Raw genomic sequence first — 226,675 nt, 5'->3', positions numbered from 1 at the left:
CCGCGTTCATGCGCAGAGACTAATGGCCATTTTGCGTGAGTGTTCAGTGAGCGTTCAGTGAGTGTCAGATATAGGAAGAAGTTTCCGTTGTAGATAAGGAAATTCCCTACACGCTTGCCTGTTTTAGTCGGGGCGGCATGTAAGTAGTATCCGCGCAGGTTCACGGAAGTTGGTTGTTGTGTACCTCGGTTGTAATCTCTAAGTTTATATAGCCACATGGAGTGTTTATGTTTATTAAACAAATTTCGTTGTTGATCCCTCTATTGATGTCGGCCAACGCGTGGGCCGGAACAATGGAGCACTGTCCGAAGGTTGCAGATATCAAGGAGGTCGGTAGTACGGGTAGCTATACCGCAGCGACGCTCAGCGGCGAAGGTGAGTGGAGCGGCACATCGCAGACTGGGCGCGGCCCGGTGGGTGGGTTCGATGAGGCGATATTCAAGGCTCGCGGGGAGGTGGTCGAGGGAGTTGTGGTGGGTGAACTCCTGCGTTGCGGCTATAGCTTGCGCGACGGTGGGAAACTGGACATGCGCTTCAAGCGTGAAGGCACTGTTGTCAGCATCCAGGCAGGTGGAGTCTGGGAACCGTGGTATGACCAGTATTACTGCGAAGATAAAACCGACGGGGCTTGCACCTTCAAGGAGCTGTCTCGTCCAAGTAAGGGTTAGTTGAGGTGGGTGTTGCCCTCCAAGTAAGGAGTAGTGGCTGAAGTTGCTGCTCTTGATGGGGAGTTGTTGTTCGAAATACTCGGTCGCCAACTTCACGGGCGACCGATCCTTCTTTCAGCGGTGGCTCAGGAACAGCGGCTCAATTGTCGTACTGACTCAATAACCGTTCCATTCGCGCGTCGAGGCGGCGCTTGATTTCCGTCTCGATGTGCGGAGCAAAGTCATCGATCACGTCTTGCATGATCAACTGCGCGGCGGCGCGCAACTCGCCGTCCAGATGCAGCATGACGTCGGCCGCTTGCTGGGCGGTTGTCGTGGCGGCGGGTGCAGGTGCAGGTGCTGGTGCGGGCGCGGGCGCTGGAGTAGGGGCAGGTTGTTCGACGACTTCGGCCAGTGGTTTACCGCTGACCTGGTCGAACAGCAAGGGAATCTGGCCTTCATCACTTGCGGTCTCGACGGTGTCGGTCAGCAGTGGTGGTTGCAGGTTGTCATCGCCGAGCAACTGGCGGATCGACTCAAGGTCATCCAGCAGGTGTGCGGCCTTTTGCAGCGGTTTTGGCGTGTCCATCTTGTACTCAGAGTCGCTGTAGCCGGTGATCTTGCAGAGGATAGCCCTGTTCGCGGTAGAAGCGGAAACTCTCCCGCGCGGCCTGACGAATAGCGGGGTCTTCGACGACCACTTCCGCCACGCGGGCAAACCGTTGGGCAAACGGTGGGACCTTGACGTCGAGGTTGACCAGCAGGTCCTGGTGTTCACCGGGATCATCACCCAGGCCCAACACAATCAAGCCATCCGGTTCGCTCTCGGCTGGGCCGTGGGGCACGAAACTTTCGCCCTTGAACGCCCACAGGCGAGCATCAAGGTCGTCGCGTTGGGCGGCATCGCTGCAATGCAGGTAGATGCGGTGGCCCATGCGCCAGGCCTTTTCGCTGAGCTTGCAGGCGAAATCCAGCCGCGCCTGAGGGTCGGCGCTGGGCAGGATGTAGAAATCGACTTTGGTCATTGCGGTTCCTGAGCCTGAGGCGGCGCCACCGAGGGTGACGCCGCCTCAGGTCATCGGTTTCAGGCCTTGGCGCGATCCAGCAGGTATTGGGTCAGCAACGGTACCGGGCGGCCAGTGGCGCCTTTGTCCTTGCCGCCGCTGGTCCAGGCGGTACCTGCGATGTCCAGGTGGGCCCAGTTGAGGTTCTTGGTAAAGCGCGACAGGAAGCACGCAGCCGTGATGGTGCCGGCTTTCGGCCCACCGATGTTGGCGATGTCGGCGAACGGGCTGTCCAGTTGCTCCTGGTACTCATCGAACAGCGGCAGTTGCCAGGCGCGGTCGTCGGCAGCCTTGCCGGCGCTCAGCAGTTGTTCGATCAGTTCGTCGTTGTTGCCCAGCAGGCCGGAGGTGTGGGAACCCAGTGCGACGATGCAGGCGCCAGTCAGCGTGGCGATGTCGATCACTGCCTGCGGCTTGAAGCGCTCGGCGTAGGTCAGGGCGTCACACAGCACCAGGCGGCCTTCGGCGTCGGTGTTGAGGATTTCCACGGTCTGGCCGCTCATGGTGGTGACGATGTCGCCCGGGCGCGCAGCGTTGCCGCTTGGCATGTTTTCGGCGCAGGCCAGGATGCACACCAGGTTGATCGGCAGCTTCAGTCTCGAGCACCGCGCGCAGGGTGCCGAACACACTGGCCGCACCGCCCATGTCGTACTTCATTTCATCCATGCCGGCGCCCGGCTTGAGGCTGATGCCGCCGGTGTCGAAGGTGATGCCCTTGCCGACCAGGGCGTACGGCTTCTCGGATTTCTTGCCGCCGTTGTATTGCATGACGATCAGGCGCGGCGGCTGGGCGCTGCCCTGGCCGACGGCGTAGAACGAGCCCATGCCCAGTTCCTTGATCTTTTTCTCATCCAGGACTTCGACCTTCAGGCTCTTGAAGGTTTTGCCCAGGTTTTTCGCTTGTTCGCCGAGGAAGGTCGGGTGGCAGATGTTCGGCGGCAGGTTGCCCAGGTCGCGGGTGAAAGCCATGCCATTGGCAATTGCGCTGGCGTGGGCCACCGCGCGTTGCACTTCGGCCTGGGCGGCCTTGATGGTCAACAGGGTGATTTTCTTCAGGGCGCGCGGTTCGGCCTTCTGGCTCTTGAACTGGTCGAAGCTGTATTCGCCGTCCACCAGGGTTTCGGCCAGCAAGCGGGTCTTGCCATAGCTGTCACGACCCTTGACCACCACTTCGTCCAGCGCCAGTGCGGCATCGCTGCCACCCAGGCCCTTGAGGGTGTTGAGGATGCCGGCGACGATTTTGCGGAACGGACGGTCGCCCAGTTCGGCGTCCTTGCCCACGCCCACCAGCAGCACACGCTCGGCCTTGAGGTTCGGCAGGCTGTGCAGCAACAGGCTCTGGCCAACTTTGCCGGCCAGGTCGCCACGCTTGAGGATGGCGCTGATGGCACCGCCGCTGAGCTCATCGACCTGCTTGGCGACGTTGCCGAGTGTCCGGCCTTCGCCGACTGCGATGACCAGCGTGGCGGTTTTCAAGGTTTCTGGGCTAACGCTTTTTACAACCAGTTCCATGTCCGGGTCCTTGAATAAATGGTCAAAGTACAGCGTGCCGCACCCTGTGCGCACACGTTTGCCTTCTATATAGAAAAGGTGCGGGCCAGGCCCGCGACAAAGGCCGCAGTTTGAACCTCGCTGGCTGCGCCTGACAACCCTTGCGCAAGTGATCTTTAATGCATTGCATAGCGGCGTGAGCATGCGCAGTGACAGGCGCGGTCAATCACAGGATAATGCCGCATCTTTTGCGGTGGCTCATGGTTCCACGAGTCACCCGACCTGTTTGCTTGTTTGGCCGCCTTAGCCTGACAACCCTGGAGTGTCTGGTTTGATTGTCTTCCGTTATCTGTCCCGTGAAGTCCTGGTGACCCTGAGCGCCGTCAGTGCCGTGCTGCTGGTCATCATCATGAGTGGGCGCTTTATCAAGTACCTCGCCCAAGCCGCTGCCGGCCTACTGGATCCGGGCTCGCTGTTCCTGATCATGGGCTTCCGCCTGCCGGGCTTCTTGCAGTTGATCCTGCCACTGGGGTTGTTCCTGGGGATTCTGCTGGCTTATGGCCGGCTCTATCTCGAAAGCGAAATGACCGTGCTGTCGGCCACCGGCATGAGCCAGCAACGCCTGTTCGTCTACACCTTGTTCCCGGCCACGCTGGTGGCGTTGCTGGTGGCCTGGTTGAGCCTGGGCCTGGCCCCGCAAGGTGCCAACCAGTTCCAGTTGCTGCTGAACAAGCAGGATGCCCTGACCGAGTTCGACACCCTGGAGCCAGGACGCTTCCAGTCGTTGCGCGACGGCACGCGGGTGACCTACACCGAGAAACTTTCGGACGATCGCGTCAACCTGGCCGGCGTGTTCATCTCGCAGAAGAACGAAGCCACGGGAAACAAGGATCGCGGCATTTCTGTGCTGGTGGCCGAGAAGGGCCGCCAGGAGATCAAGTCGGATGGCAACCGCTACCTGATTCTCGACAATGGCTATCGTTATGACGGCAACCCGGGGCAGGCCAACTATCGGATCATCAAGTACGACACCTATGGCGTGCTGTTGCCCAAGCCTGACGTCAGCGACGAAGTGACCGATCGCGACGCCATCAGTACCGCCAATCTGATGGGCAGCGATGACGTGCGTTCCCATGCCGAGCTGCAATGGCGTTTGTCCCTGCCGTTGCTGGTGTTCATCGTGACCCTGATGGCCGTGCCGCTGTCGCGGGTCAATCCGCGTCAGGGCCGATTCCTCAAGCTGTTGCCGGCGATCCTGCTGTACATGGCCTACCTGACCATCCTGATCGCTGCCCGCGGTGCCCTGGAGAAGGGCAAGTTGCCGCCAGCGCTGGGGCTGTGGTGGGTCCACGGGATTTTCCTGGCCATTGGCCTGGGGTTGCTCTACTGGGAGCCGTTGCGCTTGAAGATGGCGAGTCGCCGCTATGCGTTGGAGGTGACCCGTGGTTAAGCTCGATCGCTACATTGGTAGCAGTGTATTCATGGCAATCCTGGCCGTGCTGGGGATCATCCTCGGCCTGGCGACCCTGTTCGCCTTCATCGATGAAATGGGCGATGCCAGCGATACCTACACGGTGATGGATGTCCTGGGCTACGTGCTCCTGACCGCGCCGCGCCGCCTGTACGACATGCTGCCCATGGCCGCTCTGATCGGTTGCCTGATCGGCCTCGGCAGCCTGGCCAGCAACAGCGAATTGACCATCATGCGCGCGGCCGGTGTATCCATTGGGCGCATCGTCTGGGCGGTGATGAAGCCGATGCTGTTCCTGATGGTGGCCGGGGTGCTGATTGGCGAGTATGTGGCGCCCGCCACGGAAAACATCGCTCAGGCCAACCGTTCGCTGGCCCAGGGCAGTGGCGATTCGCAAAGCGCCAAGCACGGCTTGTGGCATCGCCAGGGGGACGAGTTCATTCACGTCAACTCGGTGCAGCCCAATGGCCGCCTGTATGGCGTGACCCGTTATCGCTTCGATAATGACCACCACCTGCTGTCCGCAAGCTTCGCCAAACGCGCCGAGTTCGACACCGATCACTGGCAGTTGAGTGACGTCACCACCACCCTGTTCCACGGCAAGAGCACCGAAGTGGTGAACGCGCCGGTCGAGCGCTGGGATGTGGCCCTCAGCCCGCAACTGCTGAGCACCGTGGTGATGGCCCCGGAATCGCTGTCCATCAGCGGCCTGTGGGGTTATATCCATTACCTGGCTGATCAGGGCCTGAACAACGGCCGCTACTGGCTGGCATTTTGGGTCAAAGTGTTGCAGCCGCTGGTCACCGCCGCCCTGGTGCTGATGGCGATCTCCTTCATCTTTGGTCCGCTGCGTTCGGTAACCCTCGGTCAGCGGGTGTTCACCGGCGTGCTGGTGGGCTTCACCTTCCGCATCGTCCAGGATTTGCTCGGGCCATCGAGCCTGGTGTTCGGTTTCTCGCCGCTGTTTGCGGTGCTGATCCCGGCTGCGGTCTGTGCTTTGGCAGGCCTCTGGCTGATGCGTCGAGCCGGCTGATCAGCGGTATTTGAACTCGCGTTTGCCCCCGAAAACGCCCCGTTCGCCAGAGCGGGGCGTTTTTGCAGGTGATGGCTTTACCTGCAAACGTGACGCTTGCCTGGTGTTTCAGGTACAATTCCCGGCTATTTTTCGGCGGGCTATGCCTGCAGCCTTTTTGAGTGTTGATCCGTGAGTGATTTGAGTCATATCCGCAATTTCTCCATCATCGCCCACATTGACCATGGCAAGTCGACGCTGGCCGATCGCTTCATCCAGATGTGCGGCGGCCTGGCCGAGCGTGAAATGGAAGCCCAGGTACTGGACTCCATGGACCTTGAGCGCGAACGCGGGATCACCATCAAGGCCCACAGCGTTACCCTGTATTACACCGCCAAAGACGGCATCAAGTACCAGCTGAACTTCATCGACACCCCCGGCCACGTTGACTTCACCTATGAAGTCAGCCGCTCGTTGGCGGCCTGTGAAGGTGCGTTGCTGGTGGTCGATGCTGGCCAGGGCGTGGAAGCGCAGTCGGTTGCCAACTGCTACACGGCGATCGAGCAGGGCCTGGAAGTCATGCCGGTGCTGAACAAGATCGACCTGCCGCAGGCCGATCCGGACCGCGTGAAAGAAGAAATCGAGAAAATCATCGGCATCGACGCTACCGATGCAGTCGAGTGCAGTGCCAAGACTGGCCTGGGCGTCGATGAGGTGCTCGAGCGCCTGGTCAAGACCATTCCCGCGCCTACCGGCAATATCGAAGATCCGCTGCAAGCGTTGATCATCGACTCCTGGTTCGACAACTACCTGGGCGTTGTCTCCCTGGTTCGCGTGCGCCATGGCCGCGTGAAGAAGGGCGACAAGATCCTGGTCAAATCCACCGGCAAGATCCACCTGGTGGACAGCGTCGGTGTGTTCAACCCGAAACACACTGCCACCGTCGATCTGAAAGCCGGTGAAGTAGGCTTCATCATTGCCGGTATCAAGGACATTCACGGTGCGCCAGTGGGCGACACCCTGACCTTGAGTTCGACCCCGGACGTCGACGTGCTGCCAGGCTTCAAGCGCATTCAGCCGCAGGTGTACGCCGGTCTGTTCCCGGTCAGCTCCGACGACTTCGAAGATTTCCGTGAAGCCCTGCAAAAGCTCACCCTCAACGACTCGTCCCTGCAGTACACCCCGGAAAGCTCCGACGCCCTGGGCTTCGGCTTCCGTTGCGGGTTCCTTGGCATGCTGCACATGGAAATCATCCAGGAGCGCCTGGAGCGCGAGTACGACCTGGACCTGATCACCACGGCGCCAACGGTAATTTTCGAGCTGCAGACTGAAAACCGGTGAAACGATTTACGTCGACAACCCGTCCAAGCTCCCGGACCTGTCTTCGATCGAAGACATGCGTGAGCCGATCGTGCGGGCCAATATTCTTGTGCCGCAAGAGCACCTGGGCAACGTCATTACCCTGTGTATCGAAAAGCGTGGCGTGCAGCACGACATGCTGTTCCTGGGTACCCAGGTCCAGGTGACCTACGATTTGCCGATGAACGAAGTGGTCCTGGACTTCTTCGATCGCCTGAAGTCCACCAGTCGCGGCTATGCTTCGCTGGATTACCACTTCGATCGCTACCAGTCGGCTAATCTGGTCAAGTTGGACGTGCTGATCAACGGCGACAAGGTCGATGCCCTGGCGCTGATCGTGCACAAGGACAACGCGCACTACAAAGGTCGCCAGTTGACCGAGAAGATGAAGGAACTGATTCCGCGCCAGATGTTCGACGTTGCGATCCAGGCCGCCATTGGCGGGCAGATCATCGCGCGGACCTCCGTCAAGGCACTCAGAAAGAACGTATTGGCCAAATGCTACGGCGGTGACGTTAGCCGTAAGCGCAAGCTGTTGGAAAAGCAGAAGGCCGGTAAAAAACGCATGAAGCAGGTCGGCAACGTGGAAATTCCACAGGAAGCCTTCCTTGCTGTGCTCAGGTTGGATAGTTAGGTCCTATGTCACTAAATTTCCCGCTGTTGCTGGTCATCGCTGTCTTCGTCTGCGGTCTGCTGGCGTTGCTCGATCTGGTGTTTCTGGCGCCGCGTCGGCGTGCTGCCATTGCCTCGTATCAGGGCACTGTCAGCGAACCCGACATGGTCGTCGTGGAGAAACTGAACAAAGAACCGTTGCTGGTGGAATACGGCAAGTCGTTCTTTCCGGTGCTGTTCATCGTACTGGTGCTGCGTTCGTTTCTGGTGGAGCCGTTCCAGATTCCGTCTGGTTCGATGAAACCGACCCTGGACGTGGGCGACTTCATTCTGGTGAACAAGTTTTCCTACGGGATCCGTTTGCCAGTGCTCGACAAGAAAGTCATCGAGGTCGGTGATCCGCAACGCGGCGATGTGATGGTGTTCCGCTACCCAAGCGACCCGAACGTCAACTACATCAAGCGTGTGGTCGGCCTGCCGGGCGACCAGATCCGCTACACCGCCGACAAGCGCCTGTTCGTCAACGGTGAGTCGATTGCCGAGCAACTGGTGGGTACCGAGCCGGGTACCTTGGGCAGCGCCGAGCTGTACAAGGAAAAACTCGGTGTGGCCGAGCACATGATCCGCAAGGAAATGAGCCGCTACCGGGCCACTCCGGACCGTCAATGGACTGTGCCTGCGGGCCACTACTTCATGATGGGCGACAACCGCGACAACTCCAACGACAGTCGCTACTGGGATGACCCAAGCATTCCCAAGAACCTGCTGGGCATGGTTCCCGACCAGAACATCGTCGGCAAGGCCTTTGCGGTCTGGATGAGCTGGCCTGAACCGAAACTCAGCCACCTGCCGAATTTCTCGCGGGTTGGCCTGATCAAGTAATCCCACACGGCGCTGTTGAACACAGCGCCGAATGCATTTCTGGAGCCTGCAGAAGGTTGCCGCACTGCATTGAAGCCAACGATATTCAGGAAGTAATTTTTGAACACAGCGTTATTTGTCCCAGGCCTTCGCAGCGATGCTGTGGGGGAAGTCGACCACGAACTCAGCGTGGGTAAACCGTGAGCGTCTCCTTAAGTCGTCTCGAGCGTCAGCTCGGCTACACCTTCAAGGATCAGGAACTGATGGTCCTGGCCCTGACTCACCGCAGCTTTGCCGGGCGCAACAACGAGCGCCTGGAATTTCTCGGTGACGCCATTCTCAACTTCGTGGCCGGTGAAGCGCTGTTCGATCGCTTTCCGCTGGCCCGCGAAGGTCAGTTGTCGCGTTTGCGCGCACGCCTGGTCAAAGGCGAGACCCTGGCGGTGCTGGCCCGTGGTTTTGACCTGGGTGACTACCTGCGCCTGGGCTCCGGTGAGTTGAAGAGCGGCGGTTTCCGGCGCGAGTCGATTCTGGCCGATGCCCTGGAAGCGCTGATCGGCGCGATCTACCTGGATGCCGGCATGGACATGGCGCGCGAGCGCGTGCTGGCCTGGCTGGCTTCCGAGTTCGAGAGCCTGACGCTGGTCGATACCAATAAAGATCCAAAGACCCGCCTGCAGGAGTTCCTGCAGTCGCGTGCCTGTGAGCTGCCGCGTTACGAAGTGGTGGATATCCAGGGTGAGCCGCATTGCCGGACGTTCTTCGTCGAATGTGAAATCACCTTACTGAATGAAAAAAGCCGAGGTCAGGGTGTGAGCCGTCGTATTGCCGAACAGGTAGCGGCCGCCGCAGCACTGATAGCCCTGGGCGTGGAGAATGGCCATGACTGATTCAACTGCAACTCGCTGTGGCTATGTCGCCATCGTCGGCCGCCCGAACGTGGGCAAATCCACGTTGCTGAACCACATCCTGGGTCAGAAGCTGGCAATCACCTCGCGTAAACCGCAGACCACTCGCCACAACATGCTCGGGATCAAGACCGAAGGCGCGGTGCAGGCGATCTACGTCGACACCCCCGGCATGCACAAGGGCGGCGAGAAGGCCCTGAACCGTTACATGAACAAGACCGCCTCGGCGGCGTTGAAAGACGTCGACGTGGTGATCTTCGTGGTCGATCGCACCAAGTGGACCGACGAAGACCAGATGGTCCTCGAGCGTGTGCAGTACGTGACCGGTCCTTTGATCGTGGCGCTGAACAAGACCGACCGCATCGAAGACAAAGCCGAGCTGATGCCGCACCTGACCTGGTTGCAAGAGCAACTGCCGAACGCGCAGATCATGCCGATCTCGGCCCAGCACGGGCATAACCTCGAAGCGCTGGAGCGTGTGATTGCCGGTTACCTGCCGGAAAACGATCACTTCTTCCCGGAAGATCAGATCACCGACCGCAGCAGCCGCTTCCTTGCCGCTGAACTGGTGCGCGAGAAGATCATGCGCCAGATGGGTGCGGAGCTGCCGTACCAGATCACCGTGGAAATCGAAGAGTTCAAGCAGCAGGGCAAGACCCTGCACATCCACGCCCTGATCCTCGTTGAGCGTGACGGTCAGAAGAAGATCATCATTGGTGACAAGGGCGAGCGGATCAAGCGCATCGGCACCGAGGCGCGCAAGGACATGGAGCTGCTGTTCGACTCCAAGATCATGCTCAACCTGTGGGTGAAGGTCAAAGGCGGCTGGTCCGACGATGAGCGCGCCCTGCGTTCGCTGGGTTACGGCGACCTGTAAACCCGGTTGGCGCTGCACCGTAGAACCCTGTGGGAGCGGGCTTGCCCGCGATGAGGATGGAGCATTCAGCAGCGATGTTGACTGTAAGTCCGCCATCGCGGGCAAGCCCGCTCCCACATTTGGTTTGTGTTGATTTCAAAACAGCACTCCTTCAGTGAGACACCCATGTCCTCTCCGCCACCCAGCCAACCCGCCTACGTCCTGCATTCGCGCGCCTACCGCGAGAACAGTGCATTGGTCGACTTCCTCACGCCGCAAGGGCGTTTGCGGGCGGTGTTGCGCAGTGCGCGAGGCAAGGCCGGGACACTGGCGCGGCCATTCGTGCCTCTGGACGTGGAGTTTCGCGGGCGCGGTGAGCTGAAGAACGTTGGGCGCATGGAAAGTGCCGGCGTCTCGACCTGGCTCAGTGGCGAGGCGTTGTTCAGCGGCCTGTACCTCAATGAGTTGCTGATCCGCCTGTTACCTGCCGAAGATCCCCATCCCGCCGTATTCGAACACTACGCCGCGACCTTGCTGGCCCTCGCTGAAGGTCGTGCGCTGGAACCGTTGCTGCGTTCATTCGAATGGCGCTTGCTGGATGACCTGGGCTATGGCTTTGCATTGACCCAGGATGTCCACGCCGAGCCGATTGCCGCCGACGGTCTGTACCGCCTGCAGGTGGATGCCGGGTTGGAGCGGGTGTATCTGTTGCAGCCGGGGTTATTCAATGGCGCCGAACTGTTGGCCATGGCCGAAGCGGACTGGAGCGCCCCCGGTGCGTTGTCCGCTGCCAAGCGCCTGATGCGCCAGGCATTGGCCGTTCACCTGGGCGGTCGTCCCCTGGTCAGTCGCGAGCTGTTTCGCAAGCCCTGATCACCCCGTATGCTGTGCACCGAACTTTCTCTTCTTCTGGAGCGCTTTCCGTGACCACCAGCACCCGCATTCTTCTTGGCGTGAACATCGACCACGTTGCCACCCTGCGTCAGGCCCGGGGCACCCGTTACCCTGACCCCGTCAAGGCTGCGCTGGACGCTGAAGAGGCGGGGGCCGATGGCATCACCGTGCATTTGCGCGAAGACCGCCGGCACATCCAGGAGCGCGACGTGCTGCTGCTCAAGGATGTGCTGCAGACCCGCATGAACTTCGAGATGGGCGTGACCGAGGAAATGATGGCGTTCGCCGAACACATCCGCCCGGCGCACATCTGCCTGGTTCCGGAAACCCGTCAGGAGCTGACCACCGAAGGCGGTCTGGACGTGGCAGGGCAGGAGGCGCGGATCAAGGCTGCGGTCGAGCGCCTGGCCAGGATCGGCTGTGAAGTGTCGTTGTTCATCGACGCCGATGAGCGGCAGATCGAGGCTTCCAAGCGCGTGGGCGCCCCGGCCATCGAATTGCACACTGGCCGTTATGCCGATGCCCAGACCCCCACCGAAGTCGCCGAAGAGCTGCAGCGCGTGGCCGACGGCGTAGCCTGTGGCTTGGCTCAGGGCCTGATCGTCAATGCCGGTCACGGCCTGCATTACCACAACGTCGAAGCCGTGGCAGCGATCAAGGGCATCAATGAACTGAACATCGGCCACGCGCTGGTGGCGCACGCCTTGTTCGTCGGCTTCAAGTCGGCGGTGTCGGAGATGAAGGCGCTGATTCTGGCGGCAGCGGCAAAGGCCTGATATCCAGAAATCGCAGCCTGCGGGCTGCGATTTCTTGGCAGCCCCGGGGATTTAAAGCGGTGGGTTGTCTTCCGGCGGCTTGGTCTTGTCGATGCCCGGCACGTGCAGGTTGCCCTCGGCCACCTGGTCGCCTTCCAGTTGCGGCTGCGTGACCCAGGTCAGGATGTCGTAGTAACGACGGATGTTCGCCACGAAGTGCACCGGCTCGCCGCCGCGGGCATAGCCATAGCGGGTCTTGCTGTACCACTGTTTCTGCGACAGGCGGGGCAGGATCTTCTTCACGTCCAGCCACTTGTCCGGATTCAACCCTTCCTTGGCCGCCAGCTTGCGTGCGTCATCCAGGTGGCCGCTGCCGACGTTGTAGGCGGCGAGGGCGAACCAGGTGCGATCCGGCTCCTGGATTGAACTGTCCAGTTGCTCCTTCATGTACGCCAGGTACTTGGCGCCGCCCATGATGCTCTGGCGGGCATCCAGGCGGTTGGACACGCCCATGGCCTGGGCGGTGTTCTGGGTCAGCATCATCAGCCCGCGCACGCCGGTCTTGGAGGTGACTGTCGGCTGCCACAGTGACTCTTGATAGCCGATCGCTGCCAGCAGGCGCCAATCGACTTTTTCTTTCTTGGCGTAGTTCTTGAAGTGCTGTTCGTACTTGGGCAGGCGCTGCTGCAGGTGCTGGGCAAAGGTGTAGGCGCCGACATAGCCGAGCACGTCGACGTGCCCGTAGTAGCGGTCCTTGAGGCGCTGCAAGGTGCCGTTTTTCTCGACCTTGTCGAGGAAGTCATTGATCTCGTTGAGCAGGCTGTTGTCTTCACCGGCGGCCACCGCCCAGCTTTGGTTGCTGGCGTCACCGAGGTCGAAGGCCACCCGGACGTTGGGGAAATACACCTGGTTCATGGCCACTTCGTTGGAGTCGACCAGGGTCAGGTCAATTTGCCCTTCGTCGACCATGCGCAGCAGGTCGACCACCTCGACTGCGTCAGACTCTTCGTACTCGATTCGCGGATTTTTCTGTTTCAGAACTGCCAATTGCTCGGCATGGGTGCTGCCCTTGAGCACCATGATCTTCTTGCCCACCAGGTCCGCCGCGTTGGTTGGGCGTGACTGGCCATTGCGGTAGATGATTTGCGGGGTGACTTCCAGATAAGAGTGGGAGAACCGGACCTGCGCCTTGCGTTTCTCGCTGCTGACCAGACCGGCAGCAGCGAGCACAGGGCCGTTGGGCTTGCCCACCTGATCAAAGAGGTCGTCGAGGTTGTCCGCGGTTTCGATCTTCAGTTTCACCCCCAGATCGTCGGCAAAGCGCTTCACCAGCTCGTATTCGAAGCCGGTTTCACCGTTGCGATCCTGGAAGTAGGTGGCGGGGCTGTTACGCGTGACCACGCGCAGCACGCCATCCTCCTTTACGCGCTCCAGGGTGTTGGGTTTATCAACACAGCCGCTGAGCATCAGGAAGAGTCCGGTGGCGAGAAGCCATTTGGCCAATCGCGGACGCAAAACCATTGGGGAAAACATCTGCGCAGTATACGCAAAGGACCACGGCCGCCATATCTCGACAGCGAAGGGCTTGTCTGCTAGATGTTTGGAAACTGGCCCCAAGCCCTCAGGAATGGGCACTTGAAGCCGATTTAGCGCCCTAAAATAACCGCCGGTACTGACCTTAATGAGCATTGGTTATAGGCCCGCCAGCCCTGGCCGACGTTCGGGCGATACCGGGTGTAGCGTTTCGGGTGCTGTCGCGGGCGGTTTAGGCTAGAATGCACGGCCTCAAAGCACACCCCCTTCCGAGGCTGTCCCGAAGATGTTGATCCTGCGCGGCGCTCCTGCCCTTTCTGCCTTTCGCCACAGCAAACTCCTTGAGCAACTGAGCCAAAAGGTTCCAGCTGTCACTGGCCTGTATGCTGAATTCGCTCACTTCGCCGAAGTCACCGGCGTCCTGACCGGCGACGAACAGCAGGTGCTTGCGCGCCTTCTGAAGTACGGTCCTAGCGTTCCGGTACAAGAGCCGACCGGTCGTCTGTTCCTGGTGTTGCCGCGGTTCGGCACCATCTCTCCCTGGTCGAGCAAGGCCAGCGACATTGCCCGTAACTGTGGCCTGGCGAAAATCCAGCGCCTGGAGCGCGGTATCGCCTTCTATGTCGCCGGTGAGTTCACCGACGCCCAGGCCCAGTTGATTGCCGACGGCCTGCACGACCGCATGACCCAGATCGTCCTGGAGAACCTTGAGCAGGCTGCCGGTCTGTTCAGTCACTCCGAGCCTAAGCCGCTGACGGCGATCGATGTCCTGGGTGGCGGTCGCGCCGCGCTGGAAACCGCCAACGTCGAGCTGGGCCTGGCCCTGGCCGAAGACGAGATCGACTACCTGGTCAACGCCTTCGTCGGCCTCAAGCGCAACCCCCATGACATCGAGCTGATGATGTTCGCCCAGGCGAACTCCGAGCACTGCCGCCACAAAATCTTCAACGCCAGTTGGGATATTGACGGTGAAAGCCAGGAAAAAAGCCTGTTCGGCATGATCAAGAACACCTACGTGATGCACAGCGAAGGTGTCCTGTCGGCCTACAAGGACAACGCCTCGGTGATCGTCGGTTCCGTTGCCGGGCGTTTTTTCCCGGATCCTGAGACCCGCCAGTACGGCGCGGTGCAGGAACCGGTACACATCCTGATGAAAGTCGAGACGCACAACCACCCGACGGCGATTGCCCCGTTCCCGGGCGCGTCCACCGGCTCCGGTGGCGAGATCCGCGACGAAGGTGCAACCGGTCGCGGCGCCAAGCCGAAGGCTGGCCTGACCGGCTTTACCGTATCCAATCTGCAGATCCCGGGCTTCGAACAGCCGTGGGAAGTGCCCTACGGCAAGCCTGAGCGCATCGTCACCGCCCTCGACATCATGATCGAAGGCCCATTGGGCGGCGCTGCGTTCAACAACGAATTCGGCCGCCCGGCCCTGACCGGTTACTTCCGTACCTTCGAACAATCCATCACCACGCCGCACGGTGATGAAGTGCGTGGTTACCACAAGCCGATCATGTTGGCCGGCGGGATGGGCAACATTCGTGAAGAGCACGTACAAAAAGGCGAGATCCTTGTCGGCTCCAAGCTGATCGTGCTGGGTGGCCCGGCGATGCTGATCGGCCTGGGCGGCGGTGCCGCTTCCTCGATGGCCACCGGCACCAGCTCGGCGGACCTGGACTTCGCTTCGGTACAACGCGAAAACCCGGAAATGGAACGCCGTTGCCAGGAAGTCATCGACCGTTGCTGGCAGTTGGGTGAACACAACCCGATCAGCTTCATCCACGACGTGGGTGCGGGCGGCCTGTCCAACGCCTTCCCGGAACTGGTCAACGACGGCGACCGCGGTGGCCGTTTCGAACTGCGTAACATTCCAAACGACGAGCCGGGCATGGCCCCGCACGAAATCTGGAGCAACGAATCCCAGGAGCGTTACGTCCTGGCAGTCGGCCCGGCCGACTTCGAGCGCTTCAAGGCGATCTGCGAACGTGAGCGCTGCCCGTTTGCCGTGGTCGGCGAAGCCACTGCCGAACCACAACTGACCGTGACCGACAGCCACTTCGGCAACAGCCCGGTGGACATGCCGCTGGAAGTGCTGCTGGGCAAGGCTCCGCGCATGCACCGCTCCGTGGTTCGGGAAAACGAACTGGGCGACGACTTCGATCCGTCGACCCTGAACATCGCCGACTGCGTCGAGCGTGTTCTGCATCACCCGGCCGTGGCCAGCAAGAGCTTCCTGATCACCATCGGCGACCGCACCATCACCGGCCTCGTGGCCCGTGACCAGATGGTTGGCCCATGGCAGGTACCCGTGGCTGACGTGGCCGTGACCGCCACCAGCTTCGACGTCTACACCGGTGAAGCCATGGCGATGGGCGAGCGTACTCCGCTGGCCCTGCTGGACGCTCCGGCGTCGGGCCGCATGGCCATCGGCGAAACCCTGACCAACATCGCCGCTTCGCGCATCGCCAAGCTCTCCGACATCAAGTTGTCGGCGAACTGGATGTCGGCCGCTGGTCACCCGGGCGAAGACGCGCGTCTGTACGACACCGTGAAAGCGGTCGGTATGGAACTGTGCCCTGAGCTGGGCATCACCATCCCGGTGGGCAAGGACTCGATGTCCATGGCCACTCGCTGGAATGACGAGGGCGTCGACAAGACCGTGACCTCGCCGATGTCGCTGATCGTCACCGGCTTTGCTCCAGTGACCGACATCCGTCAGACCCTGACCCCGCAACTGCGCATGGACAAGGGCACCACCGACCTGATCCTGATCGACCTGGGTCGTGGCCAGAACCGCATGGGCGCCTCGATTCTCGCCCAGGTGCACGGCAAGCTCGGCAGCCAGGCTCCGGACGTCGACGACGCCGAAGACCTGAAGGCCTTCTTCGCCGTGATCCAGGGCCTCAACGCCGACGGTCACCTGCTGGCTTACCACGACCGTTCCGACGGTGGTCTGTTGACCAGCACCGTGGAAATGGCTTTTGCCGGCCACTGCGGTCTGAGCCTGAACCTCGACGGCCTGGCGGAAACCTCGGCCGACATCGCCGCGATCCTGTTCAACGAAGAGCTGGGCGCAGTGATCCAGGTACGCCAGGACGCCACCCCGGACATCCTCGCGCAGTTCAGCGCTGCGGGCCTGGGCGACTGCGTGTCGGTAATCGGCCAGCCAATGAACAACGGCGAGATCAACATCACCTTCAACGGTGACACCGTGTTCGAAGGCCAGCGTCGTCTGCTGCAACGCCAGTGGGCCGAGACCAGCTACCAGATCCAGCGCCTGCGTGACAACGCCGACTGCGCCGAGCAAGAGTTCGACGTGTTGCTGGAAGAAGACAACCCGGGCCTGAGCGTCAAGCTCAGCTTCGACGTCAACCAGGACATCGCCGCGCCTTACATCAAGAAAGGCATTCGCCCACAGGTTGCCGTGCTGCGTGAGCAGGGCGTCAACGGTCAGGTGGAAATGGCCGCAGCGTTCGACCGTGCCGGTTTCAGCGCGATCGACGTGCACATGAGCGACATTCTGGCGGGTCGCGTCGACCTGAACGAGTTCAAGGGTCTGGTGGCTTGCGGTGGTTTCTCCTACGGCGATGTCTTGGGTGCCGGTGAAGGCTGGGCCAAGTCGGCCCTGTTCAACAGCCGTGCCCGCGATGCGTTCCAGGGCTTCTTCGAGCGTAACGACAGCTTCACCCTCGGGGTGTGCAACGGTTGCCAGATGATGTCCAACCTGCACGAGCTGATCCCGGGCAGCGAATTCTGGCCGCACTTCGTGCGTAACCGCTCCGAGCAGTTCGAAGCCCGCGTGGCCATGGTCCAGGTGCAGGAGTCGAACTCGATCTTCCTGCAGGGCATGGCCGGTTCGCGTATGCCGATCGCCATTGCCCACGGCGAAGGTCATGCCGAGTTCTCCAGCGAAGAGGCGTTGCTGGAAGCCGATCTGTCGGGTTGCGTGGCGATGCGTTTCGTCGACAACCACGGCAAGGTGACCGAGAGCTACCCGGCCAACCCGAACGGTTCGCCGCGCGGGATTACCGGACTGACCAGTCGTGACGGTCGCGTGACCATCATGATGCCGCACCCGGAGCGGGTCTTCCGCGCAGTGCAGAACTCGTGGCGCTCGGAAGAGTGGAGCGAGGACGCACCGTGGATGCGCATGTTCCGTAATGCTCGCGTGTGGGTGAACTAACAGCCGTGTACAAGCTCAGCTTTTTTGTTCCGGCCAGTCACGTCGAGGTGGTCAAGAGTGCGGTGTTCGCTGCCGGTGGCGGGCGGATCGGCACTTATGACCAGTGCTCGTGGCAGGTGCTTGGCCTGGGTCAGTTTCGCCCGTTGGACGGCAGCCAGCCGTTCCTCGGGCAGACCGGTCAGGTGGAGCAGGTCGAGGAATGGAAGGTTGAGCTGGTGGTGGCGGATGAGTTGATTCGTTCGGTGGTGATGGCCCTGAAGCAGAGCCATCCCTACGAGACGCCGGCTTATGAGGTATGGCGGTTGGAGGCGTTCTGAGCTTCCCGTCGCTCAAACAAAAAACCCGCTGAAAGCGATTTCAGCGGGTTTTTTGTTGCCCGGCAGGAGATGCCGTAGGCTGCGATTTTTTGATCTTGGCTTTGTGGGCATATAGGCCCTTCAGGGCCGGATTTCGATCATCGTGCCATCGGGTACCAGGCCCCAGACTTCGCGCATGTCGACGTTACGCATGGCGATGCAGCCGTCGGTCCAGTCCAGGGTGTGGAACAGGTCTTCGGGGTTTTCTTCGGTGTCCGGGGTGCCGTGAATCATGATCATGCCGCCTGGGGCCACGCCTTCGCGGCGCGAGCGCGCAGCGTCGCTGATGTTCGGGTAGGAGATGTGCATGGCCAGGTTGAAGCGCTCGCTGACCTTGCGCCAGTCCAGCCAGTACAGGCCTTCGGGGGTGCGTCGGTCGCCTTCCATGAGCTTCTGGCCCTTGGGGTTGCGGCCCAGTGAGATGCGGTAGGTCTTGATGGGCTTGCCGTCATTGATCAGTTGCAACTGACGGGCGGATTTGAGCACCAGGACTTTTTCGACGATTTTGCCGTCCAGGGTTTCCACGCTGGAAGCCTGGGAAACGACGGCGAATGACAGACAGAGGAACGCGAGCAACCAGCGCATTAAAACGATATCCCTGAGAGTACGGCGTACTTTTGTTGTTTAAGTGATCGCAGGCTGAGCAAGCGGAGGAATGGATTCGCTACGCACCGGGTAAGCCCCGCGCAGGCGGTCAGCGAAGAAGCATTCTAGGGTACGGCCCACTGTGCGGAAAGCCAGCTCTGACCAAGGGATGTCTGCTTCCTCGAAAAGCTGCACTTCCAGGCTTTCCGGGCCGGCGGCAAAGTCCAGGTCGGCCATTTCGGCGCGAAAGAATACGTGGACCTGGCTGATGTGCGGTACATCGATCAGCGTGTAGATACTCAGGTTGCGTACCCGAGCGCAGGCTTCCTCGGCGGTTTCACGCACGGCGGCCTGTTCGACGGTCTCGCCGTTCTCCATGAAACCGGCTGGCAGGGTCCAGTAACCCCGGCGCGGTTCGATGGCGCGACGGCACAGCAGCACCTGGGTGCCCCAGGTTGGCAGGCAGCCGGCGACGATGTTGGGGTTCTGGTAGTGAATGGTCTGACAGCTGTCGCAGACAAAACGCAGGCGCGAATCGCCTTCGGGAATACGTTGCGTGACCGGGTTACCGCACTGGCTACAGAATTTCATGCTGGGTTTTCCGAATAGGCCGCGCCTATCTTCGCGTGCCGCGGTGTCTGTCGGCAAGTTGTCGTTTAGCGACATGCCGCAGCCCGGGGGTTGGGCGGCCTCCAGGATTGGTGCATGATGCAAGGTAGCCAACAGATCGAGAGCACTCATGCTGGACGAGCTACTGTACCGGGTAAGTAATCACACACCACGTACGCTGGAAACTGACCGACGTTTCCCCGAAGCCGCGGTGCTCGTGCCCATCACCCGCAGTGACGAACCGGAACTGGTTCTGACTCTGCGCGCCAGCGGGCTCTCGACCCATGGCGGTGAGGTCGCCTTCCCCGGTGGGCGACGCGACCCCGAAGACCCGGACCTGGTGTTCACCGCCCTGCGCGAGGCCGAAGAGGAAATCGGCCTGCCGCCGGGGCTGGTGGAAGTGATCGGGCCCCTGAGTCCGCTGATCTCGCTGCACGGGATCAAGGTCACGCCTTATGTGGCGGTGATCCCGGACTTCGTCGAGTACCGCGCCAACGACGCGGAAATTGCCGCTGTGTTCAGTGTGCCGCTGGAGTTTTTCCGCACGGACCCGCGTGAACACACGCACCGCATCGATTATCAGGGCCGCAGCTGGTATGTGCCGAGCTACCGTTATGGCGAATACAAGATTTGGGGCCTGACCGCGATCATGGTTGTCGAGTTGATCAATCTGCTCTATGACGCGAAGATCAGCCTGCACCAACCTCCCAAGAGCTTTATCAATACCTGAAGCCATCCGGCATTTACCCGCGGCTGCCTGAGCCATGAGGATAACAACGATGAAATACCGCCTGGGCGACGCCCGTGTCGAGACCCACCCGCAGAGCTGGGTTGCACCGAACGCCGTGCTGATTGGCAAGGTCAAGCTGGAAGAGGGCGCCAGTGTCTGGTTCAACGCGGTCCTGCGCGGGGACAACGAACTGATCCTGATCGGCAAGAACAGCAATGTGCAGGACGGCACCGTGATGCACACCGACATGGGCTACCCGTTGACCATTGGTACCGGAGTGACCATCGGCCACAACGCCATGCTCCACGGCTGCACGGTGGGCGATAACAGCCTGATCGGGATTAATGCGGTGATCCTCAATGGGGCGAAGATCGGCAAGAACTGCATTATCGGCGCCAACTCGCTGATTGGTGAAAACAAGCAGATCCCCGACGGCTCGCTGGTCATGGGGTCGCCCGGTAAAGTGGTGCGCGAGCTGACCGAGCCGCAGATCAAGATGCTCGAAGCCTCTGCCGCACACTATGTGCATCGCTCCCAGCGATACGCCGTGGACCTGGTCGAGCAGGAGCCATGACTACCCCTGAAAGACCCGTGTTGTCGCCCTGCGTGAATATTTGTGCGCTGGACGAGCAGGACATCTGTACCGGATGCCAGCGTACCGTCGGGGAAATTACCCGCTGGAGCCGAATGGACAACGACGAGCGCCGCCAGGTGCTGGGGTTGTGCCATGAGCGCGCCAAGGCCAGCGGGCTGGTGTGGATGCTGGGCAAAACCCCGGCACCCTGAGCGCAGCACGTTGTAGGCGCGTGCTCGCGATGGATGCTGACGATGACGCGTGTCACCAGAGTCACCGCGTTGTTTTTGAGTTCGTCGCGAGCCCGCTCGCGCCTTCAGATAGCAGATAGCCGCATCGGGATTTGGCGGCTTCGCGCCGCTGCAGTACCCTATGCGCCAATCTGCCAGGTATCCCCGCGCCCCATGCTCTTCCTGATCGCCTACATCAGCAGCGTCGTGCTGATCAACTACGCCTTTTCTACTGCCCCGCACCTGGACATCATCTGGTCGGCCTGGGGTGGCCTGGTGTTCGTGCTGCGTGACATGGTGCAGATCCGCTTCGGCCATGGCGCGATCATTGCCATGCTGGCGGCGCTGGTGCTGTCGTACCTGACGTCCGACCCCTCCATCGCCCTGGCCAGCGCCACCGCGTTTGCGGTGTCGGAGTGCATCGACTGGCTGGTGTTCAGCATCACCAAGCGGCCCTTGCATGACCGGTTGTGGATCAGTTCGGCACTGAGCATTCCCCTGGATACCTTCATTTTCTTCGGCATGATCGACGCCCTGACCCCGGGCGTGTTGCTGACCGCCCTGGGCTCGAAGTTCGCCGGCGTGACGGCCGTGTGGCTGATTATGGCCTGGCGCTTGCGCAAACAGGCGGTCGCCAGCTAAGGCCAAAGCCGCTGGTTCATGTAAAATGCCGCGCTTTCTCCCCATGGGAAGTGCGCGCTGCGCCATATCCCTCGATGATCCGCTCCTTTGAGGAACTTCAGATGACTCGTATCGGAACTCCATTGTCGCCAACCGCGACCCGCGTATTGCTGTGTGGCTGTGGTGAGTTGGGCAAGGAGGTGGTGATCGAACTGCAACGCCTGGGCGTTGAAGTGATTGCCGTGGATCGTTACGCCAACGCGCCGGCGATGCAGGTGGCGCACCGCAGCCACGTGATCAACATGCTCGACGGCGCTGCACTGCGGGCCGTGATCGAAGCCGAGAAGCCGCACTTCATCGTGCCGGAAATCGAAGCCATTGCCACCGCCACCCTGGTGGAGCTGGAGGCCGAAGGTTTCACCGTGATCCCTACCGCCCGTGCCGCGCAACTGACCATGAACCGTGAAGGCATCCGTCGCCTGGCCGCCGAAGAGCTGGACCTGCCGACGTCCCCGTACCACTTCGCCGATACCGTCGAAGACTACCGCAAGGCAGTCGAAGACCTGGGCTTCCCGTGTGTGGTCAAGCCGGTGATGAGTTCTTCGGGCAAGGGCCAGAGCCTGCTGCGCAGCGCCGATGACGTGCAGAGCGCCTGGGACTACGCGCAGGAAGGCGGGCGTGCCGGTAAAGGTCGGGTGATCGTCGAGGGGTTCATCGATTTCGACTACGAAATCACCCTGCTGACCGTGCGCCATGTGGGCGGCACCACCTTCTGTGCACCTGTCGGTCACCGTCAGGAGAAGGGCGATTATCAGGAATCCTGGCAGCCACAAGCCATGAGCCCGATTGCCCTGGCGGAATCCGAGCGGGTGGCCAAGGCCGTGACCGAGGCCCTGGGTGGTCGTGGTCTGTTTGGCGTCGAGTTGTTCATCAAGGGTGATCAGGTGTGGTTCAGCGAAGTCTCGCCGCGCCCCCATGACACCGGCCTGGTGACCCTGATTTCCCAGGATCTGTCGCAGTTCGCGCTGCATGCCCGGGCAATTCTCGGCCTGCCGATCCCGTTGATCCGTCAGTTCGGTCCTTCGGCTTCGGCAGTGATTCTGGTGGAAGGGCAGTCGACCCAGACGGCGTTCGCCAACCTGGGAGCTGCGTTGAGCGAGCCGGATACCGCGCTGCGTTTGTTCGGCAAGCCAGAGGTGAACGGTCAGCGTCGCATGGGTGTGGCGCTGGCGCGGGATGAGTCGATTGAGTTGGCCCGGGCTAAAGCGACCCGTGCTTCTCAGGCCGTGGTTGTAGAGCTGTAACCGAGGCGCGGCCTTCGCGAGCAGGCTCGCTCCCACAGGATCTTCGGTTGATTACACCGGTTGTGTACAGCCCAATCCAATGTGGGAGCGAGCCTGCTCGCGATGGCGATCTATCACGCCACCGACGCTCAGCACCGGGGCTTGGTCGAGCGATTCAACAAGGGGCTGCGCGGTGCTCTTTCAGCCAATTGCAGGCACGGACGTGGTGTGCCAGATCAGCACCTGGCTGACGCGGTTGTCCTCGGTTTCGAGGATTTCCAGCCGATAACGACCGATTTTCAGGCACACCGGGCAATCCGGGATGGTTTCCAGGGCCTCGGTGACCAGGCCGTTCAGGGTTTTCGGGCCATCGCTGGGCAGGTGCCAGCCCAGGCTCTTGTTCAGTTCGCGGATGGAAGCTGCGCCGTCGATCACCAGGCGCCCGTCGGCTTGCGGGTGAATGTGCGGGTTGTCGAGGCTGTGCTGGCTTTCGAACTCGCCGACGATTTCTTCGAGGATGTCCTCCAGGGTCACGATGCCCTGCACTTCGCCGTACTCGTCGACCACCATGCCCAGGCGACGCTGCTGTTTGTGGAAGTTCAGCAGCTGCAGCTGCAGGGGAGTGCTTTCCGGCACGAAGTAGGGTTCGTGGCAGGCGGCCAGCAGGGCTTCTTTGGTCAGGCTGGCATCGGGCAGCAAGTGGCGGATCTGCCGGGTGTTGAGTACGGCTTCGACCTGGTTGATATCGCTGTGGAACACCGGCAGGCGCGTGCGCTTGTTGGTGCGCAGCTGTTGGATGATGTCCTCCAGCGGATCGTCGAGGTTGATCCCGTCCACTTCACTGCGCGGTACCAGGATGTCGTTGACGGTAATGTTGTCCAGCGCATGAATGCCGGCCAGGGCATGGGGGCGACAAGCGGCATGTTCGTGTTCGTTGTCGGTTATCGGTGTCGGCAGTGGCTCATCTTCGCTCTGTTGCACCACCTTGGGCTTGCGTGCCAGGGGCTTGAGCAGCAGCAGGCTGATGCTGCTGAGCAGCCAGGCGAGCGGGTAGAGGAGCTTCAATGGCACGCCAAGCAGGGTGTTGCCCAGCGCCAGGATGGTATCCGGATAGCGGCTGGCGAGGGTGCGCGGCAGGTAATCGGCGAATATCAGCAAGGCCGCCGTGGCGCTCAGGCAGGCGAGCCAGGGGCCATTGTCGGCCCAGCCGAATACCGCGAGCAGGGTGCTGATAACCACCACCAGTGCCCGGCACAAGGTATTGCAGAGAATCAGGCTGCTGAGCGGGAAGTTGAGTCTGGCCACCGGCTTGTCGCTCGCACGTGAGGCCGTACGTTGGGCCAGCAGTTGCTGTTGCGCCGCCTCGATGGCGGTGAACAGGCCCGACCAGAGGATCAGCAGGGCCAGGACGGCGAGCAAGGGCCCGATGGGCAGGTTATCCATAACGAATGCCCGTCAGATGTGCAGGATGAATTCGCGGACCAGCTTGCTGCCGAAATAGGCCAGCATCAGCAGGCAGAAGCCGGCCAGGGTCCAGCGAATGGCCTTGTGCCCGCGCCAGCCGAGGCGATTGCGGCCCCACAGCAACACGCTGAAGACAATCCAGGCCAGGCACGCCAGCAGGGTCTTGTGTACCAGGTGCTGGGCAAACAGGTTCTCGACGAACAGCCAGCCAGAGATCAGTGACAGCGACAGCAGGGTCCAGCCGGCCCAGAGGAAACCGAACAGCAGGCTTTCCATGGTTTGCAGCGGCGGGAAGTTCTTGATCAGCCCCGAGGGGTGCTTGTGCTTGAGCTGGTGGTCTTGCACCAGCACCAGCAGCGCCTGGAACACGGCAATGGTGAACATGCCGTAGGCCAGGATCGACAGCAGGATATGGGCGAGAATCCCGGGCTCCTCGTCGATCACCTGCACCGTGCCCGTCGGCGCGAACTGCGCCAGCAGCACGGTGGCCAGTCCCAGTGGGAACAGCAGCAACAGCAGGTTTTCCACCGGGATGCGTGAACACGCCAGCAGGGTCAGGGCGATTACCGCGGCGGCAATCAGGCTGGCGGCGCTGAAAAAATCCAGGCCCAGGCCGATCGGCGTCACCAGGTGGGTGAACAGGCTCGCGCTGTGGGCCAGGACGGCAAAGATGCCGAGCGTGACCAGCAGGCGTTTGTTCGCCTTGGCGCCTGTGGCCAGGCGAGAGCCTTGGTAGAAAGTCGCAGCGGCGTATAAGCAGGCGGCGGCGAGTGTCGTGAGCAAACTGGGTGACAAGGGGAGCATAAATCCTGTTAGGCAAGCCCGAAAGAGAATGAGTTTGGCATACAACCCTTGTCGCATGAAAGACCGCACAACCAGACGGCGGGTGTGCGCCAGACGCAGTCTTCGCTATAATCCGCGACCTGCCCACGCCGCAGGCTCGCCGAGCACATGTTTTTCACGGTCTGGGCCGCCATTACCTCGGTCTCCTTAGGGCCTGAAAGGATCGCGCATGTTTGAAAACTTAACCGACCGTCTATCGCAGACGCTGCGCCATGTCACCGGCAAAGCCAAGCTGACCGAAGACAATATCAAAGACACCCTGCGTGAAGTGCGCATGGCGTTGCTCGAAGCCGACGTCGCCCTGCCGGTGGTCAAGGACTTCGTCAATTCGGTCAAGGAGCGCGCTGTCGGCACCGAGGTGTCGCGCAGCCTGACGCCGGGCCAGGCCTTCGTGAAGATCGTCCAGGCCGAACTCGAAAGCCTGATGGGCGAGGCCAACGAAGACCTGAACCTGAGTGCCGTGCCGCCAGCCGTCATCCTGATGGCCGGTCTGCAGGGTGCCGGTAAAACCACCACGGCCGGCAAACTGGCGCGCTTCCTCAAGGAGCGCAAGAAGAAGTCGGTGATGGTGGTGTCCGCGGACGTCTACCGTCCGGCGGCGATTAAACAGCTGGAAACCCTGGCCAACGACATCGGCGTGACGTTCTTCCCGTCCGACCTGAGCCAGAAGCCGGTCGATATCGCCGAAGCCGCTATTAAAGAAGCACGCCTGAAATTCATCGACGTGGTCATCGTCGATACCGCCGGTCGCCTGCACATCGACGAAGAGATGATGGGCGAGATCAAGGCCCTTCATGCCGCGATCAAGCCGGTCGAGACCCTGTTCGTGGTCGACGCCATGACCGGCCAGGACGCCGCCAACACGGCCAAGGCCTTTGGCGATGCGCTGCCGCTGACCGGGGTGATCCTGACCAAGGTCGACGGTGATGCCCGTGGCGGTGCCGCGTTGTCGGTACGTTCCATCACCGGCAAGCCGATCAAGTTCATCGGTATGGGCGAGAAGACCGAAGCCCTCGAGCCGTTCCACCCCGAGCGTATTGCTTCGCGCATCCTCGGCATGGGCGACGTGCTCAGCCTGATCGAACAGGCTGAACAGACCCTCGACAAGGACAAAGCCGACAAACTGGCGAAAAAGCTGAAGAAGGGCAAAGGCTTCGACCTCGAAGACTTCCGCGATCAGCTGCAACAGATGAAAAACATGGGCGGCCTCGGCGGCCTGATGGACAAGCTGCCGAATATCGGCGGTGTCAACCTGGCGCAAATGGGCAATGCCCAGGGCGCGGCAGAGAAACAGTTCAAGCAGATGGAAGCCATCATCAACTCCATGACCCCGGCCGAGCGCCGCGACCCTGAGCTGATCAGCGGTTCGCGCAAGCGTCGGATCGCCCTGGGTTCCGGCACCCAGGTGCAGGACATCGGCCGCTTGATCAAGCAGCACAAGCAGATGCAGAAGATGATGAAGAAATTCTCCGCCAAGGGCGGCATGGCAAAAATGATGCGCGGCATGGGCGGTATGTTGCCCGGCGGCGGCATGCCAAAAATGTAAAGAATTCGCGCCGACAGTCTTGTCGGCGCGGTCCCCACACGGACGTGGGGCCAGCAGTAGCCCGCCTTGGCGGGCGCTGACTCGCCGTTGGAGACAACGGCTCTACCGCAAATCTGGATGGCACGCCGATAGGCGCCAGAAAAAGACATTTGCAAAAGTCCGGATATTCCTTAGAATATGCGGCCTTTCGGGCACCTATGCCCGCTGTGCATTTAGATTTGCAGCACCGACTACAGGAACTATGTTCACATGCTAACAATCCGTCTTGCCCTTGGCGGCTCCAAAAAGCGCCCGTTCTACCACTTGACCGTAACCGACAGCCGCAACCCGCGCGACGGTTCGCACAAAGAACAGGTTGGTTTCTTCAACCCTGTTGCTCGTGGTCAAGAAGTCCGTCTGTCCGTGAACCAAGAGCGCGTAGCCTACTGGCTGAGCGTTGGTGCACAACCTTCTGAGCGTGTTGCTCAGTTGCTGAAGGAATCTGCTAAGGCTGCGGCCTGAGCAATATGAACGCGACGCCAGCCAATGCTGATGATTTGATCGTTATCGGCAAAATTTATTCTGTTCATGGCGTTCGCGGCGAAGTGAAGGTGTATTCCTTTACTGATCCGACTGAAAACCTCTTGCAGTACAAAACCTGGACGCTCAAGCGCGAAGGCAGCGTAAAGCAGGTTGAGCTGGTCAGCGGACGTGGGAACGACAAGTTCCTGGTCGCAAAGCTCAAGGGTCTTGATGATCGTGAAGAAGCCCGTCTTCTGGCCGGTTATGAGATCTGCGTGCCGCGCAACCTGTTCCCTGAACTGACCGACGGCGAGTACTACTGGTACCAGCTCGAAGGTCTGAAGGTCATTGACCAACTCGGGCAATTGCTCGGGAAGATCGATCATCTTCTGGAAACCGGCGCCAATGATGTAATGGTGGTCAAGCCTTGCGCTGGCAGCCTGGATGATCGCGAACGCCTCTTGCCCTATACGGAGCAATGTGTGTTGGCAGTCGACCTGGCAGCAGGCGAGATGAAGGTGGAATGGGATGCGGACTTCTAAGCGTGGCTAACTTGCGCGTAGAAGTGATCAGTTTGTTTCCCGAGATGTTCTCCGCCATCAGCGAGTACGGCATCACCAGTCGGGCGGTGAAACAGGGGCTCTTGCAGCTGACCTGTTGGAATCCGCGAGACTACACGACGGATCGACATCACACTGTGGACGATCGCCCATTTGGCGGTGGCCCGGGCATGGTGATGAAGATCAAGCCCCTGGAAGATGCTCTGGTTCAGGCCAAGGCAGCAGCCGGGGAGGCGGCGAAGGTCATTTACCTGTCGCCCCAAGGCCGTCAACTGACTCAGTCGGCGGTACGCGAGTTGGCGAATGAGGAAGCATTAATCCTGATTGCCGGCCGCTATGAAGGCATTGACGAGCGATTTATTGAAGCTCATGTCGATGAAGAGTGGTCGATTGGTGACTATGTACTGTCTGGCGGCGAGCTGCCGGCGATGGTCCTGATTGACGCGGTTACGCGACTGCTGCCTGGAGCTTTAGGGCATGCGGACTCCGCCGAGGAAGATTCCTTTACGGATGGTCTGCTGGATTGCCCGCACTACACCCGACCGGAGGTGTATGCGGATCAGCGTGTTCCCGACGTGTTGCTAAGTGGCAATCACGCGCATATCCGGCGTTGGCGTTTACAGCAGTCCCTTGGTAGGACCTTTGAACGACGCGCCGATCTTCTGGAAAGCCGCTCGCTTTCTGGAGAAGAGAAGAAGCTGCTCGAGGAATACATCCGCGAGCGGGACGATAGTTAACAACGTATCGATGGTAGATCCGACGATTTACCTTAGGAGCACAGCATGACTAACAAAATCATCCTTGCACTCGAAGCAGAGCAGATGACCAAAGAGATCCCTACCTTTGCCCCGGGCGACACCATTGTCGTTCAGGTGAAAGTGAAGGAAGGCGACCGTTCGCGTCTGCAAGCGTTCGAAGGTGTTGTTATCGCCAAGCGTAACCGCGGCGTAAACAGTGCTTTCACCGTACGTAAGATCTCCAACGGTGTTGGCGTAGAGCGTACTTTCCAGACCTACAGCCCGCAAATCGACAGCATGGCTGTCAAGCGTCGCGGTGACGTACGTAAAGCCAAGCTGTACTACCTGCGTGACCTGTCGGGTAAAGCAGCTCGCATCAAGGAAAAACTGGCTTAAGTCCAGCTTCCGATGCAGAAAAAAGCAGCCTACGGGCTGCTTTTTTGTGCCTGGAATTTAACCCAGGCGCTGGTCAGGCGTCATTGGCCCCGGGCTGGATCAGCGCCACCAGGGTCCAGCCAGCGGCGGGTTTGATCACGCTGTCGGGTGTCAGCACGTAGACCCAGCCACTGGGGTCCTGGGCAAACAGCAGCGTCGCACGATCACCGTGCAGCGCCTGATAGTCCTCCCAGCCAAAACCGTCGGTCAGGTGAGTGGTATAGAGTTCGGCGCCCTGGCTGAGCAGGCTGGCCAGCTTGGTGTAGGTCAGCACCTGGCTGCCCAGCAGTTGCCCACGGTGCTCGTGGCTGGCGCGGTGCTTGTCGGTGCGCCGGCTTTCCTGGCCGCTGGCCAGGGAGAACATGCGCTGATGCCCGAACTCATGACGAAAGCGCATGGTGGCCAGGGTATTGAGCTCCCCCGAAGGGGAGAGCGCCAGCAGGTGGCCGAGGCCGACCAGGTCCAGGTGAGCGTCCGCGTGTTGCGAGGCCGGATTACCGAAGTAAGTAGGCAGCCCCTCCATGCGCGCTGCACGGATGTTTTCCCAGCTCGAATCGGTCAGCAGCACGCGGCTGCCCAGTTGCTGCAGGGCCTTGCCCAGTGCCCGTGAAGGACCGTTGGCGCCCACGATGAGGAATCCGCTGGGGGCGGGCTCGGCGACTTTCAGCAGGCGCGCCAGGGGGCGGGCAGTGGCGCTTTGCAACACCACCGTGCCGATAATGACCGCAAAGGTCAGGGGCACCAGCAGCAGCGCTCCTTCGTGACCGGCCTCATGCAGGCGGATCGCAAAGATGGCCGACACCGCCGCCGCGACGATGCCCCGTGGTGCGATCCAGGCCAGCAGCGCGCGCTCGCGCCAGTTGAGGCTGGAACCCAGGGTCGAGAGCACCACGTTCAGTGGTCGGGCAATGAACTGAATCACCAGCAATAGCAGTAGGACCAGCGGCCCGAGGGCGATCATCGCGTTCAGGTCCAGGCGGGCCGCCAGCAGAATGAACAGGCCGGAGATCAACAGCACGCTGAGGTTTTCCTTGAAGTGCAGGATGTGCCGCACATCCACCCCCTTCATGTTGGCCAGCCACATGCCCATCAGGGTCACCGCCAGCAGCCCGGACTCGTGCATCACCTGGTTGGCGGCGATGAAGATCGCCAGTACGGCGGCCAGTGACGCCAGGTTGTGCAGGTATTCCGGCAGCCATTGGCGCCGAATCAGGGTGCCGAGCGCCCAGCCACCGGCGATGCCGAACAGGCTGCCGCAGAGGATGACCCCAGCGAATGTCAGCAGGCTGTGCTTGATGCCGTGGCCTTCGGCGCTGGCGATGATGAAGCTGTAGACAACCACCGCGAGCAACGCGCCAATCGGGTCAATGACAATGCCTTCCCAGCGCAGGATATTGGCAATCGAGGCCTTCGGGCGCACCACCCGCAGCATGGGCACGATGACCGTGGGGCCGGTGACCAGGGTCAGGCTGCCAAACAGAATCGCCAGCAGCCAGTCGAAACCCAGTAGCCAGTGGGTGGCGACCGCGATCACCACCCAGGTCGCCAGGGCGCCGATGGTCACGAGGCGATGCACCACGCTGCCGATCTCGCGCCATTCGGACAGGTGCAAGGTCAGGCTGCCCTCGAACAGGATCAGCGCCACGGCCAGTGACACCAGGGGCATGAGCAGCGGGCCGAACATTTCCTGCGGGTCGAGCCAGCCCAGTACCGGCCCCACCACAATCCCGGTCAGCAGCAGAAACAAAATCGCGGGCAACTTCAGGCGCCAGGCCAGCCATTGGCAGCCCAAAGCTGCCGCACCAATGCCACCGAAGGCCAAAAGAATTTGCTGCTCGTTCATTGATGCTCCCTGTTCCTTGAAATAGCTGGCTATGAAAGACTAGCGGGCATCCTTACCGTTCCCTGTTTTTTTACGCGCAGCGCCTGGCCTGCGTGTCTTGAGTATCCATGCCTGCTATCGAACATCCTTTGATCGACCAGTTTCTCGACGCCTTGTGGTTGGAAAAAGGCCTCGCGGACAATACGCGCGACGCCTACCGCAGTGATCTGGCGCTGTTCAACGGCTGGCTCCAGGAGCAAGGGCTGGAGTTGCTCAACGCCGGTCGCGAGCTGATCCTCGACCACCTGGCCTGGCGCCTGGAACAGAATTACAAACCACGCTCCACTGCACGATTTCTCTCGGGTGTGCGTGGGTTCTATCGTTATCTGCTGCGGGAAAAGCTGATCAGCGTCGACCCAACGCTGCAGGTCGACATGCCGCAATTGGGTCGGCCGTTGCCTAAATCCTTGTCGGAAGCCGACGTCGAGGCCTTGCTGGCGGCGCCGGACCTCAGTGAGGCCATCGGCCAGCGGGACCGGGCGATGCTCGAGGTGTTGTACGCCTGCGGTCTGCGGGTCACCGAGCTGATCAGCCTGACCCTGGAGCAGGTCAACCTGCGCCAGGGGGTGCTGCGGGTCATGGGCAAGGGCAGCAAGGAACGCCTGGTGCCGATGGGGGAGGAGGCGATTGTCTGGGTCGAACGCTATATGCGTGATGCCCGTGGCGAGCTGTTGGGCGGACGACCCAGTGATGTGCTGTTCCCCAGCCTGCGCGGTGAGCAGATGACCCGCCAGACGTTCTGGCACCGGATCAAGCACCAGGCCAAGGTCGCCGGTATCGGCAAGTCCCTGTCGCCCCACACCTTGCGCCACGCCTTCGCCACCCATTTGCTCAACCACGGCGCTGACCTGCGGGTGGTGCAGATGTTGCTCGGCCATAGCGACCTGTCGACCACCCAGATCTACACCCACGTGGCCCGGGCCCGCCTGCAGGACTTGCATGCCAAGCACCACCCAAGAGGCTGAATCGAAGGCCCGTGGGTAGGCGCTTCGTTGCCTCGCGTTACCGGGAGTCGGCCACAGGGACCTTATGTGATAGGCTTTGCCGGTTTGCACGATGGACGGTTATGACCCGGTGTTTCGGTACGGGCGTTCTGGCCGATCCATTTGTCCGCCTTCAGGAGTTCTCATGCGTCTGACCCAGATTTTCGCCGCCGCAGCCATTGCGTTGGTCAGCACTTTCGCCGTCGCCGATGATGCGGCTGACAAAGCCATCCGCAAGAGCCTGGAAACCCTCCAGCTCGACACGCCGATCGAAACCATCAGCGCCAGCCCGCTGGCCGGTCTTTACGAAGTCAAGCTCAAGGGCAGCCGCGTGCTGTACGCCAGCGCCGACGGTCAGTACATCGTCCAGGGCTATCTGTTTCAGCTCAAGGACGGCAAGCCGGTCAACCTGACCGAGAAAACCGAGCGCCTGGGCGTTGCCAAGCTGGTCAACGGTATCCCGGTCGCCGAGACCGTGGTCTACCCGGCCATCGGCGAAACCAAGACCCACATCACCGTATTCACCGACACCACGTGCCCGTATTGCCATAAATTGCACGCTGAAGTGCCGGCCTTGAACAAAATGGGGGTCGAAGTGCGGTATGTTGCTTTCCCACGCCAGGGCCTCGGCTCGCCGGGTGATGAGCAACTGCAGAACGTGTGGTGCTCCACCGACAAGAAAGCGGCCATGGACAAGATGGTCGATGGCAAGGAAATCAAGGCGGCGAAGTGTGCCAACCCGGTTGCCAAACAGTTCGCCCTGGGTCAGTCGATCGGTGTGAACGGTACGCCGGCCATCGTTTTGGCCGACGGCCAGGTGATTCCGGGCTACCAGCCGGCGCCACAAGTCGCCAAACTGGCGTTGGGTGCGAAATAATCCTGTGTCGTCACGGTAAGCCTTTGACGATCATGGAGCGACGACAGCCGTCGGCGTTCCATTAATAGAGAGCCGCACAGGTTGTGGCTGTTTTTCACGGCCGACCTTGTGTCGGCCGTTTTATGGGGAGTTCAAAGTGAATCCGGTCAAAGTAGGCATCTGTGGGTTAGGTACCGTCGGTGGCGGCACCTTCAACGTACTTCAGCGCAACGCCGAGGAAATTGCTCGTCGTGCCGGGCGTGGAATCGAAGTGGCACAAATTGCCATGCGCACGCCAAAGCCTCAGTTCCAGACGACCGGCATTACGATTACCAACGATGTCTTCGAAGTGGCCACGAACCCTGAGATCGACATCGTCATAGAGCTGATGGGCGGCTATACCGTTGCCCGCGAGCTGGTACTCAAAGCGATCGAAAACGGAAAACATGTGGTTACCGCGAACAAGGCGCTGATCGCCGTTCACGGTAACGAGATTTTCGCCAAGGCGCGCGAGAAAGGTGTGATCGTGGCATTCGAAGCGGCGGTAGCCGGTGGCATCCCGGTCATCAAGGCGATCCGCGAAGGCCTGTCGGCCAACCGGATCAACTGGGTCGCGGGGATCATCAACGGCACCGGCAACTTCATCCTTACCGAAATGCGCGAGAAGGGCCGTACCTTCGAAGACGTGCTCGTCGAAGCCCAGGCCCTGGGTTACGCCGAGGCCGATCCGACTTTCGACGTCGAAGGCATCGATGCTGCGCACAAGCTGACCATCCTGGCGTCCATTGCGTTCGGTATCCCGCTGCAATTCGACAAGGCTTACACCGAAGGCATCACCCAGCTGACCACCGCTGACGTGAACTATGCCGAAGCCCTGGGCTACCGGATCAAGCACCTGGGTGTGGCTCGCAGCACCTCTCGCGGCATCGAGCTGCGCGTGCACCCGACCCTGATCCCGGCGGATCGCCTGCTGGCCAACGTCAACGGGGTGATGAACGCGGTGATGGTCAACGGCGATGCTGCCGGTTCGACCCTGTTCTACGGCGCTGGCGCCGGCATGGAGCCCACCGCTTCGTCGGTAATCGCCGACCTGGTGGATGTGGTTCGCGCCATGACCAGCGACCCGGAAAACCGCGTCCCGCACCTGGCTTTCCAGCCGGATTCTCTGTCGGCCCACCCGATCCTGCCGATCGAAGCCTGCGAGAGCGCCTACTACCTGCGCATCCAGGCCAAGGACCATCCGGGCGTGCTGGCCCAGGTGGCGAGCATTCTGTCGGAGCGGGGCATCAACATCGAATCGATCATGCAAAAGGAAGTCGAAGAACACGACGGCCTGGTGCCCATGATCCTGCTGACGCACCGTGTGCTGGAGCAGCACATGAACGACGCCATTACGGCCCTGGAAGCGTTGCAAGGTGTGGACGGTCCGGTGGTACGGATCCGTGTCGAACACTTGAATTAATTCAGCGGCAAGCGGCAAGCGGCAAGCTACAGGTTAAAGCCGGAGTGTTTTTACCCTGTAGCGTGCAGCTTGGCGCTTGAAGCCCAAACCAAAGGTTTGCCCCTATGCGTTATATCAGTACTCGCGGCCAGGCACCGGCCCTGAATTTCGAAGACGTTCTGCTGGCGGGTCTGGCCAGCGACGGCGGCCTGTATGTGCCGGAAAACCTGCCACGTTTCACCCAGGAAGAAATTGCTTCCTGGGCCGGCCTGCCGTACCACGAGCTGGCGTTCCGGGTGATGCGCCCGTTTGTCGCCGGCAGCATTCCGGATGCCGATTTCAAAAAGATTCTTGAAGCCACTTATGGCGCGTTTTCCCACAGCGCAGTAGCGCCTTTGCGTCAGCTCAATGGCAACGAATGGGTGCTGGAGCTGTTCCACGGCCCGACCCTGGCGTTCAAGGACTTTGCCCTGCAACTGCTCGGCCGCCTGCTTGACTACGTGTTGGAAAAACGTGGCGAGCGTGTGGTCATTGTCGGTGCCACATCGGGTGATACCGGCTCGGCGGCGATCGAAGGCTGCAAGCACTGCGAAAACGTCGACATCTTCATCCTGCACCCGCACAACCGGGTCTCGGAAGTCCAGCGTCGGCAGATGACCACGCTGTTTGGCGACAACATCCATAACATCGCCATCGAAGGCAACTTCGATGACTGCCAGGAAATGGTCAAGGCCAGCTTCGCTGACCAGAGCTTCCTCAAGGGCACGCGCCTGGTCGCGGTGAACTCGATCAACTGGGCGCGGATCATGGCCCAGATCGTCTACTACTTCCACGCTGCCCTGCAGTTGGGTGGCCCGGCGCGTTCGGTGTCGTTCTCGGTGCCGACCGGCAACTTCGGCGATATTTTCGCCGGCTACCTGGCCCGCAACATGGGGCTGCCGATCAATCAGTTGATCGTCGCCACCAACCGCAACGACATCCTGCACCGCTTCATGAGCGGCAATCAGTACGTCAAGGAAACCCTGCACGCGACCCTGTCGCCGTCGATGGACATCATGGTCTCGTCGAACTTCGAACGCCTGCTGTTCGACCTGCACGGGCGTAACGGCGCAGCAATCGCCGGCCTGATGGACAACTTCAAGCAGGGCGGGGGTTTCAGCGTCGAACAGGAGCGTTGGACTGAAGCGCGCAAGCTCTTCGATTCCCTGGCCGTGGACGATGCGCAGACTTGCGAGACCATCGCCGAAGTGTTTGCCCAGACCGGCGAGCTGCTGGACCCGCACACCGCCATCGGCGTCAAGGCGGCCCGCGAGTGCCGTCGCAGCCTGGATATCCCGATGGTGATTCTCGGCACGGCGCACCCGGTCAAGTTCCCCGAGGCGGTTGAAAAAGCCGGTGTAGGAAAAGCGCTTGAACTGCCTGCCCATCTTTCTGACTTGTTTGAGCGAGATGAGCGTTGCACCGTTTTGCCAAATGACCTGAAAGCGGTACAGGCCTTTGTCAGTCAGCATGGCAACCGCGGCAAGCCACTCTGATCGGCAAAAACCTGACACATTTGAAGCCCGTCTCCTGACGGGCTTTCTTATTTCTGCATGTCACACTGCTGCCCCTCAGGGATGGGTGAGTGGATGTGAAGGACATGGGCATGCAGCTTTTGAGACGGTTGACGCCAGCCTTGCGCTGGCTGGTTTTGTTCAGCGTGCTGATGCTGGGCCGCGAAGGGCTGGCCAGGGCGCCGGACGCCTCGGCAGCGCAGGGCGTGGCGACGGCCAGGCCGCTGCTGCTCAGCCCGCAGGAGCGGGAGTGGATCGCCCGCAACCCGCAGGTGATCGTCGCTTCGGTGCAGTATCCGTTGTACCTGTTCAAGGACGAGCAGGGGCAGTGGACGGGCCTGAGCCACGATATCCTGCGACGACTCTCGCGGATGACGGGCTTGCAGTTTGTCCATCAGGAGTCGTTCTCCACCGAGCATCTGCTGGGCTTGCTGGAAAGCGGGCAGGCGGACATGAGCAGCACGCTGGCAGTGAACGATGAGCGCAAGGGCTTCCTCGACTTCAGTCACGCCTTTGGCGGGTCGGGCTGGGTCTTCGTCGGGCTGGCAGCGGGCGAGCCTGTGCAGTCGCTGGAGGCGCTCTCAGGCAAGGTCCTGGCATTGCCGGCCCGGCATGCCCTGGAAGCCGCTATCCGGCGCGACTACCCACAGATCCAGTTGCGCGCGGTGAAAACCTACGCCGAGGCGCGTGCCCTTGTCGAGAGCGGCGAAGCCGACGCCACCATCGAGAACGAAAATGGCACCTATCAGTTTCCGGCGGGACGACTGACCCTTGGTGCGAGCATCGAGGGCCACTGGGTGACCGACCATCTGGCCGTGCGCAAGGGCCAGCCGCAACTGTTGAGCATCCTCAACAAGGCACTCGAGGCATTTCCTCCCGCCGAATTACGCGCGATCCGCGCCAAGTGGCTCAGTGGCGTGGTGCCCGTGCAGCCACCATCGCCGTGGCAGCGGTTGATTCAATGGGCGTGCTGGGGGGGCGTGTTCGCGGGCGTGTTCGGCCTGCTCTCGGTGGTGTGGAATCGCCGGCTCAATCGCCAGGTCGAGTGCCGACTCAAAGCCGAAGAGGCGTTGAACGACCAGTTGGCATTCGAACAATGCCTGATCAACGCCATGCCTGATCCGGTGTTCGTCAGGGATCTGGAGGGGCGCCTGATCCAGTGCAACAAGAGCTATGAAGAGTACCTGTCGACGCGCTTTGACCGGGTCCAGGGCAAACGCCTGACCGAGGTCGATACGCTGCCGGCTGCCACGGGCCAATTGCTGCACGCTGAGTTCATGGCGCAACTGGGCAGCCGCAAAGGTCGTTTCATCGAACGCCAGCTGACGTTCAACAACGGCACCCGCTGCATCTACCAGTGGACGGTGCCCTTCTATAGCGCCAACGGCGTGCTGCGTGGCGTGCTTGGCGGCTGGACCGCGCCCCGTGGGCCGCGCCAGCAGGAGCCGCGCTGAGGTTTGGTGCGGTGTTTTTATCCTGTCATCTTTTCCCGGCATGCTCTGCCAACTAGGGTGTTGCGATATGCCTTCAGTCGAGATCTAGAACTTTCTTCTCGGGCCAGTGGTCATTTACAGTGAACACGCCTTGGCACTTTGTTTCGGACTATAGAGTGGTGATCGAGATGGAAAGTATCAGCCTATTGTTGGGTGAAGCACTGAGCCCCTACCAGGTAACGCTGACCCCATCGGGTGTTTCTGGAGAGTGCCTGGTGACCTTGAAGAATGCCGTGGGCGCGATTGTGGTCGAGCGTGAGTTCAGTCAGGCGCAACTGTGCGACAAGCGCCAGCTCACCGACGTGGTCGACGGCTTGCATCGTGATGTGCTGATTGCTGAAGGACGGCTGCAACCCTGTGTAATCGCAGCCTTGCGCAATGCCGCGCAAGACAAGCCGGTAACGCTCGGCCACTGATTGAGTTTTTTCGGGAACCTTCCGGGCATCCCGTCAGTCAGACCCTGTACCAACAAGAGCAGGCATTGTGCTCCGGTGCTTGTTGCTTGTGGTACGGGTCCTTGTTGACCACGTTTAACCCCGAGTCGTCTCCCCACTTCTCGGGGTTTCTTTTGTCTGGCGTTTGTTCAGGGTGCCTGATCCTGGAAAAAACGTCGGGTGTCCTCCCGGTATTCCTCGCGTATCTGCGGGTCGAGCCACCGTGTATAAAACTCGATCAAGCGATTGTCCCGCAGCCTGAGTACCGTGGCGTTGATCGCTTTGATGGCCTGGTGCCCCTGGGCCGTATCCGAACAGGCGATATGGATCGACTGGTACTTGTCCGCGCCACGAATCCCGTAGAACTCCAGCTCCTCGGGCGCTATGCCCTGTTGCTGCGCCTGATAGCGAACTTCTGGCCAGTAGCCCAGCAATGCCACCAGGCGCCCCGCACGCTGCATCTGCAGAAGGCTGCCCAGGGCGTCGTTGCCGTAGTGGGCCGACAGGCTGCTGGCGGGCGCCTGTTGCAGGATGCGATCGACCACCTGGCCGTAACTGCGTTCGGCGACCACGCCAAGCTTGCTGTTGTCGCGCGCCAGCAGTAACCCCAGGTCAACCTGGTTGTCGATGATGTAGGGCGCCAGTGCGCCACGGTCCTTGTGGCGGATGGTGATGCCGTTACTGAGGATGCGAAAGGCCGGGATCGAATAGACGAGGCGTTTTGCCCGTTGCGGGTTCCACAGCAGCGAAGGGTCGCAGGTGAAGCTTGGCTCCAGGAGCATTTGCATGGCGCGCGCGCGATTGACCCGCATCAGGCTGTGCTGGTACTCGGGCATGCTGGCGATCAACAGCGGCATGAACTGATCGACCGCCCCCTGGTTTTTCTGTGTCCCCTCCAGAATCGTCAGCGGCGGCAAATCGCGCAGCAGCCAGACCAGGGTGCCCTTGTCATAGGCGGCGGCCGGCATTGCCCCAAGGGCAGCCATGGCCGCGCCGACCAGCGCCAGGCGCAGCTGTCGGCGGAGTGGCCGGCCCAGTGCAGACAGTCTGTTCAGCTTAGATCGCCCCATCTTCACGCAGGCGCGTGATCTGTGCCGCGTCATACCCCAGGGCACCCAGCACCTGAGCGTTGTGTTCGCCCAGTTCGGCACCCACCCACTCGCAGCTGCCGGGGGTTTGCGAGAGTTTGGGCACGATCCCCGGCATCTTGAATGCCTTGCCGTCGGGCAGCTTGGCCTGGAGGAACATCTCCCGGGCGAGGAATTGCGGGTCGCTGAACATGTCTTCGGCGCTGAAGATCCGACTGGCGGGCACCTCAGCGGCGTTCAGGCGTTCGATCACGGTATCCAGCGGTAGCGAGCTGACCCACCGATCAATCACCCCGTACAGCTCGTCACGGCGGCTGTCGCGGCCATCGTTGCTGGCCAGGATCGGGTCGCCGGCCAGATCGTCGCGGCCGATGGTCTGCATGAACCGCTTGAAGATCGCATCGCCATTGGCGCCGATCTGCACATGCTTGCCGTCGGCACTGGTGTGAATGGAGGAGGGTGTGATGCCGGGCATGATGTTGCCGGTGCGCTCGCGGATAAAGCCGAACACATCGAACTCCGGCACCATGCTTTCCATCATGGCGAAGATCGCTTCGTACAGCGCCACGTCCACCACTTGCCCCTGGCCGCCATTGACTTCGCGATGGCGCAGAGCCATGAGCGCGCCGATCACCCCCCACAGCGCGGCAATCGAGTCACCGATGGAAATTCCGGTGCGTACCGGCGGACGGTCCTCGAAGCCGGTGATGTAGCGCAAGCCACCCATGGACTCACCCACCGCACCAAAGCCGGGCTGGTCCTTCATCGGGCCGGTCTGGCCAAAGCCGGACAAGCGCACCATCACCAGTTTTGGATTCAAGGCATGCAGCACATCCCAACCCAGGCCGAGCTTCTCCAGCACCCCGGGACGGAAGTTTTCGATGAGGATGTCGGCTTCGCTCAGCAGCTTTTTCAGAATGGCCAGGCCGTCGGGGTGCTTGAGGTTGAGGGTCAGGGACTTCTTGTTACGTGCCTGGACGAACCACCACAGCGAGGTGCCTTCGTAGAGTTTGCGCCACTTGCGTAACGGGTCACCGCCATCCGGAGATTCGATCTTGGTCACATCGGCGCCGAACTCGGCACAGATGCGCGAGGCGAATGGCCCGGCGATCAAGGTGCCGAGCTCGATGACTTTCAGGCCGGAAAGCGGTTTGGCAGTAAGCGGCATGGGCGATCCTGTAGGACAAAAGCGGAGTCAATGCAGCCTTTTATCATAGCCGGGCGATCATCGCCCAAGCTTGATGGTCGTCATGATTCGTTGAATGGCCCCGGCATCGGTTAGACTTGCCGCCTTTCCTCGTATCAAGAAGCCCGTTCATGGCCCAGCCGTCCACGACCTACAAGTTTGAACTGAACCTTACCGACCTCGACCGCAGCGTGTACGAGAACGTCAAGCAGACCATCGCCCGTCACCCTTCGGAAACCGAAGAGCGCATGACCGTGCGGTTGCTGGCGTATGCCTTCTGGTACAACGAGCAGTTGTCTTTTGGTCGCGGGTTGTCGGACGTGGATGAGCCGGCGCTGTGGGAAAAAAGCCTGGATGATCGCGTGCTGCACTGGATCGAAGTCGGCCAGCCAGACGCCGACCGCCTGACCTGGTGCTCGCGTCGCACCGAGCGCACCAGCCTGCTGGCCTACGGCAGCCTGCGTGTCTGGGAAGGCAAAGTGATCCCGGCGATCAGGAACCTGAAAAACGTCAACATCGCCGCCGTGCCCCAGGAAGTCCTGGAGACCCTGGCCAAGGACATGCCCCGTGTCATCAAGTGGGACGTGATGATCAGCGAAGGCACGATCTTCGTTACCGACGACCGTGGCCAGCATGAAGTCCAGCTGCAATGGCTGGCAGGCGAGCGCGGCTAAGGCCGACTGTCGATGGGGGAGCCTTCGCCCGTAGCCACCGCATTTAACCTGTGAATTGAAGAGAAACCACTGTCATCCCATGCGCATAGAACCTCGCCAGCTTCCCGCCACCCTGCCATTTCTCGGTGATCTGCCGCCGCTGCTGACCCGCTTGTACGCGGCGCGCGGGGTGCAGTCGGAGGCTGAGCTGGACAAGAGTCTGGCGCGCTTGATCCCGTTTCAGCAGCTCAAGGGGATTGAGGCCGCAGTCGACCTGCTGGTGGTGGCGTTGGAGCAGCGCCAGCGGATCCTGATCGTCGGCGATTTCGATGCCGACGGCGCGACGGCCAGCACGGTCGGGGTGCTGGGGTTGCGCCTGCTGGGGGCGGCCCATGTCGATTACCTGGTGCCGAACCGCTTTGAATACGGCTACGGCCTGACCCCGGAAATCGTCGAGGTGGCGTTGACCCGCACCCCGCAACTGCTGATCACCGTGGACAACGGTATTTCCAGCGTCGAGGGCGTGGCGGCGGCGAAACAGGCTGGACTCAAGGTACTGGTCACCGATCACCACTTGCCGGGCGACGAACTGCCGCTGGCTGATGCCATCGTCAATCCGAACCAGCCCGGCTGCAACTTTCCGAGCAAGGCGCTGGCCGGTGTCGGGGTGATTTTCTACGTGCTGATGGCATTGCGGGCACGCCTGCGCAGCCTGGGCTGGTACGCCAGCACGGCGCAACCGAACATCGGTGAGTTGCTGGACCTGGTAGCGCTGGGCAGCGTGGCCGACGTGGTGCCCCTGGATGCCAACAACCGGATCCTGGTGCACCAGGGCCTGGAGCGGATTCGCGCCGGGCGCGCACGCCCTGGGATCAAGGCGATCCTCGAAGTGGCCAAGCGTGACCACGGGCGCATCACCTCCACCGACCTGGGCTTCATCCTCGGCCCGCGCCTGAACGCGGCAGGACGCCTGGATGACATGAGCCTGGGCATCGAGTGCCTGCTCACCGATAGCGTCGAGCAGGCCCGGGAAATGGCCGCGCAACTGGACGGCATGAACCAGGACCGCAAATCCATCGAGCAGGGCATGCAGCGTGAAGCACTGGCCCAGCTCAAGGACCTGCCGGTGGAGTCGATGCCGTTCGGCTTGTGCCTGTTTGATCCGGAGTGGCACCAAGGGGTGATCGGCATCCTCGCCTCGCGGATGAAAGAGCGTTATTTCCGTCCCACCATTGCCTTCGCCGATGCGGGCGACGGCATGCTCAAAGGCTCCGGGCGGTCGGTGCAGGGCTTCCACATTCGCGACGCCTTGAGCGTGGTCGCGGCGCAGCACCCGGACCTGATCAGCAAGTACGGTGGTCACGCCATGGCTGCGGGCCTGACCTTGCCAGAAGCGAATTTTCCGCTGTTCGCGCAGGCGTTCGACGCCGAAGTGCGCCGCCAGTTGCGTGAAGAAGACCTGACCGGAAGGCTGTTGTCGGACGGCACCCTGGCCGTAGAAGAGTTCCACCTGGAACTGGCCCGCGCCTTGCGCCACGCCGGCCCGTGGGGGCAGCATTTCCCGGAGCCGCTGTTTCATGGCGTGTTCCAACTGGTCGAGCAGCGGGTGGTGGGTGAGCGGCACCTCAAAGTGGTCCTGAAAAGTGAATGCGGTTCGGTAAAACTCGACGGCATTGCCTTTGGTATCGATCGCGAAGTGTGGCCGAACCCGACCATCCGCTGGGTCGAACTGGCCTACAAGCTCGATGTGAACGAGTTTCGTGGCCAGGAAACCGTGCAGTTGATGATTGCCCATATCGAACCGCGTTAAACCCTGCTGGCTGCGCCGATGTCGACTAGGCTCTAAGCACTGCTTGATTGGCCTTGTGACGTATCGTCCATTTTTTGCCCGCGGGGGCGGGTGCCGCATCCTTTCCTGTCACTCGTCGACTATTCAAACAGAACCCTGGAGCCTGCCCACTGATTCGAGAGGTGCCCCATGAGTCTGCTGCTTGAACCCTATACCCTTCGTCAATTGACCCTGCTCAACCGCATCGCCGTGTCGCCGATGTGCCAATACTCCAGCGTCGATGGACTGGCCAATGACTGGCACCTCGTACACCTCGGCAGTCGCGCCGTGGGCGGGGCCGGCCTGGTGTTCACCGAAGCCACCGCCGTGACCGCCGATGGTCGCATCACCGCCCAGGACCTGGGCCTGTGGAACGACGCGCAGATCGAACCGCTGCAACGCATCACCCGCTTCATTACCGCCCAAGGGGCGGTGGCCGGCATCCAGTTGGCGCACGCCGGGCGCAAGGCCAGCACTCATCGGCCCTGGTTGGGCAAACATGGCAGCGTCAAGCCGGCCGACGGCGGCTGGACCCCGGTCGGTCCTTCGCCGATCGCCTTCGATCCGGAGCATACCCAGCCCACCCAACTGAGCGAATCGCAGATCAGCGAAGTCATCCAGGCGTTTGTCGAGGCCGCCAAGCGCGCGCTGGAGGCAGGTTTCAAGGTGGTCGAGGTGCACGCGGCCCATGGTTACCTGCTGCACCAGTTTCTTTCGCCCCTGAGTAACCAGCGGCGTGACCAGTACGGTGGTTCGTTCGAAAACCGCATTCGCCTGGTGCTGCAAGTCACCGAGGCGGTGCGTGCCGTATGGCCGGAGGAATTGCCGTTGTTCGTGCGCGTATCGGCTACTGACTGGGTGGAGGACGGCTGGAATCCGGACGAAACCGTGGAGCTGGCGCGGCGCCTGAAAGCCTTGGGGGTCGACCTGATCGATGTGTCCTCGGGCGGAACCGCGGCAAATGCCGAGATCCCCACAGGACCGGGTTATCAGACGCGATTTGCCGAACGGGTACGCAAGGAGTCCGGGATTGCCACCGGCACCGTAGGCCTGATTACCGAGCCGGCCCAGGCCGAACACATTTTGCGTACCTGTCAGGCCGACATCATCCTGCTGGCCCGTGAACTGCTGCGTGACCCTTACTGGCCGCTGCACGCCGATGACGACCTGGGCGGACGCAAGGCGATCTGGCCGTCACAGTACCAACGGGCAACTCACCGCGATCAGCCAATCCATGAGTCGGATCTGCGGGATTGACCGACGTGTAGGGGCAGGCTTGCCGACCTGCCCCTACACGGGACCGTTCAAAACGTAGGGGCTGGCCTACAAGGCAGGGCTTTTACGCTGCCGGCCAATCCGGATAGTTGCGCTTGTCCGGCGCTGGCGGGAAGTACTGGTACAGCCAGGTCTCGCTCAGCGTCCGGTCCTGGGTGCGGATGAACAGGCGCAGTTCGACCGGCTCCACGCTGTCGTTGGTGGGGAACCAGTCGAAGGTGATCCGGTAGCCCTTGATGTCGTCGAGCACCAGCACGTTGAAATCCTTGACCTCACCGTTCGAGGCGGTCACCACCGGCTCGATGCCGGTGCCCGGTGGCAGGCGATCCAGTCCGCCGCCATTGAAGTCGACGGCAAAGCGCCGCGCCCAGACCTTCGGATAATGCTCGCCCGGGGCCCAGCCTTCGGTGAAACCGCCCATGCCTGAACGGGTGGCATTGACCCGTGCCAATGGCGTACCAACAGGGGGCAGGGCGCTCCAGTAGAGTTTGTACCCGTAGTTCAGGGAGTCGCCCGCCGCCACCGGCTTTTTCGGGGTCCAGAAGGCCACGATGTTGTCCAGGGTTTCGCCCGTGGTCGGGATTTCCAGCAGGTCGATGGAGCCCTCGCCCCAGGCGGTGGTCGGCTCGACCCACAGGCTTGGACGCTTGCTGTACCAGTCGACGGTGTCCTGATAGCTGGCAAATTCGTGGTCGGTCTGGACCAGGCCGAAACCTTTCGGGTCCTTGTCGGCGAAGGCGTTGAACTGCAACGTCGCCGGGTTGTTCAGCGGGCGGCAGATCCACTCGCCGTTGCCGCGCCACATGGCGAGGCGGTCCGAGTCGTGGATTTGCGGGTGAATGGTGTCGCACATGCGCCGCTCATGGGTGCCGCAACTGAACATGCTGGTCATCGGTGCAATGCCCAGTTGTTCAATGGCGGTGCGGGCGTTGACGTGGGCATCGACGGCCATCACCACCTGCGTGGCCTGGCAATCGATGTCGAAGCGGTAGGCCCCCGTGGCGCTCGGCGAGTCGAGCAGGGCGTAGACCACAAACCGGGTGCTGTCCTTGTCCGGGGTTTCGAACCAGAACTTGGTGAAATCAGGGAATTCTTCGCGTTTTTTCCCGTAGGTGTCGATGGCCAGGCCACGGGCCGACAAGCCGTACTGGCCGGTGTTGTCCACCGCGCGGAAGTAGCTGGCGCCGAGGAACGACACCACGTCGTGCCGATCCAGCTCCGGGGCCTTGAACAGCTTGAACCCGGAGAACCCCAGGTCACCCTTGAGCTGCGCCGTATCGACTTTGGAATTCTGGTAGTTGAACAGCGCCGGGCGGAAGTGCACTTCTCGCGCCTGCCGGGTTTTCGGGTCGACGCTGTACATGCGCACTGGCTGCTTGAAGCCCATGCCGACATGGAAAAACTGCACGTCCAGCTGGCCGTTCAGTTCATTCCACAGGGAATGCTTGGCATCGTATTGAATGGCATTGAAGTTCTGCGGCGTCATGCTGGCCAATGTCGGCGGCAGCACTTGCTTGGTGTCCACGTAGCGGGTGCTGGCCAGTTGTTTGGCCTGCACCTTCAGCGCCTCGAAATCGAAGGCTTGCGCCTCACCATCAGCCGTGCCGGCCCAGGCACGGGCGGCCAGCAGGCCGGTGGCCGAGAGGCCGGTGTAGGCGGCGATGGCCATGGAGGCCTTGAGCAAATTCCTGCGGTGCATAGGACAACCTGTCTTGGACGATCCCGCGGCGTTCCTGGCTGCGTTACGGATCAGAAATAGAGGTTCGGACAAGCCTTCGGCCAAACGCATGGGAGTTTAAACAGATGGCAAACAAGTTAAAGGGTTCGAAATAACTCGCAAACTGATTGGCTTGCACTTTGCGCAAAACTGCGACGTGGGAGATCGCGGTTGGGGTTCAACGTCTGTCCGACGCAGTGTTTAAAATAAGCGTTTTCATTTTTTTGACTAATTACTCTAAAAATACCTCGCAACGGATTTTTTGTTTCTATTCTTAGGTTCATGACCGGCCCTTGCCCATGGGTTGGCGCAGGTTGAAGCAACAGCAGGGCGATGGAGTAACCAGGGTTTCATCACATGCAGAGGGACATCGTCCATGGCTAGAGCGCAAGGCATTATCGGTTGGCTGGGTTGTTTTGCAGGCATGAACCTTTCGCGGCGATCGCGCCGGTTGAGTTCAGAGGAGATAAAACTGCTGGAGCGTTATCGCGAGCTCTCGGAGAGTGACCGGATCGCCATGCGCTATCTGGTGGAGGCGATGCGCAGTGTGTCGCGGTTCTGAAGCAGGGGAGAGCGTCACCCATGCAGGTGACGCTCGGTTCGCTGATGCAGGACCTCAGCCCACTTCACCTACCGCCCTGTACGCCTCATCGATCGCGGCATGGGCATAGGCACTCCAGGCTGCGTCGGAGTTGGCGATGCTGACCTTGCCCACGGGCTGACGTGCCAGGTTCATCAACTTTTCACTTTCGTCGGAATCGTCGTACAGGCTATTGGAGAAGTACGCGTAGCCGTGTGACCAGCGATTGACGGTGATGCCCAGGATATCGGTCTGGTGGTTGAAGCCGCCCGGGCCGAGCATGCGTTGCAACTGATCGCGCAGTTGCGCTTCGAGCACTTCGAACGTCTGTCCGTACAGCCGGCCGCGACCGGCACGGGCCTGGTCGCGGGCGTTCATGCCACTGTTGGGGCTGGTGGGCACATAAACCATGTGCAGGCCAATGGGCTGTGTCGGGTCCTTGGGATGATCGTAGCCGCCCATGCTCACCGGGTAGTCGAGCTTGATCCGGCTGTAGGGCTGGGTCGCGGCATAGATTTCGTGGACCCCCAGTTTCTGGAACGACTGCCAGTTGCGGATCACCACCTTGGTGTACACCAGCGGGAATTTCACGTTCTGGCTCAGGGCGTGGGATTGTTCGGCCGAGAGGTCGCGCAGCAGGTAGGGAATCATCATGTTGTAGCAAGCCATGATGCAGTGCTTGCCACGCACCTGGCTTAGTTTCCCGCCACGGCTGTAACCGATGTTCACCCCGTTGCCGACGTTGCGCACGCTGACTGCGGTGCTGTTGAGGCGAATGCGTACCGGGGTTTTTGCCTGGTCGAGTTTGCTGTAGTCGAACGGGGCCAGGACGATATCGTCCATGGTGTGACCGGGGGCCACGGCCGGGATCAGGCTGCGCACCAGCAAGCGGGCCAGCGAGGCGTTGCCGTCGGGGAAGTGGTAGATGTAGGGCTCTTCCATTTCCGCCTGGGCTTCTTCGCTGATCGGCTCCAGGTTCATTGCCGCGAAGCCTGGGAAGCCGACGTTGTAGGCGTCATACGCTGCCACGGCATCGATGCTCAGGGCCATGAAGTCGTTGGTGCGACTCTGGAAATACTTCACCGCCTGTTCCGAAAGTCCGACGTCCTTGAGCAGGAAGTCGCGATAGCTGGTGCGCTCCAGGTGGGCGGTTTTGTCTTCGGTGGATTGGCCTGCCAGGTAGTCCTTGGGGGCGCTGTGTACGGCGATCAGCGCGTCACGGTCGGCCTGCGGTAGGGGGAAGTCGTTGATGAAGTCTTCAATGCGGCGGGCGTGCAACTGGTCCGGGGCGATGTCGTCGGCCACCATGGGGGTCGGGTCGCCGGTCACCAGTTTGTCTTCGCCGAAGTTTTCCTTGTCGAAGAACACCGCGCGTGACAGGCCCAGGCCCGGGTAGAACTGGCGATCGAACGCGCTTTCAAAGCGCTTGATGTCGACCCCGAGTTTCTTCAGCAGGCCATTCACTTCCTTGCTGTAGAGGTGGTTGGGCGACTGGAAGGCTTCACTGCCGCCATAGCCGAGGATCATCCGCCCGCCGGCGGAGAACTCGTTGCGCTTGGCGTGGCCGCCGAAGTCGTCGTGGTTTTCCAGGATCAGGATGCGTGCCTTGGGATGTTTCTCGCGGTAGAACCAGGCGGCGGACAACCCGCTCAGGCCACCGCCGACGACCACCAGGTCGTAGTCTTCGCTGATGGGCAGCGGGTCGGTGTCGAAGACTTTTTTCTCCCAGCCCATCTGGTGTGCCAGTTCGAAGGAGCCGACGTGGCTGCCGCGCAGGCCGGTGAGGGCGGGTGGGTAGTAGCGGCCGTCAGGGGCGGCCTGGAGCAGCTGCAGCGGGGTCATTCCGGCGGCAATGCTGATGGCGACGCCGTTGAGGAAGTCGCGGCGGGTGATTTCCATGTTCAATCCTTGGTGGTTTTTTAGTCGCCCCGAGCCGCGTGCACGGGTCAGGGCGTGGTCGTGACCGGCTGACTTTCCAGGCATCGCCTGCCGTGGCGGGCAGGGGGCTCAAACAGGATCGCAGGAGAGTGTTTCTGGGGGGACGCCTGGGTGGAGCGTACTGCCGGTCTCTGCCTTGAGGCCTGGGTAATGGCTTCGCAAGCGAGCCCGCCCGCGAAGCCATTAGAACCTTAATGCTTGAACATTACATGCCGCACGGTGGTGTAGTCCTCCAGCCCGTACATTGACATGTCCTTGCCATACCCAGACAGTTTCTGACCACCATGGGGCATTTCACTGACCAGCATGAAGTGGGTATTGACCCAGGTGCAGCCGTACTGCAAACGCGCGGCGAGACGGTGGGCGCGGCCGACGTCGGCCGTCCACAGCGAAGATGCCAGCCCGTAGTCCGAATCGTTGGCCCAGCCCAGTACCTGGGCCTCATCGTCGAAACGGGTCACCGAGACCACTGGCCCGAACACTTCACGCCGGACGATTTCGTCGTCCTGCTGGGCGTCGGCCAGTACCGTTGGCTCGAAGAAGAAACCCTCGCCTTCCACGGCCTTGCCGCCGGTGATCAAGCGAATGTGCGGTTGCGCCACGGCGCGCTCGACAAAGCCGGCGACGCGGTCGCGATGCTGGGCAGTGATCAGCGGGCCCAGTTCGGTGGCCGGATCATCCTGCAGGCCGTATTTGATGCTACTGACCGCTGCACCCAGTTTCTCCACGAACTGCTCGTAGATCCCGGCCTGGGCATAGATACGGCAGGCCGCGGTGCAGTCTTGCCCGGCGTTGTAGAAGCCGAACGTGCGGATGCCTTCCACGGCCGCGTCGATGTCGGCGTCGTCGAAGATGATCACCGGCGCCTTGCCGCCCAGCTCCATGTGCATGCGTTTGACGCTGTCGGCGGTGCTGGAAATGATGTTCGAGCCAGTGGCGATCGAACCGGTCAGCGACACCATGCGTACTTTCGGGTGGGTGACCAGTGGGCTGCCCACCGTTGGCCCGCGACCGAATACCAGGTTGAGCACACCGGCCGGGAAAATATCCGACGCCAGCTCGGCTAGGCGCAAGGCGGTCAGCGGAGTCTGTTCCGACGGCTTGAGCACCACGGTATTACCGGCCGCCAGGGCGGGAGCGATTTTCCAGGCGACCATCATCAGCGGGTAGTTCCACGGCGCGATGGAGGCAATCACACCGACGGGGTCGCGGCGGATCATCGAGGTGTGGCCCGGCAGGTATTCACCCCCGGCCATGCCGCTCATGCAACGGCTGGCGCCGGCAAAGAAGCGGAACACATCGGCAATCGCCGGGATCTCGTCGTTCAGCGCCGCGCTCAGGGGTTTGCCGCAGTTATCCGATTCCAGCCGGGCCAGTTCTTCGCCGTGGGCTTCGATGGCATCGGCCAGCTTGAGCAGCAACAGCGAACGGTCCTTGGGCGGGGTCTGCGACCAACTGTCGAAGGCGGCATCGGCGGCGCGTACGGCGGCGTCGACCTGGGCTTCGCTGGCTTCATTGATCTGCACCAGTACACGGCCCAGCGACGGGTTGAAGACGGCTTGGGCCGGGCCTTCGCCCTCCACCAGTTGGCCGTTGATCAGCAGTTTGGTTTGCATGTTCATGTCCTCTTTGGCGCTTTTATTGTTCTGCAGAAACCGGATCACTGTAGGAGCGAGCAGGCTCGCTCCTACAGCAGATGTTGGTCGTCAGTTACTTCCCACCGCTACCGGCCACGCTTTCACCGCCGCGTGTCAGGTAATAGGCACCGAGAATCGGCAACATGGTCACGATCATCACCAGCATCGCTACCACGTTGGTCACCGGCACGTCCCGTGGGCGGCTGAGCTGGTTGAGCAGCCACAGCGGCAAGGTGCGTTCATGGCCGGCGGTGAAGGTGGTGACGATGATTTCGTCGAACGACAGGGCAAACGCCAGCATGCCGCCAGCCAGCAGCGCCGAGCCGAGGTTCGGCAGGATGATGTAGCGGAAGGTCTGCCAGCCATCGGCGCCCAGGTCCATCGAGGCCTCGATCAGGCTGTGGGAGGTGCGGCGCAGGCGGGCGATGACGTTGTTGTAGACGATCACCACACAGAAGGTCGCGTGACCGACGATGATGGTGAACATGCCCGGCTCGATGCCCAGGGTCTTGAAGGTCGCCAGCAACGCGATACCGGTGATGATCCCCGGCAGGGCAATCGGCAGGATCAACATCAGCGAGATGCCTTGCTTGCCGAAGAAGTCACGCCGGTACAGTGCCGCCGAGGCCAGGGTGCCGAGGACCATGGCGATCAGGGTCGCGATGGCGGCGATCTGGGCCGACAGCTTGATGGCTTCCAGTACGTCAGGCCGTGAGAACGCCACGCCGATCCACTTCAGGGTGAAACCCTTGGGCGGAAAACTGAACGCTGCGTCTTCGGTGTTGAAGGCGTACAGGAAGATGATCAGGATCGGGAAGTGCAGGAACACCAGCCCGCCCCAGGCGGCAATGCGCAGACCTAAAGAAGCTTTTTCAGAGTGCATCGAAGGCCCCCAGGCGTTTGACGATGGACAGGTAGATGGCAATCAGCACGATGGGCACCAGGGTGAAGGCCGCGGCCATCGGCATGTTGCCGATCGCGCCTTGCTGGGCGTAGACCATGCTGCCGACGAAGTAACCCGGCGGGCCCACCAGTTGCGGCACGATGAAGTCGCCCAGGGTCAGGGAGAAGGTGAAGATCGAGCCTGCGGCAATGCCCGGCACCGACAGCGGCAGGATCACCTGCATGAAGGTCTGGCGCGGCTTGGCGCCGAGGTCGGCGGAGGCTTGCAGCAGGGACGGCGGCAGGCGCTCCAGCGAAGCCTGGATCGGCAGGATCATGAACGGCAGCCAGATGTACACGAACACCATGAAGCGGCCCAGGTGCGAGGTGGACAAGGTGCTGCCACCGACCCCGGGAATCCCCAGGATGAACTGCAGCACGGGCTCCAGCCCCAGGTGCTGCACGAACCACTGTGCGACGCCGCCCTTGGCCAGCAGCAGGGTCCAGGCATAGGCCTTGACGATGTAGCTGGCCCACATCGGCATCATCACCGCGATGTAGAAGAACGCCTTGGTCTTGCCGGTGGTGTAGCGCGCCATGTAGTAGGCGATCGGAAACGCCACGATGGCGCTGGCGATCGAGACCACGATGGCCATGCTCAGGGTGCGCAGGATGATGTCGAAGTTCGACGGCTGGAACAGCGCGGCGAAGTTGCCCAGGGTCAGGTCAGGGGTGACCGCCATGGTGAAGTCGTCAAAGGTGTAGAAGCCCTGCCACAACAGGGTCAGGAGCGAGCCGAGATAGATCGCGCCGAACCAGATCAGCGGCGGCACCAGCAACATCGACAGGTACAGGTTGGGCCGGCGGTACAGCAGGTTGGAGAACCGGCGCAGCGGCGAGCCCCCGGGGGGTGTTTGGGTCATGGCCACGGTGTTCATCTCACACCCCGCTCGTGACGGTGTCGTGCAGCGGGGTCATCGCCTCGCGGGCCCAGCGCGCGCTGATGCGTTGGCCGGTCTGGTGCTGGGCGCTGGTGTCCAGCCACTGGTTGTTGGCCTTGCTGATGTTCAGGGTCTGGCCGTTTTCCAGCTTCAACTCGTAACGGGTGGCGCTGCCCTGGTACTGGATGTCGTGCAGCAGGCCGCTGACTTCGATCTCATGGCTGGCCAGCGGGCCTTCGGCGAAACGCACGTGTTCCGGACGAATCGAGAAGGGCTGCGGGTTGCCGCTCAGTTGTTGTGCCAGTTCGCCGCGGATCACGTTGGAGGTGCCGACGAATTCCGCGACGAAGGTGGTGGCCGGTTTCATGTACAGGTTGCGCGGGGTGTCCACTTGCTCGATGCGACCCTTGTTGAACACTGCCACGCGGTCGGACATCGACAGGGCTTCGGTCTGGTCGTGGGTGACGAAAATGAAGGTGATGCCGAGCTGGCGCTGCAGCTTCTTCAGCTCGCTCTGCATTTGTTCACGCAGTTTCAGGTCCAGCGCCCCCAGGGGTTCGTCGAGCAACAGCACCCGCGGGCGATTGACCAGTGCGCGGGCCAGGGCCACACGCTGGCGCTGGCCGCCGGACAACTGCACCGGCTTGCGCTCGCCGTAGCCGCCCAGGGCCACCATGGCGAGGGATTCTTCGGCACGCTCCAGGCGTTCTTTCTTGGCCACGCCCTTGACCTTCAAGCCGTAGGCGACGTTGTCGCGGACATTCATGTGGGGGAACAGGGCGTAATCCTGGAAGACGGTGTTGACGTCACGCTGATAGGGCGGCAGTCCGGCGGCTTCTTCGCCGTGAATGCGGATCGACCCCGCGCTCGGCTGTTCGAAGCCGGCGATCAGCCGCAGGCAGGTGGTTTTACCCGAGCCGGAAGGGCCGAGCATGGAAAAGAACTCGCCGTCCTGGATGTCGATGGAAACCCGGTCTACGGCTTTCACTTCGCCGAATAGACGGGAAACGTTGGTGAATTGGACTGCAAGCGTCATGGTGCGGTGCTCCAAAAAGGCGCGGGCCGTCGCAGCGGCCCTGCCTGGACTTCTGAAAAATCTATCAATCGAAAATCAATTCTGCTGCTGGCAAAGCGATGGAGCTGGAAAAGTCGTTCAGGGAGCGTCGCGAGCGGCGATTAGCCGTGTCCGGCCAGCGCACAGCACCCGCAGCGTACGTCAGTACGTGAGGATGCGAGCACTGCCCGGGCGCGGATAATCGACGCGCAGCAACTCCCTGAATGACTTTTAGCGGCCGCCCATGATCGCGATGTAGTCCTGGGTCCAGCGGCTGTACGGCACGAACTTGCCACCTTCAGCCTGCGGGGTTTTCCAGAAGGCGATCTTCTCGAACTGGTCGAAGCCGTTGGTCTTGCAGCCTTCGGCGCCCAGCAGTTCGCTGCCCTGACAGGCCGCCGGGACCGCTGGCAACGAGCCAAACCAGGCCGCGACATCACCCTGGACCTTGGGTTGCAGCGACCAGTCCATCCACTTGTAGGCGCAGTTCGGGTGCTTGGCCTCGGCGTGCAGCATGGTGGTATCGGCCCAGCCGGTGGCGCCTTCTTTCGGGATGGTCGAGGCGATGGGCTGCTTCTCGTTCATCAGGCCGTTGACCTGATAGGGCCAGGCGCTGGACGCCACGACACCTTCGTTCTTGAAGTCACTCATTTGCACGGTGGTGTCGTGCCAGTAGCGGTGGATCAGCGGCTGTTGGGCGCGCAGCAGGTCGAGCACGGCCTTGTACTGCGCTTCGGTCAGTTCGTAGGGGCTCTGGATGCCCAGTTCCGGTTTGGTGGATTTCAGGTACAGCGCCGCGTCGGCGATGTAGATCGGACCGTCATAGGCCTGCACGCGGCCCTTGTTCGGCTTGCCGTCTGGCAGGTTCTGCGCATCGAACACCACGTTCCAGCTGGTGGGCGCGGTCTTGAACACGTTGGTGTTGTACATCAGCACGTTCGGCCCCCATTGATAGGGGGTGCCGTATGTCTGTTGGTTGACCACGTACCAGGGGGCATCCTTGAGGCGCGGATCAAGGTTCTTCCAGTTGGGGATCAGTGCAGTATTGATCGGCTGCACACGCTTGCCGACGATCAACCGCAGCGAGGCGTCGCCGGAGGCGGTCACCAGGTCGTAACCGCCCTTGGCCATCAGGCTGACCATCTCATCGGAAGTGGCGGCGGTCTTGACGTTGACCTTGCAGCCGGTCTCCTTCTCGAAGCCGGTCACCCAGTCATAGGCTTTGTCGCTTTCACCCCGTTCGATGTAGCCAGGCCAGGCCACGATGTCCAGTTGGCCCTCGCCGGCACCAACGGCTTTCAGCGGTTCGGCGGCCTGGAGGCTGGCACTGGCCAGCAGCGCGGTGGTGATTGCACTGAGCAGTGCGGTCTTGTGCACGAACATGGGGTTTCCCTCTTCTTTAAATTATGGTCGGGGCAGTATTGAACGTGATGCAGCTGGCCTTTTCGGCTTGTTGTTAGCTTAGTAGCGTTATTTCAGGTCATTGCCGTGGCGGGCCATGATGTGCCGCACCACGCTGTAGTCCTGCAGCGAATCGCTGGACAGGTCCTTGCCGTAGCCGGAGCGTTTCAAACCGCCGTGGGGCATTTCACTGACCAGCATGAAGTGGCTGTTGATCCAGGTGCAGCCGTACTGCAAGCGCGCCGCGACCTGCATCGCCTTGTCGAGGTTCTGCGTCCAGACCGACGAGGCCAGGCCGTACTCCGAGTCGTTGGCCCAGTCCACCGCTTGCTCCAGCTCGTCGAAGCGGGTCACGGTGACCACCGGGCCGAACACTTCGCGCTGGACGATTTCATCGCTTTGCTTGCAGCCGGCGAGCAGGGTGGGCTGGTAATAGAAGCCGGCGCCGGAATGCACCGCCGCGCCGGTCACCCGTTCGATGTGCGGCTGGCCGAGGGCGCGTTCGACAAAGCTGGCCACGCGGTCGCGCTGGCGGGTGCTGATCAGCGGGCCGATCTCGTTGTCGGCGTCACGCTTGCCGGCGAACCGCAGGCTGCTGACAGCCGCGCCCAACTCCGCCACCAGCTTGTCGTGAATCCCGTCCTGGGCGTAGATGCGGCAGGCCGCGGTGCAGTCCTGTCCGGCGTTGTAGTAACCGTAGCTGCGCACGCCGGCGACCACGGCTTGCAGGTCGGCATCGTTGCAGACGATCACCGGCGCCTTGCCGCCCAGTTCCAGGTGGGTGCGCTTGAGGGTCTTGGCGGCGGCCTGGAGGATTTTCTGCCCGGTGACGATGTCGCCAGTGAGCGAGACCATACGGACTTTGGGATGGCTGACCAGGTGGCTGCCGACCCCTTCACCGCCACCGCAGACGATGTTGATCACCCCGCGCGGCAGGATCTCGGCCAGCGCCGGCGCCAGGGCCAGGATCGACAGCGGGGTATGTTCGGAGGGCTTGAACACCAGGGTATTGCCGGCGGCGAGGGCCGGGGCGATTTTCCAGGCGGCCATCATGATCGGGTAGTTCCACGGCGCAATCGAGGCCACCACGCCAATGGGGTCGCGGCGCACCATGCTGGTGTAGCCCGGCAGGTATTCACCGCTGAGCTGGCCGGTCTGGCAGCGCACGGCGCCAGCGAAGAAGCGGAACACGTCCACCGTCGCACTGAGGTCATCCTGGCGCGCCAGGTGCAGTGGTTTGCCGCAGTTCAGCGATTCCAGGCGGGCCAGCAGGTCAGCGTGTTTCTCGATGGCGTTGGCGATGTCCAGCAGGATGTTCGAGCGCTGTTGCGGCGTGGTTCGCGACCAGCCGGCAAAGGCCCGGTGGGCGGCGAGGATCGCGGCTTCGACCTGTTCGGTGCTGGCTTCGGCAATGTGGGTCAGCACTTCGCCGGTGGCCGGGTTGAGAATCGGCTCGACAAAGCCCTGGCCGGCGACCAATTCACCATCGATCAGTAAGGCGGTGAACAAAGGGGTCTGCGCGCCGGGCATTTTTCGGGTTCTCTTTTCTTGTGTGGCCATGGTGCTCCCTGTGACTGGGGGCCCGACCGTCTTATAGATGTACAAAGACTAGTGGCGGGGCTTGAGGACGACAAATACTAAATACTGAATGCTGCGTTCGATTAAATAGATGGCTTGCGTCCGCCGGGCGGCTGCTCGCGGGCCACTGTCAGGAATGGGTCGACCAGTGCCGGGCGGGCGGTGCCACGGCGCCAGGCCAGGCCGACATCGAGGGTCTGGCTGAGGTCGGCGATGGGCCGGGCTTCGATGATGTCGCCTTCCAGGGACCATGGGCGGTAGGTCATGTCGGGCTGGATCGACACCCCCAGGCCCGCTGCCACCAGGCTACGCACGGCCTCGGTCGAGGCGGTGCGCAAGGTGATGCGTGGTTGCAGCGAGGCGGCTCGCCACATGCGCTGGGCGTTGCGGTCCATCTCGTCGACGTTCAACTGGATCAATGGCTCGCGAGCGACGTCCGCCAGGTTGATGCTGTCGTGCTCCAGCAACGGGTGCTGGGCCGGTAGCCACAGGCGGTGGGGCGAGTGGGTCAGCACTTCGGTTTGCAGGGCGTGGCGATCCTCGAGGTTGGACAGGATCAGCACCCCGACATCGATTTCGCCACTGACCAGCAAGTGCTCGATGTACGGGCGCTCATCTTCCATGACCCGGATCTCGACATTGGGGTAGGCCCGTTGAAAGCGGGTCAGCAGGTCCGCCAGGTAGTAGCCCGCGACCAGGCTGGTGACCCCTATGGTCAATTGCCCGGCCACTTGGTCGGTGCTTTGTTGCAGGCTGCGCTTGGCGTTGTCCACGGTGGCCAGAATCAAGTGCGCCTGACGCAGGAACTGGTGTCCCTGGTGGGTCAGGGTCATGCCCTTGGCGTGGCGGTTGAACAGGTTGACCCCAATCTCCTGCTCCAGTTGCTGGATGGCCAGGGTCAGGGTGGACTGGGAGATATACACCGCTTGCGCGGCGGCCGAGATCGAGCCGGTTTCGGCGACGGCGATGAAGTGACGGATCTGACGCAGGGTCATCATGGGAAAAGTACCCGGTGGGCGGTTTTTATAGATTTTTCCCAGTGTATATCTTTTTTATCGATGCCCTAGCCCAGCTAGCAGGGCCACCGCAAGGGGTGGGCAACATCTGGAAGCACACTCGCCCGCAGGCCTCGGGCACTTTAGATCTAGGCTGGTGGCCTTATTTATCGGTTAAACGTGATTTTCTGGAGGCTATCTATGATTACCCGTGGTTTGCTCGATCAGTTACTCAAGTCCGGCCAGGACCTGTTGCAGAAAAAGGCCGGCGGGACCCAGAACAAAGCGGCCAGCGGCGGGCTGGGCAGCCTGCTCTCCGGTGCGGGCGGCGGGGCCTTGGCCGCTGGCGCGATGGGCCTGCTGCTGGGTAACAAGAAGGCGCGCAAAGTCGGCGGCAAGGTGGCGGTCTATGGCGGCCTCGCGGCACTGGGCGTGATTGCCTACAAGGCCTACGGCAACTGGCAGGCCCAGCAGGGCACGGCGCCGCAGACCGAGCCACAAACCCTCGATCGCCTGCCGCCGGCGCAGGTCGAGCAGCACAGCCAGGCCATCCTCAAGGCCCTGGTGGCCGCCGCCAAGGCCGACGGCCATGTCGACGCGCGCGAGCGTGAGCTGATCGAGGGCGAGTTCCGCAAGCTGGACAACGACCAGGAGCTGCAGCAGTGGCTGCACGCCGAACTCAACAAACCGCTGGACCCGGCCGACGTCGCCCGCGCCGCCAGCACCCCGGAAATGGCCGCCGAGATGTACATCGCCAGCGTGATGCTGGTGGACGAAGAGAACTTCATGGAGAAATCCTATCTCGACGAACTGGCCCGCCAACTCAAGCTGGAGCCGGGATTGAAAGCCGAGCTGGAGCGGCAGGTGCGCCTCTGAGTGTCGAGTGTCGCAGGTGAGCCATCGTCAAGTGACACGCGGCGAGGACTGCGTCTTCGAACGCAGCCTCGCCGGCTCGCCCGCAATGGCCAATCCACCGTCTGTTTCTACACAAATATCACTGGCGGCTCCCGGGCCATCTGACGGAAAGTAGCCGTCCCAGAGCGGATCCAGACTTTTCGCTCGGGATGAGACGCAGTGCGCAACCGCTGCTTAAACCCAGCGCGCCCTCGGCTATACTCCCCACCATTTGAATGGCCCCGAGGACTGACTGTGAAGAACTGGACGTTGCGCCAACGCATTTTGGCGAGCTTTGCGGTGATTATCGCCATCATGTTGTTGATGGTGGTCGTCTCTTACTCACGTCTGTTGAAGATCGAAGCCAGCGAGACCAGCGTTCGCGATGATGCCGTGCCAGGGGTCTATTACAGTTCGATGATTCGCAGTGCCTGGGTCGACAGCTACCTGGAGATCCAGAAAATGCTCGGCCTGGAGGAAGGGCAGGGGGTCACTGAGCAAGACCTCGCCAACTTCAAGGACTTCGAGCAGCGTCTCGAAGAGCAAATGGCCAACTACGCCACGACCATTCAAGGTGCCGAAGACCGCACCGAGTTCGATGCCTTCCAGAAAGCGCATCAGAACTTCACCCGGATCCTGGCCACCGTCCTTGACCTGCATAAAAACCACCAGGAGCAGGAGGCGATCCAGTTGTTCAATGAGCAGTTGACGCCAGCCTGGGTGACCGGCCGCCTGAAGCTCAACGACATCATCCGTGAGAACAAGGCGGTTGCCGACCACGCGACTGCCGCCATCGACGACGCCGTCGTCGCAGCGAAAATCAGTATGGGCGTGTCGTTGTTGGTGGCGGTGCTGGCGGCGGCGCTCTGCGGACTGCTGCTGATGCGCGCGATCATGGCGCCGATGAACCGCATCGTGAAGATCCTCGAAATCATGCGCACCGGAGACTTGAGCAATCGCCTCAACCTCGACCGCAAGGATGAGTTCGGCGCCGTGGAAAGCGGCTTCAACGACATGATGACCGAGCTCACCGCGCTGGTGTCCCAGGCCCAGCGTTCGTCGGTACAGGTCACGACCTCGGTGACCGAGATCGCCGCCACCTCCAAGCAACAGCAGGCCACCGCCACCGAAACCGCCGCGACCACCACGGAAATCGGGGCGACCTCGCGGGAGATCGCGGCAACCTCGCGCGACCTGGTGCGCACCATGACCGAAGTGTCCACCGCTGCCGACCAGGCCTCGGTATTGGCCGGCTCCGGTCAGCAGGGCCTGGCACGCATGGAAGACACCATGCACTCGGTGATGGGCGCGGCCGACCTGGTCAACGCCAAGCTGGCGATCCTCAATGAGAAGGCCGGTAACATCAACCAGGTGGTGGTGACCATCGTCAAGGTCGCCGACCAGACCAACCTGCTGTCGTTGAACGCCGCCATCGAAGCGGAAAAGGCCGGTGAGTACGGTCGCGGTTTTGCCGTGGTCGCCACCGAAGTGCGGCGCCTGGCCGACCAGACGGCCGTTGCCACCTATGACATCGAGCAGATGGTCCGTGAGATCCAGTCGGCGGTCTCGGCCGGTGTGATGGGCATGGACAAGTTCTCCGAAGAGGTGCGCCGCGGCATGTCCGAAGTGCAGCAGGTCGGCGAACAACTGTCGCAGATCATCCATCAGGTCCAGGCGCTGGCGCCGCGCGTGCTGATGGTCAACGAGGGCATGCAGGCCCAGGCCACCGGTGCCGAACAGATCAACCACGCGCTGGTGCAGTTGGGCGATGCCAGCAGCCAGACGGTCGAGTCGTTGCGCCAGGCCAGTTTCGCCATCGACGAATTGAGCCAGGTGGCCGTCGGGCTGCGCAGCGGCGTCTCGCGATTCAAAGTCTGATGAGCGAACTCGTGGCCAAGCGGGGCGCGGGTGTGGCCCCGAAACAAGCGCTGTTCCTGGTGTTTCGCATCGGTGGCGAGCGTTATGCCTTGCAGGCCGTGGAAGTGGCGGAGGTGCTGCCACGCCTGCCGCTCAAACCGATTGCCCAGGCGCCGCACTGGGTCGCCGGGGTGTTCGCCTACCGCGGGACGGTGGTGCCGGTGATTGATGTCGGCGCGCTGACCTTCGGCCTGGCTGCCGAGGCCCGCACCAGCACGCGCCTGGTGCTGGTGCACTATCAACCCGATGCCACGCTGCCCGCGCAACTGCTGGGGCTGATTCTCGAGCAGGCCACTGACACCTTGCGCTGCCATCCGGCGCAGTTCCAACCCTACGGCCTGGACAACCGCCAGGCGCCTTACCTGGGGCCGGTGCGCAAAGACGCCCAGGGACTGCTGCAATGGGTGCGGGTCGCGGACCTGCTGGATGCCCAGGTGCGGGCGCTGCTGTTTCCATCGCCCCCCTTGGACCCGTCGCTGCTTGAGGATCGAGCATGAGCAGTGACCAGCGTTTTTTCGACTTCCTCAAGGAGCGTATCGGCCTGGACGTGACGTCCGTCGGGCCGGCGATCATCGAGCGCGCGGTACGCCAGCGCACGGCTGCGCAACAGGTGCAAACGGCCGATCAGTATTGGCAACGCTTGTTGGGTTCGCGAGACGAGCAGCAAGCGCTGATCGAAGCGGTGATCGTGCCCGAGACCTGGTTCTTCCGCTATCCCGAATCCTTTGCCACGCTGGCCAGGCTGGCAAGCAAGCGCCTGGCCGAGCTCCACAACATGCGCGCACTGCGCATCCTCAGCCTGCCGTGCTCCACCGGCGAGGAGCCTTACTCGATTGCCATGGCCTTGCTCGATGCCGGGTTGGCCCCCCATCAGTTCAAGGTCGACGGCCTGGATGTCAGCCCATTGTCGGTGGAGCGGGCCAAGCGGGCGCGCTACGGCAAGAACTCCTTTCGCGGGCAGCAGGGCGATTTTCGCGAGCGGCATTTCAGTGTTGAAGATGACGGCTATCGCCTCAGCGAGCGGGTTCGCGAGCAGGTGCGTTTGCAGGTCGGCAATCTGCTGGACCCGACCCTGCTGGCCAATGAGCCGGCCTATGACTTCGTGTTTTGCCGCAACTTGCTGATCTATTTCGACCTGCCGACCCAGACCCAGGTCTTCGAAGTGCTCAAGCGCCTGACCCACGTTGACGGTGTGCTGTTCATCGGTCCGGCCGAAGGCAGTCTGCTGGGGCGCCTGGGCATGCGTTCGATCGGCATTCCCCAGTCGTTTGCCTTCAGCCGGCACAGTGAGCCTGAACCCCAGCCACTGCCGGCCTATATCGCGCCAGCGCTGTCGGCGAGCTTGCCGGTGCGCCGCGTGCCTGCGCCGCCAGTGCGCAGTCGGCCCTTTGCAACCGTGGCCCGCCCAGTGTCACCCCGGGCAGAACCGCCGGGCGCTGGCGATGCCGCGGTGCTGCTGGCCCACATTGCGACCCTGGCCAACGAAGGCAAAAGTCCTGAAGCGCGTGCCGCCTGTGAGGCGTACCTGCGCAGCCATGGCCCGGTGGCACAGGTGTTCTACTGGTTAGGCCTGCTCAGCGATGTGGCCGGCAGTGTGCTCGAAGCCCAGGGGTTTTATCGCAAGGCGCTGTACCTGGAGCCGCAACACCCCGAAGCCCTGATGCACCTGGCCGCGTTGCTCGCGTCCCAGGGCGATGTGGCCGGGAGCCGGCGCCTGCAGGAACGCGCGGCGCGCAACGAACGTACCGCTGACAGTGAGCGCAAACGATGACCGGTTCAGTTTCGTTGAACGTGACCCACGCCGATGCCCAGGCCATCGACGACTGCTGGAACCGCATCGGGGTCCACGGTGACAAGTCCTGTGGGTTGCTGGCGGAGCACATTCATTGCCGCAACTGCGCGGTCTACTCCGCCGCGGCTACCCGCCTGCTGGACCGATATGCGCTGCAACAGGACGACCAGGCCCATGGCTCGGCGACGGTCGAGGCGCAGGTCGCCACCCGTTCGCTGCTGATGTTCCGCCTGGGGGAGGAGTGGCTGGCGCTGAGCACCCGCAGCCTGGTGGAAGTGGCGCCTTTGCAGGCGGTGCATTCCTTGCCCCACCAGCGCTCACGGGCGTTGATGGGGGTAGCCAATGTGCGTGGCGCGCTGGTGGCCTGCCTGTCGCTGGTGGAGTTGCTGGGGCTGGAGGCCTCGACGGCAGGCCCATCCAGTGCGCGGGTCATGCCGCGCATGTTGATCATTGCCGCCCACGGCGGCCCGGTGGTGGTGCCGGTGGACGAGGTCGACGGGATCCATGCCATCGATCAGCGGCTGCTCGACGCGGCCTCGCGCTCGGGCCCGCAGGCCAGCGCCAAATACACCCGAGGCGTATTGCCCTTTAATGGGCGCAGTTTGCGTTGGCTGGATGAAGAGCAGTTGCTGTCCGCCGTGACCCGGAGCCTCACATGACCCCCGAGCAAATGCGCGACGCCTCGCTGCTGGAGTTGTTCAGCCTGGAGGCCGAAGCCCAGACCCAGGTACTCAGCGCCGGATTGCTGGCGCTGGAACGTGATCCGACCCAGGCCGTTCACCTGGAAGCCTGCATGCGCGCCGCCCACTCGCTCAAGGGCGCGGCGCGCATCGTTGGCGTCGATGCCGGGGTCGAAGTGTCCCATGTGATGGAGGATTGCCTGGTCAGCGCCCAGGAAGGCCGCCTGCTGCTGCGCCCCGAGCACATTGACGCGTTGTTGCAAGGTACCGACCTGCTGATGCGCATCGCCACGCCCGGCAACGCGGTCGGGCCCAGCGATATCTACGCGTATGTGGCGTTGATGGGACGGTTGCTCGATCCCGCGTCGGCACCGACGCCGACGCCGGTGAGCCTGCCGCCGCCGGCGCCGGAGCTGCCGATGGCCGAGCTGCAACTCGAACCCCCTGTCTCGCGCTTTGAGCTGTCGGAGCCCGAGCCGTTGCAGGTGAACTCGGCGGAGCTCGCCAGGCCCGCCAAGCGAGTCACCGAGGGCGGCGAGCGGGTGCTGCGGGTGACTGCCGAGCGTCTGAACAGCCTGCTCGATCTGTCGAGTAAATCGCTGGTCGAGACCCAGCGTCTGAAACCCTATCTGACGACCCTGCAGCGCCTCAAACGTATGCAGAGCAACGGCCTGCGCGCCCTGGAAAACCTCAATGCCCAGCTCAAGGAACAGAGCCTTGGTCTGGAAGCCGAGGAGGCCCTGGAAGAGGCGCGGCGGCTGCTGGCCGAGTCCCAGCAATTGCTGGCGGAGCAAACCGCAGAGCTGGACGAATTTGCCTGGCAGGCCAGCCAGCGGGCCCAGGTGCTGTACGACACTGCGCTGGCCTGCCGCATGCGCCCGTTTGCCGACGTGCTGACCGGTCAGGCACGGATGGTCCGCGACCTGGGCCGCAGCCTGGGCAAGCAGGTGCGCCTGGAGATCGAGGGCGAAAAGACCCAGGTCGACCGCGACGTGCTGGAAAAACTCGAAGCGCCGCTGACCCACCTGCTGCGCAATGCGGTGGACCACGGCATCGAGTCGCCGGAGCAGCGCTTGCTGGCTGGTAAACCGGCCGAAGGGCTGATCCGCCTGCGGGCGTCCCATCAGGCCGGCCTGTTGGTACTGGAGCTGAGCGACGATGGCAATGGCGTAGACCTGGAACAGGTCCGGCGCAGCATCGTCCAGCGTCAGCTGTCGCCGGCCGAGACCGCGGCGCAATTGAGCGAAGAGGAACTGCTGACGTTCCTGTTTCTGCCCGGCTTCAGCCTGCGGGACAAAGTCACTGAAGTTTCCGGCCGTGGCGTCGGCCTCGACGCGGTGCAGCACATGGTGCGCCAGTTGCGTGGGGCGGTGATGCTGGAGCAGAAGGCGGGCGAGGGCAGTCGTTTCCACCTTGAAGTGCCCCTGACCCTGTCGGTGGTCCGCAGCCTGGTGGTGGAAGTCGGCGAGGAGGCCTACGCCTTCCCGCTGGCGCACATCGAGCGCATGTGCGACCTGGCGCCCGAGGACATCGTGCAGGTGGAGGGCCGTCAGCACTTCTGGCACGAAGGCCGGCATGTCGGGCTGGTGGCCGCCAACCAACTGCTGCAACGGCCAGTGAGCCAGAGCAGCGCGGCCACCCTCAAGGTGGTGGTGATTCGTGAGCGCGATGCGGTGTACGGCGTGGCCGTCGAGCGCTTTATCGGCGAGCGCACCCTGGTGGTGCTGCCGCTGGATGAGCGCCTGGGCAAGATCCAGGATATTTCTGCCGGCGCCTTGCTGGATGATGGTTCGGTGGTGCTGATCGTCGACGTCGAGGACATGCTGCGTTCGGTGGAGAAACTGCTCAATACCGGGCGCCTGGAGCGGATCGCCCGCCACAGCCAGCAGGCCGCGCAGGTGGCCCGCAAGCGGATTCTGGTGGTCGATGACTCGCTGACGGTACGCGAGTTGCAGCGCAAGCTGCTGCTCAACCGGGGTTATGACGTGGCCGTCGCCGTCGACGGCATGGACGGCTGGAACGCCCTGCGTGCCGAGGACTTCGACCTGTTGATTACCGATATCGACATGCCGCGCATGGATGGGATCGAACTGGTCTCGCTGTTGCGCCGCGACAATCGCCTGCAGTCGCTGCCCGTGATGGTGGTGTCCTACAAGGACCGTGAAGAGGATCGGCGCCGTGGACTGGATGCGGGAGCCGACTATTATCTAGCCAAAGCCAGCTTTCATGACGATGCCCTGCTCGACGCAGTGGTCGAGCTCATAGGAGGAGCGCGGGCATGAAGATCGCAATCGTCAACGATATGCCCCTGGCCGTGGAAGCGCTGCGCCGGGCCCTGGCGTTCGAGCCGGCGCACCAGGTGGTGTGGGTGGCCAGCAATGGCAGGGAAGCGGTGCAGCGTTGCGCCGAACTGACCCCGGACCTGATCCTCATGGACTTGATCATGCCGCTCATGGACGGGGTCGAGGCGACTCGCCGGATCATGGCTGAAACCCCGTGTGCCATCGTCATTGTCACGGTCGATCGCCAGCAGAATGTGCACCGGGTGTTCGAGGCCATGGGCCACGGCGCGCTGGATGTGGTCGACACGCCGGCCCTGGGGGCTGGCAATGCCCAGGAAGCCGCCGCACCGCTGCTGCGCAAAATCACCAACATCGGCTGGTTGATCGGCGAGAAGGGCAATCGCGAGCGCCCGGCCCCCAGCCCGCTGCGCAGCTCGGCCTCGCGCCAGCGCCTGGTCGCCATTGGCTCCTCGGCCGGCGGCCCGGCGGCGCTGGAAGTGCTGCTCAAGGGCTTGCCACGGGATTTTCCGGCGGCCATCGTGCTGGTGCAGCATGTGGATCAGGTGTTCGCCGCGGGCATGGCAGAATGGCTCACCAGTGTCAGTGGCCTGAATGTACGCCTGGCCCAGGAAGGCGAGCCGCCGCAAAGCGGCACGGTGTTGCTGGCGGGCACCAACCACCATATTCGCTTGTTGAAAAACGGCACGCTGGCCTACACCGCCGAGCCGGTCAACGAGATCTATCGGCCCTCGATCGATGTGTTCTTCGAAAGTGTGGCCAGTTACTGGGGCGGTGATGCCGTGGGTGTGCTGCTCACCGGAATGGGCCGCGATGGCGCCCAGGGACTCAAATTGATGCGCCAGCAGGGCTACCTGACCATCGCCCAGGACCAGAACAGCAGTGCGGTGTACGGTATGCCCAAGGCCGCCGCCGCCATCGACGCCGCGGTGGAAGTTCGCCCGCTGGAAAAAATAGCGCCACGATTGCTGGAGATCTTTGCAAAATGAATGACATCCGCAGCGGTACTGGCCAAGTAGTATTTCAGGTGAATCCCCATGGATGAGTTACAGCTCGACGATTTCAAGAACGATGAAAATGCCGCGATGGTGCTGCTGGTCGACGACCAAGCCATGATCGGCGAAGCCGTGCGGCGGGGGCTGGCGAACGAAGAAAACATCGACTTCCACTTCTGCGCCGACCCGCACCAGGCCATCGCCCAGGCGATTCGCATCAAGCCGACGGTGATTCTGCAGGACCTGGTGATGCCCGGCCTGGACGGCCTGACGCTGGTGCGCGACTACCGCAACCACCCGGCAACCAAGGACATCCCGATCATTGTGCTGTCGACCAAGGAAGACCCCTTGATCAAGAGCGCGGCGTTTGCCGCCGGGGCCAACGATTACCTGGTGAAACTGCCGGACAACATCGAGCTGGTGGCGCGCATTCGGTATCACTCGCGCTCCTACACCACGCTGATCCAGCGCGACGCCGCCTACCGGGCGTTGCGGGTCAGCCAGCAGCAGTTGCTCGACACCAACCTGGTGCTGCAGCGCTTGATGAACTCCGACGGCCTGACCGGCCTGTCGAACCGCCGGCACTTCGACGAGTACCTGGAACTGGAGTGGCGGCGATCGCTGCGGGACCAGACCCAATTGTCGTTGTTGATGATCGATGTCGACTACTTCAAGTCCTATAACGACAGTTTCGGCCATCTTGAGGGCGATGAAGCCCTGCGCAAGGTGGCGACGGCGATCCGTGATGCCAGCAGCCGTCCCTCGGACCTGCCGGCGCGTTATGGCGGTGAAGAGTTCGCCCTGGTGCTGCCCAACACCTCGCCGGGCGGTGCACGACTGGTGGCGGAAAAACTCCGTCAGACCGTCGCCGCCCTGAAGATCCCCCACATCGCCCCGGCCGAAGGCGCGAGCCTGACCATCAGCATCGGCCTGTCGACCATCACCCCGAAACAGGGCAGCGACTGCCGGCAATTGATTTCGGCGGCTGACAAGGGCTTGTACCTGGCCAAGCACAATGGGCGCAATCAGGTGGGGATCGAGTAAAAAACAGCCGTTTTGGTGGCCCAATAGCCGCCAGGCGGGCTGCCGTGGCGGCCTGATTACGTTATACTCGCCGGCTTTCAAAAGTTCGCCAACGAGTGCTGCCCGCCATGGAAATCAACCCGATCCTTAACAGTATCAAGGACCTGTCCGAGCGCTCCGAAACTATTCGGGGGTATCTTTGACTACGATCAAAAGCATGAGCGTCTGACCGAAGTCAATCGCGAGCTTGAAGATCCGAGTGTCTGGAACAACCCTGAGTACGCTCAGAACCTGGGTCGCGAGCGCTCGCTGCTGGCCCAGATCGTAGAAACCCTCGATGAGATGTCCAGCGGTCTGGCCGATGCCAAGGACCTGCTGTTGATGTCTGCCGAGGAAGAAGACCAGGCCGCCGTCGACGACGTTGCAGCTGAAGTCGAACGCCTGCGCGAGGCCCTCGAGAAGCTCGAGTTCCGCCGCATGTTCAGCGGTGAGATGGACGCCAACAACGCCTACCTGGACATCCAGGCCGGCTCCGGTGGCACCGAGGCCCAGGACTGGGCCAACATCCTGCTGCGCATGTACCTGCGCTGGGCGGACAAACGCGGTTTCGACGCGACCATCATGGAACTGTCGGCCGGTGAAGTCGCCGGGATCAAGGGCGCCACCGTGCACATCAAGGGCGAGTACGCCTTTGGCTGGCTGCGCACCGAGATCGGCGTGCACCGCCTGGTGCGCAAGAGCCCGTACGACTCCGGCAACCGTCGCCATACCTCGTTCTCGGCCGTGTTCGTGTCGCCGGAAATCGATGACAACATCGAAATCGACATCAACCCTTCGGACCTGCGTATCGACACCTACCGTTCCTCCGGTGCCGGTGGTCAGCACGTAAACACCACCGACTCGGCCGTACGTATTACCCACGTACCGTCCAACACCGTGGTCAGTTGCCAGAACGAACGCTCCCAGCACGCCAACAAAGACACCGCGATGAAAATGTTGCGGGCGCGCTTGTACGAGCAGGAAGTGCAGAAACGCAACGCCGCTTCGCAAGCCCTGGAAGACACCAAGTCGGACATCGGCTGGGGTCACCAGATCCGCTCGTACGTGCTCGATGCCTCGCGGATCAAGGATCTGCGCACTAACATCGAACGCAGCGACTGCGACAAGGTGCTCGACGGCGACATCGACGAATACCTGGTGGCCAGCCTGAAACAAGGCTTGTAAGACATGCAGCACGGGATCGCCTGACACACCGCGATCCTCTGTAGGAGCCGGCTTGCCGGCGATCCCCAGGCCGCAGGCCTGGGGGCAACGAACCCGTGATGGAATTTTTGAAGACATGAGCGACCTAGAACTCGACCCGCAAGCCCTGCAACAGGAAGAAAACACCCTGATCGCCCTGCGCAAGGAAAAGCTTGCTGCCGAGCGCGCCAAGGGCAACGCCTTCCCGAACGACTTCCGCCGCGACAACTACTGCGATGCCCTGCAGAAGCAGTACGCGGACAAGACCAAGGAAGAGCTCGCAGAGGCTGCAATCCCGGTCAAGGTTGCCGGTCGCATCATGCTTAACCGTGGCTCGTTCATGGTGATCCAGGACATGTCCGGGCGCATCCAGGTCTATGTCAACCGCAAGACCCTGTCCGAAGAAACCCTGGCCGCGGTGAAAACCTGGGACCTGGGCGACATCATCGCCGCCGAAGGCACCCTGGCCCGTTCCGGCAAGGGTGACCTGTACGTGGAAATGACCAGCGTGCGCCTGCTGACCAAGTCGCTGCGCCCGCTGCCGGACAAACACCACGGCCTGACCGACACCGAACAGCGTTATCGCCAGCGCTACGTTGACCTGATCGTCAACGAAGAAGTGCGCCAGACGTTCCGCGTGCGTTCGCAAGTCATCGCCCATATCCGTAGCTTCCTGATGAAGCGCGACTTCCTTGAAGTCGAGACGCCGATGCTGCAAACCATCCCCGGTGGTGCGGCGGCCAAGCCGTTCGAGACGCACCACAACGCCCTGGACATGGAAATGTTCTTGCGTATCGCGCCTGAGCTGTACCTCAAGCGCCTGGTGGTCGGTGGTTTCGAGAAAGTCTTCGAGATCAACCGCAACTTCCGTAACGAGGGCGTTTCGACTCGTCACAACCCTGAATTCACCATGTTGGAGTTCTACCAGGCGTACGCCGACTACGAAGACAACATGGACCTGACCGAAGAACTGTTCCGTGAACTGGCGCAGCTGGTCCTGGGCAGCACCGACGTGCCGTACGGCGACAAGGTGTTCCACTTCGGCGAGCCGTTCGTGCGTCTGTCGGTCTTCGACTCGATCCTCAAGTACAACCCTGAGCTGACCGCCGACGACCTGACCGACATCGACAAGGCGCGCGCCATCGCCAAGAAAGCCGGGGCCAAGGTGCTGGGCTTCGAAGGCCTGGGCAAGCTGCAAGTGATGATTTTCGAAGAACTGGTCGAGCACAAGCTGGAGCAGCCGCACTTCATCACCCAGTACCCGTTTGAAGTGTCGCCGCTGGCCCGTCGCAACGATGACAACCCGAATGTCACCGACCGCTTCGAGCTGTTCATCGGTGGTCGCGAAATCGCCAACGCCTACTCCGAGTTGAACGACGCGGAAGACCAGGCCGAGCGTTTCATGGCCCAGGTGGCCGACAAGGACGCCGGTGACGACGAAGCCATGCACTACGACGCCGACTTCGTGCGTGCACTGGAGTACGGCATGCCGCCGACGGCGGGTGAGGGCATCGGTATCGATCGCCTGGTGATGTTGTTGACCAACTCGCCATCGATCCGCGATGTGATCCTGTTCCCGCACATGCGACCGCAAGCGTAAATGCCGCAGTGAAAAAGCCGCCTACATCAGGCGGCTTTTTATTGCCTGTATGGAACAAACGTATCAACTTATTGCTTCCAACTGCGAGGTAAGACCGGTGAATCGTGCAAATGCTCAAGAAGGAGCAGCGGGGGTCGCCACGGCGGTCGCTGAAAGTGTTCAGTACCAGGGCCGCAAGGCCAGTCGACAGGGCAGTGAACAGCGTCGACAGGACATTCTCGACGCCGCGATGCGCATTGTCGTGCGCGACGGCGTGCGGGCGGTGCGGCACCGCGCCGTGGCCGCCGAGGCCAGCGTGCCACTGTCGGCGACGACCTACTATTTCAAGGACATCGATGACCTGCTCACCGATACCTTTGCCCAGTACGTGGAGCGCAGTGCGGCCTACATGGCCAAGCTGTGGGCCAATCACGAGGGGCTGCTGCGCGAGATGGTCGACAGCGGGGATGGCAGCCCCGAGTCGCGTTCGCGGCTGGCCGACGACATTGCCCGGTTCACCGCCGACTATGTGCACCGGCAATTGCTCAACCGCCGCGAGCACCTGATGGCCGAACAGGCGTTCCGCCAGGAAGCCTTGCTCAACCCGCGCCTGGCGTTGCTGGTACGTTCCCACCAGCAGATTCTCCTGCAGGGTACCTGCCAGCTATTCCAGGTGCTGGGCTCGCCCGAACCGCAGCAGGATGCCAAAGTGTTGACGGCGATAATCGGACGGATGGAATATCAAGGCCTGCTCAACGAGGCAGAGCCGCTGGCGGAGGAAGAAATGCTCGGAATCCTCACGCGGTATATGCACTTGGTGCTGGCCTCGGTGTAACCCTGGGGGCTGGGCAGATGGCGGTGTCGGTGTGTGCTGATTGGGAGTCTTGAATGAAGTACTGGCGTGTCGTGGTGATCACCCTGTCGTTCCTGCTGCTCAGCGGCTGCCTGGTGTCATTCAAGCAGGCGATGCCCGCCAGCGAGGCTGCGCCGGCGGGTTTGCTCGGTAAGTGGACCAGCAAGAATGCCTGGGGTGAAGCACAGAACCTGGACCTGACTCGCGTCGGCCCGCACCGCTACCAGGCGGTCAGCTACTTCAAGGCCAAGCCCAAGGAGCGCGAGGCCTATCCATTCACGGTGGCGCGCCACGGCAATCGCTGGTACCTCTCGGCCAAGGTGCCGGCCCAGTACGGCGGCAACTTCACCATCGCCGGGTTTGAACTGAACGATAAACAGGAACTGGTGATCTACAACCTCGATCTCGAGCAGATCCGCCAGGCGCTTGGGCAACACCTCCAGGGTGAGCCTTTCAGCACCGACGACGGCGACGGCGTGCTGGTCAGCAGCAGCATGGACCAGGTGTTCGCCTACCTCGACGATCCGGCCAATTCCGACGTATTCGTCGAGGCCGCGCGGTATCAACGGCCGCACACCACTCAATCAGCGCAGTAGGCAACGGTTAACCAAGGGAGCAACCGGTGGACGATTACCAGCAGACGATACGCACCTTGTCTGATCGCATAGTGCTGGCGCAAACGCCGATCCGGGTCCTTGATGCGGTGAAATGGGACGACAGCATCCGCAAGGGGTTCCTCAAGGCCAAGGGCAAGGAAATGCCGGCGGTGGACCGGGACTATTACCTCAATCGGCCACTGGCCTTCGATTCCAGCAAAGTGAAGCTGGAATTCCAGAACATCGAGCGCGACATCACTCGCCAGCTCGGCCAGTTCAACCCGGTCGGGCAGATCATGCGGCGCATGTGCAAGGAGTACCGCATGGTGGTGCGGATGCTCGAGGCCCGTGGCACCGAAGACTTCGGGCTGATTTCCCAGGAGCTGTATGGCGCGGCGTCCGATGCGTTCCATGCCGGTGACCCAACCCTGGCCGATCTGGGCCTGATGATGTCCGACTACTTGAACAACATCGATGGTCGCGGCGACCTCAAGGACGAGCCCAAGACCCTCACCGCCAAAGAGGCGGTGCACCTGCTGCAGACTCGCTTGAACAAGGTGTTCGGCGAGGCCGAGGAAACCATCCGGGTGTTCGAGTCCGACGGGATCGTCGCCGACGCGGCGGCCGGTGCCGACTACATCAAGATTCGTACCGACGCGATGTTCAACGAGCGTGACGTGCGCGCCCTGGAAGTGCATGAAGGACTGGTGCACGTGGGCACCACGCTCAACGGGCTGAATCAGCCGATCTGCACCTTCCTGTCCAAGGGCCCACCGTCCTCGACCGTGACCCAGGAAGGCCTGGCGATCCTGATGGAGATCATCACCTTCGCCTCCTACCCGAGCCGCCTGCGCAAGCTGACCAACCGTACCCGGGCGATCCACATGGTCGAGGAGGGCGCGGATTTCCTGCAGATTTTCGAGTTCTTCCGTGAGCAGGGCTTCGAAATGGCCGAAAGCTATGGCAATGCCAGCCGGGTATTCCGTGGATCGGTGCCAAATGGCCTGCCATTTACCAAAGACTTGTCCTATCTCAAGGGCTTTATCATGGTTTACAACTACATTCAGTTGGCCGTGCGCAAAGGCAAGCTTGAGCAGATCCCGTTGCTGTTTTGCGGCAAGACCACCCTGGAAGACATGCGAACCCTGCGCCAGTTGGTCGATGAAGGCCTGGTGGAACCGCCCAAATACCTGCCCGCGCAGTTTCGTGACATGAACGCGTTGTCGGCCTGGATGTGCTTCTCCAACTTCCTCAACCACTTGAGCCTGGACCGGATCGAAGCGGATTACTCAAATATTCTGTAACCCCGGGGGTTGCAGCACCCTGAACCCATTGCGAGGCTTCAAACGGATGAGAATCCTCGGCATCCTTTGCCTGCTCCTGACCCTCAACGGCTGCAGTTCGCTGCTGTTCTACCCTGAGCCCGGCCTGCCGTTCACCCCGGACAAAGCCGGCCTGCAGTACCGCGACGTCAGCCTGACCACGGCCGATGGAGTCAAGCTGCACGCTTGGTGGCTGCCGGCAAAAGAGGGGGTGGCGGTCAAGGGCACGGTCCTGCATCTGCACGGCAATGGCGGCAACCTGGCGGCGCACCTGGGGGGCAGTTGGTGGTTGCCCAAGCAGGGCTATCAAGTGTTGCTGCTGGACTATCGCGGTTATGGCCTGTCAGCAGGCGAGCCCGGTTTGCCGCAGGTCTATCAGGATATCGACGCCGCCTTCACATGGCTGGACCAGGCGCCACAGGTGCAGGGCACGCCGCTGATTGTCCTCGGCCAGAGCCTGGGCGGGGCCATGGCGCTGCACTACCTGGCCGAGCACCCACAGCGCCAGGCGCAGCTCAAGGCGCTGGTGCTCGACGGCGTGCCGGCCAGTTACCGCGAAGTGGGCCAGTTTGCCCTCAGCACTAGCTGGCTGACCTGGCCGTTCCAGGTGCCGTTGTCGTGGCTGGTGCCGGACGCTGACAGCGCAATCCGCGCCATGCCCCAGGTCAACGCGGTGCCCAAGCTGATCTACCACAGCATCGACGATCCCATCGTGCCTCTTTCCAACGGCATCCGACTGTATCAAGCTGCGCCCCCGCCGAAGGTGCTGCAATTGACCCGCGGTGGCCATGTGCAGACATTCGCCGACCCGGTCTGGCGAACCGTCATGCTGCGCTATCTGGACGATCCGCAGCACTTCAATGGTGTGCGCCGCCTGGGAGAGATCCCCAATTACCCGGCCCCCAGCCATTCACCCGATCAACCGCAAGAGAGCCCGCAATGAGTGAAGAACGTAACGCCATCCCACTGATCATCACCGGTATCTGCAGCATCCTGGGCACCGTCGCTGCCCTGTGGTGGTACGGCTACCTGCACTTTGCCAAGCCGGAAGACGCCTTGTTGCTCAATGAGTTCACCATGCTCAAGACCGTGCCGGGCGAAGACTACAAAGTCTCCCTGGAGCCGGCTGCGCAAGTGGCGCAGTGCATCGACGGCGTGTTGGTGTTGTTCGACACCGAACAGAAAGGCCTGACCGGCGTGCTGATCAACAGCAAGAAAAAAGCCGTGCGCTGCATGGGCCAGGAAACCCCGCAGAAGCTCGAGCCCTGATTCGCCTCGGCCTGTAGACCTTGTAGGCGCGAGCTTGCTCGCGATGGCGGCATCCCGGCCGACACACACAAAAAAGCCCCGCCTGATCAAATCAGGCGGGGCTTTTGCGTTACTGCGTTAAGCGCTTAGTTCGAACTGACTGCCGAACGTGGGATCACCGGCTGGTTGTCGTTGGAAATGGTCACTTCCACCCGACGGTTCATCGCCCGGCCCGAGACGCTGCTGTTCTCGGCCACCGGGTACTCTTTGCCGTAACCCTGGGCAACCACACGCGCTGGGTCGACGCCCATTTTCACCAGGGCCATGCGCACCGAGTTGGCACGACGCTCGGACAGGCTCTGGTTGTAACTGGCAGCGCCGGTGCTGTCAGTGTAGCCCTCGACAATCACCTTGCGGTCCGGATTCTCGGCGAGGAAATGCGCCAGTTTGTTGATGTTCACCAGGCCGCTGGATTTCAGTTCAGCCTTGTTGGTGGCAAACAGCACATCGCCGAAGGTCACCAGGGTGCCGCGATCGGTCTGCTTGGCGTTGAGGCTGTCCTGCAACTGCTTGATCTGCGAGTCACGGGCATCAAGGCGGGCCTGGGCCCGATGTGCCGAAGCGTTTTTCAGCTCGGCTTCAGCGGTACGCAGGGCGATGGTCTGCTTGGCGACTTCAACACGTTGATTGGTCAGGTAGGCCAGTTGATCGACCTTCTCGGCCTTCTCGCGCTCCTGGAAGGCTTTGTCGGCCTTGTCCAGGTAGTCGCTGGCTTCCTTGGTTTCCAGGGCCGCGACTTTGCTTGCTTGTGGATTGGCCTGCAGGCCCGAGTAGTTGGTCCGGGCCTGTTCCAGGTTGGCATTGGGAGGTGTCGAGCAGGCGGCCAAGGCAACGCTGGCGGCCAGGAGAGCTGGGATCATCAATTGCTTACGCATAGTGGTTCGTCCTTTCTATCGATTCGCGGGTGCACAGGGGCGTGGGGCAGGGCTTATTGCACGCTGCGCTGGCTTTCCTGGCGCAGTTCCTGAACGCCTTGCTGAGAGTCCTTGAGCGACTGTTCGGCCTTCATCGCCTGGGCTTTGCGTTCGGCGACGCGGGCATCCCACTCAGCCTGTTCGGCCAGCAGTCGGGCCTGGTCGTACTGCTTGTCGTGCATGGCCAGTTCCGCTTGTTTGAGCTTGTCCTGGGCTGCTTTCATTTCCACTGCGGCAAACTCGGTACCGCCGGCACTGACGGCGCTGTTGACCGCTGATTGGGTCACGGCGTACTGCTCGGTCGGCGGGTTGCCGGCGCATCCGGCCAGGACGAAGCCGCAACCGAGTGCCAGGGCGGCCAACTTGAGACCGCGCGGGAATGTGGACGTGGTGGTGGCGGTGCTGGTTTTCATGGTCTTCAACTCCATTGGATAACTCCTGAACATCGTCAAATCCATCCTGGTTGTGGAGCCGTGGGAACGTTGGGCGGCGCCTGCGACAGCGTGATGTGGTACGGCTGTTCCAGTGATGGTTACTGGGTCTGACCCATGGCTTTTTTTCAAAGTTCAGAAAAGATGGCGTATCGCCCAAAAAACCGTCGAGGCCTTGCGCGAGGCTCTAAACCGGGAACTTTTTCGTCGTGCAGGAGTACTCCCGAGCCACAAAGGGCTCAGGAATACGCGGTTTCAGAAGTGTGGAACGCAGGTGTGGCTAGTGTTTCTGCTTGCCGGCTGCGGCCGAAATATCATGCAGATGTTGCCGGGACAGGGCGAGGAAGCGTGGGGTGGGGCCGACGTCTTCGTAGAGCGGATCGCCCTCTTCGTCGGTGGCGATGACTTGCTGGCCCTTGATGTAGGGGAAGCTCGCTTCGAGTTCCTCCAGGGCGGCGCCAATCAGTTCCCCGAGCAACTCTTCGGGGTGGCGCTTGGGGTACATTTCGCTGAGTGCTGCCAGGCGTGCAGCGGCCTCGACGTCCAGGTGAATGCTGTAGCCGGTCTTGGTCAAACGGCCTTTGGCGGTTTCTTCCCAATGCTGGGCCAGTTCACGAATTTTCATAATGACCTCAATAATCACCTGCTCGTGACAGGGTGTGATGCGTCTGCGGCGGTGGCCGATCGCAAGCCTGGGTATGGCTTACTCATGAGACTAGCCGCAACCGCGAAGGTTTAAAGTCGATTCGTCGCCTGCTTGTAAGAACCGGCTGCGAGCGGCACTCTTGAGCCTCAGGACTGCGCCTGATAGCTGACTGCCATTCGCTGGAGAACCGCTGATGACCGATATCGATGCACGCTTGCGCGAAGATGTTCACCTCTTGGGTGAGCTGTTGGGCAACACCATCCGCGAGCAGTACGGGGATGGGTTTCTCGACAAGATCGAGCAGATTCGCAAGGGTGCCAAGGCTGACCGGCGTGGCTCCATGGACGCCGAGCTGAGTGCCAGCCTCAACCAGTTGAGCGAGGATGAACTGCTGCCGGTGGCGCGGGCGTTCAACCAGTTCCTCAACCTGGCGAACATCGCCGAGCAGTACCAGTTGATCCATCGCCGCGACGAGTCGCAGCCGGCGCCGTTCGAGGCGCGGGTCCTGCCGCAACTGCTGGCCCGGCTGCGGGCCGAGGGCCACAGTGCCGAGTCACTGGCGCGGCAATTGGGCCGCCTGGAGATCGAGCTGGTGCTCACTGCGCACCCTACCGAAGTGGCGCGCCGGACCCTGATCCAGAAATACGACGCGATTGCCGCGCAACTGGCCGCGCAGGACCATCGCGACCTCACCAGTGCCGAGCGCGAGCAGATCCACCAGCGCTTGCAGCGTTTGATTGCCGAGGCCTGGCACACCGAAGAAATCCGCCGCACCCGACCCACGCCCGTGGACGAAGCCAAGTGGGGGTTCGCGGTGATCGAACACTCGCTGTGGCAGGCGATTCCCAATTACCTGCGCAAGGCCGACCTGGCCCTGGAGACTGCCACCGGCCTGCGCTTGCCGCTGGAGGCCGCGCCGATCCGCTTCGCCTCCTGGATGGGCGGCGACCGTGACGGCAATCCCAATGTGACGGCGGCGGTGACCCGTGAGGTGCTGCTGCTGGCACGCTGGATGGCGGCTGACTTGTACCTGCGCGACGTCGATCAACTGGCGGCCGACCTGTCGATGCAACGGGCCAGTGCGGCCCTGCAGGCCAAGGCCGGTGACAGTGCCGAGCCTTACCGGGCGGTGCTCAAGCAATTGCGCGACCGCCTGCGGGCGACCCGCAACTGGGCCCAGGCGTCGTTGGCAGGCAACACCCCGGCCGGGGCCGATGTGCTGCACAACAACCGCGACCTGCTGGACCCACTGGAGCTGTGCTACCAGTCGCTGCACGAATGTGGCATGGGCGTGATTGCCGATGGCCCGCTGCTCGATTGCGTACGCCGGGCCGTGACCTTCGGCCTGTTCCTGGTGCGCCTGGACGTGCGTCAGGACTCCTCCCGGCATTGCTCGGCGATGACCGAGATCACCGATTACCTCGGCCTGGGGCGTTATGAAGACTGGGACGAGGAGGCGCGCATCGCGTTCCTCATGACTGAGCTGCACAACCGCCGGCCGTTGTTGCCCAGCCACTTCAAGCCTTCGGCCGATACCGCAGAGGTTCTGGCGACCTGTCGGGAAGTCGCCGCTGCACCGGCGGCGTCGCTGGGCTCCTATGTGATCTCCATGGCTGGCGCCGCCTCCGATGTGCTCGCCGTGCAACTGCTGCTCAAGGAGGCCGGGGTGCTGCGGCCGATGCGCGTGGTGCCGCTGTTCGAAACCCTGGCCGACCTGGACAACGCCGGGCCGGTGATCGAAAAGCTGTTGCTGCTGCCGGGTTACCGCGCGCGTTTGCAAGGGCCCCAGGAAGTGATGATCGGCTATTCCGACTCGGCCAAGGACGCCGGCACTACCGCGGCGGCCTGGGCGCAATACCGGGCGCAGGAACGGCTGGTGGATATCTGCCGTGAGCAGCAGGTCGAATTGCTGTTGTTCCATGGTCGCGGCGGGACCGTGGGCCGTGGCGGTGGCCCGGCGCACGCGGCGATTCTGTCGCAGCCACCGGGGTCGGTGGCCGGGCGTTTCCGTACCACCGAGCAGGGCGAGATGATTCGCTTCAAGTTCGGCCTGCCGGACATCGCCGAGCAGAACCTGAACCTCTATCTGGCCGCTGTGCTGGAGGCAACCTTGCTCCCGCCACCGCCGCCGGAACCCGCATGGCGCGGCTTGATGGACGAACTGGCTGCCGATGGCGTGAGCGCTTATCGCGCGGTGGTGCGGGAGAATCCGCAGTTCGTCGAATACTTCCGCCAATCCACTCCCGAGCAGGAACTGGGGCGGCTGCCCCTGGGCAGTCGTCCGGCCAAGCGCCGGGCCGGTGGCATTGAAAGCCTGCGGGCGATCCCGTGGATCTTCGGCTGGACCCAGACGCGCCTGATGCTGCCGGCGTGGCTGGGATGGGAAGCGGCGCTGAGCAAGGCGCTGGCCCGTGGCGAAGGTGAGCTGCTGGCGCAGATGCGCGAACAATGGCCGTTCTTCCGCACCCGGATCGACATGTTGGAAATGGTCCTGGCCAAGGCCGATGCGGACATCGCAAGGTCCTACGACGAGCGTCTGGTGGAGGCCGATTTGCTGCCTTTGGGTGCGCATTTACGCGACCTATTGTCGCAGGCCTGCGCCGTGGTCCTGGGGCTGACTGGCCAGTCGCAGTTGCTCGCCCATAGCCCCGACACCCTGGAATTCATCCGGCTACGCAACACCTACCTCGACCCCCTGCATCTATTGCAGGCCGAGTTGCTGGCCCGCTCGCGGCAGCAGGAGGTGGCGCAGGGCAGCCCAGTGGAACAGGCGTTGCTGGTGTCTGTAGCGGGGATTGCCGCCGGTTTGCGCAACACCGGCTAAGGCCCGATGGGCATCCTCGGCAGCCTGCTCTGTCCGGCCAACCGGTCGCAGGGGAGGGCTGCCGGCGCCTGCCAGGCGACACTTTGTTATGGGGTTGCGACTTGTAATACCTCGTCGCAACGGCTGGGCCGGCGCGGGTTCCTCCGACTTTCGGCGGCTTGTGTGGGCCGTGCCTGCTGTGTATCTTGATCAGCCTTTGGCCGTTTGGGCGGCCCACGACCCTATTCTGAGATTGGCCCCACGCGGCGAATCCGATCGTTTATAAATAAGAAATTGAGGAGCACATCGATGCGCGTCATTCTGCTGGGAGCTCCCGGGGCCGGTAAAGGTACTCAGGCTAAGTTCATCACCGAAAAATTCTCCATTCCGCAGATCTCCACCGGCGACATGCTGCGTGCGGCGGTCAAGGCTGGCACCGAGCTGGGCATCAAGGCCAAGAGCATCATGGATGCCGGTGGCCTGGTCTCCGACGACCTGATCATCGCCCTGGTCAAGGACCGTATCGCCCAGCCGGATTGCGCCAACGGTTTCCTGTTCGACGGTTTCCCGCGCACCATTCCGCAGGCTGAAGCACTGGTCAGCGAAGGCGTCGAGCTGGACCACGTAGTGGAAATCGCTGTCGACGACGAAGAAATCGTCCAGCGTATCGCCGGTCGTCGTGTCCACGAAGCCAGCGGCCGCGTGTACCACACCGTCTACAACCCGCCAAAACTGGCTGGCAAGGACGACATCACTGGCGAAGAGCTGGTGCAGCGCAAAGACGACACCGAAGAAACCGTGCGTCATCGCCTGTCGGTCTACCACGATCAGACCAAGCCTTTGGTAGCGTTCTACCAGAATCTCGCGGCTGCCCAAGGCAAGCCGAAGTACAGCCACATTGCAGGCGTTGGTTCGGTTGAAGCCATCACCGGCAAGGTGCTTGAAGCACTGAGCTGATAAAGCTCACTGGCTTTACGTTCAACGGCCCGCTTGCGGGCCGTTGTTGTTTATACTGACGAACTTTTTTCTACGACGCTGACGGAAACATCGATGAGTACCTTGCTGGCCCTGGACACCGCGACTGAAGCTTGCTCCGTTGCCTTGCTGCATGACGGCAAGGTAACCAGCCATTACGAGGTGATCCCGCGGCTGCATGCGCAAAAGCTGCTGCCGATGATCCAGCAATTGCTGGCCGAGGCCGGCACCACCTTGCAGGCGGTCGATGCGATTGCCTTCGGGCGTGGGCCTGGGGCGTTCACCGGCGTACGGATTGCCATTGGCGTGGTCCAGGGCCTGGCGTTTGCCCTGGATCGTCCGGTGTTGCCAGTGTCCAACCTGGCCGTGCTGGCGCAGCGCGCGTTGCGTGAGCACGGCGCGACCCAGGTGGCGGCCGCCATCGATGCCCGCATGGATGAAGTCTATTGGGGTTGCTACCGCGAAACCGCCGGTGAAATGCGTCTGGTCGGCGCCGAGGCCGTGTTGCCACCGGAAGTCGCGGCGTTGCCCGCTGATGCTGCGGGTGACTGGTTTGGCGCCGGTACCGGTTGGGGGTATGCCGAGCGCATAGCCGTCAGCCTGAGTGGCCAGGACGCCGGCATGCTGCCCCACGCCCAGGACTTGCTGAGCCTGGCGCGGTTCGCCTGGGAGCGTGGTGAAGCGATTGTGGCTGACAACGCCCAGCCGGTTTACCTGCGCGACAAAGTGGCGACGCCCAAGGCCCGTTAAGCCTGGGTCAGCGGCTGTCATTGCAGCCAATCGTCAGTTTCCAGCCCGGGCTTTTAAACCTTTTGCCTTTTATGTGTTCTAGTTATCACTTGGCAGTTTGCGCGTCGCAGTAAGTGCCGCTAAATTGCCATCATTGATAACGAGTTTATCTCTATGCGCGTAGACGGTTTTTCCTCGCAGTCCTATCCCATCCCCCGCAAGCCTCGCAAAGGCAGTGCGACGGTGGACGAGTCCGTCCTGGACCACGACGATGAACCGCAAGTGCCCTCTGAAGAGCAACTGGCCGCCCGCGCCGCACAGCGCCAGAGCAACCTGCCCGCGCGCCCGCAAGACCTGCTCTACCACCGCGCCATGAGCCGGCATGTCTCCCTGGCCCTGGCCAGCTACCTGAGTACCGCCGCTTTCGTCGATTGGGACATGGAAGTGCTGGGTCTCGACCTGCACATCTGATGTCGCTGCCGTATTTCCTCGGCTGCCCGTCCTGGAGCGAAAACGCCTGGCGCCAGTACCTGTATCCGCAAGACGCCCGTCCCAACCAGTTCCTCGAACTGTATTCCCAGGTATTCAACGCCGTTGAAGGCAACACCACCTTCTATGCGCGCCCGGCACCGGCGACGGTGGCGCGCTGGGCGCAAACCATGCCCGCGCACTTTCGTTTCACCGCCAAGTTCCCCAGCGATATCAGCCACGGCGGGGACCTGCGCGAGCACCTGACGGCCGCGGAGTCCTTCGTGCAATTGCTCAGCCCGCTGGGTGAGCGGGTGGCGCCGTACTGGCTGCAGCTGTCGAAGGCCTTCACCCCGCAACGCTTGTCGGAACTGGCGGGGTTCATCGACGGTTTGCAGCAGCCCCTGGCGGTGGAAGTGCGGCATCGGGATTTTTTTGCCAAGGGCGACGCCGAGCGCCAGCTCAATCGCCTGCTGCTGGCGCGTGGCGTGGAACGGATCTGCCTGGACCCGCGCGCGCTGTTCAGTTGCACCTCGCGCGACCCTGGGGTCCTGCATGCGCAGTCGAAGAAACCCAATGTGCCGACTCGCCCGGCAGCGTTCACCCAGTGCCCGCAGGTGCGCTTCATCGGTCATCCGCTGCTGCTGGCCAATGATCCGTTCCTGACGCCCTGGGTCGAGAAAATCGCCCAGTGGATCGAAGAGGGACGCACGCCGTACATCTTCCTGCACACCGCCGACAACCTGCAGGCAGCCGCCTTGGCACAGCACTTTCATGCCCGATTGATGACGCGTTTGCCTGGCTTGCCGGCGCTGCCTGAGCTATACAGAGAACCCGCCGCGGAGCAGCTTGGGTTGCTCTGACGACGGGCCAATCCCCCGCGACAGGAGAGAGCCAATGGCAACGCAGATCTTCAAAGCCCAAGCGTTCAAAGCCTTGCACGAAGGTCCCGGGACCTTTGTGATCCCCAACCCCTGGGATGCCGGCTCGGCCAGGATGCTGGACAGCCTGGGTTACCAGGCGTTGGCGACCACCAGTGCCGGTTACGCGTTTTCCATGGCCCGCCCCGACGGAGCGCTGAAGCTTGAGGACACCCTGGCCAACGTCCGGGCGATAGTCGCGGCCAGTGACTTGCCGGTTGCCGTGGACCTGGAGAACGGTTTTGCCGATGACCCTGCGCTCTGCGCCGAAAGCCTGCTGCGTGCCGCCAGTGCCGGGGCCGTCGGTGGTTCCATCGAAGACGCCACGGGCCGCGAAGACGGCCCCATTTACTGCTTCGAGCATGCCGTGGCGCGCATCGAAGCGGCGGTGGCGACCGCACGCAGCCTGCCATTCCCCTTCACCTTGACCGCCCGCGCGGAGAACTACCTGCACGGCAACCCAGACCTGGCCGACACCATCCGCCGCCTGCAGGCGTTTGCCGAGGCGGGCGCCGATGTGCTGTATGCCCCCGGCCTGCGTACGGCCGCTGAGGTGCTGGCGGTGGTGCAGGCGGTGGCGCCCAAACCGGTCAACGTCCTGATGTCCGGGGGGCTCAAGCTCAACGTGGCGCAACTCAGCGAGATGGGGGTCAGGCGCATCAGCGTCGGTTCGGCCATGGCCTTGGCGGCCTATGGCGAGTTCTTCCGCGCCGCCCGGGAGATTCAGGAGCATGGCACCTTTGGCTTCACCGAGCGCTCGATGCCGTACGCGCAGGCCAATCAACTGTTCAAGGGCTGACTGACGGGGCGTGATGGTGAAGTGGCTGAAAGTCCTGGCACTGTTGTCATTGTTGGTGGGGGCTGTGATGTTCGGCGTCTGGCGTGGCTGGATTGCAGTGCCTGCGGCATGGAATCCCTGGGCGCCGCTGGATGTGCAGGCGGCGCCGAACCTGCTGACGCGCTACAAGCTGATGCGCCTGCGTGATAACCCGACACTCTGTGACCAGGTACTCGCCACTTCTGGCCTTAAGTTCAGCCGCCAGGCGGACAGCCCGGTCGATGCGGCCTGCCCGTTGCACAACACCTTGCGTGTGCAAGGTGGCGAGGTGGCGCTGAGCAGCAGCTTTCTCGCCAGTTGCCCCTTGGCGGTGGCCTTTGCCCTGTTTCAGCGCCACGCGCTGCAGCCGGCGGCTCAGGCGGTCTACGGCCAGGCGGTGACGCGGGTCGATCACCTGGGCAGCTTTGCCTGCCGCAATATGTACAACCGGGAAAAAGCCGCACGCAGCCAGCACGCCACGGCCAACGCCCTGGACATTGCCGGTTTTCGCCTGGCCGATGGGCGCACTGTCAACGTGCTGCGGGACTGGCCACAGGACAACACCGATGCGCGGTTTTTGCGCCAGGTGCGCGATGACGCCTGTGAGGTATTCAACGTCGTGCTGAGCCCGGACTATAACGCCGCCCATCGCAATCATTTTCACCTGGATGCGGGGCCCTGGTGGGTGTGTCGCTGAGACTCAGGCGGCGATGCGCAGGTTGTGCAGGACGATCGGTCGTGCCCAGCGCGTGTCGAAGTCCAGTTGCTTCTGCTGTTCGACCAGTTCTTCCGGTGGATAGGGCGGGGCAGGCGGCGGCAACAGTTGCAGTTCGAACTCGGCGATCGGCAGGAACAGCGCCCGTGGTTGCGGAGCTGGCGATGGGGGTGGCAGGGGTTGGCCGGCGGTGAGCACCAGCGGGCGCAGCCACTCCCGGTCGAAGTCCTGTTGCGCTTGCTGGGCGACGATCTCGTCAGCCGGGAAGGGCGGGGCTGGCGGGTCCAGCAGTTCCATTTCGAATTCGGCAATCGGCAGGAACAACGGCTCGGGCGGGCGGATCTCGGTATCGACGACGTCGCATGCGCGCTGGCAGACGATTTCGTTGAGCAGCTCGGTGCCGCCTGCGGGCTCAATCGGACCGTCAATGGCAACGGGCGTGTAGTCGCCCGCCGCCGGTACCCGGTCACCCAACTGATCGGCCAGGGCCTGGGCAAAAAAATCCTGCCACAGGTGACTGACGCCGCTCAGTGTTTGGGTGTTGTGCCGGCTGTATTCGCGGTAAGGCGAAATAAACCCGGCGGGTACGTGTTGAATGTCTGACATTTTTCTCGGTCGACGCTCAGCTCTGGCAAAATGCTCGATAGTTTGGTTATCGGCCGTTTTTGCCGATCATTAATTTTTTGAGTGTGTTTTCTGATGAGTGAGCAACCTGCGGCCAGCCGCATCAAAGTCCAGGCCCTGGCGGATGGCTTTCAGGCGCAAGCCTTGCATTGGGCCGAGTGCCTGGGCCTGCCGCTGCAACTGGACGATGCCGAGTTCGCCCTGCAAGTGGGTGAGCAGGGCCTGCAGTTGCAGCAACTGGGGCCGGATGCGCCGGGTCCGGTGCGGGTGGACTTTGTCGAAGGTGGCGCGGCCCATCGTCGGTTGTACGGTGGCGGCAGTGGACAGATGATCGCCAAGGCGGTGGGCGTTGCCCAGGGCGTGCGCCCCAGGGTGCTGGATGCCACGGCGGGGCTGGGCAAGGACGGTTTTGTGCTGGCGAGCCTGGGCTGTGAAATCAGTCTGATCGAGCGCCAGCCGTTGATTGGCGCTTTGCTCGAGGACGGTCTGGCCCGGGCGGCAGAAGATTTCGAGGTGGCGCCGATTGTCGCGCGGATGCGCTTGCTCAAGGGCAATTCGATCGAGCTGATGCGCAACTGGGAAGGCGAGCCACCGCAGGTGATCTACCTCGATCCGATGTTCCCACACCGTGAGAAAACCGCATTGGTGAAAAAGGAGATGCGCCTGTTTCGCCCGTTAGTGGGAGACGACGCGGATGCCCCGGCCCTGTTGGAAGCCGCCCTGGCCCTGGCCAGCCACCGGGTCGTGGTCAAACGCCCCCGCAAGGCCCCCTGCATCGCCGGGCCGAAGCCGAGTCATGCGCTGGATGGCAAGTCCAGCCGGTATGACATCTACCCGAAAAAAGCCCTCAAGTCGTAAGCTGCAAGCTACATGGCTTGCAGCTTGTAGCCACCTAGGGCCTGTACGCCCGCATAAACAACCCCACCACTTCCTGCACATGGGCTTCGGCCGCCTCACCGATGGGCGGCTCGCCGCAGCCGTAGAGCAGACGGAAATTCCCCGCGCCCTTGAGCAGGCAAAAGAAGTGTTCGGCGGCATTGCGCGGCTTGTCGATGCGCAAGGCCCCCAGTTGGTCGATCTTGCCCAGCAAGCGCTCCATGCCGTTGAGCATCCGTTGCGGACCGGCGTTGAAGAAGATCAGCGAGAGCTTCGGGTCCTGGCTGCCCAGGGCCATGATCAGGCGGTGCAGGTTGACTGATTCATCGCTGTTGATCAGTTGATGAAAACCCCGGGCGATGTTCAGCAATACATGTTCTACCGGCATGCCGTCGGGCAATTCGAAGTACAGGTTAGGCACTTGCTCTTCGCACTTGGCCATGACCGCGGCACTGAACAGCGTCTCCTTGTCATTGAAGTGGCTGTAGACGGTCAGTTTTGATACGCCGGCCTCAGCCGCCACCGCGTCCATGCTGGTGCTCGAATAACCGTTGCTCAGGAACAGGCGCTTGGCTGCCTCGAGGATCGCTTCGCGCTTGGCGAGATCTTTTGGGCGGCCCGGGCCGTTGGAGGGAGAAAGAGTGTCGGACATTTTTCGCTTTTAATACTGGACTGGTGAGTTTGCTATTAATAACATACCGCCCAGTATAATTATTCCAAGCACCATTAGCGAAAGGTCGCTCACCATGTTCCGCTATGCCTTGCCCCTCGCGTTGCCAGTCAGCCTGGCGCTGTTATTAACGGCATGCGGTCACGAAGAGCCGGTGCAGGCCACCGTACGCCCGGCCATGGTGGTCCAGCCAGAGCCTTCGGCTCAGGCGCTGGACAGCTACCCCGGTGAAGTCCGCGCGCGTTATGAGCCGGACCTGGCCTTTCGCATCGGTGGCAAAGTCAGCCGACGACTGGTCGACGAAGGGCAACGGGTCAAGGCCAACCAGGCACTGGCCGAGCTCGATCCCGAGGACGTGCGCCTGCAACTGGACGCAGCCCGGGCCCAGGTCGCGGCGGCAGCGGCCAACCTCAACCTGGTACGCGCCGAACGCGACCGGTACAAGACCCTGATGGAGCGGCAGATGGTCAGCCGCTCGCAGTACGACAATGCCGAGAACCTCTACCGCTCCGGTGAAGCACGCCTCAAGCAAATCAAGGCGGAGTTCGACGTGGCCAGCAATCAGGCCAGCTATGCGGTGTTGCGCGCGCCCCAGGATGGGGTCGTGGCCAAGCGCGCAGTGGAAGTCGGGCAAGTGGTGGGCGCCGGGCAAACGGTCTTTACCCTGGCCACCGATGGCGAGCGTGAGGTCCTGATCAGTCTGCCGGAGCAGCATTTTGGCCGGTTCAAGGTCGGCCAGCCGGTCACGGTCGAACTCTGGACCCAACAAGGCCAGCGATTCGCCGGCACGATTCGCGAGCTGTCGCCCGCCGCCGATCCCAAGTCGCGGACCTTCGCGGCGCGTATCACCTTTACCGCCGGCAAGGTCCCGGCCGAACTTGGGCAAAGCGCCCGGGTGTTCATTCAGAGCGCCGATGCCGTTGCGCTCACCGTGCCGCTTTCGGCGCTCACGGCCGAGAACGGTGCCACCTATGTCTGGGTCGTGGGTGCCGACAATAAACTGAAAAAAGCCCCGGTGCGGGTCGGCGCGTTCGGCGAAAAAACCGTGCCGGTGCTCGAAGGCTTGAACCCCGACGACTGGGTCGTGGCGGCCGGGGTGCATGTGCTCCTTGAAGGCCAACAGGTGCGACCGGTGGATCGCTCCAACCGCGTAGTCAATCTGGCGGGCAAGGAGTAATACTCAATGGGTTTCAATCTTTCCGCATGGGCGTTGCGCAATCGCCAGATCGTACTGTTTCTGATGATCCTGCTGGCCGTCGTTGGCACCCTGTCCTACACCAAGCTGGGGCAGAGCGAGGACCCGCCGTTCACCTTCAAGGCCATGGTGATCAAGACCAATTGGCCTGGCGCCACCGCCCAGGAGGTATCGCGCCAGGTCACCGAACGCATCGAGAAGAAGCTGATGGAAACCGGCGAGTACGAGCGCATTGTCTCGTTCTCCCGCCCCGGCGAATCCCAGGTGACGTTCATTGCCCGCGACTCGATGCACTCCGAGCAGATTCCCGATCTGTGGTACCAGGTGCGCAAGAAGGTCAGCGACATTCGCCAGACCCTGCCCCCAGGCATCCAGGGGCCATTCTTCAACGATGAATTCGGCACCACCTTCGGCAATATCTATGCGCTGACCGGCGAGGGGTTTGATTACGCGGTGCTCAAGGATTATGCCGACCGCATCCAGATCCAGCTGCAACGGGTCAAGGATGTCGGCAAGGTCGAGCTGCTCGGACTGCAGGACGAGAAGATCTGGGTCGAGCTGTCCAACGTCAAGCTCGCCACCCTGGGCTTGCCCCTGGCCGCTGTGCAGCAGGCGCTGGAGGAGCAGAACGCGCTGTCCAACGCCGGCTTCTTTGAAACCGGCAGCGAGCGCCTGCAACTGCGGGTCACGGGCAACTTCGAGACGGTGGAGCAGATCCAGCGGTTTCCAATCCGGGTCGGCGACCGGACTTTCCGGATTGCCGATGTGGCCGACGTGCATCGCGGGTTCAACGATCCACCGGCGCCGCGCATGCGCTTTATGGGCGAGGATGCCATCGGCCTGGCAGTGGCCATGAAGGACGGCGGCGACATCCTGGTACTGGGCAAGGCCCTGGAACTGGAATTCGAGCGCATCCAGAACAACCTGCCGGCCGGCATGCAACTGCGCAAGGTTTCGGATCAGCCGGCGGCGGTGAAAACCAGTGTCGGTGAATTCGTGCAGGTGTTGGTCGAAGCGCTGGCGATTGTCCTGCTGGTGAGCTTTTTCTCGCTGGGTGTGCGCACCGGCATGGTGGTTGCCCTGGCGATTCCCCTGGTGCTGGCGATGACTTTTGCCTGCATGTATTACCTGGGCATCGGCCTGCACAAGATTTCCCTGGGCGCGCTGGTGCTGGCCCTGGGGCTGCTGGTGGACGACGCGATCATCGCCGTGGAAATGATGGCGATCAAAATGGAGCAGGGCTACGACCGCTTCAAGGCCGCCAGCTATGCCTGGACCAGCACCGCCTTCCCGATGCTCACCGGCACCTTGATCACCGCAGCCGGCTTCCTGCCGATCGCCACGGCGCAATCGGGGACCGGCGAATACACCCGCTCGATCTTCCAGGTGGTGACCATTGCGTTGCTGGCGTCCTGGGTGGCAGCGGTGGTGTTCGTGCCGTACCTGGGCGAGAAGCTGCTGCCAGACCTGGCGAAGCTTCACGCGGCCAAGCACGGCGCCGGCCAGCCCGACCCTTACGGCACGCCGTTCTATCAACGGGTCCGGCGGTTGGTGGAGTGGTGCGTGCGCCGGCGTAAAACAGTGATCGCGCTGACCGTCGTGCTGTTCGTGGCCTCGGTGGTGCTGTTCCGGTTTGTCCCGCAGCAGTTCTTCCCGGCCTCCGGCCGCCTGGAGCTGATGGTCGATCTGAAGCTGGCCGAAGGTGCCTCGCTGAGCAATACCACCGCCGAGGTCAAGCGCCTGGAGGCATTGGTCAAGGAACACGCCGGCATCGAGAACTACGTGGCCTACATCGGTACCGGTTCGCCGCGCTTCTACCTGCCGCTGGACCAGCAATTGCCGGCGGCAAGCTTTGCCCAGTTCGTGGTGCTGGCCAATACCATCGAGGAGAGAGAGAACCTGCGCAGCTGGCTGATCGAAACCCTCAACGAGCAGTTCCCGGCATTGCGCTCACGGGTGACGCGCCTGGAGAACGGCCCGCCAGTGGGGTACCCGGTGCAGTTCCGGGTGACCGGCGAGCACATCGAGGAGGTGCGTGCCCTGGCCCGCAAAGTGGCGGCCAAGGTGCGCGAGAACCCCCATGTGGTCAATGTGCACCTGGATTGGGAAGAGCCGAGCAAGGTGGTGTACCTCAATGTCGACCAGGACCGGGCTCGGGCGCTGGGCGTGAGCACCGCCAACCTGTCGAAGTTTTTGCAAAGCTCGCTGACCGGCTCCAGCGTCAGCCAGTACCGTGAAGACAACGAGTTGATCGAAATCCTCTTGCGCGGCACCTTGCAGGAGCGCAGCGAACTGTCGCTGCTGTCGAGCCTGGCGGTACCGACCGACAACGGTAAAAGCGTGGCGCTGTCCCAGGTGGCGACCCTGGAATACGGCTTTGAAGAGGGGATCATCTGGCACCGCAACCGCTTGCCCAACGTGACAGTGCGCGCTGACATCTATGGCAAAGAACAGCCGGCCACCCTGGTCAAGCAGATCCTGCCGACCCTGGAGCCGATTCGTGCCGAACTGCCTGACGGCTATCTGCTGGATGTCGGCGGCACGGTGGAAGACTCGGCCCGTGGCCAGAACTCGGTGAAGGCCGGTGTGCCGTTGTTCATCGTGGTGGTGCTGACCTTGCTGATGCTGCAACTGCGCAGCTTCTCGCGCACCATCATGGTGTTCCTGACGGCACCGCTGGGGTTGATCGGTGTCACCCTGTTCCTGATCGTGTTTCGCCAGCCGTTCGGGTTCGTGGCGATGCTGGGCACCATCGCCCTGTCGGGGATGATCATGCGTAACTCGGTGATTCTGGTGGACCAGATCGAACAGGACATTCGGGCTGGCCTCAAGCCCTGGCAGGCGATCATCGAAGCCACGGTGCGGCGTTTCCGGCCCATCGTGCTGACGGCGCTGGCCGCCGTGCTGGCGATGATCCCGTTGTCGCGCAGCGTGTTCTTCGGCCCGATGGCGGTGGCCATCATGGGCGGTCTGATCGTCGCCACGGCCCTGACCCTGTTGTTCCTGCCGGCACTGTATGCGGCGTGGTTTCGGGTCAGGAAGGAGTAAACGGACTCAGCGCACGGCGTCGACGCGCACTTGCAGCGGTTGTGGATCCTTGCCATCGAGCTGCACGGCGTGATGCTCGGTGGTGATGAACAGCAACTTGCCGTCGTTTTCGATCCGCGCGCTCACCGAGTAGCGGTGGCCAGGTTCAACTTGCAGAGGGTCATAGCTGAGGTGGAACTTCAGGGGGACCTGGCCTTGAACCGGGCCTTTCTGTTCGTCGATCACCCGGGCCGGTGCATCGGCGAGGGACACGTCCTGCAGGCTGACACTCAAGGTCGCCGTCGGCGGCAATGCGATGCGCTGCAGGTAGAAGACTTCCCCGTCCAGGGATGCCTTGGGTTCGGAGGAGGGCGTCTGGCAAGCGGTGAGTAAGACGGCGGCGGCGAGCAGGGTGAGTTTTTTCATCACGGTTCTCCGTAGCGAGGACACCAGCACACGGCTGGCGCCCTGATTGATTTAGACGGTGGGTGGCGGTGCCGGTTGATCGGCGGCATCTTCACTGCGATGCAGCGCGACCTGGCGGATCGACAGGCGAATTTCCGCAGGCAACACACGTTTGGCCGCGCCTTCGGCCAGCTCACCCAATAACTCATGATGGCTGAGTTTGCCGGCTTCGTCGCGCCGCAGCACATCGAGGTCGAGCAGGGTCTGGATGAAGTGGCGGAACAGGCTCTTGTCGAAGAACTCGGGGGCGTTGAGGCCGTGCAGGATCGACAGGCGCTGGGCCATGACGGTGCACAGGTCTTCCAGCTCTTCGGCGCTGAGGGTGTTCTGGCCGCTGTTGAGCAGCAGCGAGATGGCCATGTAGAAGCGCTGCAGGGTCTGGGCGATGCTCTTGGACAGCAGGGTCAGCAACACGAAATGCCGCGAGCTGGGGGCCGGCCGCAGGTACACATCGTTTTCCAGGCGCAGCAGGCCTTGCTCGACAAAGGCTTCGAGCCACTGGTCGATCACCGCGTCCAGTTCGTCCAGCGACCAGCGAATGAACAACTCCGATTGCAGGTACGGGTACAGCGCACGGGTGTAGCGCAGGATCTGTTCGCGGTTCATCCGCGAGGCGCTCTGGAAGAAGCTGGCGAGCAGCGCCGGCAGGGCGAAGATGTGCAGCACGTTGTTGCGGTAGTAGGTCATCAGGACGGCGTTCTGCTCATCCAGATAGAGGATCTTGCCCAGCGCATCGTTTTGCTCGGACAGCAGGTCCATGTCCTTGACGTGTTCGATCAGCGCGCGGCCGTCGCCTTCGGGCAAGGTGGTGTGCGGCGAGTAGGGTACGCGGCGCAGCAGGGCCAGGTACAGGTCGAGCACCCGCGCCATCGCCCGATCGTCCAGCGCCAGGCGGCTGGTGGAGAGCAATGCCAGGGCCACCAGGTTGACCGGGTTGATCGCCGCTGCTTCGTTGAGGTGACGCGCTACACGTTCGCCCAGGCGGTTGGTGGTTTCGTTGAGCCAGGCGGGCTTGAACTGCGGGCCCAGGTCCTGGCTGCGCCAGTCCGGTTGCTCGCTGTCGAGGAACTCGGCCAGTTTGATCGGTTCGCCGAAGTTCACCGCGACCTGGCCGAAGCGCTGCTTGAGCGCGCCGATGACTTTGAAGATGTCGAAGATCGACTCTTTCTTCTTGCTCGCGCCCCGCAGTTCGCCCAGGTAGGTGCGGCCTTCCAGCACCCGTTCATAGCCGATGTACACCGGCACGAAGACGATGGGCATGCGCGACGAACGCAGGAAGCTGCGCAGGGTAATGGCCAGCATCCCGGTCTTGGGTTGCAGCATGCGCCCGGTGCGCGAGCGCCCGCCCTCGACGAAGTACTCCACCGGGAAGCCCTTGGTGAACAGGGTGTGCAGGTATTCGTTGAATACCGAGGTGTAGAGCGGGTTGCCCTTGAAGGTACGACGCATGAAAAACGCCCCGCCACGGCGCAGCAGGCCACCGATCACCGGCATGTTGAGGTTGATCCCGGCAGCGATGTGCGGCGGGGTCAGGCCGTTGCGAAACAGCAGGTAGGACAGCAACAGGTAGTCGATGTGGCTGCGATGGCACGGCACGTAGATCACTTCGTGACCCTGGGCGACCTTCTGCACGCCTTCGATGTGGTTGACCTTGATCCCGTCGTAGATCTTGTTCCAGAACCAGCTCAGCACCACTTCCAGAAAGCGGATCGCGGTGTAGGTGTAGTCCGAGGCAATCTCGTTGCCGTAACGCAGGGCCTGGGCCTTGGCTTTTTCCGGCGAGATGTTCTCGCGCTCGGCTTCGTCGAGGATCGCCTGCTTGACCAGCGGTTGGTTGAGCAGGCCCTTGACCAGGTTGCGGCGGTGGGAAATATCCGGGCCGATCACCGCGGCCTTGAGGTTGCGAAAGTGCACCCGCAGGATGCGCTGGGCCATGCGCACGGTGCGCTCATGGCCCTTGTTGTGGTCGATCAGCTCGCGCAAGTGAATCGGTGCGGAGAACTGCACCCGGGTCTTGCGTCCCAGGATCATGATGCTCAGCAGGCGACGCAGGCGGCCGGTGACGGCCCAGCTGTCGGCGAACAGCAATTTCCACGGGCTCGATTCGCTGTCTGGCGACTGGCCCCAGAACACGCTAACGGGAATGATCTGCGCGTCTTCGGCGGCGTTCTGGCTCAGGGCGCTGACCAGGCGGGTCAGGGTTGGCGGTGCGCCGCGCTTGTCCTGGCGGCCGAGCCAGTCCGGCTCCGGCGTCAGGTAGAAGAACGCGGCCGGCTCCAGCAGGTTACCCACCGACACCGGCAGCACCGGACGCGGCAAGCCGGCCTTGGTGCACTCGGTGTCGAGCACGGCCAGGTCGGTCAGTGAGGGGTTTTGCAGGACGTAGAACACCGGGCGACTGCGGTCGAGGTTGAGGGTAAAGGACGACTGGTTGATCGTCTCCGAGCGGACCCAGAGGTACAACAGTCGGCGCAAGGTGCCAAACACTAGACGGCGGAGCGGGGAGCGGGTCATACGGCTTCTGCTTTGAGTTGGATAAACCGAGCAGGTGCTCGGGGCCGCTAGTGTGCCGTATTCGTCGAAAATCGGCAAAAAGGTGGCGAAGTATTGTTGAGTTGAGAGTTTTTGTGGCTGGCATATACTCGGCCAGCCGTTTGCCACTATCGACCCGGATGCTTACCCATCGTCGAGCCGTGGCAAACGTACTGCAGGCTTGTCCTGGAGCAGGCCGACTTAATAATAAAAAACGGGAGTACTGATTGATGGCAACGCGCGAGACCGGCAACGTGAAGTGGTTCAACGACGCCAAGGGGTATGGCTTCATCCAGCGTGAGGGAGGGGCGGATGTGTTCGTGCACTACCGCGCGATTCGTGGCGAAGGCCACCGCTCGCTGGTCGAGGGCCAGCAAGTGGAATACGCCGTGGTGGATGGGCAGAAGGGGTTGCAGGCTGAGGACGTGGTAGGGCTGTAAGCTCAGGTCTTCAGTGCACGCAAAACCAGTGTGGGAGCGGGCTTGCCCGCGAAAGCGGTTTGGCACTCACATCAATGCTGGATGTGCCACCGTCTTCGCGGGCAAGCCCGCTCCCACAGGTGATTAAGCAGTTTTCCAGGTGATCTCTTCTTCACCGTCAGCGCTGATGCGCATCCAGCGATCAGCCGATTCTTCACCTTCTTCCTCGACCCAAGTCCCCGGTGCGCAGCGCACTTCGACGTTCAGTGCGGCAAACGCGGCGCGGGCGCAGGCGATGTCGTCGTCCCAGGGGGTCTGGTCGCTTTCCAGGTACAGGCTGTTCCACTTGCCCACGGCTTTTGGCAGCCAGGTCACAGGCACGTTGCCGGCCTTGCACTTGTAGGTCTGGCCTTTCTGGACCCAGTCGGTGCAAGGGCCCAGCGCAGCGCCGAGCCAGGCAGCGATGGCCTTGTAGTCGACGTCGGCGTCTTTGAGGTAAATCTCGATATCGGGTTGGCGCATGGATATTCCTCACGGCAGGTTTCGAAAAATCCATTCGCGGATTTAGCCGGCCCACGCCTGTGGCGAGGGCCAAAAGTTAAAGGGTTATTGCAGCACGAAGTAATCGTAGCGCATCGACACACTGACCTCGAACGGCTCGGCCTGTTCGATCACCGCCGCCCGGCGTTCAGCGCTGGCGCGCCAGCCATGGGGGGTCATGGCCAGCAGGTTGGCGCGATCCTGGGGGAGTACCAGGTTCAGTTTGAAGTCCAGGGTCTCGCTGTGTTGCAGGGTCATACCTTGCGGCACCAGCGCCAGGTGCTTGTCATCGGTGTACTCACGGACTTCGTCGTACAGACGCTCACGCAATTCCATCAGGTGACCACTGGTCGGGCCGACTTTCATCAGGCCGCCGCCAGGGCTGAGCAGGCGCTTGGCCTCCTGCCAGTCGAGCGGGCTGAAGACGCTGGCCAGGAACTGGCAGCTGGCATCGGCCAACGGCACCCGGGCCATGCTGGCGATCAACCAGGTCAGCTGTGGATTGCGCTTGCAGGCGCGCTTCACGGCTTCGCGGGAGATGTCCAGGGCATAGCCCTCGGCGGCGGGCAGGGCCGCGGCGATCTGCGCGGTGTAGTAACCCTCGCCACAGCCGATATCCAGCCAGCGTTGCGGCGCGCGTTCGGCGGCCAGCTCGGCCAGGCGCCTGGCCACCGGGGCGTAATGCCCGGCGTTGAGGAAGTCGCGACGGGCTTCGACCATGGCCTGGTTATCGCCGGGGTCCCGGCTGTTCTTGTGCTGCACCGGCAGCAAGTTCAGGTAACCCTGGCGGGCGCGGTCGAAACGGTGCCCGGCCGGGCACGTCACACCGTTGTCGACTGTGCTCAGCGGCGCGCTGCAGATAGGGCAGGCCAGCATCAGGCGAGCAACTTGATCAGGGTCTGGTAGTAGATTTCAGTCAGCACATCAAGGTCGCTGGCCAGGACTCGCTCGTTGACTTGGTGGATCGTCGCGTTGACCGGCCCGAGCTCGACCACCTGGGTGCCCATGGTGGCGATAAAACGCCCATCCGAGGTGCCGCCGCTGGTGGAGGCGTGGGTGTCGCGACCGGTGATGTCCTTGATGCTCGAGGCCACGGCATCCAGCAGGGCGCCGGGCTCGGTGAGGAACGGCAGGCCGGACAGGGCCCAGTCGATGTGCCAGTCCAGGCCATGCTTGTCGAGGATCACGGCGACCCGCTGTTGCAGGCCTTCAACGGTGGACTCGGTGGAGAAGCGGAAGTTGAACACCGCCACCAGTTCGCCGGGGATCACGTTGGTCGCGCCGGTGCCGGAGTTGACGTTGGAAATCTGGAAGCTGGTCGGCGGGAAAAAATCGTTGCCGTGATCCCAGTGCTCGGCGGCCAGTTCGGCCAGGGCCGGGGCGGCGAGGTGGATCGGGTTCTTCGCCAGGTGCGGGTAGGCCACGTGGCCTTGCACGCCGCGCACGGTCAGCTTGGCACCGAGGGAGCCACGGCGACCGTTCTTGACCACGTCACCCACCAGGGTGGTGCTCGACGGCTCGCCAACGATGCACCAGTCCAGACGCTCCTTGCGCGCAGCCAGGCGCTCGACCACAGCCTTGGTGCCGTGGTGCGCCGGGCCTTCCTCGTCGCTGGTGATCAGGAAGGCAACCTTGCCCTTGTGGTTCGGGTAGTCGGTGACAAAACGTTCGGCCGCCACGGTCATCGCCGCCAGGCTGCCTTTCATGTCGGCCGCGCCACGCCCGCAGAGCATGCCGTGCTCGTCGATCAAGGCGTCGAATGGGTCGATCTGCCAGGCCGCCACCGGACCGGTGGGCACAACATCGGTGTGACCGGCGAAGCACAATACCGGACCTTCCTGCTGACCGTGGGTGGCCCAGAAGTTATCCACATCTTCGATGCGCATCGGCTCCAGCAGAAAACCGGCATCGCCCAGACGCTGCATCATCTGCTTCTGGCAATCGGCATCGAGCGGCGTCACGGACGGACGACGAATCAGGTCGATGGCAAGTTGGAGGGTCGGCGAAAGGTCGGCGTGGGCCGTCATGTAAGACTCCGGAAGATCTTAATGTGGGGGCGAGCTTGCTCGCGATAGCGCAACCAGCCTCAACATAGAGGTTGAATGTGACGGACTCATCGCGAGCAGGCTCGCTCCCACAGCAATTGTGGTCAGGGCGCGCAAAATGGCGGATATCTTAAAGCAAAACGGCGACCATTGGCCGCCGTTTAGTGCATCGGTACAGATTTAGACCGCTGGTTGAGTTTCAGCCTTGGCCGCAGGTTTTGGCAACGACGACAGGAAGGCCATGATCAGCGCCGCCAGGTACGGCAGCGACTGCACCAGCAGCATGGTCACCCAGAAGCGCATGTCGTTGCTCGGCAGGCCTTGTACCAGGCAGATCCCCAGCGCCGCGCCCCACAACAGCAGCATGATGAACATTTCCTCGCGGGCCTCGGAAATCGCCAGCCAAAAACCGTGGCTATCGGCATTTTTCGGGGTGCGGATAAACGGAATGCTGCTGGTGAAGAAGCCGTACAGCACCGCCTTGGCGATGGTGTGGGACAACGCCAGGCCAGCCAGCGCCGCGCAGAACGCATCCTTGAGGTTGACCCCCACCGCCCGACGGTAGAGGAAGATGATCTTGCCCACCTTGAACACGAACAACGCCAGGGGCGGGATCGCGAAAATCAGCAGCGGTGGGTCGACCCGGTGCGGCACGATGATCATCGCCGCCGACCACAACAGGGCGCCCACGGTGAAGAAGATGTTCATGCCGTCGGCCACCCACGGCAGCCAGCCCGCGAGGAAGTGGTAGCGCTGGCCACGGGTCAGCTCGGTGTCCTTGCCACGGATCAGGCTGGCGGTGTGACGCTTGATAATCTGGATCGCGCCGTAGGCCCAGCGGAAGCGCTGTTTCTTGAAGTCGATAAAGGTATCGGGCATCAGGCCCTTGCCGTAGCTGTCGTGGTAGTACGCCGCCGACAGGCCTTTCTCGAACACCCGCAGACCCAGCTCGGCGTCTTCGCAGATGCACCAGTCGGCCCAGCCGAGTTCGTCGAGCACGGTACGGCGGGTCATGGTCATGGTGCCGTGCTGGATGATCGCATCGCGGTCGTTGCGCGTGACCATGCCGATATGGAAGAAGCCCTTGTATTCGGCGTAGCAGAGCTTCTTGAAGGTGCTTTCGTTCTGGTCGCGGTAGTCTTGCGGCGATTGCACGATGGCGATTTTCGGATCGGCGAAGTGCGGCACCATGTGCTTGAGCCAGTTGGGGTGCACGCAGTAGTCGGAGTCGATCACCGCGATCACTTCGGCGTCCTTGGCGGTGTGCGGCAGCAGGTAATTCAGCGCGCCGCCCTTGAAACCGGACAGGGGCGCGACGTGGAAGAACTTGAAGCGCGGGCCGAGGGTGGCGCAGTAGTCCCGCACCGGCTCCCAGACGGCCGGGTCCTTGGTGTTGTTGTCGATGATCAGGACTTCAAAGTCCGGGTAATCGAGGTTGGCCAGGGCATTGAGGGTCTGTTTGACCATCTCCGGCGGCTCGTTGTAGCAGGGCACGTGAATCGACACTTTGGGGCGGTAGTTCGAATCACCCAGCACCGGCAGGAACTCGCGCCGGCGTTTGTGGATCCACACCGCCTCGGCCAGTTCGTGGGCTTCGGTGAGCAACACGATAAACACCCCCAGGGCACCGAGGGCGAGCAGGAAACCCACCGTCAGGCTGAACCAGGTGCTGTATTGCTGGCTGTAGTCGTAGCCGATCCACACCAGCACCGAACCGCAGAGGAACGCGATGAAGGTCAGGAAGGTACGACCACGCTGGCGCAGGGCCGAGCCGTCGATCATCAACAGGGTCAGGGACAGCAGCGCCAGGACCACGGAGCCGATGGCCAGCACTCGCCATTGAGGGATCGCGACGACCGGGCCTTCAAAGTTGAATTTCTGCTGGCGCGCGGCGTTGAATACGCCCCAGTAGGCGCCCACCGAGCCTTCATCGCTGGCTTTCCACGGCTGGTCAAACGCTTCGATCACGAAGTAGTTGAAGCCCTGGCGGTTGAGCTTGTTGACCAGGGTGCGCAGGTAAATCGCCTGGTCAGCCGGCGTGGCATCGGCACCGCCGCGCATGCGGCCGTTGCTTGGCCAGCCCACTTCGGAGAGCAGCAGCGGTTTTTTCGGGAACATCTTCTTCAGGTCGCGGGCGCGGTCCAGGACGAACTGGCCTGCCTGGTCCACCGGCACGAACTCCCAGTAGGGCAGGACGTGGGCGGCGATCAGGTCGACGTGCTTGGCCAGCATCGGGTTTTCTTCCCAGACGTGCCATTGCTCGGAGGTGGTCACCGGGACTTTGACTGCGGCGCGCACTCGATCAAGGATCACGCTGAGCTGCTCGGCGGTGATTTCCTTGCGGAAAATCGCTTCGTTGCCGACCACCACCCGCACCACGCTGCGCGAGCTGTTGGCAATCTCGATGGCCCGCAGGATTTCCCGTTCGTTGCGTTCCAGGTCCGGGCTGATCCAGATACCGAGGGTCACGCGCAGGCCAAACTCTTCCGCCAGCTTGGGAATGTCGCCCAGGGTGCCGTCGACGGAGTAGGTGCGGATGTTATCGGTCAGCTTGCTCATGATTTCCAGGTCACGACGCATTTCTTCGTCGGACGGAAACTGGTTTTTCTGCGGGTACTGGCCTTGCTGGAACGGCGAGTAGGAAAAACCGGAGATCTGCTCTGGCCAGTTGGGGGTCGTGACCGGGCGGTTGATCAGCGCCCAGAAACCGGTGAACAGCGCGGCGATCGCCAGCACTACCACCAGGTTGAGTCCAAATTTACGCGATGACATAGCTATTTCGGGTTCCAAAAGGTGCGGAACGAGGGGGTGGTCGGCTTACCGCCAAAGGGCGCGCATCCTACACTGGGCCTTCACTGACCGTATAGCAGACAGGGAAATGCCGGACATTGGGCAATCTACTTTCACATTAGTTCTTACACTTGTAGCCAGAAGGTTAAAACTTGTCGGCCCGTGGCCCTATAATGCGCGCCGGTTTTTAGGGTAGTGGTCATGAGTACAGAAGATCCGCGGTTTGCTGGCATCGCCCGCTTGTATGGCATTGAAGGCCTGGCCCGGTTGCGCGCGGCCCACGTGGCGATAGTCGGCGTCGGTGGCGTCGGTTCCTGGGCGGCAGAAGCCATCGCCCGTTGCGGGGTGGGCGAGATATCCCTGTTCGACCTCGACGACGTCTGTGTGAGCAACGCCAATCGGCAGTTGCACGCCCTGGACAGCACGGTGGGCAAACCCAAGGTCGAGGTCATGGCCGAGCGCCTGCGCGGGATCAACCCCGAGTGCACGGTGCACGCGGTGGCGGACTTCGTCACCCGCGAGACCATGGCCGAGTACATCACCCCGGACATCGACTGCGTGATCGACTGCATCGACAGCGTCAACGCCAAGGCCGCGCTGATCGCCTGGTGCAAACGTCGCAAGATCCAGATCATCACCACCGGCGGCGCTGGCGGGCAGATCGACCCGACGCTGATCCAGGTCTGCGACCTGAACCGCACCTTCAACGACCCGCTGGCCTCAAAAGTGCGCTCGACCCTGCGTCGCGACTACAACTTCTCCCGCACCGTGACCCGCCACTACAGCGTGCCGTGCGTGTTCTCCACCGAGCAACTGCGCTACCCCAAACCCGATGGCAGCATCTGCCTTCAGAAAAGTTTTGTCGGCGACGGCGTGAAACTGGACTGCGCTGGCGGCTTTGGCGCAGTGATGATGGTGACCGCGACCTTCGGCATGGTGGCGGCGACCAAGGCGGTGGACAAGATTGTGGCGGGTGTGCGGCGGCCGGCGGATCGGGCCAAACCACAGGTATAAAGGCTTACAGAGTGGGGCGAAGACTAGCGCGGGGGGGCTGTCAGACCGCTGCGCGCCGCAACGTCGCTCAACAGTGCCTTGACGACAGCCTTGTCCGACAGATCGCACCATGGGCCGTCGTCAACGATCGAACCGTCATGCATGACGATGACGCGATCAAAGCGGTGCAAGTGCTCCACATCATGGGTGACACAAATCAGTCCGCGCTTGGTAAAGGTGGCGAATAACAAATCCCACACGGGTGTGGCCAGTTTCGGCTCAATCGACGCGCTGGGCTCGTCAAACAGATTGAACCGCCCTGGCCGGTTGATCAGGCGCAGCAGTGACAGCCGTTTGGCTTCCCCTCCTGAAATGTTCGATGCGTTTTCCGTCAGACAACGCTCGGATACGACCTCTTCAAGCTTCAGTTGTTGAATCGCGTGCTTGAGACCCGGTGATGGGGTAATACCGAACAGGACCGCTCTGGCAAAGATGCCCTCAAGAAACTGCGGTGACTGGGGGCAGTACCGCACAAGCGTCAAGTGGGTCTGGGCATTGAGACGGGAAAGCGCCACCTCGTCGATGCTTAGCTGCTCCCTCGCCAGTACATTCAAACCCGCCAGTGCTTCGAGCAAGGTGGATTTCCCCGCGCCACTGGGGCCGATGATGGCAACCGATTGGCCCTGGGTGAACGCGATACGGTTGTTGATGGACAGCCGGACGGCCTCGTTGTCTCTCACAACTACAGGGCCTAGTACCAGTGTCGAGGGTGCGAGGGGATTGAGGTCGGCCCCTCGAGTGTCGTCATCGAAGTTTGGCAGCGAGAGCAAGTGCTGGAAGCGGCGCTGGTCAGCGAGAAACTGATCAAGGACCCGATAACCTTCGGTCAAGGCAGTGATGTTGAGTAAAAAACTACCGGCAATGGAAAAGGTCGCCACCAACTGACCGACGCTGATGCTGGGCTCGCCCGACAATTGATCGAGGACGCCCCAGGCGAGCAATCCGCCCATGGAAACGCTCACAAACAAGGTTTTTACCCCGCTCAACACCCCACCTGAGCTTGCGACGGTTACAGCCGCCCCGGCATAGCGCTTGAACGCATGGTTCAGCGGCGCAGTTGCGGTGTGCTCGGCACGCTCCAGCTTTATCGTCTTGGCGCTGCTCAGGGTATTGAACAGCACGGCGCTGAGTTCATCCTCTTGCTCATTGACGGCATCAATATGTTTTCTGCGCCATCGGATGATCCGATGGGCGACAAACAGATAGACGATGCCCAAGCTGGCCATGGCGAAAAAGATACCTGCGCCCCCCATGTAGATAAAAGCCCCTGCGACGATCAGGAACTCGAGACACAGAGGGAATCCGATGGTCACAAAGAAGGTCAGCAGTTGTTCATGCGCGGTAATTCCCCGTTCGACCGACTTTATAAAGTGTCCGATACGCCACGCGCTGAACTGCAGGAATTCCTTGCGCATTAATTGGGAGATCCAGTGGATGGATGCGTCTTTCACTACTTGCTGGACCAATTTTGATAAGAAAACTGTTTGTAATGGATTGATAAGTGCCTGGATGCAGCCGGCTAGTGTAAAGGCTGTAGTGAGATATAGGAGTGTACTTAGAGGCGATGGGGCTTCACTGCCTAAAATGTCGATAATTTTACCTAGTAATAGTGGCGGTATTAGTGCTATGACCTTTAACGCTATTATTGCAATTGTCGTTGATGTGAGTAGTGTTGAGTGATTTTTACAGGCTGATTTAATTAGGGTCTTCATAGGGTGCCTGCTGGTGCTTGCCGAAGTATAGCTTGAGGAGCAACCCAAGACCCATTTCTAATTAGATTGAAGCGTTCTAGTCCCGGGACATATGCTTGGCAAACGATACCGTCGTCTGAGTGTCGAGAAATTATTCTATGGTATATAGTTTTTCCAGAGGCTATCAGGTTGTTTTCTAATGTTCTAAGTTGTAGTGGAACGCTTGTGTTGAAGTTTATTGAAGGCAAATCCAGTGTTGGGAGTCTGAGGTGTGTTGCAGGCTCGAAGTCAATTAAGTGTCTCAGTATTTTTGATCTGCTCAGGAAGTCTAACGATCTGCGGTCGACTATCTCTTGTGTGTCGTCATATAGAGTGTGTACTTGATGTTGTTCTGTGACAGCCCTTTGAACGGCAGTGCAGATATCCAACGAGCAACCTGAGCCGATCGGTGAAATATGAAAATCTCCAGGGCCGTATTTAGGTATCGCAACAGAGAAGTAAATATTCATCACGTCTTTTATGATGATTATTTGTAGCTGCTCAGCTAACGAAAGCGCGTGGGGGGTGCTCTCTAGCGCTTTCGTGAGCAATGCCTTCGAGGGGCTATACAATTTCAGGGACGGACCGATTGTGCAGACTGCCATAAAAAAGCAAGACAGAATGTGTCTTTCAATGACCTCATTGGCTCCGTGCAGAATTGCCTCGGCTTTGGTGCAACCAAATGCAATCCCCGAGTTGGATGAGTAGCGAGACAGGAATTGCATGTTTGGATCTTCACCGTCCCATGAGTCTTTCTCTATGGTTGGGCAAAGAATAATACTCGGAATGTAAAGCGTCTCTGCATTGTCTAGGGTTGTAAGTTTGAACGCTTCTATTGGTCCTGCTCTATATGGAAGGCCTGTTAAAAGTCCATCATGCTCAGCTCCTTTTTGTGTGGCGATTAACTCGCAATTTTGATTGAGTGCTTGGCCTTTGTTTCGCTGGAATGTACTGAAGTGTTCAATGCTTTCAGCTAGCGCTCCAGTAAGTGAGTCGGGTCCTTTTCCAGCTCCCGATTGTATGTGTTTGTTGTTCTCGTCAACGAGTTCTGCGGTTGCTACTAGTTTGTGTTCGTCAGTGTAATGTGTTTTCGAGCGAAGGTTCAGTGATTGAATGATTTTTTTGATTTTTGCTAGCGCAATAGCGGGGGGGAATTCTCTTTCAGACATAAGTAACCTCGTGAGGCTGCGAGTGCCGAAAGGGTGTCCTTTCGGCACTGGTTACTGGTACCGCGCAGTGAGTATCAGATTATCAGGAAAGCAAAGAATTTTTCTTCGCTTTTCAGGAATCCACCTGATCTCCCCATTGCCTGTGGGATTTCATCCCCTGGGACTATTTCGGTACGTCTTTTACCCATGATGTTGACTCCTTTTTGATAAAGGCGGTGCTTGTGAGTAAGCCCCGCACTTGCGTTGATTTTGCGCAAGTGAGTTATTAATGCTTTCGCCGAATGTTTTTTCAATCAAAAAGTGTTGCGAAACTTCCCGTGCAAGTGTGGGTTTATTCCTACGGGTGGGTGGGGGTAAAACGTTTATATTTTTTGTTTTTGTTTTTGTTTTTGTTGAGGTTTTTGATTTTATTGCGTTGTGTCAGCGGCTTGCGATGTTTAATAAGTTTGAGGGTGTGAATTATTCGGGGCTCCATTTAGGTCTGAACATGTCCATGCATACCGCCAATAGGTGTCGGGCGGACGAAAGCAGCAGAATTTCGTTCTGGTGCTGAAGAAGTTTCTTAAAAAGGAAGTGCTATTGCCAACTCATTCATCCGCTGCAACACCGCATTCAAGCCATTGCTGCGTGACGGGGAGAGTTGGCGGCTGAGGCCCAGTTGGTTGAACCAGTCTGGTAAATCTACCTGTTGCAGGTCTTGCGCGGACAAGCCGTTGACCCGCGCCAGCAGCAATGCCACCAGCCCGCGGATCAAGCGCGCATCGCTGCTCGCGGCAAACTGCCAGTGGCCGTCGTGCAACTTGCCCACCAGCCACACCTGGCTTTCACAGCCGTGCACGCGGTGGGTCTCGGATTTGTCGGCTTCACTCAAGGGCGGCAGGCGGTCGCCCCATTGCATCAGCAGGCGGGCCCGTTGTTCCCAGCCGGCGGCGGCCTGGAAGGTGTGCAGGGCGTTGACGGCTTCGGCGGGCAGGTTCATCGCAACAGTTCCAGGGCTTGGTCCAGGGCTTCGAAGAAGCGCTCAAGGTCTTCGGAGTCGTTGTACAGCGCCAGGGACACACGAATGGCCCCGGCCAGCTTGTAGCTCTTGAGCAATGGCATGGCGCAGTGATGACCGGCGCGCACGGCAATCCCTTGCTCGGTGAGCAGGTGGGCCAGGTCGGAATTGTGCACGCCCTCGACGACAAAGCTGGCCAGTGCCAGTTGGGGGGTGCCCAGTAGCCGGATGCCCTTGCGCGCCCGCAGGCCCTTCAACAGGTACTCATGTAGCGCCGCTTCGTGGGCCGACACTGCGTCCTGGTCCAGGCCCGCCAGGTAGTCGAGGGTCGCGCCCAGGCCAATCACGCTGGCAATCGGCGGGGTCCCGGCTTCAAAGCCCAGGGGGGCCGGGCGGAACCGTGCGTCGTGGTAGTCGGCGTCCAGCACCATCTCGCCACCGAACTGCCAGGGTCGCAATTGCTCCAGGGCGGCGTGGCGGCCAAATACCACGCCCAGGCCATCAGGCCCGTAGAGTTTGTGGCTGGAGAAAACATAGAAGTCGCAGCCCAGCGCCTGCACGTCGTGCCGGCCATGGACCACGCCCTGGGCGCCATCGATCAGGGTCAAGGCGTTGTGGGCTTGCGCCAGGGCCAGCAGGGGCGCCAGTGGCTGCCAAGCCCCCAGCACGTTGGACAGTTGGCTGACGGCCAGCAACCGGGTGCGGGGGCCGATCAGTCCGGCGGCGGCCTGCAGGTCGATCACGCCATCGGCATCCAGTGGCAGTATCACCAGCTTCAGCTCGCGACGGTTGGCCAGTTGTTGCCAGGGCAGCAGGTTGGCGTGGTGTTCCAGGGCGCTGATGACAATTTCATCGCCCGCTTGGAAAAGGTGTTCCAGGCCATAGGCCAGGAGGTTCAGCGCAGAGGTCGCGCCGTGGGTGAAGATGATTTGCCCGCTGCTGCCGGCATTGAGCCAATGGGCGACTTTGCTGCGGCTGTCTTCGAACGCTTGCGTGGCATGGGCGCCGGGCAGGTGTTGCGCCCGATGGACGTTGGCCGCGCCATTGGCGTAGTAGTGCGCCAGCGCGTCGAGCAGGGCTTGGGGTTTCTGGGTGGTGGCGGCGTTGTCCAGGTAGGTCTGGTCTTGCCGTTGCAGGGCGGCGATGGCCGGGAAGTCGGCGCGCCAGGGTGAGGAAATCATCATGCTATCGGGCCCTAGTGAACATGGGCGGGCATATGCCAGGCCCCTGTAGGAGCGAGCGGGCTCGTTCCTACAGGTGAACTCGTGTGACGCTTAGTTGTGAGCGTGCAGCGCTTCGTTCAGCTCGATGGCCGACTTGTGGGTCTTGCACTCCACGGCGCCGGTCTGCGAGTTGCGGCGGAACAGCAGGTCGGACTGACCGGCCAGTTCGCGGGCCTTGACCACTTTGACCAGTTGGTTGTTTTCATCCAGCAGGGCCACTTTGGTCCCGGCGGTGACGTACAGGCCCGACTCGACGGTGTTGCGGTCGCCCAATGGGATGCCGATACCGGCGTTGGCGCCGATCAGGCAGCCTTCGCCGACCTTGATCACGATGTTGCCGCCGCCCGACAGGGTGCCCATGGTGGAGCAGCCGCCGCCCAGGTCCGAACCCTTGCCGACGAAGACACCTGCCGACACGCGGCCTTCGATCATGCCCGGGCCTTCGGTGCCGGCGTTGAAGTTGACGAAACCTTCGTGCATCACGGTGGTGCCTTCGCCCACGTAGGCACCCAGGCGGATCCGCGAGGCGTCGGCGATACGCACGCCGGCCGGTACCACGTAGTCGGTCATTTTCGGGAACTTGTCCACCGAGAACACTTCCAGCCACTCGCCACGCAGGCGCGCTTCGAGTTGATGCTCGGCCAGTTCGCTGAGGTCGATGGCGCCCTGGCTGGTCCAGGCGACGTTAGGCAGCAGCGGGAAGATCCCGGCCAGGTTCAGGCCGTGTGGCTTGACCAGGCGGTGGGACAGCAGGTGCAGCTTGAGGTAGGCCTCAGGGGTGGAGCTCAGTTGTGCGTCTTCGGCCAGCAAGGTGGCGACCAGCGGCTTGTGGCTTTCCGCCAGGCGGGTCAGCAGGGCGGCCTGGGTCGCGTCGATGCCTTTCACGGCTTCGGCCAGTTGCGCGGCCTGGGCGGTAGTGAACGCGATGGCCTGGTTGCCTTCGGTGTAACCGAGGATCGGGGCAACGGCGGCGATCAATTCGGCCGACGGGTTGAGCAGGGGTTGGGCGTAAAACACTTCCAGCCATGTGCCTTGACGATTCTGGGTACCAACACCAAAGGCCACGCTGAACAGGGTAGTGGACATGCAATTACCTCTAACAAAATTGAACGGGCTGCCTTACTTGAGTGCGGCCGCGTAGATATCTGGCTTGAAGCCAATCAGGGTTCGGTCACCGAGATCGAGCACCGGGCGCTTGATCATCGAGGGTTGTGCGAACATCAGTTCGATAGCTTTCGCCTGGTCGAGATCGGCTTTGCGTTCGTCGTCGAGTTTGCGAAAGGTCGTGCCTGCACGGTTAAGCACCACTTGCCAGCCGTGCTCGTTGCACCACTGGGTCAGGTGTTCACGGTCGATTCCGGCCGTCTTGTAATCGTGGAAATCAAAGCTGACAGCGTTTTCATCGAGCCAGGTGCGCGCCTTTTTCATGGTGTCGCAGGCTTTGATGCCGAAAAGGTGCAACGTTTTGCTTGAAGCGGTCACGGAATTGCCCCCCTTTGGAGGTGCTGGAACTAAAAGGTGAAGGATTATGCCATGACCGAGGAGGTTCGGCGTCGGCAGCGACGGCCATAAAACGATTGTGCGACAGGTTACCGGGTCAGGTGCGACCTTTGTGTAAAGGTCGAAGGATAGCTTAAGCGTCTAATATGGCACTTCAACGGCAACTTGTTGCCTGATGTGTGCTGTTGTGCGTCGACTGTCCGGGAACTGTTGTTTTATGCAAACCGCTTATACCGTCCTCATCCTGCTGATGCTGGTTAGCGTCTCGCGCCTGGTGGGCCGGGTGATTCCACTGCCGTTGCCGCTGGTGCAGATCGCCGCCGGGGCGCTGCTCGCGTGGCCGACGCTGGGGCTGCATGTGGCGCTCGATCCCGAGCTGTTCCTGTTTCTGTTTCTGCCCCCACTGCTGTTCTCCGATGGCTGGCGCATGCCCAAGCGCGAGCTATGGAAGTTGCGCGGGCCGATCCTGACGCTGGCGGTGGGGCTGGTGTTGTTCACCGTGGTCGGGGCGGGCTACTTCATTCACTGGCTGGTACCGAGCATTCCGTTGCCGGTGGCCTTTGCGCTGGCGGCGGTGTTGTCGCCGACCGATGCCGTGGCGGTCTCGGCAATCTCCCAGAACCGCTTGCCCACGCCCTTGATGCACATGCTGCAGGGTGAGGCCCTGATGAATGACGCCTCGGGCCTGGTGACCTTCAAGTTTGCCCTGGCGGCGGCCATTACCGGAGCGTTTTCCCTGGCCAATGCCAGCCTGACCTTTGTCCTGGTGGCCATTGGCGGGCTGCTGGTCGGCGTGGCCCTGAGCTGGCTGGTCGGGCGGTTGCGCGCCTGGATGATCGCCCGCGGCTGGGACGATCCGGCGACCCACGTGGTGTTCATGTTGCTGCTGCCGTTTGCCGCCTATGTGCTGGCCGAGCGCCTGGGTGTCTCGGGGATTCTGTCGGCGGTGGCGGCGGGGATGATGCAGAGCTGGCTTGACCTGCTGCCGCGTCAGACCAGCACCCGGTTGCTCAATCGCAGTGTCTGGTCGCTGCTGGAATTTGCCTTCAATGGCCTGATTTTCCTGCTGTTGGGTCTGCAGCTGCCGGACATCATCAAGGCTGTGGTCAGTCACGAAAGCTCGTTGTGGCCGACCCTGTTTTACCGTTGCCTGGAAGTGGTGGCGATTTTCCTGGCGCTGGTGATGCTGCGGTTCATCTGGGTGCAGAGCATCTGGCGCTTGTCGGTGCTACTGCGGCGCTGGCGCGGCAAGGGCGAGCTGACCCAGGTGCCGACCGCCCGTTCCTGCTGGCTGTTGACGGTGGGTGGCGTGCGTGGGGCGGTGACGCTGGCGGGTGTGATGTCGGTGCCGATGCTGATGGGCGGCGAGGCGTTTCCAGAACGCGACCTGCTGATCTTCATTGCCGCCGGGGTGATTCTGTTGTCGCTGGTGACGGCCTGCATCGCTTTGCCGCTGCTGTTACGCGGTCTGCCGAAAAGTCCGGACGACAAGCGCCGGCAAGAGGTGCGCGACGCCTGGCGCAAGACCGCCGAGGCGGCGATTCACGCCTTGGAGGCCGAGGAGGCCAATCCGCAGGATGCGGCACAGGCTGCGCTGGCAGTGGAGCTCAAGGCACGGATCATGTCCGAGTACCGGCATCAACTGGAGGTTTTCAACGATTCCGCCGAAGCCCAGGCCCTGGCGTTTCAGATGGACTTGCTGGAGCGGCGCCTGCGCTTGAATGCGCTGCGGGCCCAGCGTCTGGAGCTGTACCGGCTCAGTCGTCATCACCAGATCGGTGATGACGTGCTGCGCGAAGTGCTGGCCGACCTCGACTTGAGCGAGGCCAACCTGGGGCCGATGAAGTAACGCCGGGTTACTGGTGGCGCTGGATAAAGGCGCGAATCCGCTCGGCGGCTTCCACGCATTCGGCCAGGGGCGCAACCAGGGCCAGGCGCACGCGACCGGCACCCGGGTTGAAGCCGTCGACTTCGCGCGACAGGTAAGAGCCCGGCACCACCGTGACGTGCTCTTCGACATACAGGTCGCGGCAGAAGGTCGCGTCGTCGCCGCCGACGTTCGGCCACAGGTAGAAGCTGCCATCCGGGCGCTGGACGTCGAGCACCGGGCTGAGGATCGCCAGCACTGCGTCGAACTTCTCGCGGTACAGGCTGCGGTTGGCGCGCACGTGCTCTTCATCGTTCCAGGCGGCGACGCTGGCCAGTTGGGTTTGGACCGGCATGGCGCAGCCGTGGTAGGTGCGATACAGCAGGAAACCCTTGAGGATCTCGGCATCGCCGGCCACGAAGCCCGAGCGCAGGCCTGGCAGGTTGGAGCGCTTGGACAGGCTGTGGAACACCACGCAGCGTTTGAAGTCCTGGCGGCCCAGTTCCACGCAGGCACTCAACAGGCCGGGGGGCGGGGTTTGTTCGTCGAAGTACAGCTCGCTGTAGCACTCGTCGGCGGCGATCACGAAGTCGTATTCGTCAGCCAGGGCGATCAGCTTTTTCAGGGTGTCCACCGGAATCAACGCACCGGTTGGGTTGCCTGGAGAGCACAGGAACAGGATCTGGCAGCGTTTCCAGATGTCTGGCGACACGGCGTCGAAATCCGGGTTGAAGCCATTTTCGTCCAGGCACGGCAGGTAGTGCGGCTTGGCCCCGGCGAGGAACGCGGCGCCTTCGTAGATCTGGTAGAACGGGTTCGGGCTGACCACCAGCGCGTCGTCGCCACGGTTGACCACGGTCTGGGTGAAGGCGAACAGGGCCTCACGGGTGCCGTTGACCGGCAACACGTTGCGCGCCGGGTCAATCCAGCCGGCGGGGACGTTGAAGCGCCGCTCGCACCAGCCGGCGATGGCTTCGCGCAGGGCCGGGATCCCGAGGGTGGTCGGGTAAACGGCCATCTGCTCCAGGTTGCTGGCCAGGGCTTCGGCGACGAAGCTTGGCGAGCGATGTTTTGGCTCGCCGATGGACAGGGCGATCGGGCGCTTGTCAGGGTTGGGCGTGACAGCACCGAGCAGGGCGCGCAGTTTCTCGAACGGGTAGGGCTGGAGCTGGTTCAGAGCGTTGTTCATCGGTGAGTCTCGATGGCGTCATTAAATGAATGCAATCTGTGTAATGCAGCAGATCCAGCGTGGGAGCGGGCTTGCCCGCGATAGCGGTGGATCAGCCACTGTGGGCCTTGAATGTGCCGGCGCCATCGCGGGCAAGCCCGCTCCCACAGGGGGAAGCTGGGAGTCAAATGCTCAGGCGCGAAAGCTTGATATCCGGTTCCTGGGTGACGCTCAACTGCTCGACGATTGCATCCTGCAGCCGGCGGCACAGCTCCGGGTCCGAGAGCGGCTGGTTGTGGGCGTCGGTAATGAAAAAAACGTCTTCGACCCGTTCGCCGAGGGTGGCAATCTTGGCGTTTTGCAGTGACAGGTCGAACTCCAGGAATATCCCCCCGATCCGGGCGAGCAGGCCCGGACGGTCCGGGGCGCTGAGCTCGAGCACCGTCACCGGGCGATGGGCGTCGTTATGGATCGTCACCTGGGGCGCGAAGGCGAAATGCTTGAGCTGGCGCGGCACGCGGCGCTGGATGATGGTTGGGTAGTCGTCCGGGTTGCGCAGTGCGTCGGTCAGGCCGTCGCGGATCTGTTTGACCCGGGCCGGGTTGTCGCCGATCGAGTCACCGTCGGTGTCGAGCACGATGTAGGTGTCGAGGGTGAACTGGCTGGTGGAGGTGATGACCCGGGCGTCGTGAATGTTCAGGTTGAGCTGGTCCATCGCGGCCACGGTCACGGCAAAGAAGTCGTGTTGGTCCGGTGCGTAGATGAAGATCTGGGTGCCACCTTCGAACTCGCGCTGGGTGGTCTCCTTGATCAGGACCAGCGGGCCGCCATCGGCCGGTTGCTGGAGGATCGCGTCACTGTGCCAGGCCACGTCGCCGGCGGTGTGGCGCAGGAAGTAGTCGTCACCCAGTTGCGACCAGAGTTGCTCGACGTCGTCCGGATCGGTGCCGCCGCGTACCAGGATGTCCAGGGCCGCGCTTTGGGTCTGGCGAATCTGCTCCTCGCGGTCGACTGGGTTTTCCAGGCCGCGGCGCAGGGCACGCTTGGTCTCGGTGTAGAGCTGGCGCAACAGGCTGGCGCGCCAGGAGTTCCACAGGGTCGGGTTGGTGGCGTTGATGTCCGCGACGGTCAGTACGTACAGGTAGTCGAGGCGGGTCTCGTCGCTGACCGTCTGGGCGAAGTCGTGGATCACCTGGGGGTCGGACAGGTCCTTGCGCTGGGCGGTGGTCGACATCACCAGGTGGTTTTGCACCAGCCAGACGATCAGGCGGCTGTCCCAGGCGGGGAGCTGATGGCGCTGGCAGAAGGCTTCCGCGTCCACCGCGCCGATGTCGGAATGGTCGCCATGCCGGCCCTTGCCGATGTCGTGGTACAGCCCGGCCAGGTAGATCAGTTCCGGCTTGGGCAGCTTGGCCATGAGCTTGCTGGCCAGCGGGAATTTTTCCGACACCTTTGTGTATTGCAGCTTACGCAGGTGCTTGATCAGGTTCAGGGTGTGGGCATCGACCGTGTAGATGTGGAACAGGTCGTGCTGCATCTGCCCGACAATAAAACCGAACTCCGGCAGGTAGCGACCGAGGATGCCGTAGCGGTTCATCCGCCGCAGGTTGCGGTGGATGCCGATCTTGCACTTGAACAGTTCGATGAACAGGCTGGTGTTGCGGATGTCGTGGCGGAAGTCGTCGTCGATCAGGTGCCGGTGTTCGCGCAGCAGGCGAATGGTGTCGGCGCGCACGCCCTTGATTTCCGGCTGCTGGGCCATCAGCACGAAGATTTCCAGCATGGCAAACGGCGTGCGCTTGAACACGTTGGGGTTGATGGCCTCGATGTAGCCGTCATGCAGTTGGAAACGCGAGTTGATCGGCTGCGGCGGCGCTTCGTCGGCCGGGGCGAGGATGATTTCCTCGAAGTGCTGGATGATCAGGTCGCTGAGCTGGGCAATGCTCATCACCACCCGATAGTACTGCTGCATGAAGTTTTCGATGGCGTGCTTGGCGTCTTCGCCTTCAAAACCCAGCAGGCCGGCGATCGAGCGCTGGTGGTCGAACAGCAGGCGGTCTTCCGAGCGTCCGGCGAGCATGTGCAGGGCATAACGGACTTTCCACAGGAATTCCTGGGAGGAGGCCAGCAGGGCGTTCTCGCTTTCCACCAGGAAACCTTCGCCGGCCAGGGCGCGCAGGTTCAGGGTGCCATATTGGCGGCGAGCCACCCACAAGATCGTCTGGATATCCCGCAGGCCGCCGGGCGAGCCTTTGACGTTGGGTTCCAGGTTGTATTCGGTGTCGTTGTATTTGTGGTGGCGGGCCTTCTGCTCGGCGCGCTTGGCCAGGAAGAACTCCTTGGCCGGCCACATGTGTGCGGTACTGGTGACCTCTAGCATGCGCTGGCGCAAGCGCTCGGGGCCGGCAATGGTGCGGCTTTCCATGAGGTTGGTGACAACCGTCAGGTCGGCGCGGGCCTCCTCGGCGCATTCGTCCACCGAGCGCACGCTCTGGCCCACTTCCAGGCCGATGTCCCACAGCAGGGTCAGGAAGCGCTCGATGGAGTCGCGGAAAACTTCGTGATCGGCGCTGTCCAGCAGGATCAGCAGGTCGATATCGGAATAGGGGTGCAACTCGCCTCGGCCGTAGCCGCCGACCGCGACCAGCGCGATGTCGGCGTCTTCGCTCCAGTTGAACTGGTCCCAGGCCTTTTGCAGGATGTTGTCGACGAACCAGGCGCGATCCTCGATCAGCCGGCGAATGTCCCGGCCACTGCGAAAGCGCGTGTCCAGCACCTCGCGGGCCTGGCGGATGGCCTTCTTGAAAGCCGCAATCGGGCTTGCCTTCAGGGCCAGTTCAGCCTGGAACTGGCCGCGGTCGAAGAGTTCGGGATCCACCTGCGGCATCGATTGGCTTTCCTTTCTATCTATAAGGCTGGGAGCGGCAGGTCAGGCGGAAACGCGAGGGATGGTGTCATCGCTGCGCAAGGTGAAGATTTCGTAGCCGGTTTCGGTCACCAGCAGGGTGTGTTCCCACTGGGCCGAGAGCTTGCGGTCCTTGGTGATGGCGGTCCAGCCATCGCCCAGGACCTTGGTGTCGGCCTTGCCCTGGTTGATCATCGGCTCGATGGTGAAGGTCATGCCGGCTTGCAGTTCCATGCCGGTACCGGCACGGCCGTAGTGCAGGATCTGTGGCTCTTCGTGGAACACCTTGCCGATGCCGTGGCCGCAGAACTCGCGCACGACCGAAAAGCCGTTCTTTTCAGCGTGCTTCTGGATCACTTCGCCGATATCGCCCAGGCGGCAGCCGGGTTTGACGATCTCGATGGCTTTGTACATGCACTCCTGGGTGACCTGGGACAGGCGCTCGGCCCAGACCGGCACGCTGCCGACGTGGAACATGCGGCTGGTGTCGCCGTGGTAGCCGTCCTTGATCACCGTGACGTCGATGTTCAGGGTGTCGCCGTCCTTCAGGGCCTTCTCGTTCGGAATACCGTGGCAGACCACGTGGTTGATCGAGGTGCAGATCGACTTCGGGAAGCCTTTGTAGTTGAGCGGGGCAGGGATGGCCTGCTGCACGTTGACGATGTAGTCGTGGCAGATGCGGTCGAGCTCTTCGGTGGTGATCCCGGGCTTGACGTGTTCGGCAATCATTTCCAGCACGTCGGCGGCGAGCTTGCCGGCGATACGCATTTTGGCGATGTCCTCTGGGGTTTTGAGGGTGACGGTCATACAGGCTCTCTCTACGCTCAGTGGCGCTTGCTATGCGGAATGGGCTCTGCGTGATGCGGCGCGCAGGCCTGAAAAAGGCGATTCTAACAGACGATCGCGGCAAATCCGTGGCGGCATGCATCGCTTCTCTCTATAGAATGGCGCATTCTTGAGCGATTCCAAGGGCTGGAACACCCGCGCTGACCCGGTTTTGAGAAACCGGGTTCCGTTTTCAGCCTTGCTGTGGTATAAAATGCGCCGCTTTCCGGGGATGCCCCGAAAGGCTTAAATCCACACACGTGTCGACACGATGACCTGGGTGCCTTCAGCTGAAGCTGCTGGTTGGTCATTGGGATACGTGGAGGCCAAACCCGACTTATTAAGGAACTATCATGTCCCAAGTCAACATGCGCGATATGCTGAAGGCCGGTGTGCACTTCGGTCACCAGACCCGTTACTGGAACCCGAAAATGGGTAAATACATTTTCGGCGCGCGTAACAAGATCCACATCATCAACCTTGAAAAAACCCTGCCAATGTTCAACGAAGCTCTGACTTTCGTAGAGCGTCTGGCCCAGGGCAAAAACAAGATTCTGTTCGTCGGCACCAAGCGTTCCGCTGGCAAGATCGTTGCTGAAGAAGCAGCACGTTGCGGTTCGCCGTACGTCGATCACCGCTGGTTGGGCGGCATGCTGACCAACTTCAAAACCATCCGTGCTTCCATCAAGCGTCTGCGTGACCTTGAAGTGCAAGCCGAAGACGGTACTTTCGCCAAGCTGACCAAGAAAGAAGCGCTGATGCGCACTCGTGACCTGGAAAAGCTCGATCGTTCCCTGGGTGGTATCAAGGACATGGGCGGTCTGCCTGACGCACTGTTCGTTATCGACGTTGATCACGAGCGCATCGCGATCACCGAAGCCAACAAGCTGGGCATCCCGGTTATCGGCGTAGTCGATACCAACAGCAGCCCGGAAGGCGTTGACTACATCATCCCAGGCAACGATGACGCAATCCGCGCTATCCAGCTGTACATGGGTTCGATGGCTGACGCTGTGATCCGCGGTCGCAACCACGTTGCCGGCGGCACCGAGCAGTTCGTAGAAGAAGCTCCGGTAGCAGCAGCTGAGTAATTGACGCCTTGGCGTTGACTCAGTAAGCAAAAAGGGGGCTTGGCCCCCTTTTTGCCACCTCGAAAACCATTTGTCGGCGCCCACTGCCTTTTTGTAACGTGCGGCAGCTAACAAAGGGTGGATCGAGAAGAATTGATCGCCCGTTCGATCGGGTGGAATGGTTGAAAACCTATCCAAGAGGAATTTGAAAATGGCAGAGATTACTGCAGCGTTGGTCAAAGAACTGCGCGAGCGTACTGGCGAAGGCATGATGGACTGCAAAAAGGCCTTGACCAAGGCTGGCGGCGACATCGAAAAAGCCATTGATGACATGCGTGCTTCGGGCGCCATCAAGGCTGCCAAAAAAGCAGGCAACGTTGCTGCTGAAGGCGCTATCGCTCTGAAGGAAGACGGTAAATCCGCAGTCCTGCTGGAAGTGAACTCGCAGACTGACTTCCTGGCTCTGCAGGACGACTTCAAGGCATTTGTTGCTGCCAGCGTTGAAAAAGCGTTCGCCGACAAGCTGACTGACGTCGCTCCGCTGATCGAAGCTCAAGAAGCTGCTCGCCTGGTACTGGTCGGCAAGGTTGGCGAAAACGTCAACATCCGTCGCCTGGCTCGCGTTGAAGGTGATGTGGTTGGTGGCTACCTGCACGGCAACAAGATCGGTGTAGCTGTTGTTCTGAAAGGCGGCGACGTTGAGCTGGCCAAGGACATCGCTATGCACGTAGCGGCCAGCAACCCTGAGTTCCTGCTGCCATCGGAAGTTTCCGCTGAAGCGATCGAGCGCGAAAAAGCCGTGTTCCTGCAGCTGAACGAAGAAAAAATCAAAGGCAAGCCAGAAAACATTGTTGAGAACATGGTCAAAGGCCGTATCAGCAAGTTCCTGGCTGAAGCAAGCCTGGTTGAGCAGGCGTTCGTCAAGAACCCTGAAATCAAGGTTGGCGAACTGGCCAAGAAAGCCGGTGCTGAAATCGTTTCCTTCACTTACTTCAAAGTAGGCGAAGGCATCGAGAAGCCGGTCGACAACTTCGCTGAAGAAGTTGCTGCCCAGCTGGCTGCTGCCAAGCAATAAGACAGTTTTCAACTGTCGCCCGAAAGAGGCTGCCCGCTCACGCGCGCAGCCTCTTTTCAAATGGGAGGTCGATTTTATTTGGCTTCCCTTCGGAACTGGCTTACAAAGCCGTGTTCTGATGGCGCTGTGATAGCGTCAAGCTAGAGTAAACGCAGGCTGCAAACAGCCAGCACAGAATTTTTTAAAATACGCCGCAGGAGAGATTCGCAATGGCTCAGCAGGGCAGTGGTTATCAGGCTCGCTATAAACGCATTCTACTCAAGCTTAGCGGCGAGGCCTTGATGGGCTCCGAAGAGTTCGGGATCGACCCCAAGGTCCTGGATCGCATGGCGCTGGAAGTCGGCCAACTGGTCGGTATCGGTGTCCAGGTCGGTCTGGTGATTGGTGGTGGCAACCTGTTCCGCGGCGCGGCACTGAGTGCTGCTGGCATGGATCGGGTCACGGGCGACCACATGGGCATGCTGGCCACTGTGATGAACGCCCTGGCCATGCGCGATGCGCTGGAACGTGCCAATATCTCGGCCATCGTGATGTCGGCCATTTCCATGGTTGGCGTGACCGATCACTACGATCGCCGCAAAGCCATGCGTCACCTCAACTCCAAGGAAGTGGTGATCTTCGCGGCCGGTACCGGTAACCCGTTCTTCACCACCGATTCGGCCGCCTGCCTGCGCGCGATCGAAATCGATGCCGACGTCGTGCTCAAGGCGACCAAGGTTGACGGTGTGTACACCGCAGATCCATTCAAAGACCCGCATGCCGAGAAGTTCGATCATCTGACCTACGATGAAGTGCTGGATCGCAAGCTGGGTGTCATGGACCTGACGGCTATCTGCCTGTGCCGCGACCACAAGATGCCGCTGCGCGTATTTAACATGAACAAGCCCGGCGCCCTGCTGAACATCGTACATGGCGGCGCTGAAGGGACTCTGATCGAGGAAGGCGAACAATGATCAACGACATCAAGAAAGACGCCCAGGCGCGTATGCAAAAATCCCTGGAGTCTCTGAACCTGGCGTTTGGCCAGATTCGTACTGGCAAGGCCCACCCAAGCATCCTGGGCAGCGTGATGGTGCCTTACTACGGTTCCGACACTCCGCTGAGCGGCGTGGCCAACGTTACCGTGAAAGACTCGCGCACCCTGCAGGTCGTGGCGTTCGAGCGCAACATGCTCGCTGCCGTCGACAAGGCTATCCAGAGCGCCGGCCTGAACCTCAACCCGACCAACCTGGGTGAGATGCTGCTGATCTCGATGCCGGCCCTGACTGAAGAAACCCGCAAGGGCTTCACCAAGCAGGCGCGCAGCGCAGCCGAAGATGCCCGTGTTGCCGTGCGCAATATTCGTCGTGATGCCTTGGGTGAGCTGAAGAAGCTGGTCAAGGACAAGGAAATCAGCGAAGACGAAGAGCGTCGTGCAATCGCCGATATCGATAAGTTGACCAAGGAGTCTGAGGCCCTGATCACCAAGGCCACGGAAGATAAAGAAAAGGACCTGATGGCCGTATAAGGGGTCAGGACGCCTTCATGGAAAAGACCAAGCAGCCTGCGCTGTCCATGGTGCCGCGACATGTCGCGATCATCATGGACGGCAATAATCGCTGGGCAAAAAAACGTTTCTTGCCCGGCGTAGCCGGGCACAAGGCAGGCGTCGATGCTGTGCGCGCCGTGATTGAGGTGTGCGCGGAATCGGGGGTGGAAGTCCTGACCCTGTTCGCGTTTTCCAGTGAGAACTGGCAGCGCCCGGCCGATGAAGTCAGTGCCTTGATGGACCTGTTCTTCAAGGCGTTGCGTCGCGAGGCCAAGCGCCTCAACGACAACAACATCACCTTGCGCATCATTGGCGACCGCTCGCGCTTTCATCCCGAACTTCAGGCAGCCATGCGTGAAGCCGAGGCGATGACGGCCGGAGCCAATCGTTTTGTCCTGCAAATCGCTGCCAACTACGGTGGTCAGTGGGACATCGCCCAGGCTGCGCAGCGTCTGGCGCGAGAAGTTCAGGCCGGCCACCTGCGGCCGGACGACATCACGCCAGATTTGCTGCAGACCTGCCTGTCCACCGGCGACCTGCCGTTGCCGGACCTGTGCATTCGCACCGGTGGCGAGCATCGCATCAGCAACTTCCTGTTGTGGCAGATGGCCTATTCCGAGTTGTACTTCTCCGACCTGTTCTGGCCGGACTTCAAACACGAAGCCATGCGCACTGCACTGGCCGATTTCGCTTCTCGCCAACGTCGCTTCGGTAAAACGAGCGAACAGGTCGAAGCTGGAGCCCGGGTTTAATGCTTAAACAACGAATCATCACGGCACTGATCCTGCTGCCAATCGCCCTGTGCGGGTTTTTCCTGCTCGAAGGTTCCGCTTTTGCGCTGTTCATCGGCCTGGTGGTGACCCTGGGGGCCTGGGAGTGGGCGCGCCTGGCTGGCTTCGAGGCGCAGTCGATGCGTGTCGCCTATGGGGCTGTGGTGGCCGCGATGCTGCTGGTCCTGCATCTGGTGCCCGGGCTTGCGCCTTGGGTGTTGGGTGCAGCCGTGCTGTGGTGGGGCGTAGCGACTTTCCTGGTGCTGACCTATCCCAAGACCAGCGAGCACTGGGCGAGTGCTGCCTGCAAGCTGGTGATCGGCCTGCTGATTCTGTTGCCGGCCTGGCAAGGCCTGGTGCTGATCAAGCAATACCCGCTGGGTAACTGGCTGATCATGGCGGTCATGGTGCTGGTCTGGGGGGCGGACATCGGCGCCTACTTCTCCGGCCGGGCCTTCGGCAAGCGCAAGCTGGCGCCGCTGGTCAGTCCTGGCAAGAGCTGGGAAGGGGTGTATGGCGGCCTGCTCTTGAGCCTGGTGATTACCCTGGTCGTTGGCCTGGTGCGTGACTGGAGTGTGGGTCAGTTGCTCATGGGGCTGATCGGCGCGGCGATCATCGTGTTCATCTCGGTGGTCGGCGACCTGACCGAAAGTATGTTCAAGCGTCAGTCCGGGATCAAGGACAGCAGTAACCTGTTGCCGGGTCATGGCGGTGTGCTGGATCGAATCGACAGCCTGACCGCAGCAATCCCCTTGTTCGCTGTGTTGTTGTGGATGGCCGCACCGTGAGCCGGCCACAACAGATCACGGTCCTGGGTGCGACCGGCTCCATAGGCCTGAGTACCCTGGACGTCATCGCTCGCCACCCTGAGCGTTTCCAAGTCTTTGCCTTGAGCGGCTTCTCGCGCCTTAGCGAGTTGCTGGCCTTGTGCATCCGTCACGTGCCGCGCTTTGCCGTGGTCCCGCAGCCAGAGGCGGCTCGCCGTCTGCAGGATGATCTGCGGGCTGCTGGCCTGGCGACCCGTGTGCTGGTGGGGGAGGAGGGGCTGTGCCAGGTGGCTGCCGATCCCGAAGTGGATGCGGTGATGGCGGCGATAGTCGGTGCGGCAGGACTGCGCCCGACCCTGGCGGCAGTGGAGGCTGGCAAGAAGATTCTGCTGGCCAACAAAGAGGCGCTGGTGATGTCCGGCGCCTTGTTCATGCAGGCGGTGCACAAGAGCGGTTCGGTATTGTTGCCGATCGACAGTGAGCACAACGCGATCTTCCAGTGCATGCCGACGGACTTCTCCCGCGGACTGGGCAATGTCGGGGTGCGGCGGATTCTGCTGACCGCGTCTGGCGGCCCGTTCCGCCAGACCGCCCTGGCCGAGCTGGCACATGTCACGCCGGATCAGGCCTGTGCCCATCCCAACTGGTCCATGGGGCGCAAGATTTCGGTCGACTCGGCGAGCATGATGAACAAGGGCCTGGAGCTGATCGAGGCCTGCTGGCTGTTCGATGCCAAGCCGTCCCAGGTCGAGGTGGTGATCCATCCGCAGAGCGTGATTCACTCGTTGGTCGACTACGTGGACGGTTCGGTGCTGGCCCAGTTGGGCAACCCTGATATGCGCACGCCCATCGCCAATGCGCTGGCCTGGCCTGAGCGGATCGACTCCGGCGTGGCGCCGCTGGATCTGTTTGCCATTGCGCGCCTGGACTTCCAGGCGCCCGATGAAGAGCGTTTCCCGTGCCTGCGTCTGGCACGCCAGGCGGCCGAGGCGGGTAACAGCGCGCCGGCCATGTTGAATGCGGCCAATGAGGTGGCGGTTGCCGCCTTTCTGGATGGGCGTGTCCGCTACCTGGAGATCGCGAGTATCATCGAGGAAGTATTGAACCTTGAACCGGTAGTGGCTGTGGCGGATCTCGAGGCAGTGTTTACGGCGGACGCGAAAGCGCGTGTACTGGCGCAGCATTGGTTGAGCCGTCACGGGCGATAGGTGTTGCGGCAGGTTTGCCCGCACCAGCGCTGAATAGGATTGCGGAGAAAGTAGATGAGCGCGCTCTATATGATTGTCGGCACCCTGGTAGCCCTGGGCGTGCTGGTCACCTTCCATGAATTCGGCCATTTCTGGGTCGCGCGTCGCTGTGGCGTCAAGGTTCTGCGTTTTTCCGTAGGCTTCGGCATGCCGTTGCTGCGCTGGCATGATCGCCAGGGTACCGAGTTCGTGATTGCCGCCATCCCGCTGGGTGGCTACGTGAAAATGCTCGATGAGCGTGAAGGCGAAGTGCCGGCCGAGCAATTGGAGCAATCCTTCAATCGCAAGTCGGTTCGCCAGCGTATCGCTATCGTTGCTGCTGGCCCTATCGCCAACTTCCTGCTGGCCCTGGTGTTCTTCTGGGTCCTGGCCATGCTCGGTACCGAGCAGATTCGCCCGGTGATTGGTGGGGTTGAAGTCGGCAGTATCGCCGCCAAGGCCGGCTTGAGCCCGGGTCAGGAAATCGTCGCCGTCGATGGCGAGGCCACTTCCGGTTGGGCCGCCGTCAATCTGCAACTGGTGCGCCGCCTGGGTGAGAGTGGCGCAGTGCAGTTGTTGGTGCGCGAAGAGGGCTCCACTGCCGATACCCCCCGTGAACTGATTCTGGACCAGTGGCTCAAGGGCGCCGATGAGCCTGATCCGATTCGCTCCCTCGGCATTCGTCCGTGGCGTCCGGCCTTGCCGCCGGTCCTGGCTGAACTTGATCCCAAGGGGCCGGCCCAGGCGGCTGGTTTGAAAACCGGCGACCGACTGTTGCAGCTCGATGGCCAGGCGCTGACGGATTGGCAGCAAGTGGTCGATTGGGTGCGTTTACGTCCTGAAACCAAAATTGTGCTGCAGGTCGAGCGCGACGGTGCTCGAATCGACGTCCCTGTGACTTTGGGAGCCCGGGGTGACGCTAAGGCCGCCATGGGTTACCTGGGGGCAGGGGTGAAAGCTGTCGATTGGCCACCAACGATGATTCGTGAGGTCAGCTTCGGTCCTGTAGCGGCCATTGGCGAAGGGGCGCGACGCACCTGGACCATGAGTGTGCTGACCCTCGATTCGCTGAAGAAAATGTTGTTCGGCGAGCTCTCGGTAAAAAACTTGAGTGGACCGATAACCATTGCTAAAGTGGCGGGCGCTTCTGCCCAGTCGGGCGTCGCTGATTTCCTGAATTTCCTTGCTTATCTGAGTATTAGCCTGGGGGTTCTGAATTTGTTGCCCATTCCTGTACTGGATGGGGGGCATTTGTTGTTTTATCTGATTGAGTGGGCGCGTGGTCGTCCCTTGTCGGATCGGGTGCAAGGTTGGGGGATACAGATCGGTATCAGTTTGGTGGTCGGGGTGATGTTGCTTGCCTTGGTCAACGATCTGGGTCGACTGTAACGCTTCGCTGAATTGCGAATCTGCCGCATTTTGCGGCAGTTTTTATTGCCAGTTGGAATAAGAAAGGACTTCATGAAACGTCTGCTGCTAACTGCGGTTCTCACCGTATTGATGATCGCCGAAGTTCACGCCGAGTCCTTCACTATCTCCGATATTCGCGTCAACGGCCTCCAGCGGGTATCCGCCGGCAGCGTCTTTGGTGCCTTGCCGTTGAACGTCGGTGAACAGGCGGATGATCGTCGCCTGGTCGAATCCACTCGTGCGCTGTTCAAAACCGGTTTCTTCCAGGACATCCAGTTGGGTCGCGACGGCAACGTCCTGGTCATCACGGTAGTCGAGCGTCCATCTGTCGCCAGTATCGAGATCGAAGGCAACAAGGCGATCTCCACTGAAGACTTGATGAAGGGCCTCAAGCAATCCGGCCTGGCTGAAGGCGAAATCTTCCAGCGTGCAACCCTCGAAGGCGTGCGTAACGAACTGCAGCGCCAGTACGTGGCTCAAGGCCGCTACTCGGCCACCGTTGATACCGAAGTGGTCCCCCAGCCGCGCAACCGCGTGGGCCTGAAGGTCAACATCAACGAAGGCACCGTTGCCGCTATCCAGCACATCAACGTGGTGGGTAACACGGTTTTCCCCGACGAAGACCTGATCGACCTGTTCGAACTCAAGACCACCAACTGGTTGTCGTTCTTCAAGAACGATGACAAGTACGCCCGTGAAAAACTATCCGGTGACCTCGAGCGCCTGCGCTCCTACTACCTGGACCGCGGCTATATCAACATGGATATCGCTTCGACCCAGGTGTCCATCACCCCGGACAAGAAGCACGTCTACATCACTGTCAACGTCAACGAAGGCCAGAAGTACAACGTTCGTGACGTGAAGCTCAGCGGCGACCTGAAAGTGCCTGAAGACCAGGTCAAGGCGCTGTTGCTGGTGCAGAAAGGCCAGGTGTTCTCGCGCAAGCTGATGACCACCACTTCCGAACTGATCACCCGTCGCCTGGGTAACGAGGGCTACACCTTCGCCAACGTCAACGGCGTGCCTCAGCCGCACGACGAAGACCACACGGTCGATATCACCTTCGTGGTCGATCCCGGCAAGCGTGCCTACGTGAACCGTATCAACTTCCGTGGCAACACCAAGTCCGAAGACGAAGTGCTGCGTCGTGAAATGCGCCAGATGGAAGGTGGCTGGGCTTCGACCTACCTGATCGACCAGTCCAAGACCCGTCTGGAACGCCTGGGCTTCTTCAAGGAAGTCAACGTCGAGACACCGGCTGTACCGGGTGTCGATGACCAGGTAGACGTCAACTACAGCGTTGAAGAACAAGCATCCGGCTCGATTACCGCCAGCGTCGGTTTTGCCCAGAGCGCCGGTCTGATCCTGGGTGGTTCGATTACCCAGAACAACTTCCTGGGTACCGGTAACAAGGTCAGCATCGGTTTGACCCGCAGTGAATACCAGAGCCGCTATAACTTCGGTTACGTGGACCCCTACTGGACAGCTGATGGCGTGAGCCTGGGTTACAACGCGTTCTACCGCACCACTGACTACGATGAGCTCGACACCGACGTTTCCAGCTACGCCGTGGACAGCCTGGGTGCCGGTGTCAGCGTGGGTTACCCGATCAGCGAGACTTCGCGCCTGACCTTTGGCCTGAACGCACAGCAAGACAAGATCAAGACCGGCCAGTACACCGTCGACGAGATCTTCGACTTCGTTAACCGTGAAGGCGACCAGTACCTGAACTTCAAGGCTTCGGCCGGCTGGTCGGAGTCGACCCTGAACAAAGGCGTATTGGCTACCCGTGGTCACTCCCAGAGCGTGACCCTGGAAACCACCGTGCCGGGCAGCGACCTGTCGTTCTTTAAACTCGACTACCGTGGCCAGTTGTTCCAGCCATTGACCGATAACTACACCCTGCGCCTGCACACTGAGCTGGGCTACGGTGACGGCTACGGCTCGACGGATGGCTTGCCATTCTACGAAAACTACTATGCTGGTGGTTTCAACTCGGTTCGTGGCTTCAAGGACAGTACCTTGGGTCCGCGCAGTACTCCGAGCCGTGGTGTAAAAGATACGGGGAACCAAGGTACGGCTCTCGACCCGGACCAGGATCCGCTGCCGTTTGGTGGTAACGTCCTGATCCAGGGTGGTGCCGAGCTGTTGTTCCCGCTGCCATTCGTCAAGGATCAACGTTCACTGCGTACTTCCGTGTTCTGGGATGTCGGTAACGTGTTTGACTCCAAGTGCGAGCAGACCAAGAACACCGCGCCTGATTCGTACTCGAACACGCAGTGCAACGACGTCAGCCTCAGCAACCTGGCCAGCTCCGTGGGTATTGGTGTGACCTGGGTTACCGCATTGGGTCCTTTGAGCTTTGCTCTGGCCATGCCGGTGAAAGAACCGGATAACGCTGAAACCCAAGTGTTCCAATTTTCCCTCGGCCAGACGTTCTAAGCGTCTGTCCCAAGACAACGACAATGGATTTTGTAGGAGTGCATCGTGCGTAAGTTGACTCAATTGGTTCTCCTGGCAACTGTCCTGGTAGCGACCCCGGCATTTGCCGACATGAAGATCGCAGTACTGAACTACCAGATGGCGTTGCTGGAGTCGGACGCAGCGAAGAAGTACGCAGTGGACGCCGAGAAGAAATTCGGCCCACAACTGACCAAGCTCAAGACCCTGGAAAGCAGTGCGAAAGGCATCCAGGACCGTCTGGTCAGCGGTGGCGACAAAATGGCCCAGGGTGAGCGTGAGCGTCTGGAGCTTGAATTCAAGCAAAAGGCCCGCGACTTCCAGTTCCAGTCCAAGGAATTGAACGAAGCCAAGGCCGTTGCCGACCGTGAAATGCTCAAGCAGCTCAAGCCTAAGCTGGACAGCGCTGTGGAAGAAGTGATCAAGAAAGGTGCTTTTGACCTGGTCTTCGAGCGTGGCGCAGTGATTGATGTCAAGCCGCAATACGACATCACCCGCCAGGTCATCGAGCGCATGAATCAGCTGAAGTAATCCATGACAGCGACTAAAACACTCGGCCAGTTGGCCGAGTTCCTGGGCGCCACCCTGTGTGGCGACCCGGAGAAGACAATTACTGGGCTAGCCACTTTACAAGAGGCTGGCCCAGCTCAGTTGAGCTTTCTGGCAAACCCCCAATACCGCAAATACCTGGCCGACAGCCATGCCGCAGCCGTGTTGCTGAAGGCCGCTGACGCCGAAGGTTTTGCCGGTGATGCGCTGGTGGTGCCGGATCCCTACGCGGCGTACGCGCGGGTGTCTCACCTGTTCGATCCCAAGCCCAAGGCGGCTGCCGGTATCCATCCGACGGCGGTCATCGCCGTGGATGCGGTGGTTGACCCGGCGGCGAGCATCGGTGCCTTTGCGGTGATCGAGAGTGGTGCCCGTATTGCTGCCGGAGTCACGGTCGGCGCGCATTGCTTCATCGGGGCTCGTAGCGAGATCGGTGAGGGTGGCTGGCTGGCCCCGCGGGTGACGCTGTACCACGACGTGCGCATTGGCAAGCGGGTGGTCATTCAGTCCGGTGCGGTGCTCGGCGGTGAGGGTTTCGGTTTCGCCAACGAAAAGGGCATCTGGCAGAAAATTGCCCAGGTCGGTGGGGTGTTGGTCGGTGATGACGTGGAGATTGGCGTGAATACCGCTATCGACCGTGGCGCCTTGGCTGACACCATCCTCGGCAATGGGGTGAAGCTCGACAACCAGATACAGATCGCGCACAACGTGCAGGTGGGTGATCACACCGCCATGGCGGCGTGCGTAGGCATTTCCGGCAGCACCAAGATCGGCAAGCATTGCATGCTGGCCGGCGGTGTCGGGCTGGTGGGGCACATCGAGATCTGCGACAACGTATTCCTCACCGGAATGACCATGGTCACCCACTCGATTACCGAGCCGGGCGCCTACTCTTCCGGTACGGCCATGCAGCCGGCCGCCGAGTGGCGTAAAAGCGCGGCACGCATCCGTCAGCTCGACGACATCGCGCGACGTCTGCGCCAGTTGGAAAAGCAGGTAAGTGAAGTGACCCCTGGTGGTAATGCTTCATCAGATGGCTGATACCATTTCCATATCAAGTGTGCACAGCCGTTAGACTGCCTCCTTGATTTGCTAGAGGAGCGTGCATCAGTCGCGCGTTCCCAATCTTTACATAGGCTTCCCCCCGAAATGATGGACATCAACGAGATTCGCGAATACCTGCCTCACCGTTACCCGTTCCTGCTGGTGGACCGGGTAGTGGACCTCAATGTTGAGGAAAAGCGCATTCGTGCCTACAAGAATGTCAGCATCAACGAGCCGTTCTTCAACGGTCACTTCCCTGCGCATCCAATCATGCCGGGCGTATTGATCATTGAAGCGATGGCCCAGGCTGCCGGAATCCTTGGTTTCAAAATGCTCGACGTCAAGCCTGCCGATGGCACGCTTTACTACTTTGTCGGCTCCGACAAGCTACGCTTCCGTCAGCCAGTCAAGCCGGGCGATCAGTTGATCCTCGAAGCCACCTTCATCAGCTGCAAGCGCAAGATCTGGAAGTTTGAATGCCAGGCTTCGGTGGATGGCAAGCCCGTATGCTCGGCCGAGATCATCTGTGCGGAACAAAAAGTATGAGTTTGATTGACCCTCGCGCAATCATCGATCCGACGGCCGTACTGGCCGAGGGCGTTGAGGTCGGCCCCTGGTCGATCGTCGGCGCAGGTGTGGAAATCGGCGAGGGAACAGTGATTGGCCCGCACGTAGTGCTCAAGGGGCCGACGCGGATTGGCAAGCACAACCGCATCTATCAGTTTTCCTCGATCGGTGAGGACACCCCTGACCTGAAGTACAAGGGTGAAGAGACGCGCCTGGTGATCGGCGACCATAACGTTATCCGTGAAGGGGTGACGATTCACCGTGGGACCATCCAGGACCGCTCGGAGACTACCCTGGGCGATCACAACCTGATCATGGCCTATGCCCACATCGGCCACGACAGCGTCATCGGCAACCACTGCATCCTGGTCAACAACACGGCGTTGGCCGGGCATGTCCATGTGGCCGACTGGGCGATCCTCTCCGGTTTCACCTTGGTTCATCAGTATTGCCACATTGGCGCCCACAGCTTTTCCGGTATGGGTACGGCCATCGGCAAGGATGTGCCGGCCTATGTCACAGTGTTCGGCAACCCGGCAGAAGCGCGCAGCATGAACTTCGAGGGCATGCGCCGTCGTGGGTTCAGCGAAGAAGCGATCCATGCCCTGCGTCGTGCCTACAAGGTGGTCTACCGCCAGGGCTTGACCGTGGAGCAGGCGCTGGCTGAGCTGGCCGAGCCTTCGGCGCAGTTTCCGGAAGTCGCGCTGTTCCGTGACTCGATCCAGTCTTCGACCCGCGGCATCACACGCTAACCATGGCTAATCTGCGTATAGCGCTGGTGGCGGGCGAAGCTTCCGGCGACATCCTGGGCGCGGGTCTGATGCGTGCCCTCAAGGCTCGCCACCCGGCGGTCGAGTTCATCGGCGTCGGCGGTCCGCTGATGCAGGCTGAAGGCCTGACTTCCTATTTCCCCATGGAGCGCTTGTCGGTCATGGGGCTGGTGGAAGTCCTGGGGCGCTTGCGTGAGCTGCTGGCCCGACGCAAGAAGTTGATCAAGACCTTGATCGCCGAAAAGCCGGACGTGTTCATCGGTATCGATGCGCCGGACTTCACCCTCAATATCGAACTCAAGTTGCGTCAGGCCGGGATCAAGACCGTGCACTACGTCAGCCCTTCGGTCTGGGCCTGGCGGCAGAAGCGTGTGCTGAAGATTCGTGAAGGCTGCGACCTGATGCTGACGCTGCTGCCGTTCGAAGCCCGATTCTACGAAGAGAAGGGCGTACCGGTGCGGTTTGTCGGCCACACCCTGGCTGATGCCATTCCGCTGGAAGCCGACCGAGCCGCGGCGCGTGCCGAGCTGGGCCTGCCAGACGGCCCGCTGGTGGCGTTGATGCCGGGCAGCCGGGGCGGTGAAGTCGGGCGCCTGGGCGGCTTGTTCCTCGATGCTGCGCAGCGGCTGCGGGCCATGCGCCCCGGGGTGCGGTTTATCATTCCGTGCGCCAGTCCGGAGCGGCGGGTGCAGCTCGAAGAGCTGCTGGCTGGCCGTGATTTGCCGGTCACCCTGCTGGACGGGCGCTCGCACCAGGCGCTCGCGGCCTGCGACGCGGTCCTGATCGCTTCGGGCACCGCGACCCTGGAGGCGTTGTTGTACAAGCGGCCGATGGTCGTGGCCTATCGCCTGGCGCCGCTGACCTACTGGATTCTCAAGCGCATGGTGAAAAGCCCTTACATCTCCTTGCCGAACTTGTTGGCCCAGCGTCTGCTGGTGCCCGAGTTGCTGCAGGATGATGCGACGCCCGAGGCGTTGGCGCTGACCCTGTCGCCGCTGATCGATGGCGGCGAAGAGCAAACCATCGGTTTTGACCAGATCCACCGGACCCTGCGCCGCGATGCCTCGAACCAGGCCGCTGACGCGGTCCTCAACTTGATCGGCGCACCACAATGAGTACGGTAAAGATGCAAATGGGCCTGGATTTCAACCTCGTCGCGGGTGCTCAAGAGCTGGTCGCCGGAGTCGATGAAGTAGGGCGCGGTCCGCTCTGTGGCGCGGTGGTGACGGCGGCGGTGATCCTCGATCCGCAGCGCCCGATCCTCGGCCTCAATGACTCCAAGAAGCTCACTGAAGCCCGGCGCGAAAAGCTCTACGACGAAATCTGTGAAAAGGCCCTGAGCTGGTGCATCGCTCGCGCTGAAATCGAAGAAATCGACGAGTTGAACATTCTCCATGCCACCATGCTGGCGATGCAGCGCGCTGTCGAAGGCCTGCACATTCAGCCAAAGCTGGCGATGATCGACGGTAATCGCTGCCCCAAGCTGGCCATGCCGGCGGAAGCGGTGGTCAAGGGCGATAGCAAGGTCCCGGCGATTGCCGCGGCGTCGATCCTGGCCAAAGTCAGTCGCGACCGTGAAATGGCGGCCTTTGAATTGATTTACCCGGGGTATGGCATCGGCGGCCACAAAGGTTATCCGACGCCTGTGCATCTGGAAGCCTTGGCGCGCCTGGGCCCGACCCCGATTCACCGACGTTCGTTCGCGCCGGTGCGGCAGGCTTACGAGGCTCGCGAAGGGCTGCTAGAGCGCTAGTCCAAGCTGATGTTTTTGCCAAGGCCCGGTACAATCCGGGCCTTGTTGTCTCCACGTTATTAGCAGGATCACTATGCCGGCTTCATTCGTTCACCTACGCCTGCACACTGAATACTCCCTGGTCGACGGTCTGGTGCGGATCAAGCCGCTGGTCAAGACCCTGGTCGGCATGAACATGCCGGCTGTGGCGGTCACCGACCAGAACAACATGTGTTCCCTGGTCAAGTTCTACAAAAACGCCATGGGTGCGGGGATCAAGCCGATCTGCGGCGCCGACCTGTGGCTGTCGAACAAGGACCCGGACAACGCCTTGAGCCGGATCAGCTTCCTGGCGATGAATGCGGTGGGTTATCGCAACCTCACCGAGCTGATTTCCCGCGGCTTCATCGATGGCCAGCGCAATGGCCAGATCATCATCGAGCGCGAATGGGTGGCCGAGGCCAACGAAGGCTTGATCATGCTCTCGGCGGCCAAGGAGGGCGAAATCGGCATGGCCCTGCTCGGTGGCAATCCGGACGAAGCCGAAACCCTGGCCCGCGAGTGGATGGCAGTGTTCCCGGACCGTTTTTACCTGGAAATCCAGCGTACCAACCGTCCCAACGATGAAGAGCAGTTGCACGCTGCCGTGGCCCTGGCCGACAAGATCGGCGCGCCGCTGGTGGCCACCAACGATGTGCGGTTCCTCAAGCAGGAAGACTTCGCCGCCCACGAAACCCGGGTGTGCATCGGTGAAGGCCGGGCGCTCGACGATCCACGGCGCTCGAAGAACTACAGCGACCAGCAATACCTCAAAAGCGCCGAGGAAATGCTCGAGCTGTTCAGCGACTTGCCCGATGCCGTGCAGAACACGGTCGAAATCGCCAAGCGCTGCAACATCGATGTAAAGCTGGGCAAGCACTTCCTGCCTAACTTCCCAATTCCCGATGGCATGACCATCGATGAGTATTTCCGCAAGGTGTCCTTCGACGGGCTTGAAGAGCGCTTGAGCGTGCTGCTGCCCAAGGACACCACAGAGGACTACGAGGCCAAGCGCCAGGTCTACGTCGACCGGCTGAATTTCGAGCTGGATATCATTATCCAGATGGGGTTCCCCGGTTACTTCCTGATCGTGATGGACTTTATCCAGTGGGCCAAGAGCAACGGGGTTCCGGTGGGGCCGGGCCGGGGGTCGGGTGCCGGCTCGCTGGTGGCCTATGTGCAGAAGATCACCGACCTCGACCCGCTGGAATACGACCTGCTGTTCGAACGTTTCCTCAACCCGGAACGGGTCTCCATGCCCGACTTCGACGTCGACTTCTGCATGGACGGTCGCGACCGGGTCATCGAGTACGTGGCCGAGAAGTACGGGCGCAATGCGGTTAGCCAGATCATCACCTTCGGTTCCATGGCCGCCAAGGCGGTGGTGCGGGACGTGGCGCGGGTCCAGGGCAAGTCCTATGGCCTGGCGGATCGCCTGTCGAAGATGATTCCCTTCGAAGTCGGCATGACCCTGGAAAAAGCCTACGAGCAGGAAGAGATCCTGCGGGACTTCATCAAGGTCGATGAAGAGGCGGCGGAAATCTGGGAGATGGCGCGCAAGCTCGAAGGCGTTGTGCGTAACGTCGGCAAGCACGCCGGTGGTGTGGTGATCGCCCCCACCAAGCTGACCGACTTCTCGCCGATCTATTGCGATGAAGAGGGCGGCGGCCTGGTCACCCAGTTCGACAAGGATGACGTCGAGGCGGCCGGCCTGGTGAAGTTCGACTTCCTCGGCCTGCGGACCCTGACGATCATTGACTGGGCGCTGAAAACCATCAACCGCGACCGCGCCAAGGTTAACGAGCCGCCGCTGGATATCGCCTTTATCCCGCTGGACGACAAACCGACCTACAGCTTGCTGCAAAAGGCCGAGACCACCGCGGTGTTCCAGCTCGAGTCGCGGGGCATGAAGGAGCTGATCAAAAAGCTCAAGCCCGACTGCCTGGAAGACTTGATCGCACTGGTGGCCCTGTTCCGTCCGGGCCCGCTGCAATCGGGCATGGTGGACGACTTCATCAACCGTAAGCACGGGCGCGCCGAGCTGGCGTACCCGCACTCCGACTACCAGTACGAAGGCCTCAAGCCCGTGCTGGCGCCGACCTACGGCATCATCCTGTATCAGGAACAGGTGATGCAGATCGCCCAGGTCATGGCCGGCTACACCCTCGGCGGTGCGGACATGCTGCGTCGGGCCATGGGTAAGAAAAAACCCGAAGAGATGGCCAAGCAGCGCGGCGGTTTCATTGAGGGTTGCGCCACCAACAACATTGATGCCGACCTTGCCGGTAACATCTTCGATCTGGTGGAGAAATTCGCCGGTTACGGCTTCAACAAATCCCACTCCGCCGCCTACGGCCTGGTGTCTTACCAGACGGCCTGGCTGAAAGCCCACTACCCGGCGCCGTTCATGGCGGCGGTACTTTCGGCGGATATGCACAACACCGACAAGGTCGTGACCTTGATCGAAGAAGTGCGAACCATGAAGCTGCGCCTCGACGCACCGGACGTGAACACTTCGGAGTTCAAGTTCACGGTGAACGAGGAGGGGCGGATCATCTACGGCCTGGGCGCGATCAAGGGCGTGGGCGAGGGGCCGGTCGAGGCGATTACCGAGGCGCGTCAGGATGGGCCGTTCCAGGACCTGTTCGACTTCTGCGCGCGGGTCGACCTCAAGCGAATCAACAAACGTACCCTCGACGGCCTGATCCGCAGCGGTGCGCTGGACCGCCTGGGCCCGTACTTCTTTGATGAGACCAAAGCCTACCAGGCCAACATCGACCGCAACCGTGCGGTGCTGCTGACGGCCATGGAAGAGGCGATCAAGGCGGCCGAGCAGACCGCGCGGACCCACGACAGCGGCCACGCCGACCTCTTTGGCGGGCTGTTTGTCGAAGAAGATGCGGATGTCTACGCCAATCACCGCAAAGCCAAGGAGCTGACGCTCAAGGAACGCTTGAAGGGTGAAAAAGACACCCTGGGGCTGTACCTGACCGGTCACCCGATTGACGAATATGAAGGTGAAATCCGTCGTTTTGCCCGCCAGCGCATCATCGACCTGAAGCCGGCTCGCGACACCCAGACAGTCGCCGGCATGATCATCGCCCTGCGGGTGATGAAGAACAAAAAGGGCGACAAGATGGGCTTTATCACCCTCGACGACCGTTCGGGCCGGATCGAGGCGTCGCTGTTCGCCGAGGCGTTCCATTCCGCGCAGTCGTTGCTGCAGACCGACGCGATGGTGGTGGTCGAGGGCGAAGTCAGCAATGACGACTTCTCCGGTGGCCTGCGGCTGCGGGTCAAACGGGTGATGAGCATGGAAGATGCGCGCACCAACCTGGCCGAAAGCCTGCGCCTGAAGGTGCAGACCCAGGACCTCAAGGGCGATCAGTTGCGCTGGCTGGGGGAGTTGTTCAAGCGTCATCGTGGCGCCTGCCCCATCACGATGGAGTACACCAGCCCCGACGCGAAGGCCTTGCTGCAATTTGGCGAGACCTGGCGAATCGATCCGGCAGACAGCTTGATTCAAGCCCTGCGTGACCAGTTCGGGCGAGACAACGTCTTCCTCCAATACCGTTGACGGTCAGGGGCCCTTGAAGCGCCCTGGCCATGACCCGAATTTTTAATCTCGACCTGAACGCGCCTGTCCCTTAAGGTAGGGCGCGAATAGACAACCGGCCGACCCAAGCTCACTTGGACGTCGACCCAAGACGGACGCCTATGAACCCGAATTTTCTAGATTTCGAACAGCCGATCGCCGACCTGCAAGCCAAGATCGAAGAGTTGCGCTTGGTCGGTAATGACAATTCGCTGAATATCGGCGATGAGATCTCGCGCCTGCAGGACAAGAGCAGCACGCTGACCGAAGACATCTTCGGCAAGCTGACCAGCTGGCAGATCGCTCGTCTGGCGCGTCATCCGCGTCGTCCCTACACCCTGGACTACATCCAGCACATCTTCACCGAGTTCGATGAACTGCACGGTGACCGTCACTTCTCCGATGACGCCGCGATTGTCGGCGGTGTCGCCCGCCTGGACGACCAGCCAGTGATGGTGATCGGTCACCAGAAAGGCCGTGAAGTGCGTGAGAAGGTTCGCCGCAACTTCGGTATGCCGCGTCCGGAAGGCTACCGCAAGGCGTGCCGCCTGATGGAAATGGCTGAACGCTTCAAGATGCCGATCCTGACCTTCATCGACACGCCGGGTGCCTACCCGGGGATCGACGCCGAAGAGCGCAACCAGAGCGAGGCTATCGCCTGGAACCTGCGTGTCATGGCTCGCCTGAAAACCCCAATCATCGCCACCGTGATCGGTGAGGGTGGTTCCGGTGGTGCACTGGCTATCGGTGTCTGCGATCAGTTGAACATGCTGCAGTATTCGACCTACGCGGTGATTTCGCCGGAAGGGTGTGCCTCGATCCTGTGGAAAACCGCAGAAAAGGCCCCGGATGCCGCTGAAGCGATGGGCATCACCGCCGAGCGCCTCAAGGGCCTGGGTATCGTCGATAAAGTGATCGGCGAGCCATTGGGCGGCGCCCACCGCGATCCGGCCGCTGCAGCTGCCTCGATCCGTGGTGAGCTGATCGCGCAACTGCAGATGCTCAAGAAATTCGACAACGACGCGCTGCTGGCCCGCCGTTACGAGCGCCTGATGAGCTACGGTCTGTGATCTGACACCGGATCATGATGGGAGCGAGCCTGCTCGCAGTGACGAAGCTACAGTCAACCTGCGTGTTGGCTGGCCTTTTTCGCGAGCAGGCTCGCTCCCACCGCTGATGTGTGCGAAGTGATCGATATGCGCCAGCTCACACCTGATCTGTCTGCAAGACTGCTGTTGACCCTGACCCCCTGGCGCAATGCACCGACCTGGCGCATCGCCTTCTCCGGTGGCCTCGACTCCACCGTGTTATTGCACCTCCTGGCGCAACTGGCTAAAAGCCAGGCCCTGCCCGAACTTCAAGCGATCCATGTGCATCACGGCCTGCAGGCTGCGGCTGATGCGTGGCCGCAGCATTGTCAGGCCGTGTGTGACGGGCTGGGCGTGCCGCTGGCGGTGATGCGGGTTCAGGTCCAGGCCGGTGCGAGCCTGGAGCGAGCCGCCCGTGAGGCGCGTTATGCGGCCTTTGCCCAGGTGATCCAGGTCGATGAAGTGCTGCTGACTGCCCAGCATCGCGACGATCAGGCCGAGACCCTGATGTTTCGTCTGTTGAGGGGCGCGGGGGTCAGGGGCTTGTCGGCAATGCCGGCCCATCGTGCCCTGGGACCCGGGCACCTGGTGCGGCCGTTGCTGGATGTGTCGCGGGCCGAGCTTGAGGCGTACGCCTGTGAACACCAGTTGCGCTGGGTCGAGGACCCCTCTAATGGTGATCAGCAGTTTTCCCGCAATTATCTGCGCCAGCAGGTTTTCCCCGTCCTCAGTCGTCGCTGGCCCCAGGCAGCCGCCACCCTGGCGCGCAGTGCCGGCCATCTGCGCGAGGCCCAGGGCTTGCTCGATGAGTTGGCGCAGATGGACCTGGCCCAGGCTGCCACCGCCCATGAGTTTGCCTGGCTGGGGCATCCATCGCTGGACCTGGCGGCGCTTGCCGGGCTGTCCGCGGCTCGCCAGCGCAACGCCCTGGGGCATTGGCTGGCGACGCTGACTCGCCTGCCAGACACTGACCATTGGTCGGGTTGGGACAGCCTGCGGGATGCCGCGGCGGATGCCCGGCCGATCTGGCGACTGGCGGATGGCGAAGTGCATCGGGCCAATGGGCGGGTCTGGTGGTTGTCCGGCGATCGGCTGCCCGCGCTCACGGGTACAGTGCCCTGGCCTGATCCAGCAACTGAACTGGCACTACCCGGCAATGGTCGGCTCAGCCTGGTGGGTGAGCCCCCGCACGGCCTGCTCAGCGTGCGTTACCGCCAGGGCGGGGAGGTGATGCAGTTGCCCGGTCGTGGACACCGCGACCTCAAGCGCTTGCTCAATGAGCGTCAGGTGCCGTGGTTCGCCCGTGGCAGATTGCCGCTGCTGTACTGCGATGAGCAATTGATTGCCGTGGCCAACCTGCCCGGGCTGGATGTCAGCGCGCAGGCAAACCTGGTTTTGCGATGGCAGCCAGTAATCAACGATCAAGGTTTGAGCTGAAAGGGCCTTTCCGGTAGACTACGCTCCCTTCTTGATACAACTTCTGTGGATTCGCCTGAATTGCAGGAGTTGCCGATTACCAAGCAGTCTTTGCTGGGCGATTCCAAAAAATGTGTAGCGAGCAACCTACCGGTGATTCATCTGCCGGTCTGTCCCAACGCGGCGGTTTTTTTGAAAGATGCACTGTAATTAATGCAGGTGATCGGGGGCTTCGGCCTTCCTTCGCTTTCCCCGGCGGCACTGACCGCTTTAACGCAGACTTCTAGGGTTTTTCATGACGCGCTACATATTCGTCACGGGCGGTGTTGTTTCTTCATTGGGGAAAGGCATTGCATCGGCATCATTGGCGGCCATCCTGGAGGCGCGGGGACTTAAGGTCACCATGCTCAAGCTGGACCCGTACATCAACGTCGACCCGGGCACCATGAGCCCGTTCCAGCACGGTGAAGTGTTCGTCACTCACGACGGCGCCGAGACCGACCTGGACCTGGGCCACTACGAGCGGTTCATCCGCACGACCATGACCCAGAACAACAACTTCACCACTGGCCGTGTCTACGAGCACGTGCTGCGCAAAGAGCGCCGTGGTGACTACCTGGGTGCAACCATCCAGGTGATTCCGCACATCACCGACGAAATCAAGCGCCGCATCATCAAGGGTGCTGGCGACGCTGACGTGGCAATGGTCGAGATCGGTGGCACCGTCGGTGACATCGAGTCGCAACCGTTCCTGGAAGCGATCCGTCAACTGCGTTTCGAAGTCGGCGCCAAGCGCGCGATGCTGATGCACCTGACGCTGGTACCGTACATCGCCACCGCCGGCGAAACCAAGACCAAGCCGACCCAGCACTCGGTCAAGGAACTGCGTTCCATCGGCCTGCAGCCGGACGTCCTGGTCTGCCGTTCCGACCACCCGATCGACCTGTCTTCGCGTCGCAAGATCGCGCAGTTCACCAACGTTGAAGAACGTGCGGTGATCGCCCTGGAAGACGCCGACACCATCTACAAGATCCCGGGCATCCTGCACTCCCAGGGCCTGGATGATTTTGTCGTCGAGCGTTTTGGCCTGCAGTGCGATAGTGCCGACCTGTCCGAGTGGGAAGCGGTGGTCGACGCCAAGCTGAACCCGGAACACGAAGTCACCATCGCCATGGTCGGCAAGTACATGGAGCTGCTGGACGCGTACAAGTCGCTGATCGAAGCGATGAGCCACGCCGGCATCAGCAACCGGACCAAGGTCAACCTGCGCTACATCGATTCCGAAGACATCGAGAACCAGGGCACTGCGCTGCTCGAAGGTGTCGATGCGATCCTGGTCCCAGGCGGTTTTGGCCTGCGTGGCGTGGAAGGCAAGATCACCGCCGTGCAGTACGCTCGTGAAAACAAGGTGCCGTACCTGGGTATCTGCCTGGGCATGCAAGTGGCGGTCATCGAGTTCGCCCGTAACGTGCTGGGCTGGAAAGACGCCAACTCCACCGAGTTCGATCGCGCCAGCGGTCACCCGGTCGTGGGCCTGATCACCGAGTGGGAAGATGCCACCGGCGCCGTTGAAACCCGCACCGAGTCCTCCGACCTGGGCGGCACCATGCGCCTGGGTGCCCAGGATTGCCTGCTGGAAGCCGGCTCCCTGGTTCACGACTGCTATGCCAAGGACGTGATCGTCGAGCGTCATCGTCATCGCTATGAAGTGAACAACAATCTGCTGCCACAACTGATCGAAGCCGGCCTGAAAATCTCCGGTCGTTCCGGTGATGGCGCCCTGGTTGAAGTGGTTGAAGCACCGGATCACCCATGGTTCGTCGCTTGCCAGTTCCACCCGGAGTTCACCTCGACTCCGCGTGACGGCCACCCGCTGTTCAGCGGTTTCGTCAAGGCAGCATTGGCTCAGCACCAGAAAAAAGCCTGACGCGCCAAGGCGTGGATTCGCGACGTGACCCACGGGCTGGCAAGGCCCGTGGGTTGCCGCGATTATGCCGCTGGACGTTTCTGGCTGATTGGCTGAACAGTTTTTCAACGGGGAAGCCGCGTTACCTGGGTTTCTCCGTGTTGTCGGTGCAGGTTTGCCCGCGCCAACCAACAGCAATGTGACCCACAAGTTATAAATCGATCGGTATACAGCGTTTTCGTCAACTTTGGAGTGTTTACAACAATGGCAAAAATCGTCGACATCAAAGGTCGTGAAGTTCTCGACTCCCGTGGTAACCCCACCGTCGAAGCGGACGTGCTTCTCGATAACGGCATCATCGGCAGCGCTTGCGCGCCGTCCGGTGCTTCCACTGGCTCGCGTGAAGCGCTCGAGCTGCGTGATGGCGACAAGAGCCGTTACCTGGGCAAAGGTGTGCTCAAGGCCGTAGCCAACATCAATGGCCCGATTCGCACCGCACTGCTGGGTAAAGACCCGGTTGACCAGAAAGCCCTCGACCGCATCATGATCGAGCTGGACGGTACCGAGAACAAAGGCAGCCTGGGCGCCAACGCGATCCTCGCCGTTTCCCTGGCTGCGGCCAAGGCCGCTGCCCACGATCAAGACCTGCCGCTGTATGCCCACATCGCCAACCTGAACGGTACCCCAGGCGTCTACTCGATGCCGGTGCCGATGATGAACATCATCAACGGTGGCGAACACGCCGATAACAACGTCGACATCCAGGAATTCATGGTGCAGCCGGTTGGCGCCAAGTCTTTCTCGGAAGGCCTGCGCATGGGCACCGAGATTTTCCATCACCTCAAGGCAGTACTGAAGGCCCGTGGCCTGAGCACTGCAGTGGGTGACGAAGGTGGTTTCGCCCCTAACCTGGCTTCCAACGAAGACGCGTTGAAAGTGATCTCCGAAGCGGTAGCCAACGCCGGTTACACCCTGGGCACCGACGTGACCCTGGCGCTGGACTGCGCGGCGAGCGAATTCTACGAAGATGGCAAGTACAACCTGTCCGGCGAAGGCCAGGTGTTCACCGCTGAAGGTTTCGCCGACTACCTGAAAGGCCTGACCGAGCGTTATCCGATCATCTCGATCGAAGACGGCCTGGACGAGTCCGACTGGGCTGGCTGGAAGATCCTCACCGACAAGATCGGCGAGAAGACCCAACTGGTGGGCGACGACCTGTTCGTGACCAACACCAAGATCCTGAAAGAAGGCATCGATAAAAAGATCGCCAACTCGATCCTGATCAAATTCAACCAGATCGGTACCCTGACCGAGACCCTGGAAGCGATCCAGATGGCCAAGGCCGCTGGTTACACTGCCGTGATCTCGCACCGCTCCGGCGAAACCGAAGATTCGACCATTGCCGACCTGGCTGTGGGCACTTCGGCAGGCCAGATCAAAACCGGTTCGCTGTGCCGTTCCGACCGCGTTTCCAAGTACAACCAACTGCTGCGTATCGAAGAGCAATTGGGTGCCAAAGCCAAGTACAACGGCCGCAGCGAATTCCGCGGCTAAGCTTGGTGGAGTAAAAAGACACCGGATTGTGTCGAAAAAATCGCATCAGCGGGTTTTTTGCCACTAGTCTGATGCCTTAGAGTACGAGCCTGGTTCTTCCAGGCTTCGTGCTATCAGACGCTTCAAAGTGTTGGCATGGCTGTTTTTTTTCAGTGGATACCTGATATTCGATGCGCAGTCCCTATTGGTTGTTTCTTGTCTTGCTCTTGCTCCTGGGGGGGTTGCAGTACCGCCTGTGGGTGGGAAACGGCAGCCTGGCACAGGTGGCCGACCTGACTCAGCAAATTGCCGATCAGCAGGCTGAAAACCAGACGCTGCTGGAGCGCAACCGGGTGATGGACGCCGAAGTGATGGAGCTGAAAAAAGGCATGGAGACCGTTGAAGAGCGGGCTCGCCATGAGTTGGGCATGGTCAAGGACGGTGAAACCCTTTACCAGTTGGCCCAATGATGAATAGCTTGCCGGCCTTCTGGGCCGTGATTCCTGCCGCGGGTGTGGGTGCCCGTATGGCAGCCGACCGTCCCAAGCAGTATCTGCAATTGGGCGGACGCACAATTCTTGAACACAGCCTTGGCTGTTTCCTCGATCACCCGGCCTTGAAGGGGCTGGTGGTCAGTCTGGCGATCGACGACCCTTATTGGCCGAACCTGGCCTGCGCTGCCGACCCGCGCATTCAGCGGGTGGACGGTGGCGAAGAGCGTTCGGGCTCGGTGCTCAATGCCTTGTTGCACCTGCATGCGCAGGGGGCTGGCGATGAGGATTGGGTGTTGGTCCATGACGCGGCACGGCCGAACCTCACACGTGATGATCTCGACAAGCTGCTGTCGGAGCTGGCGGATGATCCGGTGGGCGGGCTGCTGGCGGTGCCGGCGCGTGACACCCTCAAGCGGGCGGACAAGCACGGCCGGGTACTTGAGACCGTTGACCGCAGTTTGATCTGGCAGGCGTATACGCCGCAGATGTTTCGCCTGGGTGCCCTGCATCGGGCGTTGGCCGATAGTCTGGTGGCGGATGTCACGATCACTGATGAAGCTTCGGCGATGGAGTGGGCGGGGCAGGCGCCGCGCTTGATCGAGGGGCGGGCGGATAACCTCAAGGTGACGCGGCCTGAGGACCTCGAGTGGTTACGCTTGCGTTGGGGGCAGCGCGGGGGGCTGTAGGTGTCGGGGCTGCCAGAGGCAGCGCTCGCCCCGTTGAGTAATGGGTACCGGCAGCAGGCTAGCTGCTGTACTCCGGCCGTTTCGCCAACCCTTCCTTAAGAAAATCCACCAATTTGCGCACCTTCGGCGACAGATGGCGTTGCTGTGGATACAGCGCCCAGACCGCGGTGTTCGGTGGCTGGTGGGCGTCGAGTAACGACACCAGGGCGCCACTGTTCAGGTGTTCCAGCACGTAGTAGTCCGGGAGCTGGCACAGGCCAACGCCCTGGAGTGCAGCGTCCAGTACGGCTTGTCCGCTGTTGCAGCGCCAGTTGCCTTGGACTCGCTGGGAAAACTCCCGGCCGTTCTGTGCCAGTTGCCAAAGGTCCGAGCTGCCGATAAGGCAGTTGTGCCGGCTCAGTTCCGACAGGCTATGGGGTCGACCGTAGCGCTCGAGGTAGGAGGGCGAGGCACACAGGTACATGCGCCGTGGTGCCAGGCGGGTGGCCACCAGGCGTGAGTCCTGCAGTCGGCCCAGGCGGATGGCCAGGTCGAGGCCTTCGTGCACCAGGTCCAGGGGACGATTGCTCAATTCGATGTCGACCCGCAACTGCGGGTAGAGCCCCATGAAACCGGTCACCAGCGGCACGATGAAGCGCTCGCCGTACGCCACGGCACACGTCATGCGCAGCATGCCCTTGGGTTCGCTGGTCAGGTCGCCGACGGCGCGCAGGGCCTCTTCGCGTCCGTCCTGCAAGCGTTGGCAGTGTTGCAGGAAGGTTTGTCCGGCCTCGGTGAGCGTGACGCGGCGCGTACTGCGGTAGAGCAGGCGAGTTTGCAGGCGTTCTTCCAAGCGTACGATTTGTCGACTGACGTGGGAGGAAGAGACCCCCAGGCGTTCGGCGGCGGCGGTGAACTGGCTGCATTCGGCGACGGCGACGAACTCGTCGATGCCTTCCCAGCGGTTCTCGGACATTTTGATTATCCCTGTATGGCAATAATATTTTGCATTTACCTCGATTATTCATCGGATGGCCGTGTATTACACTCCCGGTCTCGTTTTAATTCGCTGGAGAGTCAGGATGATCAAGTCGCGCGCTGCCGTTGCCTTCGAGGCCAAGAAACCCCTGGAGATCGTTGAAGTCGATGTCGCCATGCCCAAGGCCGGTGAAGTGCTGTTGCGCGTGGTCGCCTCCGGCGTTTGCCACACCGACGCCTACACCTTGTCGGGTGCCGATCCGGAAGGCATCTTCCCGTCGATCCTCGGCCACGAAGGTGGCGCGGTGGTCGAAGCCATTGGCGAGGGCGTGACCTCGGTGGCTGTGGGCGATCATGTGATTCCGCTCTACACCCCGGAATGCGGCCAGTGCAAATTCTGTAAGTCGGGCAAGACCAACCTCTGCCAGGCTATCCGCGCGACCCAAGGCAAAGGCCTGATGCCGGACGGCACTACTCGCTTCTCCTACAAAGGCCAGCCGATTTTCCACTACATGGGGACCTCGACTTTCTCCGAGTACACCGTGCTGCCGGAAATTTCCGTGGCCAAGATTCCTAAAGAGGCTCCGCTGGAAAAAGTCTGCCTGCTGGGCTGCGGCGTGACCACCGGGATTGGTGCGGTGATCAACACTGCCAAGGTCAAGCCGGGCGATACCGTGGCGATCTTCGGTCTGGGCGGCATCGGCCTGTCGGCCGTGATCGGTGCGGTCAAGGCCAAGGCCGCGCGCATCATTGCCATCGACATCAACCCGGGCAAGTTCGAGATCGCCAAGCAGTTGGGGGCCACCGACTGTGTGAACCCGAAAGACTTTGATCGTCCGATCCAGGACGTCATTGTCGACATGACCGATGGCGGCGTGGACTTTTCCTTTGAGTGCATCGGCAACGTCCAACTGATGCGTGCGGCACTGGAGTGCTGCCATAAAGGTTGGGGCGAGTCGGTGATCATCGGCGTGGCCGGTGCCGGCCAGGAAATCGCGACCCGTCCGTTCCAACTGGTCACCGGGCGCGTCTGGCGCGGTTCGGCCTTTGGTGGGGTGCGTGGTCGCAGCGAATTGCCAAGCTATGTGGAAATGGCCCAGACCGGCGAGATCCCGCTGGATACCTTCATCACCCACACCATGGGTCTGGAAGACATCAACAAGGCTTTTGACCTGATGCATGAAGGCAAGAGCATTCGCACCGTCATCCACTTTTAAGAGCGGCGGCAAGCTACACGCTGTAAGCGGCGAGCGGATGCCCCTCTCTTGCCGCTCGCAGCTTGCGGCTTGAAGCTGGGAGTACTCCCATGAGTCTGGAAAATATCTCGTGCCAGAAGAGCTTCGGTGGCTGGCATAAACGCTACAGGCATCACTCCCAAGTGCTGGGTTGCGACATGGTGTTTGCCGTGTACCTGCCGCCCCAGGCGGAGCAGGGTGGCAAGTTGCCGGTGCTGTATTGGTTGTCGGGTTTGACCTGCACCGATGAGAACTTCATGCACAAAGCCGGTGCCATGCGCTTGGCGGCCGAGCTTGGCTTGATCATCGTGGCGCCGGACACCAGCCCGCGCGGTGCCGATGTGCCGGGGGACCCGGAAGGGGCCTGGGACTTCGGTCTGGGGGCCGGGTTTTACCTGAACGCCACCCAGGAACCCTGGGCCAAGCACTATCGGATGCACGATTACGTGGTGCAGGAATTGCCGGCATTGGTCGAGGCGCATTTCCCGGCCTCGGACAAACGCGGCGTCAGCGGTCACTCCATGGGTGGCCATGGCGCACTGGTGTGCGCACTGCGTAACCCGGGGCGTTACCAGTCGGTCTCGGCGTTCGCGCCGATCAACAATCCAATGGATTGCCCGTGGGGCCAGAAAGCGTTTTCCCGCTATCTGGGTGAAGAGCGTTCGAAGTGGCGTGAGTGGGATGCCACGGTGCTGATCAGCGAAGCCAGCGAACAGCTGCCACTGTTGGTCGACCAGGGCGATCGGGATGATTTCCTCGCCACGCAGCTCAAGCCTGAAGCCTTGCAGCAGGCCGCCAAACTCGCCGGCCATCCGCTGACCTTGCGCTTGCAACCGGGCTACGACCACAGCTATTTCTTCATCGCCAGCTTTATCGATGATCACTTACGGCATCACGCGCACGCCCTAGGCGCCTAAAGCAGGTAGAATCACGCCCTGACTCAATCAGGGCGTTTTTTTATGCGTATTGGCCACGGCTACGATGTGCACCGTTTTGCTGAAGGCGATTTCATCACTCTGGGCGGCGTGCGGATTGCACACAGCTTCGGGCTGCTCGCCCACTCCGACGGCGACGTGTTGTTGCATGCGTTGAGCGATGCCTTGCTGGGTGCTGCGGCACTGGGCGATATCGGTAAGCACTTCCCCGATACCGACCCCCAGTTCAAAGGTGCTGACAGCCGTGCGCTGTTGCGTCATGTGGTTGCGCTGATTCATGCCAAAGGCTGGAAAGTGGGCAACGTCGACAACACCATCGTCGCCCAGGCGCCGAAAATGGCCCCCCATATCGAATCGATGCGCGCGCTGATTGCCGCCGATCTTCAAGTTGAACTGGATCAAGTGAACGTGAAAGCTACCACCACCGAAAAACTTGGCTTTGTCGGTCGCGAAGAAGGCATTGCCGTGCATTCCGTTGCCTTGTTGCTGCGCCCATGAACGAGGCGCAACTGCTCGGCCCGCGAGCCTACGGCGAACCTCTCGGCACCGCCGTACTGAAAGCCATCGCGGAAGATTTCCAGGTCGATGAAGTGCTCGACATTCCGCTGACTGGCGACGGAGAGCACCTGTGGATCTGGGTGGAAAAACGTGGCCTGAACACCGAGGAAGCGGCACGGCGTATCGCCAAGGCCGCCGGCGTGCCCTTGCGCACCGTCAGCTATGCCGGCCTGAAGGATCGCCAGGCGTTGACCCGTCAGTGGTTCAGCGTGCAATTGCCCGGCAAGGCCGACCCGGATTTGTCCGCGGCTGAAAACGACACCCTGAAAATTCTCAAGACCGCCCGGCACAAGCGCAAGCTGCAGCGGGGCGCACATTCGGCCAATGGTTTTACCTTGCGCCTGACCCAGTTCGCCGGCGACAAAGAGGCACTCGAAGCGCGTCTGCAGTTGATCGCCAAGCAGGGCATTCCCAATTACTTCGGTGCGCAACGTTTCGGCCATGACGGCGGCAATGTGGTGGACGCGCGTGCCTGGGCGGCGCGCAAGGCTTTGCCGGAGCAGCGCAATGTGCGTTCGCGGTTGCTGTCCACCGCCCGTAGCTTTATGTTCAATCAGGTGTTGGCGGCACGTGTTGCCGACGGCAGTTGGCAGCGCGCGCAGGTGGGTGATTTGCTGGCTTTCACCGACAGCCGCAGCTTTTTCCCGGCTGGCGAAGCAGAGTGCAGCGACCCGCGCCTGGCGATCCTCGACCTGCATCCGACTGGGCCGCAATGGGGCGAGGGCGACTCGCCTGCCGCGGGTGCGACCCATGAGCTGGAGCAGCGGATCGCCATGGGCGAAGCGGATCTGCGCGACTGGCTGGTAAACGCCGGAATGAGCCATGAACGACGCATCCTGCGGCTGCCCATTGGCGGGTTGACGTGGCATTATCCTTCGCTGGACATTCTGCAACTGGAATTCGTCCTGCCGGCCGGATGCTTCGCCACCGTATTGGTGCGTGAACTCGTTGATCTGGTGCCGGTGGGGCAGACGGACAGCCCATGCGTATTCTGATCTCTAACGACGATGGGGTAACCGCACCCGGTCTCGCCGCGCTTCATGCTGCGCTGGCGGATTACACCGAGTGCGTGGTTATCGCCCCGGACCAGGACAAAAGCGGCGCCAGCAGTTCGCTGACGCTGGACCGTCCGTTGCACCCGCAAACCCTGGTCAACGGCTTTATCAGTCTTAATGGTACGCCGACCGATTGTGTGCACCTGGGGCTCAACGGCTTGCTCGAACGCGAACCGGACATGGTGGTTTCCGGGATCAACCTGGGTGCCAACCTGGGGGACGACGTGCTGTATTCCGGTACGGTGGCCGCGGCCTTGGAAGGGCGCTTCCTCGCCAAGCCGTCCTTTGCGTTTTCCCTGGTCTCGCGGCAAGTGGATAACTTGCCGACAGCGGCCTACTTTGCGCGCAAACTGGTGGAAGCTCATGCCGAGCTGAACCTACCGCCGCGCACGGTGTTGAACGTGAACATTCCGAACCTGCCGCTGGACCACATCCGTGGCATTCAGCTGACCCGCCTGGGGCACCGGGCACGTGCTGCGGCACCGACCAAAGTGGTCGACCCACGCGGCAAGTCCGGCTACTGGATTGCCGCGGCCGGCGACGCGGAAGATGGTGGCCCGGGTACGGATTTCCATGCCGTCATGCAGGGGTATGTCTCCATCACCCCGCTGCAGCTCGATCGCACCTTCAATGTTGCCTTTGCCAGTCTCGATGGCTGGCTGGAGGGGCTGCGCTGATGGCTCGCGAGCAAGACGATATACTGCGCCGCGGGATCGGGATGACTTCCCAGCGTACCCGTGAGCGTTTGATCCAGCGACTTTATGAAGAAGGCGTGAGTAACGCCCAGGTCCTGGAAGTGATCCGCCGCACGCCGCGCCATCTGTTTGTCGATGAAGCGCTGGCCCACCGTGCCTACGAAGACACGGCCTTGCCGATTGGCCACAACCAGACCATTTCCCAGCCTTATATGGTGGCACGCATGAGCGAGCTGCTGTTAGAGGCAGGGCCTTTGGACAAGGTGATGGAGATCGGTACCGGTTCCGGTTATCAGACGGCGGTGTTGTCGCAACTGGTGGAGCGGGTGTTTTCGGTCGAGCGGATCAAGGTCCTGCAGGATCGGGCGAAAGAACGCCTGGTGGAATTGAACCTGCGCAACGTGGTGTTTCGCTGGGGCGATGGTTGGGAAGGCTGGCCGGCACTGGCACCTTACAATGGCATCATCGTCACGGCGGTGGCGACCGACGTGCCCCAGGCCCTGCTGGATCAGTTGGCGCCAGGAGGGCGTCTGGTGATACCGGTCGGGTCAGGGGAGGTTCAACAATTGCTATTGATCATCCGGGAAGAACAGGGGTTTTCCAGGCGTGTCCTGGGCTCGGTGCGCTTCGTCCCGTTGCTTAACGGGCCATTGGCCTGAGCATTTGTTCTGCGGCGCTGAATTCTCTTCGATTACCTTGGTCTTACAGCGGCAAGGATGGCTTCAACGTCGTTGTACTACAGCCAGTAAACGCGGGCCTGTATCGATTTCGTTTTGCCGACGGTAATGCGCCAGCGGCCAGTTATACTTGCGACACTTCATGCCTGAACCAGGCATCTACTTTTTTCAGCCACCAGAAAGGGAGCGGCGGGTGAGTCTCAAAGTCATTGCGCAGCGTATTGGTACAAAAAGCTTTCAGTGCCTGGTGACTGGCCTTGTCTTGAGCTCATTGCTGGTCGGTTGCTCCAGCACCAAGTCGAGTGACGTGCGGGTTGTCGATCGCAACAGCACGGCCGCCCAGCGTCCTGCCGTCACCACCGGCCAGTATGTAGTCCGTCGCGGCGATACCTTGTTTTCCATCGCTTTCCGCTACGGCTGGGACTACAAAGCCCTCGCCGCACGCAACAACATTCCTGCGCCTTACACGATACATCCAGGTCAGACGATTCGCTTCGACGGGCGCTCCGGTTCAACGCCGACCCAGGCCGTGACGTCGTCCACCACCAGCTCTTCGTCTTCCGGGAAATTCACGGTTACCCGCCGCCCAGCTTCGGCGGCCGGCACCACTACGAGCACTGCTGCGCCGTCTACGGCCAGCAAGCCCGCCCCGGCGCCATTGCCCCCAGCGGGGCCCGCTCCCACAGGATGGGGTTGGCCATCTAATGGCATTCTTATTGGAAAATTCTCTTCAAACGGTAGTTTGAATAAAGGAATTGATATCGCCGGAGATTTGGGACAGCCTGTTTTAGCTGCGTCTGATGGGACTGTCGTTTACGCCGGGAGTGGCTTGCGGGGCTACGGTGAATTGGTCATCATCAAACACAGCGATACCTACGTCAGTGCCTACGGTCACAACCGCAGGCTGTTGGTTCGGGAGGGGCAGCAGGTCAAGGTCGGACAGACAATTGCCGAAATGGGGTCAACGGGTACGGACCGGGTGAAACTGCATTTTGAGATTCGCCGACAAGGTAAGCCAGTAGATCCGCTGCAATTCCTGCCACGTCGTTGATTTGTTACCAGCCTGTTCCTTCACGTAGAGGAACAGGCTCCAGCGTTGCCAAGGATAAAGGCGCCGCTTGAGCTTGAGGTCGAACTCACCAAAGGACTATAACAATGGCTCTCAGTAAAGAAGTGCCGGAGTTTGACATCGACGATGAGGTTCTCCTGATGGAGACCGACGTCGCATCGGATCAGACGTCGAATGAGGGGGTTGCTACACCTTCAGTTCGCGCAAAATCCAAACACTCCGCCTCACTCAAGCAACACAAGTACATTGACTACACACGGGCGCTAGACGCTACCCAGCTGTATCTCAATGAAATCGGCTTTTCCCCCCTGTTGTCCCCGGAAGAAGAAGTTCATTTTGCGCGACTGTCGCAAAGTGGAGATCCGGCTGGGCGTAAACGCATGATTGAAAGCAACTTGCGACTGGTGGTGAAAATCGCCCGGCGCTACGTCAATCGTGGGCTGTCATTGCTCGACCTGATCGAAGAGGGCAATCTCGGGTTGATCAGGGCTGTGGAAAAGTTTGATCCGGAGCGTGGCTTCCGCTTCTCGACCTACGCAACCTGGTGGATTCGTCAGACCATCGAGCGCGCGATCATGAATCAGACCCGGACCATCCGGTTGCCGATTCACGTGGTCAAAGAGCTGAATGTCTACCTGCGCGCCGCCCGAGAGCTGACACAAAAGCTCGATCATGAACCTTCACCCGAAGAAATCGCCAACCTGCTGGAAAAACCGGTGGGAGAGGTCAAGCGAATGCTCGGCCTGAATGAACGGGTTTCTTCGGTAGACGTCTCGCTGGGGCCGGATTCGGATAAAACCCTCCTGGACACCCTGACTGACGACCGCCCTACCGATCCCTGTGAGCTGCTTCAGGATGATGACTTGTCACAGAGCATCGATCAGTGGCTGTGCGAATTGACCGATAAGCAACGTGAGGTGGTGATTCGCCGCTTCGGTTTGCGCGGCCATGAGAGTAGCACGCTGGAGGACGTTGGCCTGGAGATCGGACTGACCCGCGAACGGGTCCGACAGATCCAGGTTGAGGGACTGAAACGTCTGCGTGAAATTCTCGAGAAAAATGGATTGTCGAGCGAGTCTTTGTTCCAGTAGCAGGAACCCCGGTACTCGATCAGCAAAAACCCCGGTATCTCGGGGTTTTTTGTGCCTGCGATTTCACCCGTTGTTTAGCTGGGAGACTGACTCGGGTGCTTTCCTTTGTTGCTGTAAGCCGTGGCTTACTCTTTCGTACGTGTTCGGTTTTTATGCTTGCTGGATGAATGCCGTTGCTCAGTAATACATTTTTTAACATGTTGTTTTATATGGAATTAATTGCTGGCGCAGACACTTCTACACCTACTGTTTAAGCCTAAGCGGTGATTGTGATTGCTGGCCAAGCCTTTATTATCAGCCCTGTGTCGACGGACAGACACAACCATCAAGGATGATGGTCATGGAACATCGCAAGGACGTGATTCATCAGGACGATGAAAAGGAACACAGGGACTAGGGAAAAAATGTGGGCGGGTCACACCGCCCCTTTTTTTGCCTGCTGAAAAGTACGGCGCCCTAATATGCAAAAAGGCCCGCGAAGGGCCTTTTTTGAGCGTGCAGAAAAGATCAGCGAATCAGGTCTTTGATCTTGCCTTTGACGCCATCAAACTCCGCTGCGTCTGGCAGCGAATCTTTCTTCTCAGTGATGTTGGGCCAGATTTCGGCCAGTTCAACGTTCAGCTGAATGAATTCTTGCATCTCGTCCGGAACTTCGTCCTCGGAGAAGATGGCCACAGCAGGGCATTCCGGCTCGCACAGGGCGCAGTCGATGCACTCATCCGGGTGAATCACCAGGAAGTTCGGGCCTTCGTAAAAGCAGTCCACCGGACAGACTTCTACGCAGTCGGTGTACTTGCACTTGATGCAGTTGTCGGTGACGACGAAGGTCATTTCTAATTCTCTCCTCAGGCGGCGTGCTGCGCCCCTTCACGGTGGGGTCGCCAGGTTTGGGAGCGCTCGCCTGCAGACCAGGCTAATAGCCTGCAGCACCCCAAACCGCGCGAGATTCTAACAGCTTGCAGGCAACAGCGTTAGATCCGTGTCTTCAGTGTATAGAGCATTTCGAGTGCACGACGTGGTGTCAGGTCATCCAGATCGAGTTTTGCCAGTTCATCCAGCACCGGGTGAGGCAGGCTGGCGAACATGTCGCTCTGCTGCGGCGCCGCCGGTTTGCCTTTGGCCGGAGCCGGGATTTCATGGGGCAGGCTGGTGGTTTCCAGGCGGCTCAAGTGTTCTCGGGCGCGCAGGATGACCTCTGTTGGCACGCCCGCCAGTTGTGCCACCGCCAGGCCGTAACTCTGGCTGGCGGGGCCAGGCAGCACGTGGTGGAGGAAAACGATGCGCTCATTGTGTTCGGTGGCGTTGAGATGCACGTTGGCCACTAATGGCTGGCTTTCCGGCAGCACCGTCAACTCGAAGTAGTGAGTGGCGAACAGCGTATAGGCGCGCAGCTGGGCCAGGCGTTCGGCCGCGGCCCAAGCCAGGGACAAGCCGTCGAAAGTGCTGGTGCCACGGCCCACTTCGTCCATCAGCACCAGGCTGCGTTCGGTGGCGTTGTGCAAAATGTTCGCGGTTTCGCTCATTTCCACCATAAAGGTCGAACGCCCGCCTGCGAGGTCATCACTGGAGCCGATCCGGGTGAAGATCCGGTCCACCAGCGACAACTCACAGCTGGCCGCCGGCACGAAGCTGCCGATATGGGCCAGCAACACGATCAGTGCAGTCTGGCGCATATAGGTGGATTTACCGCCCATGTTCGGCCCGGTAATCACCAGCATCCGCGTGTTGTCGTCCAGGCTCAGGTCGTTGGCCACGAACGGGGTGCTCAGCACTTGCTCGACCACCGGATGACGGCCCTGGCTGATGCGCATGCACGGCTCGCTGACGAAGCGCGGGCAGTTCAGATCGAGGTTCAACGCGCGTTCGGCCAGGTTGCTCAACACATCCAGCTCGGCCAGTGCCGCGGCAGTGTCCTGCAAGGGGGGCAGTTGGTTGATCAAGTCTTCGAGCAGGGCTTCGTAAAGCATTTTCTCGCGGGCCAGCGCACGGCTCTTGGCCGACAGTGCCTTGTCTTCGAACGCCTTGAGTTCCGGGGTAATGAAACGCTCGGCACCTTTGAGTGTCTGGCGCCGGATATAGTCGGCGGGGGCCTGTTCGGCCTGCTTGCTGGGCAGTTCGATGAAGTAGCCGTGAATCCGGTTGTAACCGACCTTCAGGTGGGACAGGCCGGTGCGGGCCTTTTCCCGGGCTTCCAGGTCGATCAGGAACTGGCCGGCGTTCTCGCTCAGCGATTGCAGCTCGTCGAGCTCGGCGTCGTACCCGGTTTTCAACACCCCACCGTCACGGATCACCGCGGGAGGGTTGTCGATGATGGCTTTTTCCAGCAGCGCCGCCAGCTCGGGATAGGTGCTGGTGGTCACGGCCAACTGGTTCAGGTGGGGCGCTTCCAGTTCACTCATCGCCACCTGCAGTTGCGGCAGGGCGCCGAGGGCGTCACGCAGGCGCGCCAGGTCGCGTGGGCGAGCGTTGCGCAGGCCGATCCGCGCCAGGATCCGCTCAATGTCGCCGATCTCCTTGAGCTGCGGTTGCAGCTTCTCGAAGCGATAGCCATCCAGCAGGCAGGTGATCGAACTCTGCCGCGCCTCCAGTACCTGCAGGTCGCGCAGCGGACGGTTCAGCCAGCGGGTCAGCAGGCGGCTGCCCATGGCGGTCTGGCAGCGATCGACCACCGATTGCAGGGTGTTGTCGCGGCCACCGGCCAGGTTGGTGTCCAGTTCCAGGTTGCGCCGGCTCGCGCCGTCCAGCACCACGGTGTCGTCCAGGCGCTCGTGCCGCAGGCTGCGCAAGTGCGGCAGGGCGGTACGCTGGGTTTCCTTGGCATAGCTCAACAGGCAACCGGCAGCGCCGATCGCCAGGCTCAGGTTCTCGCAGCCAAAACCCTTGAGGTCCTGGGTGGAAAATTGCTGGCACAGGCTCTTGAACGCCGAATCTCGCTCGAAATCCCACGGCGCGCGGCGACGAACGCCACGACGTTTTTCGGCCGGCAGGTCTTTGGGCCAGTCATCCGGGATCATCAGCTCCACCGGGTTGACCCGCTCCAGCTCCGCCAGCAGGTTTTCCCAGCCTTTGATTTCCAGCACCGTGAAGTTGCCGCTGGTGATATCCAGTACGGCGAGGCCGAACAGACGCTCATCGCCCAGCACCGCGGCGATCAGGTTGTCGCGTCGCTCGTCCAGCAACGCCTCGTCGCTGACGGTGCCGGGGGTGATGATGCGCACCACCTGGCGATCCACCGGGCCCTTGCTGGTCGCCGGGTCACCTACCTGCTCACAGATCACCACCGACTCGCCCAGCTTGACCAGCTTGGCCAGGTAACCTTCGGCGGCATGGTAAGGAATCCCGCACATCGGAATCGCCTGACCAGCCGACTGCCCACGCGCCGTCAGGGTAATGTCCAGCAGCTTGGCGGCTTTCTTCGCGTCTTCGTAGAAGATCTCGTAGAAGTCACCCATGCGATAGAACATCAACTGGTCTGGGTGCTGGTTCTTCAGGCGCCAGTACTGCTGCATCATCGGCGTGTGGGAGGACAGGTCGGAAAGTGCTTTATTCATCGGGTAATCAGGCGGATTCATTCAAAGGGGTGGGTAAAGGAGGGCGTTGCCCAGGCCTTTGCGCGATGGGCGCAAGGTTACCATGGGCGGCTGCGCCCGACCCAGGGATGAACGCCGTGTGGGGGTGTTTTGCGGGTCTGAAGGGCAATTTATGCAAAACAGCATTTGTCATCGCTAAACAGAACCCTCATTATGGGAAATATGCAAAAACGCAATGTTTCTACCGTCCTCAGGGCACTGCTCGATCAACACGGGATCTCCCCTACGGAGCTTCACCGTCGTACCGGCGTGCCGCAATCCACCCTCTCGCGGATACTCGGCGGCAAGATCGCCGATCCGTCGGATAAACACATCTCGAAGATTGCCGAATATTTTCGGGTGAGCACCGACCAGTTGCGTGGCCGCGTCGATGTCACGCCGGGTTACCCGCCTGCACGGGATCCCGCGCACACGGAACTCAAGGACATCAGCCTGTGGGATGACGATACGCCCATCGAAGACGACGAGGTCTCGGTACCCTTTCTGCGCGAGGTTGAATTGGCTGCTGGATCAGGACGATTCGTCATTGAAGAAAGCGAGCGCGCCAGCCTGCGTTTCGGCAAGCGCAGCCTGCGCCACAACGGCGTTCAGTTCGATCAGGCCAAGTGCGTGACCGTGCGCGGCAACAGCATGTTGCCGGTGCTGCGTGATGGCGCCACGGTCGGGGTGAATGCCGGCAAGTGCGGGATCGGCGATATCGTCGATGGCGATCTCTACGCCATCAACCACAACGGCCAGTTGCGGGTGAAACAGCTGTACCGCCTGCCCACCGGGATTCGCTTGCGCAGCTTTAATCGCGATGAGCATCCGGATGAGGATTATGGCTTTCAGGATATCCAGACCGGGCAGATCGTAATCCTGGGGCATGTGTTCTGGTGGGGTATGTACGCCCGCTGATTGCCTTCTGCGCCAATACAAACCCGTCCGATGGCGGGTTTTTTTGTGCATGAGAATTTCTTGGGCGTGTGGTCCGAGTTCTGTTGATGCGTCAATGCATGGATTTGATGGGGTGAGGGTGGTTTTTGATTGACTGATTATGCATTGATGCATAATCTTTTGGCTCGCCACTCAGGAGTACTGAAATGACAATTGAACAGCACGCCTTGCTGGAGATCCCTGTCTGGCTGGTCATTGCACTCACGCTGCTGGGTGGCTTGTCGGGTGAAATGTGGCGCGCGGACAAGGAGGGTGCCCGCGGTTGGTCGTTGGTCCGGCGCCTGAGCCTGCGCTCCGGGTCGAGCATGATCTGCGGTGTTTCGGTGGTGATGTTGTTGTACGCCGCCAACATCTCGGTCTGGACGGCTGCCGCGTTTGGCTGTTTGACGGCGATGGCCGGTGCGGATTTCGCCATTGGCTTATATCAGCGCTGGGCAGCCAGGCGAATCGGCGTGGTGGAAACCCAGGCCCCGGAGGATCACCGGTAGTGCGCGGGCACGGCACGCCTCATATTTTGATCCACCCAGCGCCTTGCAAGCGCAACCTGCTCATGTAGGGTAGTGCTCACGCCCGTCTGATCAGGAGAGAGAGTCGTGAATGAAATCACACAGTTGGCCGCGGAGCTGGGCCGGCGTCTACAGGTTCTCAATGCCCACGTCAGCACGGCCGAATCCTGCACCGGGGGCGGTATCGCCGAGGCGATCACCCGGATTGCCGGCAGTTCGGCCTGGTTCGAGGCGGGGTATGTCACTTATTCCAATCGCCAGAAAACCCAGCAACTGAAGGTGCCGGGCGAATTGTTCGAGCAGGTCGGAGCAGTGAGTCGCGAGGTAGTGGAGGCCATGGTCCGCGGGGCGCAGCGCAACAGCCATGCGCGGTTTGCCGTGGCGGTCAGTGGGATCGCCGGGCCTGACGGCGGTTCGCCGGCCAAGCCGGTGGGGACTGTCTGGTTGGCCTGGGGGGTGGGCGAGGCCGTGTTTAGCGAGTGCCGGCACTTTCCCGGGAACCGTGATGAGGTCCGCCGACAAACGGTGAAGGCCGCGCTAGAGGGCTTGCTGCAGCATGCCGCCGGAGAAATCTCAAATCAGGGGTAGGCGATCCACAATCGCTGTGGAATAATACTGTCTACTTATACAGGTGTTGGCCGTCAGGCCTTATTGATTACGTGAGGACTTTAATGGACGACAACAAGAAGAAAGCCTTGGCTGCGGCCCTGGGTCAGATCGAACGTCAATTCGGCAAGGGTGCCGTAATGCGTATGGGCGATCAGGACCGTCAGGCGATCCCGGCTATCTCCACTGGCTCTCTGGGGCTGGACATCGCACTCGGCATCGGCGGCCTGCCCAAAGGCCGTATCGTTGAAATCTACGGTCCTGAATCCTCCGGTAAAACCACCCTGACCCTGTCGGTGATTGCCCAGGCACAAAAAGCCGGCGCGACCTGCGCGTTCGTCGACGCCGAGCACGCCCTGGACCCGGAATACGCTGGCAAACTGGGGGTTAACGTCGACGACCTGCTGGTTTCCCAGCCGGACACTGGCGAGCAAGCTCTGGAAATCACCGACATGCTGGTGCGTTCCAACGCGGTTGACGTGATCATCGTCGACTCCGTGGCTGCGCTGGTACCGAAGGCGGAAATCGAAGGCGAGATGGGCGACATGCACGTGGGCCTGCAAGCCCGCCTGATGTCCCAGGCGCTGCGTAAAATCACCGGTAACATCAAGAACGCCAACTGCCTGGTGATCTTCATCAACCAGATCCGGATGAAAATCGGCGTGATGTTCGGCAGCCCGGAAACCACCACCGGTGGTAACGCGCTGAAGTTCTACGCTTCGGTTCGCCTGGACATCCGCCGTACTGGCGCGGTGAAAGAAGGCGACGAAGTGGTCGGCAGCGAAACCCGCGTCAAAGTCGTCAAGAACAAGGTGGCGGCACCGTTCCGTCAGGCCGAGTTCCAGATTCTTTACGGCAAGGGCATCTACCTCAATGGCGAGATGATCGACCTGGGCGTGCTGCACGGTTTTGTTGAGAAATCCGGTGCCTGGTATGCCTACAACGGCAGCAAGATCGGTCAGGGCAAAGCCAACTCGGCCAAGTTCCTGCAGGACAACCCAGACATCGCAGCCAAGCTCGAGAAGCAGATTCGCGACAAGCTGCTGACGCCGGTGGACCTGAACGCTGCGCCGGTCAAAGAGACCGAAGATGACCTGGCCGACGCTGATATCTGATTGATCCAATGACCGCCGTACTCGATACCCTCGTCGCGGTGCGGCGAACCGCAATGGACCTGCTCGCGCGACGCGAGCATGGTCGAGTCGAGCTGACGCGTAAACTGCGTCAGCGCGGCGCCCCCGATGACATGATCGACACTGCCCTCGACCGACTGACGGAAGAGGGGTTGCTGTCCGAATCCCGTTACCTCGAAAGTTTCGTCTCCTACCGGGCCCGTTCAGGCTATGGTCCTTTACGCATTCGTGAAGAGCTGAGCCAGCGTGGTTTGCAGCGCACCGATATCGAACTCGCCTTGCGTGAGTGTGGAATCAGTTGGCAGGCACAATTGGAAGACACCTGGCGCCGTAAATTTGCCGGGCATTTACCGATCGATGCCCGCGAGCGTGCCAAGCAAGGGCGCTTCCTCGCTTATCGCGGTTACTCCATGGAGATGATCGGCCGGCTGTTCAGTGGCCGAGCAATGGACGACTAAAAAAGCCCGACTAAAAAATAGTCGGGCTTTTTTATTCATGTCACTTTGCTGGGTTCCCGTTGGCGCTGGGGAGTTGCAGGCTGGGAGGTGGCCCAGTTTTCCGGCAGGTTGAGGTAGTCCACCAGTTCACGCAGGCGCCCATGATCCCGGGCATTGAAGGTGAACGCCAGGCGCGCCAGGTGGCTGAACTGTGCGTCGTCATGCTCCTCGCCACTGTAGGCGTGCTGGTGAAAGTGATCGCTCAGGCACAGGTCGGCGAACGCCACTTGTAGGTGTGCCAGCGCTTGCTCGTTGAGTGCATGATTCATGCGGATCACAAACTGGTTTTTCAGCCAGCGGCTGGAGTGGAAGTTGCTGTAGAACTGATTGATTTGCGCCACCGCTTCTTCAGCGTTATCCACCAGGCGCACCAGTTTCAGGTCGTTGGGCAGGATGTAGCGATTGGCCTCCAATTGATTGCGGATGAAATCCAGCGCGCTTTCCCAGAACTTGCCACCCGGTGCATCCAGCAGCACCACGGGCACCAGTGGGCTTTTGCCGGTCTGGATCAGAGTCAGTACTTCCAGGGCTTCGTCCAGCGTGCCGAAGCCACCCGGGCACAGCACCAGCGCGTCGGCTTCCTTGACGAAGAACAGTTTGCGGGTGAAGAAAAAGTGGAAGGGCAGCAAGTTGGCGGTGCCACCGACGGTGGGGTTGGCATGCTGTTCGAAGGGCAGGGTGATGTTGAACCCAAGGCTGTGATCGCGACCCGCGCCCTCGTGAGCGGCGGCCATAATCCCGCCACCGGCACCGGTGATCACCATCAGGTCCGATTGCGCGAGTTTTTCTCCCAGTTCACGGGCCAGGGCGTACAGCGGGTGTTCCACCGGCGTGCGCGCTGAACCGAACACGGTCACCTTGCGCCTTCCCTTGAACTGTTCCAGCACACGAAATGCGTGCTCCAGCTCGCGCAGGGCTTGAAGGGTGATCTTGGCATTCCAGCGGTTGTGGTCGTCCTGGGCCATGCGCAGGACTGTCAGCATCATGTCGCGGTAGATCGGAATATTCGGACTGTTGGGGGAAACCAGGTTGAGTTGTTCTTCGATCTTGCTCGTGAGATCGACACCGTTGCTCTGGAAATGACGTATCAGAAGGTCATTCGGTTGGTAAGGCATTCAGCTTCTCCTTCTACACAGAACCTTCGGCCCGACCGAAAGATTCGTCGGGGCCGCGACACGCCTTGTGTCGCCTGGGCATTACAGCCAACCCGACCCACCGCGCACGGCCGTCGAGTCATCCAGACGGGCTCTGTTTATCCCTTGGATGAAAGAAAATGTTCGCAAGACGCCGTTCTGGATGGCAGCCCCTTTTCTGCCGTGAACCTTGAATATCCACACATTGAATCTAGACGCTCGGCGTCAGTTGCGCTGGCTTGATCATGGTCCTGAAAAGTCTGTGCTGGCAATAGCTTGTTGGCGATAGGTGATCGACTTTCACCGCCCGCCTGAAGCCCCCCCTAGACGCTACGCGCTGACTGACCGAAACACAGGCACGCCACACATTTGTCGTACACCCCGGGCAAGACGCAAGCTCCCAAGGGCGATTCTTGGGCTCGGAGGCGGGTTATGGCGCGGGTGATGCTGTAGATCGATACGCAGCGGTATCCGATGCTCAAGTCGGCAGCCGAGGACCATCAGGTGAGCCTTGGGGAGGCATGTCGACGGCGGCTGGGGGGCAACGAGTAGCGCTCGCCTTATCTGCTGGCGCAGGTGGTGGAACTGCACGCCGATGAAGAGCAACGGCGCGCGGGTTCGGGGGCGTTACTTCTTCTTTTTCGCAGGCTCTGCCGGGCAGTCCGATTCCTGGAATCGGGCCGAGGCCACCGGACGGTTGGTTTTGTTCTCGGTGAATTCGTAACGCAAGATCGCGCCCTGGGCCATCAGCTTGCGGTAGTTGGGGTTGCGGCAAACGCTGGCACCCAGTTGCAGGTACACGGCTTTCGGGTTGGCGCGCATTTCTTCGGCATACACCGATTGCACACTGAGGTGATCAACCAGCTCCTTGCCTTCGACCGTGTAGCCCTGGTCCAGAATGTTGTCGCTGACTTCGCGAGGCAGGCCAACGTTACTTTCCGCGGCTACCTTCTCCAGCATCTTGCTCAGGTTCATCTCTTTCAGGGACGCGGCCTGGGCGCAGAAGGGCAAAGCCAGCACAAGGGCGGCGGTGGGAACGATGAGGCGCAGCATGAAACTCTCCTGATTCAGTGACTGGTGCTTCGACCCGTCACAGGGCTGAGCGTTCAGTGGCGGCAAATTATAGGGTGCGGGGGGCGGGCGGTACAGGCTTGCGCAGGTTGCTCTGGTAAACTGCTGGCACTTTATTGCCCTGCCGAGCGCTTTTTGTGTCGATTCAATCCTCCTGCCGTCGAAACCTGCCATGAGCCACGCCGTTTCCCGTTTGCGCGCCCAGCGCCTGGCCCGAGCCGTCCGCCCCTTTGTTGCGCGGGGCTCGCGGGCTGAGCGGTGCGCCGGCTGCCGGGTAATCCCCAGCCATTGCCTGTGTGCGTGGCGCCCGACCGTTGCGGCCAAATCGGCCATGTGCCTGGTGATGCATGACGTCGAGCCGATGAAACCGAGCAATACCGGCTGGCTGATTGCCGACGTGATCGAGCAGACCAGTGCGTTTCCCTGGTCGCGTACCGAGGTCGAGCCGGGCTTGCTGGCCCTGATCGCCGATCCTCAGTGGCAGCCGTACATCGTGTTTCCGGGAGAGTTTGTCGCGCCGCAGCGGGTGGTGAGCGAGGTCCGGCTGGAGCCGGGCAAGCGCCCGCTGTTCATTCTGCTGGACGCGACCTGGAGCGAGGCGCGCAAGATGTTCCGCAAGAGCCCTTATCTCGAGCATTTGCCGGTGTTGAGCCTGCAGCCCGAACAACTGTCGCGCTACAAGTTGCGCCGCTCCAAGCGCGATGACCACTTCTGCACCGCCGAGGTGGCCGCGCTCTGCCTGGAACTGGCCGACGATCAAGCCGCCAGCGAAGTGCTGGACGCCTACCTGGACGTCTTCAGCACCCATTACCTGTCGGCCAAGTTTCAGCAGGCGATCGATCCGGACGATGACGTCCACACTCGCCTCAAGCCCTACCTCTAGGCGGTGCTGCGGGCCAGCGCCGGGTTTTTCGGCCAGAGCTGGGCGGCCAGCATCCCGGCCAGCATCAGCCCACAGCCGATGTAGCCCCGCAGGCTCAGTTCTTCACCCAGTAGCCAGGCACCGGCGATGGCGGCAAACACGGCCTCCAGGGAAAAAATAATCGCGGCATGGGAGGCAATCGCGTCTTTCTGGGCGATGACCTGCAAGGTGTAGCCGATGCCGACCGCAATCAGGCCGCCATAGAGAATGGCCGGGCCGGCGGCGATGATCGCGTTGAGGTCGAAATTCTCCAGGCACAGGGCCAGGACCAGGCTGACCACCGAGCAGGTGGTGAACTGCAGGAATGCCAGACGAATCGGGTCGTGGCGGCTGGCGAAAACGCCCACCAGCACCACGTGCCCGCCCCAGACAAAGGCGCCGATCAACTGCAACCAGTCGCCGGACGCCACCTGGAACTGATCGCCGACGCTGAGCAGGAACATCCCGACCACCGCCAGAGTCGCCCCGAACCAGGTGCCGAGCCCGGTCTTGTGCCCGATCAACAGCCCCAGCAGCGGCACGACGATGACGTAGAGCCCGGTGATGAAACCGGCATTGGTCACGCTGGTGAACAGCAGGCCGACCTGTTGCAGGTTGATCCCCAGGGCCAGGGCGAGGCCCATCAGGCCGCCACCGATCAACAAACCACGGGTCAGGAAGGGTTCGTGGTGGCTATTCTGGCGGTTGCCACGTAGGACCAGCGGTAACAGACACAACGAACCAAGCGCGAAGCGCAGGCCGGAATAGAGGAAAGGACCGATGTGATCCATACCGGAGGTTTGTGCGACAAATCCTGATCCCCAAATCATTGCGGTGATCAACATCAGGACATCGGCACGCAGGGCTTTGGTCTGCATGATGGCACTCTTATTAGTTAGCCAGCTAAGATGCCGTAAAGGATGCGGCTTGACCACCCCGATTTCGCTGGGCATCCTTGGCGCCGATTAGGGTGCGGCCGAAGATTGAAACGCCGGTTTTATGGGCTCTTGGCGTTGAACGTACCCTGTTGGTTGCACCTGCAGGTGCTACCTTGAGTTGTTTTGGTGAGGCCTGAATGCATCAGGCCTGCCATAAAAACAGGATCATTTGAACAATGGCCACATACGAAATCCTGATTGCCGATGACCACCCCCTCTTTCGTAGCGCACTGCACCAGGCCGTCACCCTGGGCCTGGGCCCGGACGTGCGCCTGGTGGAAGTGGCGAGCATCGCCGAGCTGGAAACCCGCCTGACCGAGAAGGCCGACTGGGACCTGGTGCTCCTGGACCTGAACATGCCGGGCGCATATGGATTCTCCGGGCTGGTGCTGTTGCGCGGCCAGTACCCGCAGATTCCGGTGGTGATGGTCTCGGCACAGGAAGAAGCGTCGATCATGGTCAAGTCCCGGGAGTTCGGGGCCAGTGGCTTCATTCCCAAATCCAGCTCGCTGGAAGTGATCCAGCAGGCGGTGCGTGCGGTGCTGGATGGCGATGTGTTCTGGCCACCACAAGCGTTCGAGGCGGTCAGCGTCTCGCCGGAAGCCAAGGCCGCGAGCGAGGGCCTGGCGAGTTTGACCCCGCAGCAGTTCCGTGTGCTGACCATGGTCTGCGAAGGTTTGCTGAACAAGCAGATTGCCTACGAGCTGAGTGTGTCGGAGGCCACCATCAAGGCCCACGTAACGGCGATTTTCCGCAAGCTGGGTGTGCGCACCCGGACTCAGGCGGCGCTACTGTTGCAACAACTCGAGTCAATTTCGCCGCAATAAAGCCGGCTCATTCACGCTTTTTTGACTTTTGTTGATCTAGCTTTCCCTCTCCTTTTTTCAGTTGCCTACTCTTATGTCACCTTTCAAAGGCCAGACCGGCCTCAAACGCATCCTCAACGCTTCGGGCTACTCCCTGGACGGCCTGCGCGCCGCTTTCACCGGCGAAGCGGCTTTTCGGCAACTGGTGTTGCTCAACGTGATTCTGATTCCGCTGACCTTCTTTCTGAATGTCAGCCGGGTCGAACAGGCCGTGCTGATTGCCGTCTGCCTGCTGGCGCTGATCGTGGAGTTGCTCAACTCCGCGGTAGAAGCGGCCATCGACCGCATCTCCCTCGACCTGCACCCGCTGTCGAAAAATGCCAAGGACATGGGCAGCGCCGCTCAGTTCGTGGCCTTGAGCATGATTGCCCTGGTGTGGGCAGTGATCCTGATCTGACCCTCAGGCGATGCTCGGCAGCACGATCTCGTCGCTGCGCTGAACCCCGGCGGTGAAGGCGCGGCACAGTTCGAGGAATTCGCGCATGGCGGAGGTCTGGTATTTCTGTTTGTGCCAGATGAAGTAGAACTGCCGCGCCAGGTCCAGGTCCGGGGTTTCCACCGCCACCAGGCTGCCGCGCCGGAAGGCGTCGCGCAGCGCCAGGCGGGAAATGCAGCCGATGCCCAGGCCCGATTCCACCGCCCGCTTGATCGCTTCGGTGTGCTCCAGCTCCAGGCGGATATTCAAGGCGCTGCGGTGATGGCGCATGGCCTGGTCGAAGGTCAGGCGAGTGCCGGAGCCCTGTTCGCGCAGAATCCACGCCTCCTGACTGAGCTCCTCCATGCTGGCGATGCCGCGTTGGGCCAGCGGATGCTGGGGGGCGCAGAACACCACCAGTTCATCTTCGACCCAGCTCTGCACTTCAATGTCCGGATGGCTGCAGTCGCCTTCGATTAGACCCAGATCAATTTCATAGTGCGCGACCTGTTGCACGATATTGGCGGTGTTCTGTACATGCAGCTTCACCTGGCTCTCCGGGTGGCGCTGCATGAAGCTGCCGATCAGGAGCGTCGCCAGGTAATTGCCGATGGTCAGTGTGGCGCCGACCGCCAGGGAGCCAAAACCGGACTTGCCGTTGAGCAGGTCCTCGATTTCCTTGGCCTGGTCGAGCAGGGCCACCGCTTGTGGCAACAGCTGTTTACCCAGGGCGTTGAGGCTCAGCCGTTTGCCGGCGCGATCGAACAACTGGCAGCTGCATTGGCGCTCCAGTTCAGTGATCGAGGTGCTGGCCGCCGATTGCGAGAGGTTGAGCAGACCCGCAGCACGGGATACGCTTTCCTGCTGGGCAACGGCGACGAAGACTTGAAGTTGACGTAGAGTAAATCGCATATCTATATAACCGATAACCCTTATCTTAATAATCCATTTAACAGATATTGTCGCTGCCATTAGAATGCGATGCAATTGCGCACAGCGGCGCAGGCAAAATCTCCAGGAGTCCCACGTACATGAGCAACATGAACCACGAGCGTGTCCTCAGTGTTCACCACTGGAACGACACTCTGTTCAGCTTCAAGTGCACCCGCGATCCGGGCCTGCGCTTCGAGAACGGTCAGTTCGTGATGATCGGCCTGCAACAGCCCAACGGCCGCCCGCTTATGCGTGCTTACTCGATTGCCAGCCCGAACTGGGAAGAGCATCTGGAGTTCTTCAGCATCAAGGTGCCTGATGGCCCGCTGACTTCCCAGTTGCAGCACCTGAAGGAAGGCGACGAGATCATCATCAGCAAGAAGCCTACGGGCACGCTGGTGCTGGACGACCTGAAACCTGGCAAACACCTGTACCTGCTCAGCACCGGTACCGGCCTGGCGCCCTTTATGAGCGTGATCCAGGATCCGGAAACCTACGAGCGTTTCGAAAAAGTGATCCTGTGCCACGGCGTGCGTTACGTCAACGAAGTCGCATACCGCGAGTTCATCACCGAGCACCTGCCGCAGAACGAGTTCTTCGGCGAAGCCCTGCGTGACAAGTTGATCTACTACCCGACCGTGACCCGTGAGCCATTCGAAAACGAAGGCCGCCTGACCGACCTGATGCGCAGCGGCAAGCTGTTCAGCGACATCGGCCTGCCCCCGATCAACCCGCAGGACGACCGCGCCATGCTGTGCGGCAGCCCGAGCATGCTCGACGAGACCAGCGAAGTGCTCAACAGCTTCGGCCTGAAAGTCTCGCCACGCATGCGTGAGCCGGGTGACTACCTGATCGAACGCGCGTTCGTCGAGAAGTAAGCCCCCGCATCACTGAAAAGCCCCCATTGCCTGTGCAGGCAGTGGGGGCTTTTTTATGTCGGAATAACTTCGAGGACGCGAATCACCCCGGCCTCGGGATAATGCCAACGCACATCCAAGTCCCAGAACTGCGCGCCATATTCCCGCTCGGGTGTAGGAATCTGGTAGGCCGGGCGTGGGTCTTGTGCCAAGCACTGCTCGATCAACGCCACCAGTGGCTCTGCAAGGCGCTGAGCGTGCTCGTGAGCCTGCTGCAGGGCACTCTCCGCCCACTGCACAGGGATCAGTTGCGGCGCGGCGCTGGCGATGCTGTTGGCAGCGCTGTCGATAATGTCGGCGTAGGGCACATAGGGTTTGATGTCCAGTACCGGCGTGCCATCGAGCAGGTCGATCCCCGAGATCCACAGGCGATTGGCTTCGACCCGGTCCAGCTTGACCACCGACTGACCGATGCCGTTGGGGCGATGGGTGGCGCGGGTGGCAAACACCCCCATGGACTTGTTGCCGCCCAGGCGCGGCGGACGCACCTTGAGCCGTGGCTTGTCTTCCAGAGCCTGGTGAAACAGGAACAGCAGCCAGACGTGGCTGACCTGCTCCAGCCCCTGCACCGCATCACCCTGGTCGAACGGCGCCACCAGCTCCAGGATGCCCCGCGCAGCAGGGGCCAGTTGGGGCTGGCGGGGAATGGCGAACTTCTCCTTGAAGCAGGAGTGCACAAAGCCGATGGGGGAAACGCTGTAGGTCATGGTGGCGGGTCGAGGCGGGGTTAGGGCGAGCATGATAACTCACGGGGCCCTGATCCCGTCTTCGCGCCGATCTCAGAGGCTGAACCCGCCATCCAGCGGAATGATGTTGCCGGTCATGTACGCCCCGGCGGTACTCGCCAAGCTGATGGCCAGAGCCGCCATTTCCTCCTCGCGACCCCAGCGTTTCATGGGGATCAAGGCCGTGTCTTCGGCCAGGGCCTGGGCATCGTTGCCGATGTGCTGGGTCATCTTGCTCGGGAAGCGCCCCGGGGCAATCACGTTGACATTGATGTGCTGGCTGACCAGTTCCCGGGCGAGAATCCGCGACAGTTGGTGCAGGGCGGCCTTGCTCGGGCCGTAGGCGTAGGCCTGTTCACCGAAGGAGGAGATTCCGGCGACCGAGCCGATGTTGATGATCCGGGCCGGATTGGCGGCCGAACCGGCCTTGCGCAGCAGCGGCAGGAACTGCTGGATGCAGTTGAACACTGAAGTTACGTTCAACTGCATGACTTTTTCCCAGCCCTTGACCGGGTAGCTCTCCAATGGCGCTCCCCAGGTGGTGCCGGCATTGTTCACCAGGATGTCCAGGTGGCTCACGCGCTCGCCGAGACGGCTGGCCAATTGGGCGACGCCTTCTTCTGTGGCGAGGTTGGCTGCGATCGCGTGGCAGTGCCCCAGGGCGCCGAGTTCATCGGCGGTCTGTTGGCAGGCCTCGGCGTCGCGCGCGCAGACAAACACCGTCGCTCCTGCCTCGACGAAGGCTTGGGCGATCATTTTGCCGATACCACGGGTGCCGCCGGTCACCAGAGCGGTGCGGCCTTGCAGGGAGAAGTAGGGGTGCATGGCGAATCCTGATCACTGAGGGTCATTACACCCTAGTCGTCAGCCGCGGGAAGCGGAGCCACTATTTTTGCCGGGAATGTGCAGCCATACGGGCGGGTCGAGCTGCGGGCGATGGCGTTTTGAAGGTCGCCATCGCCGCAAGCGGGCTCTTACTGCGGGCGGACGCGCAGGGTCAGACCCTTGAGGAAGTTGCGCAGCAACTGGTCGCCACACGGGCGGTAGTTGGTGTGGCCGAACTTGCGAAACAGCGCGCTCAGCTCTGGCTTGGACACCGGGAACTCGGAGGCCTTGAGGATGGCGTGCATGTCGTCTTCCTTCAGTTCGAAGGCCACGCGCAGTTTCTTCAGGATGATGTTGTTGGTCACCGGTGTTTCGATCGGCTGTGGCGGACGGCTTTCGTCCTTGCCGCGCTTGAAGATCACCAGGCCATCGAGGAAGTGCGCCATGACGTCGTCGGGGCAGAACACGAAACCTTCTTCCTCGTCTTTCTTGAGGTAGGTAACGAGGTCTTCCTTGGTGACATCCATGCCGCCGAGTTTGATGATCTCGACGACCTTGTTGTCGCTGATGTCGAGCATGTAGCGCACGCTGCGCAGTACGTCGTTATGAATCATGTGTGCAGTCCTGATCATTCAGCTGTGGGCGTTGCCGGTACCGGCGACACCAAAATGAGTGGCAGCCTCAGAATTTCTCTTTGGCGGACAGATAGCGCCATTGGCCCACCGGAACCTTGCCGATGGATACGCCGCCGATACGAATGCGGCGGATGGCGATGACCTTGAGGCCGACCGCCTGGCAGAGCAGGGCGATGATTCCCGGTTGCGGGTTCTTCATCGCGAAGCGCAGGCGGTTTTCGTTCTGCCAGCTGGCTTTGACCGCTGGCAACTCCTTGCCCTTGTAGGTCAGGCCGTGGTTCAGGCGGTTGAGGCCGTGGGCGACCATGTCGCCTTCGACTTCGACCACATACTCTTGTTCGATCTTGCTCGCATCGGCCGTGAGCTTGCGCAGGATCTTCCAGTCCTGGGTGAACACCAGCAGGCCGCTGGCGTTGGCCTGCAGGTCGGCACTGGCGGTCAGGCGCAGGAAATGGCCCTTGAGCGGGCGCTTGCTGAAACGGTGCTCTTCGCTCAGGGTCTCGGCGCTGATCAATTGCTGGGCGCTCTCGACGTCCATGCCCGCGGGGGCATGCAGCAGGATGGTCACCGGCTCCGGCGCGGTGGCCTTGGCCTCAGGGTCCAGCTCGACTTTCTGGGTGTCGACCTTGAACTGCGGTTCGTCGATGACTTCGCCGTCCACGGTGACCCAGCCGCCTTCAATGAACAGCTCAGCCTCCCGACGGGAACAGCCGACGAGTTCGATGAGGCGTTTGGAAAGACGAATCGGGTCAGTCATGACAGGGCCGTAACAAAAAGGGGGCAGGTATTGTACCTGCCTCGCGCCGGTTAATCGCGGGTCCATTTGCCTTGTGTGGCTTTTAGCCGCGCAGGGCCTGCGCCCCGGACTGCTTCAAACGCATGTGCAGCAACGGATAGGGCTGGCCCATGCCATCGACTTCCGAGCGTCCGATCACTTCAAACCCTTGCTTGTAATAGAAGCCCAGGGCCTGCGGGTTCTGCTCGTTGACGTCCAGTTCATCGGCATTCAGGTGTTCCATGGCGTACTGCAGCAGCTGTTTGCCCAGGCCTTCGCCACGGTGCTGGGGGGCGATGAAGAGCATTTCGATCTTGCCGGCGGCAACCCCGGCGAACCCGCTGATGTGTTGCTGCTTGTCGCGGGTGCAGATCAGCATCACCGCATCGAGGTAGCGGGTGAGCACCAGATTGCGCAGCAACTCGATGTAGCTGTCCGGCAGAAAGTCGTGGGTCGCACGCACGGATGCCTCCCAGACCTGAGTCAGTTCCTGATAATCGCTGAGTGTCGGCGTGTGGATGACCGAATGCTGACGCATGCCCGTCTGCCTCTTGTGAGTGGATAAGCAAACGATAGCCGTAAAAAAGCCCCGCATCTGGTGAAAAAGAGCGGGGCTTTTTGGGTTCAGTGCAATTGGTAGGGATGCCCTGCCTTAGATCTGTTCAGCCCACAGGTCGTACTCGTCGGCATCGGTGACCTTGCACCAGACTTTATCGCCGGGCTTGAGGTTGCTGCCGTTGTCGATGAATACGTTGCCGTCGATTTCCGGGGCATCGAAGAAGCAGCGGCCGACCGCGCCTTGCTCGTCGACTTCATCGACCAGCACTTCGATTTCACGGCCGATGCGCATTTGCAGGCGCGCCGAACTGATGGCCTGCTGGTGCGCCATGAAGCGCTCCCAACGGTCCTGCTTGACGTCGTCCGGGACCACGTCCAGGTCCAGGTCGTTGGCCGGTGCGCCTTCTACCGGCGAGTACTGGAAGCAGCCCACGCGGTCGAGTTGGGCGTCGGTCAGCCAGTTCAGCAGGTACTGGAAGTCTTCTTCGGTTTCGCCGGGGAAGCCGACGATGAAGGTCGAACGGATGATCAGGTCCGGGCAGATTTCGCGCCAGTTCTTGATGCGCGCCAGGGTCTTGTCTTCGAAGGCCGGGCGTTTCATCGACTTGAGGACTTTCGGGCTGGCGTGCTGGAACGGGATGTCCAGGTACGGCAGGATCTTGCCAGCGGCCATCAGCGGGATCAGCTCGTCGACGTGTGGGTACGGGTAAACGTAGTGCAGGCGCACCCAGACACCCAGGGTGCTGAGGGCTTCGCAGAGTTCGGTCATGCGGGTCTTCACCGGCGCGCCATTCCAGAACCCGGTGCGGTACTTGACGTCAACGCCGTAGGCGCTGGTGTCCTGGGAGATCACCAGCAGTTCCTTGACGCCGGATTTGACCAGGCGCTGGGCCTCGTCCAGCACGTCGCCCACCGGGCGGCTGACCAGCTTGCCGCGCATCGACGGGATGATGCAGAAGCTGCAGCTGTGGTTGCAGCCTTCGGAAATCTTCAGGTAGGCGTAGTGACGCGGGGTCAACTTGATGCCTTGTGGCGGCACCAGGTCGATCAGCGGGTTGTGATCCTGGCGCGGCGGCACGACTTCGTGCACGGCATTGACCACTTGCTCGTACTGCTGCGGGCCGGTGACGGCCAGCACGCTTGGGTGCACGTTGCGGATGTTGCCTTCTTCGACGCCCATGCAGCCGGTCACGATGACCTTGCCGTTTTCCTTGATGGCTTCGCCGATCACTTCCAGGGATTCGGCCTTGGCCGAGTCGATGAAGCCACAGGTGTTCACCACCACGACGTCCGCGTCCTGATAGGTGGACACGACGTCATAGCCTTCCATACGCAGTTGGGTAAGGATGCGTTCGGAGTCGACCAACGCTTTTGGGCAACCCAGGGATACGAAGCCAACCTTGGGGTTGGCCGACGCAGGAGTGGTGGACATGTCTAACCTCGGTATTTGTGACGCCTCCAGCCGGGAACGGCAAGGCGACAGACGGGCGCTTGGCGTCCTGCCTCGTGATTACGCTGCTTTTTGACGAGTGACTGTTGTTGTCGGGCAAGACGCCGCGCCGAGTCATAGCGGGCTATGGCGAGAAGCGGCAACGCAGCATGGCAACAACAGGCGCCGTCAAAAAACAGCAGTATTCGCGAGGCAGGACGCTTAGCCTCTGATCAAAAAGTGCGCAATTCTAGCGATGGTCGGCCCTCTTGACCAGCTTTATGCAGGGAAATACGACGAGTGCTGCGCTATGCTTCGCGCCGTTGGGCTTTACCGATTTTTTACAGTCAACAATACGTCTGTAACGGGAAGTAAAACAGCGCATGCTGCACGATCAAACGTCGTGCTTTTCCAAGGCAGTCCGGGTCTGGGCAGTAGGGGTGGTGGATGGGTCAGGCAAGTAGTCAGGCGGCAGGTGCCGAGCATTCGGCGGCCAAGCCGATCGGCATGCTGGTGGCGGCGGTGGGGGTGGTGTACGGCGATATCGGCACCAGCCCGCTGTACACCCTCAAGGAGGTCTTCTCAGGGGGCTATGGCGTACCGGTCAACCACGACGGCGTACTGGGGATTCTGGCGCTGATCTTCTGGTCGTTGATCTGGGTGGTGTCGATCAAGTACATGATGTTTGTCCTGCGTGCCGACAACCAGGGCGAAGGCGGGATCATGGCCCTGACCGCGTTGGCGCGGCGTGCGGCGGCCGGGCATGCCCGATTGCGCACCTTGCTGGTGGTCTGCGGGCTGATCGGCGCGGCGCTGTTTTATGGCGACAGCATGATTACCCCGGCGATTTCCGTGCTCTCGGCGATTGAAGGCCTGGGCCTGGCATTCGACGGCATCGACCATTGGGTGGTGCCGATATCACTGGTGGTGCTGGTGGCGCTGTTCCTGATTCAACGCCACGGTACTGCGCGCATCGGCATTCTGTTCGGGCCGATCATGGTCACGTGGTTCCTGGTGCTGGGCGCGCTGGGTGTCCACGGCATCCTGCAGCACCCGGAAGTGTTGCAGGCGATGAACCCGGTCTGGGGTGTGCGCTTCTTCATTGTCCACCCGGGCATGGGCGTGGCGATCCTCGGTGCGGTGGTGCTGGCATTGACCGGTGCCGAGGCGCTGTACGCCGACATGGGCCACTTCGGCCGCAAGCCCATTGCTCGTGCCTGGTTCATCCTGGTGCTGCCGGCGCTGGTGCTGAACTACTTCGGCCAGGGTGCGTTGCTGCTCGGCGATCCCACTGCGGCCCGCAACCCGTTCTATCTGCTGGCGCCCAACTGGGCCTTGATTCCGTTGGTCGGCCTGTCGACCCTGGCCACGGTGATTGCCTCCCAGGCGGTGATTTCCGGGGCGTTCTCCCTGACCCGCCAGGCCATCCAGCTCGGCTACATTCCGCGCATGCACATCCAGCACACCTCCAGTGCCGAACAGGGTCAGATCTACATTGGCGCGGTGAACTGGTCGCTGATGGTCGGGGTGATCCTGCTGGTGCTCGGGTTTGAATCCTCCGGGGCGTTGGCCTCGGCGTACGGGGTGGCGGTGACGGGCACCATGCTGATGACCACCATCCTGGTGTCGGCGGTCATACTGTTGCTGTGGAAGTGGCCTCCGCTGCTCGCGGTTCCGGTGTTGTTGGGCTTCCTGCTGGTGGACGGTCTGTATTTCGCCGCCAACGTGCCGAAAATCATCCAGGGCGGGGCCTTTCCGGTGATCGCCGGTCTGGCGCTGTTCGTGCTGATGACCACCTGGAAGCGCGGTAAACAACTGTTGGTCGAGCGGATGGACGAGGGCGGCCTGCCTCTGCCGATCTTCATCAGCAGCATCCGTGTGCAGCCACCCCATCGGGTCCAGGGCACGGCGGTGTTCCTCACCGCACGTCCGGACGCCGTGCCCCACGCGTTGTTGCACAACCTGCTGCATAACCAGGTGTTGCACGAGCAGGTCGTGCTGCTGACCGTGGTCTACGAAGATATTCCACGGGTACCGCCGGCGCGGCGTTTTGAGGTCGAGGCCCACGGCGAAGGCTTCTTCCGGGTAATCCTGCACTTTGGCTTTGTCGACGAGCCGGACGTGCCAGAGGCGCTGAAACTGTGTCATCTCGATGAGCTGGATTTCAGCCCGATGCGCACCACCTACTTCCTCAGCCGCGAGACGGTGATCGCCTCCAAGCTCGAAGGCATGGCCCGCTGGCGCGAGGCGCTGTTCGCCTTCATGTTGAAAAACGCCAACGGCAACCTGCGCTTCTTCAATCTGCCGCTGAACCGGGTGATTGAGTTGGGGACGCAGGTGGAGATGTAGTTCGCGGGTCAGCGGCGAGGTCGTTGCGCTGTAACAAAAAGCCCCCGCTATCGTGCGATAGCGGGGGCTTTTTTGTTGGATCACCCACTCAGTCTTCAGCCACCTTGGCAGCGCCCTGGCGCTTTTCGATGATGTCCACCAGGCGCTGGGCCAGGGCCGGGTAGTTTTCGTCGAAGTGGTGCCCGCCTGGGAGCTTCATGGCTTGGCCGACGGCTGTCTTGTCGGTGCAGCCACTCTCGTCGGCTTCTTCCTCGCCATAGATACACACCACTTTGGCGGCCGGCAGCTTGGCCATTTCCGGGCCGGTGGCGGCTTCCTTGCCGGCGTTGCCGAGCCAGCCTTCGACTTCGATCTCGAAGCTGCCGGTGCGGGCGAAGGCCAGCAGGATGATCGCGTCGACCCGTTGTTGCTCCGACTCCGCCAGGCGGTTGTAGATGGCGGGCAGGACGTCGGCGCCAAACGAGTAGCCGGTGAGAATGAAGCGCTTGGTGCCCCATTTCTGCCGGTAGTGCTGCATCAGCTCGGCGAGGTCGATTGCACTCTGCTCGGGGCTTTTGTGCTGCCAGTAGTAGCGCAGGGTGTCGATGCCAACCACCGGGTAGCCGATCTTGGCCATTTCACCGGCCACGTCGCGGTCCAGGTCGCGCCAGCCGCCGTCGCCGGAGAGGAATAGGGTGACGGTGTCCTTGGCCTGGCCGGCGGGCACTTCGACCACCGGAATGTTCAGGCCGCCATTGCCCTTGTCGGCACCGATCAGCAGCTTGCGCAGCTCGTTGTTCAGCACCTGCGGCAGGTTGATGTCGTAGTCGCTGATGCTGGTTTGCGCATTGGCCTGGTCCCTTACGAAACCGGCACTGGTGTCGTCCGGGTTATCGTTCCACGCCACCAGCCAGTGGCCGTGGGCGGCGCTTTTTGGCAGCAGGTGGGTGCAACCGGGTTTCTCCAGGGCCAGGTCGACCGAGACCGCCTGGGACTTGTCGTCCTTCTGCTCGGCCAGCCAGCGCCATGCCAGCACCGCACCCGGGCCGATACCGCTGACCAGGGTGGCCGGGCCATTGAGCTGCTTGAGCGCCGCCTGCAGGGCGCGGCCTTGCCGCATGCAGTCCTTGGGCAGGATCACCTGGACGATTTGTGCTGCGCCGCCACGGCTGAGGGTGATCAGCTGGGTGTCGCTGAGCTTTTGCTCTTCGTTGACCGCAATGACCACCTGGGCGCGCGGCTGGGTGCCCGGAATGACCCGGGTCATGGGCGCGCCGTCAGCCGGCGTCAACAGTTCCACGGTGGGTTGTGGCGCTGGACGGTTCCAGTACCAGTAACCACCGCCGAGGATCACAGCCAGTGCCACCAGGGTGGCCAATACATACCGCCAGGAGCGTTGAATCATCAGCGTTTCACCAATCCAGTCAAGCCGCCCGCAATCAGGGCGGCGGTATCGGCCAGCGCCACCAGCGGATCAAGTCCGGCGGGCACGGCCATGTAACGAGGTTCCCAGTCAGGCTGGAACTTGTCTTTGAAGCGGCGCAGCCCCTGGAAATTGTAGAGCTGCTCGCCCCGGCGGAACACCATCGAGCCGAGGCGCTGGGTCAGTGGTGCGCCCCGCCGGGGTTGCAAGCCCGACAATGGCACCATGCCCAGGCTGAAGCGTGCATAGCCGTGGTTCTTATAATGCTGAATCAGGCCGACCATCATGAATTCCATGGTCAACTTGGGAGCGTCCGGGTGGGCGCGCATCAGGTCGAGGCTGGCCAGGTCGTGGCTGTAGGTCTCGAGCAGGTTGGCAAATGCCACCGGGCGACCTTCAAAGCGAATGATCGCGATGCGAAAGTGCTTCAGGTAGTCATCGCTGAAGCGGCCCAGGGAGAAGCCTTTCTCGCGCACGTTCTTGCCGGTGAGCCAGGCATCGGAAATCACCTTCAGTTCGTCCATCGGCGCCTGGCCGGGCTCGTGGATTTCCAGCGACAGGCCGTCACGGGTGCCACGGTTCCAGGTGTAGCGCAGGTCCTTCATCTCCTTGCCCTTGGCTTCCAGGTCAAAGCGCAGCAGGTCGACCCGGGCCTCTTCGCCCAGCTTGATGGCGGTCAGGCCGATGTCCATGTAGTAGGGCAGGTTTTCGGCGCGCACCTGATAAAACACCGGGCGGGCGTGGTGCAGGTCGCAGAGGTCGCGGAACTGCCAGATCATCTCGGCGCGTTGCTGCGCCTGGCCGATCGGGTCATACAGGGCAACCAGGCTGCGGCCACGACGGGCATACATCAAGAAAGCGTCGCCGTTGGGGTGGAACAGCAGCGCCTTGTCACCGGTCAGTGCCAGGCCGCCATCCGGTTGGGCCGAGGCCATCAGGATCTTTTGTGCTTTTGCCAGGTCAGTGGCGTCCGGCAGGTCAATGGCCGGGCGGGCCGTGCGCAGCAGCCAGGTCAGCGACACCACCACCAGCAGCACTGCGGCACCGAGCAGCGAGCGCAAGCCGCGCGGCGCATCGGAGTCCAGGGTGAACTGCCACCACAGCTGGTGGCTGTACGGCACATCCTGGTAGGCGAACAGCAGCAGCCAGATCGACGCAGCCAGCACGCAGACGCTGGCCACCAGGTACAGCGGCGAGAAGGGCAGCTCGGTCAGGCGGCTGGGGCGATAGAACGAACGGCGGAAGATCGCCAGCAGGCTGGCCGTCAGGATCAGCAGGCTGGCTTCCTCCCAGTCAAAGCCCTTGAGCAGTGACAACAAGGCACCGGCCAGCAGCAACACGGTGGTGAGCATCCAGGCGGCCGACAGTCGCCGGCGCAGGCCCTGGGCCAGCAACAGGCACAGTACGCCGATCAGGCTGGCGCCGAAGTGCGAGGCGTCGATCAGGCGATGGGGGATCAGAAAGCCGATGTGTTCCAGGCGGGTATCGATCTCTGGAGTGGCGCCGGAGAACAGCAGGACCACCCCGGACAGGAACACCAGCACCGCGAGCACCGGCGCGGCGAGGCCGGAAGCGGTGCGCAGCGCTTCACGGCTGTTGAACAGGCGTTGGGCCTCATTGATCAACAGCAGCAGGCAGGCCACCAGCATGGGCAGGATCACGTAGATCAGGCGATACAGGAGCAGGGCGGCGGCCAGCGGCGCGGCACCGAGCTTGTCGGCAAAGGCCGCCAGCAGAATGGCTTCGAACACGCCGACGCCACCGGGCACGTGGCTGAGCACGCCCGCCGCCAGGGCCAGCAGGTAGACCAGCAGGAACGCCCCGAATGGCGGGGTTTCCGGTAGCAGCAGATACAACACGGTGGCAGCGGCGGCGACGTCGAGCGCGGTGATGATCAACTGCAGGAAGGTCAGGCGCCGGCCCGGCAGGCGCAGGGTGCGGCGCCCGGCGCGCACCAGCAGGTTGTCCGGGTAGGGTTGTTCGGGCAGGCGGCGGCGATAGATGCCGATCGCCAGGACCGCACAGAGCAGCAGCACGGCAATCGCGATGCCGCCCAGCAGGGCCTCGGACAGGTGCAGGGCGGCAGAGGCGGCCGGCAGGTTGCTCAGGGTCGCCAGGGCTGCCAGCGGGGGCAGGGCGCACCCCAGGGACAGGCTGGCAAACAGGGTCATGTGCGCAACTTCCGAAGCCCCGAGGCCGTGACGCGCGTAGAGCCGGTATCGCACCGAGCCCCCCGAGAGCAGGGACAGGCCGATGGCGTTGCCAATCGCAAACGCGGTGAAGCCGCCGAACATCAGGCTGCGTGGCGGCAGGCTCACGCCGGCATAACGCGATGCCGACCACTCATAGCCGAGCAGGATGATGAAGCCGACGATCGTTGCACCCAGGGCGCCGAGCAAGGCCGATTGTGGCACTTGCAAGATGGAGTCATGCAGGGCGTAGAGATCCAGTTCGCTTAATAGATGGCGACAGGCAATCAAGGCAATGGCAAACAGCAGCAAGGTCACGGCCAGGCCGATGGGCTGGCGGTATTTGCTGAGCAGATCCAGCCAATGCAGGCGGGAAGCTTTGATCGGTTGGATCGCAGTGACGGGGTCTTGTGAATCAGACGAGTTGGCGCGCATCAATCACCTCTTGGATTGTGCGCGACAGGATGGGGGTATCCAGCCAAGTTACCAATCCCTGTTGTAAAAAATAGTTACAAATACTGACGCCTGTCATTGAGCCATGGCGCATGGGCGCGATTCAATGCTGGAAGGGTCGCCTGCGATTTAGCATAGCCTGATCTGATGGGCCAGGAGGGTAGCGGCAAGGGTTCGCAGTACCTTGGCAGACCATTGTTGCGAAAGGACTTTTTCTGCAGATACAAAAAAGGCCACTCTTTCGAGTAGCCTTTTTTGATGTTTGGTTGCGGGAGCCGGATTTGAACCGACGACCTTCGGGTTATGAGCCCGACGAGCTACCAGACTGCTCCATCCCGCGTCTGTGTGGCGGCATTCTACAGAGGAACGCCGGGGTGTCAACCGTTAATAGTGGATTGGGTCAAATAAACGTAAATTGCCGCGCAAAGGGCTGGTGACCGCACTTAAGTGTCAGAAGCACAACGAGAATTCGTCGCGTCTGTGTGGTGGCTTCAAGGCGGCGGGCAAAAACACCCACGCACAAAAAAGGCCACTCTTTCGAGTAGCCTTTTTTGATGTTTGGTTGCGGGAGCCGGATTTGAACCGACGACCTTCGGGTTATGAGCCCGACGAGCTACCAGACTGCTCCATCCCGCGTCTGTGTGTCGGCATTCTACAGAGGAACGCTGGGGTGTCAACCGCTAACTGAGAAAAATCTGTTCCTGTTCAATCGCTTAGCGTGTTTACGCAAGGGCTGTGAAGGGCTGCAGGGCTTGCTCCATAAGGGTTTCAGCTCTATTGATGGTCTGATCTCGATTAATAAAATAAATCCATCGTCGAGCTTTTAGTCCGCCCAAGAGAAGATTAAAAGCACTGGTGCTATATACAGGTGTCAGTGAGATACTGGTGATCTGACTGATATTTGTCCTTTTTCCTTCAGCGAACACCGCCTTTTATGACTCAACGCAAAATCATTCACGTCGACTGTGACTGCTTTTATGCAGCCATCGAGATGCGTGACGACCCGACGCTGGCCAGTAAACCGCTGGCGGTGGGTGGCTCCGCAGATCGGCGGGGGGTGATTGCGACCTGCAACTATGAAGCCCGGGCCTATGGCGTACGGTCGGCGATGTCTTCCCGCCATGCGCTGAAGCTGTGCCCCGACCTGGTCATCGTCAAGCCGCGCATGGACGCTTACCGCGACGCATCCAAGGAAATCCAGACGATCTTTCGCGATTACACCGACCTGATCGAGCCGTTGTCGCTGGATGAGGCCTACCTGGATGTGTCCGACTGTGGGCATTTTTCCGGCAGTGCCACCCGGATTGCCCAGGATATCCGCCGGCGAGTCTCCAATCAGTTGCATATCACGGTGTCGGCCGGCGTGGCGCCGAACAAGTTTCTGGCAAAAATCGCCAGCGACTGGAAAAAACCCAACGGGCTGTTCGTCATCACGCCGGATCAGGTCGAGGATTTTGTCTCGCAGTTGCCGGTGAGTAAGTTGCACGGCGTCGGCAAGGTCACGGCGGACAAGCTGGCGCGCCTGGGTATCGTCGACTGCCTGCAACTGCGCGAGTGGAACAAGCTGGCATTGGTGCGCGAATTTGGCAGTTTTGGCGAGCGCTTATGGAGTCTGGCCCGTGGGATCGATGAGCGGGCAGTGCAAAACGACAGTCGCCGGCAATCGGTGAGCGTAGAGAATACCTACGATGTCGACCTGCCCGACCTGGTCAGTTGCCTGGACAAGTTGCCCGAGCTACTGGAAAGCCTGAATGGTCGCATGGCGCGCATCGACAGCAGTTATCGTCCGGGCAAGCCGTTCGTGAAGGTCAAGTTCCATGACTTTACCCAGACCACCCTGGAACAGGCTGGGGCAGGGCGTGACCTGGGCAGTTATCAGCTGTTGCTGACCCAAGCGTTCAATCGGGGTGGCAAGCCGGTGCGGTTGCTGGGGATTGGCGTGCGATTGCAGGATTTGCGCGGTGGGTTCGAACAGTTGGACCTGTTCGGGCGCTAGAACGTAGTCGCGGGCAAGGTTGCCCGCGAACATTGCTGATACTAATTGACGCCCGGATCTGCCACCAGGCGCCCGGCATCCTTGGTCAGCGACTTGAGGAACTCACTCTGCAACTCGGGATCGTTGCGGGTCAGTTCGATCAGGCTCTGCTCCAGTTCGCTGGCTTCTTCTTCCAGGCCCAGTTCCGACAGGCGCTTGACCCGGTGCACCCACTGGCTCACTTCGTCATCTTCGAGGTCGTCGTAAATCAGTTCGTGGGCTTCCAGCAGCTTGCCACGCAAATTGCCGCTGATGGCCAGCGAGGAGTCGGTGTGCACGTCATCCTGGGCGTCTGCGACAGAGATTTGCAGCTTGCTGATGTGGCTCAGGTCATGTTCGGAAAACGGGCTGTCCAGCAGGTTCAAGCGCAACACGCCATTGCGGTCAGTGGTGAGCTCGAAGGTCTGCTTGCCGGTCTTGACCTCTACCGGGCGTTCGCTCCAGGGCAGGCTTGAGTATTCCGTGCGTTTTTCTCGCTCGACTTCATCAATGCCCGCCAGGTTCTGTTGCGCGCGACCGTGGGACTGCACGTTCATGAACGGGTTGAGTCCGGCAAAACCGTAACTGATCCAGTCCTTGGTGACGCTGTCCGGCAGGCTGCCGAGGGCAAACACGTTGACCACGTTGGCACCGACGCCGGCCACCACTGCAACCGCGCCCAGCGGGATCTCATAGGCCTCCCGCCAAGGTTGGTAAGGCGTGTAGCGGTCGTAGCGACGGGTGACCTCGAACTCGGTGACTTCGAAGGTCTTCTGTTCATGAATCCGCACCCGGCGTTGCGGCAGCTCAAGCACCTTAGGCTCACCGACATCGATCTGCAGGCTGTGATCGAGCAGTTTGCGCTCGATACGCTCCTCGTGCTCGCTGCGCTGTGACATTTGATTGGCACAGCCGCTGAGCAGCAGGGTGCTGCACAGGGCAGCACCACCGAGGCTTAAGGTGTTTCGCTTGAACATGACTTCTCTATCTGGTGTCAGCGGCGGATACGAGCCTGAAGGAACGACAGTACGTCAGCGACCGGCAGCGCTTGCGGCTCGGCCTCGGTACGGCTCTTGTATTCCAGGTTGCCTTCGGCGAGGCCGCGGTCACTGACCACGATCCGGTGAGGAATGCCGATCAGCTCCATGTCCGCGAACTTGATGCCCGGGCTGGTTTTCTTGTCCCGATCGTCCAGCAGCACTTCAAAGCCGGCCGCAGTCAATTCTGCGTAGAGCTTGTCGGTGGCTTCGCGTACCAGCTCGGTTTCGTAGCGCAGCGGTACCAGGGCAATCTGGAAGGGCGCGAGGGTGTCGCTCCAGATGATGCCTTTTTCGTCGTTGCCCTGCTCGATGGCCGCCGCGACCACGCGGGACACGCCAATGCCGTAGCAACCCATTTCCAGGGTCACCGGCTTGCCGTTCTCGCCCAGCACTTCGCACTTCATCGCTTTGCTGTACTTGTTGCCGAGCTGGAAGATGTGCCCGACTTCGATGCCGCGCTTGATTTCCAGGGTGCCCTTGCCGTCTGGGCTTGGATCGCCGGCCACCACGTTACGCAGGTCGGCCACGGTCGGGACCGGCAGGTCGCGTTCCCAGTTGACGCCGAAGTAATGCTTGTCGTCGATGTTGGCACCGATCCCGAAGTCGCTCATCAGCTCCACCGAGCGGTCGATGATGATCGGCAGCGGCAGGTTCAACGGGCCCAGGGAGCCAGCACCGGCGCCAATCGCGTCACGCAGTTCGGCGTCGCTGGCCATGACCAGCGGGCTGGCAACGCCAGGCTGGTTGGCGGCCTTGATTTCGTTGAGTTCGTGGTCGCCGCGAATCACCAGGGCGATCAGCTTGCCGGCTTCTTCGGCGTGCACGATCAGGGTCTTGATGGTCTTTTCAATCGGCAGATTGAATTTTTCCACCAGTGCCGCAATGGTCTTGGTCTCTGGTGTATCCACCAGGCGCAGCGCTTCGCTTGGCGCAGGACGGGAGGTTTCCCGTGGCACGGCTTCGGCTTTTTCGATGTTGGCTGCGTAGTCGGAACCGTTACTGAAGACGATGTCGTCTTCGCCGGATTCGGCCAGAACGTGGAATTCGTGGGAGCCGGCACCGCCGATCGAGCCATTGTCCGCTTCCACTGGGCGGAATTTCAGGCCCAGGCGCGTGAACACGTTGCAGTAAGCCTGGTGCATGCGGTCATAGGTGATCTGCAGCGAAGGCTGGTCGGCGTGGAAGGAGTAAGCGTCCTTCATGATGAATTCGCGGCCGCGCATCAAACCGAAGCGTGGGCGGATTTCGTCACGGAATTTGGTCTGGATCTGGAACAGGTTGATGGGCAGCTGTTTATAGCTGCTCAACTCGTTGCGCATCAGATCGGTGATCACTTCTTCGTGGGTCGGGCCGGCGCAGAAATCACGGCCATGTCGATCCTTGAAGCGCAGCAGCTCAGGGCCGTACTCTTCCCAGCGCCCGGATTCCTGCCACAGCTCAGCCGGTTGAGTGCTCGGCATCAACACTTCGAGAGAGCCGGCGGCGTTCATTTCTTCGCGAACGACGGCCTCAACCTTGCGCATTACCCGCAGGCCCATGGGGAGCCAGGTGTACAGGCCCGAGGCGAGTTTGCGGATCATGCCGGCGCGCAGCATCAGCTGGTGGCTGATGACGACCGCATCGGAAGGCGTTTCTTTCTGTGTGGCGAGCAAAAATTGACTGGTGCGCATGGTAGGCCGTTGTCGGTTGCTGAAGACTAGAAATGACGGAGCATTGTACGGGCGAGATGTGCTGGCGTACAGGCGTGCGGTCCGTGGTGTCGCCCGAGGCCGGGGAAAGCCCCGCACCCCGGGCGTTTGTCAGGTTTCTTCGACGGTGCTGGTGCTCGCCACAGGCTCGGGGGTCGGGCCTTCGCGCCGGCTTTCCTGGAACCAGTGAATGGCGATCAGGATCAGCGTCGGCACACCGAGCAGGGCGGTAATGATGAAGAAGTCGTGATAGCCGAACTTTTCCACCATGACCCCGGTGTAACCGCCGATCAGGCGCGGTAGCAGGAGCATGATTGAGCTCAGCAGGGCGTACTGCGTAGCGGAAAACTTCAGGTTGGTCAGGCTCGACAGGTAGGCCACGAAGGCCGACGTCGCCAGGCCGGAGCTGAAGTTGTCGAGTGAAATGGTGGCAATCAGCATCTGCAGGTTCGCCCCCATGTCGGCGAGCATCACGAACAGGATGTTGGTGCCGGCCGAGGCCGCGCCTCCGATGAACAGTATGGGCAGGATGCCGAAGCGCACGATCAGCAGGCCGCCCATGCCGGCGCCCACCAGGGTCATGATCAGGCCGAAAATCTTGCTGACCCCGGCGATCTGGTCCTTGGTGAAGCCCAGGTCGATGTAGAACACGTTGGCCATGACGCCCATCACCGTATCGGACATCCGATAGGTGGCAATCAGCCCCAGCAGCAGGAAGGCCTGCCAGCGATAGCGCATGACAAAATCGTTGATCGGCGTCAGCACTGGCGCCAGGCCGCGGCGGCCCATGGTCGACAGGCACATGCCGGTGAGGGTGATGTAGAGAATCGCGCGCAGGAAGGCGCGGTCTTCGAGCAGCAAGTCGAGCAGGCTGGTGTCGCCGAACAGCACGCTGGCAAAGTCGGTGTTGTAGAGCTGGGTACACATCGCCGGCACCGAGACCAGCAACACAATCAGCACGAACACGGACGCCAGTTGGTGGACAAAGCTGTAGCGTCCGGCGGACAACTGGGTGCGCAGGGGCACGGGCGGTTCGCGCATGAACAGGCTGGTCAGCAGCGCCGGGACCATCAGCAGGCCAAACAACACGTAGGTGCCGGTCCAGGCCGAGTGCTTGTAGTTGAAGCCGGTGGAGCCAAAACCTTCGGCAAAGAACAGCGCGCCGGCCGTTGCCAGCAGGGCCGCCACCCGATAGCCGGACATGTAGCTGGCGGCGAGGGCGGCCTGGCGTGTGTCGTCGGCAATTTCCAGGCGGTAGGCGTCGACGGCAATATCCTGGGTGGCCGAGGCGAAGGCCACCACCACCGCGATTGCGATCAGCCACGACAGGTGTTTTTGCGGGTCGCAGAAGCCCATGCCGATCAGGCCGAGGATCACCAGTGCTTGGGACAGCACCAGCCAGGAGCGTCGCCGGCCGAGCTTGCCGAGCAAGGGCAGGCGCCATTGGTCGAGCAGCGGCGACCACACCCATTTGAAGGCGTAGGCCAGACCGATCAGGCTGGCATAGCCAATGGTTTCGCGGGCCACACCGGCCTCGCGCAGCCAGACGGAAAGCGTCGAAAACACCAGCATGTACGGCAGGCCGGCGGCGAAACCCAGCAACAACAGCACGAGCGTCGAGGGGCTGGCATAAGCGGCGAGCGCGGCGCGCCAGGTTTTACGGGGCATGGGCTGGAGTCTGCCTCAAAATTGCGGAAACAAAGCGCGCACTCTAACCGCTGTGCTCTACCGGGCGCCAGCCATGGCGCTGAATATCAACACGATTGTTCTGGATACTGATGCCCTCAGTCCGCAAGCGCGCGCGTTGTTCGTCGCCCGAGGGGGTGCCGGCAGCGAGGCTGATGCGTCCGCCTGCGCCGAGCACGCGGTGCCAGGGCAGTTTGCTGTCGCCGGGCAACTGGCTCAGGGTGCGCCCGACCCAGCGCGCGGCCCGACCCAGGCCGGCCAGTTCGGCGAGCTGGCCGTAGCTCACGACCTTGCCTTCGGGCACTTGGGCCAGGGTAAGGTAGAGTGCCGTTCGGCGGATTTGTGCCGGGTCCTGGGGCGGGTGCTCGCAGTCGCTCACGTGTTGGGTTCCTTGAGGGGCAGGTCCATTACCGGTGGTAGCGTAAAGCGCCGATCACTCAATGATAAATGAACTCATTACAAATACCCCGGTCAGTCCTTGCTCAGGCTTTCTCTATAGGGATAATGCCGCCTTTTTTTTCGCTAACCTGAGGCCTGTCCTTGTTTATGCCGTCCCGAATCCTGCTCTGCCTCGCCGCCATCAGTGCCTGCGCTCCTGCACTCGGCGACACCGTCTGGTTAAAGAATGGCGATCGTCTGAGTGGCAAGATCAAGCTCTTTGACGGTGGCAAACTGCTGATCCAGACCGAATACGCCGGGGCCATCCCGATCGACTGGAAACAGGTCAAGACCCTGGAAAGTGACCAGGAGTTGCTGGTCAAGCAGGATGCCTACACCGGTGAAAAAGCCAAGTCCCTGCAAGCTGCCGATGAGGGCAAAGTCACCTTGGCCAATGGCGAAACCCCCAAGACCGTGGAGTTGGCGAGTATCCAGCAGATCCTCAAGCCCAAGCCGGTGGTCGAGGATCTGGTGTGGAGAGGCAATGTCGATGTCGCTCTGGATTACCAGCGCGCCGAAAATGACACCGATGACTATGACGTGGACTTCAAGACTTCCGCTCGGCATGGCAAATGGCGTCATATCGCGGAAGGTGAATACAACCGCGAGTTCCAGGATGAGGTGGTGACCACCGACAACTGGCGGGCCGAGTACGCCCTTGACCGCTTCATTACCGATCAATGGTTCTGGCAGGGGCGTTTGACCTACAAGCGCGACAAGGTCGAGGAGCTCTCCCGCCAGCGCACCGTCGGTACCGGTCCGGGCTATCAATTCTGGGATGACGAGCTGGGCGCGTTCTCCCTCGGCTCACTGCTGAACCGCACCGACTACGAATACTCGGACGGTGGCAAAGACAATTTCTATTCGCTGGCGATGAAGTGGGATTACAACCGCTACCTGATCGGCAAGTCAGTGGAGTTCTTCACCAATGGTGAAGTCGGCAAGCCGCTGTCGGGCGTCGCTGACTTTGCCCTCGATGCCGAGCTCGGCCTGCGCTACAAGGTCACGGACTGGGCGTCGCTCAACCTCAAGGCCGAGCGCGACATCATCAGCGGTTCCGATGATGCTGACTTCAGCAAGACGCGCTACACCGCAGGCTTCGGGGTGACCTGGTAACGCCAGTCGCCTGGCTGGGAGCGGCTGCCTCCTTGTAGGGGTGGCCCCCCACCTCTGCAAGGAGGCACAAAACACACGGGCACAAAAAAGCCCCGCTTTTGAGGGCGGGGCTTTTTTACTAAATCAGTACAAGTTAGATAACTTGAACTTCTTCAGCTTGCATGCCTTTCTGACCGCGGGTAGCGATGAAAGAAACCTGTTGGCCTTCTTTCAGGCTTTTGAAGCCGTCGGATTGGATAGCTTTGAAGTGAACGAACAGGTCGTCACCGGATTGTGGAGTGATGAAGCCGAAGCCTTTTTCATCGTTGAACCACTTAACGGTACCGGTTTGGCGATTAGACATGGTGTAACTCCTTGAACAAAGATAACTGCGACTCAGGAAGAACCCTGGCCGAGACTGAGTGCAAAGAGCAGGAAAAATTCTTGTAGATGGTTGGATCGAAATTCAACATATCGTGTAGAGATTCTCAGTGACACAAGCAGCACAGTGGCGCCACCTTAACCCTTTTTCCGGAACGTGCCAATGGTCTTTGCGAAGGTTTATTGGTTTTCGTGACTGACGGTGTGCGTGATCGACGCGCGGTATCCGATATTAAAGGGGATCGGCGATTAATGCGTAGCGGACTTTGAACCCGGCGGCGCGCCCCGGTAAGATGCCGGACAGAATTTTTCCACCTCGCTATTCAGGACACCCGCCATGAGCATCAAATCGGACAAGTGGATTCGCCGCATGGCGCAAGAGCACGGCATGATCGAGCCCTTCGTCGAGCGCCAGATGCGTGGCGAAGGCGCCGAACGACTGATTTCCTTCGGGGTGTCGAGCTACGGCTACGATGTGCGCTGCGCCGATGAGTTCAAGGTGTTCACCAACATCAACTCGGCCACCGTCGATCCGAAAAACTTCGATGAGAAGAGCTTCGTCGACGTCAAGAGCGATGTCTGCATCATTCCACCGAACTCCTTCGCCCTGGCCCGTACCGTTGAGTTTTTCCGTATTCCGCGCAATGTCCTGACCATCTGCCTGGGCAAGAGCACCTACGCGCGCTGCGGCATCATCGTCAACGTCACGCCGCTGGAACCGGAGTGGGAAGGCCACGTGACCCTGGAGTTCTCCAACACCACCACGCTGCCGGCCAAGATCTACGCCAACGAAGGCGTGGCGCAGATGCTGTTCTTCGAATCCGACGAAGAGTGCGAAGTCTCCTACAAAGACCGTGGCGGCAAGTACCAGGGCCAACGTGGCGTGACCCTGCCGCGCACCTGAGTCAGTCGTCCGGACAGACCGTGGGAATTCCTGGGCGAGCGTAGACTCTATGGAGTGTACTGCCCGGATCCGCGCAAGGCGGGTCGGGCCATCGCCCAGGAGTGCCCAATGAAGATCGATCCACGCGTAAGTGCCGAACTGGCAAGGCTTGAGCCCAATCAGGTAGGTGTACTGGCCTGGTCGTTGTTAGCCCATCCGTCCGTCGCCCAGGCTGGCGGGATCCCCGGTCAGCCCGACCCCGATTCCCCCAACGAACAACCCACCGAACCCGGTGAACCGACCCTGCCGGACGAGCCGCCTCCCGCGCCTGTCGCTTGAGTGGGCCTGACCCCGTGCGTGCCCCGTGAACAGCGACCAGGGTGGCCGCTGTTCACGGGGCGTTCGTGCCTGGCAATACCTGAGTTCAGCTTTGAGGCCTAGGGTCAGGCCTGGCGTGTTTTAACGCGGGGGCGCTACCTGCGCACGGCGTGCATAGGCTCAAGGCGGTCAACGATGGACGTGAGAGCTTCTACCGGCATCTGCCAGACGACATCCGCCGGGGGCAATGCCCTGTGCAGCAGGAGCCCGTCCCCAGGCTCCTGTTGACCACTACTTCAGGTTGCCACTGAGGAACTGCTTGAGCCGTTCACTGCGGGGATTGCCCAGTACATCCTCGGGCGTGCCATGTTCTTCCACCAGGCCCTGGTGCAGGAACAGCACCTGGTTGGAGACCTTGCGCGCAAAGCTCATCTCATGGGTGACCATGATCATGGTCCGGCCTTCTTCGGCCAGCCCCTGGATCACCCTGAGCACCTCACCCACCAACTCCGGGTCCAGGGCGGAGGTCGGTTCATCGAACAGCATGACTTCCGGTTCCATCGCCAGTGCGCGGGCAATGGCCACCCGCTGCTGCTGACCGCCGGAGAGGAAGGCCGGGTACTGGTCCGCCACGCGGGCAGCCAGGCCGACCTTGTCGAGGTAGCGGCGCGCGCGATCCTCAGCGTCCTTTTTACTCACCCCCAGCACCCGGCGCGGCGCCATGCTGATGTTTTCCAGCACGGTCATGTGGCTCCACAGGTTGAAGTGCTGGAACACCATGGCCAGGCGGGTACGGATGCGCTGCAGCTCGGCTTCGTCGGCAACCCGCATGCCGTGGTGGTCCTTGATCATGCGGATTGCCTGGCCGTCCAGGCTCATCGCGCCGTCGTTGGGGGTTTCGAGAAAGTTGATGCAGCGCAAAAAGGTGCTCTTGCCCGAGCCGCTGGCGCCGATCAGGCTGATCACATCGCCCGTCCTGGCCTTGAGCGACACCCCCTTGAGGACTTCATGGCTGCCGTAGCTTTTGTGCAGGCCTTCGATGGTCAATTTGTACATGGGGTGAACATCCTCAAGGCGAAAGTAGGTAGCCGGTTCGATAGGCTTCAAGGCCCGCCACATGGGCGATCACCATGCCCGCGGTGGCCATGCGGCGGGTCGAGCGGGCATACAGCAGGCCCTCGTTGGTGCAATGGACCGGCGTGACCCGGTCGCTGATCGGGTCGATGATCTCGGCGATCAGTTGCCCGGCCTGCAGGTATTCGCCCGGTAGCGCGCTGTATACCAGCAGGCCGCCGACCGGAGTGGCGACCGGCTCCACCGCCGCCAGTGGCGTGGCGGGGTAGGGCAGTTCCGGCAGTGGCTGGATCTGGCCTTCGATGGCGCCAAAGTGCGTCAGGTAGTCGATCAAGGCCTGGCAGTCGAGGCTGGCCAGGGGATGATTGACGTCGCCCTGGCCGCGCAGCTCCAGGGTCACCGAGAAACTGCCCGACGGTATGGGGAACTGCTCGCCGAAGCGCTCTTGCAACTGCCACCACACCAGGGTGAAGCACTCGTCGAAGGACTGGCCACCGGAGTCGGTGGCCAGCAGGCTGGACTCGGCGCCGATGTAGCGCGCCAGCGGTTCGACCTGGGGCCAGGCCTGGGGCGTGGTGTACAGGTGGGTGACGGCTTCGAAGTCACAGTGCAGGTCCAGCACCATGTCGGCATCGCAGGCCAGGGTCTGCAGCACCAGGCGCTGGGATTGCAGTTGTGTGGCGGCGCTCTGGCGCAGCAGTGCATGACGCAAAGTACGGCGTACCAGGGCCAGGTTGTGCTGCGGATCCTGGGTGAGCTGGCCTTCGATCTCCTGACCGATCGTTTCGCCGAGGTCGACAAACCAACGGTTGAAGTTCTGCCCGCTTTCCAGCTCGTAGCGGCCCAGGGGGACGTCCATCAACACCTGTTCCAGGCCAATCGGATTAGCCACCGGCACCAGCACGATCTCGCTCAGCAGTCGGCCCTCGGCTTCGAGTTGGGCCAGGCGTTGCTTGAGGTGCCAGGCCACCAGCATGCCCGGCAGTTCGTCGGCATGCAGCGAGGACTGGATGTAGACCTTGCCCCGGGCCTGCGTCGGGCCGAAATGGAAGCTGTGGATCTGGCGTGCGGTGCCCGGTAGCGGGGCAAGCAAGTCATGAATCTGGTGGCGCATGTGCGTGAGTGTCCTACTACGTGAGGGCTAGTGGGTCGGTCCGAGAAATGCCAGCCAGCGGCGTTCGGCAACCCGGAACAGGCCGACCAGGGCAAAGGTCACGGCCAGGTAGATCAACGCGGCGATGCCGAACGACTGGAACGTCAGGAAGGTCGCCGAGTTGGCGTCCCGTGCGACTTTCAGGATGTCCGGGATGGTCGCGGTGAAGGCCACGGTGGTGGAGTGCAGCATGAGGATCACTTCGTTGCTGTAGTAGGGCAACGAACGGCGCAGGGCCGAAGGCATGATCACGTAGGCATACAGCTTCCAGCCTGTCAGGCCGTAGGCCTTGGCCGCCTCGACTTCGCCGTGGTTCATGCTGCGAATCGCCCCGGCGAAAATCTCCGTGGTGTAGGCGCAGGTGTTCAGGGCAAAGGCCAGGATGGTGCAGTTCATGGCGTCGCGAAAGAACGCGTCGAGCACCGGTTGCGCGCGGATGGCGGCCAGGCTGTAGATCCCGGTGTAGCAGATCAGCAACTGGATATACAGCGGCGTGCCGCGGAACAGGTAGGTGTAGAACTGCACCGGCCAGCGGATATAGAAGTGCGGGGAAACCCGGGCAATCGACAGCGGGATCGACACCAGGAAGCCGATGCAGATCGAGGCACTGAGCAGCCACATCGTCATCGCCAGGCCGGTGATGTGGTAGCCGTCGCTGTACAGGAACGGGCGCCAGTACTCTTGCAGAAGTTCGATCATCGTACGGCCTCCCGGGCACCGGCGGCATAACGCCGCTCCAGCCAGCGCAGGACGACGTTCGATGCGCTGGTGATCACCAGGTAGATCAGTGCCGCCAGCACCAGGAAGTAAAACAGCTGGTAGGTACTTTTGCCGGCGTCCTGGGCGGCCTTGACCAGGTCGGCGAGGCCGATGATCGAGACCAGGGCGGTAGCCTTGAGCATCACCATCCAGTTGTTGCCGATTCCCGGCAAGGCGAACCGCATCATCTGCGGGAAGACCACGTAGCGAAAGCGCTGGCCGCGCTTGAGGCCGTAAGCGGTGGCGGCTTCAACCTGGCCACGGGGCACGGCGAGGATCGCGCCACGGAAGGTCTCGGTGAAATAGGCGCCGTAGATAAAGCCCAGGGTGATGACCCCGGCGCTGAACGGGTTGATCTCGATGTATTCCCATTCCAGCAGGTCGGTCAGGGACGTCAGCCAGGTTTGCAGGCTGTAGAAAATCAGCAGCATCAGCACCAGGTCCGGCACCCCACGAATCAAGGTGGTGTAGCACTGCGCCGGAATGCGCAGCAGCCTGGAGGCTGAGAGTTTGGCGCTGGCGCCCAGGAGGCCGAGTAACACGGCCACCAGCAGCGACAGTACCGATAATTGGATGGTCATCCAGGTGCCTTGCATCAGCAGGGGGCCGAAGCCTTTCAAGCTGAAGGCCGAGAGCCCCAGGTTTTGTAGGAGTTGTTCAAACATGAAGTCAGCAACCTGATAGCGAAAAAAAGGCGCCCATCACGAGGATGGGCGCCGGGCATTATTTGCCGCTGTACAGATTCAGATCACCAAAGTGTTTCTTTTGAATGGTGGCGTAGGTGCCATCATCGTGTAACGCTTTGATACCTTTATCGAGAAGGGCCTTCAGCTCTTTGTTACCTTTAGAGATACCGATAGCTGTCTTGGCTGGCAACAGTGGGCTGTCGACGGGCTGACTGACTTCATAGCCGGCGCCTTGTGGCGACTTCAAAAAGCCCAGTTCGGCTTGCAGCATGTCCTGGATCGACGCGTCCAGACGCCCGGAAATCAGGTCGGCGTAGACCTGGTCCTGGTTGGCGTAGGCCTTGGTCTTGACTCCAGCCTTGTCCAGCACGGCCTTGGCATAGGCTTCCTGGATGGTGCCCTGCTCGTAGCCGACGGCCTTGTCCTTGAGCGATGCGGTATCGGCGGTCAGCCCGGAACCCTTCTTGAACACGAAAGAGGTGGGGCCGGAGAACAGTTCGCTGGAGAAGTCGATGACCTTCTCGCGGGCTTCGGTAACGGTCATCGAAGAGATGACACCGTCGAATTTATTGGCCTTGAGGCCCGGGATCATGCCGTCGAAATCGCTTTCGACCCATTTGCACTTGACCTTCAATTCGGCGCAGATCGCATTGCCCAGATCGATATCGAAGCCCACCAGGCTGCCGTCTGCTGCTTTGGATTCGAACGGCGCGTAGGAGGGGTCAACACCAAAACGCAACTCTTTGTATTCTTTGGCCAGCGCGGAACCCGCGGCCATGCACAACGCCAGTGCAGAAAGGGTCAGCAATGCTTTTTTCATTATTCAATCCCTAAGAACCAATATGAGCGCTTGTGGCGCAGAATTATTGTTACTGGAAAGCGTAAGACCTTATGAAAGTAGCAATTTCCGAACCAGAGTCCCGAACAAGCGTTTTAAAAGATGATTCAACAAAAGTCTGCGACCCATTCGCGCCCAAAAACGGGCGCGAATGATTGAGTGCACCAGCATGGCGCCTGGGCTGGTGGAACCGGTGCACCCCAAGCACCGGTTTCGGCGGTTTTATTTGCCGGGTACCAGGGTCAGGCGCGTCTTGCCGTACACCTTGTCGAAGTTCTGCGGCTGCATCGGCAGGCTCTGGTACTGGCCCTTGAGCCACGGCTCGATACCGTTCAGGTAGTTGGGGCTAGCCGGGTTGCCGGACTGGCCGCTGCCGTTCTGCGCCAGCAACGGTTCGGTCTGCCCGAAGTCGACGATAAAGCGCATCGCCGGTGCCAGGGTGACGTTGAAGTCCTGGCCCCAGGTGTAGGCCGCCATGTTCAGGGTGGTGTGATCGCCACCGGCGGACATCGGCGCGCGCACGGTCTGGCCACGCACGTCCTTCCATTCGTAGTGATGCAGTTTTCCCCATTGCCAGGCTTTGCGGTCGCCGCCCATCTGGCTTTCGCCAGCAGAAATCGCGGCGGCCAGGCTGCGTGCAAGGATCGCCGGCTTGTCTTCCTTCTGCGGGGTGCGGGCGTCATCCCAGAACGGGCTGTCTTCGCGGCCGAGCAAATGGTCAGCCTGGGCCGAGTAGGACAACTTGCCGCTGGCGACAAACGCTTTCCAGGCCGGGCTGTTCTGCGGCCCCAATTCGTCGAGGAAGATCTGCTGCATGCTGGCCTGCAGGAACAACGCGTAGATCGCCGCGTCAGTCGAGGTCGCACTGAGCTTGCCGTCGAAGGCCATCAGGCGGCTGTAAGCCTCGCGTGCCTTGCCCGCCTCGGCGGCGGGCAGGGCGGCGATGGCTTGTTTGAGCGGCGCGGACATGCCGGGCGCCTCGAACATCTTCTTCAATTTGCTGGCGAACAGGCTGGTCTGGTCGTATTGCATGGCAATCGTGCTGCGAGTGTCCTGCTTGCCGCTCCCTGCCAGTTCGGCGATGCGTTCGCCACGCTCGGGGGCGGCCCACGAATTGGACAACTGCATCCCGTAACCGTGAGGAATTACCCGTTGGTTGGCGGTGCCGAGCCAGCCTTGCGCCGGGTCCTGATCATACGGATGGAGCATCGGGTCGGCGTAGCCGTCCCAGTCGTAGCGGCCTTCCCAGCCGGGGGATGGCAGCAAGCCTTCGCCTTCGCGACGGTTGGGGAAGCGACCGGTAACCTGCCAGCCGATGTTGCGGGCGTCGGCAAATACCATGTTCAGGGCAATCGCGCGGATTTCCCGGCTGGCATCCGAGGCTTTTTCCACATTCTGCGCGCGGGTCAGGTCGAAAAACGCATCCAGGCTCTTGTCGTCGGTCAAGTTCGGTTGCTGCAAGGCCAGGCCGAAGCCGTTGCCCAGCGCAGTACCCTGGGCGCTGTTGAGCAAGGCGCCGTGGCGGGTTTCGTACACGGCTTCGCGAATCGGTCGCTGGCCTTTGATGAAGTAGGTTTCGTTACGCACCATCACTGGCTGCCATTTACCCCCGACCTCGTAGCTCAGGCCGTTGCCCTGGCGCTTGAGTTTTTCCAGGAACAGGTCCTGGTTGTCGCCCAACACCGCCGTCATGCTCCAGGCCACTTGGCCGTTGAAGCCGGCCAGGACCAGCGGCAAGCCGGCGATGGAAACGCCCGCCGCCTGGTATTTCGGCGCGCGAATCTGCACGAAGCTCCACAGCGACGGCACGCCGATCGGCAGCTGGCTGTCGCTGGCCAGCAGGCTTTTACCGCTGCGGCTGCGTTGTGGGGCGATCGCCCAGTTGTTCGATGCCGTGCCGCCGAGCATGTTCAACGCGCCCAGTTGCTCGCCAGCGTTCGCCACCTCGGCAAGGCCCGGGAGGGTGCCGTTGAGCTTGATGCCCTGAAGCTTGTCGGCTTCCGCCAGCGGCAGTTTTTCGTCTGGGTACGACGGCGACAGCCACGCCAGTTTGTCCTGGGTGACGGTTTGCGCCATGACCAGAGCGGAAATTTCCTGCGGCAGGTTGGCCGACTGGCTGAAGTTCAGCAGGCAGAAAATCAGCGCCGAGTCTTCCGGCTTCCAGTATTCCGGTTGGTAACCGGTGGCAGCCAGGTCCGCCGGCAGCTTGTCGCGATAGCGGAACAGGTAAGCGTTGACCCCGCGGGCATAGACTTCAAAGAAGCGCTTGAGGCGAGGCGAGGAGGCTTTATAGAGTTCGTCGGCGCTTTTCTTCAGGTTCACGGCGCGCATGTAACGGTCGGCGTCGAGCATCTGTGGTCCCGACATTTGTGCCAGGCGGCCCTGGGCCAGCAAGCGCATGCTGACCATCTGGTAAATGCGATCAGTGGCGTGCACATAGCCGAGGGTGAACAAGGCATCGTGGAAGGTGCTGCTTTCGATCAGCGGCATACCCATGGCATTGCGTCGCACGGAGACGTTTTGCGCCAGTCCTTTGAGCGGTTGCACACCGGAGGTCGGCGGTAGCGTGTCCTGGGCATTCCAGGTCTGGCATCCGCCAAGGCTGAGCACACTGGTGACTGCTGCGGCAACGCCGAACCGGGGAAGAAAAGAAGTAAAGGCTGGCGAGGCCATGGCAAAGCTCCGTACCAAGAAAGGCGCTACGTTAGTGAGCGACCGAGGGCCGCGCAAGCAGGGGCCGAGCTTATTTGAGGGTTTGTCGGATAAATTACGGAATTTTCGACCACGGGCCTGTTTGCCTACCGTAAATCACGGTATTGGAAGCGGGTACTTGGTTATTGGCAGAGGGATATAGCGCCATGCAATTGCAGGTAAATGCCACGTTGATCCTGATCGATCAGCAAAAAGGAATCCATGAACCCCGGCTCGGACCGCGCAACAACCCTCAGGCCGAGGAGCGCATTGCCGAGTTGCTCGAGCACTGGCGCGCCAGATCGTGGCCCGTGATTCACGTGCAACATCTATCTCGCTCGCCGGAATCGGTGTTCTGGCCGCAACAGTTAGGTGTGGAGTTTCAGCAGCGGTTCATGCCCTTGGCCGGTGAACCGGTGATCCAGAAACAGGTGCCGGATGCGTTCTGCGCAACCGGGCTGGCCGCGGATTTACAACGAGGGGGAGTCGGCCAGTTGATTATCGTTGGCGTGGCAACGCACAACTCGGTGGAGGCCACGGCGCGTACGGCCGGCAATCTGGGGTATGAGACCTGGGTCGTGGAGGACGCCTGCTACACCTTCGACAAGCAGGATTATTTTGGCCAATGGCATTGCGCGCAGCAGGTGCACGCCATGGCGCTGGGTAATTTGCAGGGCGAGTACGCAACGGTGGTGACTACCCGCGACGTCCTGATGGCGGGCCGCGCCGGGTAATGGTGGGAGCGCCGTTCGGCTGGCTCCCACACGCCTTGGGGCTAGTGCATCAAGCGCCGTGGCACTTCTTGAATTTCTTGCCGTTGCCGCATGGGCAAGGGTCGTTGCGGCCAACGTCTTTCAAGGCGTTACGCACCGGCTCCTGGTGAGCGTGGCCGCAGTTTGGGCCGTGCACATGACCATGGTCGTGATCATGGTGCTCGTGATGGTCATGATCGTGGTTGCAGTCAGGGCCATGGACGTGGGGTTGCTGGGTCATCAGGTTTACTCCGGAATAAAATCGCCGGGAATTATCTCGCCATAACGCGACAGGTGCACGTCTTTGCCGAAGAATAATCCGGTTTGCAGGACGCCCTCCAGGCGGTAGGGGATGGGCTGCTCGGGTTTCTTCAACAACTTGACCACTTCGCGCAGGTGTTGCCACAGGTTCGTGCGGATCGGTACCTGAAAATACCCACTGCTCTTGGGGTCGACACTGAACCACTGATCACTCTCGCCCTCGCTCAGCAGGAACTGGCTCAAGTGAATGCGGTATTCCAGGCCGCGGACCGTCAGGCTGGAGTCATTGGGGTTGTCGACCCGAAAGTACAGCATGAACTTCTGGTCGAGCAACCGGGCCCGGATCACCTCGACCTTGAGCAGGTGGACCTGAGGCTCAAGCTCATCGTCGCTGAACCAGGACACGCAACCACTGAGACTCAGCAGCAACAGCAGGCTGATGCAGTGCAGGGCGCGGCGCTGGTTGAGCATGGTCTGGCTCCCTTTACCCGCAGTACAGGTTCAGTCCTTTAGGCGAAATACCCGGCACAGCACTTCTTGAACTTCTGCCCGCTGGCGCAGGGGCAGGCGTCATTGCGCCCGGCCTTGAGCGGTACGGTTGGGTCAATGAAGTACCAGTGCCCGGCGTTCTGTACGAAAGAAGAACGTTCACGGTGGCTATGTTCGCCGTCGCTGTCATGCCAGCGCGCAGTAAAGGTGACGAAGGCGTGTTCAGGTTGGCCGCCGAACACTTCCGAGCTTTCCACCTCCAGGCCGAGCCAGGTGCTCTGGGCGCTCCAGGCGCTGATCGACTGGCGGTCCAGGCCGGCTTGCTGGGCGGGCAGGGTGGTCGCCACCAGGTAGTCGATCAGGCCCAGCACGTAGGCGCTGTAGCGCGAGCGCATCAAGGCTTCGGCGCAGGGCGCGGGGTGCCCGGCATGGTAGTGCCCGCAGCAGGCATCGAGTGGCGTGCCGCTGCCGCAAGGGCAGATGGATGTACTCATTGTGTTACCACCAGTATTTTCCGAAATTCTCTGGATTGGCCCAGAACCGTGAGTTGAGCCAGTCAGGTACTTGTTTGTAGTCAAGCAGATCATAGGTGAACAGGGTCAATACTTGTTCGTCGCGCTGGAAACGTTCACTGGCTTGCAGGGCCAGGGAGAAGAAGTCGGTGTCCTGCCAGCCGCAGGCACTCAGGTCGGCGAGGACCGCGATGCGACTGGCGTTGAGGTTGCGGATCCCGCCGAGCAGGTTCAGGCCGTCGCGCTTGGGCAAATGCTCCAGGCAGTCGAGGGCCAGGGCCAGGTCGAATCGTTGCGCTGCCAGTTCTGCTGGCAGTGGGCCGGGGGCGATCTGGGCAACGACGGTGTCGGGGTGCGCCAGCTTGAACGCCTGCAGCGCCGGAAAGTCGCTGGCACCGATCAGCAGCAACCGTTTTGGTGCATAACGATCGAGCAGGGCGGCGAGCGCCTGCTGGGGAGTACGCAAAGAAATAGCGGCGGTCATCGAGGATCCTCAATCAGAACTGCCAAGACTAGCCTGCCCGAAGGCTCGGGCCTAGAGCGGGTTTGCACGGGATGCTACGAGCGCCCGTAAATACGCGATGCAGCAAGGCTGGCCTATTGCTGGCGGATATTAAAACTCGGGTCTTTACTGCTTGAATCGGTCGTATGCCGATCCCTCAGGAGAAAACTCGATGAGCATAGTTCGGACAGCATTACCCTTGGTTCTGCTAACCAGTGTGTTGACTGGTTGCGCAGGTTTGCAGAAAACCGACTGGCCGACCTGTGCGGCGGTGGGCGGCGTGGTCGGTGCGGGTCTCGGCGCGACGAAAAGTTCGGCATGGGCCGGCGGTGGCGCGCTGTTCGTAGGTGGCTTGGCAGCCGCCTATTGCTGGGTGCATGGCGACGGCGATGAAGATGGCGACGGTGTTCTGGACAGTCTCGACAAGTGCCCGGGCACACCAAAAGGCGTGCAGGTCGATGCCAATGGCTGCCCACCACCGGTGCCGGTGGTTGAAGAAGTGGTGGTGGTCAAAGAAGAAACCATCGTCATTCGTGATGTGCACTTCCAGTTCGACTCGGCCAAGTTGACCGAAGCCGACAAAACCAAGCTGGAAACCATTGCTTCCCGACTGAAACAGGAAGCAACGACTGCGCAACTGAGCGTCACCGGGCATACCGACAGCGTTGGCAGCGATGCCTATAACGAGAAACTCTCGGATAAACGTGCGCATTCGGTGGTCGAGTACCTGATCGAAGAAGGCGTGCCACGTGCCAGCTTCGTGTCGGTACAAGGTGCCGGTGAAAGCCAGCCAGTGGCCGACAACAAAACCGCTGACGGGCGGGCCATGAACCGTCGTACCGAAATCAAAATCAACCGCTAGCCCCTCTCGCATCCGCGGCTTGTGCAGTCGCGGATGCGGGTCTTTACTCCTGTGTGACCGGTATGGGCCGGTAATACAGGAGCAATCACCATGAGTCTTCGTGCGCGGACCGTGATACCGGTACTACTGTTTGGCAGCCTGTTGACAGGTTGCGCCACCCACAGCGACGGCACTGCCCCCCTCAATCAACGTACCTGGCCCATTTGCAGCCTTATCGGCGGCCTGGTGGGCGGAGGCCTGGGCGCGATAGAAAGTGGTGGTTGGGCGGCAGGTGGTGCGGCACTCGGTTTGTTGACGGGAGGCTTGATCTGTTACGCGCAGGATGGCGATGAGGACGAGGATGGGGTCTTTGATCGTCGTGATCATTGCCCGGATACCCCGGCCAATACCCCGGTCGACAACAGGGGTTGTCCGATTCCCCAGTACCCGGCCACCGTCAAGCCGGTCGAACCGCAAAGTGAAGTGATCACCCTGAGTGACCAGGGGGAGGTGTTGTTCGCCTTCGACTCCGCGCAATTGACGCCGGCGGCCCAGGAACAACTGGTGGGGTTGATGGATAAACTGAAAAACGCCGACGTACTGAGTATCAAGGTGGTCGGGCATACCGACAGCCAGGGCACAGACGCCTACAACCAGGCGCTCTCCGAACGCCGCGCCAGCAGTGTCGCCGCCTTCCTGCTGGAGCAGGGGCTGGCACCGGACAAACTCACCAGTCAGGGCATGGGCGAAAGCCAGCCTGTTGCCGACAACGCCAGCGAAGAAGGGCGGGCGAAAAACCGTCGCGTGGAACTGGTGATCGGCCGCTGATCGGCGGCTGCCGGATGGGCGATCCTCGTCGATCCGGCAGCTAAACAGCCTCGTGCGCAAGAATTTTCACTGACCGCTGGCGCATCCCTCGTGGAAGTCGTTACTGTGCGCGCAAAGAATAATGAACCACGGGGGAGCGTATGAAAGTGTTTTGGGGGCTGGGTAAAGTTTTGACCCTGATGTTCTGGCTGGTGGCGCTGGTCAACCTGGTGGAACCGCTGATCAATCCGATTGATTTGCTGGTCAATCTGGCGGCCAGCCTGTTGCTGCTGACCCACCTGTTGGAAGTGTTGCTGGTGCACCGCAACCTCAAGGGCCGTCCTCACCCGTGGCGTGATCGCCTGCAAATCCTCCTGTTTGGCATTTTTCACCTGCGGACCCTGTCTGCCCCTACCGCTGGGGAGGCCCGCCATGCGTAAGCTCTGTTTGCTTGCCGCGCTGGTCAGCCCACTGGCCACGGCGCAGGTGGTCAGTGTGGAAAGTCATTCGCTGATGCGCCTGCCCAATACCACCAGCACCTTGCAGTTGGAGCGTCTGGACGTGGCGGACTATGGCACCTTGCTGATTCCTTCGAACGTCACTGAGTTGGACGTCGGCCAGTTGCACCTGGGGCGCGAGGCGCGGATTGCGATTGTTCCCAGTGAGCAGGTCCTGCAGTTGAATGTCGGGCATGCCCAGCTTGCCAGTGGCAGCCAGATTACGTCCCGTGGTGCGCCGGGTACTTACCTCAAGGCCGCTCGCGGCGGGCGTAACCTGAATTTGCGCATTGCTTCGTTGAATGCCCCCGAGTTGTCCGTGGATGCCCGTGGTGGCGCTGGTGCGCCGGGCTATGTGGGGCTCGATGGGGCCAATGGTCAGGAGCCCGGTTGCACCTGGGGTCAGGCCGGACGTGGTGCCGATGGGGATAACGGGGGGGATGGTCGTGCAGGGGCGCCAGGGGCTTTGGTGCGTCTGGAATTGCCGCGTGATTATCCGCAGCAGCAGATCAAGGTGCAGGTTGAGGGGGGCGCCGGAGGAGTGCCGGGGGCGGGTGGCAAGCCTGGTGCGGGAGGGAAGGCCAAGGGGTGCCTTGTTTACCGTGCCGATGGTGGCAAGAGTGGGCGGCCCGGGATGGCGGGGCAGCCGGGGGCAGAGGGGGCGGCTGGGGCTGTCAGTTTGCAGCGTTTGTAGGGCGTGAGTGGTAAAGGCGAGGCGGCCTTGCGGCCGGCCTGTTTTTACCGCTGTGCGAATCGCCCTCTAGGAGCGAGCCCGCTCGCGATGGCAATCTGCGGCTCGCTCCAGATCAACGGCAGGTTCCGTGTCTTTAGAATGTCGGGCGCGCCGCCGCAATGGCGACCAGCACCAATCCCACCATCAAATTGATACCCACCAGGCGGCGTATCCCACCCAGGGTGGCGGCGCCGGTCGGCCAGTCTTCGGCCAGGACGGCCTTGCGTAGCTCGGGCAGTTGCAGTGCTTGAATGCGAATGAACAGTGCGGTCATCACCAGGTACAGGCCCATCATGATCTGCACGTAGCGTGGCGCGGTCTCGAAGCCGTTGAAGCGCAGGTGGATCAGGCCGACGCCGCTGATCGGCAGGATCAGCACCGCCATCCAGACCCAGAGAAAAAAGCGTGGGAACACTTCCAGCCACAGTTTAAGGCGGGCCGGGCCCTCGAGGGCCTTTACGGCGGCGGGGCGCAGGACCATCCAGGCGAAAAACATGCCGCCGACCCAGACCAGGGCCGCCAGTGTATGCAGGCTATAAATGAAGGCGAAAAGTGTCATTGAGGTACTCCGTTCTGCGCGGGATTAATTAGCGGGGTATGATAGCGGCCGATCCGAACCACTGAAAATTTATCCAGCGTTTTTTGCGCCCGACAATCCATGATCAGCACTGAACTCAAAACCACGATCCAGGGCGCTTATTCGCGTTTTCTCGAAGCCAAGAGCCTTAAGCCCCGCTACGGCCAGCGCCTGATGATCGCCGAAATCGCCAAAGTCCTGGGTGACATCGACACCGACGACGAAGGCCGGCGCAGTGGCGACCCCGCGATTGTCGCGGTGGAAGCCGGCACCGGTACCGGTAAGACCGTGGCCTACAGCCTGGCGGCGATTCCCACGGCCAAGGCCGCCGGCAAACGGCTGGTGATTGCCACTGCCACCGTCGCCCTGCAAGAGCAGATCGTCTACAAGGACCTGCCGGACCTGATGCGCAACAGCGGGCTGAATTTCAGCTTTGCCCTGGCCAAGGGCCGGGGTCGCTATATGTGCCTGTCCAAGCTCGACATGCTGCTGCAAGAAGGCCATGCGCAAACCGCCACGGCCCAGCTGTTCGAGGAAGAAGGCTTCAAGATCGAGGTCGATGAGGCCAGTCAGAAGCTGTTCACCAGCATGATCGAGAAGCTCGCCGGCAATAAGTGGGACGGCGACCGCGACAGTTGGTCCACCGCCCTGGAAGACGCTGACTGGGCGCGCCTGACCACCGACCACAGCCAGTGCACCAACCGCCATTGCCCCAATTTTGGCCAGTGCGCCTTTTACAAGGCCCGCGAAGGCATGGGCAAGGTCGATGTGATCGTCACCAACCATGACATGGTCCTCGCCGACCTGGCCCTGGGGGGCGGTGCCGTGCTGCCGGACCCGCGTGACACCATCTATGTGTTCGACGAAGGTCACCACCTGCCGGACAAGGCCATCGGCCACTTCGCCCATTACACGCGCCTGCGCTCCACCGCCGACTGGCTGGAGACCACCGCCAAGAACCTCACCAAGTTGCTCGCCCAGCACCCGCTGCCCGGCGACCTGGGCAAGCTGATCGAGCAAGTGCCGGAACTGGCGCGCGAGATCAAGACCCAGCAGCAGTTCATGTTCAGTGCCTGCGAGCAGGTGGCCGACTTCAAGCCCGGCGAAGATGTAGAAGGCCGTGAGCGCCCGCGTCATCGCTTTGTCGGTGGAGTGATTCCCGAGCACATGCGCGAGATGGGCGTCGAGCTGAAGAAGGGCTTTGCCCGCCTGACCGATGTCTTCACCCGGCTTACTGAGTTGCTCAAGGAAGGCATGGACGGCGAGGTCAACATTGGTATCGCCAGCAACCAGGCCGAAGAGTGGTATCCGCTGTTTGGCAGCCTGCTGTCGCGCTCCCAGGGCAACTGGGAGTTGTGGACCGCCTTTACCGCCGAAGACCCGGAAGACAACCCGCCCATGGCGCGCTGGCTGACCCTGGCCGAAAGCGGTTCGCTGTTCGATATCGAGGTCAATGCCAGCCCGATCCTGGCTGCGGAGATGCTGCGGCGTAACCTGTGGAATATCGCCTACGGTGCCTTGGTGACCTCGGCCACCCTGACTGCCCTCGGCACTTTCGATCGCTTCCGCATGCGTGCCGGCCTGCCGAAAAAAGCCGTGACGGCGGTCGTGCCCAGCCCGTTCCATCATGCCGACGCGGGTGTGCTGCGGGTCCCCGACCTGCGCGCCGACCCGCGTGACGCCGCGGCGCACACGGCGGCGATCATCCGCGACCTGCCGGAACTGGTGGAAGGCTCGCGTGGCACCCTGGTGCTGTTTTCCTCGCGCAAACAGATGCAGGACGTGTTCGATGGCCTCGACCGCGACTGGCGCAAGCAAGTGTTCATTCAAGGCAACCTGTCGAAACAGGAAACCCTGAACAAGCACAAGGCGCGGGTCGATGGGGGGATTCCAGCGTGCTGTTCGGCCTGGCCAGTTTTGCCGAAGGTGTCGATTTGCCGGGTGCCTATTGCGAGCACGTGGTGATCGCCAAGATCCCGTTCTCGGTGCCCGATGACCCGGTGGAAGCCGCGCTGGCCGAGTGGATCGAAGCGCGAGGCGGCAACCCGTTCATGGAAATCTCGGTGCCGGACGCCTCGCTCAAGCTGGTTCAGGCTTGCGGTCGCCTGCTGCGCACCGAAGAAGACCGCGGCACCATCACCTTGCTTGACCGGCGCCTGGTCACGCAGCGTTACGGAAAGGCGATCCTCAACGCCTTGCCACCGTTCCGTCGCGAAATATCTTGAGACAGGGTGGGCGAAAACGCCCACTTCGTTGTCTATCTCCTATCACCGATTTCACACTGGCCCTAGGGAGAACCTGGTTCATATGATTCGCCGCTCGTTACCCGCTGTTTTTGCCCTGATGTTCGCTGCGCCCCTGCTGGCGGCACCCACCGGGCAGCAGACGCTGTTCAACTTTGTCCGGCCTGCCGATGTGGTCCAGGTGACGACACAGGATGCCAGCTTGCCGCAATCCAATGCGGAGCAGACGGCCGAGGGCGAAGTGCTGCGGCGTGTGACGTTCAACCCGACGGCGCAACCGAGCCTGCGCCTGACCCCGCAAACCGGGGCCTGGGACTGGTCGCAATCCGAGGTCATGAGCCTGCGCCTGCAGAGCGCGATGAACTGGGCTGTGACGCTGTACGTAAAGATCCAGAGCAACGACGGGAAAACCCTGGTCAGCCGCGTCGACTTGCCTGCCGGCCCGGCGCAGACCCTGTTGGTGCCGCTCAAGCCTAGCTCGCCCCTGAGCCAGGGCATGAAGGCCGGCCCGCCGATGCCGATGACCGTCGATGGCCAGCGAATCCTGCTGGCCAGCAGCGAGGGTGAGCTAGACCCTGCCCAGGTGGTGTCGGTCACGCTGTCGATGGATCAGCCGAAAGTGGCCCAGAGCATCCTGGTCGAGCGCTTTGGCGTGCAGGACGGCGCGGCGGTCACCCAGGCAGTCTACGGTTCTCTGGTGGATGCCTATGGGCAGTCGAGCCGGGCGAAATGGCCGGAAAAGATCGCCACTGACGAGCAGCTCAAGGCGGCCGCCGTCAAGGAACAGCAACAATTGAGCGGCTGGCTGGCCCAGCGCCAACGCTCGGCCCTGGACGCCTACGGCGGCTTGAACACGGCCGCGGCGTTCAAGGCCAGCGGCTTTTTTCGCACCGAGAAGCGCGACGGGCGCTGGTACCTGGTGACGCCGCTAGGTCACCCGTTCTACTCCCTGGGGGTCAATACGGTCACCGCAGACGCCAGCCAGACGTATGTCGCCGGTCGCGAAGGCATGTTCGAAGTATTGCCGGGTAACGACCAGCCCCTGGCTGTCCATTACGGTGAAGGCGACAACCGTGGCGGCAATGGTGTCGATCGCGGGCGCGCCTTCAATAGCGGTCGCTGGTATGACTTTTACGGCGCCAACCTGCAACGCACCTACGGTCAGCCCTGTGTCGCCACCGCCACCGCCACCGCCCCGGCGACGGAGGCCGAAACCGGTGCCGAAGCGCCCGTCGCGCCATGTGCGCCCTATGCCTTTGATGAAAAACGCTGGGCCGGCCACACCCTCGATCGCCTGCAGGCCTGGGGCTTCAACACCCTGGGTAACTGGAGCGAGCCGGCCTTGGGCCACAGCGAGCGGATGCCCTACACCTTGCCATTGTCGATCGTTGGCGATTACACCAGCATCAGCACGGGCAACGACTGGTGGGGCGGTATGCCCGACCCGTTCGACCCGCGTTTTGCCATGGCCACCGAGCGTGCAGTGGCCATTGCCGCCCGCGACCACCGGGATGATCCCTGGTTGATCGGCTACTTTGCGGATAACGAGCTGGCCTGGGCCGGTCCCGGTGACGACCCCAAGGCGCGTTATGCCCTGGCGTATGGCACGTTGAAAATGACCACCGACGTACCGGCCAAACGGGCCTTCCTCAAGCAGTTGCGTGACAAGTACCGCAATCAGGCAGGCCTGTCGAAGGCCTGGGGCATCGACCTGCCGGCCTGGGAGTTGATGGAAGACCCGGGGTTCGTGCCGCCGGTACCCAATCCGGAGCATCCGGAAATCGAAGCCGACTTCAAATACTTCCAGAAAGTCTTCGCCGATACCTACTTCAAGACCATTTCCGATTCGTTGAAATGGCATGCGCCGAACCACCTGCTGCTCGGCGGCCGGTTTGCCGTCAGCACGCCCGAAGCCGTGGCGTCCTGCGCGCAGTACTGCGATGTGCTGAGCTTCAACCTCTACACGCTCAAGCCCCAGGATGGCTATGACTTCAGCCAGTTGCAGGCGCTGGACAAACCGGTGCTGATCACTGAGTTCAACTTCGGTTCGCGGGATCGCGGCCCCTTCTGGGGTGGGGTAACGGAGTTGGCGAAGGAGGAGGACCGGGGCCCGGCCTACGCCAATTTCGTCAAACAGGCGCTCAGCGAGCCGTCGATTGTCGGGGTGCACTGGTTCCAGTACCTCGATCAACCGGTAACCGGTCGCCTGCTGGATGGCGAGAACGGACATTTTGGCCTGGTGGGGATCACCGATATCCCGTTCCAGGGTTTTGTCGACAGCGTGCGCAAGGCCAACCTGCAGGTCGTCGATCAGTTCGCCAAGGCGGGCGAACAAGCCCGGCTCGCCGCCGAGAAAGCCGGCAAAACCAGTGAAAAAGCCGAGGGCGAAAAAACCGGCCACGCGCCGCAGGGCGCGGGGCAGGGCAGCCACACGGATGGACATTCGGCCAACGGTCACTAATCGTTGAAACGGCACGTTTAAACCCGTGACCGCCCAGCCCTAGCGGGTTCCCAAAACCCTCAAGGGCTGGAACAATGCGCTATCGATTCGAGATGTTTCTCCGGGGAGTGGTGGGTGCAGATTCAAGGTCATTACGAGCTTCAATTCGAAGCAGTCCGCGAAGCCTTCGCGGCACTGTTCGATAACTCCCAGGAACGCGGCGCGGCCTTGTGCATCCAGATCGGTGGCGAGACCGTCCTCGACCTGTGGGCGGGCACGGCCGACAAGGATGGCGCTGAGGCATGGCACAGCGATACCATCGCCAACCTGTTTTCCTGCACCAAGACCTTTACCGCCGTGACCGCCCTGCAGCTGGTTGCCGAGGGCAAGCTGCAACTTGATGCTCCGGTGGCCCGCTACTGGCCCGAGTTCGCCGCTGCCGGCAAGGAAACGGTGACCTTGCGTCAGTTATTGTGTCATCAGGCAGGCCTGCCGGCACTGCGTGAGTTGCTGGCACCCGAAGCGCTCTACGACTGGCAGACCATGGTGGATGCCCTGGCGGCAGAAGCGCCTTGGTGGACCCCGGGCGAAGGCCATGGGTATGCGGCAATCACCTATGGCTGGCTGGTGGGTGAACTGTTGCGTCGGGCCGATGGCCGTGGTCCGGGTGAATCGATCGTCGCGCGGGTGGCACGTCCCCTGGGGCTGGATTTCCATGTTGGCCTGGCCGATGAAGAGTTCCACCGCGTGGCGCATATCGCACGGGGCAAAGGCAACGTTGGTGATGCGGCCGCCCAGCGCCTGCTACAGGTCACTTTGCGCGAGCCGACAGCCATGAGCACTCGGGCGTTCACCAACCCGCCCTCGATCATGACCAGCACCAACAAGCCAGAGTGGCGACGGATGCAGCAGCCGGCGGCCAATGGCCACGGCAATGCCCGTAGCCTCGCCGGCTTCTACAGCGGCCTGCTGGATGGCAGCCTGCTGGAAAGTGACATGCTCCAGGAGCTGACGCGCGAGCACAGCCTGGGCGAGGACAAGACTCTACTGACCCGGACGCGTTTTGGCCTGGGTTGTATGCTGGATCAGCCGGACGTACCCAACGCCACCTTCGGCCTCGGCCCTCGGGCTTTTGGTCATCCTGGGGCGGGGGGATCCGTCGGGTTTGCTGATCCCGAACACGATGTGGCCTTCGGTTTTGTCACCAATACCCTGGGTCCCTACGTGTTGATGGACCCGCGTGCGCAGAAGCTGGTGCGGGTTCTCGGCGATTGCCTGTAAAAGGGTGGTTGCCAGGCATTTTTCTGATAAAAGATGCCACAAAGTCATGGAATGGAACCCTGTGGCTTTTCATGTTGCACAGCGTCTGTTTATACGGGTCGCAGACCCACAGCTTTTTATCTCATTTTGTGGATATCCCATGTCACCGAACAAATTCTTAGCCTTGGCCCTGTGTCTCAGCATCACCGGTTGTGCACAAACCCCACAAAGTGACGCAGACGGTGGCCCTTGGTGGTCATTCGGTTCCGGTTCCGACAAGGTTGCGGACAAAGGCACCGCCAAGCCGGACGTCAAGGCCGACGCCAAGGCGCCGGCAGCTCCTGCCGACAAGACCGCCGCCGCCCCGGCAACCCCGGCGCCTGTGGCCAAGGCACAGGACAGCGGCAGCAGCTGGTGGCCGTTCTCCTCCAAGGAGAGCGCCCCCAAAGCCGCCGTAGCCGATAGCAAAGCCGCCGCGCCTGTGGCGCCGATCGCGACGACCAGCGCTGCCGCCGCAGCGGCCAAGGCCGACTCCGAGAGCAAATGGTGGTGGCCGTTCAGCAACCAGCCCAAGGCAGTGACCAAGGCGGACATCAAGGATGTCCCGATGCCTGATCCGAAAATCACCCAGGCCTGGCTGGACGACTACGAGCCGCGCCTGCGCAGTGCCATTCAGGACAAGCGCCTGCAGGTCGAGCGTCGCGAGAACATCCTGGTGGTCATCGTGCCGGTGGATGAGGCATTTAACCCGAAACGCCCGGCCATGCTGTTGCCTTCGACCCTCGGCCCGTTCACTCGGATTGCCAAGCTGGTGGAATCCGACACCAAGACTTCGGTACTGGTGCTTGGCCACGGCGACTCCTCTGGCGCTGCCCCGGCAACCCAGACCCTGAGCAAGGAGCGTGCGACTTCGGTAGCCTCGATCTTCAGCCTCGGTGGCATGAAGCGTGATCGCCTGATGTTGCGTGGCATGGGTGACCTGATGCCGCGTGCAGCGAACGACAGTGTCCAGGGGCGTGCCTTGAACCGTCGTGTCGAGATCGTGCTGACCCAACGCACCACCATGCTGGCCCTGCTGAGCAAGTACAGCTCGCCGACCCCACCGGCGGCCGAGATGGTTGCGATCCAGGATGCCAAGCCTGCCAGCGTTGCCCTGGCCGATAAGAAAGCCACGCCAGCGAAAAAAGCCGCACCGGCGAAAAAGGCCACCACGGCCAAAAAAGCCGCACCAGCGAAAAAACAGCCAGCCAAGACCCCGACCCCGGCGAAAAAACCGGTACCGGTCAAAGCTGCTGCAAACTGATCGACCCCGCACAAGGAAAACGCCGTGACCCAGGCTCTGGCTGATATGCGCCGCGACTACACCCGCGATGGTTTGACCGAGGCCCAGGCCCCGGCCGAACCTTTCGTCCTGTTTCACCAGTGGTTTGCCGAGGCGGTGAAAACCGAACAACCTCCGGTCGAAGCCAATGCCATGACCTTGGCCACTGTTGATGAGCAGGGTCGCCCGCATTGCCGGATCCTGTTGCTCAAGGGCCTGGATGAGCAAGGTTTTACCTTCTTCACCAACTATGAGAGTGCCAAGGGCCAGCAGTTGGCGGCCAACCCCTGTGCCGCCATGACCTTCTTCTGGCCGACCCTGGAGCGCCAGGTGCGCATCGAGGGGCGGGTGGTCAAGGTCACGCCGCAAGAGTCCGATGCTTATTACCAGGTGCGGCCATTGGGCAGTCGCCTGGGGGCGTGGGCTTCCCCACAGAGTCAGGTGATTGCCGATCGTGCCGAGCTTGAAGGGCTGCTCAAGGCTACCGAGCAGCGCTTCAGCGATAGCCAGCCCGATTGTCCGGAGCATTGGGGCGGCTATCGCCTGCTGCCCGAGCGCATCGAGTTCTGGCAGGGACGTGCCAGTCGTCTTCACGACCGCTTGAACTACCGTCTGCAAGACGGTAGTTGGAGCCGTGAACGTCTGGCGCCCTGAGCAGTCTACCGGGCAGGATAGGTGGCTGCGGCCGCCTCCAGCCACTGCGCCAGGTCCCGGCGTTTGATGCGTTGCTGCCGGGCACGTTCCAGTTGCTGCAGCATGAACTGCTTTTTCTGTTCGTCATTACCCGCCAGTGACAGCGCCAGGTCACGGTCCATCCAGCGCTTGATTCGCACGTACAGCCACCAGTGGAAGTACAGGCCGGCGACGGTGGTGACGACAATGATGAAGTAATCCATGGAAATCCTTGGGCGATGGCGCAATTTTTCGAAATGGCCGCTACTGTGTGTTGAGCTCGCAGACGCCGCTGTACTGCGCCTGAATGAAACCAATTTTATCCGGGCGGCGCCGTGACAGGCGTCAAGCTGCGGAGTTTAATGAATACCTGTCCTTTGGAGTTGATGTTATGCGTAAGTCTGTTCTGCTGGTTGCTACCTTTTCCACGATGGCGATGTTACTCACAGGCTGCCAGTCCAGCCTGACCGGTGACTCCTACTCCCGTGACGAAGCGCGTCGTGTGCAGACCGTGCGCATGGGCACCATCGAGTCCCTGCGTCCGGTGAAAATCGAAGGCACCAAGACCCCGATTGGCGGCCTGGCTGGCGCGGCGGTGGGTGGTGTCGGTGGTAGCGCCATTGGTGGCGGCAAAGGCAGTATCGTTGCTGCAGTCATCGGTGCGGTGGCAGGTGGTTTGATCGGTTCGGCCACTGAAGAAGGCCTGACCCGTACCCAGGGCGTGGAAATCACCGTGCGTGAAGACGACGGCAGCATGCGTGCCTATGTGCAGCAGGTTCAGGAAAACGAAGTGTTCCGTGTGGGTGAGCGCGTACGCATCTCCACCGTGGACGGCACCAGCCGCGTATCGCACTAAGTTCCAACAGTTAAAACAAAACCCCGATCAGGCAACTGATCGGGGTTTTGTTTTTCTCGCATTTAATCGACTGATCAGGCCGCGTGTACCGGGTTCTTGCGGCTCGCTACCACCATCACGGCATAACCGATCAGGGCGGAGAACAGCGAGCCGGTGAGGATGCCCATGCGGTCCATGCCGGCGTATTCGCTGCTGCCCGCCTCAAAGGCCAGGGAACCGACGAACAGGCTCATGGTGAAGCCGATCCCGCAGAGAATCGCCACGCCCAGCACCTGGCCCCAATTGGCACCCTGGGGCAGGGCAGCGATGCCGATTTTCACGGCCAGCCAGGTCAGGCCGAACACGCCCAGGGTTTTTCCGAGCAGCAGGCCGACGGCAATGCCCATAGGCACGTCGTGGGTGAAACTCTCGAGGGTCACGCCGCTCAGCGACAGGCCGGCGTTGGCGAACGCGAACAGCGGCAGGATGCCGTAGGCGACCCAGGGATGCAGCGCATGTTCCAGGCTCAGTGACGGCGAGGGCTCGGCATTTTTGGTGCGCAGCGGGATGCAGAACGCCAGTGTCACCCCGGCCAGCGTGGCGTGGACACCGCTCTTGAGCACGCAGACCCAGAGGATCAGGCCGATGATCATGTACGGGCCCAGCTTGACCACCCCCAGGCGATTCATCGCCACCAGCGCCGCAATACAAGCGCCCGCCAGCATCAACGACAGGGTCGAGAGCGCGCCGGAGTAGAAGATCGCAATGATGATGATCGCGCCCAGGTCATCGATGATGGCCAGGGTCATCAGGAACAGCTTCAGCGACACCGGTACACGCTTGCCCAGCAAGGCCAGTACGCCCAGGGCGAAGGCAATGTCGGTGGCGGTCGGAATCGCCCAGCCATTGAGTGCGGGTGGGTTGTCGCGGTTGAGGAACCAGTAGATCAGCGCTGGCACCAGCATGCCACCGACGGCGGCGGCACCCGGCAGGACGATCTGCGAAGGCTTGGACAGGTGACCATCCAGGACTTCACGCTTGACCTCAAGGCCGATCAGAAGGAAAAACAGGGCCATCAGGCCGTCGTTGATCCACAGCAACAAGGGCTTGGCGATTTTCAAGGCACCGATCTGGGCCACCACGGGGGTGTCCAGCAAGCCGGTGTAGAGCCAAGACAGCGGTGAGTTGTTGATGATCAGGGCCAGTACTGCAGCGGCAATCAATAACAGACCGCTGGCAGCTTCCAACTGAAAGAAACGAGTGAAAGTGCTACGCAGAGGCAAGGTCGCTCTCCATCTATAGATTCAAAAGGTGGCACACCCTAACCTGTGCGGTTAGTTGTTAAAACAAAAGTTATATTCTTTTTTGTTATATACCGTTACAACCTGCGTTCCGCAGAGCCTAGCAGTTGACTGGTGTATTGAACCCTAGCTGTACCTGTGCGTTATGTAGGTTTTTTCCTAAGCTTAGGGTCTGGCCTGTTGTCACCCTCAGGTTTGCCCTCCGCCGCCACCGATTCCACGAGACCCCCACCATGAGCGACAGCCGCCAATGGGCCCGCGAAGCCATCCGTATCATCGAAGCCGACTTCCAGCGCAGTGCCGATACCCACCTGATTCCGTTGCCGCTGGCAGGGTTGCCGGGCATCGAGCTGTACTTCAAGGATGAGTCCAGCCATCCCACCGGCAGCCTCAAGCATCGGTTGGCCCGCTCCCTGTTTCTCTATGCGCTGTGTAATGGCTGGCTCAAGCCGGGTGCCCCGGTGATCGAGGCATCCAGCGGTTCGACGGCAATTTCCGAGGCCTACTTCGCCCGCTTGCTGGGACTGCCGTTCATCGCGGTGATGCCGGCCACCACTTCCCGGGAGAAGATCGCGCAAATCGAGTTCTACGGCGGCAAGAGCCACCTGGTGCAGGACCCGACGCAGATCTACGCCGAGTCCGAGCGCCTGGCCCGTGAGCACGATGGGCACTTCATCGATCAGTTCACCTACGCCGAGCGCGCCACCGACTGGCGGGCCAACAACAACATCGCCGAGTCGATCTTTCAGCAGATGCGTTTCGAGCGCTATCCGCAACCCAGCTGGCTCATTTCCAGCCCCGGCACCGGTGGCACCACCGCGACCCTGGGGCGCTACGTGCGTTACCGGCAGCACACCACTCGGGTGCTGTGCGCCGATGCGGAGCGTTCGGTGTTCTTTGACTATTACCAGAGTGGCGATGCGAGCCTGCGACTGGAGTGTGGTTCGCGTATCGAAGGCATCGGTCGGCCGCGGGTCGAGGCGTCGTTCCTGCCGAAGGTGATCGATGCGATGGTCAAGGTGCCGGACGCCTTGTCGCTGGCGGCCATGCATTACCTGGCACAACGCCTGGGTCGCAACGTCGGCGGTTCCAGCGGGACCAACCTGATCGGCGCGTTGATGGCGGCCCAGCAGATGGTCGCGGCAGGAGAGCGGGGATCGATCGTGGCTATTCTGTGTGACGGCGGCGAGCGTTATGCAACCACCTACTACAACCAGGACTGGCTGAAGGCTCAGGGCTACGAGTTGAGTGGCTTGATCGCGGCCGTTGCGGCCAGCGTCGAACGCGGTGAGGCACTGCCTGCCTCGGTGCTGCGCGCCAATATCTGAGATAACAACCAAGGCGGGAGCGAGCATACGGAACGTCGTCCGGCTCGCTCCCGCCGAGTGTTTAAGCGTCGATGCCCAGGATATCCCGCGCCACGGCCTCGGCGATGCGAATCCCGTCGACCCCCGCCGAGAGAATCCCACCGGCGTAACCGGCGCCTTCACCGGCCGGGAACAGCCCCTTGACGTTCAGGCTCTGCATCGACTCGTTACGAGTGATGCGCAGCGGTGAAGAGGTACGGGTTTCGATCCCGGTCAGCACCGCGTCATGCAGCGAGTAGCCGCGAATCTGCTTCTCGAACGCTGGCAGGGCTTCGCGGATGGCTTCGATGGCAAAGGCCGGCAATGCCAGCGCCAGGTCACCCAGGGCCACCCCAGGTTTGTAGGACGGTTCGACGCTGCCCAGCGCGGTCGATGGCTTGCCGGCAATGAAGTCGCCGACCAGTTGCGCCGGAGCCTCGTAGTTGCTGCCGCCGAGCACAAAGGCGTGGGACTCCAGTTGCTCCTGCAACTCGATACCGGCCAGCGGGCCACCCGGGTAGTCCACTTCCGGGGTAATGCCCACGACAATCCCGGAGTTGGCGTTACGCTCGTTACGCGAGTACTGGCTCATGCCGTTGGTGACCACGCGATTGGGCTCGGAGGTCGCCGCCACCACCGTACCGCCAGGGCACATGCAGAAGCTGTAGACCGAACGACCGTTCTTGGCGTGGTGCACCAGTTTGTAGTCGGCAGCGCCGAGTTTCGGGTGACCGGCGTACTTGCCCAGGCGCGCATTGTCGATCAGCGATTGCGGGTGTTCGATGCGGAAACCCACGGAGAACGGCTTGGCCTCCATGTACACGCCGCGGCCGTGGAGCATGCGGAAGGTGTCGCGGGCACTGTGGCCCAGGGCCAGGATTACGTGGCGGGAGTGAATCTGCTCGCCGCTCGCCAGTTCGACGCCGGTCAGTTGGCCGTCTTCGATCAGCACGTCGGTGACCCGTTGCTGGAAACGCACTTCGCCACCCAGGGCACGAATCTGCTCACGCATGTTTTCCACGACGCCCGTCAGGCGGAACGTGCCGATGTGCGGCTTGCTGACGTAGAGGATTTCATCCGGCGCGCCGGCCTTGACGAACTCGTGCAGGACTTTGCGGCCGTGGTGCTTGGGGTCCTTGATCTGGCTGTACAGCTTGCCGTCGGAGAACGTGCCGGCACCGCCTTCGCCGAACTGTACGTTGGACTCGGGGTTGAGCACGCTTTTGCGCCACAGGCCCCAGGTGTCCTTGGTGCGCTGGCGGACTTCGGTGCCGCGCTCGAGGATGATCGGCTTGAAGCCCATCTGGGCCAGCAACAGCCCGGCGAAAATCCCGCAGGGACCAAAACCGACCACCACCGGGCGTTCGCTCAGGTCTTGTGGGGCCTGGCCCACGACCTTGTAGCTGACATCCGGGGCAGGGTTGACGTTACGGTCATCGGCGAACGCCTGCAGCACCTTGGCCTCGTCCCGCAGGCTCAGGTCAATGGTGTAGATGAAGCACAGTTCGGAGGACTTTTTGCGCGCATCGTAGCTGCGCTTGAACAAGGTGAAATCGAGCAGGTCATCACTGGCGATGCCCAGGCGCTGCACGATGGCAGGGCGCAGGTCTTCTTCGGGATGGTCGATTGGCAGCTTGAGTTCGGTGATTCGTAACATGTCGGTATCCGGTTCGCGGGCGCACCAATGCGCCAAGGCGTTGCAAACCGCAGATTATAAGCCTCAACCGGGATTTCCAGTGAGGCTAAAACAACAGCTCGTCGCATCAGTCGCTGCGTGCGCCGCCAAAATAGGCGCAACCACGTTGTACCTGATCGTTGACCCGCAACTCGGCGCTCATGAACTGGACGCTGGGGCGGCTAGGGTCGACGCAGCGCTGGGGGGCGATCCACAGTTCGACGCGCTGGTTGTTGGCTTCACTGCTGAGGTGAAAGCGCCCGTCACCCAGTTGTTCCTCCAGATAGGGCAGGGCCAGGGCCGGTTGTCCGGCGCGCTCGACCACCATGCCCTTGCCACTGACCTTGACGCTCCAGTTGGGCGTATTGCCGCCAGCTTGCAGAATCAGTTTCTGGAAGTCCGGGCTATTGCAGGCGCTCGTGGAGCGTTCCAGGCGATACAGTTGCTGGACATCGAGTTGCGCCTGGCCGTCCGCGACTTTTGCCGAGGGCACCCGGCCACGCAGATCGGCGAATACCTGGTGCTGGGTCCCGGCCAGCGTGGCGGCCTCTTGCATGACGCTGGTGCCGCCGCTGTCATGCACGGCATACAGGGTGTTGCCCTGGCAGGGCTTGAACACCAGCTTGCCGTTGGCCATGCCGAGCTCACCTTGCATGCGGGTCAGGCCGGCCGTGGAGGGCGCCTGGGGCGAACTCTCGAGCAATTGGCAACCGGCAAACAACGGCAGCAGGGCGACAAACATCAGGGAACGGGCAGCACGCATCGTTGGGTCTCCAGACAGGTGCCGCCACGTTACGCAGGCACGCCGTCGATCACAAGGCCAGTGTTGCCCGGGCACGCTCAAGCGCGCCCCTGCAACATTGTGTACGGGGTTCCTGCGGGTGGACGCCGATCGGGATCGGCTACTCTAGGAGCCGTTTTTTTCACTGGATCAGGAAGATGCTCATGCGTTGCAAGGTTTGGATGGTGTTTTTGGCAATGGTGATCGGCACATCCACTCAGGCTGCCGAGATCGATTTCTCATCGGCCCTGGACTTCACCAAAACGGAGCTGGTGTTGAAGGACATCGACTCCCCCAACCCCGAGATCGTAGTCTTGAGTGTCACACTTTCCCCCGAGGCCACGGAGCGTATGCGCAAGGTCAGTACGCAATCGATCGGACAGCCGTTGACCCTGTTGATCAATGGCCAGCCGATCAGCACGGCCACCGTACAGTCAGTACTGGGGGCGCAGTTTCGGGTCACAATGTCGCGCGCCATTGCCCGGGAGTTGCTACCGAGCCTCCTGGAGTGACCCGTCGCGGTCAACCGACGTGGAACGTCTGCCCGGTCTGCAAGCCTTCCACGCTCTTGGCATAAGCCAGCCCGACATCGGCCCCGGCCACCGGTTTGTAGCCGCGGAAGTAGGGAGCGTAGCTGCCCATGGCCTCCACCAGCACGGTGGGGCTCACCGAATTGACGCGCATGCCACGGGGCAGTTCGATGGCGGCGGCCCGCACGAAACTGTCCAGGGCACCGTTGACCAATGCCGCCGATGCGCCGCTGCGGATCGGGTCGTGACTGAGGACGCCGCTGGTGAAGGTGAACGAAGCGCCGTCATTGGCAAACTCACGGCCGATCAGCAGCAGATTGACCTGGCCCATCAGTTTGTCTTGCAGGCCCAGGGCAAAACTCTGCGCGTCCATCTCGGCCAGGGGCGCGAAGGTCACGTTGCCAGCGGCGCAGACCAGTGCATCGAACTTTCCGGTTTTGCCGAACAGCGCGCGAATCGAGGCGCTGTCGCTGATGTCGACCTGGAAATCGCCACGGGTGCGGCCGATGCGAATGATCTCGTGACGCGCCGACAGCTCCTTGTCGACTGCCGAACCCACGGTGCCGCTGGCGCCAATCAATAGAATTTTCATCGTACTGTTTCCTCAAGGGGTGAACGAGGTTTCAGTCTAGAGTGGTTTTTTCTTCGGATAAGCGTGCTAATAGGCAACCTTTGGTTTTCTAATGGAAACAATCCATGAGCGAAATGGATGACCTGGCGGCGTTCGCCGTGCTGATTGAAGCCGCTAGCTTTACGTTGGCAGCGCAGCGCCTGGGCTGCAGCAAGGGCCAGCTGTCCAAGCGCATCAGCCAGTTGGAAGCTCGATTCGGCGTGGTGTTGCTGCAGCGCACCACGCGCCGGCTGAGTCTGACCGCGGCGGGTGCGGCCTTGTTGCCCCAGGCCCAGGCACTGGTGGTGCAGGTTGAGCGCGCACGCCAGGCGCTGGCACGCCTGAAGGACGAGATGGCCGGCCCAGTGCGGATCACCGTACCTGTCTCGTTGGGGGAGACGTTTTTTGATGGCTTGCTGCTGGAGTTTTCCCGCCAGTATCCCCAGGTGCAGATCGAGCTGGAACTCAATAACAGCTACCGCGACCTGTCTCGTGACGGCTTCGACCTGGCGATCCGCTCCGAGGTCGCCAACGACGAGCGACTGGTGGCCAGGCCGCTGCTGGCCTGGCACGAAATGACCTGCGCCAGCCCGGCCTATCTCGAACAGTTCGGTGAACCCCTGGCCCCCCAGGCGCTGGCCGAGCACCGCTGCCTGCTCAACAGCCACTACAGCGGCCGCGAAGAATGGCTGTATCACCAGCAGCACGAATTGCTGCGGGTCCGGGTATCCGGGCCGTTCGCCAGCAACCACTACAACCTGTTGAAAAAAGCCGCATTGGCCGGCGCTGGCATTGCGCGCCTGCCGTCTTACCTGTTGCAGGCGGAATTGGCTGACGGCCGTTTGCGCTGGTTGCTGCGTGACTACCAGACCCGCAGCATGCCGATGTACCTGGTGCACCCGTATCAAGGCGGCTTGCCCAGACGCACCCAGGTCCTGGCCGACTACCTGATCGGCTGGTTCAAACGCAGTGGGGAGGCGCTGGACCGGCTGTAAGCAGTTTCCGGGCGCACAAAAAAAACGGCCCGAAGGCCGTTTTTCTTGACTGCCAGGGCTTAGCCGCCCAGATACGCTTCGCGCACCTTGGGGTCGGTCAGCAGGGCTTCACCCGTGCCTTGCATCACCACCCGGCCGTTCTCCAGAACGTAGGCGCGGTCGGCGATTTTCAAGGCCTGGTTGGCGTTCTGCTCCACCAGGAACACCGTCACACCATCCTTGCGCAGCTGTTCGATGATGTCGAAGATCTGCTGGATGATGATCGGGGCCAGACCCAGCGACGGCTCGTCGAGCAGCAGTAGCTTGGGTTTGCTCATCAGCGCCCGGCCGATGGCGAGCATTTGCTGCTCGCCACCCGACATGGTGCCGCCGCGCTGGGCAAAGCGCTCCTTGAGGCGTGGGAAAAGCCCTAGGACTTTGTCCATTTGCTCCTGGTAATCGCCCTTGTCGGTGAAGAAACCACCCATGGCGAGGTTCTCTTCCACTGTCAGGCGGGAAAACACCCGACGACCTTCCGGCACCACGGCAATGCTCTTGCGCATGATCTGCGCCGAGGTCTGGCCGACCAGTTCTTCACCCATGTAGCGGATGCTGCCACTGTGAGCCTGCGGCGAGCCGCAGAGGGTCATCAGCAGGGTCGACTTGCCGGCACCGTTGGCGCCGATCAGGGTGACGATTTCGCCCTGTCGGATTTCCACGTTGACGCTGTGCAGGGCCTGGATCTTGCCGTAGAAGGTGGAAACGTTTTCGAATTGCAGCATTTACGCTTCCCCCAGGTAGGCTTTGATCACTTCAGGATTGTCACGGATCTGTTCCGGCGTGCCATCGGCCAGCGGTGTGCCCTGGTTGATCACGACGATGTGGTCGGAAATGCTCATGACCAGCTTCATGTCGTGCTCGATCAGCAACACCGTGACGTTGTGCTCTTCACGCAGGACGCTGATCAGCGCCTTGAGGTCTTCGGTTTCCTTGGGGTTCAGGCCGGCCGCCGGTTCGTCGAGCATGAGGATCCGCGGACGGGTCATCATGCATCGGGCGATTTCCAGGCGCCGTTGCTGACCGTAGGCCAGGGTGCCGGCGGTACGGTTGGCGAACTCCTTGAGGTTGACCTTTTCCAGCCAGTACTCGGCAAACTCCATGGCCTCGCGCTCGCTTTTGCGGAACGACGGGGTCTTGAACAGGCCGGCCAGGAAGTTGGTGTTCAGGTGACGGTGCTGGGCGATCAAGAGGTTCTCGACCGCGGTCATGTCCTTGAACAACCGCACGTTCTGGAAGGTCCGTACCACGCCCTTGAGCGCGATCTTGTGGCCGGGCAGGCCTTCGATCGGCTCGCCATCCAGCAGGATGCTGCCGCCACTGGGTTTGTAGAAACCGGTGAGGCAGTTGAACACGGTGGTCTTGCCAGCGCCGTTGGGACCGATCAGGGCCACGACCTGTTTTTCCTTGACGGTCAGGGCCACGCCGTTGACCGCCAGCAAGCCGCCGAAGCGCATGCTCAGATTTTCGACTTTGAGGATCTCACGGCTCATTTTCGCAGCTCCATGTGAGGACGTTGCATGGGCAGCAGGCCTTGAGGACGCCAGATCATCATCAGCACCATCAAGGCGCCGAACATCAACATGCGGTACTCGCTGAACTCACGCATCATTTCCGGCAGCAGGATCATCACCACGGCGGCAAGAATCACCCCCAGTTGCGAGCCCATGCCACCCAATACGACGATGGCGAGGATGATCGCCGACTCGATGAAGGTGAAGGACTCCGGTGTGACCAGGCCCTGACGGGCAGCAAAGAAGCTCCCGGCGAAACCGGCGAAGCTGGCACCCAGGGTAAAGGCCGACAGCTTGATGACCGTGGGGTTGAGACCCAGGGCACGGCAGGCGATTTCGTCTTCACGCAGGGCTTCCCAGGCACGGCCGATCGGCATGCGCAGCAAGCGGTTGATCACGAACAGTGCACCGAGGGCCAGCAACAGGGCAACCAGGTAGAGGAAGATCACCTTGTTGATCGAGTTGTACGGCAGGCCGAAGTACTCGTGGAACGTCTGCAGCCCTTCGGCGGCCTTGCGTTCGAAGGTCAGGCCGAAGAACGTTGGCTTCTCGATGTTGCTGATGCCGTTCGGACCCCCGGTGAGGTCGGTCAGGTTACGCAGGAACAGGCGGATGATCTCGCCAAAACCCAGGGTCACGATCGCCAGGTAGTCACCGCGCAAGCGCAGTACCGGGAAACCGAGCAGGAAGCCGAAGGTGGCCGCCATCAACCCGGCGATAGGCAGGCAGATCCAGAAGCTCAGGCCGTAGTAATGCGACAGCAGCGCATAACTGTAGGCGCCGACGGCATAGAAGCCGACGTAACCCAGGTCGAGCAGGCCGGCCAGGCCGACCACGATGTTCAGGCCCAGGCCGAGCATCACGTAGATCAGGATCAGGGTGGCGATATCTACCGCCCCACGCGAGCCGAAGAACGGCCAGACCAGAGCGCCGACGATCAGGGCCAGGATGATCCAGCGCTGAGTGGTGGGCAGGGTCAGGAAGTTGCTGGCCTTGGCCGGGATCAGCGGCATGTTTGGCGAGGATTTCCACGCCGCGCTGATTTGGTGGCTGAACAGGACCCGCAAGAACATCAGGACCGAACACAGGGCGATGGTCGCCAGGATGGCCGGGCTGGTGTTGTGGACTTCCAGGTTGATGCCGACGATGGTCAGCTTCAGACCCAATACCGGGTAGGCCACGGCCCACACCAGCAAGGCGCTGAACAGCGCCGATTTAAGATTCCTAGTCATACTTTCTCAACCTCCGGACGGCCCAGAATGCCGGTCGGACGGAACAACAGCACCAGAACCAACAAGCCGAATGCCACGACGTCCTTGTACTGGTCGCCGAAGATGTCAGCACCGAATGCTTCAGCCACACCCAGTACCAGACCGCCAAGCATGGCGCCCGGAATACTGCCGATGCCGCCCAGTACCGCAGCGGTGAAGGCCTTGAGCCCGACCAGGAAGCCGGCGTTCGGGTTGATCACACCGTATTGCATGCTCAGCAGAACGGCCGCGACCGCCGCCAGGGCAGCACCGATGATGAAGGTCAGGGCAATGATGTTGTTGGTGTTGATACCCAGCAGGTTGGCCATCTTGATGTCTTCGGCGCAGGCGCGGCAGGCACGACCCAGGCGCGAACGGGAGATGAACATCGTCAGGCCAAGCATGGCCACGAGCGTCACCACGAACACCACGATTTGCATGTAGGAAATCAGAACTTCCGATGCTCCGCCTGGCCCGAAGGAGATGTTGCCCGGGATCAGGTTGGGAATGGATTTGTCCTTGGAGTCTTGCGACAGCAGAACCGTGTTCTGCAGGAAGATCGACATGCCAATGGCGGAAATCAGCGGAATCAGGCGATTACTGCCACGCAATGGGCGGTAGGCGATCCGTTCGATGCTGTAGCCATAGGCACTGGTTACGACGATGCTCGCGATGAAGGCTGCGGTCATCAACAACGGGACGCTATCGAGTCCCATCATGGCCAGTCCGGCAATGGCGATGAACGCCACGTAGGAGCCGATCATGTAGACCTCGCCGTGGGCGAAGTTGATCATTCCAATGATGCCGTAAACCATCGTATAGCCGATGGCGATCAGGGCATACGTGCTGCCAACGGTCAGACCGTTAACCAGCTGTTGGAAAAAGTGATAGATCTCAGGCATTACAACGCTCCTAAAAACCTGATACGCATTTCACTGGTGGAGTCATTTTCCCGCTCAAGCCCCGAGGATCTGCATCCACTTCGGGCGTGAGGTTTGCCAGCGAACCGCTGATGACGGTTTTGAGATTTTCAGGTGGGGAGGCTTGCGGATCACGCAGGCGCGGCCCATACATTCGTAAAACAAAGCCCACGGCACGCCGTGGGCTTTGTTGGCAGTCAGTCAGGCAAGGCCTTACTGAGGCGAAGCTTCGGTTTTAGGTTTGCCGAAGTGCCACTCGTAAACCACGAACTTGAAGTCTTTCAGGTCGCCCTTGGCGTCGAAGCTCAGGTCGCCAGTCGGGGTTTTGAAAGTCCCGGCGTGGATGGCTTCTGCCACCTTGGCCGAGTCTTCGCTCTTGGCTGCAGTGATGCCGCCGGCGATGACTTCAACAGCCGAGTAGGCCGGGAACACGAACGGGCCGCTCGGGTCTTCTTTCTTGGCCTTGAAGGCATCAGCCAGGGCAACGTTGGCCGGATCCTGGTCGAAGGATTTCGGCAGGGTTACCAGCAGGCCTTCGGAAGCGTCCTTGGCGATCTGCGAGATGGAATCGTTACCCACGCCTTCCGGACCCATGAACTTGGCTTTCAGGCCTTTTTCCTGGGATTGACGCAGGATCAGGCCCAGCTCTGGGTGGTAGCCGCCGTAGTAGACGAAGTCGACGTTGGCTTGCTTGAGCTTGGCGATCATCGAGGAGAAGTCTTTGTCGCCGGCGTTGATGCCTTCGAACACGGCAACCTTGACGCCTTTCTTCTCGAGGGTTTGCTTGACGGCGGTGGCGATGCCTTCACCGTATTGCTGTTTGTCGTGCAGTACGGCAACGATTTTCGGTTTGACGTGGTCGGCAATGTAGTTACCGGCGGCAGGGCCCTGGGCGCTGTCCAGGCCGATGGTACGGAAGACCATTTTGTAACCACGGGCGGTGATGTCCGGGCTGGTGGCAGCCGGGGTGATCATGATCACGCCTTCGTCTTCGTAGATATCCGAAGCCGGTTGAGTGGAGCTGGAGCACAGGTGACCGACCACGAACTTGATGCCGTCGTTGACGACTTTGTTGGCAACGGCCACGGCTTGTTTCGGATCACAGGCGTCGTCGTATTCAACCGCTTCGAGTTTCTTGCCGTTGACGCCGCCTTTGGCGTTGATTTGTTCGATGGCCATTTTGGCGCCACTGAACTGCATGTCGCCGTATTGGGCTACAGGGCCGGTTTTAGGGCCGGCAATGCCGATCTTGATGGTGTCAGCTGCGAACGAATGGCTGGCAACCCCGGCCAGAACCATAGCGGCAAACAGTTTGGAAATCTGCTTAGTAGCCTTATTCATAGTGCTCCACTCTTACTGTTGTAATTTTTATAGTCCTGGCGGCCTGAGGCGCAGAACCGGTAGATGACCTAAGTCTTCTGCGGAAATGCCCCTGGCAACTGTACCGGTACAGTGTAGAGCGCCGGTTGTTCGCTTGAAAAGCTGGCTGCTGGGGGCAAATCCTGGTGATGTCGCTTAATTGAAAGAAAAAGACAGAATGGCGCCATGGCTTTGGCCGGCTTATAGCTGAATCAGCAGCATTGCCTGGCGTTCCGGTGCTTTTCGTTCGATGACGCATTTGAATCCGGGTTTTTCTGTCAAGGCACCAACGTTATGATTGCGTCGATTTCATTTGCGGACAGGACCCATGACTCAAGAACCTAGCACCCTCTATGCCAAGCTGCTTGGTGAAACTGCATCTATTACCTGGAAGGAACTGGAACCGTTCTTTGCCAAGGGCGCCCTATTGTGGGTCGATCCGGGTCTGGATTTGATCGCTGCTGCCGAGGCGGTGGCGCAGGACGAAGGCGAGAAAGTGGCTGCCTGGCTGGCCGCCGACGAACTCGCGAAGCTGTCTGAAACGCGGGCGCTGGATCTTTTCGAGCGTGATCCAGAGCTGTGGGCCGTGGTGGTTTCACCCTGGATTCTGATCCAGGAAAGGGCGTCGGTTTAATACGGCGCACTCGTTTGGTGCGAAGGCTGCGCGACGTAAAGTGTGTAGCGGAGTAGCGTGATGGCACGTTGCCGTAGAGAAAGGCCACAGCCAGGCCTGATCGAGGGTGACGTTCGCGTAATGGGAACAGTTTATTGAGCAGCCAAATGGCTGCTCAATTGTTTCTGGATGTACCTGATGGACCCTTGTTCGACCGCTCAGGCACGATGGTGCGAGCGGCTTTCCCAAGTCTCGGTGAATCAGCGATTATTCGCAGACTTTCAATCGTGCAGAGGCAGATCAATGGCATCGTTACCTTCACTTGCGTTCGCCGGCATCGGCTTGATGGGCTTGCCGATGTGTCGCCGCCTGCTGGCCGCGGGTTATCCGCTGACGGTGTGGAATCGTCATCCTGAAAAGTGCGCGGCCCTGGTCGAGGCGGGCGCTAGGCAGGTGGCAAGCCCGGCTGAACTCTGTGATCACGCTGACCTGGTGATGTTGTGCCTGGCCAATACCGAGGTGGTGCGCGAGGTGGTGTTTGGTCCGGCAGGCGTGGCCAGTGGCGCCAGAGCTGGCCAGTTGCTGGTGGATTTTTCCAGCCTGGAACCGACCGCTACCCGGCACATGGCTGCGCAACTGGCCAGCGACTGCGCCATGGGCTGGCTCGATGCGCCGGTGTCCGGTGGCGTGCCCGGTGCCGAGGCCGGGAGCCTGGCGATCATGGTCGGAGGGGAGGCGGCTGATCTGGAGCGGGTTCGCCCAGTGTTGCTCAACCTCGGCCAGCGAGTCACGCACATGGGCGCGGTGGGGGCCGGGCAGGTGACCAAGGCCTGCAATCAGATGATCGTGGCCTGCAACGCCCTGGTGATTGCCGAAGTGGTGGCGCTGGCCGAGCGTTCCGGTGTGGACGCGAGCCGGCTGGCGGACGCCTTGAGCGGTGGTTTTGCCGACTCAAAGCCGCTGCAGATTCTGGCTCCGCAGATGGCTGCGAGCTCCTTTGAACCGGTGAAATGGCACGTGCGGACCCTGCTCAAGGACCTGGACGGCGCGGTGCAGTTTTCTCGCGAACAGGGTTCGGCAACGCCGATCAGTGGCCTGGCCGCACAACTGATGCGCTTGCACGGTGGCCAGGGCTTCCTGGAAAAGGACCCGGCAACCTTGATTCATCTGTATCGCGCACCAGCGACAAAGGGCTGACCGGGTGTGAGAGATGGCGCTGGTTGAGCTCATTGAGCGTCGGCCGCAGCTCAGCCAGCGGCACCGGGCAGCTCATCAGGTAACCCTGGATGAAATCGCAGCCAAGACGTTCGAGGAAACGGTACTGCTCGAAGGTTTCGACGCCCTCGGTGACCACCTGCAACTGCAGGGTGTGGGCCATGACAATAATGGCCTGGACGATTTCCATGTCTTGCGTTGAATCCGGGATGTCCTGGCTGAATGAACGGTCGATCTTCAGTGTGTTCAAGGGCAGGCGCTTGAGGTAGGCGAGGGACGAGTAGCCGGTGCCAAAGTCATCGATGGACAGGGACACCCCAAGGGCACGGATTTGCTTGAGCAGCACCAGGGTGTTGGTGAGGTTGCCCATCAGCGCGTTTTCAGTGACCTCCAACTCCAGTCGCTGTGCCGCTACCCCGGCCGAGCGCAAGGCCTGTTCGATTTCGTCGGACAACTCCGGGCGCGCCAGGTTGAGCGGGGAGCAGTTGACCGCGATTTTCAGTGAGTCGCAGCCTTGTTGGGACAGTTCTGCGAGGTCTGCACAGGCTTTGCGCAGCACCCAATTGTCGAGTTCGGCAATCAGGCCGTTGGCCTCGGCAATGGCGATGAAACGGTCTGGTGCCAGCACGCCGTGGGTCGGATGCTGCCAGCGGATCAGGGCCTCCAGCTTGGTCACCTGGCCGGTCCGCAGGTCGTAGATCGGCTGGTAATACAGCAGCAACCCGCTGTTGTCGCGCAGAGCGTTGCGCAGTTCTTCTTCGAGTTGCAGGGCCACCGTTGCCTGGGTTTTCAATTGTTCGTTGAAAAAGTGCAGGCCGTTACGGCCATTGGCCTTGGCCTGGTACAGCGCCAGGTCGGCATGCTTGAGCAGTTCTTCGCAGTGCTGGCCATCTTCGGGGAACACGCTGATGCCAATACTGGTGGTCATGACCATACGCCGCCCGGCCAGCTCGATCGGTGCTTTCATTTTCTGCATGATGCGCTCAGCCACTTGCTGGGCCTCGTCGCGGTCCAGCAGATTGACCAGCACGCAGAACTCATCGCCGCCAAACCGTGCGACCACGTCGTCATGGCTGCGGATCGAGCTTTTGATATGCCCGGCAATCACCCTCAACAGGTTGTCCCCGGCATCATGGCCAAGGCTATCGTTGATGCGCTTGAAGTGGTCGATATCCAGGAACATGATCGCCAGCTTGCCGCCCTGGGCGGTTTTCTCTGCGAGCTTCTCGGCAAAGATCTGGTTGAAGCCGCGACGGTTGATCAGGTTGGTCAGGGGGTCGTAATGCGCCACCTGCTGCAACGACTGCCGGGCCTGGTCCAGTTGGCAGAGCAGGGCATTGACCCGGCACAGGTCACGCTCCTTGTGTTGCAGCTTGCGGTCCGCCAGCGCTGCGCTGACGCTGCTGCCGATCACCAGCAAGGTGATCACGGTGATGGTCACGCCCAGTTGCAGCGGGTTGTTGGGCTCCGAGAGCGAGGCCGGCACGCCCTCCGGTAGCACCAGCGTCATCGCCCACATGCCGGTGAGGTGCATGCTGACAATCCCGCCCCCCAGCAGCAGGCTGGTCGCGTACTTGAGCAGTTGGTGCAACATCCCACTGCCAGTGCGCAGGCAGTGGGAGAGCAGCAAGGCGACGGCGCTGGCGAGAATGGCGATGATGACCGATACGGCGAACGGTCCTGGCGCGAAGTAGGTGTGGGCGCTGGAGCTCATGGCGGCCATGCCCACGTAATGCATGGTGGCGATACCTATTCCGACACCGATCGAGGCGCTGACGTACTGCCAGGGACGCGGCTCGGCATGGCTCAGGGTGTCCATGGCCAGGAAGGCGGCGACAAAGGCAATCAGCAGCGAAAGCAGGGTAATCGACAAGTCGTAGTGGAGGGGAATCGGCGCCTGGAACGCCAGCATGCCGATGAAATGCATGGCCCAGATCCCGCCGGCCAGGCAGCCGGCTCCGACCCAGCGCCAACGCCTTTGGGAACGTGGGTCTTCGGCGTAGCCGACCCGCTCGGCTATGTCCAGCGTGGCAAAACTGGCTGCGCAGGCGACCAGGTAGGCCAGCAGCACCAGCACCGGGTCGTGGCTACAGTTGAGTATGACCTGACCGCCGCTTGCGGGCAGTTCGCTGCTCAAATGCCATCCTAGCCAGGCCATCGCATGCCCCGTCTGTGAAAAACGTCTCGCAGGCGCCATGAACACTGGCGAATGGTGGAAGTATAGAAGCCAGTAGCGGAGTGAAAGCGGTGGTGGCGCATTGCCTCTTATTATTTTGGAATAACCTATATAGCGTTTAGGGATATATCTAAGAGTCGGGGTCCGTGGCGTTCGATAAGCCGACATCAGCCTGACGAATAATGACAGACAGCACACAGGAGCCTGACTAGATTGCAGGTTCCGGGTTGGCAGTACCGCGCCCATAACAATAAGTAAAAGAGACGGACCCATGCAGAACTCGACCCAAGCGGCGAATGCCTGGCGCATTCTGTTCCTGCTGTTCCTGGCCAATTTGTTCAACTTCTTCGACCGCACCATTCCGGCGATCATCATCGAGCCGATCCGCATGGAGTGGCACTTGAGCGACTTTCAGCTGGGGATCATCGGAACGGCGTTCACCATCGTTTATGCGATTGCCGGACTGCCGCTGGGGCGGATGGCTGACACGGGGTCGCGCAGCAAGTTGATGGGCTGGGGGCTGGCAGTGTGGAGCGGGCTGACGGCAGTCAACGGGCTGGTGGGCAGTTTCTGGAGTTTCCTGATCGTGCGCATGGGGGTGGGCATCGGTGAGGCCAGTTATGCCCCGGCCGCCAACTCGTTGATCGGCGATCTGTTTCCTGCCCATCGTCGGGCGCGGGCGATGGGCATCTTCATGCTCGGCCTGCCCCTGGGCCTGTTGCTGGCGTTTTTCACCATCGGCGCCATGGTCAAGGCCTTCGATAGCTGGCGCGCACCCTTTTTCATTGCGGCAGTGCCAGGGTTGATCCTGGCGGTCTTCATGTTCTTCATTAAAGAGCCCAAGCGTGGTGCGGCGGAAGCCGTGCAGATATCCCAGGAGCGGGTCGACCGGCCGATTCGCCGGGTCCTGGCGATTCCGACCTTTCTCTGGTTGGTGATGGCCGGCCTGTGCTTCAACTTCGCCACCTATGCCTGCAACTCGTTCCTGGTGCCCATGCTGCAGCGTTATTTCCTGTTGCCACTGCAGGATGCAGCAGTGGCCACCGGGGTGATCGTCGGGGTGACCGGGTTGTTTGGCTTGACGCTGGGCGGTTGGGTGGCCGACAAGATTCACCAGCGGGTGGCCAATGGTCGGCTGTTGTTCGCGGGCTTCAGCCTGATTATCTCGACCCTGTGCACAGCGTGGGCGTTGCATGCTGGGCGAATTGAAATCGGGGTGTTTGTGGCGGTGTTCAGCCTGGGCTGGCTGTTTGCCTACAACTTCTACACCTGCGTGTACACGGCGATCCAGGACGTGGTGGAACCTCGCCTGCGGGCGACGGCCATGGCGCTGTTCTTCGCCGGGCTGTATCTGTTGGGGGGCGGCCTGGGGCCAGTGGTGGTCGGCGGGCTGTCCGATCACTTCGCACACACGGCGATGCAGGCGGCGGGTGCCGAGCAGATGACCGAGGCGTTCAAGGCCGTCGGCCTGCACGATGCCATGTACCTGATTCCGGTCGCGCTGTTGCTGACCATGGTGTTCCTGTTCCTGGCAGCGCGCTGTTTTGTCCGCGATGCCAAGCGCATGAAGGAGGGAATGGGGACGGTGGTTGAGCCTGGGGTGGGTGTGGTGTCGGCAGGTTAAGAGCAATCATGGGGGGCAGCAGCTCCCGCAGAAAAGTAAAAGGCCCGCATCGCTGCGGGCCTTTTTTATTGCAGTGTCAGGTGGGGGATTAACCCGCCACCAGCACCCGGATCGCTTCCAGGCGCAGCGCGGCTTTGTCGAGCATAGCCAGGCCTTGCTCGCGCTGGTGGCGCAGGGCAACCAGTTCGCTGTCACGTACCGTCGGGTTGACGGCTTGCAGGGCGGTCAGGCGCGCCAGTTCTTCATCGGTGTCGGCTGCCAGGCGGCGTTGAGCTTCGGCTACCCGTTCAGCGTGGCGCGGGGTGATCTTCTCTTCGCCGGCGTTGATGCGCGGTGTCAGTTGATCACGCTGGGCCTGGATGAACTTGTTGGCGCTGGCGCGGGGCACGCTTTCGAGCTGGTCGTTGAGGGTCTCGAACGACACCCGGCTCGACAGGTCGTTGCCGTTGGTGTCCAGCAGGCAGCGCAGGGCTGCCGGCGGCAGGTAGCGGCCCAGTTGCAGCGAGCGTGGGGCGACCACTTCGCTGACGTAGAGCAGTTCCAGCAACACGGTACCGGGCTTGAGCGCCTTGTTCTTGATCAGCGCGACTGCGGTGTTGCCCATCGAGCCGGACAGCACCAGGTCCATGCCACCCTGGACCATCGGGTGCTCCCAGGTGATGAACTGCATGTCCTCGCGGGACAGCGCCTGGTTGCGATCGTAGGTAATGGTCACGCCTTCGTCGTCGCCCAGCGGGAAGCTGGCGTCGAGCATTTTTTCGCTCGGCTTGAGGATCAGGGCGTTTTCCGAATGGTCTTCGCTGTCGATGCCGAAGGCGTCGAACAGGGTTTCCATGTAGATCGGCAGGGCGAACTGATCGTCCTGCTCAAGGATTGCTTCCACCAGGGCATCGCCTTCGCCAGCCCCGCCGGAGTTGAGTTCCAACAAGCGGTCGCGACCGCTGTGCAGCTCGGCTTCCAGGGCTTCGCGGGTGCCGCGGGCTTCGTCGATCAGCGCTTGCCACTCGCCGTCATCGGCTTCTTCCAGCAACGGCAGCAGGCGTGGGCCGAACTGGTGCTGCAGGGCGTTGCCGGTCGGGCATGTGTTGAGGAACGCGTTCAGCGCTTCGTGGTACCACTGGAACAGGCGCTCTTGCGGGCTGGTTTCCAGATACGGCACGTGCAGCTCGATGACATGCTTCTGGCCGATCCGGTCCAGACGGCCGATGCGCTGTTCCAGCAGGTCCGGGTGGGACGGCAGGTCGAACAGCACCAGGTGGTGGGAGAACTGGAAGTTGCGACCTTCACTGCCGATTTCCGAGCAGATCAGTACCTGGGCGCCGAACTCTTCATCGGCAAAGTAGGCCGCTGCGCGGTCACGCTCAAGGATGTTCATGCCTTCATGGAACACCGTGGCCGGGATGCCGGAGCGCACGCGCAGGGCGTCTTCCAGGTCCATCGCGGTTTCGGCGTGGGCACAGATCACCAGGACCTTGGTGCGCTTGAGCATCTTGAGCTGGTCGATCAGCCACTCCACGCGTGGGTCGAACTTCCACCAGCGCTGGTCTTCGTCGGCGTCCGGCTGGGCCTGGAAGCTGACTTCCGGGTACAGCTCGGCGTGATCGCCCAGCGGCAGTTCGAGGTATTCGTCCGGGCACGGCAGCGGGTATGGGTGCAGCTTGCGCTCAGGGAAACCCTGCACGGCGGCGCGGGTGTTGCGGAACAGCACGCGGCCGGTGCCGTGGCGATCCAGCAACTCGCGGACCAGGCGGGCGCTGGCTTCGATGTCGCCATCGTTGACCGCGGTCAGCAGGGCTTCGCCCTCGTCGCCGAGGAAGCCCTGGATGGTCTTGTGGGCGGCTGGGGACAAACGGCCCTGGTCCATCAGTTCCTGAACGGCTTCGGCTACCGGGCGATAGTTCTCGCTCTCGGCGCGGAAGGCCTTGAGGTCATGGAAACGGTTCGGATCAAGCAGGCGCAGACGGGCGAAGTGGCTGTCCTGGCCCAGTTGTTCCGGGGTGGCGGTCAGCAGCAGGACGCCGGGAATGGTCTCGGCGAGTTGCTCGACCAGCGAGTACTCGGGGCTGATCTGGTCTTCGTGCCACACCAGGTGGTGAGCTTCGTCGACCACCAGCAGGTCCCAGCCCGCAGCGAACAGGGCGTCCTGGGCTTTCTCGTCGTCGACCAGCCACTCCAGGGCTACCAGCGCGAGCTGGGTGTCTTCGAACGGGTTACTGGCATCGCTTTCGATAAAGCGCTCTTCGTCGAACAGCGCAACCTGCAGGTTGAAGCGCCGGCGCATTTCCACCAGCCATTGATGCTGGAGGTTTTCCGGCACCAGGATCAGCACGCGGTTGGCACGACCGGAGAGCAGTTGGCGATGGATCACCAGGCCAGCTTCGATGGTTTTACCCAAGCCCACTTCGTCCGCCAGCAGAACCCGCGGCGCGATTCGGTCGGCCACTTCACGGGCAATGTGCAACTGGTGAGCGATCGGTTGTGCGCGCACGCCACCCAGGCCCCAGAGCGAGGACTGCAATTGACGGCTGGTGTGCTCCAGCGTGTGGTAACGCAGCGAGAACCAGGCCAGCGGGTCGATCTGGCCGGCGAACAGACGGTCGCTGGCCAGGCGGAACTGGATGAAGTTCGACAGCTGGGTTTCCGGCAGGGTGACCGACTCGTTCTCTGCGTTGAGCCCGTGGTAGACCAGCAGGCCGTCGACGTCGTCGACTTCGCGCACGGTCATTTTCCAGCCTTCGAAGTGCGTAATGGTGTCGCCCGGCGAAAACCTCACGCGGGTGAGGGGCGCACTCCGTAGCGCATACTGGCGGGTGTCGCCAGTGGCCGGGTAGAGCACGGTCAGCAAGCGACCGTCCTGTGCCAGAACGGTGCCTAAACCTAGCTCTGCTTCGCTGTCACTAATCCAGCGTTGCCCCGGTTGATACTGCTGCGCCATGCTGCCTGACTCCCGCCTTGAAAAAGCCGACTATCTTAACGGATCGCTGCCTTCAGAGCCAAAGGACTCTCATAAAAACTACTAGTCTTACGGTAGCGCATCGAGCCGATTGGCGATTGGGAGTGTCAACTGGCTCACAAGTTTACGACCGATGGCTCAAGTCACTGGTCAAACAGCCGACAGCCTGCCGACAGGAGACCCTTATCATGCTGCCACCCATGCTCCCCTTGAGCGCTGTGCCGATTACCTCCCAGCAGGACCCGGTCCGGCCGCGCCCGGACATTATGCCGGTGGCGCCGGTGCAGCCCAGCTCCAGCGACAGCACGATCGACCTGCAGCAGCGCGATCCCGAGGAAGCGGCGATGGGGCTGCGCGAACAGCAGCGGCGTCAGATGGCCCGCGATAAACGCCGCCGCGAAGCTGACGACGATCCGCAAGCGCCCCTGGCGGTGCCGGGCGACGAGTTGAATGCCGATAACACTGTGCCCGTGGTGGCGGTGATGGACGATCAGCCGCGCCAGGGGTTGTGGGTCGATATCGAGGTTTGAACGGCGAGCCGCCTTTGTGGTGTCGCCGGTGACTGGTCTTCGTTGGCCAGAGGCCGCATTATTGCTCAACCTTGAGCGGGCAGGGTGACGTGGGTCGCTGTGCCGCGCCTGTATTGAACTGGAAGACGTAAGCCACGCCATGAGCCAAGACGACAAGCTGATCGATCTCAACACCGAGCGCGCCAAGCGTGTGCATGACCTCAATGAAAAGCGCCTGAACGAAGTGCGCCAGGCATTCGAGCAGGCCATGCCGCTGGGTAAAGCGAAGAAAAAGCCGAAGAACAAGCCGAAAAAGCGTTGAACCCCCCTGCATCTGTTGATGCAGGTCAGTTATTTCCCCTCCTTTACGCCCTGTCGTGGGCGACATTGATCCCGGTCAATTTTCTCCTGTGCCTGATTGGTTAACTTAGACCCATCGCAACGAAGCAAGCACGGGAGGCTAGTCATGTTTTTCGACAATGTGGTGATCGCCGGAGTGCTGACTGTCAGCCTCATGATTCTGTTTTTCGCTGGGTTTGGATTTTTTATCTGGAAAGACTCGCATAAGCGCAAGAAGCCTTAGGTCTTTCTGGGAGCACGAGCACGCAAGGCATTTTGGGCAACTTCGGTTGCCCTTTTTTTTGGCTTGGATTTTTTGGGGCGGGGGCATATCCGTTGCTGTGGTTGTTGCGGCTAATGGTTCCGCCCCCTACGTAGCTTCGATGGATTTTTCCCAATAAAAAAGGCGCGACCTCCAGGAGGGCGCGCCTTTTTTTGTGCCGCTGTGAATCAGTTACCCAGGGCCTTGGAGGCCAGCCAGAACAGGCCGGCGGAGAGGGCCACTGTGGCTGGCAGGGTCAGGACCCAGGCCAGCAGGATGGTCCTCACGGTTCCGCCTTGCAGGCCGCTTTTATTGGCAACCATGGTACCGGCGACACCCGAGGACAGAACGTGGGTGGTCGATACCGGCAGGCTGAAGATGTTCGCCATGCCGATCATGCACGCAGCGGTGATCTGAGCCGACATGCCCTGTGCGTAGGTCATGCCTTGTTTGCCGATCTTCTCACCGATGGTCAGTACCACACGTTTCCAGCCCACCATGGTGCCCAGGCCGAGCGCCAGGGCAACGGCCAGGATCACCCAGAATGGTGCGTATTCAGTGGTGGCCGTCAGGTCTTTGCGCAGCTTGTCGAGGTCGGCCTTTTCACGGGCGTCCAGGCCAGGCAGCTTGCCGACTTTCTTCGCGGTGTCGTCCAGGCAGAGCAGGTAGCGACGTACTTCGATGCGGCTTTCATGCGGCAGCGAGTGGTAGTCGGCTACCCCCTTGAGGGTGCCCAGCAGCGCGCTGATGGTCGGTTCGGTCTGTTGCGGGTTGCAACGGAATTTCTCCGGCAGGTCTTCCTTCACGCTTTTGCCCAGGGCCAGGAACTCGCCCAGGGTGGCTTCGTTACGCTGATAGAACTGGCTCAGGTGCAAGGTCGCATCGCGAGTCCGCTCGATCTGGTAAGTGGTGCTGTTCAGGTCGAGGACGAACTGTGCCGGGACGATACCGATCAACACCAGCATGATCAGGCCGATGCCTTTCTGGCCATCGTTGGAGCCGTGCACGAAGCTCACCGCCATCGCCGAGATCACCAGGACCAGACGGTTCCAGAACGGCGGGTGCTTCTTGTCATCGATCTTGCGACGCTGGTCCGGGGTCTTGTGCATCTTGGACAGCGGGCGCCACCATTTGAGGCCAAGCAGTACCAGGGCGGCCACCGCGAAGCCGGCCATCGGCGAGAGCACCAGCGAGGCGCCGATGTCGATAGCCTTCTGCCAGTTAACGCCGTCAACCAGTGGAATATCGTTGATCAGGGCGTTCGCCAGGCCGACACCGAGGATCGAACCGATCAGGGTATGGGAGCTGGAGGCTGGGATACCGAAGTACCAGGTGCCCAGGTTCCAGGTGATGGCCGCCGCGAGCAGCGAGAACACCATTGCCAGCCCGTGGCCGGTGTTCACATTAATCAACAGTTCTACTGGCAGCAAATGGACAATGGCATATGCCACACCCACACCGCCCAGCAACACGCCAAGGAAGTTGAATACACCGGAGAAGAACACCGCCAGGTGGGGCGGCATCGCCTTGGTGTAGATAACAGTGGCTACCGCGTTAGCGGTGTCATGAAAGCCGTTGATGAACTCGAAGGCGAGGACAAAGGCCAGGGCGAGCAAGAGGCTCACAAGCACCCAAGCATCTAGTCCGCTGAATAAATCGATCATGAAGGTTTTCTGACCCGGTCATAAGGGGGCGCGATTATGCCAGAAAAGATGGTTAATCGATGCATCAGGTGCCGATCGGCTACA

204 protein-coding genes, 2 tRNA genes and 3 pseudogenes are annotated in these 226,675 nt (G+C 61.3%); 123 read left to right on the top strand and 86 right to left on the bottom strand.

Features of this window, described 5'->3' with window-relative positions; translation table 11 throughout:
- The first annotated feature begins 227 nt into the window (after positions 1-227).
- Positions 228-668 carry a DUF3757 domain-containing protein gene (locus Q1W70_RS05290; protein WP_166588645.1) on the top strand — a complete coding sequence of 147 codons (441 nt, stop codon included), beginning with the start codon at positions 228-230 and terminating at the stop codon, positions 666-668.
- A 139-nt stretch (positions 669-807) separates the two neighbouring features.
- Here Q1W70_RS05290 and Q1W70_RS05285 read toward each other — a convergent pair whose 3' ends face one another.
- From Q1W70_RS05285 to Q1W70_RS05275, 3 genes and pseudogenes are all read right to left on the bottom strand, one after another.
- Positions 808-1,236 carry a DNA polymerase III subunit chi gene (locus tag Q1W70_RS05285; RefSeq protein ID WP_302098657.1) on the bottom strand — a complete coding sequence of 143 codons (429 nt, stop codon included), beginning with the start codon at positions 1,234-1,236 and terminating at the stop codon, positions 808-810.
- Positions 1,237-1,243: 7 nt separating this feature from the next.
- Positions 1,244-1,672 (bottom strand): DNA polymerase III subunit chi, encoded by a 429-nt coding sequence (locus Q1W70_RS05280; protein WP_166588643.1) that lies wholly within the window; start codon positions 1,670-1,672, stop codon positions 1,244-1,246.
- Positions 1,673-1,731: 59 nt separating this feature from the next.
- Positions 1,732-3,223 (bottom strand): annotated as a pseudogene (locus tag Q1W70_RS05275) (leucyl aminopeptidase).
- Positions 3,224-3,533: 310 nt separating this feature from the next.
- Here Q1W70_RS05275 and lptF (Q1W70_RS05270) point away from each other — a divergent pair.
- The 8 genes and pseudogenes from lptF (Q1W70_RS05270) (at position 3,534) to pdxJ (ending at position 11,951) form a co-directional block, all read left to right on the top strand.
- On the top strand, positions 3,534-4,652 hold the full coding sequence (gene lptF / locus Q1W70_RS05270) for an LPS export ABC transporter permease LptF (RefSeq protein WP_166588641.1): 1,119 nt from the start codon (positions 3,534-3,536) through the stop codon (positions 4,650-4,652).
- Positions 4,645-5,706 carry an LPS export ABC transporter permease LptG gene (lptG, locus tag Q1W70_RS05265; RefSeq protein WP_166588640.1) on the top strand — a complete coding sequence of 354 codons (1,062 nt, stop codon included), beginning with the start codon at positions 4,645-4,647 and terminating at the stop codon, positions 5,704-5,706. The genes lptF (Q1W70_RS05270) and lptG overlap by 8 nt, the downstream gene beginning before the upstream one ends.
- 171 nt (positions 5,707-5,877) lie before the next feature.
- A pseudogene (lepA, locus tag Q1W70_RS05260) lies at positions 5,878-7,678 on the top strand (translation elongation factor 4).
- A 5-nt stretch (positions 7,679-7,683) separates the two neighbouring features.
- Positions 7,684-8,538 carry a signal peptidase I gene (gene lepB / locus Q1W70_RS05255; RefSeq protein WP_166588638.1) on the top strand — a complete coding sequence of 285 codons (855 nt, stop codon included), beginning with the start codon at positions 7,684-7,686 and terminating at the stop codon, positions 8,536-8,538.
- Between the two features lie 179 nt (positions 8,539-8,717).
- Positions 8,718-9,407: a ribonuclease III gene (gene rnc, locus Q1W70_RS05250; protein WP_095171185.1), complete on the top strand. Its 690-nt coding sequence runs from the start codon at positions 8,718-8,720 to the stop codon at positions 9,405-9,407.
- The gene (gene era, locus Q1W70_RS05245; RefSeq protein ID WP_007944847.1) at positions 9,400-10,302 is read left to right on the top strand and encodes a GTPase Era; all 903 of its coding nucleotides are present in this window, start codon (positions 9,400-9,402) and stop codon (positions 10,300-10,302) included. Before rnc ends, era begins: the two co-directional genes overlap by 8 nt.
- 165 nt (positions 10,303-10,467) lie before the next feature.
- A complete protein-coding gene (gene recO, locus Q1W70_RS05240) occupies positions 10,468-11,154 on the top strand; it encodes a DNA repair protein RecO (protein ID WP_166588637.1) in 687 nt (228 codons plus the stop codon).
- Between the two features lie 50 nt (positions 11,155-11,204).
- Positions 11,205-11,951, top strand: coding sequence for a pyridoxine 5'-phosphate synthase (pdxJ, locus tag Q1W70_RS05235; RefSeq protein WP_182343625.1), 747 nt, complete (start codon positions 11,205-11,207; stop codon positions 11,949-11,951).
- 51 nt (positions 11,952-12,002) lie between these two features.
- On the opposite strand, the gene mltF is transcribed toward pdxJ, so the two are convergent.
- A complete protein-coding gene (mltF, locus tag Q1W70_RS05230; protein WP_166588635.1) occupies positions 12,003-13,463 on the bottom strand; it encodes a membrane-bound lytic murein transglycosylase MltF in 1,461 nt (486 codons plus the stop codon).
- A gap of 286 nt (positions 13,464-13,749) precedes the next feature.
- Between mltF and purL the strand changes: the two genes are divergently transcribed.
- Together purL and Q1W70_RS05220 are read left to right on the top strand one after the other, a co-directional pair.
- Positions 13,750-17,646: a phosphoribosylformylglycinamidine synthase gene (gene purL, locus Q1W70_RS05225; RefSeq protein WP_166588634.1), complete on the top strand. Its 3,897-nt coding sequence runs from the start codon at positions 13,750-13,752 to the stop codon at positions 17,644-17,646.
- A 5-nt stretch (positions 17,647-17,651) separates the two neighbouring features.
- The gene (locus tag Q1W70_RS05220) at positions 17,652-17,963 is read left to right on the top strand and encodes a YqfO family protein (protein ID WP_166588633.1); all 312 of its coding nucleotides are present in this window, start codon (positions 17,652-17,654) and stop codon (positions 17,961-17,963) included.
- A 120-nt stretch (positions 17,964-18,083) separates the two neighbouring features.
- On the opposite strand, the gene Q1W70_RS05215 is transcribed toward Q1W70_RS05220, so the two are convergent.
- Positions 18,084-18,587: a L,D-transpeptidase family protein gene (locus Q1W70_RS05215; RefSeq protein WP_166588632.1), complete on the bottom strand. Its 504-nt coding sequence runs from the start codon at positions 18,585-18,587 to the stop codon at positions 18,084-18,086.
- A 39-nt stretch (positions 18,588-18,626) separates the two neighbouring features.
- Positions 18,627-19,178: an NUDIX hydrolase gene (locus Q1W70_RS05210; RefSeq protein ID WP_166588631.1), complete on the bottom strand. Its 552-nt coding sequence runs from the start codon at positions 19,176-19,178 to the stop codon at positions 18,627-18,629.
- A gap of 148 nt (positions 19,179-19,326) precedes the next feature.
- On the opposite strand from Q1W70_RS05210, the gene Q1W70_RS05205 reads away from it, so the two are divergent.
- From Q1W70_RS05205 to purT, 5 genes are all read left to right on the top strand, one after another.
- Positions 19,327-19,926: a CoA pyrophosphatase gene (locus Q1W70_RS05205; RefSeq protein WP_166588630.1), complete on the top strand. Its 600-nt coding sequence runs from the start codon at positions 19,327-19,329 to the stop codon at positions 19,924-19,926.
- Positions 19,927-19,975: 49 nt separating this feature from the next.
- Positions 19,976-20,500, top strand: coding sequence for a gamma carbonic anhydrase family protein (locus tag Q1W70_RS05200; RefSeq protein ID WP_166588629.1), 525 nt, complete (start codon positions 19,976-19,978; stop codon positions 20,498-20,500).
- On the top strand, positions 20,497-20,712 hold the full coding sequence (locus tag Q1W70_RS05195; protein ID WP_166588628.1) for a DUF1289 domain-containing protein: 216 nt from the start codon (positions 20,497-20,499) through the stop codon (positions 20,710-20,712). The genes Q1W70_RS05200 and Q1W70_RS05195 overlap by 4 nt, the downstream gene beginning before the upstream one ends.
- Positions 20,713-20,904: 192 nt before the next feature.
- Positions 20,905-21,372 carry a VUT family protein gene (locus Q1W70_RS05190; RefSeq protein WP_166588627.1) on the top strand — a complete coding sequence of 156 codons (468 nt, stop codon included), beginning with the start codon at positions 20,905-20,907 and terminating at the stop codon, positions 21,370-21,372.
- A 101-nt stretch (positions 21,373-21,473) separates the two neighbouring features.
- Positions 21,474-22,655: a formate-dependent phosphoribosylglycinamide formyltransferase gene (purT, locus tag Q1W70_RS05185; RefSeq protein ID WP_166588626.1), complete on the top strand. Its 1,182-nt coding sequence runs from the start codon at positions 21,474-21,476 to the stop codon at positions 22,653-22,655.
- A gap of 180 nt (positions 22,656-22,835) precedes the next feature.
- Here the strand turns inward: purT and Q1W70_RS05180 are convergent, their stop codons facing one another.
- Positions 22,836-24,077: a transporter associated domain-containing protein gene (locus tag Q1W70_RS05180; RefSeq protein ID WP_166588625.1), complete on the bottom strand. Its 1,242-nt coding sequence runs from the start codon at positions 24,075-24,077 to the stop codon at positions 22,836-22,838.
- 12 nt (positions 24,078-24,089) lie between these two features.
- Positions 24,090-24,902 carry a cytochrome C assembly family protein gene (locus Q1W70_RS05175; protein WP_166588624.1) on the bottom strand — a complete coding sequence of 271 codons (813 nt, stop codon included), beginning with the start codon at positions 24,900-24,902 and terminating at the stop codon, positions 24,090-24,092.
- A gap of 208 nt (positions 24,903-25,110) precedes the next feature.
- On the opposite strand from Q1W70_RS05175, the gene ffh reads away from it, so the two are divergent.
- From ffh to rplS, 5 genes are all read left to right on the top strand, one after another.
- Positions 25,111-26,487, top strand: a complete 1,377-nt coding sequence (gene ffh / locus Q1W70_RS05170; RefSeq protein WP_182343629.1) for a signal recognition particle protein — start codon at positions 25,111-25,113, stop codon at positions 26,485-26,487.
- Between the two features lie 249 nt (positions 26,488-26,736).
- Complete coding sequence (rpsP, locus tag Q1W70_RS05165; protein WP_003198088.1) at positions 26,737-26,988, top strand: 30S ribosomal protein S16; 252 nt, start codon at positions 26,737-26,739, stop codon at positions 26,986-26,988.
- Between the two features lie 5 nt (positions 26,989-26,993).
- Positions 26,994-27,530: a ribosome maturation factor RimM gene (gene rimM / locus Q1W70_RS05160; protein WP_095166646.1), complete on the top strand. Its 537-nt coding sequence runs from the start codon at positions 26,994-26,996 to the stop codon at positions 27,528-27,530.
- Positions 27,512-28,285, top strand: a complete 774-nt coding sequence (trmD, locus tag Q1W70_RS05155; protein WP_174244565.1) for a tRNA (guanosine(37)-N1)-methyltransferase TrmD — start codon at positions 27,512-27,514, stop codon at positions 28,283-28,285. The genes rimM and trmD overlap by 19 nt, the downstream gene beginning before the upstream one ends.
- A gap of 45 nt (positions 28,286-28,330) precedes the next feature.
- The gene (gene rplS / locus Q1W70_RS05150; RefSeq protein ID WP_003175895.1) at positions 28,331-28,681 is read left to right on the top strand and encodes a 50S ribosomal protein L19; all 351 of its coding nucleotides are present in this window, start codon (positions 28,331-28,333) and stop codon (positions 28,679-28,681) included.
- Between the two features lie 73 nt (positions 28,682-28,754).
- Here the strand turns inward: rplS and Q1W70_RS05145 are convergent, their stop codons facing one another.
- On the bottom strand, positions 28,755-30,563 hold the full coding sequence (locus Q1W70_RS05145) for a cation:proton antiporter (RefSeq protein ID WP_166588623.1): 1,809 nt from the start codon (positions 30,561-30,563) through the stop codon (positions 28,755-28,757).
- Between the two features lie 107 nt (positions 30,564-30,670).
- Between Q1W70_RS05145 and xerD the strand changes: the two genes are divergently transcribed.
- From xerD to Q1W70_RS05115, 6 genes are all read left to right on the top strand, one after another.
- On the top strand, positions 30,671-31,567 hold the full coding sequence (gene xerD / locus Q1W70_RS05140; protein ID WP_302098656.1) for a site-specific tyrosine recombinase XerD: 897 nt from the start codon (positions 30,671-30,673) through the stop codon (positions 31,565-31,567).
- Between the two features lie 163 nt (positions 31,568-31,730).
- Positions 31,731-32,462, top strand: a complete 732-nt coding sequence (locus Q1W70_RS05135; protein ID WP_166588621.1) for a DsbC family protein — start codon at positions 31,731-31,733, stop codon at positions 32,460-32,462.
- Positions 32,463-32,598: 136 nt separating this feature from the next.
- Positions 32,599-33,903 carry a homoserine dehydrogenase gene (locus Q1W70_RS05130; RefSeq protein ID WP_166588620.1) on the top strand — a complete coding sequence of 435 codons (1,305 nt, stop codon included), beginning with the start codon at positions 32,599-32,601 and terminating at the stop codon, positions 33,901-33,903.
- A gap of 104 nt (positions 33,904-34,007) precedes the next feature.
- Positions 34,008-35,417 (top strand): threonine synthase, encoded by a 1,410-nt coding sequence (gene thrC, locus Q1W70_RS05125; protein WP_166588619.1) that lies wholly within the window; start codon positions 34,008-34,010, stop codon positions 35,415-35,417.
- Positions 35,418-35,527: 110 nt separating this feature from the next.
- A complete protein-coding gene (locus Q1W70_RS05120) occupies positions 35,528-36,889 on the top strand; it encodes a transporter substrate-binding domain-containing protein (protein ID WP_185818265.1) in 1,362 nt (453 codons plus the stop codon).
- A 167-nt stretch (positions 36,890-37,056) separates the two neighbouring features.
- Positions 37,057-37,344, top strand: a complete 288-nt coding sequence (locus Q1W70_RS05115; protein ID WP_166588617.1) for a DUF3509 domain-containing protein — start codon at positions 37,057-37,059, stop codon at positions 37,342-37,344.
- A 167-nt stretch (positions 37,345-37,511) separates the two neighbouring features.
- On the opposite strand, the gene Q1W70_RS05110 is transcribed toward Q1W70_RS05115, so the two are convergent.
- Both Q1W70_RS05110 and Q1W70_RS05105 read right to left on the bottom strand, forming a co-directional pair.
- Entirely contained in the window at positions 37,512-38,465 is a 954-nt protein-coding gene (locus Q1W70_RS05110; protein ID WP_166588616.1) for a TIGR02285 family protein, read from the bottom strand.
- The gene (locus Q1W70_RS05105) at positions 38,419-39,618 is read right to left on the bottom strand and encodes a CaiB/BaiF CoA transferase family protein (RefSeq protein WP_166588615.1); all 1,200 of its coding nucleotides are present in this window, start codon (positions 39,616-39,618) and stop codon (positions 38,419-38,421) included. The genes Q1W70_RS05110 and Q1W70_RS05105 overlap by 47 nt, the downstream gene beginning before the upstream one ends.
- Positions 39,619-39,767: 149 nt before the next feature.
- Between Q1W70_RS05105 and Q1W70_RS05100 the strand changes: the two genes are divergently transcribed.
- From Q1W70_RS05100 to Q1W70_RS05090, 3 genes are all read left to right on the top strand, one after another.
- Positions 39,768-40,310 (top strand): YaeQ family protein, encoded by a 543-nt coding sequence (locus tag Q1W70_RS05100; protein ID WP_095166662.1) that lies wholly within the window; start codon positions 39,768-39,770, stop codon positions 40,308-40,310.
- Positions 40,311-40,389: 79 nt separating this feature from the next.
- Entirely contained in the window at positions 40,390-42,099 is a 1,710-nt protein-coding gene (gene recJ / locus Q1W70_RS05095; protein ID WP_166588614.1) for a single-stranded-DNA-specific exonuclease RecJ, read from the top strand.
- A gap of 168 nt (positions 42,100-42,267) precedes the next feature.
- On the top strand, positions 42,268-43,374 hold the full coding sequence (locus tag Q1W70_RS05090; RefSeq protein ID WP_166588613.1) for an NADH:flavin oxidoreductase/NADH oxidase: 1,107 nt from the start codon (positions 42,268-42,270) through the stop codon (positions 43,372-43,374).
- Between the two features lie 82 nt (positions 43,375-43,456).
- Here Q1W70_RS05090 and Q1W70_RS05085 read toward each other — a convergent pair whose 3' ends face one another.
- A complete protein-coding gene (locus tag Q1W70_RS05085; RefSeq protein ID WP_166588612.1) occupies positions 43,457-45,091 on the bottom strand; it encodes a glucan biosynthesis protein D in 1,635 nt (544 codons plus the stop codon).
- A gap of 394 nt (positions 45,092-45,485) precedes the next feature.
- Between Q1W70_RS05085 and Q1W70_RS05080 the strand changes: the two genes are divergently transcribed.
- Positions 45,486-45,671 (top strand): hypothetical protein, encoded by a 186-nt coding sequence (locus Q1W70_RS05080; RefSeq protein ID WP_166588611.1) that lies wholly within the window; start codon positions 45,486-45,488, stop codon positions 45,669-45,671.
- A 54-nt stretch (positions 45,672-45,725) separates the two neighbouring features.
- Here the strand turns inward: Q1W70_RS05080 and Q1W70_RS05075 are convergent, their stop codons facing one another.
- The 8 genes from Q1W70_RS05075 to Q1W70_RS05040 form a co-directional block, all read right to left on the bottom strand.
- Positions 45,726-47,588: an NAD(P)-binding protein gene (locus tag Q1W70_RS05075; RefSeq protein WP_302098655.1), complete on the bottom strand. Its 1,863-nt coding sequence runs from the start codon at positions 47,586-47,588 to the stop codon at positions 45,726-45,728.
- 230 nt (positions 47,589-47,818) lie between these two features.
- Positions 47,819-49,243: a gamma-aminobutyraldehyde dehydrogenase gene (locus tag Q1W70_RS05070; protein ID WP_166588609.1), complete on the bottom strand. Its 1,425-nt coding sequence runs from the start codon at positions 49,241-49,243 to the stop codon at positions 47,819-47,821.
- A 94-nt stretch (positions 49,244-49,337) separates the two neighbouring features.
- Complete coding sequence (locus Q1W70_RS05065; RefSeq protein ID WP_166588608.1) at positions 49,338-50,147, bottom strand: ABC transporter permease; 810 nt, start codon at positions 50,145-50,147, stop codon at positions 49,338-49,340.
- Positions 50,137-51,084, bottom strand: coding sequence for an ABC transporter permease (locus tag Q1W70_RS05060; protein WP_166588607.1), 948 nt, complete (start codon positions 51,082-51,084; stop codon positions 50,137-50,139). Before Q1W70_RS05060 ends, Q1W70_RS05065 begins: the two co-directional genes overlap by 11 nt.
- A 1-nt stretch (position 51,085) precedes the next feature.
- Complete coding sequence (locus Q1W70_RS05055; RefSeq protein WP_166588606.1) at positions 51,086-52,123, bottom strand: ABC transporter ATP-binding protein; 1,038 nt, start codon at positions 52,121-52,123, stop codon at positions 51,086-51,088.
- A 249-nt stretch (positions 52,124-52,372) separates the two neighbouring features.
- Entirely contained in the window at positions 52,373-53,524 is a 1,152-nt protein-coding gene (gene ydcS, locus Q1W70_RS05050; RefSeq protein ID WP_095166687.1) for a putative ABC transporter substrate-binding protein YdcS, read from the bottom strand.
- A gap of 87 nt (positions 53,525-53,611) precedes the next feature.
- Complete coding sequence (locus tag Q1W70_RS05045; protein WP_302098654.1) at positions 53,612-55,102, bottom strand: gamma-aminobutyraldehyde dehydrogenase; 1,491 nt, start codon at positions 55,100-55,102, stop codon at positions 53,612-53,614.
- A 101-nt stretch (positions 55,103-55,203) separates the two neighbouring features.
- A complete protein-coding gene (locus tag Q1W70_RS05040) occupies positions 55,204-56,118 on the bottom strand; it encodes a LysR family transcriptional regulator (RefSeq protein WP_166588604.1) in 915 nt (304 codons plus the stop codon).
- Between the two features lie 198 nt (positions 56,119-56,316).
- Between Q1W70_RS05040 and Q1W70_RS05035 the strand changes: the two genes are divergently transcribed.
- The 15 genes from Q1W70_RS05035 to Q1W70_RS04965 all read left to right on the top strand — a co-directional run bounded on the left by Q1W70_RS05035 (position 56,317) and on the right by Q1W70_RS04965 (position 72,577).
- The gene (locus Q1W70_RS05035; protein WP_166588603.1) at positions 56,317-56,991 is read left to right on the top strand and encodes a tellurite resistance TerB family protein; all 675 of its coding nucleotides are present in this window, start codon (positions 56,317-56,319) and stop codon (positions 56,989-56,991) included.
- 273 nt (positions 56,992-57,264) lie between these two features.
- Positions 57,265-58,887, top strand: a complete 1,623-nt coding sequence (locus Q1W70_RS05030) for a methyl-accepting chemotaxis protein (RefSeq protein ID WP_166588602.1) — start codon at positions 57,265-57,267, stop codon at positions 58,885-58,887.
- Positions 58,887-59,423 (top strand): chemotaxis protein CheW, encoded by a 537-nt coding sequence (locus Q1W70_RS05025; protein WP_166588601.1) that lies wholly within the window; start codon positions 58,887-58,889, stop codon positions 59,421-59,423. Before Q1W70_RS05030 ends, Q1W70_RS05025 begins: the two co-directional genes overlap by 1 nt.
- Positions 59,420-60,697 (top strand): CheR family methyltransferase, encoded by a 1,278-nt coding sequence (locus Q1W70_RS05020; protein WP_166588600.1) that lies wholly within the window; start codon positions 59,420-59,422, stop codon positions 60,695-60,697. The genes Q1W70_RS05025 and Q1W70_RS05020 overlap by 4 nt, the downstream gene beginning before the upstream one ends.
- The gene (locus Q1W70_RS05015) at positions 60,694-61,377 is read left to right on the top strand and encodes a chemotaxis protein CheW (protein ID WP_166588599.1); all 684 of its coding nucleotides are present in this window, start codon (positions 60,694-60,696) and stop codon (positions 61,375-61,377) included. Before Q1W70_RS05020 ends, Q1W70_RS05015 begins: the two co-directional genes overlap by 4 nt.
- Entirely contained in the window at positions 61,374-63,680 is a 2,307-nt protein-coding gene (locus Q1W70_RS05010) for a hybrid sensor histidine kinase/response regulator (RefSeq protein WP_302098653.1), read from the top strand. Before Q1W70_RS05015 ends, Q1W70_RS05010 begins: the two co-directional genes overlap by 4 nt.
- Positions 63,677-64,687 (top strand): chemotaxis response regulator protein-glutamate methylesterase, encoded by a 1,011-nt coding sequence (locus Q1W70_RS05005; protein ID WP_166588597.1) that lies wholly within the window; start codon positions 63,677-63,679, stop codon positions 64,685-64,687. Before Q1W70_RS05010 ends, Q1W70_RS05005 begins: the two co-directional genes overlap by 4 nt.
- Positions 64,688-64,735: 48 nt before the next feature.
- A complete protein-coding gene (locus tag Q1W70_RS05000) occupies positions 64,736-65,737 on the top strand; it encodes a response regulator (protein ID WP_166588596.1) in 1,002 nt (333 codons plus the stop codon).
- A gap of 107 nt (positions 65,738-65,844) precedes the next feature.
- A protein-coding gene (gene prfB, locus Q1W70_RS04995) for a peptide chain release factor 2 (RefSeq protein WP_166588595.1) occupies positions 65,845-66,940 on the top strand; the annotation gives its coding sequence in 2 pieces (ribosomal slippage) (positions 65,845-65,916 and positions 65,918-66,940; 1,095 coding nt in all).
- A gap of 115 nt (positions 66,941-67,055) precedes the next feature.
- On the top strand, positions 67,056-68,558 hold the full coding sequence (gene lysS / locus Q1W70_RS04990) for a lysine--tRNA ligase (RefSeq protein ID WP_166588594.1): 1,503 nt from the start codon (positions 67,056-67,058) through the stop codon (positions 68,556-68,558).
- Positions 68,559-68,655: 97 nt separating this feature from the next.
- Positions 68,656-69,372, top strand: coding sequence for a TetR/AcrR family transcriptional regulator (locus tag Q1W70_RS04985; RefSeq protein ID WP_166588593.1), 717 nt, complete (start codon positions 68,656-68,658; stop codon positions 69,370-69,372).
- A gap of 53 nt (positions 69,373-69,425) precedes the next feature.
- The gene (locus Q1W70_RS04980) at positions 69,426-69,986 is read left to right on the top strand and encodes a hypothetical protein (protein ID WP_182343645.1); all 561 of its coding nucleotides are present in this window, start codon (positions 69,426-69,428) and stop codon (positions 69,984-69,986) included.
- A 26-nt stretch (positions 69,987-70,012) separates the two neighbouring features.
- Positions 70,013-71,290 (top strand): flavohemoglobin expression-modulating QEGLA motif protein, encoded by a 1,278-nt coding sequence (locus Q1W70_RS04975; protein ID WP_166588591.1) that lies wholly within the window; start codon positions 70,013-70,015, stop codon positions 71,288-71,290.
- A gap of 46 nt (positions 71,291-71,336) precedes the next feature.
- The gene (locus tag Q1W70_RS04970; protein WP_182343647.1) at positions 71,337-72,251 is read left to right on the top strand and encodes an alpha/beta hydrolase; all 915 of its coding nucleotides are present in this window, start codon (positions 71,337-71,339) and stop codon (positions 72,249-72,251) included.
- Complete coding sequence (locus Q1W70_RS04965; protein WP_166588589.1) at positions 72,248-72,577, top strand: PA3694 family proteiin; 330 nt, start codon at positions 72,248-72,250, stop codon at positions 72,575-72,577. Before Q1W70_RS04970 ends, Q1W70_RS04965 begins: the two co-directional genes overlap by 4 nt.
- A gap of 125 nt (positions 72,578-72,702) precedes the next feature.
- Here Q1W70_RS04965 and lptF (Q1W70_RS04960) read toward each other — a convergent pair whose 3' ends face one another.
- From lptF (Q1W70_RS04960) to Q1W70_RS04950, 3 genes are all read right to left on the bottom strand, one after another.
- Positions 72,703-73,491, bottom strand: a complete 789-nt coding sequence (lptF, locus tag Q1W70_RS04960; protein ID WP_166588588.1) for a lipotoxin F family OmpA-related lipoprotein LptF — start codon at positions 73,489-73,491, stop codon at positions 72,703-72,705.
- 53 nt (positions 73,492-73,544) lie between these two features.
- Positions 73,545-73,958, bottom strand: a complete 414-nt coding sequence (locus Q1W70_RS04955; RefSeq protein WP_166588587.1) for a DUF4398 domain-containing protein — start codon at positions 73,956-73,958, stop codon at positions 73,545-73,547.
- A gap of 283 nt (positions 73,959-74,241) precedes the next feature.
- Positions 74,242-74,586, bottom strand: a complete 345-nt coding sequence (locus tag Q1W70_RS04950) for a pilin assembly protein (RefSeq protein WP_166588586.1) — start codon at positions 74,584-74,586, stop codon at positions 74,242-74,244.
- Between the two features lie 214 nt (positions 74,587-74,800).
- On the opposite strand from Q1W70_RS04950, the gene ppc reads away from it, so the two are divergent.
- The 7 genes from ppc (at position 74,801) to Q1W70_RS04915 (ending at position 82,016) form a co-directional block, all read left to right on the top strand.
- The gene (gene ppc / locus Q1W70_RS04945; protein WP_166588585.1) at positions 74,801-77,431 is read left to right on the top strand and encodes a phosphoenolpyruvate carboxylase; all 2,631 of its coding nucleotides are present in this window, start codon (positions 74,801-74,803) and stop codon (positions 77,429-77,431) included.
- A gap of 288 nt (positions 77,432-77,719) precedes the next feature.
- Positions 77,720-78,367: an adenylate kinase gene (gene adk / locus Q1W70_RS04940; protein ID WP_166588584.1), complete on the top strand. Its 648-nt coding sequence runs from the start codon at positions 77,720-77,722 to the stop codon at positions 78,365-78,367.
- Positions 78,368-78,460: 93 nt separating this feature from the next.
- The gene (gene tsaB, locus Q1W70_RS04935) at positions 78,461-79,135 is read left to right on the top strand and encodes a tRNA (adenosine(37)-N6)-threonylcarbamoyltransferase complex dimerization subunit type 1 TsaB (RefSeq protein WP_166588583.1); all 675 of its coding nucleotides are present in this window, start codon (positions 78,461-78,463) and stop codon (positions 79,133-79,135) included.
- A gap of 153 nt (positions 79,136-79,288) precedes the next feature.
- On the top strand, positions 79,289-79,585 hold the full coding sequence (locus tag Q1W70_RS04930) for a hypothetical protein (protein ID WP_166588582.1): 297 nt from the start codon (positions 79,289-79,291) through the stop codon (positions 79,583-79,585).
- Positions 79,585-80,445 (top strand): DUF72 domain-containing protein, encoded by an 861-nt coding sequence (locus Q1W70_RS04925; protein WP_166588581.1) that lies wholly within the window; start codon positions 79,585-79,587, stop codon positions 80,443-80,445. The genes Q1W70_RS04930 and Q1W70_RS04925 overlap by 1 nt, the downstream gene beginning before the upstream one ends.
- A 34-nt stretch (positions 80,446-80,479) precedes the next feature.
- Entirely contained in the window at positions 80,480-81,301 is an 822-nt protein-coding gene (locus tag Q1W70_RS04920) for an isocitrate lyase/PEP mutase family protein (RefSeq protein WP_166588580.1), read from the top strand.
- A gap of 13 nt (positions 81,302-81,314) precedes the next feature.
- Entirely contained in the window at positions 81,315-82,016 is a 702-nt protein-coding gene (locus Q1W70_RS04915) for an extensin-like domain-containing protein (RefSeq protein ID WP_218585128.1), read from the top strand.
- 3 nt (positions 82,017-82,019) lie between these two features.
- Here Q1W70_RS04915 and Q1W70_RS04910 read toward each other — a convergent pair whose 3' ends face one another.
- On the bottom strand, positions 82,020-82,640 hold the full coding sequence (locus tag Q1W70_RS04910) for an energy transducer TonB (protein ID WP_166588579.1): 621 nt from the start codon (positions 82,638-82,640) through the stop codon (positions 82,020-82,022).
- A 93-nt stretch (positions 82,641-82,733) separates the two neighbouring features.
- On the opposite strand from Q1W70_RS04910, the gene Q1W70_RS04905 reads away from it, so the two are divergent.
- Positions 82,734-83,516: a class I SAM-dependent methyltransferase gene (locus tag Q1W70_RS04905; RefSeq protein WP_166588578.1), complete on the top strand. Its 783-nt coding sequence runs from the start codon at positions 82,734-82,736 to the stop codon at positions 83,514-83,516.
- 34 nt (positions 83,517-83,550) lie between these two features.
- On the opposite strand, the gene Q1W70_RS04900 is transcribed toward Q1W70_RS04905, so the two are convergent.
- Positions 83,551-84,186, bottom strand: a complete 636-nt coding sequence (locus tag Q1W70_RS04900) for a TetR/AcrR family transcriptional regulator (RefSeq protein WP_166588577.1) — start codon at positions 84,184-84,186, stop codon at positions 83,551-83,553.
- Between the two features lie 94 nt (positions 84,187-84,280).
- On the opposite strand from Q1W70_RS04900, the gene Q1W70_RS04895 reads away from it, so the two are divergent.
- Both Q1W70_RS04895 and Q1W70_RS04890 read left to right on the top strand, forming a co-directional pair.
- Positions 84,281-85,381: an efflux RND transporter periplasmic adaptor subunit gene (locus tag Q1W70_RS04895; protein ID WP_166588576.1), complete on the top strand. Its 1,101-nt coding sequence runs from the start codon at positions 84,281-84,283 to the stop codon at positions 85,379-85,381.
- Positions 85,382-85,387: 6 nt separating this feature from the next.
- Positions 85,388-88,447 (top strand): efflux RND transporter permease subunit, encoded by a 3,060-nt coding sequence (locus Q1W70_RS04890; RefSeq protein WP_166588575.1) that lies wholly within the window; start codon positions 85,388-85,390, stop codon positions 88,445-88,447.
- Between the two features lie 6 nt (positions 88,448-88,453).
- Here the strand turns inward: Q1W70_RS04890 and Q1W70_RS04885 are convergent, their stop codons facing one another.
- On the bottom strand, positions 88,454-88,852 hold the full coding sequence (locus Q1W70_RS04885; RefSeq protein ID WP_166588574.1) for a YbaY family lipoprotein: 399 nt from the start codon (positions 88,850-88,852) through the stop codon (positions 88,454-88,456).
- 51 nt (positions 88,853-88,903) lie between these two features.
- A complete protein-coding gene (gene plsB, locus Q1W70_RS04880) occupies positions 88,904-91,405 on the bottom strand; it encodes a glycerol-3-phosphate 1-O-acyltransferase PlsB (protein WP_166588573.1) in 2,502 nt (833 codons plus the stop codon).
- A 248-nt stretch (positions 91,406-91,653) separates the two neighbouring features.
- Here plsB and Q1W70_RS04875 point away from each other — a divergent pair, with 248 nt between their 5' ends.
- Positions 91,654-91,863: a cold-shock protein gene (locus Q1W70_RS04875; RefSeq protein ID WP_095166762.1), complete on the top strand. Its 210-nt coding sequence runs from the start codon at positions 91,654-91,656 to the stop codon at positions 91,861-91,863.
- A gap of 123 nt (positions 91,864-91,986) precedes the next feature.
- On the opposite strand, the gene Q1W70_RS04870 is transcribed toward Q1W70_RS04875, so the two are convergent.
- The 4 genes from Q1W70_RS04870 to Q1W70_RS04855 form a co-directional block, all read right to left on the bottom strand.
- Positions 91,987-92,364 (bottom strand): hypothetical protein, encoded by a 378-nt coding sequence (locus tag Q1W70_RS04870; RefSeq protein WP_065932867.1) that lies wholly within the window; start codon positions 92,362-92,364, stop codon positions 91,987-91,989.
- Between the two features lie 84 nt (positions 92,365-92,448).
- A complete protein-coding gene (locus Q1W70_RS04865; RefSeq protein ID WP_166588572.1) occupies positions 92,449-93,258 on the bottom strand; it encodes a putative RNA methyltransferase in 810 nt (269 codons plus the stop codon).
- Positions 93,258-94,409, bottom strand: a complete 1,152-nt coding sequence (dapE, locus tag Q1W70_RS04860) for a succinyl-diaminopimelate desuccinylase (protein WP_166588571.1) — start codon at positions 94,407-94,409, stop codon at positions 93,258-93,260. Before dapE ends, Q1W70_RS04865 begins: the two co-directional genes overlap by 1 nt.
- Positions 94,410-94,607: 198 nt before the next feature.
- Complete coding sequence (locus tag Q1W70_RS04855) at positions 94,608-97,199, bottom strand: glycosyltransferase (RefSeq protein WP_302098652.1); 2,592 nt, start codon at positions 97,197-97,199, stop codon at positions 94,608-94,610.
- A 219-nt stretch (positions 97,200-97,418) separates the two neighbouring features.
- On the opposite strand from Q1W70_RS04855, the gene tcdA reads away from it, so the two are divergent.
- Positions 97,419-98,231, top strand: coding sequence for a tRNA cyclic N6-threonylcarbamoyladenosine(37) synthase TcdA (gene tcdA / locus Q1W70_RS04850; RefSeq protein ID WP_166588569.1), 813 nt, complete (start codon positions 97,419-97,421; stop codon positions 98,229-98,231).
- Positions 98,232-98,254: 23 nt separating this feature from the next.
- On the opposite strand, the gene Q1W70_RS04845 is transcribed toward tcdA, so the two are convergent.
- From Q1W70_RS04845 to Q1W70_RS04820, 6 genes are all read right to left on the bottom strand, one after another.
- The gene (locus Q1W70_RS04845; RefSeq protein WP_166588568.1) at positions 98,255-99,982 is read right to left on the bottom strand and encodes an ATP-binding cassette domain-containing protein; all 1,728 of its coding nucleotides are present in this window, start codon (positions 99,980-99,982) and stop codon (positions 98,255-98,257) included.
- Positions 99,979-101,169, bottom strand: a complete 1,191-nt coding sequence (locus Q1W70_RS04840; RefSeq protein WP_302098651.1) for a YcaO-like family protein — start codon at positions 101,167-101,169, stop codon at positions 99,979-99,981. Before Q1W70_RS04840 ends, Q1W70_RS04845 begins: the two co-directional genes overlap by 4 nt.
- A gap of 562 nt (positions 101,170-101,731) precedes the next feature.
- Entirely contained in the window at positions 101,732-102,148 is a 417-nt protein-coding gene (locus Q1W70_RS04835) for a SufE family protein (protein WP_166588566.1), read from the bottom strand.
- Positions 102,145-103,350, bottom strand: a complete 1,206-nt coding sequence (locus Q1W70_RS04830; protein WP_302098650.1) for an aminotransferase class V-fold PLP-dependent enzyme — start codon at positions 103,348-103,350, stop codon at positions 102,145-102,147. Before Q1W70_RS04830 ends, Q1W70_RS04835 begins: the two co-directional genes overlap by 4 nt.
- Positions 103,351-103,440: 90 nt before the next feature.
- On the bottom strand, positions 103,441-104,475 hold the full coding sequence (gene dapD, locus Q1W70_RS04825) for a 2,3,4,5-tetrahydropyridine-2,6-dicarboxylate N-succinyltransferase (RefSeq protein WP_166588564.1): 1,035 nt from the start codon (positions 104,473-104,475) through the stop codon (positions 103,441-103,443).
- Between the two features lie 33 nt (positions 104,476-104,508).
- Positions 104,509-104,817, bottom strand: a complete 309-nt coding sequence (locus Q1W70_RS04820; protein WP_256669746.1) for an arsenate reductase — start codon at positions 104,815-104,817, stop codon at positions 104,509-104,511.
- A gap of 289 nt (positions 104,818-105,106) precedes the next feature.
- Here Q1W70_RS04820 and Q1W70_RS04815 point away from each other — a divergent pair, with 289 nt between their 5' ends.
- Complete coding sequence (locus tag Q1W70_RS04815) at positions 105,107-106,738, top strand: Na+/H+ antiporter (protein ID WP_166588562.1); 1,632 nt, start codon at positions 105,107-105,109, stop codon at positions 106,736-106,738.
- A 7-nt stretch (positions 106,739-106,745) separates the two neighbouring features.
- Here the strand turns inward: Q1W70_RS04815 and dapC are convergent, their stop codons facing one another.
- The 3 genes from dapC to map all read right to left on the bottom strand — a co-directional run bounded on the left by dapC (position 106,746) and on the right by map (position 111,636).
- The gene (gene dapC / locus Q1W70_RS04810) at positions 106,746-107,945 is read right to left on the bottom strand and encodes a succinyldiaminopimelate transaminase (protein ID WP_166588561.1); all 1,200 of its coding nucleotides are present in this window, start codon (positions 107,943-107,945) and stop codon (positions 106,746-106,748) included.
- 163 nt (positions 107,946-108,108) lie between these two features.
- Complete coding sequence (locus Q1W70_RS04805; protein ID WP_185818278.1) at positions 108,109-110,811, bottom strand: [protein-PII] uridylyltransferase; 2,703 nt, start codon at positions 110,809-110,811, stop codon at positions 108,109-108,111.
- A gap of 42 nt (positions 110,812-110,853) precedes the next feature.
- Positions 110,854-111,636, bottom strand: coding sequence for a type I methionyl aminopeptidase (gene map, locus Q1W70_RS04800; RefSeq protein ID WP_166588559.1), 783 nt, complete (start codon positions 111,634-111,636; stop codon positions 110,854-110,856).
- Positions 111,637-112,007: 371 nt separating this feature from the next.
- Between map and rpsB the strand changes: the two genes are divergently transcribed.
- The 22 genes from rpsB to ispD all read left to right on the top strand — a co-directional run bounded on the left by rpsB (position 112,008) and on the right by ispD (position 137,379).
- Positions 112,008-112,745, top strand: a complete 738-nt coding sequence (gene rpsB / locus Q1W70_RS04795; protein WP_003219330.1) for a 30S ribosomal protein S2 — start codon at positions 112,008-112,010, stop codon at positions 112,743-112,745.
- Between the two features lie 190 nt (positions 112,746-112,935).
- A complete protein-coding gene (gene tsf / locus Q1W70_RS04790) occupies positions 112,936-113,799 on the top strand; it encodes a translation elongation factor Ts (protein WP_157714741.1) in 864 nt (287 codons plus the stop codon).
- Positions 113,800-114,008: 209 nt separating this feature from the next.
- Positions 114,009-114,752, top strand: coding sequence for a UMP kinase (pyrH, locus tag Q1W70_RS04785; RefSeq protein ID WP_011059526.1), 744 nt, complete (start codon positions 114,009-114,011; stop codon positions 114,750-114,752).
- Entirely contained in the window at positions 114,749-115,306 is a 558-nt protein-coding gene (gene frr / locus Q1W70_RS04780; protein ID WP_166588558.1) for a ribosome recycling factor, read from the top strand. The genes pyrH and frr overlap by 4 nt, the downstream gene beginning before the upstream one ends.
- Positions 115,307-115,323: 17 nt before the next feature.
- Positions 115,324-116,079 (top strand): polyprenyl diphosphate synthase, encoded by a 756-nt coding sequence (gene uppS / locus Q1W70_RS04775; protein WP_302098649.1) that lies wholly within the window; start codon positions 115,324-115,326, stop codon positions 116,077-116,079.
- Positions 116,079-116,885 (top strand): phosphatidate cytidylyltransferase, encoded by an 807-nt coding sequence (locus Q1W70_RS04770; protein WP_166588556.1) that lies wholly within the window; start codon positions 116,079-116,081, stop codon positions 116,883-116,885. Before uppS ends, Q1W70_RS04770 begins: the two co-directional genes overlap by 1 nt.
- Positions 116,882-118,072, top strand: a complete 1,191-nt coding sequence (gene ispC, locus Q1W70_RS04765; protein WP_182343672.1) for a 1-deoxy-D-xylulose-5-phosphate reductoisomerase — start codon at positions 116,882-116,884, stop codon at positions 118,070-118,072. The genes Q1W70_RS04770 and ispC overlap by 4 nt, the downstream gene beginning before the upstream one ends.
- 54 nt (positions 118,073-118,126) lie before the next feature.
- Entirely contained in the window at positions 118,127-119,479 is a 1,353-nt protein-coding gene (rseP, locus tag Q1W70_RS04760; RefSeq protein WP_166588554.1) for a sigma E protease regulator RseP, read from the top strand.
- Between the two features lie 72 nt (positions 119,480-119,551).
- The gene (bamA, locus tag Q1W70_RS04755) at positions 119,552-121,942 is read left to right on the top strand and encodes an outer membrane protein assembly factor BamA (protein WP_185818279.1); all 2,391 of its coding nucleotides are present in this window, start codon (positions 119,552-119,554) and stop codon (positions 121,940-121,942) included.
- Positions 121,943-121,987: 45 nt separating this feature from the next.
- Positions 121,988-122,491, top strand: a complete 504-nt coding sequence (locus Q1W70_RS04750) for an OmpH/Skp family outer membrane protein (protein WP_166588552.1) — start codon at positions 121,988-121,990, stop codon at positions 122,489-122,491.
- Positions 122,492-122,494: 3 nt separating this feature from the next.
- Positions 122,495-123,550, top strand: a complete 1,056-nt coding sequence (gene lpxD / locus Q1W70_RS04745; protein ID WP_166588551.1) for a UDP-3-O-(3-hydroxymyristoyl)glucosamine N-acyltransferase — start codon at positions 122,495-122,497, stop codon at positions 123,548-123,550.
- A gap of 108 nt (positions 123,551-123,658) precedes the next feature.
- On the top strand, positions 123,659-124,099 hold the full coding sequence (gene fabZ / locus Q1W70_RS04740; protein ID WP_027619040.1) for a 3-hydroxyacyl-ACP dehydratase FabZ: 441 nt from the start codon (positions 123,659-123,661) through the stop codon (positions 124,097-124,099).
- Positions 124,096-124,872, top strand: coding sequence for an acyl-ACP--UDP-N-acetylglucosamine O-acyltransferase (gene lpxA, locus Q1W70_RS04735; protein ID WP_166588550.1), 777 nt, complete (start codon positions 124,096-124,098; stop codon positions 124,870-124,872). The genes fabZ and lpxA overlap by 4 nt, the downstream gene beginning before the upstream one ends.
- Before the next feature lie 2 nt (positions 124,873-124,874).
- The gene (lpxB, locus tag Q1W70_RS04730; RefSeq protein WP_166588549.1) at positions 124,875-126,005 is read left to right on the top strand and encodes a lipid-A-disaccharide synthase; all 1,131 of its coding nucleotides are present in this window, start codon (positions 124,875-124,877) and stop codon (positions 126,003-126,005) included.
- 11 nt (positions 126,006-126,016) lie between these two features.
- Positions 126,017-126,643, top strand: coding sequence for a ribonuclease HII (gene rnhB / locus Q1W70_RS04725; RefSeq protein WP_302098880.1), 627 nt, complete (start codon positions 126,017-126,019; stop codon positions 126,641-126,643).
- Between the two features lie 73 nt (positions 126,644-126,716).
- Positions 126,717-130,238 (top strand): DNA polymerase III subunit alpha, encoded by a 3,522-nt coding sequence (gene dnaE, locus Q1W70_RS04720; RefSeq protein ID WP_166588548.1) that lies wholly within the window; start codon positions 126,717-126,719, stop codon positions 130,236-130,238.
- A 140-nt stretch (positions 130,239-130,378) separates the two neighbouring features.
- Positions 130,379-131,326, top strand: a complete 948-nt coding sequence (locus Q1W70_RS04715; RefSeq protein ID WP_182343678.1) for an acetyl-CoA carboxylase carboxyltransferase subunit alpha — start codon at positions 130,379-130,381, stop codon at positions 131,324-131,326.
- Positions 131,327-131,452: 126 nt separating this feature from the next.
- Positions 131,453-132,781 (top strand): tRNA lysidine(34) synthetase TilS, encoded by a 1,329-nt coding sequence (gene tilS, locus Q1W70_RS04710; protein ID WP_166588546.1) that lies wholly within the window; start codon positions 131,453-131,455, stop codon positions 132,779-132,781.
- Between the two features lie 274 nt (positions 132,782-133,055).
- A complete protein-coding gene (pyrG, locus tag Q1W70_RS04705) occupies positions 133,056-134,687 on the top strand; it encodes a CTP synthase (RefSeq protein WP_166588545.1) in 1,632 nt (543 codons plus the stop codon).
- Positions 134,688-134,930: 243 nt separating this feature from the next.
- A complete protein-coding gene (gene eno / locus Q1W70_RS04700; RefSeq protein WP_166588544.1) occupies positions 134,931-136,220 on the top strand; it encodes a phosphopyruvate hydratase in 1,290 nt (429 codons plus the stop codon).
- A 170-nt stretch (positions 136,221-136,390) separates the two neighbouring features.
- Positions 136,391-136,669: a cell division protein FtsB gene (ftsB, locus tag Q1W70_RS04695; RefSeq protein ID WP_027619031.1), complete on the top strand. Its 279-nt coding sequence runs from the start codon at positions 136,391-136,393 to the stop codon at positions 136,667-136,669.
- On the top strand, positions 136,666-137,379 hold the full coding sequence (ispD, locus tag Q1W70_RS04690) for a 2-C-methyl-D-erythritol 4-phosphate cytidylyltransferase (protein ID WP_182343680.1): 714 nt from the start codon (positions 136,666-136,668) through the stop codon (positions 137,377-137,379). Before ftsB ends, ispD begins: the two co-directional genes overlap by 4 nt.
- 58 nt (positions 137,380-137,437) lie before the next feature.
- Here ispD and Q1W70_RS04685 read toward each other — a convergent pair whose 3' ends face one another.
- On the bottom strand, positions 137,438-138,334 hold the full coding sequence (locus tag Q1W70_RS04685; protein ID WP_166592673.1) for a LysR substrate-binding domain-containing protein: 897 nt from the start codon (positions 138,332-138,334) through the stop codon (positions 137,438-137,440).
- Between the two features lie 106 nt (positions 138,335-138,440).
- On the opposite strand from Q1W70_RS04685, the gene Q1W70_RS04680 reads away from it, so the two are divergent.
- From Q1W70_RS04680 to rpoS, 8 genes are all read left to right on the top strand, one after another.
- Positions 138,441-139,553 (top strand): S-(hydroxymethyl)glutathione dehydrogenase/class III alcohol dehydrogenase, encoded by a 1,113-nt coding sequence (locus tag Q1W70_RS04680; protein ID WP_182343682.1) that lies wholly within the window; start codon positions 138,441-138,443, stop codon positions 139,551-139,553.
- 89 nt (positions 139,554-139,642) lie between these two features.
- Positions 139,643-140,488, top strand: a complete 846-nt coding sequence (gene fghA, locus Q1W70_RS04675) for an S-formylglutathione hydrolase (RefSeq protein WP_182343684.1) — start codon at positions 139,643-139,645, stop codon at positions 140,486-140,488.
- Between the two features lie 42 nt (positions 140,489-140,530).
- Entirely contained in the window at positions 140,531-141,004 is a 474-nt protein-coding gene (gene ispF, locus Q1W70_RS04670) for a 2-C-methyl-D-erythritol 2,4-cyclodiphosphate synthase (protein WP_166592670.1), read from the top strand.
- Positions 141,001-142,059, top strand: a complete 1,059-nt coding sequence (truD, locus tag Q1W70_RS04665; protein WP_166592669.1) for a tRNA pseudouridine(13) synthase TruD — start codon at positions 141,001-141,003, stop codon at positions 142,057-142,059. Before ispF ends, truD begins: the two co-directional genes overlap by 4 nt.
- Positions 142,047-142,796, top strand: coding sequence for a 5'/3'-nucleotidase SurE (gene surE / locus Q1W70_RS04660; RefSeq protein WP_166592668.1), 750 nt, complete (start codon positions 142,047-142,049; stop codon positions 142,794-142,796). Before truD ends, surE begins: the two co-directional genes overlap by 13 nt.
- A 41-nt stretch (positions 142,797-142,837) precedes the next feature.
- A complete protein-coding gene (locus Q1W70_RS04655) occupies positions 142,838-143,473 on the top strand; it encodes a protein-L-isoaspartate(D-aspartate) O-methyltransferase (protein WP_174244610.1) in 636 nt (211 codons plus the stop codon).
- 211 nt (positions 143,474-143,684) lie between these two features.
- Positions 143,685-144,542, top strand: a complete 858-nt coding sequence (locus tag Q1W70_RS04650) for a peptidoglycan DD-metalloendopeptidase family protein (RefSeq protein WP_166592666.1) — start codon at positions 143,685-143,687, stop codon at positions 144,540-144,542.
- A gap of 104 nt (positions 144,543-144,646) precedes the next feature.
- The gene (gene rpoS, locus Q1W70_RS04645; protein ID WP_166592665.1) at positions 144,647-145,651 is read left to right on the top strand and encodes an RNA polymerase sigma factor RpoS; all 1,005 of its coding nucleotides are present in this window, start codon (positions 144,647-144,649) and stop codon (positions 145,649-145,651) included.
- Positions 145,652-146,158: 507 nt separating this feature from the next.
- Here the strand turns inward: rpoS and fdxA are convergent.
- The gene (gene fdxA / locus Q1W70_RS04640; protein ID WP_166592664.1) at positions 146,159-146,482 is read right to left on the bottom strand and encodes a ferredoxin FdxA; all 324 of its coding nucleotides are present in this window, start codon (positions 146,480-146,482) and stop codon (positions 146,159-146,161) included.
- Positions 146,483-146,622: 140 nt separating this feature from the next.
- Complete coding sequence (gene mutS / locus Q1W70_RS04635) at positions 146,623-149,202, bottom strand: DNA mismatch repair protein MutS (protein WP_166592663.1); 2,580 nt, start codon at positions 149,200-149,202, stop codon at positions 146,623-146,625.
- A gap of 201 nt (positions 149,203-149,403) precedes the next feature.
- Between mutS and Q1W70_RS04630 the strand changes: the two genes are divergently transcribed.
- The 5 genes from Q1W70_RS04630 to recX all read left to right on the top strand — a co-directional run bounded on the left by Q1W70_RS04630 (position 149,404) and on the right by recX (position 152,880).
- On the top strand, positions 149,404-150,138 hold the full coding sequence (locus Q1W70_RS04630) for a LexA family transcriptional regulator (protein ID WP_166592662.1): 735 nt from the start codon (positions 149,404-149,406) through the stop codon (positions 150,136-150,138).
- Positions 150,139-150,323: 185 nt separating this feature from the next.
- Positions 150,324-150,665: a phage holin family protein gene (locus tag Q1W70_RS04625; protein ID WP_166592661.1), complete on the top strand. Its 342-nt coding sequence runs from the start codon at positions 150,324-150,326 to the stop codon at positions 150,663-150,665.
- A gap of 105 nt (positions 150,666-150,770) precedes the next feature.
- Positions 150,771-151,271, top strand: a complete 501-nt coding sequence (locus Q1W70_RS04620; protein ID WP_159994057.1) for a CinA family protein — start codon at positions 150,771-150,773, stop codon at positions 151,269-151,271.
- 83 nt (positions 151,272-151,354) lie between these two features.
- Positions 151,355-152,404 (top strand): recombinase RecA, encoded by a 1,050-nt coding sequence (recA, locus tag Q1W70_RS04615; RefSeq protein ID WP_095166849.1) that lies wholly within the window; start codon positions 151,355-151,357, stop codon positions 152,402-152,404.
- An 8-nt stretch (positions 152,405-152,412) separates the two neighbouring features.
- Positions 152,413-152,880: a recombination regulator RecX gene (recX, locus tag Q1W70_RS04610; RefSeq protein WP_166592660.1), complete on the top strand. Its 468-nt coding sequence runs from the start codon at positions 152,413-152,415 to the stop codon at positions 152,878-152,880.
- Positions 152,881-152,915: 35 nt separating this feature from the next.
- On the opposite strand, the gene Q1W70_RS04605 is transcribed toward recX, so the two are convergent.
- Complete coding sequence (locus tag Q1W70_RS04605) at positions 152,916-154,034, bottom strand: LOG family protein (RefSeq protein WP_166592659.1); 1,119 nt, start codon at positions 154,032-154,034, stop codon at positions 152,916-152,918.
- 645 nt (positions 154,035-154,679) lie between these two features.
- Entirely contained in the window at positions 154,680-155,105 is a 426-nt protein-coding gene (locus Q1W70_RS04600; RefSeq protein WP_166592658.1) for a PA3611 family quorum-sensing-regulated virulence factor, read from the bottom strand.
- Positions 155,106-155,295: 190 nt separating this feature from the next.
- Here Q1W70_RS04600 and Q1W70_RS04595 point away from each other — a divergent pair, with 190 nt between their 5' ends.
- Positions 155,296-156,006 carry a tRNA-uridine aminocarboxypropyltransferase gene (locus Q1W70_RS04595; protein ID WP_166592657.1) on the top strand — a complete coding sequence of 237 codons (711 nt, stop codon included), beginning with the start codon at positions 155,296-155,298 and terminating at the stop codon, positions 156,004-156,006.
- On the opposite strand, the gene Q1W70_RS04590 is transcribed toward Q1W70_RS04595, so the two are convergent.
- Positions 156,003-156,902, bottom strand: a complete 900-nt coding sequence (locus Q1W70_RS04590; RefSeq protein WP_166592656.1) for a DMT family transporter — start codon at positions 156,900-156,902, stop codon at positions 156,003-156,005. The genes Q1W70_RS04595 and Q1W70_RS04590 overlap by 4 nt on opposite strands.
- 236 nt (positions 156,903-157,138) lie before the next feature.
- Here Q1W70_RS04590 and erdR point away from each other — a divergent pair, with 236 nt between their 5' ends.
- A complete protein-coding gene (erdR, locus tag Q1W70_RS04585; RefSeq protein ID WP_095166875.1) occupies positions 157,139-157,789 on the top strand; it encodes a response regulator transcription factor ErdR in 651 nt (216 codons plus the stop codon).
- Positions 157,790-157,862: 73 nt separating this feature from the next.
- Positions 157,863-158,225, top strand: a complete 363-nt coding sequence (locus Q1W70_RS04580; RefSeq protein ID WP_166592655.1) for a diacylglycerol kinase — start codon at positions 157,863-157,865, stop codon at positions 158,223-158,225.
- A 3-nt stretch (positions 158,226-158,228) separates the two neighbouring features.
- Here Q1W70_RS04580 and Q1W70_RS04575 read toward each other — a convergent pair whose 3' ends face one another.
- Complete coding sequence (locus Q1W70_RS04575; protein ID WP_166592654.1) at positions 158,229-159,155, bottom strand: LysR family transcriptional regulator; 927 nt, start codon at positions 159,153-159,155, stop codon at positions 158,229-158,231.
- Between the two features lie 119 nt (positions 159,156-159,274).
- Between Q1W70_RS04575 and fpr the strand changes: the two genes are divergently transcribed.
- On the top strand, positions 159,275-160,054 hold the full coding sequence (fpr, locus tag Q1W70_RS04570; RefSeq protein WP_003443014.1) for a ferredoxin-NADP reductase: 780 nt from the start codon (positions 159,275-159,277) through the stop codon (positions 160,052-160,054).
- A gap of 53 nt (positions 160,055-160,107) precedes the next feature.
- On the opposite strand, the gene tsaA is transcribed toward fpr, so the two are convergent.
- The 6 genes from tsaA to rimO form a co-directional block, all read right to left on the bottom strand.
- On the bottom strand, positions 160,108-160,800 hold the full coding sequence (gene tsaA, locus Q1W70_RS04565; protein ID WP_166592674.1) for a tRNA (N6-threonylcarbamoyladenosine(37)-N6)-methyltransferase TrmO: 693 nt from the start codon (positions 160,798-160,800) through the stop codon (positions 160,108-160,110).
- A 72-nt stretch (positions 160,801-160,872) separates the two neighbouring features.
- Positions 160,873-161,643, bottom strand: a complete 771-nt coding sequence (locus Q1W70_RS04560) for an SDR family oxidoreductase (RefSeq protein ID WP_265537263.1) — start codon at positions 161,641-161,643, stop codon at positions 160,873-160,875.
- Positions 161,644-161,792: 149 nt separating this feature from the next.
- Positions 161,793-162,257: a YehS family protein gene (locus tag Q1W70_RS04555; protein ID WP_095166883.1), complete on the bottom strand. Its 465-nt coding sequence runs from the start codon at positions 162,255-162,257 to the stop codon at positions 161,793-161,795.
- A 67-nt stretch (positions 162,258-162,324) separates the two neighbouring features.
- Complete coding sequence (locus Q1W70_RS04550) at positions 162,325-163,035, bottom strand: rRNA pseudouridine synthase (protein ID WP_166592652.1); 711 nt, start codon at positions 163,033-163,035, stop codon at positions 162,325-162,327.
- Positions 163,036-163,117: 82 nt separating this feature from the next.
- Positions 163,118-163,591 carry a GNAT family N-acetyltransferase gene (locus Q1W70_RS04545; protein WP_166592651.1) on the bottom strand — a complete coding sequence of 158 codons (474 nt, stop codon included), beginning with the start codon at positions 163,589-163,591 and terminating at the stop codon, positions 163,118-163,120.
- Positions 163,592-163,705: 114 nt separating this feature from the next.
- Positions 163,706-165,043 carry a 30S ribosomal protein S12 methylthiotransferase RimO gene (gene rimO, locus Q1W70_RS04540; protein WP_182343698.1) on the bottom strand — a complete coding sequence of 446 codons (1,338 nt, stop codon included), beginning with the start codon at positions 165,041-165,043 and terminating at the stop codon, positions 163,706-163,708.
- 444 nt (positions 165,044-165,487) lie between these two features.
- Here rimO and Q1W70_RS04535 point away from each other — a divergent pair, with 444 nt between their 5' ends.
- Positions 165,488-167,389 (top strand): potassium transporter Kup, encoded by a 1,902-nt coding sequence (locus Q1W70_RS04535; protein WP_166592649.1) that lies wholly within the window; start codon positions 165,488-165,490, stop codon positions 167,387-167,389.
- Between the two features lie 88 nt (positions 167,390-167,477).
- On the opposite strand, the gene Q1W70_RS04530 is transcribed toward Q1W70_RS04535, so the two are convergent.
- From Q1W70_RS04530 to Q1W70_RS04515, 4 genes are all read right to left on the bottom strand, one after another.
- The gene (locus Q1W70_RS04530; protein ID WP_166593037.1) at positions 167,478-168,773 is read right to left on the bottom strand and encodes a virulence factor family protein; all 1,296 of its coding nucleotides are present in this window, start codon (positions 168,771-168,773) and stop codon (positions 167,478-167,480) included.
- Entirely contained in the window at positions 168,773-171,415 is a 2,643-nt protein-coding gene (gene mprF, locus Q1W70_RS04525; protein ID WP_166593038.1) for a bifunctional lysylphosphatidylglycerol flippase/synthetase MprF, read from the bottom strand. Before mprF ends, Q1W70_RS04530 begins: the two co-directional genes overlap by 1 nt.
- Before the next feature lie 281 nt (positions 171,416-171,696).
- A tRNA-Met gene (locus tag Q1W70_RS04520) sits at positions 171,697-171,773 on the bottom strand.
- A 219-nt stretch (positions 171,774-171,992) separates the two neighbouring features.
- Positions 171,993-172,069 (bottom strand) — tRNA-Met (locus Q1W70_RS04515).
- Positions 172,070-172,367: 298 nt separating this feature from the next.
- Here Q1W70_RS04515 and dinB point away from each other — a divergent pair.
- Positions 172,368-173,429, top strand: a complete 1,062-nt coding sequence (gene dinB, locus Q1W70_RS04510; RefSeq protein WP_166593039.1) for a DNA polymerase IV — start codon at positions 172,368-172,370, stop codon at positions 173,427-173,429.
- Positions 173,430-173,470: 41 nt separating this feature from the next.
- Here dinB and Q1W70_RS04505 read toward each other — a convergent pair whose 3' ends face one another.
- The 4 genes from Q1W70_RS04505 to Q1W70_RS04490 all read right to left on the bottom strand — a co-directional run bounded on the left by Q1W70_RS04505 (position 173,471) and on the right by Q1W70_RS04490 (position 178,240).
- On the bottom strand, positions 173,471-174,424 hold the full coding sequence (locus Q1W70_RS04505) for a hypothetical protein (protein ID WP_166593040.1): 954 nt from the start codon (positions 174,422-174,424) through the stop codon (positions 173,471-173,473).
- 17 nt (positions 174,425-174,441) lie between these two features.
- On the bottom strand, positions 174,442-176,157 hold the full coding sequence (locus Q1W70_RS04500; RefSeq protein ID WP_166593041.1) for a proline--tRNA ligase: 1,716 nt from the start codon (positions 176,155-176,157) through the stop codon (positions 174,442-174,444).
- 129 nt (positions 176,158-176,286) lie between these two features.
- Positions 176,287-177,843 carry an AmpG family muropeptide MFS transporter gene (locus Q1W70_RS04495; protein WP_166593042.1) on the bottom strand — a complete coding sequence of 519 codons (1,557 nt, stop codon included), beginning with the start codon at positions 177,841-177,843 and terminating at the stop codon, positions 176,287-176,289.
- 43 nt (positions 177,844-177,886) lie between these two features.
- Positions 177,887-178,240 (bottom strand): MGMT family protein, encoded by a 354-nt coding sequence (locus Q1W70_RS04490; protein ID WP_166593043.1) that lies wholly within the window; start codon positions 178,238-178,240, stop codon positions 177,887-177,889.
- 167 nt (positions 178,241-178,407) lie between these two features.
- Here Q1W70_RS04490 and Q1W70_RS04485 point away from each other — a divergent pair, with 167 nt between their 5' ends.
- Positions 178,408-179,415: a DUF481 domain-containing protein gene (locus Q1W70_RS04485; protein WP_166593044.1), complete on the top strand. Its 1,008-nt coding sequence runs from the start codon at positions 178,408-178,410 to the stop codon at positions 179,413-179,415.
- A 133-nt stretch (positions 179,416-179,548) separates the two neighbouring features.
- On the opposite strand, the gene Q1W70_RS04480 is transcribed toward Q1W70_RS04485, so the two are convergent.
- Complete coding sequence (locus Q1W70_RS04480; protein WP_002554837.1) at positions 179,549-179,758, bottom strand: cold-shock protein; 210 nt, start codon at positions 179,756-179,758, stop codon at positions 179,549-179,551.
- 354 nt (positions 179,759-180,112) lie between these two features.
- Between Q1W70_RS04480 and dcd the strand changes: the two genes are divergently transcribed.
- Positions 180,113-180,679 carry a dCTP deaminase gene (dcd, locus tag Q1W70_RS04475; RefSeq protein WP_003219273.1) on the top strand — a complete coding sequence of 189 codons (567 nt, stop codon included), beginning with the start codon at positions 180,113-180,115 and terminating at the stop codon, positions 180,677-180,679.
- A gap of 108 nt (positions 180,680-180,787) precedes the next feature.
- Positions 180,788-180,997, top strand: a complete 210-nt coding sequence (locus Q1W70_RS04470; RefSeq protein WP_166593045.1) for a hypothetical protein — start codon at positions 180,788-180,790, stop codon at positions 180,995-180,997.
- Between the two features lie 270 nt (positions 180,998-181,267).
- Here the strand turns inward: Q1W70_RS04470 and Q1W70_RS04465 are convergent, their stop codons facing one another.
- From Q1W70_RS04465 to Q1W70_RS04440, 6 genes are all read right to left on the bottom strand, one after another.
- Positions 181,268-182,032 carry an ABC transporter ATP-binding protein gene (locus Q1W70_RS04465; RefSeq protein WP_166593046.1) on the bottom strand — a complete coding sequence of 255 codons (765 nt, stop codon included), beginning with the start codon at positions 182,030-182,032 and terminating at the stop codon, positions 181,268-181,270.
- Between the two features lie 13 nt (positions 182,033-182,045).
- Positions 182,046-183,164 (bottom strand): succinylglutamate desuccinylase/aspartoacylase family protein, encoded by a 1,119-nt coding sequence (locus Q1W70_RS04460; protein ID WP_166593047.1) that lies wholly within the window; start codon positions 183,162-183,164, stop codon positions 182,046-182,048.
- 27 nt (positions 183,165-183,191) lie between these two features.
- A complete protein-coding gene (locus Q1W70_RS04455) occupies positions 183,192-183,902 on the bottom strand; it encodes an ABC transporter permease (RefSeq protein WP_095166931.1) in 711 nt (236 codons plus the stop codon).
- Complete coding sequence (locus Q1W70_RS04450; protein WP_182343708.1) at positions 183,899-184,627, bottom strand: ABC transporter permease; 729 nt, start codon at positions 184,625-184,627, stop codon at positions 183,899-183,901. The genes Q1W70_RS04455 and Q1W70_RS04450 overlap by 4 nt, the downstream gene beginning before the upstream one ends.
- A gap of 58 nt (positions 184,628-184,685) precedes the next feature.
- Positions 184,686-185,468 (bottom strand): transporter substrate-binding domain-containing protein, encoded by a 783-nt coding sequence (locus Q1W70_RS04445; RefSeq protein WP_166593111.1) that lies wholly within the window; start codon positions 185,466-185,468, stop codon positions 184,686-184,688.
- 240 nt (positions 185,469-185,708) lie between these two features.
- A complete protein-coding gene (locus Q1W70_RS04440) occupies positions 185,709-188,159 on the bottom strand; it encodes a penicillin acylase family protein (RefSeq protein ID WP_166593112.1) in 2,451 nt (816 codons plus the stop codon).
- 185 nt (positions 188,160-188,344) lie between these two features.
- Here Q1W70_RS04440 and Q1W70_RS04435 point away from each other — a divergent pair, with 185 nt between their 5' ends.
- The gene (locus Q1W70_RS04435; protein ID WP_166593113.1) at positions 188,345-188,911 is read left to right on the top strand and encodes a cysteine hydrolase family protein; all 567 of its coding nucleotides are present in this window, start codon (positions 188,345-188,347) and stop codon (positions 188,909-188,911) included.
- Between the two features lie 49 nt (positions 188,912-188,960).
- On the opposite strand, the gene Q1W70_RS04430 is transcribed toward Q1W70_RS04435, so the two are convergent.
- From Q1W70_RS04430 to Q1W70_RS04415, 4 genes are read right to left on the bottom strand one after another with little or no spacing between them, the layout of a single operon-like run.
- On the bottom strand, positions 188,961-189,170 hold the full coding sequence (locus Q1W70_RS04430; protein WP_064676164.1) for an SEC-C metal-binding domain-containing protein: 210 nt from the start codon (positions 189,168-189,170) through the stop codon (positions 188,961-188,963).
- A gap of 5 nt (positions 189,171-189,175) precedes the next feature.
- Positions 189,176-189,661: an LEA/WHy family protein gene (locus Q1W70_RS04425; RefSeq protein ID WP_166593114.1), complete on the bottom strand. Its 486-nt coding sequence runs from the start codon at positions 189,659-189,661 to the stop codon at positions 189,176-189,178.
- Positions 189,662-189,699: 38 nt separating this feature from the next.
- The gene (locus Q1W70_RS04420; protein WP_166593115.1) at positions 189,700-190,173 is read right to left on the bottom strand and encodes a YchJ family protein; all 474 of its coding nucleotides are present in this window, start codon (positions 190,171-190,173) and stop codon (positions 189,700-189,702) included.
- Between the two features lie 4 nt (positions 190,174-190,177).
- Complete coding sequence (locus tag Q1W70_RS04415; RefSeq protein ID WP_166593116.1) at positions 190,178-190,675, bottom strand: DUF6231 family protein; 498 nt, start codon at positions 190,673-190,675, stop codon at positions 190,178-190,180.
- Positions 190,676-190,865: 190 nt separating this feature from the next.
- On the opposite strand from Q1W70_RS04415, the gene Q1W70_RS04410 reads away from it, so the two are divergent.
- From Q1W70_RS04410 to Q1W70_RS04395, 4 genes are all read left to right on the top strand, one after another.
- Positions 190,866-191,555: a PA1041 family peptidoglycan-binding anchor lipoprotein gene (locus Q1W70_RS04410; RefSeq protein WP_166593117.1), complete on the top strand. Its 690-nt coding sequence runs from the start codon at positions 190,866-190,868 to the stop codon at positions 191,553-191,555.
- Between the two features lie 90 nt (positions 191,556-191,645).
- Positions 191,646-192,362, top strand: coding sequence for a PA1041 family peptidoglycan-binding anchor lipoprotein (locus Q1W70_RS04405; protein WP_166593118.1), 717 nt, complete (start codon positions 191,646-191,648; stop codon positions 192,360-192,362).
- 140 nt (positions 192,363-192,502) lie between these two features.
- On the top strand, positions 192,503-192,781 hold the full coding sequence (locus tag Q1W70_RS04400; protein WP_166593119.1) for a DUF1145 domain-containing protein: 279 nt from the start codon (positions 192,503-192,505) through the stop codon (positions 192,779-192,781).
- Positions 192,774-193,532, top strand: coding sequence for a collagen-like protein (locus Q1W70_RS04395; protein WP_182343714.1), 759 nt, complete (start codon positions 192,774-192,776; stop codon positions 193,530-193,532). Before Q1W70_RS04400 ends, Q1W70_RS04395 begins: the two co-directional genes overlap by 8 nt.
- Positions 193,533-193,665: 133 nt before the next feature.
- Here Q1W70_RS04395 and Q1W70_RS04390 read toward each other — a convergent pair whose 3' ends face one another.
- Positions 193,666-194,130 carry a CopD family protein gene (locus tag Q1W70_RS04390; RefSeq protein ID WP_166592627.1) on the bottom strand — a complete coding sequence of 155 codons (465 nt, stop codon included), beginning with the start codon at positions 194,128-194,130 and terminating at the stop codon, positions 193,666-193,668.
- Positions 194,131-194,229: 99 nt separating this feature from the next.
- Between Q1W70_RS04390 and dinG the strand changes: the two are divergent.
- From dinG to pdxH, 5 genes and pseudogenes are all read left to right on the top strand, one after another.
- Positions 194,230-196,373: pseudogene (gene dinG, locus Q1W70_RS04385) on the top strand (ATP-dependent DNA helicase DinG).
- A gap of 82 nt (positions 196,374-196,455) precedes the next feature.
- Positions 196,456-198,852: a beta-galactosidase gene (locus Q1W70_RS04380; protein ID WP_166592629.1), complete on the top strand. Its 2,397-nt coding sequence runs from the start codon at positions 196,456-196,458 to the stop codon at positions 198,850-198,852.
- Between the two features lie 114 nt (positions 198,853-198,966).
- Positions 198,967-200,112 carry a serine hydrolase domain-containing protein gene (locus Q1W70_RS04375; RefSeq protein ID WP_166592630.1) on the top strand — a complete coding sequence of 382 codons (1,146 nt, stop codon included), beginning with the start codon at positions 198,967-198,969 and terminating at the stop codon, positions 200,110-200,112.
- 139 nt (positions 200,113-200,251) lie between these two features.
- Positions 200,252-201,394 carry an OmpA family protein gene (locus Q1W70_RS04370; RefSeq protein ID WP_182343718.1) on the top strand — a complete coding sequence of 381 codons (1,143 nt, stop codon included), beginning with the start codon at positions 200,252-200,254 and terminating at the stop codon, positions 201,392-201,394.
- Between the two features lie 24 nt (positions 201,395-201,418).
- Positions 201,419-202,066: a pyridoxamine 5'-phosphate oxidase gene (pdxH, locus tag Q1W70_RS04365; protein ID WP_166592632.1), complete on the top strand. Its 648-nt coding sequence runs from the start codon at positions 201,419-201,421 to the stop codon at positions 202,064-202,066.
- Positions 202,067-202,071: 5 nt separating this feature from the next.
- Here pdxH and Q1W70_RS04360 read toward each other — a convergent pair whose 3' ends face one another.
- Positions 202,072-202,308 (bottom strand): hypothetical protein, encoded by a 237-nt coding sequence (locus Q1W70_RS04360; RefSeq protein ID WP_166592633.1) that lies wholly within the window; start codon positions 202,306-202,308, stop codon positions 202,072-202,074.
- 167 nt (positions 202,309-202,475) lie between these two features.
- On the opposite strand from Q1W70_RS04360, the gene Q1W70_RS04355 reads away from it, so the two are divergent.
- Entirely contained in the window at positions 202,476-202,940 is a 465-nt protein-coding gene (locus Q1W70_RS04355) for an outer membrane lipoprotein (protein WP_095166966.1), read from the top strand.
- Between the two features lie 74 nt (positions 202,941-203,014).
- Here Q1W70_RS04355 and nhaA read toward each other — a convergent pair whose 3' ends face one another.
- A complete protein-coding gene (gene nhaA / locus Q1W70_RS04350; protein WP_166592634.1) occupies positions 203,015-204,202 on the bottom strand; it encodes a Na+/H+ antiporter NhaA in 1,188 nt (395 codons plus the stop codon).
- Between the two features lie 251 nt (positions 204,203-204,453).
- Here nhaA and Q1W70_RS04345 point away from each other — a divergent pair, with 251 nt between their 5' ends.
- Complete coding sequence (locus Q1W70_RS04345) at positions 204,454-205,548, top strand: PLP-dependent cysteine synthase family protein (protein WP_166592635.1); 1,095 nt, start codon at positions 204,454-204,456, stop codon at positions 205,546-205,548.
- Between the two features lie 61 nt (positions 205,549-205,609).
- Here the strand turns inward: Q1W70_RS04345 and Q1W70_RS04340 are convergent, their stop codons facing one another.
- The gene (locus Q1W70_RS04340; protein WP_166592636.1) at positions 205,610-207,223 is read right to left on the bottom strand and encodes an NAD(P)/FAD-dependent oxidoreductase; all 1,614 of its coding nucleotides are present in this window, start codon (positions 207,221-207,223) and stop codon (positions 205,610-205,612) included.
- Between the two features lie 106 nt (positions 207,224-207,329).
- A complete protein-coding gene (locus Q1W70_RS04335; protein ID WP_166592637.1) occupies positions 207,330-208,004 on the bottom strand; it encodes a hypothetical protein in 675 nt (224 codons plus the stop codon).
- 182 nt (positions 208,005-208,186) lie between these two features.
- On the opposite strand from Q1W70_RS04335, the gene Q1W70_RS04330 reads away from it, so the two are divergent.
- Complete coding sequence (locus Q1W70_RS04330) at positions 208,187-208,534, top strand: SecDF P1 head subdomain-containing protein (protein ID WP_166592638.1); 348 nt, start codon at positions 208,187-208,189, stop codon at positions 208,532-208,534.
- 10 nt (positions 208,535-208,544) lie between these two features.
- Here Q1W70_RS04330 and Q1W70_RS04325 read toward each other — a convergent pair whose 3' ends face one another.
- Positions 208,545-209,144 (bottom strand): short chain dehydrogenase, encoded by a 600-nt coding sequence (locus tag Q1W70_RS04325; RefSeq protein WP_166592639.1) that lies wholly within the window; start codon positions 209,142-209,144, stop codon positions 208,545-208,547.
- Between the two features lie 104 nt (positions 209,145-209,248).
- On the opposite strand from Q1W70_RS04325, the gene Q1W70_RS04320 reads away from it, so the two are divergent.
- Positions 209,249-210,157, top strand: coding sequence for a LysR family transcriptional regulator (locus tag Q1W70_RS04320; protein ID WP_166592640.1), 909 nt, complete (start codon positions 209,249-209,251; stop codon positions 210,155-210,157).
- Between the two features lie 59 nt (positions 210,158-210,216).
- On the opposite strand, the gene Q1W70_RS04315 is transcribed toward Q1W70_RS04320, so the two are convergent.
- The 5 genes from Q1W70_RS04315 to Q1W70_RS04295 all read right to left on the bottom strand — a co-directional run bounded on the left by Q1W70_RS04315 (position 210,217) and on the right by Q1W70_RS04295 (position 215,218).
- Positions 210,217-210,918 carry an ABC transporter ATP-binding protein gene (locus tag Q1W70_RS04315; RefSeq protein ID WP_027621148.1) on the bottom strand — a complete coding sequence of 234 codons (702 nt, stop codon included), beginning with the start codon at positions 210,916-210,918 and terminating at the stop codon, positions 210,217-210,219.
- Complete coding sequence (gene livG / locus Q1W70_RS04310; protein WP_095166984.1) at positions 210,919-211,686, bottom strand: high-affinity branched-chain amino acid ABC transporter ATP-binding protein LivG; 768 nt, start codon at positions 211,684-211,686, stop codon at positions 210,919-210,921. It abuts the gene before it with no gap.
- Positions 211,683-212,939 (bottom strand): high-affinity branched-chain amino acid ABC transporter permease LivM, encoded by a 1,257-nt coding sequence (locus Q1W70_RS04305; protein ID WP_095166986.1) that lies wholly within the window; start codon positions 212,937-212,939, stop codon positions 211,683-211,685. The genes livG and Q1W70_RS04305 overlap by 4 nt, the downstream gene beginning before the upstream one ends.
- Positions 212,936-213,859: a high-affinity branched-chain amino acid ABC transporter permease LivH gene (livH, locus tag Q1W70_RS04300; protein ID WP_166592641.1), complete on the bottom strand. Its 924-nt coding sequence runs from the start codon at positions 213,857-213,859 to the stop codon at positions 212,936-212,938. The genes Q1W70_RS04305 and livH overlap by 4 nt, the downstream gene beginning before the upstream one ends.
- Before the next feature lie 231 nt (positions 213,860-214,090).
- The gene (locus tag Q1W70_RS04295) at positions 214,091-215,218 is read right to left on the bottom strand and encodes a branched-chain amino acid ABC transporter substrate-binding protein (RefSeq protein ID WP_166592642.1); all 1,128 of its coding nucleotides are present in this window, start codon (positions 215,216-215,218) and stop codon (positions 214,091-214,093) included.
- A 346-nt stretch (positions 215,219-215,564) separates the two neighbouring features.
- Between Q1W70_RS04295 and Q1W70_RS04290 the strand changes: the two genes are divergently transcribed.
- Together Q1W70_RS04290 and Q1W70_RS04285 are read left to right on the top strand one after the other, a co-directional pair.
- Positions 215,565-215,870, top strand: a complete 306-nt coding sequence (locus Q1W70_RS04290; RefSeq protein WP_166592643.1) for a DUF2288 domain-containing protein — start codon at positions 215,565-215,567, stop codon at positions 215,868-215,870.
- 282 nt (positions 215,871-216,152) lie between these two features.
- Positions 216,153-217,046, top strand: coding sequence for an NAD(P)-dependent oxidoreductase (locus Q1W70_RS04285; RefSeq protein WP_166592644.1), 894 nt, complete (start codon positions 216,153-216,155; stop codon positions 217,044-217,046).
- Here Q1W70_RS04285 and Q1W70_RS04280 read toward each other — a convergent pair.
- Complete coding sequence (locus Q1W70_RS04280; protein WP_302098648.1) at positions 216,937-219,222, bottom strand: putative bifunctional diguanylate cyclase/phosphodiesterase; 2,286 nt, start codon at positions 219,220-219,222, stop codon at positions 216,937-216,939. The two genes, Q1W70_RS04285 and Q1W70_RS04280, sit on opposite strands and share 110 nt — an antisense overlap.
- A 289-nt stretch (positions 219,223-219,511) precedes the next feature.
- On the opposite strand from Q1W70_RS04280, the gene Q1W70_RS04275 reads away from it, so the two are divergent.
- Positions 219,512-220,864 carry a spinster family MFS transporter gene (locus Q1W70_RS04275; protein WP_166592646.1) on the top strand — a complete coding sequence of 451 codons (1,353 nt, stop codon included), beginning with the start codon at positions 219,512-219,514 and terminating at the stop codon, positions 220,862-220,864.
- A gap of 88 nt (positions 220,865-220,952) precedes the next feature.
- On the opposite strand, the gene rapA is transcribed toward Q1W70_RS04275, so the two are convergent.
- Entirely contained in the window at positions 220,953-223,799 is a 2,847-nt protein-coding gene (gene rapA, locus Q1W70_RS04270) for an RNA polymerase-associated protein RapA (protein WP_166592647.1), read from the bottom strand.
- A gap of 206 nt (positions 223,800-224,005) precedes the next feature.
- Here rapA and Q1W70_RS04265 point away from each other — a divergent pair, with 206 nt between their 5' ends.
- The 3 genes from Q1W70_RS04265 (at position 224,006) to ccoM (ending at position 224,909) form a co-directional block, all read left to right on the top strand.
- Positions 224,006-224,347 carry an aspartate-semialdehyde dehydrogenase gene (locus tag Q1W70_RS04265; protein ID WP_166592648.1) on the top strand — a complete coding sequence of 114 codons (342 nt, stop codon included), beginning with the start codon at positions 224,006-224,008 and terminating at the stop codon, positions 224,345-224,347.
- Positions 224,348-224,486: 139 nt separating this feature from the next.
- On the top strand, positions 224,487-224,648 hold the full coding sequence (locus Q1W70_RS04260; RefSeq protein WP_007906621.1) for a hypothetical protein: 162 nt from the start codon (positions 224,487-224,489) through the stop codon (positions 224,646-224,648).
- 144 nt (positions 224,649-224,792) lie between these two features.
- Positions 224,793-224,909, top strand: a complete 117-nt coding sequence (gene ccoM, locus Q1W70_RS04255; RefSeq protein WP_280516537.1) for a cytochrome c oxidase subunit CcoM — start codon at positions 224,793-224,795, stop codon at positions 224,907-224,909.
- Positions 224,910-225,115: 206 nt separating this feature from the next.
- On the opposite strand, the gene Q1W70_RS04250 is transcribed toward ccoM, so the two are convergent.
- Entirely contained in the window at positions 225,116-226,591 is a 1,476-nt protein-coding gene (locus Q1W70_RS04250; RefSeq protein WP_166592725.1) for an inorganic phosphate transporter, read from the bottom strand.
- Between the last annotated feature and the right edge of the window lie 84 nt (positions 226,592-226,675).

The organism is Pseudomonas kielensis (genome assembly GCF_030505375.1).
Taxonomy (GTDB): Bacteria; Pseudomonadota; Gammaproteobacteria; order Pseudomonadales; family Pseudomonadaceae; genus Aquipseudomonas; species Aquipseudomonas kielensis.
The sequence above is the reverse complement of the archived record's forward strand: the minus strand, read 5'-3'. Positions and strand labels throughout refer to the sequence as shown.

What these genes read in the sequence shown, in the direction of transcription:
- Q1W70_RS05290 (WP_166588645.1), top strand. Translation starts at nt 228, where the DNA reads ATGTTTATTAAACAAATTTCGTTGTTGATCCCTCTATTGATGTCGGCC.
- Q1W70_RS05285 (WP_302098657.1), bottom strand. Translation starts at nt 1,236, where the DNA reads ATGGACACGCCAAAACCGCTGCAAAAGGCCGCACACCTGCTGGATGAC.
- Q1W70_RS05280 (WP_166588643.1), bottom strand. Translation starts at nt 1,672, where the DNA reads ATGACCAAAGTCGATTTCTACATCCTGCCCAGCGCCGACCCTCAGGCG.
- lepB (WP_166588638.1), top strand. Translation starts at nt 7,684, where the DNA reads ATGTCACTAAATTTCCCGCTGTTGCTGGTCATCGCTGTCTTCGTCTGC.
- era (WP_007944847.1), top strand. Translation starts at nt 9,400, where the DNA reads ATGACTGATTCAACTGCAACTCGCTGTGGCTATGTCGCCATCGTCGGC.
- recO (WP_166588637.1), top strand. Translation starts at nt 10,468, where the DNA reads ATGTCCTCTCCGCCACCCAGCCAACCCGCCTACGTCCTGCATTCGCGC.
- mltF (WP_166588635.1), bottom strand. Translation starts at nt 13,463, where the DNA reads ATGTTTTCCCCAATGGTTTTGCGTCCGCGATTGGCCAAATGGCTTCTC.
- purL (WP_166588634.1), top strand. Translation starts at nt 13,750, where the DNA reads ATGTTGATCCTGCGCGGCGCTCCTGCCCTTTCTGCCTTTCGCCACAGC.
- Q1W70_RS05215 (WP_166588632.1), bottom strand. Translation starts at nt 18,587, where the DNA reads ATGCGCTGGTTGCTCGCGTTCCTCTGTCTGTCATTCGCCGTCGTTTCC.
- Q1W70_RS05210 (WP_166588631.1), bottom strand. Translation starts at nt 19,178, where the DNA reads ATGAAATTCTGTAGCCAGTGCGGTAACCCGGTCACGCAACGTATTCCC.
- Q1W70_RS05205 (WP_166588630.1), top strand. Translation starts at nt 19,327, where the DNA reads ATGCTGGACGAGCTACTGTACCGGGTAAGTAATCACACACCACGTACG.
- Q1W70_RS05200 (WP_166588629.1), top strand. Translation starts at nt 19,976, where the DNA reads ATGAAATACCGCCTGGGCGACGCCCGTGTCGAGACCCACCCGCAGAGC.
- Q1W70_RS05195 (WP_166588628.1), top strand. Translation starts at nt 20,497, where the DNA reads ATGACTACCCCTGAAAGACCCGTGTTGTCGCCCTGCGTGAATATTTGT.
- Q1W70_RS05190 (WP_166588627.1), top strand. Translation starts at nt 20,905, where the DNA reads ATGCTCTTCCTGATCGCCTACATCAGCAGCGTCGTGCTGATCAACTAC.
- purT (WP_166588626.1), top strand. Translation starts at nt 21,474, where the DNA reads ATGACTCGTATCGGAACTCCATTGTCGCCAACCGCGACCCGCGTATTG.
- Q1W70_RS05180 (WP_166588625.1), bottom strand. Translation starts at nt 24,077, where the DNA reads ATGGATAACCTGCCCATCGGGCCCTTGCTCGCCGTCCTGGCCCTGCTG.
- Q1W70_RS05175 (WP_166588624.1), bottom strand. Translation starts at nt 24,902, where the DNA reads ATGCTCCCCTTGTCACCCAGTTTGCTCACGACACTCGCCGCCGCCTGC.
- ffh (WP_182343629.1), top strand. Translation starts at nt 25,111, where the DNA reads ATGTTTGAAAACTTAACCGACCGTCTATCGCAGACGCTGCGCCATGTC.
- rpsP (WP_003198088.1), top strand. Translation starts at nt 26,737, where the DNA reads ATGCTAACAATCCGTCTTGCCCTTGGCGGCTCCAAAAAGCGCCCGTTC.
- rimM (WP_095166646.1), top strand. Translation starts at nt 26,994, where the DNA reads ATGAACGCGACGCCAGCCAATGCTGATGATTTGATCGTTATCGGCAAA.
- trmD (WP_174244565.1), top strand. Translation starts at nt 27,512, where the DNA reads ATGGGATGCGGACTTCTAAGCGTGGCTAACTTGCGCGTAGAAGTGATC.
- rplS (WP_003175895.1), top strand. Translation starts at nt 28,331, where the DNA reads ATGACTAACAAAATCATCCTTGCACTCGAAGCAGAGCAGATGACCAAA.
- Q1W70_RS05145 (WP_166588623.1), bottom strand. Translation starts at nt 30,563, where the DNA reads ATGAACGAGCAGCAAATTCTTTTGGCCTTCGGTGGCATTGGTGCGGCA.
- xerD (WP_302098656.1), top strand. Translation starts at nt 30,671, where the DNA reads ATGCCTGCTATCGAACATCCTTTGATCGACCAGTTTCTCGACGCCTTG.
- Q1W70_RS05135 (WP_166588621.1), top strand. Translation starts at nt 31,731, where the DNA reads ATGCGTCTGACCCAGATTTTCGCCGCCGCAGCCATTGCGTTGGTCAGC.
- thrC (WP_166588619.1), top strand. Translation starts at nt 34,008, where the DNA reads ATGCGTTATATCAGTACTCGCGGCCAGGCACCGGCCCTGAATTTCGAA.
- Q1W70_RS05120 (WP_185818265.1), top strand. Translation starts at nt 35,528, where the DNA reads ATGCAGCTTTTGAGACGGTTGACGCCAGCCTTGCGCTGGCTGGTTTTG.
- Q1W70_RS05115 (WP_166588617.1), top strand. Translation starts at nt 37,057, where the DNA reads ATGGAAAGTATCAGCCTATTGTTGGGTGAAGCACTGAGCCCCTACCAG.
- Q1W70_RS05110 (WP_166588616.1), bottom strand. Translation starts at nt 38,465, where the DNA reads ATGACGCGGCACAGATCACGCGCCTGCGTGAAGATGGGGCGATCTAAG.
- Q1W70_RS05105 (WP_166588615.1), bottom strand. Translation starts at nt 39,618, where the DNA reads ATGCCGCTTACTGCCAAACCGCTTTCCGGCCTGAAAGTCATCGAGCTC.
- Q1W70_RS05100 (WP_095166662.1), top strand. Translation starts at nt 39,768, where the DNA reads ATGGCCCAGCCGTCCACGACCTACAAGTTTGAACTGAACCTTACCGAC.
- recJ (WP_166588614.1), top strand. Translation starts at nt 40,390, where the DNA reads ATGCGCATAGAACCTCGCCAGCTTCCCGCCACCCTGCCATTTCTCGGT.
- Q1W70_RS05090 (WP_166588613.1), top strand. Translation starts at nt 42,268, where the DNA reads ATGAGTCTGCTGCTTGAACCCTATACCCTTCGTCAATTGACCCTGCTC.
- Q1W70_RS05085 (WP_166588612.1), bottom strand. Translation starts at nt 45,091, where the DNA reads ATGCACCGCAGGAATTTGCTCAAGGCCTCCATGGCCATCGCCGCCTAC.
- Q1W70_RS05080 (WP_166588611.1), top strand. Translation starts at nt 45,486, where the DNA reads ATGGCTAGAGCGCAAGGCATTATCGGTTGGCTGGGTTGTTTTGCAGGC.
- Q1W70_RS05075 (WP_302098655.1), bottom strand. Translation starts at nt 47,588, where the DNA reads ATGGAAATCACCCGCCGCGACTTCCTCAACGGCGTCGCCATCAGCATT.
- Q1W70_RS05070 (WP_166588609.1), bottom strand. Translation starts at nt 49,243, where the DNA reads ATGCAAACCAAACTGCTGATCAACGGCCAACTGGTGGAGGGCGAAGGC.
- Q1W70_RS05065 (WP_166588608.1), bottom strand. Translation starts at nt 50,147, where the DNA reads ATGCACTCTGAAAAAGCTTCTTTAGGTCTGCGCATTGCCGCCTGGGGC.
- Q1W70_RS05060 (WP_166588607.1), bottom strand. Translation starts at nt 51,084, where the DNA reads ATGAACACCGTGGCCATGACCCAAACACCCCCCGGGGGCTCGCCGCTG.
- Q1W70_RS05055 (WP_166588606.1), bottom strand. Translation starts at nt 52,123, where the DNA reads ATGACGCTTGCAGTCCAATTCACCAACGTTTCCCGTCTATTCGGCGAA.
- ydcS (WP_095166687.1), bottom strand. Translation starts at nt 53,524, where the DNA reads ATGTTCGTGCACAAGACCGCACTGCTCAGTGCAATCACCACCGCGCTG.
- Q1W70_RS05045 (WP_302098654.1), bottom strand. Translation starts at nt 55,102, where the DNA reads ATGGCCACACAAGAAAAGAGAACCCGAAAAATGCCCGGCGCGCAGACC.
- Q1W70_RS05040 (WP_166588604.1), bottom strand. Translation starts at nt 56,118, where the DNA reads ATGATGACCCTGCGTCAGATCCGTCACTTCATCGCCGTCGCCGAAACC.
- Q1W70_RS05035 (WP_166588603.1), top strand. Translation starts at nt 56,317, where the DNA reads ATGATTACCCGTGGTTTGCTCGATCAGTTACTCAAGTCCGGCCAGGAC.
- Q1W70_RS05025 (WP_166588601.1), top strand. Translation starts at nt 58,887, where the DNA reads ATGAGCGAACTCGTGGCCAAGCGGGGCGCGGGTGTGGCCCCGAAACAA.
- Q1W70_RS05020 (WP_166588600.1), top strand. Translation starts at nt 59,420, where the DNA reads ATGAGCAGTGACCAGCGTTTTTTCGACTTCCTCAAGGAGCGTATCGGC.
- Q1W70_RS05015 (WP_166588599.1), top strand. Translation starts at nt 60,694, where the DNA reads ATGACCGGTTCAGTTTCGTTGAACGTGACCCACGCCGATGCCCAGGCC.
- Q1W70_RS05010 (WP_302098653.1), top strand. Translation starts at nt 61,374, where the DNA reads ATGACCCCCGAGCAAATGCGCGACGCCTCGCTGCTGGAGTTGTTCAGC.
- Q1W70_RS05005 (WP_166588597.1), top strand. Translation starts at nt 63,677, where the DNA reads ATGAAGATCGCAATCGTCAACGATATGCCCCTGGCCGTGGAAGCGCTG.
- Q1W70_RS05000 (WP_166588596.1), top strand. Translation starts at nt 64,736, where the DNA reads ATGGATGAGTTACAGCTCGACGATTTCAAGAACGATGAAAATGCCGCG.
- lysS (WP_166588594.1), top strand. Translation starts at nt 67,056, where the DNA reads ATGAGCGACCTAGAACTCGACCCGCAAGCCCTGCAACAGGAAGAAAAC.
- Q1W70_RS04980 (WP_182343645.1), top strand. Translation starts at nt 69,426, where the DNA reads ATGAAGTACTGGCGTGTCGTGGTGATCACCCTGTCGTTCCTGCTGCTC.
- Q1W70_RS04970 (WP_182343647.1), top strand. Translation starts at nt 71,337, where the DNA reads ATGAGAATCCTCGGCATCCTTTGCCTGCTCCTGACCCTCAACGGCTGC.
- Q1W70_RS04965 (WP_166588589.1), top strand. Translation starts at nt 72,248, where the DNA reads ATGAGTGAAGAACGTAACGCCATCCCACTGATCATCACCGGTATCTGC.
- lptF (WP_166588588.1), bottom strand. Translation starts at nt 73,491, where the DNA reads ATGCGTAAGCAATTGATGATCCCAGCTCTCCTGGCCGCCAGCGTTGCC.
- Q1W70_RS04955 (WP_166588587.1), bottom strand. Translation starts at nt 73,958, where the DNA reads ATGGAGTTGAAGACCATGAAAACCAGCACCGCCACCACCACGTCCACA.
- Q1W70_RS04950 (WP_166588586.1), bottom strand. Translation starts at nt 74,586, where the DNA reads ATGAAAATTCGTGAACTGGCCCAGCATTGGGAAGAAACCGCCAAAGGC.
- ppc (WP_166588585.1), top strand. Translation starts at nt 74,801, where the DNA reads ATGACCGATATCGATGCACGCTTGCGCGAAGATGTTCACCTCTTGGGT.
- adk (WP_166588584.1), top strand. Translation starts at nt 77,720, where the DNA reads ATGCGCGTCATTCTGCTGGGAGCTCCCGGGGCCGGTAAAGGTACTCAG.
- tsaB (WP_166588583.1), top strand. Translation starts at nt 78,461, where the DNA reads ATGAGTACCTTGCTGGCCCTGGACACCGCGACTGAAGCTTGCTCCGTT.
- Q1W70_RS04930 (WP_166588582.1), top strand. Translation starts at nt 79,289, where the DNA reads ATGCGCGTAGACGGTTTTTCCTCGCAGTCCTATCCCATCCCCCGCAAG.
- Q1W70_RS04925 (WP_166588581.1), top strand. Translation starts at nt 79,585, where the DNA reads ATGTCGCTGCCGTATTTCCTCGGCTGCCCGTCCTGGAGCGAAAACGCC.
- Q1W70_RS04920 (WP_166588580.1), top strand. Translation starts at nt 80,480, where the DNA reads ATGGCAACGCAGATCTTCAAAGCCCAAGCGTTCAAAGCCTTGCACGAA.
- Q1W70_RS04915 (WP_218585128.1), top strand. Translation starts at nt 81,315, where the DNA reads ATGGTGAAGTGGCTGAAAGTCCTGGCACTGTTGTCATTGTTGGTGGGG.
- Q1W70_RS04910 (WP_166588579.1), bottom strand. Translation starts at nt 82,640, where the DNA reads ATGTCAGACATTCAACACGTACCCGCCGGGTTTATTTCGCCTTACCGC.
- Q1W70_RS04905 (WP_166588578.1), top strand. Translation starts at nt 82,734, where the DNA reads ATGAGTGAGCAACCTGCGGCCAGCCGCATCAAAGTCCAGGCCCTGGCG.
- Q1W70_RS04900 (WP_166588577.1), bottom strand. Translation starts at nt 84,186, where the DNA reads ATGTCCGACACTCTTTCTCCCTCCAACGGCCCGGGCCGCCCAAAAGAT.
- Q1W70_RS04895 (WP_166588576.1), top strand. Translation starts at nt 84,281, where the DNA reads ATGTTCCGCTATGCCTTGCCCCTCGCGTTGCCAGTCAGCCTGGCGCTG.
- Q1W70_RS04890 (WP_166588575.1), top strand. Translation starts at nt 85,388, where the DNA reads ATGGGTTTCAATCTTTCCGCATGGGCGTTGCGCAATCGCCAGATCGTA.
- Q1W70_RS04885 (WP_166588574.1), bottom strand. Translation starts at nt 88,852, where the DNA reads ATGAAAAAACTCACCCTGCTCGCCGCCGCCGTCTTACTCACCGCTTGC.
- plsB (WP_166588573.1), bottom strand. Translation starts at nt 91,405, where the DNA reads ATGACCCGCTCCCCGCTCCGCCGTCTAGTGTTTGGCACCTTGCGCCGA.
- Q1W70_RS04875 (WP_095166762.1), top strand. Translation starts at nt 91,654, where the DNA reads ATGGCAACGCGCGAGACCGGCAACGTGAAGTGGTTCAACGACGCCAAG.
- Q1W70_RS04870 (WP_065932867.1), bottom strand. Translation starts at nt 92,364, where the DNA reads ATGCGCCAACCCGATATCGAGATTTACCTCAAAGACGCCGACGTCGAC.
- Q1W70_RS04865 (WP_166588572.1), bottom strand. Translation starts at nt 93,258, where the DNA reads ATGCTGGCCTGCCCTATCTGCAGCGCGCCGCTGAGCACAGTCGACAAC.
- dapE (WP_166588571.1), bottom strand. Translation starts at nt 94,409, where the DNA reads ATGACGGCCCACGCCGACCTTTCGCCGACCCTCCAACTTGCCATCGAC.
- Q1W70_RS04855 (WP_302098652.1), bottom strand. Translation starts at nt 97,199, where the DNA reads ATGTCATCGCGTAAATTTGGACTCAACCTGGTGGTAGTGCTGGCGATC.
- tcdA (WP_166588569.1), top strand. Translation starts at nt 97,419, where the DNA reads ATGAGTACAGAAGATCCGCGGTTTGCTGGCATCGCCCGCTTGTATGGC.
- Q1W70_RS04845 (WP_166588568.1), bottom strand. Translation starts at nt 99,982, where the DNA reads ATGAAGACCCTAATTAAATCAGCCTGTAAAAATCACTCAACACTACTC.
- Q1W70_RS04840 (WP_302098651.1), bottom strand. Translation starts at nt 101,169, where the DNA reads ATGTCTGAAAGAGAATTCCCCCCCGCTATTGCGCTAGCAAAAATCAAA.
- Q1W70_RS04835 (WP_166588566.1), bottom strand. Translation starts at nt 102,148, where the DNA reads ATGAACCTGCCCGCCGAAGCCGTCAACGCCCTGCACACCTTCCAGGCC.
- Q1W70_RS04830 (WP_302098650.1), bottom strand. Translation starts at nt 103,350, where the DNA reads ATGATGATTTCCTCACCCTGGCGCGCCGACTTCCCGGCCATCGCCGCC.
- dapD (WP_166588564.1), bottom strand. Translation starts at nt 104,475, where the DNA reads ATGTCCACTACCCTGTTCAGCGTGGCCTTTGGTGTTGGTACCCAGAAT.
- Q1W70_RS04820 (WP_256669746.1), bottom strand. Translation starts at nt 104,817, where the DNA reads ATGAAAAAGGCGCGCACCTGGCTCGATGAAAACGCTGTCAGCTTTGAT.
- Q1W70_RS04815 (WP_166588562.1), top strand. Translation starts at nt 105,107, where the DNA reads ATGCAAACCGCTTATACCGTCCTCATCCTGCTGATGCTGGTTAGCGTC.
- dapC (WP_166588561.1), bottom strand. Translation starts at nt 107,945, where the DNA reads ATGAACAACGCTCTGAACCAGCTCCAGCCCTACCCGTTCGAGAAACTG.
- Q1W70_RS04805 (WP_185818278.1), bottom strand. Translation starts at nt 110,811, where the DNA reads ATGCCGCAGGTGGATCCCGAACTCTTCGACCGCGGCCAGTTCCAGGCT.
- map (WP_166588559.1), bottom strand. Translation starts at nt 111,636, where the DNA reads ATGACCGTCACCCTCAAAACCCCAGAGGACATCGCCAAAATGCGTATC.
- rpsB (WP_003219330.1), top strand. Translation starts at nt 112,008, where the DNA reads ATGTCCCAAGTCAACATGCGCGATATGCTGAAGGCCGGTGTGCACTTC.
- tsf (WP_157714741.1), top strand. Translation starts at nt 112,936, where the DNA reads ATGGCAGAGATTACTGCAGCGTTGGTCAAAGAACTGCGCGAGCGTACT.
- pyrH (WP_011059526.1), top strand. Translation starts at nt 114,009, where the DNA reads ATGGCTCAGCAGGGCAGTGGTTATCAGGCTCGCTATAAACGCATTCTA.
- frr (WP_166588558.1), top strand. Translation starts at nt 114,749, where the DNA reads ATGATCAACGACATCAAGAAAGACGCCCAGGCGCGTATGCAAAAATCC.
- uppS (WP_302098649.1), top strand. Translation starts at nt 115,324, where the DNA reads ATGGAAAAGACCAAGCAGCCTGCGCTGTCCATGGTGCCGCGACATGTC.
- Q1W70_RS04770 (WP_166588556.1), top strand. Translation starts at nt 116,079, where the DNA reads ATGCTTAAACAACGAATCATCACGGCACTGATCCTGCTGCCAATCGCC.
- rseP (WP_166588554.1), top strand. Translation starts at nt 118,127, where the DNA reads ATGAGCGCGCTCTATATGATTGTCGGCACCCTGGTAGCCCTGGGCGTG.
- bamA (WP_185818279.1), top strand. Translation starts at nt 119,552, where the DNA reads ATGAAACGTCTGCTGCTAACTGCGGTTCTCACCGTATTGATGATCGCC.
- lpxD (WP_166588551.1), top strand. Translation starts at nt 122,495, where the DNA reads ATGACAGCGACTAAAACACTCGGCCAGTTGGCCGAGTTCCTGGGCGCC.
- fabZ (WP_027619040.1), top strand. Translation starts at nt 123,659, where the DNA reads ATGATGGACATCAACGAGATTCGCGAATACCTGCCTCACCGTTACCCG.
- lpxA (WP_166588550.1), top strand. Translation starts at nt 124,096, where the DNA reads ATGAGTTTGATTGACCCTCGCGCAATCATCGATCCGACGGCCGTACTG.
- lpxB (WP_166588549.1), top strand. Translation starts at nt 124,875, where the DNA reads ATGGCTAATCTGCGTATAGCGCTGGTGGCGGGCGAAGCTTCCGGCGAC.
- rnhB (WP_302098880.1), top strand. Translation starts at nt 126,017, where the DNA reads ATGCAAATGGGCCTGGATTTCAACCTCGTCGCGGGTGCTCAAGAGCTG.
- dnaE (WP_166588548.1), top strand. Translation starts at nt 126,717, where the DNA reads ATGCCGGCTTCATTCGTTCACCTACGCCTGCACACTGAATACTCCCTG.
- Q1W70_RS04715 (WP_182343678.1), top strand. Translation starts at nt 130,379, where the DNA reads ATGAACCCGAATTTTCTAGATTTCGAACAGCCGATCGCCGACCTGCAA.
- tilS (WP_166588546.1), top strand. Translation starts at nt 131,453, where the DNA reads ATGCGCCAGCTCACACCTGATCTGTCTGCAAGACTGCTGTTGACCCTG.
- pyrG (WP_166588545.1), top strand. Translation starts at nt 133,056, where the DNA reads ATGACGCGCTACATATTCGTCACGGGCGGTGTTGTTTCTTCATTGGGG.
- eno (WP_166588544.1), top strand. Translation starts at nt 134,931, where the DNA reads ATGGCAAAAATCGTCGACATCAAAGGTCGTGAAGTTCTCGACTCCCGT.
- ftsB (WP_027619031.1), top strand. Translation starts at nt 136,391, where the DNA reads ATGCGCAGTCCCTATTGGTTGTTTCTTGTCTTGCTCTTGCTCCTGGGG.
- ispD (WP_182343680.1), top strand. Translation starts at nt 136,666, where the DNA reads ATGATGAATAGCTTGCCGGCCTTCTGGGCCGTGATTCCTGCCGCGGGT.
- Q1W70_RS04685 (WP_166592673.1), bottom strand. Translation starts at nt 138,334, where the DNA reads ATGTCCGAGAACCGCTGGGAAGGCATCGACGAGTTCGTCGCCGTCGCC.
- Q1W70_RS04680 (WP_182343682.1), top strand. Translation starts at nt 138,441, where the DNA reads ATGATCAAGTCGCGCGCTGCCGTTGCCTTCGAGGCCAAGAAACCCCTG.
- fghA (WP_182343684.1), top strand. Translation starts at nt 139,643, where the DNA reads ATGAGTCTGGAAAATATCTCGTGCCAGAAGAGCTTCGGTGGCTGGCAT.
- ispF (WP_166592670.1), top strand. Translation starts at nt 140,531, where the DNA reads ATGCGTATTGGCCACGGCTACGATGTGCACCGTTTTGCTGAAGGCGAT.
- truD (WP_166592669.1), top strand. Translation starts at nt 141,001, where the DNA reads ATGAACGAGGCGCAACTGCTCGGCCCGCGAGCCTACGGCGAACCTCTC.
- surE (WP_166592668.1), top strand. Translation starts at nt 142,047, where the DNA reads ATGCGTATTCTGATCTCTAACGACGATGGGGTAACCGCACCCGGTCTC.
- Q1W70_RS04655 (WP_174244610.1), top strand. Translation starts at nt 142,838, where the DNA reads ATGACTTCCCAGCGTACCCGTGAGCGTTTGATCCAGCGACTTTATGAA.
- rpoS (WP_166592665.1), top strand. Translation starts at nt 144,647, where the DNA reads ATGGCTCTCAGTAAAGAAGTGCCGGAGTTTGACATCGACGATGAGGTT.
- fdxA (WP_166592664.1), bottom strand. Translation starts at nt 146,482, where the DNA reads ATGACCTTCGTCGTCACCGACAACTGCATCAAGTGCAAGTACACCGAC.
- mutS (WP_166592663.1), bottom strand. Translation starts at nt 149,202, where the DNA reads ATGAATAAAGCACTTTCCGACCTGTCCTCCCACACGCCGATGATGCAG.
- Q1W70_RS04630 (WP_166592662.1), top strand. Translation starts at nt 149,404, where the DNA reads ATGCAAAAACGCAATGTTTCTACCGTCCTCAGGGCACTGCTCGATCAA.
- Q1W70_RS04625 (WP_166592661.1), top strand. Translation starts at nt 150,324, where the DNA reads ATGACAATTGAACAGCACGCCTTGCTGGAGATCCCTGTCTGGCTGGTC.
- recA (WP_095166849.1), top strand. Translation starts at nt 151,355, where the DNA reads ATGGACGACAACAAGAAGAAAGCCTTGGCTGCGGCCCTGGGTCAGATC.
- recX (WP_166592660.1), top strand. Translation starts at nt 152,413, where the DNA reads ATGACCGCCGTACTCGATACCCTCGTCGCGGTGCGGCGAACCGCAATG.
- Q1W70_RS04605 (WP_166592659.1), bottom strand. Translation starts at nt 154,034, where the DNA reads ATGCCTTACCAACCGAATGACCTTCTGATACGTCATTTCCAGAGCAAC.
- Q1W70_RS04600 (WP_166592658.1), bottom strand. Translation starts at nt 155,105, where the DNA reads ATGCTGCGCCTCATCGTTCCCACCGCCGCCCTTGTGCTGGCTTTGCCC.
- Q1W70_RS04595 (WP_166592657.1), top strand. Translation starts at nt 155,296, where the DNA reads ATGAGCCACGCCGTTTCCCGTTTGCGCGCCCAGCGCCTGGCCCGAGCC.
- Q1W70_RS04590 (WP_166592656.1), bottom strand. Translation starts at nt 156,902, where the DNA reads ATGCAGACCAAAGCCCTGCGTGCCGATGTCCTGATGTTGATCACCGCA.
- erdR (WP_095166875.1), top strand. Translation starts at nt 157,139, where the DNA reads ATGGCCACATACGAAATCCTGATTGCCGATGACCACCCCCTCTTTCGT.
- Q1W70_RS04580 (WP_166592655.1), top strand. Translation starts at nt 157,863, where the DNA reads ATGTCACCTTTCAAAGGCCAGACCGGCCTCAAACGCATCCTCAACGCT.
- Q1W70_RS04575 (WP_166592654.1), bottom strand. Translation starts at nt 159,155, where the DNA reads ATGCGATTTACTCTACGTCAACTTCAAGTCTTCGTCGCCGTTGCCCAG.
- fpr (WP_003443014.1), top strand. Translation starts at nt 159,275, where the DNA reads ATGAGCAACATGAACCACGAGCGTGTCCTCAGTGTTCACCACTGGAAC.
- tsaA (WP_166592674.1), bottom strand. Translation starts at nt 160,800, where the DNA reads ATGACCTACAGCGTTTCCCCCATCGGCTTTGTGCACTCCTGCTTCAAG.
- Q1W70_RS04560 (WP_265537263.1), bottom strand. Translation starts at nt 161,643, where the DNA reads ATGCACCCCTACTTCTCCCTGCAAGGCCGCACCGCTCTGGTGACCGGC.
- Q1W70_RS04555 (WP_095166883.1), bottom strand. Translation starts at nt 162,257, where the DNA reads ATGATTCATAACGACGTACTGCGCAGCGTGCGCTACATGCTCGACATC.
- Q1W70_RS04550 (WP_166592652.1), bottom strand. Translation starts at nt 163,035, where the DNA reads ATGACTGACCCGATTCGTCTTTCCAAACGCCTCATCGAACTCGTCGGC.
- Q1W70_RS04545 (WP_166592651.1), bottom strand. Translation starts at nt 163,591, where the DNA reads ATGCGTCAGCATTCGGTCATCCACACGCCGACACTCAGCGATTATCAG.
- rimO (WP_182343698.1), bottom strand. Translation starts at nt 165,043, where the DNA reads ATGTCCACCACTCCTGCGTCGGCCAACCCCAAGGTTGGCTTCGTATCC.
- Q1W70_RS04535 (WP_166592649.1), top strand. Translation starts at nt 165,488, where the DNA reads ATGGGTCAGGCAAGTAGTCAGGCGGCAGGTGCCGAGCATTCGGCGGCC.
- Q1W70_RS04530 (WP_166593037.1), bottom strand. Translation starts at nt 168,773, where the DNA reads ATGATTCAACGCTCCTGGCGGTATGTATTGGCCACCCTGGTGGCACTG.
- mprF (WP_166593038.1), bottom strand. Translation starts at nt 171,415, where the DNA reads ATGCGCGCCAACTCGTCTGATTCACAAGACCCCGTCACTGCGATCCAA.
- dinB (WP_166593039.1), top strand. Translation starts at nt 172,368, where the DNA reads ATGACTCAACGCAAAATCATTCACGTCGACTGTGACTGCTTTTATGCA.
- Q1W70_RS04505 (WP_166593040.1), bottom strand. Translation starts at nt 174,424, where the DNA reads ATGTTCAAGCGAAACACCTTAAGCCTCGGTGGTGCTGCCCTGTGCAGC.
- Q1W70_RS04500 (WP_166593041.1), bottom strand. Translation starts at nt 176,157, where the DNA reads ATGCGCACCAGTCAATTTTTGCTCGCCACACAGAAAGAAACGCCTTCC.
- Q1W70_RS04495 (WP_166593042.1), bottom strand. Translation starts at nt 177,843, where the DNA reads ATGCCCCGTAAAACCTGGCGCGCCGCGCTCGCCGCTTATGCCAGCCCC.
- Q1W70_RS04485 (WP_166593044.1), top strand. Translation starts at nt 178,408, where the DNA reads ATGCCGTCCCGAATCCTGCTCTGCCTCGCCGCCATCAGTGCCTGCGCT.
- Q1W70_RS04480 (WP_002554837.1), bottom strand. Translation starts at nt 179,758, where the DNA reads ATGTCTAATCGCCAAACCGGTACCGTTAAGTGGTTCAACGATGAAAAA.
- dcd (WP_003219273.1), top strand. Translation starts at nt 180,113, where the DNA reads ATGAGCATCAAATCGGACAAGTGGATTCGCCGCATGGCGCAAGAGCAC.
- Q1W70_RS04470 (WP_166593045.1), top strand. Translation starts at nt 180,788, where the DNA reads ATGAAGATCGATCCACGCGTAAGTGCCGAACTGGCAAGGCTTGAGCCC.
- Q1W70_RS04465 (WP_166593046.1), bottom strand. Translation starts at nt 182,032, where the DNA reads ATGTACAAATTGACCATCGAAGGCCTGCACAAAAGCTACGGCAGCCAT.
- Q1W70_RS04460 (WP_166593047.1), bottom strand. Translation starts at nt 183,164, where the DNA reads ATGCGCCACCAGATTCATGACTTGCTTGCCCCGCTACCGGGCACCGCA.
- Q1W70_RS04455 (WP_095166931.1), bottom strand. Translation starts at nt 183,902, where the DNA reads ATGATCGAACTTCTGCAAGAGTACTGGCGCCCGTTCCTGTACAGCGAC.
- Q1W70_RS04450 (WP_182343708.1), bottom strand. Translation starts at nt 184,627, where the DNA reads ATGTTTGAACAACTCCTACAAAACCTGGGGCTCTCGGCCTTCAGCTTG.
- Q1W70_RS04445 (WP_166593111.1), bottom strand. Translation starts at nt 185,468, where the DNA reads ATGAAAAAAGCATTGCTGACCCTTTCTGCACTGGCGTTGTGCATGGCC.
- Q1W70_RS04440 (WP_166593112.1), bottom strand. Translation starts at nt 188,159, where the DNA reads ATGGCCTCGCCAGCCTTTACTTCTTTTCTTCCCCGGTTCGGCGTTGCC.
- Q1W70_RS04435 (WP_166593113.1), top strand. Translation starts at nt 188,345, where the DNA reads ATGCAATTGCAGGTAAATGCCACGTTGATCCTGATCGATCAGCAAAAA.
- Q1W70_RS04430 (WP_064676164.1), bottom strand. Translation starts at nt 189,170, where the DNA reads ATGACCCAGCAACCCCACGTCCATGGCCCTGACTGCAACCACGATCAT.
- Q1W70_RS04425 (WP_166593114.1), bottom strand. Translation starts at nt 189,661, where the DNA reads ATGCTCAACCAGCGCCGCGCCCTGCACTGCATCAGCCTGCTGTTGCTG.
- Q1W70_RS04420 (WP_166593115.1), bottom strand. Translation starts at nt 190,173, where the DNA reads ATGAGTACATCCATCTGCCCTTGCGGCAGCGGCACGCCACTCGATGCC.
- Q1W70_RS04415 (WP_166593116.1), bottom strand. Translation starts at nt 190,675, where the DNA reads ATGACCGCCGCTATTTCTTTGCGTACTCCCCAGCAGGCGCTCGCCGCC.
- Q1W70_RS04410 (WP_166593117.1), top strand. Translation starts at nt 190,866, where the DNA reads ATGAGCATAGTTCGGACAGCATTACCCTTGGTTCTGCTAACCAGTGTG.
- Q1W70_RS04405 (WP_166593118.1), top strand. Translation starts at nt 191,646, where the DNA reads ATGAGTCTTCGTGCGCGGACCGTGATACCGGTACTACTGTTTGGCAGC.
- Q1W70_RS04400 (WP_166593119.1), top strand. Translation starts at nt 192,503, where the DNA reads ATGAAAGTGTTTTGGGGGCTGGGTAAAGTTTTGACCCTGATGTTCTGG.
- Q1W70_RS04395 (WP_182343714.1), top strand. Translation starts at nt 192,774, where the DNA reads ATGCGTAAGCTCTGTTTGCTTGCCGCGCTGGTCAGCCCACTGGCCACG.
- Q1W70_RS04390 (WP_166592627.1), bottom strand. Translation starts at nt 194,130, where the DNA reads ATGACACTTTTCGCCTTCATTTATAGCCTGCATACACTGGCGGCCCTG.
- Q1W70_RS04380 (WP_166592629.1), top strand. Translation starts at nt 196,456, where the DNA reads ATGATTCGCCGCTCGTTACCCGCTGTTTTTGCCCTGATGTTCGCTGCG.
- Q1W70_RS04370 (WP_182343718.1), top strand. Translation starts at nt 200,252, where the DNA reads ATGTCACCGAACAAATTCTTAGCCTTGGCCCTGTGTCTCAGCATCACC.
- Q1W70_RS04360 (WP_166592633.1), bottom strand. Translation starts at nt 202,308, where the DNA reads ATGGATTACTTCATCATTGTCGTCACCACCGTCGCCGGCCTGTACTTC.
- Q1W70_RS04355 (WP_095166966.1), top strand. Translation starts at nt 202,476, where the DNA reads ATGCGTAAGTCTGTTCTGCTGGTTGCTACCTTTTCCACGATGGCGATG.
- Q1W70_RS04345 (WP_166592635.1), top strand. Translation starts at nt 204,454, where the DNA reads ATGAGCGACAGCCGCCAATGGGCCCGCGAAGCCATCCGTATCATCGAA.
- Q1W70_RS04340 (WP_166592636.1), bottom strand. Translation starts at nt 207,223, where the DNA reads ATGTTACGAATCACCGAACTCAAGCTGCCAATCGACCATCCCGAAGAA.
- Q1W70_RS04335 (WP_166592637.1), bottom strand. Translation starts at nt 208,004, where the DNA reads ATGCGTGCTGCCCGTTCCCTGATGTTTGTCGCCCTGCTGCCGTTGTTT.
- Q1W70_RS04330 (WP_166592638.1), top strand. Translation starts at nt 208,187, where the DNA reads ATGCGTTGCAAGGTTTGGATGGTGTTTTTGGCAATGGTGATCGGCACA.
- Q1W70_RS04325 (WP_166592639.1), bottom strand. Translation starts at nt 209,144, where the DNA reads ATGAAAATTCTATTGATTGGCGCCAGCGGCACCGTGGGTTCGGCAGTC.
- Q1W70_RS04320 (WP_166592640.1), top strand. Translation starts at nt 209,249, where the DNA reads ATGAGCGAAATGGATGACCTGGCGGCGTTCGCCGTGCTGATTGAAGCC.
- Q1W70_RS04315 (WP_027621148.1), bottom strand. Translation starts at nt 210,918, where the DNA reads ATGCTGCAATTCGAAAACGTTTCCACCTTCTACGGCAAGATCCAGGCC.
- livG (WP_095166984.1), bottom strand. Translation starts at nt 211,686, where the DNA reads ATGAGCCGTGAGATCCTCAAAGTCGAAAATCTGAGCATGCGCTTCGGC.
- Q1W70_RS04305 (WP_095166986.1), bottom strand. Translation starts at nt 212,939, where the DNA reads ATGACTAGGAATCTTAAATCGGCGCTGTTCAGCGCCTTGCTGGTGTGG.
- livH (WP_166592641.1), bottom strand. Translation starts at nt 213,859, where the DNA reads ATGCCTGAGATCTATCACTTTTTCCAACAGCTGGTTAACGGTCTGACC.
- Q1W70_RS04295 (WP_166592642.1), bottom strand. Translation starts at nt 215,218, where the DNA reads ATGAATAAGGCTACTAAGCAGATTTCCAAACTGTTTGCCGCTATGGTT.
- Q1W70_RS04290 (WP_166592643.1), top strand. Translation starts at nt 215,565, where the DNA reads ATGACTCAAGAACCTAGCACCCTCTATGCCAAGCTGCTTGGTGAAACT.
- Q1W70_RS04285 (WP_166592644.1), top strand. Translation starts at nt 216,153, where the DNA reads ATGGCATCGTTACCTTCACTTGCGTTCGCCGGCATCGGCTTGATGGGC.
- Q1W70_RS04280 (WP_302098648.1), bottom strand. Translation starts at nt 219,222, where the DNA reads ATGGCCTGGCTAGGATGGCATTTGAGCAGCGAACTGCCCGCAAGCGGC.
- Q1W70_RS04275 (WP_166592646.1), top strand. Translation starts at nt 219,512, where the DNA reads ATGCAGAACTCGACCCAAGCGGCGAATGCCTGGCGCATTCTGTTCCTG.
- rapA (WP_166592647.1), bottom strand. Translation starts at nt 223,799, where the DNA reads ATGGCGCAGCAGTATCAACCGGGGCAACGCTGGATTAGTGACAGCGAA.
- Q1W70_RS04265 (WP_166592648.1), top strand. Translation starts at nt 224,006, where the DNA reads ATGCTGCCACCCATGCTCCCCTTGAGCGCTGTGCCGATTACCTCCCAG.
- Q1W70_RS04260 (WP_007906621.1), top strand. Translation starts at nt 224,487, where the DNA reads ATGAGCCAAGACGACAAGCTGATCGATCTCAACACCGAGCGCGCCAAG.
- ccoM (WP_280516537.1), top strand. Translation starts at nt 224,793, where the DNA reads ATGTTTTTCGACAATGTGGTGATCGCCGGAGTGCTGACTGTCAGCCTC.
- Q1W70_RS04250 (WP_166592725.1), bottom strand. Translation starts at nt 226,591, where the DNA reads ATGATCGATTTATTCAGCGGACTAGATGCTTGGGTGCTTGTGAGCCTC.